This is a genomic window from Dictyobacter alpinus, from assembly GCF_003967575.1.
Lineage (GTDB): Bacteria > Chloroflexota > Ktedonobacteria > Ktedonobacterales > Ktedonobacteraceae > Dictyobacter > Dictyobacter alpinus.
In genome coordinates this window covers 806,799-1,037,484 of the sequence record NZ_BIFT01000002.1, presented here as the reverse complement: position 1 = coordinate 1,037,484, position 230,686 = coordinate 806,799, and the positions used below count along the sequence as shown (strand labels likewise).

Annotated in this window: 202 protein-coding genes and 2 pseudogenes (2 of these 204 only partly in view); 116 read left to right on the top strand and 88 right to left on the bottom strand. The window is 50.0% G+C overall.

Features of this window, described 5'->3' with window-relative positions:
* A protein-coding gene (locus EL633_RS26665) for a cytochrome ubiquinol oxidase subunit I (RefSeq protein WP_126630312.1) crosses the window boundary here: on the bottom strand, nt 1-11 show its beginning. The gene continues 1,372 nt to the left of window position 1, outside the view; the window shows 11 of its 1,383 coding nt (coding positions 1-11); the start codon lies at nt 9-11; the stop codon falls past the left edge of the window.
* A 297-nt stretch (nt 12-308) separates the two neighbouring features.
* Between EL633_RS26665 and EL633_RS26660 the strand changes: the two genes are divergently transcribed.
* Nucleotides 309-1,352, top strand: coding sequence for a universal stress protein (locus tag EL633_RS26660; RefSeq protein ID WP_161982466.1), 1,044 nt, complete (start codon nt 309-311; stop codon nt 1,350-1,352).
* Between the two features lie 104 nt (nt 1,353-1,456).
* Here EL633_RS26660 and EL633_RS26655 read toward each other — a convergent pair whose 3' ends face one another.
* Both EL633_RS26655 and EL633_RS26650 read right to left on the bottom strand, forming a co-directional pair.
* On the bottom strand, nt 1,457-2,404 hold the full coding sequence (locus EL633_RS26655) for a universal stress protein (protein WP_161982465.1): 948 nt from the start codon (nt 2,402-2,404) through the stop codon (nt 1,457-1,459).
* A 318-nt stretch (nt 2,405-2,722) separates the two neighbouring features.
* Nucleotides 2,723-4,999 carry an ATP-binding protein gene (locus EL633_RS26650; RefSeq protein ID WP_126630309.1) on the bottom strand — a complete coding sequence of 759 codons (2,277 nt, stop codon included), beginning with the start codon at nt 4,997-4,999 and terminating at the stop codon, nt 2,723-2,725.
* 355 nt (nt 5,000-5,354) lie between these two features.
* On the opposite strand from EL633_RS26650, the gene EL633_RS26645 reads away from it, so the two are divergent.
* Both EL633_RS26645 and EL633_RS26640 read left to right on the top strand, forming a co-directional pair.
* Nucleotides 5,355-6,503: a universal stress protein gene (locus EL633_RS26645; RefSeq protein ID WP_126630308.1), complete on the top strand. Its 1,149-nt coding sequence runs from the start codon at nt 5,355-5,357 to the stop codon at nt 6,501-6,503.
* A 195-nt stretch (nt 6,504-6,698) separates the two neighbouring features.
* Nucleotides 6,699-7,352 (top strand): DoxX family membrane protein, encoded by a 654-nt coding sequence (locus EL633_RS26640; RefSeq protein WP_126630307.1) that lies wholly within the window; start codon nt 6,699-6,701, stop codon nt 7,350-7,352.
* Between the two features lie 58 nt (nt 7,353-7,410).
* Here EL633_RS26640 and EL633_RS26635 read toward each other — a convergent pair whose 3' ends face one another.
* Nucleotides 7,411-7,857: a pyridoxamine 5'-phosphate oxidase family protein gene (locus EL633_RS26635; protein WP_126630306.1), complete on the bottom strand. Its 447-nt coding sequence runs from the start codon at nt 7,855-7,857 to the stop codon at nt 7,411-7,413.
* A gap of 998 nt (nt 7,858-8,855) precedes the next feature.
* Here EL633_RS26635 and EL633_RS26630 point away from each other — a divergent pair.
* On the top strand, nt 8,856-9,797 hold the full coding sequence (locus EL633_RS26630) for a universal stress protein (protein ID WP_126630305.1): 942 nt from the start codon (nt 8,856-8,858) through the stop codon (nt 9,795-9,797).
* Here the strand turns inward: EL633_RS26630 and EL633_RS26625 are convergent, their stop codons facing one another.
* From EL633_RS26625 to EL633_RS26615, 3 genes are all read right to left on the bottom strand, one after another.
* Nucleotides 9,798-10,766, bottom strand: a complete 969-nt coding sequence (locus EL633_RS26625; RefSeq protein ID WP_126630304.1) for a universal stress protein — start codon at nt 10,764-10,766, stop codon at nt 9,798-9,800.
* Nucleotides 10,767-10,912: 146 nt separating this feature from the next.
* On the bottom strand, nt 10,913-11,377 hold the full coding sequence (locus tag EL633_RS26620) for an Hsp20/alpha crystallin family protein (protein ID WP_126630303.1): 465 nt from the start codon (nt 11,375-11,377) through the stop codon (nt 10,913-10,915).
* Nucleotides 11,378-11,706: 329 nt separating this feature from the next.
* Nucleotides 11,707-12,069, bottom strand: coding sequence for a TraR/DksA family transcriptional regulator (locus tag EL633_RS26615; RefSeq protein ID WP_126630302.1), 363 nt, complete (start codon nt 12,067-12,069; stop codon nt 11,707-11,709).
* Between the two features lie 392 nt (nt 12,070-12,461).
* Here EL633_RS26615 and EL633_RS26610 point away from each other — a divergent pair, with 392 nt between their 5' ends.
* Nucleotides 12,462-13,616: a site-2 protease family protein gene (locus tag EL633_RS26610; RefSeq protein WP_126630301.1), complete on the top strand. Its 1,155-nt coding sequence runs from the start codon at nt 12,462-12,464 to the stop codon at nt 13,614-13,616.
* 76 nt (nt 13,617-13,692) lie between these two features.
* A complete protein-coding gene (locus EL633_RS26605) occupies nt 13,693-14,448 on the top strand; it encodes a DUF72 domain-containing protein (protein WP_126630300.1) in 756 nt (251 codons plus the stop codon).
* A gap of 118 nt (nt 14,449-14,566) precedes the next feature.
* On the opposite strand, the gene EL633_RS26600 is transcribed toward EL633_RS26605, so the two are convergent.
* The 11 genes from EL633_RS26600 to EL633_RS26550 form a co-directional block, all read right to left on the bottom strand.
* A complete protein-coding gene (locus EL633_RS26600) occupies nt 14,567-15,046 on the bottom strand; it encodes an aminoacyl-tRNA deacylase (RefSeq protein ID WP_126630299.1) in 480 nt (159 codons plus the stop codon).
* A 40-nt stretch (nt 15,047-15,086) separates the two neighbouring features.
* Nucleotides 15,087-15,320 (bottom strand): hypothetical protein, encoded by a 234-nt coding sequence (locus EL633_RS26595; RefSeq protein WP_126630298.1) that lies wholly within the window; start codon nt 15,318-15,320, stop codon nt 15,087-15,089.
* A 165-nt stretch (nt 15,321-15,485) separates the two neighbouring features.
* The gene (locus EL633_RS26590; protein WP_126630297.1) at nt 15,486-16,439 is read right to left on the bottom strand and encodes a universal stress protein; all 954 of its coding nucleotides are present in this window, start codon (nt 16,437-16,439) and stop codon (nt 15,486-15,488) included.
* Nucleotides 16,440-16,569: 130 nt separating this feature from the next.
* Nucleotides 16,570-17,610, bottom strand: a complete 1,041-nt coding sequence (locus tag EL633_RS26585; protein WP_126630296.1) for a universal stress protein — start codon at nt 17,608-17,610, stop codon at nt 16,570-16,572.
* A gap of 14 nt (nt 17,611-17,624) precedes the next feature.
* Nucleotides 17,625-19,367 (bottom strand): bifunctional aminoglycoside phosphotransferase/ATP-binding protein, encoded by a 1,743-nt coding sequence (locus EL633_RS26580; RefSeq protein WP_126630295.1) that lies wholly within the window; start codon nt 19,365-19,367, stop codon nt 17,625-17,627.
* 42 nt (nt 19,368-19,409) lie between these two features.
* Nucleotides 19,410-20,459 (bottom strand): universal stress protein, encoded by a 1,050-nt coding sequence (locus tag EL633_RS26575; protein WP_126630294.1) that lies wholly within the window; start codon nt 20,457-20,459, stop codon nt 19,410-19,412.
* A 143-nt stretch (nt 20,460-20,602) separates the two neighbouring features.
* Complete coding sequence (locus tag EL633_RS26570; protein ID WP_126630293.1) at nt 20,603-22,639, bottom strand: heavy metal translocating P-type ATPase; 2,037 nt, start codon at nt 22,637-22,639, stop codon at nt 20,603-20,605.
* Between the two features lie 39 nt (nt 22,640-22,678).
* The gene (locus EL633_RS26565) at nt 22,679-23,680 is read right to left on the bottom strand and encodes a universal stress protein (RefSeq protein ID WP_161982464.1); all 1,002 of its coding nucleotides are present in this window, start codon (nt 23,678-23,680) and stop codon (nt 22,679-22,681) included.
* A 46-nt stretch (nt 23,681-23,726) separates the two neighbouring features.
* Nucleotides 23,727-24,710, bottom strand: coding sequence for a universal stress protein (locus EL633_RS26560; RefSeq protein WP_161982463.1), 984 nt, complete (start codon nt 24,708-24,710; stop codon nt 23,727-23,729).
* Between the two features lie 327 nt (nt 24,711-25,037).
* Nucleotides 25,038-25,523 carry a GNAT family N-acetyltransferase gene (locus EL633_RS26555; protein WP_218027592.1) on the bottom strand — a complete coding sequence of 162 codons (486 nt, stop codon included), beginning with the start codon at nt 25,521-25,523 and terminating at the stop codon, nt 25,038-25,040.
* A 368-nt stretch (nt 25,524-25,891) separates the two neighbouring features.
* Nucleotides 25,892-26,713 carry a slipin family protein gene (locus EL633_RS26550; RefSeq protein ID WP_126630290.1) on the bottom strand — a complete coding sequence of 274 codons (822 nt, stop codon included), beginning with the start codon at nt 26,711-26,713 and terminating at the stop codon, nt 25,892-25,894.
* Between the two features lie 439 nt (nt 26,714-27,152).
* Between EL633_RS26550 and EL633_RS26545 the strand changes: the two genes are divergently transcribed.
* The 7 genes from EL633_RS26545 to EL633_RS26515 all read left to right on the top strand — a co-directional run bounded on the left by EL633_RS26545 (nt 27,153) and on the right by EL633_RS26515 (nt 33,302).
* Nucleotides 27,153-27,380, top strand: a complete 228-nt coding sequence (locus EL633_RS26545) for a hypothetical protein (protein ID WP_126630289.1) — start codon at nt 27,153-27,155, stop codon at nt 27,378-27,380.
* A gap of 81 nt (nt 27,381-27,461) precedes the next feature.
* The gene (locus tag EL633_RS26540) at nt 27,462-28,223 is read left to right on the top strand and encodes a hypothetical protein (RefSeq protein WP_126630288.1); all 762 of its coding nucleotides are present in this window, start codon (nt 27,462-27,464) and stop codon (nt 28,221-28,223) included.
* Nucleotides 28,224-28,667: 444 nt separating this feature from the next.
* Nucleotides 28,668-30,245, top strand: a complete 1,578-nt coding sequence (locus tag EL633_RS26535; RefSeq protein WP_126630287.1) for a MauE/DoxX family redox-associated membrane protein — start codon at nt 28,668-28,670, stop codon at nt 30,243-30,245.
* A 232-nt stretch (nt 30,246-30,477) separates the two neighbouring features.
* Nucleotides 30,478-30,969 carry a DUF3995 domain-containing protein gene (locus tag EL633_RS26530; RefSeq protein WP_161982462.1) on the top strand — a complete coding sequence of 164 codons (492 nt, stop codon included), beginning with the start codon at nt 30,478-30,480 and terminating at the stop codon, nt 30,967-30,969.
* 155 nt (nt 30,970-31,124) lie between these two features.
* Nucleotides 31,125-31,385 carry a hypothetical protein gene (locus tag EL633_RS26525; RefSeq protein ID WP_126630285.1) on the top strand — a complete coding sequence of 87 codons (261 nt, stop codon included), beginning with the start codon at nt 31,125-31,127 and terminating at the stop codon, nt 31,383-31,385.
* Nucleotides 31,386-31,550: 165 nt separating this feature from the next.
* The gene (locus tag EL633_RS26520; protein WP_126630284.1) at nt 31,551-32,471 is read left to right on the top strand and encodes a cation diffusion facilitator family transporter; all 921 of its coding nucleotides are present in this window, start codon (nt 31,551-31,553) and stop codon (nt 32,469-32,471) included.
* A gap of 132 nt (nt 32,472-32,603) precedes the next feature.
* Nucleotides 32,604-33,302, top strand: coding sequence for a VIT1/CCC1 transporter family protein (locus EL633_RS26515; RefSeq protein ID WP_126630283.1), 699 nt, complete (start codon nt 32,604-32,606; stop codon nt 33,300-33,302).
* A gap of 141 nt (nt 33,303-33,443) precedes the next feature.
* On the opposite strand, the gene EL633_RS26510 is transcribed toward EL633_RS26515, so the two are convergent.
* Nucleotides 33,444-35,465: a chloride channel protein gene (locus EL633_RS26510; protein ID WP_126630282.1), complete on the bottom strand. Its 2,022-nt coding sequence runs from the start codon at nt 35,463-35,465 to the stop codon at nt 33,444-33,446.
* Nucleotides 35,466-35,471: 6 nt separating this feature from the next.
* Nucleotides 35,472-35,942, bottom strand: coding sequence for a MarR family winged helix-turn-helix transcriptional regulator (locus tag EL633_RS26505; RefSeq protein ID WP_126630281.1), 471 nt, complete (start codon nt 35,940-35,942; stop codon nt 35,472-35,474).
* A gap of 276 nt (nt 35,943-36,218) precedes the next feature.
* On the opposite strand from EL633_RS26505, the gene EL633_RS26500 reads away from it, so the two are divergent.
* Nucleotides 36,219-36,902, top strand: a complete 684-nt coding sequence (locus tag EL633_RS26500) for a VOC family protein (protein ID WP_126630280.1) — start codon at nt 36,219-36,221, stop codon at nt 36,900-36,902.
* 126 nt (nt 36,903-37,028) lie between these two features.
* Here EL633_RS26500 and EL633_RS26495 read toward each other — a convergent pair whose 3' ends face one another.
* The 3 genes from EL633_RS26495 to EL633_RS26485 all read right to left on the bottom strand — a co-directional run bounded on the left by EL633_RS26495 (nt 37,029) and on the right by EL633_RS26485 (nt 39,737).
* Complete coding sequence (locus EL633_RS26495) at nt 37,029-37,808, bottom strand: hypothetical protein (protein ID WP_126630279.1); 780 nt, start codon at nt 37,806-37,808, stop codon at nt 37,029-37,031.
* A 48-nt stretch (nt 37,809-37,856) separates the two neighbouring features.
* Nucleotides 37,857-39,251, bottom strand: a complete 1,395-nt coding sequence (locus tag EL633_RS26490) for a Sec-independent protein translocase family protein (protein WP_126630278.1) — start codon at nt 39,249-39,251, stop codon at nt 37,857-37,859.
* 150 nt (nt 39,252-39,401) lie between these two features.
* On the bottom strand, nt 39,402-39,737 hold the full coding sequence (locus EL633_RS26485; RefSeq protein ID WP_126630277.1) for a hypothetical protein: 336 nt from the start codon (nt 39,735-39,737) through the stop codon (nt 39,402-39,404).
* Between the two features lie 372 nt (nt 39,738-40,109).
* Between EL633_RS26485 and EL633_RS26480 the strand changes: the two genes are divergently transcribed.
* From EL633_RS26480 to EL633_RS26450, 7 genes are read left to right on the top strand one after another with little or no spacing between them, the layout of a single operon-like run.
* On the top strand, nt 40,110-41,255 hold the full coding sequence (locus tag EL633_RS26480; protein WP_126630276.1) for a 4Fe-4S dicluster domain-containing protein: 1,146 nt from the start codon (nt 40,110-40,112) through the stop codon (nt 41,253-41,255).
* 2 nt (nt 41,256-41,257) lie between these two features.
* Complete coding sequence (locus tag EL633_RS26475) at nt 41,258-41,725, top strand: Crp/Fnr family transcriptional regulator (protein ID WP_126630275.1); 468 nt, start codon at nt 41,258-41,260, stop codon at nt 41,723-41,725.
* 23 nt (nt 41,726-41,748) lie between these two features.
* Nucleotides 41,749-42,564, top strand: a complete 816-nt coding sequence (locus EL633_RS26470) for an FAD/NAD(P)-binding protein (RefSeq protein WP_218027591.1) — start codon at nt 41,749-41,751, stop codon at nt 42,562-42,564.
* A 1-nt stretch (nt 42,565) separates the two neighbouring features.
* Nucleotides 42,566-43,345 (top strand): NADH-quinone oxidoreductase subunit B family protein, encoded by a 780-nt coding sequence (locus EL633_RS26465; RefSeq protein ID WP_126630273.1) that lies wholly within the window; start codon nt 42,566-42,568, stop codon nt 43,343-43,345.
* Nucleotides 43,335-44,627, top strand: coding sequence for a Ni/Fe hydrogenase subunit alpha (locus tag EL633_RS26460; RefSeq protein WP_126630272.1), 1,293 nt, complete (start codon nt 43,335-43,337; stop codon nt 44,625-44,627). Before EL633_RS26465 ends, EL633_RS26460 begins: the two co-directional genes overlap by 11 nt.
* Before the next feature lie 34 nt (nt 44,628-44,661).
* Entirely contained in the window at nt 44,662-45,162 is a 501-nt protein-coding gene (locus tag EL633_RS26455) for a hydrogenase maturation protease (RefSeq protein WP_161982461.1), read from the top strand.
* Nucleotides 45,163-45,214: 52 nt separating this feature from the next.
* A complete protein-coding gene (locus EL633_RS26450; protein WP_126630270.1) occupies nt 45,215-46,378 on the top strand; it encodes a baeRF3 domain-containing protein in 1,164 nt (387 codons plus the stop codon).
* Between the two features lie 161 nt (nt 46,379-46,539).
* On the opposite strand, the gene EL633_RS26445 is transcribed toward EL633_RS26450, so the two are convergent.
* Both EL633_RS26445 and EL633_RS26440 read right to left on the bottom strand, forming a co-directional pair.
* Nucleotides 46,540-47,061, bottom strand: a complete 522-nt coding sequence (locus EL633_RS26445) for a GNAT family N-acetyltransferase (protein WP_246039263.1) — start codon at nt 47,059-47,061, stop codon at nt 46,540-46,542.
* A gap of 191 nt (nt 47,062-47,252) precedes the next feature.
* Nucleotides 47,253-47,846, bottom strand: a complete 594-nt coding sequence (locus EL633_RS26440) for a TetR/AcrR family transcriptional regulator (protein ID WP_126630268.1) — start codon at nt 47,844-47,846, stop codon at nt 47,253-47,255.
* A 218-nt stretch (nt 47,847-48,064) separates the two neighbouring features.
* Here EL633_RS26440 and EL633_RS26435 point away from each other — a divergent pair, with 218 nt between their 5' ends.
* The 4 genes from EL633_RS26435 to EL633_RS26420 all read left to right on the top strand — a co-directional run bounded on the left by EL633_RS26435 (nt 48,065) and on the right by EL633_RS26420 (nt 51,522).
* Entirely contained in the window at nt 48,065-48,784 is a 720-nt protein-coding gene (locus EL633_RS26435) for an SDR family oxidoreductase (protein ID WP_126630267.1), read from the top strand.
* Between the two features lie 220 nt (nt 48,785-49,004).
* A complete protein-coding gene (locus tag EL633_RS26430; protein ID WP_126630266.1) occupies nt 49,005-49,316 on the top strand; it encodes a PadR family transcriptional regulator in 312 nt (103 codons plus the stop codon).
* Nucleotides 49,313-50,218 (top strand): hypothetical protein, encoded by a 906-nt coding sequence (locus EL633_RS26425; protein WP_126630265.1) that lies wholly within the window; start codon nt 49,313-49,315, stop codon nt 50,216-50,218. The genes EL633_RS26430 and EL633_RS26425 overlap by 4 nt, the downstream gene beginning before the upstream one ends.
* A 146-nt stretch (nt 50,219-50,364) precedes the next feature.
* On the top strand, nt 50,365-51,522 hold the full coding sequence (locus tag EL633_RS26420; RefSeq protein ID WP_126630264.1) for an alpha/beta hydrolase family protein: 1,158 nt from the start codon (nt 50,365-50,367) through the stop codon (nt 51,520-51,522).
* 132 nt (nt 51,523-51,654) lie between these two features.
* Here the strand turns inward: EL633_RS26420 and EL633_RS26415 are convergent, their stop codons facing one another.
* A complete protein-coding gene (locus EL633_RS26415; RefSeq protein ID WP_126630263.1) occupies nt 51,655-52,254 on the bottom strand; it encodes a dihydrofolate reductase family protein in 600 nt (199 codons plus the stop codon).
* Nucleotides 52,255-52,352: 98 nt separating this feature from the next.
* The gene (locus tag EL633_RS26410) at nt 52,353-53,186 is read right to left on the bottom strand and encodes an AraC family transcriptional regulator (RefSeq protein ID WP_161982460.1); all 834 of its coding nucleotides are present in this window, start codon (nt 53,184-53,186) and stop codon (nt 52,353-52,355) included.
* Nucleotides 53,187-53,435: 249 nt separating this feature from the next.
* Between EL633_RS26410 and EL633_RS26405 the strand changes: the two genes are divergently transcribed.
* The 3 genes from EL633_RS26405 to EL633_RS37925 all read left to right on the top strand — a co-directional run bounded on the left by EL633_RS26405 (nt 53,436) and on the right by EL633_RS37925 (nt 55,420).
* Nucleotides 53,436-54,434, top strand: coding sequence for a type I glyceraldehyde-3-phosphate dehydrogenase (locus tag EL633_RS26405; protein ID WP_126630261.1), 999 nt, complete (start codon nt 53,436-53,438; stop codon nt 54,432-54,434).
* Nucleotides 54,435-54,518: 84 nt separating this feature from the next.
* Nucleotides 54,519-55,040 carry an HAD hydrolase-like protein gene (locus EL633_RS37930; RefSeq protein ID WP_161982459.1) on the top strand — a complete coding sequence of 174 codons (522 nt, stop codon included), beginning with the start codon at nt 54,519-54,521 and terminating at the stop codon, nt 55,038-55,040.
* Nucleotides 55,037-55,420 (top strand): HAD family hydrolase, encoded by a 384-nt coding sequence (locus tag EL633_RS37925; protein ID WP_161982458.1) that lies wholly within the window; start codon nt 55,037-55,039, stop codon nt 55,418-55,420. Before EL633_RS37930 ends, EL633_RS37925 begins: the two co-directional genes overlap by 4 nt.
* A 111-nt stretch (nt 55,421-55,531) precedes the next feature.
* Here EL633_RS37925 and EL633_RS26390 read toward each other — a convergent pair.
* Together EL633_RS26390 and EL633_RS26385 are read right to left on the bottom strand one after the other, a co-directional pair.
* A protein-coding gene (locus EL633_RS26390) for an IS630 family transposase (protein ID WP_126627759.1) occupies nt 55,532-56,667 on the bottom strand; the annotation gives its coding sequence in 2 pieces (ribosomal slippage) (nt 55,532-56,247 and nt 56,247-56,667; 1,137 coding nt in all).
* Nucleotides 56,668-56,798: 131 nt separating this feature from the next.
* Nucleotides 56,799-59,261, bottom strand: coding sequence for an HAD-IC family P-type ATPase (locus tag EL633_RS26385; RefSeq protein ID WP_161982457.1), 2,463 nt, complete (start codon nt 59,259-59,261; stop codon nt 56,799-56,801).
* Nucleotides 59,262-59,629: 368 nt separating this feature from the next.
* Here EL633_RS26385 and EL633_RS26380 point away from each other — a divergent pair, with 368 nt between their 5' ends.
* The 11 genes from EL633_RS26380 to EL633_RS26330 all read left to right on the top strand — a co-directional run bounded on the left by EL633_RS26380 (nt 59,630) and on the right by EL633_RS26330 (nt 71,067).
* Complete coding sequence (locus tag EL633_RS26380; protein ID WP_161982456.1) at nt 59,630-60,217, top strand: GNAT family N-acetyltransferase; 588 nt, start codon at nt 59,630-59,632, stop codon at nt 60,215-60,217.
* Nucleotides 60,218-60,511: 294 nt separating this feature from the next.
* Nucleotides 60,512-63,052, top strand: coding sequence for an ATP-binding protein (locus EL633_RS26375; RefSeq protein WP_126630256.1), 2,541 nt, complete (start codon nt 60,512-60,514; stop codon nt 63,050-63,052).
* Between the two features lie 141 nt (nt 63,053-63,193).
* Nucleotides 63,194-63,709, top strand: coding sequence for an anthrone oxygenase family protein (locus tag EL633_RS26370; RefSeq protein ID WP_161982455.1), 516 nt, complete (start codon nt 63,194-63,196; stop codon nt 63,707-63,709).
* Nucleotides 63,710-63,882: 173 nt separating this feature from the next.
* Nucleotides 63,883-64,311, top strand: a complete 429-nt coding sequence (locus EL633_RS26365; RefSeq protein WP_126630254.1) for a VOC family protein — start codon at nt 63,883-63,885, stop codon at nt 64,309-64,311.
* A 724-nt stretch (nt 64,312-65,035) separates the two neighbouring features.
* On the top strand, nt 65,036-65,716 hold the full coding sequence (locus tag EL633_RS26355) for a phosphoribosyltransferase (RefSeq protein WP_126630252.1): 681 nt from the start codon (nt 65,036-65,038) through the stop codon (nt 65,714-65,716).
* A gap of 42 nt (nt 65,717-65,758) precedes the next feature.
* Nucleotides 65,759-66,418, top strand: coding sequence for a dienelactone hydrolase family protein (locus EL633_RS26350; RefSeq protein WP_126630251.1), 660 nt, complete (start codon nt 65,759-65,761; stop codon nt 66,416-66,418).
* A gap of 350 nt (nt 66,419-66,768) precedes the next feature.
* Nucleotides 66,769-67,800: a helix-turn-helix transcriptional regulator gene (locus tag EL633_RS26345; RefSeq protein WP_161982454.1), complete on the top strand. Its 1,032-nt coding sequence runs from the start codon at nt 66,769-66,771 to the stop codon at nt 67,798-67,800.
* A gap of 19 nt (nt 67,801-67,819) precedes the next feature.
* Complete coding sequence (locus EL633_RS26340) at nt 67,820-68,824, top strand: phosphotransferase family protein (protein WP_126630249.1); 1,005 nt, start codon at nt 67,820-67,822, stop codon at nt 68,822-68,824.
* An 83-nt stretch (nt 68,825-68,907) separates the two neighbouring features.
* The gene (locus EL633_RS26335; protein WP_218027590.1) at nt 68,908-69,873 is read left to right on the top strand and encodes an NAD(P)/FAD-dependent oxidoreductase; all 966 of its coding nucleotides are present in this window, start codon (nt 68,908-68,910) and stop codon (nt 69,871-69,873) included.
* Nucleotides 69,873-70,136, top strand: coding sequence for an FAD-binding oxidoreductase/lyase (locus tag EL633_RS37920; protein WP_218027589.1), 264 nt, complete (start codon nt 69,873-69,875; stop codon nt 70,134-70,136). Before EL633_RS26335 ends, EL633_RS37920 begins: the two co-directional genes overlap by 1 nt.
* 52 nt (nt 70,137-70,188) lie before the next feature.
* Complete coding sequence (locus EL633_RS26330) at nt 70,189-71,067, top strand: NAD-dependent epimerase/dehydratase family protein (protein WP_161982453.1); 879 nt, start codon at nt 70,189-70,191, stop codon at nt 71,065-71,067.
* Nucleotides 71,068-71,189: 122 nt separating this feature from the next.
* Here the strand turns inward: EL633_RS26330 and EL633_RS37700 are convergent, their stop codons facing one another.
* Nucleotides 71,190-73,160: a cellulose binding domain-containing protein gene (locus tag EL633_RS37700; protein ID WP_246039262.1), complete on the bottom strand. Its 1,971-nt coding sequence runs from the start codon at nt 73,158-73,160 to the stop codon at nt 71,190-71,192.
* A gap of 608 nt (nt 73,161-73,768) precedes the next feature.
* Nucleotides 73,769-74,869: a winged helix DNA-binding domain-containing protein gene (locus tag EL633_RS26315; RefSeq protein WP_126630247.1), complete on the bottom strand. Its 1,101-nt coding sequence runs from the start codon at nt 74,867-74,869 to the stop codon at nt 73,769-73,771.
* 122 nt (nt 74,870-74,991) lie between these two features.
* Between EL633_RS26315 and EL633_RS26310 the strand changes: the two genes are divergently transcribed.
* Nucleotides 74,992-75,390, top strand: coding sequence for a cupin domain-containing protein (locus tag EL633_RS26310; protein WP_126630246.1), 399 nt, complete (start codon nt 74,992-74,994; stop codon nt 75,388-75,390).
* Between the two features lie 31 nt (nt 75,391-75,421).
* Here the strand turns inward: EL633_RS26310 and EL633_RS26305 are convergent, their stop codons facing one another.
* The 6 genes from EL633_RS26305 to EL633_RS26285 form a co-directional block, all read right to left on the bottom strand.
* Entirely contained in the window at nt 75,422-75,691 is a 270-nt protein-coding gene (locus tag EL633_RS26305; protein WP_126630245.1) for a DUF2277 domain-containing protein, read from the bottom strand.
* Nucleotides 75,692-75,718: 27 nt separating this feature from the next.
* On the bottom strand, nt 75,719-75,892 hold the full coding sequence (locus tag EL633_RS38310; RefSeq protein ID WP_218027654.1) for a TrmO family methyltransferase domain-containing protein: 174 nt from the start codon (nt 75,890-75,892) through the stop codon (nt 75,719-75,721).
* The gene (locus EL633_RS26300) at nt 75,829-76,134 is read right to left on the bottom strand and encodes a TrmO family methyltransferase domain-containing protein (protein ID WP_218027588.1); all 306 of its coding nucleotides are present in this window, start codon (nt 76,132-76,134) and stop codon (nt 75,829-75,831) included. The genes EL633_RS38310 and EL633_RS26300 overlap by 64 nt, the downstream gene beginning before the upstream one ends.
* Nucleotides 76,135-76,292: 158 nt before the next feature.
* The gene (locus EL633_RS26295; protein WP_126630244.1) at nt 76,293-76,967 is read right to left on the bottom strand and encodes a hypothetical protein; all 675 of its coding nucleotides are present in this window, start codon (nt 76,965-76,967) and stop codon (nt 76,293-76,295) included.
* A 13-nt stretch (nt 76,968-76,980) separates the two neighbouring features.
* Nucleotides 76,981-77,631: a hypothetical protein gene (locus EL633_RS26290; RefSeq protein WP_126630243.1), complete on the bottom strand. Its 651-nt coding sequence runs from the start codon at nt 77,629-77,631 to the stop codon at nt 76,981-76,983.
* Nucleotides 77,632-77,718: 87 nt separating this feature from the next.
* Entirely contained in the window at nt 77,719-79,707 is a 1,989-nt protein-coding gene (locus tag EL633_RS26285; protein ID WP_126630242.1) for an FAD-dependent oxidoreductase, read from the bottom strand.
* A 329-nt stretch (nt 79,708-80,036) separates the two neighbouring features.
* Between EL633_RS26285 and EL633_RS26280 the strand changes: the two genes are divergently transcribed.
* On the top strand, nt 80,037-80,591 hold the full coding sequence (locus tag EL633_RS26280; RefSeq protein ID WP_126630241.1) for a J domain-containing protein: 555 nt from the start codon (nt 80,037-80,039) through the stop codon (nt 80,589-80,591).
* Between the two features lie 234 nt (nt 80,592-80,825).
* Here the strand turns inward: EL633_RS26280 and EL633_RS26275 are convergent, their stop codons facing one another.
* Complete coding sequence (locus tag EL633_RS26275; protein ID WP_126630240.1) at nt 80,826-82,241, bottom strand: ATP-binding protein; 1,416 nt, start codon at nt 82,239-82,241, stop codon at nt 80,826-80,828.
* A 32-nt stretch (nt 82,242-82,273) separates the two neighbouring features.
* The gene (locus EL633_RS26270; RefSeq protein WP_126630239.1) at nt 82,274-83,932 is read right to left on the bottom strand and encodes an NAD(P)/FAD-dependent oxidoreductase; all 1,659 of its coding nucleotides are present in this window, start codon (nt 83,930-83,932) and stop codon (nt 82,274-82,276) included.
* A gap of 294 nt (nt 83,933-84,226) precedes the next feature.
* Between EL633_RS26270 and EL633_RS26265 the strand changes: the two genes are divergently transcribed.
* Nucleotides 84,227-84,775: a GNAT family N-acetyltransferase gene (locus tag EL633_RS26265; protein WP_126630238.1), complete on the top strand. Its 549-nt coding sequence runs from the start codon at nt 84,227-84,229 to the stop codon at nt 84,773-84,775.
* 92 nt (nt 84,776-84,867) lie between these two features.
* Here EL633_RS26265 and EL633_RS26260 read toward each other — a convergent pair whose 3' ends face one another.
* Together EL633_RS26260 and EL633_RS26255 are read right to left on the bottom strand one after the other, a co-directional pair.
* The gene (locus EL633_RS26260; RefSeq protein WP_126630237.1) at nt 84,868-85,260 is read right to left on the bottom strand and encodes a hypothetical protein; all 393 of its coding nucleotides are present in this window, start codon (nt 85,258-85,260) and stop codon (nt 84,868-84,870) included.
* A gap of 104 nt (nt 85,261-85,364) precedes the next feature.
* Nucleotides 85,365-86,606: a winged helix-turn-helix domain-containing protein gene (locus EL633_RS26255; protein WP_126630236.1), complete on the bottom strand. Its 1,242-nt coding sequence runs from the start codon at nt 86,604-86,606 to the stop codon at nt 85,365-85,367.
* Between the two features lie 272 nt (nt 86,607-86,878).
* Here EL633_RS26255 and EL633_RS26250 point away from each other — a divergent pair, with 272 nt between their 5' ends.
* Entirely contained in the window at nt 86,879-87,355 is a 477-nt protein-coding gene (locus EL633_RS26250) for a DUF2231 domain-containing protein (RefSeq protein WP_126630235.1), read from the top strand.
* 110 nt (nt 87,356-87,465) lie between these two features.
* Here the strand turns inward: EL633_RS26250 and EL633_RS26245 are convergent, their stop codons facing one another.
* The 3 genes from EL633_RS26245 to EL633_RS26235 all read right to left on the bottom strand — a co-directional run bounded on the left by EL633_RS26245 (nt 87,466) and on the right by EL633_RS26235 (nt 91,053).
* On the bottom strand, nt 87,466-88,812 hold the full coding sequence (locus EL633_RS26245; RefSeq protein WP_126630234.1) for an MFS transporter: 1,347 nt from the start codon (nt 88,810-88,812) through the stop codon (nt 87,466-87,468).
* Nucleotides 88,813-89,134: 322 nt separating this feature from the next.
* Nucleotides 89,135-90,514, bottom strand: coding sequence for a vWA domain-containing protein (locus tag EL633_RS26240; RefSeq protein WP_126630233.1), 1,380 nt, complete (start codon nt 90,512-90,514; stop codon nt 89,135-89,137).
* Between the two features lie 176 nt (nt 90,515-90,690).
* The gene (locus EL633_RS26235; protein ID WP_126630232.1) at nt 90,691-91,053 is read right to left on the bottom strand and encodes a VOC family protein; all 363 of its coding nucleotides are present in this window, start codon (nt 91,051-91,053) and stop codon (nt 90,691-90,693) included.
* A gap of 131 nt (nt 91,054-91,184) precedes the next feature.
* Here EL633_RS26235 and EL633_RS26230 point away from each other — a divergent pair, with 131 nt between their 5' ends.
* Nucleotides 91,185-92,168, top strand: a complete 984-nt coding sequence (locus tag EL633_RS26230; protein ID WP_161982452.1) for a helix-turn-helix transcriptional regulator — start codon at nt 91,185-91,187, stop codon at nt 92,166-92,168.
* Between the two features lie 137 nt (nt 92,169-92,305).
* Here EL633_RS26230 and EL633_RS26225 read toward each other — a convergent pair whose 3' ends face one another.
* Nucleotides 92,306-93,796 (bottom strand): M6 family metallopeptidase, encoded by a 1,491-nt coding sequence (locus EL633_RS26225; protein ID WP_126630230.1) that lies wholly within the window; start codon nt 93,794-93,796, stop codon nt 92,306-92,308.
* Between the two features lie 414 nt (nt 93,797-94,210).
* Entirely contained in the window at nt 94,211-95,116 is a 906-nt protein-coding gene (locus EL633_RS26220; RefSeq protein ID WP_126630229.1) for an LLM class flavin-dependent oxidoreductase, read from the bottom strand.
* Nucleotides 95,117-95,478: 362 nt separating this feature from the next.
* Here EL633_RS26220 and EL633_RS26215 point away from each other — a divergent pair, with 362 nt between their 5' ends.
* The 5 genes from EL633_RS26215 (at nt 95,479) to EL633_RS26195 (ending at nt 99,483) form a co-directional block, all read left to right on the top strand.
* Complete coding sequence (locus EL633_RS26215; protein WP_126630228.1) at nt 95,479-96,387, top strand: AraC family transcriptional regulator; 909 nt, start codon at nt 95,479-95,481, stop codon at nt 96,385-96,387.
* A 155-nt stretch (nt 96,388-96,542) separates the two neighbouring features.
* Nucleotides 96,543-96,965: an ester cyclase gene (locus EL633_RS26210; RefSeq protein ID WP_161982451.1), complete on the top strand. Its 423-nt coding sequence runs from the start codon at nt 96,543-96,545 to the stop codon at nt 96,963-96,965.
* A gap of 305 nt (nt 96,966-97,270) precedes the next feature.
* Nucleotides 97,271-98,350, top strand: coding sequence for a Gfo/Idh/MocA family protein (locus EL633_RS26205; protein WP_126630226.1), 1,080 nt, complete (start codon nt 97,271-97,273; stop codon nt 98,348-98,350).
* A 212-nt stretch (nt 98,351-98,562) separates the two neighbouring features.
* Entirely contained in the window at nt 98,563-99,033 is a 471-nt protein-coding gene (locus EL633_RS26200) for a DUF4395 domain-containing protein (protein ID WP_126630225.1), read from the top strand.
* A 3-nt stretch (nt 99,034-99,036) separates the two neighbouring features.
* Entirely contained in the window at nt 99,037-99,483 is a 447-nt protein-coding gene (locus EL633_RS26195; RefSeq protein ID WP_126630224.1) for a thioredoxin family protein, read from the top strand.
* Nucleotides 99,484-99,539: 56 nt separating this feature from the next.
* On the opposite strand, the pseudogene EL633_RS26190 reads toward EL633_RS26195, so the two are convergent.
* The 5 genes and pseudogenes from EL633_RS26190 to EL633_RS26170 all read right to left on the bottom strand — a co-directional run.
* Nucleotides 99,540-100,094 (bottom strand): annotated as a pseudogene (locus EL633_RS26190) (SDR family oxidoreductase); the annotation flags it as partial.
* Between the two features lie 80 nt (nt 100,095-100,174).
* Nucleotides 100,175-100,570, bottom strand: a complete 396-nt coding sequence (locus EL633_RS26185; protein WP_126630223.1) for a (R)-mandelonitrile lyase — start codon at nt 100,568-100,570, stop codon at nt 100,175-100,177.
* A gap of 249 nt (nt 100,571-100,819) precedes the next feature.
* The gene (locus EL633_RS26180) at nt 100,820-103,087 is read right to left on the bottom strand and encodes a glycosyltransferase (protein WP_161982450.1); all 2,268 of its coding nucleotides are present in this window, start codon (nt 103,085-103,087) and stop codon (nt 100,820-100,822) included.
* A gap of 164 nt (nt 103,088-103,251) precedes the next feature.
* A complete protein-coding gene (locus tag EL633_RS26175) occupies nt 103,252-104,874 on the bottom strand; it encodes an ArnT family glycosyltransferase (protein ID WP_126630221.1) in 1,623 nt (540 codons plus the stop codon).
* A 182-nt stretch (nt 104,875-105,056) separates the two neighbouring features.
* Nucleotides 105,057-106,196 (bottom strand): endo-1,4-beta-xylanase, encoded by a 1,140-nt coding sequence (locus tag EL633_RS26170; protein WP_126630220.1) that lies wholly within the window; start codon nt 106,194-106,196, stop codon nt 105,057-105,059.
* Nucleotides 106,197-106,695: 499 nt separating this feature from the next.
* On the opposite strand from EL633_RS26170, the gene EL633_RS26165 reads away from it, so the two are divergent.
* From EL633_RS26165 to EL633_RS26155, 3 genes are all read left to right on the top strand, one after another.
* The gene (locus tag EL633_RS26165; RefSeq protein WP_126630219.1) at nt 106,696-108,660 is read left to right on the top strand and encodes an alpha-amylase family glycosyl hydrolase; all 1,965 of its coding nucleotides are present in this window, start codon (nt 106,696-106,698) and stop codon (nt 108,658-108,660) included.
* 369 nt (nt 108,661-109,029) lie between these two features.
* Nucleotides 109,030-109,266, top strand: a complete 237-nt coding sequence (locus EL633_RS26160; protein ID WP_126630218.1) for a ferredoxin — start codon at nt 109,030-109,032, stop codon at nt 109,264-109,266.
* A 30-nt stretch (nt 109,267-109,296) separates the two neighbouring features.
* On the top strand, nt 109,297-110,520 hold the full coding sequence (locus EL633_RS26155; RefSeq protein WP_126630217.1) for a cytochrome P450: 1,224 nt from the start codon (nt 109,297-109,299) through the stop codon (nt 110,518-110,520).
* Between the two features lie 174 nt (nt 110,521-110,694).
* Here EL633_RS26155 and EL633_RS26150 read toward each other — a convergent pair whose 3' ends face one another.
* Together EL633_RS26150 and EL633_RS26145 are read right to left on the bottom strand one after the other, a co-directional pair.
* Nucleotides 110,695-111,465 (bottom strand): SDR family oxidoreductase, encoded by a 771-nt coding sequence (locus EL633_RS26150; RefSeq protein ID WP_126630216.1) that lies wholly within the window; start codon nt 111,463-111,465, stop codon nt 110,695-110,697.
* Between the two features lie 25 nt (nt 111,466-111,490).
* Nucleotides 111,491-111,952 carry a VOC family protein gene (locus EL633_RS26145; protein WP_126630215.1) on the bottom strand — a complete coding sequence of 154 codons (462 nt, stop codon included), beginning with the start codon at nt 111,950-111,952 and terminating at the stop codon, nt 111,491-111,493.
* A gap of 548 nt (nt 111,953-112,500) precedes the next feature.
* Between EL633_RS26145 and EL633_RS26140 the strand changes: the two genes are divergently transcribed.
* Complete coding sequence (locus EL633_RS26140; RefSeq protein WP_126630214.1) at nt 112,501-112,995, top strand: hypothetical protein; 495 nt, start codon at nt 112,501-112,503, stop codon at nt 112,993-112,995.
* 146 nt (nt 112,996-113,141) lie between these two features.
* Here the strand turns inward: EL633_RS26140 and EL633_RS26135 are convergent, their stop codons facing one another.
* Nucleotides 113,142-114,215, bottom strand: coding sequence for a helix-turn-helix transcriptional regulator (locus EL633_RS26135; RefSeq protein ID WP_126630213.1), 1,074 nt, complete (start codon nt 114,213-114,215; stop codon nt 113,142-113,144).
* Between the two features lie 752 nt (nt 114,216-114,967).
* Here EL633_RS26135 and EL633_RS26130 point away from each other — a divergent pair.
* A complete protein-coding gene (locus EL633_RS26130) occupies nt 114,968-116,269 on the top strand; it encodes an erythromycin esterase family protein (RefSeq protein WP_126630212.1) in 1,302 nt (433 codons plus the stop codon).
* A 126-nt stretch (nt 116,270-116,395) separates the two neighbouring features.
* Here the strand turns inward: EL633_RS26130 and EL633_RS26125 are convergent, their stop codons facing one another.
* The gene (locus EL633_RS26125) at nt 116,396-117,253 is read right to left on the bottom strand and encodes an LLM class F420-dependent oxidoreductase (protein ID WP_218027587.1); all 858 of its coding nucleotides are present in this window, start codon (nt 117,251-117,253) and stop codon (nt 116,396-116,398) included.
* A gap of 320 nt (nt 117,254-117,573) precedes the next feature.
* Between EL633_RS26125 and EL633_RS26120 the strand changes: the two genes are divergently transcribed.
* Nucleotides 117,574-118,599, top strand: a complete 1,026-nt coding sequence (locus EL633_RS26120) for a bifunctional DNA primase/polymerase (protein WP_126630211.1) — start codon at nt 117,574-117,576, stop codon at nt 118,597-118,599.
* A 115-nt stretch (nt 118,600-118,714) separates the two neighbouring features.
* Here the strand turns inward: EL633_RS26120 and EL633_RS26115 are convergent, their stop codons facing one another.
* Nucleotides 118,715-120,853 carry a glycoside hydrolase 5 family protein gene (locus tag EL633_RS26115; protein ID WP_126630210.1) on the bottom strand — a complete coding sequence of 713 codons (2,139 nt, stop codon included), beginning with the start codon at nt 120,851-120,853 and terminating at the stop codon, nt 118,715-118,717.
* A 636-nt stretch (nt 120,854-121,489) separates the two neighbouring features.
* Nucleotides 121,490-122,611 carry a GntR family transcriptional regulator gene (locus EL633_RS26110; RefSeq protein ID WP_126630209.1) on the bottom strand — a complete coding sequence of 374 codons (1,122 nt, stop codon included), beginning with the start codon at nt 122,609-122,611 and terminating at the stop codon, nt 121,490-121,492.
* Nucleotides 122,612-123,020: 409 nt separating this feature from the next.
* Here EL633_RS26110 and EL633_RS26105 point away from each other — a divergent pair, with 409 nt between their 5' ends.
* The 4 genes from EL633_RS26105 to EL633_RS26090 all read left to right on the top strand — a co-directional run bounded on the left by EL633_RS26105 (nt 123,021) and on the right by EL633_RS26090 (nt 128,384).
* On the top strand, nt 123,021-124,391 hold the full coding sequence (locus EL633_RS26105; RefSeq protein WP_161982449.1) for an ABC transporter substrate-binding protein: 1,371 nt from the start codon (nt 123,021-123,023) through the stop codon (nt 124,389-124,391).
* A gap of 105 nt (nt 124,392-124,496) precedes the next feature.
* Nucleotides 124,497-125,489: a carbohydrate ABC transporter permease gene (locus EL633_RS26100; protein ID WP_126630207.1), complete on the top strand. Its 993-nt coding sequence runs from the start codon at nt 124,497-124,499 to the stop codon at nt 125,487-125,489.
* A gap of 1 nt (nt 125,490) precedes the next feature.
* Nucleotides 125,491-126,372 carry a carbohydrate ABC transporter permease gene (locus tag EL633_RS26095; protein WP_126630206.1) on the top strand — a complete coding sequence of 294 codons (882 nt, stop codon included), beginning with the start codon at nt 125,491-125,493 and terminating at the stop codon, nt 126,370-126,372.
* A 14-nt stretch (nt 126,373-126,386) separates the two neighbouring features.
* Complete coding sequence (locus EL633_RS26090) at nt 126,387-128,384, top strand: DUF5054 domain-containing protein (protein WP_161982448.1); 1,998 nt, start codon at nt 126,387-126,389, stop codon at nt 128,382-128,384.
* Between the two features lie 178 nt (nt 128,385-128,562).
* Here EL633_RS26090 and EL633_RS26085 read toward each other — a convergent pair whose 3' ends face one another.
* The 3 genes from EL633_RS26085 to EL633_RS26075 all read right to left on the bottom strand — a co-directional run bounded on the left by EL633_RS26085 (nt 128,563) and on the right by EL633_RS26075 (nt 133,635).
* Complete coding sequence (locus EL633_RS26085) at nt 128,563-129,393, bottom strand: alpha/beta fold hydrolase (protein WP_126630204.1); 831 nt, start codon at nt 129,391-129,393, stop codon at nt 128,563-128,565.
* A gap of 120 nt (nt 129,394-129,513) precedes the next feature.
* Nucleotides 129,514-130,320 (bottom strand): DUF1330 domain-containing protein, encoded by an 807-nt coding sequence (locus EL633_RS38025; protein ID WP_218027586.1) that lies wholly within the window; start codon nt 130,318-130,320, stop codon nt 129,514-129,516.
* Between the two features lie 201 nt (nt 130,321-130,521).
* Nucleotides 130,522-133,635, bottom strand: a complete 3,114-nt coding sequence (locus tag EL633_RS26075) for a winged helix-turn-helix domain-containing protein (RefSeq protein ID WP_126630203.1) — start codon at nt 133,633-133,635, stop codon at nt 130,522-130,524.
* Between the two features lie 289 nt (nt 133,636-133,924).
* On the opposite strand from EL633_RS26075, the gene EL633_RS26070 reads away from it, so the two are divergent.
* A complete protein-coding gene (locus tag EL633_RS26070) occupies nt 133,925-137,059 on the top strand; it encodes a DUF6788 family protein (protein ID WP_126630202.1) in 3,135 nt (1,044 codons plus the stop codon).
* Between the two features lie 170 nt (nt 137,060-137,229).
* Nucleotides 137,230-138,108, top strand: a complete 879-nt coding sequence (locus EL633_RS26065; protein ID WP_126630201.1) for a haloalkane dehalogenase — start codon at nt 137,230-137,232, stop codon at nt 138,106-138,108.
* Nucleotides 138,109-138,317: 209 nt separating this feature from the next.
* Here the strand turns inward: EL633_RS26065 and EL633_RS26060 are convergent, their stop codons facing one another.
* Together EL633_RS26060 and ppsA are read right to left on the bottom strand one after the other, a co-directional pair.
* Nucleotides 138,318-138,599: a hypothetical protein gene (locus EL633_RS26060; RefSeq protein WP_126630200.1), complete on the bottom strand. Its 282-nt coding sequence runs from the start codon at nt 138,597-138,599 to the stop codon at nt 138,318-138,320.
* A 17-nt stretch (nt 138,600-138,616) separates the two neighbouring features.
* Complete coding sequence (gene ppsA / locus EL633_RS26055; RefSeq protein WP_126630199.1) at nt 138,617-141,232, bottom strand: phosphoenolpyruvate synthase; 2,616 nt, start codon at nt 141,230-141,232, stop codon at nt 138,617-138,619.
* Between the two features lie 661 nt (nt 141,233-141,893).
* On the opposite strand from ppsA, the gene EL633_RS26050 reads away from it, so the two are divergent.
* The 6 genes from EL633_RS26050 to EL633_RS26025 are packed head-to-tail and all read left to right on the top strand — an operon-like array spanning nt 141,894 to nt 147,204.
* The gene (locus EL633_RS26050; RefSeq protein ID WP_126630198.1) at nt 141,894-142,499 is read left to right on the top strand and encodes an NAD(P)H-dependent oxidoreductase; all 606 of its coding nucleotides are present in this window, start codon (nt 141,894-141,896) and stop codon (nt 142,497-142,499) included.
* Nucleotides 142,500-142,528: 29 nt separating this feature from the next.
* Nucleotides 142,529-143,062 carry a flavin reductase family protein gene (locus EL633_RS26045; protein ID WP_126630197.1) on the top strand — a complete coding sequence of 178 codons (534 nt, stop codon included), beginning with the start codon at nt 142,529-142,531 and terminating at the stop codon, nt 143,060-143,062.
* Nucleotides 143,063-143,064: 2 nt separating this feature from the next.
* Entirely contained in the window at nt 143,065-143,883 is an 819-nt protein-coding gene (locus EL633_RS26040; protein WP_246039260.1) for an ABC transporter ATP-binding protein, read from the top strand.
* Between the two features lie 46 nt (nt 143,884-143,929).
* Entirely contained in the window at nt 143,930-144,757 is an 828-nt protein-coding gene (locus tag EL633_RS26035) for an ABC transporter permease (RefSeq protein ID WP_246039259.1), read from the top strand.
* Between the two features lie 45 nt (nt 144,758-144,802).
* Nucleotides 144,803-145,801, top strand: a complete 999-nt coding sequence (locus tag EL633_RS26030) for an ABC transporter substrate-binding protein (protein WP_126630194.1) — start codon at nt 144,803-144,805, stop codon at nt 145,799-145,801.
* Nucleotides 145,802-145,854: 53 nt separating this feature from the next.
* On the top strand, nt 145,855-147,204 hold the full coding sequence (locus tag EL633_RS26025) for an LLM class flavin-dependent oxidoreductase (protein WP_126630193.1): 1,350 nt from the start codon (nt 145,855-145,857) through the stop codon (nt 147,202-147,204).
* A gap of 146 nt (nt 147,205-147,350) precedes the next feature.
* On the opposite strand, the gene EL633_RS26020 is transcribed toward EL633_RS26025, so the two are convergent.
* Entirely contained in the window at nt 147,351-148,271 is a 921-nt protein-coding gene (locus EL633_RS26020) for a PhzF family phenazine biosynthesis protein (RefSeq protein WP_126630192.1), read from the bottom strand.
* A gap of 417 nt (nt 148,272-148,688) precedes the next feature.
* Between EL633_RS26020 and EL633_RS26015 the strand changes: the two genes are divergently transcribed.
* The 3 genes from EL633_RS26015 to EL633_RS26005 all read left to right on the top strand — a co-directional run bounded on the left by EL633_RS26015 (nt 148,689) and on the right by EL633_RS26005 (nt 151,601).
* Entirely contained in the window at nt 148,689-149,888 is a 1,200-nt protein-coding gene (locus tag EL633_RS26015; RefSeq protein ID WP_126630191.1) for an acyl-CoA dehydrogenase family protein, read from the top strand.
* Between the two features lie 128 nt (nt 149,889-150,016).
* On the top strand, nt 150,017-150,556 hold the full coding sequence (locus EL633_RS26010) for an OsmC family protein (protein ID WP_126630190.1): 540 nt from the start codon (nt 150,017-150,019) through the stop codon (nt 150,554-150,556).
* Nucleotides 150,557-150,590: 34 nt separating this feature from the next.
* Nucleotides 150,591-151,601 (top strand): LLM class flavin-dependent oxidoreductase, encoded by a 1,011-nt coding sequence (locus EL633_RS26005; RefSeq protein ID WP_126630189.1) that lies wholly within the window; start codon nt 150,591-150,593, stop codon nt 151,599-151,601.
* A 74-nt stretch (nt 151,602-151,675) separates the two neighbouring features.
* Here EL633_RS26005 and EL633_RS26000 read toward each other — a convergent pair whose 3' ends face one another.
* Both EL633_RS26000 and EL633_RS25995 read right to left on the bottom strand, forming a co-directional pair.
* Nucleotides 151,676-152,860: a glycoside hydrolase family 113 protein gene (locus tag EL633_RS26000; RefSeq protein ID WP_246039258.1), complete on the bottom strand. Its 1,185-nt coding sequence runs from the start codon at nt 152,858-152,860 to the stop codon at nt 151,676-151,678.
* Between the two features lie 38 nt (nt 152,861-152,898).
* Complete coding sequence (locus EL633_RS25995) at nt 152,899-153,504, bottom strand: TetR/AcrR family transcriptional regulator (protein WP_126630188.1); 606 nt, start codon at nt 153,502-153,504, stop codon at nt 152,899-152,901.
* Nucleotides 153,505-153,896: 392 nt separating this feature from the next.
* Here EL633_RS25995 and EL633_RS25990 point away from each other — a divergent pair, with 392 nt between their 5' ends.
* The 9 genes from EL633_RS25990 to EL633_RS25950 all read left to right on the top strand — a co-directional run bounded on the left by EL633_RS25990 (nt 153,897) and on the right by EL633_RS25950 (nt 163,370).
* Nucleotides 153,897-154,862 (top strand): sugar-binding transcriptional regulator, encoded by a 966-nt coding sequence (locus EL633_RS25990; RefSeq protein WP_126630187.1) that lies wholly within the window; start codon nt 153,897-153,899, stop codon nt 154,860-154,862.
* Between the two features lie 15 nt (nt 154,863-154,877).
* Complete coding sequence (gene trpB, locus EL633_RS25985) at nt 154,878-156,134, top strand: tryptophan synthase subunit beta (protein WP_126630186.1); 1,257 nt, start codon at nt 154,878-154,880, stop codon at nt 156,132-156,134.
* Nucleotides 156,055-156,867: a tryptophan synthase subunit alpha gene (gene trpA / locus EL633_RS25980; protein WP_126630185.1), complete on the top strand. Its 813-nt coding sequence runs from the start codon at nt 156,055-156,057 to the stop codon at nt 156,865-156,867. The genes trpB and trpA overlap by 80 nt, the downstream gene beginning before the upstream one ends.
* 337 nt (nt 156,868-157,204) lie before the next feature.
* Nucleotides 157,205-159,013 carry a cache domain-containing sensor histidine kinase gene (locus EL633_RS25975; protein WP_161982447.1) on the top strand — a complete coding sequence of 603 codons (1,809 nt, stop codon included), beginning with the start codon at nt 157,205-157,207 and terminating at the stop codon, nt 159,011-159,013.
* A 39-nt stretch (nt 159,014-159,052) separates the two neighbouring features.
* Nucleotides 159,053-159,820: a response regulator transcription factor gene (locus EL633_RS25970; RefSeq protein ID WP_126630183.1), complete on the top strand. Its 768-nt coding sequence runs from the start codon at nt 159,053-159,055 to the stop codon at nt 159,818-159,820.
* A gap of 102 nt (nt 159,821-159,922) precedes the next feature.
* A complete protein-coding gene (locus EL633_RS25965) occupies nt 159,923-161,230 on the top strand; it encodes an ABC transporter substrate-binding protein (protein WP_126630182.1) in 1,308 nt (435 codons plus the stop codon).
* A gap of 196 nt (nt 161,231-161,426) precedes the next feature.
* Nucleotides 161,427-162,272 (top strand): carbohydrate ABC transporter permease, encoded by an 846-nt coding sequence (locus tag EL633_RS25960; protein WP_161982446.1) that lies wholly within the window; start codon nt 161,427-161,429, stop codon nt 162,270-162,272.
* Nucleotides 162,273-162,337: 65 nt separating this feature from the next.
* Nucleotides 162,338-163,150: a carbohydrate ABC transporter permease gene (locus tag EL633_RS25955; RefSeq protein ID WP_161982445.1), complete on the top strand. Its 813-nt coding sequence runs from the start codon at nt 162,338-162,340 to the stop codon at nt 163,148-163,150.
* Nucleotides 163,151-163,166: 16 nt separating this feature from the next.
* Entirely contained in the window at nt 163,167-163,370 is a 204-nt protein-coding gene (locus EL633_RS25950; RefSeq protein WP_126630179.1) for a hypothetical protein, read from the top strand.
* Between the two features lie 30 nt (nt 163,371-163,400).
* Here the strand turns inward: EL633_RS25950 and EL633_RS25945 are convergent, their stop codons facing one another.
* The gene (locus EL633_RS25945) at nt 163,401-164,654 is read right to left on the bottom strand and encodes an MFS transporter (protein WP_161982444.1); all 1,254 of its coding nucleotides are present in this window, start codon (nt 164,652-164,654) and stop codon (nt 163,401-163,403) included.
* A 524-nt stretch (nt 164,655-165,178) separates the two neighbouring features.
* Between EL633_RS25945 and EL633_RS25940 the strand changes: the two genes are divergently transcribed.
* The 3 genes from EL633_RS25940 (at nt 165,179) to EL633_RS25930 (ending at nt 170,409) form a co-directional block, all read left to right on the top strand.
* Nucleotides 165,179-166,165, top strand: coding sequence for an aldo/keto reductase (locus EL633_RS25940; protein ID WP_126630177.1), 987 nt, complete (start codon nt 165,179-165,181; stop codon nt 166,163-166,165).
* A gap of 196 nt (nt 166,166-166,361) precedes the next feature.
* Nucleotides 166,362-169,349, top strand: a complete 2,988-nt coding sequence (locus EL633_RS25935; RefSeq protein ID WP_161982443.1) for a winged helix-turn-helix domain-containing protein — start codon at nt 166,362-166,364, stop codon at nt 169,347-169,349.
* 223 nt (nt 169,350-169,572) lie between these two features.
* Nucleotides 169,573-170,409, top strand: a complete 837-nt coding sequence (locus EL633_RS25930) for an NmrA family NAD(P)-binding protein (protein ID WP_126631892.1) — start codon at nt 169,573-169,575, stop codon at nt 170,407-170,409.
* A 189-nt stretch (nt 170,410-170,598) separates the two neighbouring features.
* Here EL633_RS25930 and EL633_RS25925 read toward each other — a convergent pair whose 3' ends face one another.
* The 10 genes from EL633_RS25925 to EL633_RS25880 form a co-directional block, all read right to left on the bottom strand.
* Nucleotides 170,599-171,855, bottom strand: a complete 1,257-nt coding sequence (locus EL633_RS25925) for an MFS transporter (RefSeq protein ID WP_126630175.1) — start codon at nt 171,853-171,855, stop codon at nt 170,599-170,601.
* Between the two features lie 585 nt (nt 171,856-172,440).
* Nucleotides 172,441-172,830, bottom strand: coding sequence for a DUF4180 domain-containing protein (locus tag EL633_RS25920; protein ID WP_246039256.1), 390 nt, complete (start codon nt 172,828-172,830; stop codon nt 172,441-172,443).
* On the bottom strand, nt 172,827-173,384 hold the full coding sequence (locus EL633_RS25915; RefSeq protein ID WP_126630174.1) for a PadR family transcriptional regulator: 558 nt from the start codon (nt 173,382-173,384) through the stop codon (nt 172,827-172,829). The genes EL633_RS25920 and EL633_RS25915 overlap by 4 nt, the downstream gene beginning before the upstream one ends.
* 250 nt (nt 173,385-173,634) lie before the next feature.
* Nucleotides 173,635-173,925, bottom strand: coding sequence for a GlsB/YeaQ/YmgE family stress response membrane protein (locus EL633_RS25910; RefSeq protein WP_126630173.1), 291 nt, complete (start codon nt 173,923-173,925; stop codon nt 173,635-173,637).
* Between the two features lie 554 nt (nt 173,926-174,479).
* The gene (locus EL633_RS25905; protein ID WP_281275935.1) at nt 174,480-175,283 is read right to left on the bottom strand and encodes an ABC transporter permease; all 804 of its coding nucleotides are present in this window, start codon (nt 175,281-175,283) and stop codon (nt 174,480-174,482) included.
* Between the two features lie 3 nt (nt 175,284-175,286).
* The gene (locus EL633_RS25900) at nt 175,287-176,045 is read right to left on the bottom strand and encodes an ABC transporter ATP-binding protein (protein ID WP_126630172.1); all 759 of its coding nucleotides are present in this window, start codon (nt 176,043-176,045) and stop codon (nt 175,287-175,289) included.
* An 11-nt stretch (nt 176,046-176,056) separates the two neighbouring features.
* Entirely contained in the window at nt 176,057-176,920 is an 864-nt protein-coding gene (locus EL633_RS25895) for a pentapeptide repeat-containing protein (protein WP_126630171.1), read from the bottom strand.
* Between the two features lie 15 nt (nt 176,921-176,935).
* Complete coding sequence (locus EL633_RS25890; RefSeq protein ID WP_126630170.1) at nt 176,936-177,265, bottom strand: PadR family transcriptional regulator; 330 nt, start codon at nt 177,263-177,265, stop codon at nt 176,936-176,938.
* A 125-nt stretch (nt 177,266-177,390) separates the two neighbouring features.
* Entirely contained in the window at nt 177,391-177,615 is a 225-nt protein-coding gene (locus EL633_RS25885; RefSeq protein WP_126630169.1) for a DUF8691 family protein, read from the bottom strand.
* Nucleotides 177,616-177,727: 112 nt separating this feature from the next.
* Nucleotides 177,728-180,919 (bottom strand): winged helix-turn-helix domain-containing protein, encoded by a 3,192-nt coding sequence (locus EL633_RS25880; RefSeq protein ID WP_126630168.1) that lies wholly within the window; start codon nt 180,917-180,919, stop codon nt 177,728-177,730.
* Nucleotides 180,920-181,280: 361 nt separating this feature from the next.
* Here EL633_RS25880 and EL633_RS25875 point away from each other — a divergent pair, with 361 nt between their 5' ends.
* The 10 genes from EL633_RS25875 (at nt 181,281) to EL633_RS25830 (ending at nt 192,733) form a co-directional block, all read left to right on the top strand.
* A complete protein-coding gene (locus EL633_RS25875; protein WP_161982442.1) occupies nt 181,281-182,606 on the top strand; it encodes an acyl-CoA thioester hydrolase/BAAT C-terminal domain-containing protein in 1,326 nt (441 codons plus the stop codon).
* A gap of 429 nt (nt 182,607-183,035) precedes the next feature.
* Entirely contained in the window at nt 183,036-183,617 is a 582-nt protein-coding gene (locus tag EL633_RS25870; RefSeq protein ID WP_126630166.1) for a TetR/AcrR family transcriptional regulator, read from the top strand.
* A 78-nt stretch (nt 183,618-183,695) separates the two neighbouring features.
* On the top strand, nt 183,696-184,451 hold the full coding sequence (locus tag EL633_RS25865; protein WP_126630165.1) for an SDR family oxidoreductase: 756 nt from the start codon (nt 183,696-183,698) through the stop codon (nt 184,449-184,451).
* Between the two features lie 640 nt (nt 184,452-185,091).
* The gene (locus EL633_RS25860; protein WP_161982441.1) at nt 185,092-185,913 is read left to right on the top strand and encodes a phosphate/phosphite/phosphonate ABC transporter substrate-binding protein; all 822 of its coding nucleotides are present in this window, start codon (nt 185,092-185,094) and stop codon (nt 185,911-185,913) included.
* A gap of 57 nt (nt 185,914-185,970) precedes the next feature.
* Nucleotides 185,971-186,957: an LLM class flavin-dependent oxidoreductase gene (locus tag EL633_RS25855; protein WP_126630163.1), complete on the top strand. Its 987-nt coding sequence runs from the start codon at nt 185,971-185,973 to the stop codon at nt 186,955-186,957.
* Nucleotides 186,958-186,980: 23 nt separating this feature from the next.
* Complete coding sequence (locus tag EL633_RS25850) at nt 186,981-188,003, top strand: NAD-dependent epimerase/dehydratase family protein (protein ID WP_218027584.1); 1,023 nt, start codon at nt 186,981-186,983, stop codon at nt 188,001-188,003.
* Nucleotides 188,004-188,199: 196 nt separating this feature from the next.
* Entirely contained in the window at nt 188,200-188,748 is a 549-nt protein-coding gene (locus EL633_RS25845; protein WP_126630162.1) for a hypothetical protein, read from the top strand.
* A 54-nt stretch (nt 188,749-188,802) separates the two neighbouring features.
* Complete coding sequence (locus EL633_RS25840; protein WP_126630161.1) at nt 188,803-190,224, top strand: flavin monoamine oxidase family protein; 1,422 nt, start codon at nt 188,803-188,805, stop codon at nt 190,222-190,224.
* Nucleotides 190,225-190,669: 445 nt separating this feature from the next.
* Entirely contained in the window at nt 190,670-192,268 is a 1,599-nt protein-coding gene (locus EL633_RS25835) for an alpha-amylase family glycosyl hydrolase (protein ID WP_126630160.1), read from the top strand.
* 144 nt (nt 192,269-192,412) lie between these two features.
* Nucleotides 192,413-192,733 (top strand): MazG nucleotide pyrophosphohydrolase domain-containing protein, encoded by a 321-nt coding sequence (locus EL633_RS25830; RefSeq protein WP_126630159.1) that lies wholly within the window; start codon nt 192,413-192,415, stop codon nt 192,731-192,733.
* A 112-nt stretch (nt 192,734-192,845) separates the two neighbouring features.
* Here the strand turns inward: EL633_RS25830 and EL633_RS25825 are convergent, their stop codons facing one another.
* Nucleotides 192,846-193,916, bottom strand: coding sequence for a baeRF10 domain-containing protein (locus EL633_RS25825; protein ID WP_161982440.1), 1,071 nt, complete (start codon nt 193,914-193,916; stop codon nt 192,846-192,848).
* 239 nt (nt 193,917-194,155) lie between these two features.
* Between EL633_RS25825 and EL633_RS25820 the strand changes: the two genes are divergently transcribed.
* Nucleotides 194,156-194,452: a hypothetical protein gene (locus tag EL633_RS25820; RefSeq protein ID WP_126630157.1), complete on the top strand. Its 297-nt coding sequence runs from the start codon at nt 194,156-194,158 to the stop codon at nt 194,450-194,452.
* Between the two features lie 304 nt (nt 194,453-194,756).
* Entirely contained in the window at nt 194,757-195,278 is a 522-nt protein-coding gene (locus tag EL633_RS25815) for a hypothetical protein (RefSeq protein WP_126630156.1), read from the top strand.
* 82 nt (nt 195,279-195,360) lie between these two features.
* Here EL633_RS25815 and EL633_RS25810 read toward each other — a convergent pair whose 3' ends face one another.
* Nucleotides 195,361-195,960: a hypothetical protein gene (locus tag EL633_RS25810; protein WP_126630155.1), complete on the bottom strand. Its 600-nt coding sequence runs from the start codon at nt 195,958-195,960 to the stop codon at nt 195,361-195,363.
* A gap of 355 nt (nt 195,961-196,315) precedes the next feature.
* On the opposite strand from EL633_RS25810, the gene EL633_RS25805 reads away from it, so the two are divergent.
* The 4 genes from EL633_RS25805 to EL633_RS25790 all read left to right on the top strand — a co-directional run bounded on the left by EL633_RS25805 (nt 196,316) and on the right by EL633_RS25790 (nt 203,213).
* Complete coding sequence (locus tag EL633_RS25805) at nt 196,316-199,609, top strand: ATP-binding protein (RefSeq protein WP_126630154.1); 3,294 nt, start codon at nt 196,316-196,318, stop codon at nt 199,607-199,609.
* A 276-nt stretch (nt 199,610-199,885) separates the two neighbouring features.
* Nucleotides 199,886-201,298, top strand: a complete 1,413-nt coding sequence (locus EL633_RS25800; protein ID WP_126630153.1) for an FAD-binding oxidoreductase — start codon at nt 199,886-199,888, stop codon at nt 201,296-201,298.
* A gap of 1 nt (nt 201,299) precedes the next feature.
* Nucleotides 201,300-201,680 carry a RidA family protein gene (locus EL633_RS25795; protein WP_126630152.1) on the top strand — a complete coding sequence of 127 codons (381 nt, stop codon included), beginning with the start codon at nt 201,300-201,302 and terminating at the stop codon, nt 201,678-201,680.
* A gap of 75 nt (nt 201,681-201,755) precedes the next feature.
* A complete protein-coding gene (locus EL633_RS25790) occupies nt 201,756-203,213 on the top strand; it encodes an FAD-dependent oxidoreductase (protein ID WP_126630151.1) in 1,458 nt (485 codons plus the stop codon).
* Between the two features lie 102 nt (nt 203,214-203,315).
* Here EL633_RS25790 and EL633_RS25785 read toward each other — a convergent pair whose 3' ends face one another.
* Nucleotides 203,316-203,864 (bottom strand): non-canonical purine NTP pyrophosphatase, encoded by a 549-nt coding sequence (locus EL633_RS25785; RefSeq protein WP_126630150.1) that lies wholly within the window; start codon nt 203,862-203,864, stop codon nt 203,316-203,318.
* A 319-nt stretch (nt 203,865-204,183) separates the two neighbouring features.
* Here EL633_RS25785 and EL633_RS25780 point away from each other — a divergent pair, with 319 nt between their 5' ends.
* Together EL633_RS25780 and EL633_RS25775 are read left to right on the top strand one after the other, a co-directional pair.
* A complete protein-coding gene (locus EL633_RS25780; protein ID WP_126630149.1) occupies nt 204,184-205,794 on the top strand; it encodes a serine hydrolase domain-containing protein in 1,611 nt (536 codons plus the stop codon).
* 261 nt (nt 205,795-206,055) lie between these two features.
* Complete coding sequence (locus EL633_RS25775; RefSeq protein ID WP_126630148.1) at nt 206,056-206,289, top strand: metallothionein; 234 nt, start codon at nt 206,056-206,058, stop codon at nt 206,287-206,289.
* Between the two features lie 124 nt (nt 206,290-206,413).
* On the opposite strand, the gene EL633_RS25770 is transcribed toward EL633_RS25775, so the two are convergent.
* Together EL633_RS25770 and EL633_RS25765 are read right to left on the bottom strand one after the other, a co-directional pair.
* Nucleotides 206,414-208,591: a S9 family peptidase gene (locus tag EL633_RS25770; RefSeq protein ID WP_126630147.1), complete on the bottom strand. Its 2,178-nt coding sequence runs from the start codon at nt 208,589-208,591 to the stop codon at nt 206,414-206,416.
* Nucleotides 208,592-208,777: 186 nt separating this feature from the next.
* Nucleotides 208,778-209,293 carry a DinB family protein gene (locus EL633_RS25765; protein WP_126630146.1) on the bottom strand — a complete coding sequence of 172 codons (516 nt, stop codon included), beginning with the start codon at nt 209,291-209,293 and terminating at the stop codon, nt 208,778-208,780.
* A 501-nt stretch (nt 209,294-209,794) separates the two neighbouring features.
* Between EL633_RS25765 and EL633_RS25760 the strand changes: the two genes are divergently transcribed.
* The 5 genes from EL633_RS25760 (at nt 209,795) to EL633_RS25740 (ending at nt 214,841) form a co-directional block, all read left to right on the top strand.
* A complete protein-coding gene (locus EL633_RS25760; protein ID WP_126630145.1) occupies nt 209,795-213,028 on the top strand; it encodes a winged helix-turn-helix domain-containing protein in 3,234 nt (1,077 codons plus the stop codon).
* Between the two features lie 163 nt (nt 213,029-213,191).
* Nucleotides 213,192-213,410 carry a DUF8691 family protein gene (locus EL633_RS25755; RefSeq protein ID WP_126630144.1) on the top strand — a complete coding sequence of 73 codons (219 nt, stop codon included), beginning with the start codon at nt 213,192-213,194 and terminating at the stop codon, nt 213,408-213,410.
* 82 nt (nt 213,411-213,492) lie between these two features.
* Complete coding sequence (locus EL633_RS25750; RefSeq protein ID WP_161982439.1) at nt 213,493-214,008, top strand: DinB family protein; 516 nt, start codon at nt 213,493-213,495, stop codon at nt 214,006-214,008.
* A 103-nt stretch (nt 214,009-214,111) separates the two neighbouring features.
* On the top strand, nt 214,112-214,612 hold the full coding sequence (locus tag EL633_RS25745) for a hypothetical protein (RefSeq protein ID WP_126630142.1): 501 nt from the start codon (nt 214,112-214,114) through the stop codon (nt 214,610-214,612).
* Entirely contained in the window at nt 214,602-214,841 is a 240-nt protein-coding gene (locus EL633_RS25740; protein WP_126630141.1) for a hypothetical protein, read from the top strand. Before EL633_RS25745 ends, EL633_RS25740 begins: the two co-directional genes overlap by 11 nt.
* 49 nt (nt 214,842-214,890) lie before the next feature.
* On the opposite strand, the gene EL633_RS25735 is transcribed toward EL633_RS25740, so the two are convergent.
* From EL633_RS25735 to EL633_RS25725, 3 genes are all read right to left on the bottom strand, one after another.
* Nucleotides 214,891-215,601 carry a TPR end-of-group domain-containing protein gene (locus EL633_RS25735; RefSeq protein WP_161982438.1) on the bottom strand — a complete coding sequence of 237 codons (711 nt, stop codon included), beginning with the start codon at nt 215,599-215,601 and terminating at the stop codon, nt 214,891-214,893.
* Between the two features lie 206 nt (nt 215,602-215,807).
* Nucleotides 215,808-216,239 carry a hypothetical protein gene (locus EL633_RS25730; RefSeq protein ID WP_126630139.1) on the bottom strand — a complete coding sequence of 144 codons (432 nt, stop codon included), beginning with the start codon at nt 216,237-216,239 and terminating at the stop codon, nt 215,808-215,810.
* A 278-nt stretch (nt 216,240-216,517) separates the two neighbouring features.
* Nucleotides 216,518-216,889: a nuclear transport factor 2 family protein gene (locus tag EL633_RS25725; RefSeq protein ID WP_126630138.1), complete on the bottom strand. Its 372-nt coding sequence runs from the start codon at nt 216,887-216,889 to the stop codon at nt 216,518-216,520.
* A gap of 123 nt (nt 216,890-217,012) precedes the next feature.
* Here EL633_RS25725 and EL633_RS25720 point away from each other — a divergent pair, with 123 nt between their 5' ends.
* Nucleotides 217,013-217,975 (top strand): helix-turn-helix transcriptional regulator, encoded by a 963-nt coding sequence (locus EL633_RS25720; RefSeq protein ID WP_126630137.1) that lies wholly within the window; start codon nt 217,013-217,015, stop codon nt 217,973-217,975.
* 90 nt (nt 217,976-218,065) lie between these two features.
* Here EL633_RS25720 and EL633_RS25715 read toward each other — a convergent pair whose 3' ends face one another.
* Complete coding sequence (locus EL633_RS25715; RefSeq protein WP_126630136.1) at nt 218,066-218,884, bottom strand: GNAT family N-acetyltransferase; 819 nt, start codon at nt 218,882-218,884, stop codon at nt 218,066-218,068.
* Between the two features lie 87 nt (nt 218,885-218,971).
* On the opposite strand from EL633_RS25715, the gene EL633_RS25710 reads away from it, so the two are divergent.
* From EL633_RS25710 to EL633_RS38390, 6 genes and pseudogenes are all read left to right on the top strand, one after another.
* Nucleotides 218,972-219,742 carry a phosphotransferase family protein gene (locus tag EL633_RS25710; protein WP_126630135.1) on the top strand — a complete coding sequence of 257 codons (771 nt, stop codon included), beginning with the start codon at nt 218,972-218,974 and terminating at the stop codon, nt 219,740-219,742.
* Nucleotides 219,743-219,805: 63 nt separating this feature from the next.
* Nucleotides 219,806-220,372 carry a DinB family protein gene (locus EL633_RS25705; protein ID WP_126630134.1) on the top strand — a complete coding sequence of 189 codons (567 nt, stop codon included), beginning with the start codon at nt 219,806-219,808 and terminating at the stop codon, nt 220,370-220,372.
* 155 nt (nt 220,373-220,527) lie between these two features.
* On the top strand, nt 220,528-221,700 hold the full coding sequence (locus EL633_RS25700; RefSeq protein WP_126630133.1) for an RNA polymerase sigma factor: 1,173 nt from the start codon (nt 220,528-220,530) through the stop codon (nt 221,698-221,700).
* A 75-nt stretch (nt 221,701-221,775) separates the two neighbouring features.
* Nucleotides 221,776-223,086, top strand: coding sequence for an MFS transporter (locus EL633_RS25695; protein WP_126630132.1), 1,311 nt, complete (start codon nt 221,776-221,778; stop codon nt 223,084-223,086).
* Between the two features lie 20 nt (nt 223,087-223,106).
* On the top strand, nt 223,107-223,247 hold the full coding sequence (locus EL633_RS25690; protein ID WP_246039255.1) for a hypothetical protein: 141 nt from the start codon (nt 223,107-223,109) through the stop codon (nt 223,245-223,247).
* A 22-nt stretch (nt 223,248-223,269) separates the two neighbouring features.
* Nucleotides 223,270-223,707 (top strand): annotated as a pseudogene (locus EL633_RS38390) (RipA family octameric membrane protein); the annotation flags it as partial.
* A 132-nt stretch (nt 223,708-223,839) separates the two neighbouring features.
* On the opposite strand, the gene EL633_RS25685 reads toward EL633_RS38390, so the two are convergent.
* Nucleotides 223,840-224,976, bottom strand: a complete 1,137-nt coding sequence (locus EL633_RS25685) for an RNA-guided endonuclease InsQ/TnpB family protein (protein ID WP_126630131.1) — start codon at nt 224,974-224,976, stop codon at nt 223,840-223,842.
* A gap of 562 nt (nt 224,977-225,538) precedes the next feature.
* Between EL633_RS25685 and EL633_RS25680 the strand changes: the two genes are divergently transcribed.
* The 4 genes from EL633_RS25680 to EL633_RS25665 all read left to right on the top strand — a co-directional run bounded on the left by EL633_RS25680 (nt 225,539) and on the right by EL633_RS25665 (nt 228,061).
* Nucleotides 225,539-225,790, top strand: coding sequence for a hypothetical protein (locus tag EL633_RS25680; RefSeq protein ID WP_126630130.1), 252 nt, complete (start codon nt 225,539-225,541; stop codon nt 225,788-225,790).
* Between the two features lie 31 nt (nt 225,791-225,821).
* A complete protein-coding gene (locus EL633_RS25675) occupies nt 225,822-226,805 on the top strand; it encodes a trypsin-like serine peptidase (protein ID WP_126630129.1) in 984 nt (327 codons plus the stop codon).
* A gap of 169 nt (nt 226,806-226,974) precedes the next feature.
* A complete protein-coding gene (locus tag EL633_RS25670; RefSeq protein ID WP_126630128.1) occupies nt 226,975-227,550 on the top strand; it encodes a TetR/AcrR family transcriptional regulator in 576 nt (191 codons plus the stop codon).
* Nucleotides 227,534-228,061, top strand: coding sequence for a DUF2867 domain-containing protein (locus EL633_RS25665; RefSeq protein WP_126630127.1), 528 nt, complete (start codon nt 227,534-227,536; stop codon nt 228,059-228,061). The genes EL633_RS25670 and EL633_RS25665 overlap by 17 nt, the downstream gene beginning before the upstream one ends.
* A 37-nt stretch (nt 228,062-228,098) precedes the next feature.
* On the opposite strand, the gene EL633_RS25660 is transcribed toward EL633_RS25665, so the two are convergent.
* Nucleotides 228,099-228,824 carry a hypothetical protein gene (locus EL633_RS25660; protein ID WP_126630126.1) on the bottom strand — a complete coding sequence of 242 codons (726 nt, stop codon included), beginning with the start codon at nt 228,822-228,824 and terminating at the stop codon, nt 228,099-228,101.
* Nucleotides 228,825-229,073: 249 nt separating this feature from the next.
* Nucleotides 229,074-230,686: the 3' portion of an alpha-amylase family glycosyl hydrolase gene (locus EL633_RS25655; protein ID WP_126630125.1), read on the bottom strand. Its footprint extends 709 nt past the window's final position; 1,613 of the gene's 2,322 nt are visible here — the last part of the coding sequence; the start codon falls outside the window, past its right edge — the gene reads right to left on this strand; the stop codon is at nt 229,074-229,076.

Below are 230,686 nucleotides of genomic sequence, written 5' to 3'. Positions count from 1 at the left end.
AGTGTATCCATAGATCCTCCATAGATAAAAAGTATTCGTGTTGCTTCTCCAAGAGTAATACTGAACCTTTACAATGCGGTCACTAGATCCAAAACAGGGATCACAAATGGATCACAGCAATAATAAAGTTATCTGTGCCAGGTGCTTTGTCTGGCATGCCTCTATGACGGGCTTCGGCTGGCATTACATGACTTGTGATGTGGTTGTGATATGGATGACCCATTCAGAGAAAGCGTTGGGACAAGCGCGGCATATATATTATCTAGAAGAAAGAAATACATACAATGCTTATGAATAAGGAGGTTCTTATGAATGGCCAGTTTCAGCACATTATTGTTCCGCTTGACGGTTCGGTATGCGCGGAGCACGCATTACCATTGGCCGCGCGCCTTGCTCGTGCTTCAGGCGCGAGAATTACCTTGTTGTACATTCTTGAATATATTCCCGAGTATGTTTCTTCCCCCGTACCAGCAACCATGGTAAGTCAAGAATCCATGGCAATAAGTGAAAAGCAGGCCAGAGATTATCTTGTACGTATCCAGAAGAGTCCTGTGCTGAGTGGACTTGCCCTGCATCCAGATCTCTTTTATGGTCGACCGGCTGCAACTATTGTTGAAAATGCCAGTTTGGAGCATGCGGACCTGATTGTGATGTGTAGCCATGGACGTACAGGCTTCAAGCGCTTTGTGATGGGGAGCGTTGCTCAACAGGTGGCAATCCATAGCCCGGTTCCGGTGCTTATCCTGCAGCGAAGTGATAAAGAAGAGATAGAGGAACTGGCTGTTCCGTTCCGTATCCTTGTGGCCCTGGATGGATCTGAGCGCTCGGAAGCCATTCTCAAGCCAGCTGCCATGTTGAGCGTTTTGTTATCCACGCCACAAACAGGGAACCTGCACCTTTTGCGTGTGGTACCCCCGGTTCATGCGACCGATATGGATGAGATTGAGGCGACTACCCATGCGAACAGACAGGCATTAAAGGACGCAAAAAAATATCTGAAGGATCTTTCAGAGAAGCTACGACTTGATACGCTGCGGGAACTGCCAGTGCAGATCAGCTATTCTGTTCGCTATGATAAAGACGTTTCCGGAGCCGTCTATGATGCCGCTATGGTGGGTAATATTCTCGCAACCCCGGCGATAAGTGCCATCGCTCTTACCACACATGGGCGACATGGTATTCCACGTTTATTGCTGGGCAGTGTGACGGAAGATATTCTGAGGCATGCAACGCTGCCACTGCTGGTTGTCCGACACCCTGATAAGAAGGTGGAGACTCAGGGGGCGACAGAAGAGAAGCAAGCGCCAGCGGTAAAACAGGAGAAGACGTATAGTCCATTCATTGCATTTTAGCAAGTGGGCGCAGGTGTTCCTATCACATGTATGAGATCGGGAATGAATGCGCCTCTCTATATCTCATAATTTTATTGGCCCTGATCACCTCTTGCTATGAGGGGCTAGTGTGGAGTATACACAAAAAAGATTGGTAGTTTGCTCTGGTCTATGACGCGTGCCGTAACACTCATTGGAGGGAGCCGCTGATAGCCGACTAATTCATTGCTTGAGATGGCGATAACGTCGCATGTTGTATCGGTCCGGGTGCCATCTTTGATCGTAGTATATGCCGCGATGCGCGTCAGTGCCTCGGCAACTTCGCAATCTTCAAGTGTGGCCCAACCAGCCGCTACCTTGTTATCTACGAAAGGATCTTCTAGTAGATCTGAGGCGGTCATCGATAGGGATTGCTCAGGAGCCTCTTTTTTTTCATCCTGATATGCGTGTGCGTGTATGTCTTTCGATGCTGTTACACGTATGAGATGCAGTATGCATGAAGCATAGCCAACCAGGGATATGGCTAGTGCGGCCGTTGGTTTAAAAATAGCATGTGAAAAAGATGTACCATTAAGCGCGACTAGAACCTGGAGTGGCCTTCCAGTATCTGCAAAAGGCTCTACAGGCAGATTCCCCTGCTCACGTAACATCAATATGGGCACAACGGCTCGGCACACCACTTTTTCTGCCACGCTCCCCAATGGTTTGCTTGTGACACCTGAATGTCCGTGGTTGCACATCACGATTAAATCGGCCTGGTATGTTTTGGCGGCATTCACGAGCGTGGCCGCGATTGGTCCGAACAGGACGGCCTTTTCTGTCCATAGATCGCGTAATTCAGGAGCATCTACCAATGATTGGAGATACGCTTCTGCATCGTCAATTGACCATGTTTCTTCTTCCATGTATTGATGAGGTGAAACTGGAGATGCTGTTGTACTGAGAATAAAATGATTAACGATGCAGACAAGGATAATCTTGCCATGAGAGGCCCGGGCAATACGCGCAGCGATAGGAAGCGCACGTTCCGCTCGCACGGAACCATCGAGGGGAACGAAAATACGTTCAAACATCGTATCTCTCCTTGTAAATTGGTTTTCTGCTCTTCCCATTGCGGATGGGGTAAAGATCGTATGGTATATAAGATATACGATAGGATGAAGGGGAGATGGAAGAGATCACAGTAGGGGTGGGTGCAATCACAATGTTATCACAGCTGCTTTATAGCGCTTCTATTGCGTGGCCATACTCGTTCCCTGACGGGAACCGACTATTTCAATTCTCTGCTGGCAAAAAACGTGTGCCGCGGCACACGTTTTTTGCCAGCAGAGAATTGAAGAAGCTTATGTTCTTTGCCCGCAGACAATTTAAGAAATATTCCATTGGATGGTTCATGGAATATATTCGTGTGGGTTTTGGGCTACCATGTCTTCGAACGTTTCATCGGAGGAAACCTCTACCAGTGGCAATGAAAAGAAGAAGATTGATCCCTGGTTTTCAACTGAGTGGAACCAGATGCTGCCACCCTGGCGTTCAATGAGCTCACGGCATAGATACAGGCCTAATCCTGTTCCCTGGATGCCATGTGCCTGCGCATTATCGGCGCGCATAAAACGTCCAAAGATACGTGCTTGTTGCTGGGCTGGAATGCCAATGCCAGTGTCCTTAATACCCACGATGACCTTATTTTGCTGACGATCTTCCTGGATGTGAATCTCGATTGGTCCTCCCTGGGGACTATACTTGATGGCATTGCTCAACAGATTGTTGATGGCTTGCTCAATACGTCGTGCATCGATTGATACAAGGAGAAATGTTTCTGGTGCGATGACTTGTAGATGGTGCTGCGTCGTGGTCATCTGGTAATGGTTGACCAGGCGTTTGATTAGAGGAATAATATCCATGACCTCGTGGCGCAATTCAAGGCGTCCAGCCTGTAAACGGGTGACGTCTAGGAGATCATCGGTTAATGCCGTCAGGCGCTGCGTTCCCTGCTCAATGCCCTCTAATGACTCATGTTGTAGGTCTGTGAGTACCAGGTTCTTGTCGCGTGTCAGCTGGGCCTGGAGCAATTGCACGAATCCCTGCAACACAGCGAGAGGATTGCGTAGTTCATGGGCCGCGATACCAATAAACTCATCTTTCAAAGCCTCGGCCTCTTTTAAGGCTGAAACATCCTGGTGGACGACGAGCGCGACAAGCTCATGTGTTCCTCGTGGTAGATCTGGTAAATTGAGTGGAAAGTTGCGCGAATCAAGTGCGATGGCATTCACCAGAACGGGGAGGGTAGAACCATCAGCGTGCCGAATGATTTCCTGACGTTGATACGCTGTTTCGCCCTGTTGAACTGCCTGGAGCGTTGCTAACTGGTCAAGCGGGAAAGGTCGACCATCAACCTGGAAAATCTCAATGTGATTACGGTGTAAGAACTCTACCATTGGGACTTCATGCTCCCAGGTAACTCCCCATACTTTACTGGAGGCTCGATTGGCGAGCACAAGTCGAGCATCTTTCCCGTGCACCAGATAAACGCTGCTTGGTAGTTCGTCCAAAATATGTTGTAGGAGGACGCGGCGTGCTTCCGCTTCAGCATAAGCCTGGCGTTCACGTAAAAGTCTGCGCACTTCAGTCACATCATGCCAGATGATGACCGAGCCAGAGGTCACCTCATGTGTGTAATATCCGCCAGCTATATTTATGTGTGTGGCTCTATTTTGCGTTGCTTGCTGACGTAGAGGAGAGGCATTGACGATATACTCGTGCACCTCCTGTTTTTCATTAGTGATTTTCACTAATACATCATGTTCACTGATGCCCTGGCAGGCACTACGTGCGGGACCATGGAGAAGCGCTTCCAGGGCCTGTTTCCCCTGGGGATATTGCTCAAGTTGTTCGCGGAGTGTTTTCGCCCAATAATTCTCGCGTATAATGTGTCCCTGGGAGTCGACCAGTGTCACTCCGTCCCCGATGCTTTCAAAAATAGCGTTAAGCTCTTGTGCTCGTGTATGCATCACATTATAGAGGCGTGCGTTTTCGATGGCTACCGCGGCCTGCGCAGCCAGTCCCATTAAAATTTCTTCGTGTTCTTTCTGAAATTGATCTGGTTTTGAGTGGCCCAACAACAATCCACCGCGCACCTGACGCTCGCTATCGAGTAATGGGGCTCCCAGAAAGCTGCGCAGAATTGGATGTCCAGTGGGTAAACCAACTGAACGTAATCCTTCAGAAGAAAGATGGCCGTGAGCAAAAGCGGAAGCAGCTTCCCGAGCAGCACACAATGCATCCTTCGTATGTGGGGCATCTGCCAGGGTCATTTTCTGGATATCTGCTACCAATACTGGTACGCCATGACGAAAAATCGGGGCCAGTAATCCTTCTCCGCCCAGTGGCACCTGTCGAAATAGTGTTTCTTGCTCTTTTGTGGCCCCTATAACCGCAGCCAGGTGGAAAAGATGTCCCTCTGCGGGTACGAGTAATTCACCATGCTCATTAATTGGTCGCAAGGTGAATGCGGCAAATTCAGCTCCAATTAAGTCAGCAGCGGTTTGCGCGATATACTGCAGTAACTGTTCTTCGTTCCTCTCACTCATTAATGCTGCACCAATGCGACTCAATGCTGCGAAGCGCTCAGATTCAGATAATGGTTGACGAATGTTCAATGGCTTCATAGCGTAGATCTTTCTTTATATAGCAAGCATGTATTTGCCAGGAAGCTAGACACTATCACCGCCTCATCAGATACACGCCAGGACATCCCTGCTATGATGCAATACAAAGTTTAACGTTATTTTAGCACGACCGCTGGCAAAATTTATCTTCCTCTTATCATAAATGAGAAAAGACTAGAGAGCAAGTGTTTTTCATTGAAAATCAATTTTCGATGTGATGCTCTTGTGATGATTATCGCACAATTATTGATAGCTTTGTGATTGTATCCCCTTATTTTTTTAATAAGAGAGCTTATTATGTCAAGCTTTGTTCGCTAAATCATTCTCATCCAGTATTTGTCTGTGGGAGGTTGAGATGCCTATTCATGAATTTTCTAGAGAGCAGCCTCTTCCAATTAATGTACCTTATAATGTAAAACATATCCTGGTTCCGTTGAACGGAACCGCTTGTTCGGAAGAGGCCCTCTCTCTTGCCGCGCGTATCGCCAGGAATGGAGGTGCGAGAATTACCCTATTGCGGGTTGTGAAACCAGCACGCGATTATGACCGTTACCCCCTCAACATTGCTAACATTGAACAGGAGCCGTGTAAGCAGGATATCGAAGATGCACAAGCATATCTGCGAAATATTATCGCGAAAGTCTCTCTTGGCGACATTGATATTCAGAGTGAGATTCTTGCGGAGTGTTCCGTTTCAGCCCTTGTTCACTATGCGCAGGTCCATAATGTTGATCTGATCGTGATGTGCAGTCATGGATATACAGGTTTGACGCGCTGGATTCGTGGCAGTGTAGCGCAGCAATTATTCAGACAATGTCCTATTCCGGTCCTGGTTCTGCGGCAAGACGCTCCGTTTTCACTACGCGCCTATCAGGAACAGCCACATGTGTTTCGTATGCTTGTCGTACTTGATGGTTCTGCCATAGCGGAAGCCGTAATTCCTCCAGCCATACGCATTAGTGCTAGCCTTTCAACACCTATGCAGGGTCATCTCCATCTTTTGCGCGTCGTCCAACCAGTCTATTTTGTTGATGAGCAAGCGACAGGTATGGTTCAAAGGATGAATGATGAGCATGTTAAAGAGGCCTGGCTCTATCTAAAACAGCTCCAGCACCAAATTTGTCGAAAGCAACTTGATCATATACAGGTTGATGTTAGCGCTTCGGTGGCGCTAGAGAGTGAGCTTGCCTATACCATTATTCGCGTAGCGGAAGAAGGTGAAACGGAAAATGGCCAACGTATTAGCGAGGGCTATGACTCCATAGCCATTTCTACGCAAGGGCACAGCGGCTTGCCACGTTGGGTCTCAGGAAGTATCGCGGAACAATTGTTAGGCAAAACCCGTCTGCCACTGCTGGTTATCCCTCATCCTCATAAATTCAGCAAAGATCCTATGCATAAAGCCATCCCGACATCTGAAGGCGAGAACGCGGGACCAGGTAGTAATGTATCTCCCGACCATGTAAATCTGTCTCCAGCCGGTCCCTCCCATGGATGTCCGTGACAGTTTTGTGATTTGGGTCGTACAGGCAGAGAAAAATCTGTGATATGTAACCTCTATGCTATACATAGATAAAACAAAAGGCACCTGGCGATAGGAAGGGTGCCTCTGGAAAAGAAAAGTCTAAAAGAGCAATTCGTTTCATCCTCTTACGAGAGCGAGAAAAGCGGTTGCATAAACAGGAAGGAGCCCTCTACTATGCGTTACATTTCTAAACTCCATCCGGGTGCAGCAGTCCAGATTGAAGAGCCCCCCATTGCCCGCTTCCTTTTTGCGGATACCCGTATGGCCTGGCTCTGGCTCATCGTTCGTTTGTATGTTGGGTATGAATGGTTTACAGCAGGTTGGGAGAAATTAACCGGCCACTCAATTGCCATCGGTTCCTTTGGTGAAGCAGCTAAAGGCGGTCCATGGGTCTTTGCCGGCCATGATGGAGCAGCTATGAAAGGCTTTGTGACAGGCGCATTGGCACAGGCTACTGGGGCTCATCCCGCTGTTCAAGGATGGTATGCAACTTTCTTACGCGATTTTGTTCTGCCTAATGCAGCGGTCTTTTCATATGTCATCACCTTTGGCGAAATTTGTGTCGGACTTGGGCTTATCCTGGGTATTCTGACTGGTATTGCCGCCTTCTTCGGTATCTTTATGAACCTGAGCTTCTTACTGGCAGGTGCTGTCAGCATTAACCCGGTCATTGGAACGCTGGCCCTCTTCCTGGTGCTGGCATGGCGGGTCGCAGGCTACTACGGTGGCGACCGTTACCTCCTACCACTATTAGGAACACCATGGACGGGTTCTCTGGAGAAACGCTATCAGCAGAAAACTCCTCCTACTGAAACTCAAGTTGCCTGAGCCCTTGTGTGAAGGCATAAAAAAAGATCCCCCGAAAGATGTCTTTCGGGGGATCTTTTTATGGCTTGGACTGCTCCATGCGACCTGTTTTTTCCGTTAGTTGAAGGCGATAGACAATGATGTTAGGAGGAAGTTGGATGTTACTTTCTCCCCCCATTGTATGCAATGCATGTCCACTGGCGATCATTACGACGAATTTCCGCGTAAGCAGGTCAACAGCCCTGGAAGCCTCTTCTCCTTCAAGTTCTTGAAATATCCCCCACGCAAGCACACTCCGCCAGTTTGAACTATCTACGATCTCATCCACCTGAAAACAGACTTCAGGATTTGAGCGCATCATACGCACTTTTGAACCATCGAGTGTGTTGGCATAGATATCATTCCCATCGTAGACATAATTGATGGGAATGATATGGATCTTGCTCTGCATCTGGCAGCCGATGCGACCAATGAAATGTTCATCCAGAACTTTGTCAATCTGATCGCGGGTCATTTCACCATACATATATCCACCCCCCTTGTTGCATCCGCCAGTCTTTGTACATCTCTTCAAGGAAGGAAAAATACTATTTCCTGGCCTTCAGCAAAGTTCAGCATGGTAAATAGTATGCATCCGAATTAGAGCCAGTTGAAACCAGAGGATTGACCTGAGATAGTCTCTTTGTCAGCCAGTTGGCATGGTTGGCAATGTGAGGTGGAATCTTTCCTCGACAGTGAATAGTACAGAAAGGTACTGTTGTGGAGATGGAGGGCAGATAAATGGTGGACTCACAGTAGTCGATAATCATCTCCGCACTTGCATTCAGGAATTGTGGGGCAAGCGTTGTCAGAATCTTAATAACTTCGGGGGCTTCCCATCCCTTTAATGGAAGTTCTTTCGTTTCAAGAACTCCTTCGCAGAGATCTACCGTGTGCCTGGGATATCTGCTCTTCAATGCATATAGACATATTTGTAGGTTATCATGAAGATACATAATCTCCTCCCTCTGGTTACCTGAACATGGTACTGTTTCCAGGACTGCACAATTGCCTGGATGTGTACAGCCATACATACAAATGCGAACGTCTATAACCACCATATGAGGGGGACCTCTCAAAAGGCTCTCATGACCATCTCCCCATGTCACAAATTGATCACAGTTTCGGATGCAGCCTTCCTTTTTGAGCTGTTTTGGACAATGAATAGAGATTGTGTCATGGACGTTGCAGCCCTGTGATAGGTTTGTGATTCTAGGGACTATGGGTGAGATAGGTTGGTGGCAAAGAACATGTATGCTTATCTCCAGGTGCGCGGGAAATGCGCCTTTTTTATATGTGCTTACCGATCCTGGCATATCCATTGCATGGAAAAGAGGCCTGATTGTCAACGACAACACTTCCACAACATATAGCTTGCCAATAGACGTTTCGTGAAAAGTTTTGCCCGCTAGTTTAAGAAAAAGTCTGCCTGATAAGAGAATTCATTGTTCTTCCTGTCCCGTTATAAAGAAAGAGAGGCGCCTGATGTTTCAACAGATCCTCGTTCCCTTGGATGGCTCGGAGCGTGCGAAAAATGCTCTGTTTGTCGCTGCCCGTATTGCGCAGGCTACACATGGCTCTTTACACGTAATCAAAGTGATTGATCCTGTCCCGGAATTAGGCTGGTCAAAGATCGCACTGGAACAAGAGGTGATGTCAAAAGAGCTCAATTCTATGCAAAATGCAGTACGCGTGCCTGACCTTACTGGTATACCTGTGGCATCTGAAATACTGACAGGACAACCAGCCGAACAGATTCTCGCGGCCGCACAGCGGTATCAATCGGATATCATCGTTCTGTGTAGCCATGGGTATACTGGCATTGATCGCTGGGTTATGGGGAGCGTCGCCCAGAAAGTGGCCTTTCATAGTCCCATTCCTGTGTTTGTGCTGCACAAAAATACTTTCTTGTATCAACTGTTGCGGGCGCAAAAAAGCCGACCGGCCAGAATTATGGTACCCCTGGATGGTTCGGTCTTAGCTGAAAGTAGCATCAAGCCAGCGGCGCATCTGTGCGCAGCCCTCTCTGCACCAGAGTCTGGGATTCTGCAATTTACCCATATTATTCAGTGTCCGAATAACATTGAAGCTGGAGAAGATAATAGCGCTACGAAAGCACTAGAAAAAGAGACTGCAATGGCTAAAGCCTATCTTCAAGAGATAGAAAAACGCATCCATGAAGGAGAATTAGCCTCGCTACACTTGCGTACAGCTTCGACTATTGCGCATGAGGCGGATGTCGCAACCATGCTTGAACATATTGCCCGCCACGGCGAACATGCGAACGGAGAGGGGGTATGTGACGCCATTGTTATGGCCACCCATGGGCGAAGCGGTATCAAGCGCTGGCTACTGGGCAGCGTTACCGAACGCATTCTCTCCACCGCAAGAATTCCACTGTTAATTATCAGACCTGAACAAGTATAGTTATGAGTTTTGTGCGGGTGGATGGATAACGAGCAATGGTAGTCCGGTCGTATGGAAGATGCGCTCGGCCACGCTCCCGGCTGCCCAGCGAGCAATGGCGCTTCTCCCATGGGTGGCCAGGGCAAGCAAGCTATAAGCGATTGGTGAGCTTTGTAGCGAGGTCTCACCTTCCACTTCGCGTATAATAGTTTGAGCGATATCTCTTCCCATACTGACTGACCAGGTAACCTGAACACCCAGTTGCGCCGCAGTATCTTTGTTCAGGCTCTCACTGAGTTCTTTTAAATAGTTTCTTGCCTCATCATAGAGAAACTTTTGAATGTTGAGTTTGTGAATTTTTAGGAAGGCCTCGACCCGATCTATATCTAATGTTTTAACGACACGCAATAGATGTATCTCCCTATGCTGTGGCTCTGCGAAGGCCGCTGCAAGATACAGTGTTGGGGGAATACTAGCTTCGGCCAGTAATGAGCCGTCGAGTGCGATGCAGAATGTAAGATCTTGAGTCGGAGCCGCAGGTGGGAAAAGATAGTTTTCGCGTTGGTTGAAGACCGGTACCGGACAATGGTGGACCATTTTTTGCGCGACACTTCCCAGCGTCCAATGTTTCTGGCCTGTATGGCCATGGCTGGTGAGCAGAACCAGATCAATTGATTGTTTGTTAATGATGTCTAATAGCGTTGTGGCAACATCGCCCGAATGGATTTCCATTGAAGTTTCTAGCTTCTCCAGTGGCCCGGAACTACATATACGTTGCAGATATTCCTGGGCATCTTTCTCCTGGATCTCCCTGATTTCATTGGTTAATGCCGCCGCTTGAATTGAAGAGGCCCCAATAGTCTCAAAGATATCAACAATTCTTGCCAGCACGATGGTACTGCGATAGACACGGGCAAGCTGCGCGGCAAATGGGAGTGCCTGTTCGGCACGTGGCGATCCATCCAGTGGGACCAGAATGTGCTTAAACATGGGAAATCCTCGCTTTCGGATGATGTTTAGCGCCTCCTTGCTGGCACGTGTTCAGTGTGGCTGGCAAATTCCGAACGACTGGAAAAGAGCGAGCCTCTTTTCCAGTCGTTGATATACATCGTTGCCGTGAACAATGCGTATATGGGTTAGTGGGATCCAGCGGCCTCTTTTACTTTAATTGGCACTTGTTTAGGTTTGGCTTCCTCTACTTTTGGTACCTGGAGTATCAACACGCCATTGTCATAGGAGGCCTGAATCTTGTTGGCGTCGATGTGCGTTGGAAGCGAAATCGTGCGATCCATTTCATCTGCGTAGCGCTCGCGGCGGATATAATTATCTTTTTCCTTGTGCTCTTTTTCCATCTTTTTGCTCGCCTGAATATGGATCATATTATCTTCGGCAGTAACATGAATCTCCTCAGGCTTAAAGCCAGCAATAGAAGCCTCAATCACATAGCCTTTTTTGTTATCTGTCTCGTAAACATCGAGTGGAAATGTGCGTGATGTAAACATTTCCATGCGCGGAGTGACGAAGCTCTCTTCAAACAAACGGCTCATAGCTTCCCGCAGGGGCATGAGCGCATCAAATGGATCACGTGGTGCTAATGTCATATCGGGGCTCCTTTTCTGTCTTCAGTAAGCATAAAAGTAAATGATCAATCATCTTACTTATCCCATAAGGCTGCGCTACAAACTGACGTTTGGGTCATGAGAAACTCGGTGACTTTGATAAAGAAATACGAAGCAGAGACCGCTTCTTTTTCTTTCTTTCTTTATCTGTATCAGGTATAGAGCCTGGATATTTCAATCGTGTCACAGGAAGTACTGCGGAATCACAGACAAGTCACAAAAACACACACAAATTCTCCCCTGTCGAAAGTTGCTTCTGCTGCTGGTCGATCCGCCTACCAGGCCAGATCGTACGGTTAGAGCTGTGGTGCTTATGTAGCAACCTCATGATAATGGTGTTTTTCGCTCTCTTGCTGATCTTTTACACACAATTCAGCCCAGGGGAGGGCATCCAGGCGTTTCACTGGAATTGGTTGTCCACAGACTTGGCAATAGCCATACTTTCCTTCGTCAATACGTCTGATGGCATTCTTGATATCATGAAGTAATTTAAGCTCTTCACGAAGCATCGCTTCTTCAAGTTCTGTATCTGAAGCATGGGCTGCCGACTCTTCGAGATCTTCTTCCATAAATTCTGTATTTTCTTTGATACGCAATTCCTCAACGCGTTTTTGTAGCTCTGCAAGTTTGTTTTCCAGCAATGTATGTCTGGCTTTGAGATCAATCGACAGCATGATTTATCCTCCTACTCCACTTTGATACGGACATATCCTCGACAACATTCCTGTTTGTACACGACAAAAAAGGTGCATACAAACAGTGAAATGCATAATTGTTTTGGTATATATAGAGCTATGTCGGCACAATTTCATCACCAGATGATCTCCATTTATCTCAAAGTCATCACAACGTTGTATGGTCACACGCGCCAATGGCAGACATTAATGGTGTTTTTTTGTCAGGAATGTCGCATCTGTGATCCTTCTGAGAGGGTGACTGACTATTTGAGAAAGAACTGAGAGGAGCAAGAGGTAGTATGTAGTGACGATGAACAAGTAGGAATGAGATCATCATAGCAAGATTTTGGCGCCACAACGCTATCTTATACGTAGAAGGGAGTGCCATTATGCTACCAGGTTCTTTGCGTATCGGAAAAGTTCTGGGGATAGATATTGCTGTTCATGTGAGCTGGCTTATTATCTTCGTGCTCCTGAGCTGGTCCCTGGAGGTTGGATTGTTTGCTGCACGCTATCCTGGTTGGTCTATAGCAGCCTATTGGGCTCTGAGTATACTGGCGACCCTCCTGCTTTTCATCTCGGTTCTGTTACATGAAATGGCGCATGCCGTAGTGGCTCGTGCACGTGGTTTACATGTGAAAAGTATCACCCTGTTTATCTTTGGTGGTGTTTCTAATATTGAAAAGGAGCCAGGCGCGCCAGATATTGAGTTTCAGATGGCGATAGTCGGACCTCTCACAAGTTTAGCCCTGGCGGGGCTTTTTGGGCTCCTGTTTCTGGCTTTAGGGAACAACCAATCCCCTCTGAGTGCAATGCTGGGTTATCTGGCATTGGCGAATGGTTTACTTGGAGTCTTTAATCTTATTCCAGGTTTTCCATTGGATGGAGGTCGGGTCTTGCACGCGATTATCTGGAAGCTACGTGGTAATGTACGGGTGGCAACACGTGCAGCCAGTCATATTGGCCAATTTATCGCCTACTGTTTTATCTTTTTTGGGATCTGGCTATTCTTTCATAATTACTGGCTAAATGGCCTCTGGATAGGTTTTATTGGCTGGTTCTTATTGAACGGCGCTATTGCGTCCAACACTCAGGGCACACTGGAGGCGATGTTCAAAGGAGTGCATGTGGGTGATGTCATGGATCGTAGTCCTGCCACGGTACCCGCCAACATTTCTTTGCGAAAATTAGTCGATGATTTTTTGTTGCCCCATGGGTGGCGTAGTGCTTTTGTCGTACAGGTCGATCAGCTGGCCGGCTTGATCACGCTGAACGAGGTTCGCCATGTCGCACGCGAGCAATGGACGCAGACTCCGGTAGGTCTGGCGATGGTGCCGCTGGACCGTTTGCATACCGTTACCACAGAGCAAAATCTTAATGAAGTGTTGCCATTGATGATTGGTCAGGATGTTAACCAGTTGCCAGTGGTGCAGGACGGTCATTTGATCGGATCTATCAGTCGAGAGAATATCATGCGTTTCGTGGAGATTAAACGGAGTCTGGCGCTGGATCAGGGTAGCGAGGTAACGCCTGCGCATCTGTGATTCAGCAATCTGACGTATTCCTATTAGATACATAACCACTTTTGTTTTTTTGAAAAAGCAGGTAGTGAGTAAACGTATGATTTGGATTGGTACCTCAGGTTGGATCTATGCGCATTGGAAGGAACGTTTCTATCCACACAAGCTTCCTGCTCGTGAACACCTGTCCTTTTATGCGCAGCATTTTGCCACAGTGGAGTTCAATCGAAGTTTCTATCGGTTGCCGACGCATGAGCAGTTTGCGGCTTTATACCAGCAAACGCGGGAACATCCTGGTTTTCGCTTCGCGGTCAAAGGGAGCCGCTATCTGACCCATATGAAGAAACTGCATGATCCAGAGGAACCCTTGCAGCGCTTGATAACGGCGGCGCAAGGCTTAAATGGTCAGCTAGGCCCATTTCTCTATCAACTCCCTCCTCACTGGCACGTTGATCTTGCCCGTCTTTCGCATTTCGTTACATTATTACCCCATACATATCAAGCCGCCATTGAGTTTCGCGACCCAAGCTGGCTAGACGCTGACCATTTTTCTCAAGTCGCGCGCATTCTGGAGGATGCTGGTTGTGCTCTGGCCCTGGCAGTTGGTGGCACCCTCCCCACACCACTGGATCTTCCCGCCGTTGGTTCATTTGGATATGTACGTTTTCATAATGGATCCCAGGGTGTGGGTCTGACTGAGGATGAATTGTCATTCTGGGCGAACCGCCTGACGAAGGAGGCACAGCAGGGGCGTGAAATATATGTTTATTTTAATAATGATGCCGATGCGCATGCTATCCATAATGCCTTACAACTACGGCGCATGGTAGGTTCGCTAGCTGCCCAACCAACATAAAAATGTATCTGTCCCCCAGACAAAAGGGCCAGGAATGAATGCAGGTTGTTATCGATCATTCCTGGCCTGTTGTGTAAGCAGTTTTGAGGTCTAAGCATACCGTTCACAGTTGCCACCGTTATAGTCCTACCTGCGCTCTGGCGAACATCGTAACGTGTGGGTGCACTAGCTGTTCAAAATCAGCATACTTCACGCTCATGGTGTCTGTGTAGGTTCCGACCGGAAAAGTAATAGACTCTTCCACGGCCAGACTTTTATCTACGTAGACTGGTATGTTATAGAGATTGCCGAAGGGAGGCATGGTTCCTACTTCACAGTCAGGAAACGCCTGCTCAAATTCTTCTTCGTGCGCCAGGCGAACCGCTTTGGCACCTGTAATCGCCTGAACTGTATCCAGGTCTACCGAGTATGTTGCGGGAACAACAAAACATACCAGTTGTCCATCCAGTTTCATGATCACAGTCTTGGCAACCTTCTTGCTCGATATGTGCTCACTCTCCGCGATGGTCACCGCACTGAATGTACGCGGGTGTTGTTGTTCCTCAAATGGTACCTGATGCTCACGGAGATATGTTTCCATTTTTTCTTTACATTGCATGACCGGACTCTCCTTTTAAGATGCCAAATGGAAGGTGATCTTACCGCGATACAGCAATGCCTATGCGCTCTCGCAATAGTTCTTTTGCCCGTGCTGCGCGTTTGCATTCTTCCATTTGTGCATCGTGGAAGAATTGTGCTAACTGGTGATCACCGGCTCTTTCAGCTTCTTTGCGGAAGTTCTCATATTTCCAGGCTCCCTCCAACATGTGGTAAAGAACACTGATCAGATCATAATGTTCGTTACATGTGGATGTAATCTCTTCTGGCTTCATGATGGCTTTCTCCTTCTGAATGTGCGAAATTTTTTCCTGTGTTTAGACCTGCTCTTGCATGCTGCTAACAGCTTTCATCGTTAGCAACATAGCCCGGTCATCTCTCACAGCTATCTCGGTGGCATGCAGATGCATGTCTCAAAACCATCACAAAGGGAAATGCTTTCAGCGGCCTTTTTCATCTGGTGATGGTTCGACAACCAGTAAAGAGATGGTTGCTTTGGAGAGCATACGTTCAGTGACGCTACCGGTAATCCAACGTTGCAAGCCACTTCTTCCATGTGTTGTTAACGCGATCAACTGACAGCGATTGTGCCCATCCTGTTTTTCACCTCGTTCAGCTATTCTGAGTAATTTAGAGGCAACGTCAAGGTCATGGGTGAGGGTAATGGTGATATCAAGATGGAGCGAACTGATTTCACCTTTTTGTAGCCGCTGCTGAACTGCTTGCAGATAGTTCTGTGCTTGCGGGGTCGCTTTTTGCAGCGCCCGGGATACACTATCCTCCTGTCCATACTCAAACGAAGATGGCAGGTGCATAACATAGGTTAATTGGAGTATGCCCCGGGCTGGCATTGAGAGGGCTGCACATAGATATGCCGCGGGCTCCAGTGCTTTCTCAGATAGTGCTGAACCGTCCAGCGCAACCACCATGCGTACCGGTTCAGCTTCATGGGAACACAATTGCTGGAGGAGTTGATCTTCTTCTTGTAGTACAAGTACCGGCACGGGACTGATGCGTGAGATCTTTTGCGCGACGCTTCCCATTGTCCAGCGCTTCAAACCAGTTCGACCATGGCTACACATCACAATCAGATCTACGTGAGAATTTTCAACTGCCAGCAGAATTTGTTCCGTTGGTAGGCCAATACAGGCTCTGGTTGTTACCTCCAGACCAGCCAGTGCTGGACTGTGTGCGACCTGTTGCAGGTAGGTATTCTCCATCTCTAACAGCGAATGATCATGGGGAAGGGTGGACAATCCCATCTCATCCATTGGATTGATCGTTTCCAACAATATCAGGGAACTTCGTGTGGCACATGCGATCCGGGCCGCCACTGGCAAGGCTTGTTCGGCCCGCAGTGATCCATCCAATGGAACTAAAATATGTTTAAACATTGTGTTTCTCACTTCCGTTACAATCTAGCTTCCTTCCAGTACCAGATTGATAGAGACATGCGTTGCTCTATAGTCTTCTTCTCTACTCATTTGTCGGAAAAAGAGGAATAGCGAAGCTCTTGAAGGTCGTTTATAGGATTGGGACATTGATTTTTTCTTTCTTAGCTGTTTTTTTCTGTGGACCTTCCAGCGATTTTGAGCTATGAACGACGAGTAGAGGTTTGTCAGTCATCCCAAGTACATCTTCAGTAAAACTACCCAATAGCAGATGTTGGAAACCATGGCGACCGTGTGTACTCATTGCAATGAGGGTGCAGCCGGTAAACTCTGGAGGTTCACCAACGCATGCGCTTTCTTCGAGGATACGTTTGGTAATATCATCGACATCCGTGTAGGTTACGACCGAGCTTGTAATTTTCATGTTGGGGGGAGCCAGTTCCTCTTTAAGGATGCGTTGCTTTATGTTTTTGAGATAGGCTTCTCCTTCGGCCCGCTGCTCTTTATTTAGCTGCTCTATTTGTGCTTTTGTTTGACGACCGAATGAGGTGAAATGCTGAACCACACGCGTGAGATGGATTGCGCCCCGTCCCGGTTGCGCCAGGGTTGCGATCAATTGGGCTGCCGGCAGTATTGCCTCTTCGGCGATTGGAGAACCATCGAGTGCGATCAGGGCACGCGGAGCAGGTCGGAATGTGATGGGTTGATCGTGTAGTTTGGGGATGACCAGGACTGGAACCGGGCTGTTACGTACCAACTGTTGCGCGGTACTACCCATGATCCAACGCGTGAGTCCAGTTTCTCCATGCGTGCGCATCACAATCAGGTCAACCCCCTGGAGCACGGCATAATCAACAATGGTCGTGGCCGCGCCTCCCTGCAGGACATCAGATTGTACTTTGAGCGTTTCAAGGTTCGCGTACGCGATTACATGTTGTAGATAGTCCCGCGCATTGGTAAAAGCCGTTTCTCGCATGGATTCCGCCAGGCCTACTGGTGCCATGGGATGAAGCGGAACATAGCCAGATGGTAGAATAACGCGTAGTAGCAGGAGTTCCGCTCTACTGGCACAGACAATAGTCGCCGCCATTGAGATTGCTTCCTCCGCGATTGGAGAACCATCTAGTGGAACCAGAATCTTCTTAAATCGAGGGAAACCGTTCAGGGAATTCATGTTTTTCTCCTCTTTTATATGTGTGTGAGTAAGGATTGAAGTTCGTGCTCTAGCCTGCTCAGTAGGGTCTGTGGGGAAGAGGCAGTGGATAAGACAATATGTTTGACGCCGGGTTCCTGCTCGGTAGCGAATGCTTCCCACTGTGCCATCTGCATAGCGTAGAGTTCTGGCCGACCATCGGAGGCGTCGCTTGCGCCCCGCTGCTGTGATGAGAGCTGTTCGCCAGCGAGGCGGGCTTGCCAGCGTTGTTCAAGGCGCTGTAATGTCAGCTCGCGTGGACAGACACACTCGATGAATATGACGCTAGCACCATACTGGCTAGCTTGCCGGACAATGTTCTGGCGATCGGCACGACGCGAGAATGTTCCATCTAGAATAACCGAATAGCCTTGCCGGAGATAGGCCAATGCTCGCTGGTGGAGTGCTGTATAGGTCTGCCTGGTCCAGGAGGAATCATAAATGCCAGCGCCAAATTGCTCCGCCTGTGGCTGTGCTGGTTGCAACCGGGCCAACTGTTTGCGGATCCTATCTGTAGAGAGTAGCCGACAGGCATATTTCTCCTGAAGCGCCTGCGCAACAGAGCTTTTTCCACTTCCCATGACGCCACCAACAATAATCAGGAGTGGTTGCGGTGACCATTTCGTATACCCTAATGCCAGCTTAAACAACTCGCTGGCTTCCGATTGGGCCCTGCTCCGCTGACTTGCATTGATCTCTGGATCGTCGAGCAGAAACGAGGTCACCTTGCCGCGTACACAGGCACGATAGCAGGCATAGAACGGGAGCAGTTTCAGCAGTGAGGTATCGCCCGTTTCCGCTAGATAGTGTGTCAGGAAGACATCGGCAAGATCGGGACGCTGTGCCAGATCTAATTCCATACACAGAAATGCAACCTCACTGGCGACATCACCATAACGAATACGTTCGTTGAACTCGATGCGGTCCAGCAGGATGATTGATGGATCTTCCTCAGGCAAGACATACACATGTTGCAGCCTGAGATCGCCATGACAATCGCGAATGTAGCCATGGAGAAAACGCTGCTGAAAGAGCTCTTGCTGCTGTTTGAGGAACTGATAGACATAGTGTTGCAGGGCCGTATATGTTTTGTGCGATAGGGTCTGCTCGATATACGGATGCATCTGCTGAAAATTCTCTTCCCAATTCTTGCGAATTACAGGGATACGACCCGCTTGCGCAATGTGCGTGTTGGTTGGCGTTTGACTATGGAATTGTGCCACCACATGTGCGATGCTAACCATTAAGTCTGGTGTTACCTTGCCAGCCTCCAGTAAAGCATGAAGTGTCGCACTTTCTGGTAAGCGGCGCATGACAACCGCGTAATCAATAACGGTTGCACCTTCACTGCCGGGACCTGGCGCAGGCTCGCTGGAAGGTGGATAGGTTGCGCCAAAGGTGATTGTTCCATTCCTCGCCTGCATAACCGGGGCTACCCCCAGATAAATACCGGGAGCCAGCGGGGTATTTAAGCTTACCTCCAACTGGCAAAAATGGCGGCGTAGATTGATAGTCGAGTAATCAAAGAAGCCAAAGTTACGAGGCTTTTTGAGCTTATAGACATAGTCAGGGGTCATAATGACCGCTGACGCATGCGTCTGGATCAGGTACGGATCTTCTCCCCGCCCATAACGAAAAGGAAAAGCTTGCCGTTTGAGCAAGGCTTGCACCATGCCGGCAAATGCAGGTTCTCCATCCTGTTCAGTATGCTTATGTAGGGAAGAATGGATCGGCATCATCTTTTCCTTTCGGTTGGTGGGTACGCAGGATGCATACACGTTCTACTCTACTGGCAATGCCTCCCCTGGTGCCTGACTCTCGGCTGCCTGAGATTGGTCGACACTTGTATGCACAATGAATATTGGCTGTTTGGTTGTATCCAGAACACGCTCAGTGATACTCCCCAGTGCCCAATGGTCAAGTCCACTCCGTCCATGGGTTGCCATTGCCAGCATGTCGATATGGTCCGTATTGGGTATTGAGCCGACTGATGCAGGTAGCACCTGCGTATTTTTTGCGGCCTCGACCAGGGTGTGTGCGATATCCTCATGGACCAGAACAGAGGTGGTAATCTGCAGGTTTGGATAAGCCAGGTTGCCGCTTAAAAGCCGTTTTTTCACCTCTTCTAGATAGAGATAGGTTTCGTTGATGATACGCTCTCGGGCCTCCTCAATGGCACGATGGGTTGTGAAGCGGCCATGTTTTTCTGGAAATGGGAGTACCTGTACCAGGTGGAGTGTGGCCGACTCTGGTACCGCCAGCGCGATGCCTAGTTGTAGCGCTGGTGCCAGGATTGACTCGGAGATGGCGGAGCCATCCAGTGCGACCATGAGGTGCAGTGGTTGCGGGTGTAGCGAGGCAATAGCATGCTGGCTCTCATTTTCGTCATGGATTACGAGTAGTGGAACAGAACTGATGCGTGTGAGCTTATGGGCTACTCCACCTAAAGCCCAGCGTTTCAAGCCGGTATAGCCATGGCTGGAGAGGATAATCAGATCAGCCTTTGCCGTATCGGCAAGCTCCAGGATGGTCTGGGCGGTAGTGGTTGAGACTGCCGTTTGGATCGTCACCTCGATGCCTGCCAGGAGTTCAGATGTTGCGACCTGGCGCAGATAGCTCTCGGCCAGTTCAACCCCAGCTTCGGTTATCTCTGTATCGAGTTCCTCTGGCCCTGCCAGTACACGTGGATAGCGGGTAAACTCAATTGATGGATACGTGATACGTACCAGGAGCAGTGATGCTCCTGTGGATCTGGCTATGCGGGCTGCGACAGGTAGCGCACGTTTCGCGTAGAGTGAGCCATCAAGTGGTACTAATATTTTTTGAAACATCCCATTTCTCCTTTTATCAAATACCGGGTGGGCTTTTTATGGAGCGAATATGAATAATTTTTAGCAATATTTTCTTCTATAGAAAGCATAAAGAGTTCATATCTCTAACAGATCACTAGAGACAAACCAACTTCTCAAATTCATCACAATTTTTCTGGCGGGACTTGTTGGCTGTCCTTTTTCCTGACCTGGATGGCACTCACCCGTAGCGCGTTAAAGATAACCAGTACGTCGATTCCTTCCTGGAGGATTGCGCCGATGGCCGGAGGGAGATAGCCAAAGGCCGCGAATACCATCGCTACGCTACTCAAGCCGATGCCAATCCAGATCCCTTGTCGGGCGATACGCATGACGCGACGGCCAAGGAAGATAGCGGTATCGACACCCAGGATGTTTGTGGAGAGTAAGACCGCATCGGCGGCGCTGGCCGCGGCCGTCAATCCCTGTGTCCCCAGCGCCATACCAACGGTAGCGGTCGCTAGCGCGGGAGCATCATTGATGCCATCGCCGACCATCAAAACTTTGTGTCCAGCCGCCTCTAAATCCTGGATTACGCGCACTTTATCTTCGGGTAAACAGCGGGCGACAACTCGATCGATATTGGCTAGCTTCCCAACTTGCTGGGCCACCGTCTCACTGTCCCCGGTGAGTAAGATGGTCTGTTTAATGCCTTCATGTTTAAGGGCAGGACAGAGTTGGCGGATCTCTGGACGTGGCACATCTTCCATGATGATGAGCGCCTCTACGAAGTGGTTGAGTGCGACAAAGCTACAAATTTGACCCATATCACGTCGGCGTTCGCGCTCCTCTAAGAAATATGCTGGGAGAGGAATATCCAACATGCGTATAAATGTACGGTTACCTACGGCCACCTTTATCTGTCCCGTGTCACCTGGATGTGACATAGCGTTTGCTGATTGGTTGATGGCGATCGTGGCGCACACGCCCTTGCCAAAGGTTTCTTCGAAGTTGTTCATCGTATAAAGAGCAACCTGCCTCTCCTGTCCCGCGTTAACAATGGCCGTAGCCAGGATATGGGTGGAGAGCTGTTCGACAGAGGCAGCATAGCGTAGAATCTCTTCTTCTGTGTACTGGCTGTTCGTGGCAAGGAGAATAGAGGATATTTTTGGCATACCCAGTGTCAGTGTGCCAGTTTTATCAAAAACAGCAATATCTACTTCACCCAACTGCTCAATGGCGGCGCCACTTTTGACGATGATACCATTGCGGGCAGCAATATTGATCCCGGACATAATGGCGATTGGCGTTGCCAGAATGAGAGGACACGGAGTCGCGACCACCAGTACGGCCAGGGCATAGATCTGATTGCCAGAGAGGAGCCAGGTTACGCTAGCCAGTATGATCGTGAAGAGCGTAAAGACAACACTGTAGCGATCAGCCAGACGGTGAATTGGCGCTTTTTGTGCCTGGGCCTCGGTTACCAGCCGCACAATCTGAGCATATTTACTGTCTGCGCTTGGCTTACTGGCCCGAACCTCTAGAATACCATCTAGATTCACACTGCCAGAGAGGAGTCCCATGCCGGGTGTTTTACGCACGGGCATTGGTTCGCCGGTAAGATCGGCTTGACTGACATTCGATGTGCCCTGGACAATAACACCATCCACAGGCACCAGTTCTCCCGGTTTAATGACAACTACCATACCAGGCTGTACCGTTTCGACTGGAATGTCTAGCAACTGTTGATCTTCCCAGACATGGGTTGTGCGTGGTGCCCGTTCGGCTAACGCTGAAAGTGAGCTACTTGCGCGCCGTAGCGCATAGGCCTCCAGCGCCTCACCTCCGGACAGCATTAAGACGATAATGGATCCGGCCAGATATTCATGGAGTAAGAGTGAGCCAACAATCGCCAGCGCCGCAATAATATCAATGCCAAATTCTCTGTGCCAGAGCCTTCCAACCATCCCCCAGAGCAGAGGAATACCACCCCAGACAATAATGGCGAGCAGCAACCAGTTGGCAAGATCATCGCGTCGAAGCAGCCAGAGCAGCCCACTGCTAGCAAGCAGAATAAGGGCAACGACCGGAATGGGATAACGTTTAAAAAAAGACCAGTAATGTGTATGCCAGGTTGTCTGTGTCTCTTCTTTCGTTAATGGTGGAGCATCTCTCTGTTTTGTTGACGGCACCTGTTTTTGCGCTAATTTATGATTCACCATGAATTTACCTTTTTTGAATAAAGCTGACAGTGTTTTTATTTATAAAGATGTATTTGGTGAGACTGGCGTAGCCTGAGCGGACTCTTCTTGCATGGGAGGACGCACAATAAGCAGGGGTAGTTTTGTTTGAGTAAGGATACGATCCGCGATACTGCCAAAAAACAAGCGCTCCAGTTTATCGCGGCCATGGGTCGTCATGGCTAATAGTTGGCAAGAAGGCTGCCGGGTGTCATGGCTTTTTTCAGCATAGCGGATAATTTCTTGAGCCGCATCGGCACCATTTTGTGCATTGCTCACAAGCTTTATGCCTTCAGGTAATCTTGCTGTCTGTTCCAGGCGTTGTATGACATCCTGTAGATAGGTTTGTGTCTGCTGTTGGATCATTGTCTGGAGATCGAAGTGATAAATTTCGCGAAAGGTTTCCTCATTTGATGAGCTTAGAGGTTCGATAATGCGCAAGAGATGCACATCGGCCTGGTGTGGTGAGGCGCAGGCTGCTGCGATGGCAATTGCTGGTTCGATGACTGCTTCTGCCTGTGGCGAACCATCAAGGGCCACACAGACCTGGAATACAGATTGTCCTATGAGCTCATCACCGTAGAGCAGGGGATGTTCGTCCCGTTGAATTAGTACTGGTACCGGGCACGCGCGTGCAACCTTCTGGGCTACACTGCCCAACGCCCAGTTTTTAATACCGGTGTATCCGTGACTGCATAAAACTACTAAATCGATGTCATGCAGCTTGATTGCATCTAAAATGGCTAATGAGGCATTGCCCACATACACCTGGATCGTCGTTGGAATGCGCGCTAATAGTGTCGATCCTTTAATACGATCCAGATATTTGCGCGCTTCTTGTTCTTCAAGTTCCTGAATGCGTTCCATCATGCCGAGTGTGCGCATATTATAGATGTTGATGATTTCAACGCTCTGTAGTAGATACATACTGCTATGATTGGCCTGCGCAATATGTGCCGCCAGCGCGAGTGCTTGTTCGGCCCGCGGTGATCCATCCAATGGAACCAGAATTCGTTTAAACATGACATGTTCTCCTTTGAAAGGGTCAACGTTGCCGATGATGATAAAGTTATGGAGTTTCGCTAACGGCTGTCTCTGGCTCTGTCTGCTCGCCACTTTCATTTTGCTTGTTGATGTCTACCGGACGTATGATAAGCATCGGCCGATGCGTCCCAACGCGTATGCGCTCGGCGGTACTCCCTAGCGTCCAGAGTGGATGGGCGGTGATGCCATGGGTTGATATGGCGATAATATCGCAACCACCAGCCACGCCACTATTCTCCGCGTCTTCACCATTCTCCGCCACACGGATAATCGCATCGGCAGTATCTCTATTCACTGCAATCGACCAGGTAACAGGCATCTGTTGACGCGCAACGATAGGAGCGATTTCGCCCTGCTTGAGACTGGTGGCTATCGTCTGGAGGTAGAGTCTGGCAATATGGAGCGTTTCAGTATTGTCGACCACACGCACAAGGTGTATGGCGCAGTTCCCAGAGGTTGCTAGCGCATAAATGAGTTCGGCCGCAGGTTCAAGCGCAGCGGCCGCATACGTTGAGCCATCCAGAGGTACCAGAATGCGCAATGGCTGAATTGGATCTGGATGATGACCAAGTGGTAATGCGCTTTGATCGCGTAATAATAGGACTGGCACCTTTGCGTATCTGGTGACTTTTTCTGCCACACTGCCCAGCGTCCAACGCGTCAGGCCGGTATAGCCATGGGAGTTAACAATAATCAAATCTGCCTGCTGTTGCTCTGCCGTGGCAAGGATAGTTGAGGCTTCATTTCCCTCGGGCACCAGGATTTCTGTCTGTATGCCCTGAAACATCTCTTTTTTTGTCAGCGTAACCAGATATTTTTCCGCCTCAAATCTGGCCTGTGCTGGAAGCTGTTGTGCAAAACTGGTCTTTGTCGCGGTGATCCAGCCTGGATTAACCACACGTAATAAGATAACGGTTCCTGTGTGGATACGAGCCAATCGTAGTGCCAGTGGAAGCGCGCGTTCAGCATTTTGCGAGCCATCGAGTGGAAGAAGGATCCGCTTAGCCATTGTTCTGCTCCTTTGCTTAGGAATATAGGTTGATTCTGATGACGCTCGATTGACATACCCGGTTGATATCCACACCATGGCTGAATATCAGTTGCTGTATGTATATAAGTAGATTTTTATAGTTTACAGGTATACTATAGTGCTGCCATGTCTCAATGCCCTCACATGCTCGATGCTTATCTCTCATTACCATCACAATTCATGACGTGCTGGTCCCCGAGACCAAAAGAGGCTGCCGACATGCATCATAACGCATGTCGGCAACCTCTTTTGGTCTGGCTATTGCAATAGTATTAGTGCAGTGTATTGAGAGCTATGATGGAAATATCAGTGTTGTTTGAGGTCAAGTTTGTATACTGGCTCCTCACCTAGCTCGAAACCTGCAGGTTGAAATCCTGCGCCCATATAGAGATACCTGGCGGCCGTATTTTCGGGATGGACGGTTAGTTGCAACGTTTCACATTGAGGATAATACTTTTTGATAAACTGCACAAATAAATGTAATGCTTGCTTGCCATATCCCTGTCCTTGATAATGCTGATCAATAAAGAAATGGAAGATCCAGTAGTTATTAATGCTTCCTGGATCATATGCCAGTGTGATAAATCCAATCATGGCTGTCCCAGCATAAAATGCATACGGTACCCATGTGCGACCGCCCGGTTGGATATAGGCTTTGGCCAATGCGATTGCCGCGATCGGAACATGTTCTGCCACAAAATGTTGTTGTTCTGGATGCACCCCTAGCTGGAGCGCTTCACGCCAGTTATCGCGTGTCACCTCATGCAACGACAATCGTATCTGCGTATTCAATATTTCTCCCCATTCATTTTTGCTCCAAACCTTTGCGCTGCTGTGTTCCCAATCTCTTAAATGTAATATTTCAAGCACTTTATACTGCCGTGTTCCAAATATTTTAAATGTGGTGTTGAAAGCACTTTATACTGCCGTGTTCCAAATATTTTAAATGTGGTGTTGAAAGCACTTTATACTGCCGTGTTCCAAATATTTTAAATGTGGTGTTGAATCGTGCGCATTGCGCACGATTCAACACCACATTTAAAAGAAGCAAGGGCGCTTTAGCGCCCGAGTGTGGCGAGCTGCACGCTCGCCGATTATGAAATCAGTATAGCTGATATACAACCAAACATGCAAAACTTTGAGACACGCCCAGAGTTGCTTTAAGATAAAACTTCTTCTTTACGAGAGTTGTTTGATAATCCCTGGACAGCCGCAGTATCCTGGCGTCGCATCGCCTTGATCATTGGTTCAATCACATCCATTGGTAGTGGAAAGATAATAGTCGAATTTTTTTCAACGGCAATTTCGGTCAAGGTCTGCAAGTAACGCAGTTGGAGAGCTGCAGGCTGAGAGCCGATAATATTGGCGGCCTGCGCTAACTGAGTTGAAGCCAGTAACTCACCCTGGGCATGAATGACCTTCGCACGCTTCTCACGTTCTGCCTCAGCCTGTTTGGCCATGGCGCGCTGCATCGTGACGGGCAATTCTACATCCTTGGTCTCGACGGCCGTGACCTTTACGCCCCAGCGTGAAGTATGTTCATCGATAATGGCCTGCAACTCACGATTAATCTTATTACGATCCGCCAGTAACTCATCCAGTTCGGACTGTCCCAGCACGTTACGTAAGGTTGTTTGTCCAATTTGTGAGGTGGCTTGATTGAAGTTGACGACATTTACTATCGCTGCAATCGGATCAACCACATTGAAGTAGAGGACAGCGGTAACTTTAATGGTAACGTTATCACGGGTGATAATCTCTTGTGGTGGTACGGTGAGTGTGACAATACGCAGATCAACGGTACTCATACGCGAGATGAACGGGGGTACAAAGAAGAGACCGGGACCCTTTGCGCCAATCAGATGTCCCAGGACGAAAACGACTCCTCGCTCATACTGCTGAACTATACGGATAGCAGAGAGTATGAGAAAAACAATCACGAGAGCGATGGCGGCAAGAATAAACAATACCAATAGACTCATGGCACGTCTCCTTAAGGCCTTAGGAGCACCAGCCGAATAGAGATGGGGGAGAAGCTGTGCAGATAAAGCTATACTTAATAGTATATGATAATATATGTGTTATTGTCAATAAAAAATGTTGAGGTGATTGATTTAACATTTTATGCGGATAATTACCGAATAGTTCAATTTATTTATAATATTTTATCGTAACCATTTTGGTGTTTTACATATTACACATTTGTAAAAAATCGTGTATACTTAAAGAGCCACATGGAATTTTCTATGTGTCCCGCCCCTTTATGAATTCTCCTCCTTTGAAAAGGTGCGCAGCGATCCTCAAAAGCTACACCTTTCCTAAAAATAGGATGAGTACAAATCCTTCATCCTAAGAACAGAGTAAATTGTGTCCAACTGGACTCTCATATAGGATGTTTAGTCTCTGATCGGGGGTAAACTGATGGATGATTCCATAACGCAGATGCGACTTTCTATGCGCTTAGAAAAATATCTCAGCGATTATACAGAAAAAAATGTTCGCAAAGATACATTGTTTAGAGAGGAGTGGGATACTGCGTGGTACGTAGCTGATACCGCTCGTATCAAGAATATTCTTACTCCAGAGCTGGTTGATGATGTTCGCCTGGCTTTAGATAAGCTTGAGCCAACCAGAGCGATGCCTCTTTAACCATGATTTCGGTCGGAAATTTGCCATCGTGGCATATGCTGTGATTCGACAATGGATGCTCATCATAAAGAGGAGGCCATCATGCAAGGAACATTAGCCAAAGAGAAGCTGATAGAACAGAAGCTTCAAGCATTTGAGCAACTGCAGCCTGAATTTGAAGCAAGTTTTCGCATTGTACAGGAAGTACAGGGCCAGAGACGCTTTCATACTATTTCTGTAGCTGAGATTGTTTCCTATCTTCATGCACTCTGGCTTTGTGAATGTAAGGATCGTCTTTTGAGTGTATATCGAAGCATGGTACGCTACGAGGGCCAGCATTGTCTCTCACTCTTACAGGGCTGGCAAGCGGGCGAGAGTGCAGCCGTGGTCGAGTTTCTCCAACGAAAGCTAGACGGTCTGCCTTTTGCTGATCTTACCTATCAGATGGAGATAGCGAAAACTGTTCTCCATGCGGACGATGGTTTGTTTCAGCGCTTGCTCTATGGTCGCCTTGTCTTGCTCAATCGCGAGATGAATCTCTTGCAGGCCCTGGATGCTATCTTTTCTTTGCCTGATGAAGCCCTTTTAGAGGAGGTGCGTGCCACCTGTGCCGCGACCGGCCACACCCTCAGTCAGATTGAGCAGCAACGGGCTGAAGTAGAAAATCCGCTTTTTGCCTATGCTCCCCATCCACGGCTGTCCCAACGCAACATGCTGGTGATGAATGCACTGGGAGTCAAAGTCACGACACCGCCTGCCGAACTACCGGGTAAGCGCTCCTGGCAACTGGTAGCACCAGCAGAAACGCAGCGCCCCTTTGCTGAATCCATTATTCGAGGCTATCAGGAACTTTCCTCATCTTAGTGCTTGTGAGGGTCCCCTCAATTCAGGTGATTTAGTTTTCCCTCGCAGATACTGTTTAGCCTTTACTTCACGGTTTCAACATGTTCGGTGTGGTGAGAGCCGTGTAGCTGGATTTTTTCTGCAAAAAGCTCTTTATCGTCATTGTTAAATTGAATCATCTCTGTTTAATCGTATTTCTGCTATGATTGACTTTTGCCAATTTTTGTATTATACATAGCAAGAAAGATTTTTCAACAATTAGTAGTAAATACAGCAATGGATGAATTTTTCCGCTGGAATCAGGAAACTTACCTCTCCTGATTCTTGTCTTTTGTGGCGGGGTAGCTGTGAGTGATGTGTTGTCTACAGAGGGATCCGGCTGTCATGTCCGGTGCGCGCGATTGGTATCTCCACCATGCGAAACTTTCAAGCTCGTAATTGCTAAGTTCGAGGGAGAAGAAATTTATGCCCGTCGTTTTACTGCTGGTTCGACTCCTGCTTTCATTCATTTTCCTGATTGCTGGTCTGGCAAAGATGGCGGATCTTGCTGGCTCGCAGAAAGCCTTACGTGACTTTGGTGTTCCAGAAGTGCTTGCCAGGCCGTTAGGAATTATCCTACCTCTTGTTGAAATCGTTCTTGCGATCGGACTTGTAGCTCATATATGGGCACCGCTGGCAGCCCTGGGTGCGCTGGGAATCCTGCTCATTTTTTGCGCAGGTATTGGCTACAATCTGGCGCGGGGACGCCAGCCAGATTGTCATTGTTTTGGACAGCTCTACTCGGCTCCAGCAGGCGTCTCGGCCCTTGTCCGTAATGGTGTCTTAGCATTGCTGGCAACAATTGTAGTCTGGCGTGGACGTGGAAGTGATAGCATGAGTGCTACCAGTTGGTTTACTGCATGGCCATTGATACAACAGATCGCATTCATTGCCGCCGTCATTATTGTGCCTCTCCTGATAGTTGGAGGCTGGCTATTACTGCAATCGCTACGTCAACAGGGGCTCTTGCTGCTACGTCTGGATCGGATCGAGAATCGCCTTGGACAGGCAGGCATTATTGTAGCGCAGCCACAAGGAGAGCAGCCAACCCATGGATTACCCGTGGGAGCGCAGTCACCAGCTTTTTCAGGGAAGGGATTGGATGACGAGGTCATCTCGTTGCATGGCTTGCTGGCACTGGGGAAGCCAGTGATACTCATCTTCACCGATCCCAATTGTGCTCCATGTTCTACACTTATGCCCGAGATTGGGCGCTGGCAGCGATCCTATGCAGGTAAGTTGACGGTGGCCCTACTGAGCCATGGCTCAGTGCAGGCCAATCGCGCGAAAATATCCGAGCAGCGTATTACACGTATCATGCTTCAGAACAATGATGAGATTGACAAACTCTATGACATCCATGGAACACCGAGCGCGGTACTCATTCATCCCGACGGACTTATTGATAGTCCTGTGGCGGAAGGCATAGAGAGTATCCGAACCCTGGTATCAAATGCCGTTCACCTGCCTGTCTGGCGTCGCCGCTTGCCTGTACTGGCTCCGCTTAACGCTCCCCCTGAAACGGCTGCTCCTGTGCTCGGAACGCTTGCTCCGGACTTCAGCCTGCCCGATTTTAATGGAAAATCTGTCTCTTTGAGTTCATTCCGTGGTAAGCCCACCTTGCTACTCTTCTGGAATCCCGACTGCGGTTATTGTAAAAATATGCTTCCTGACCTGCAAGCATGGGAAGCCGAGCCTCCACAGGGAGCGCCTGAATTGTTAATCATCTCATCTGGTCCCATCGAGAAGAATCGTTCATTGGGTTTGCACTCACCCATTTTGCTTGGTGGGGATAGCGATACTGTAAAAAAAGCATTTGGTGTTGACGGTACACCGATGGCAGTTCTGGTAGATGCCCAGGGCAACATTGCATCGGCTCTGGCCGAAGGATCATTTGAAGTCCTGGCTCTGGCCTATAACACTCAAGCTGTGAATGACGCAGAGAATTCCAGTAGTCATGCTGATCGCTATCCGAAAGAGAGCGAGCCGCTTGAACAACGATAAAGGATAAGATACGAGAGGTTTTTTGTCTCTGTAATGCTATACTGAGATCGCAGATAAGGGCAGAGCAACAAAGTAGATATATTGCCTTTGACGTTTGTTGATTACAAGAGACCCGGGTGCTCAGTAACAAATCAGAAGAGGAAGTCAGGGAAAGCCAGCTTCTTCTTCTTCTTTTTGTCTCTGGAATGTATATGTAAATAGTAGAAGGGCTAGCATGAAAAAGGGATTTGAGATGAAAAAGCCAGTTTCGTTCTCCAGACCATCGCGGTTAATTGTAGGGATAGCATATGCGGCCGGAGCCTGGGCTTTCCTTTTTGCTTTATTGAGTTTCTTCTGGGCTGCCGGGGGGAAGACAGGGCTCCATGAGTTCGAGATTGAAAAACCGGACGCGTTCCTCTATGCGACCAATCTGATCGCAGCTGTGCTGAAAGTTGTGGCCGGGCTGATTGCGCTGGCACTGGTTCAACCGTGGGGAAAACGTATCCCGCGCTGGATGCTAATAACCTCTGCCTGTGTTGCGGGTGCGATTTTTATCCTGCATGGCCTGTACAGTATCCTTGGCGATATCCTGGTTATAGTTGGCGTTGTCCCCATCTCGGAACCCACTAATTCGAAATGGCGTCTGCTCGATCTTTACCTCTGGGGCCCCTGGTGGCTGCTTGGAGGTATCCTTTTCGCCCTGGTACTATGGTTGACCTGGCGCTATCGGCGCGCTCGTGTGTAGCCAGTTGGATTTTTTGTGTTAGAGAGAGAAGGAATAAAAACACTGCTTGTTTTTATTCCTTCTTTTAACGAGCTGAGAAGATATGTTGAAACCTTCTCTACTCTTGTGCGTTTATAGGACAGTAATATATTTTCTCTCAGAATAAAGGATACTCGATGTCACTATTAACAGTATTTGGAGCCGTAGCCGTAAGTATCATGCTCCTTTCTTACGCGCTTGAGGCCCGCTCCCATCGCTGGGTCCTGGTGTTTGCGTTTGCCTGTGCGGCTTCATCTCTGTATGGCTGGCTCTCTGGTACCTGGCCCTTTGGGGTTGTCGAAGGCATCTGGGCGCTGGTGGCACTACGTCGCTGGTGGCGATTGCGTACAGTTGCTATTCATCCGGCCTCTCACTATGATGAGCCTGGGCCTGAATAAATGTAAAGATGAATATGTTGTATACATGTAGCAAACTGCAACATGGTTATGATCAATATTGCATCTTGGCCTCACCTCTTCTTCGTGCTACTATTAGCAAACTTGTCTATAAAATAGATAAAATATAACAGGCTCAATCTGAGCCTATAACCTGAGAGGATAAGGATGAAACAGCCATCACTGCGTATATATATGTATTTATCAATAGCGGCGGCAATAGTGACCATGGGAGTCAAGTTCATTGGCTATTTTCTGACTGGTTCAGTTGGATTATTTTCAGATGCCGCCGAGTCGGTGGTTAATCTGGTTGCGGCGCTGGTTGGACTGTGGGCGGTCACATTAGCGGCGCGCCCTGCCGATGAGGATCATACTTATGGGCATACCAAGTCAGAATACTTTTCTAGTGGCGTTGAAGGTGCCTTGATCCTGGTTGCGGCACTCATTATTGCCGTTGAAGCCATCCCTCGCCTGCTCCATCCAGAACCGATTGATCAAGCGTTTCTCGGTTTATCCTTCTCCGTGTTTGGCGCTATAATTAATGGCGTACTGGCCTGGTTTATGTTGCGTGCAGGCAAGAAGCAGCGCTCTATTACGCTGGAAGCCGATGCCCACCATCTATTTGCTGATGTAATCACAACTGTTGGTGTGCTTATTGGTATCCTGCTGGTTGCGATCACAAATTGGTACATCCTCGATCCAATTGTGGCGCTGCTGGTAGCAATCAATATCATCTGGACCGGTGTCAAATTATTGCGGCAGACAGGACTAGGCTTGCTTGATACCGCGCTTCCACAAGAAGATCGCGAAGCCGTGAACACTGTGCTGGATACCTATCGGAAGCAAGGGATTGATTTTCATGCCTTACGTACTCGTATGGCTGGCCGACGCCGCTTTGTCTCTTTTCATGTGATCGTACCAGGGTCCTGGACAGTCCTTAAAGGGCATACCATCTGTGAAGGAATCGAAATGGCTATTCACGAAGCGCTGCCCGAAAGCACTGTGTTTACCCACCTCGAACCAAAAGAAGATCCCGTGACCTTCCAGGATATTGAACTGGACCGAGCAGCCCCTTCCCCCACAAAATAAGTAAAGCTTGCTAGAGAGTGGCAGGAATTAATCTTCTTTTCAGGAGAATATGATACACTTTCAGAGGTAGCTGAGGACAGGGTTGACTGTTCGTTATTGCCCCTGTTATCAACTGAGATGAAAGGTATATTCATGCCACAAACACCACATATAGAGAAACATTTTACGGCCGGCGAGACGATTCGCGATATCGTGATTGGTATGTCGGATGGTCTCACGGTTCCGTTTGCTTTAGCGGCTGGTCTTTCAGGGGCGGTCAGTTCAACAACGATTATTATTACGGCAGGATTGGCTGAGATCGCGGCTGGCTCGATCGCGATGGGACTTGGTGGCTATCTGGCTGCGCGTAGTGATGCCGAACATTATGCGAGTGAGCGCCTGCGTGAAGAACAAGAAGTCAAAGAGAAGACCGAAGATGAAAAAGCAGAAGTGCGGGAGGTTTTCACTTCCTATGGTCTTAACGAAACAGAGAGTGCTCCCATTGTAGAAGCACTCAGCAAGCGACCAGAGGCCTGGGTTGATTTTATGATGCGCTTCGAGCTTGGCCTTGAAAAACCAGATCCCAAACGTGCGTTGACCAGTGCACTGACCATTGCCGGCTCCTATGTGGTTGGAGGTTTAATCCCTTTAAGTCCCTATTTCTTTCTCTCGCCAGCATCTACCGCACTGCTCTTTTCTGTGGTGGCAACCCTGATCGCCTTACTGGTCTTTGGCTATGTCAAAGGTCGCTTTACCGGTGCCAAACCTTTCAGAAGCGCGTTGCAAACGGCCTTGATTGGTGGACTCGCCGCCGCCGCCGCCTTCCTGATCGCGCGCCTTATTTCAGGGTAACGCTACATCTATTTGGATTTACAAGGTGTCTTAATTTTTTTTCTTGCTCATTGGTGATCGTAGTCGTTGTTTATGCTATGTGGCAGGAACCTGGTTGTGACCAGATTCCTGCCACATAGCATGCTGATATGCACGCTTTTTTTATGCCTGTGTTGATTCGTTTCTTACTTTTTCCTGTACCTCTTCAGGATCGCCTTGATCGAGTGCTGGTGCAACCGTTTCGTCTACTGTTTGTGTGTTCTGACCGGCCGAGAAGAGTGTGCTTAAGTGCAGGACGCGTTCACGGCTGCGCTCTTCGTGCAGATTACGTACCCTTGCTTTCAGTAGATCGGTAAGTGAGACCAGACCTACCAGTTTGTGGGACTGGCCACGTTCGACCACGGGCAACACGGTCAGGTTTGTCTCGGCCATGCGGTAGACGACGATGCGTAATGGCTCATCCAGATAGCACACGACAGGATCTGGTTTGACGGTTTGTGCCAGGAGCGGTCCACCTCCTTCCTGTTTTTCCTTTTCCTGGATAAAGGTGTGCAGGTTGTTTGCGGTGAGCACCCCTTTGAGATCCTGGTTGGCGTCAATCACGGGATAGAGGCGCTGGCTGTGCTGTATGGGTGACGTTGCAAACAATTGTGCCAACTCGTGCTGTTGCATCTTTGCTGAGAGGGCAACGACCGTTGTACGCATTACATCACGGACAAACAGGATTTCCAATGGATCGGTCGCGTACTCGCGCGTCAGGTGGTAGCCACGCCGACTAATCTTTTCGGTGAGAATAGAGCGCCGCATAAACAATACCGTGAAGCCATGAGCGATGGTACAGGCAACCAGCAGTGGGAGCAGGACATTGATATCATGCGTCAGTTCCAGGGCGAAGATGATACCCGTGAACGGTGAGCGCATCGTTCCACCCAGGATCGCGGCCATACTGATCAGTGGCCAGAAGCCCAGTCCCTCATTGGGTAGAACCAGCGATTCTAATCCACCGAGCGCCCCGCCCATCATCAAGAGTGGTGCCAGCACGCCGCCCGAGGTTCCTGAGCCGAGTGAAAAGGCCCAGATGAGAGATTTGACCAGCAGTACACCCAGGATGAGTTGGGTAGAGATATTTCCTTGCAGCAAGCTTTGAATCGTATCATAGCCTACTCCCAGGGCCTGAGGGAAGATAAAGCCGCCAATACCAATCCCCAGACCGCCAATCGCGGGCCACCACATCCAGTGGATTGGGAGGTGTTGAAATGCATCCTCGGCCGCATAGACTGCTACGGTGAGCAGCATTGCCATACCTCCAGCAAGGATGCCGGCAACCACACACCCAAGTATCCCCTGAGGACCAATGAAGAGTGGATGATGCGGCACCGGGAACAGCGGTCCTTCTCCCATCAAGTAACGACGCATAATGGCCGCCGTGGCACTGGCTATGGCCACGGGAACCATACTGCGTGGTTTCCATTCGAAGAGCAGCAGTTCGACCGCCAGTAATACCGCGGCAACTGGTGATGCGAAGGTCGCAGACATGCCAGCGACCGCACCCGCGACGAGTAGGGTTTTACGCTCAGCACTGGTGAGATGAAAAAGCTGTGCAATCATAGAGCCGACCGCACCACCGGTCATGATGATGGGTCCTTCAGCACCGAAAGGACCGCCTGAGCCAATGGAGATTGCCGACGAGAGCGGTTTTAAAATAGCTACGCGAGGCTGTATGCGGCTACCATTGATCAGGATCGACTCAATGGCTTCGGGGATGCCATGTCCGCGAATCCGTTCTGAACCATAACGGGCCATAACGCCAATGATGAGTGCACCAATCACAGGAACGATAATCACCAATGGTCCCAGATGATTTCCAGCCGGCGAAACAAGATCCGTTCTCCATCGTTGGAAAAAGAAGAGATTGGTGAAGATGCCGATAAGCTTGAGTAGTGCCAGGGCCACAAAAGCTCCCAGTATACCGATAATTAAGGCTAGCAGCGAGATGATAATGACCCGTGGTGATGTTGTAAAGTCTCCCAGTTTTCCGAGAGACTCTGCATTTCCCCATTGGCCGGCTTTTTGGCGTAGAGTTTGCCAGAGCCCTCTATGATGAGAGATCGTTTGCTCATGTGAGGAGCCTGGTGGTGTACTGGGACTCTGAGGCGTGAACGATGAACTTTTTTTCTGTGTCATATATGTTTAACTTTTGTCTCCTTGTTGATTGGTATCTATGTCTGGCATAACGGGATGATTGGAAAGGATCGTTTCTAATGATTGCAGGAGTGCAGGGCCAATGGTGGCGAGCTCTGTCTGATGATGGAGTGCTTGCCGCTGGAGAATTTCCTCGCCACGGGCCGTCAGTGTGATAATGACCTGTCGTTGATCGATATCGTCGCGGTGGCGCTCTACCAGATCATGCTCCACCAGCCGATTAATCAGCTCGACCGTACTATTATGTTGCAGTTGCAGCCGCTCGGCGAGCTCCCGTACGGTTGGTCTTCTGTCCTCTGGCAGTCCTTTGAGTGCCAGCAACAACTGGTATTGCTGTGGCTCAATGCCTTCTAATCTCGCCACCTGTTCACTAAAGCGCAGAAAGCGCCGAATCTGATAGCGCAGTTCGGCGAGCGCCTGATAATTAATCTCTGGATTTTCATTGCGTGTATTCATCATGCACCTTTTAATATCGGGTTACGATATAATTATAGCGATCGTGCCATTGCCATGTCAATAGCGAAAATTGCTAGTTTGTCTTGTCGTAACTATATGTGTGCGCGCTAAGAGCACTGAGGATGGGTGTATAACGTAAGATGAGCCGTGCTTTTGTACAGTATCTTATCCCGCCTTTTGGACGGTGTCTCAATAGAGCGCATGAGAGATACTATCCGTATAACACAGAAGAAGGTGTCAGTAAATAAAAAAAAGATACTCAAGGGAGAGAAAAACGTTATGCATATTCAAGAGTTACATTTACAAACAAAACATCTGAATGAGCAGAAAAAATTTTATACTGATGTGCTGGGTTTACCCCTTCTCACTGAGACGGCTGCCTCATTCACGGTCCAGGCGGGCACAACACGCCTGAGCTTTCAGGAAAGCCAGCAAGAGACTCTGTATCATATCGCCTTTACTATTCCGACCAATAAGTTCAAGCAGGCTAAAGACTGGATCAGTCAACGCATGCCTTTATTGAAGAATACGGCAGGTGAAGACGAGATCCATTTCACCAATCTTCATGCGCAATCGTTCTACTTTAGCGATGCAGCTGGTCATATCCTGGAATACATGGTGCATTATGATCTTGTGAACGAAACCTCAGGAGACTTTGGACCTGAGGATGTCTTGCGTGTAAGCGAGATTGGTCTACCTGTAGAGGATGTCCTGGCTGTTGCCGCTCAATTAGAAAAGCAGCAGGGCATTGTCTCCTATCCTGCTTCTAGCCAGGCTTCTGATGGCTTCGCCTATCTGGGCGATATTTTGGGACAATTGGTCGTGGTGAAGATTGGTCGCCCCTGGCTACCCACGGAGACAATCAAGGCGATTGCCTCCCCAGTGCGGGTGGTCGTTGCTGGAAAAACTGAGCAGGAAATGCAGTTTATCCCTTATCCATATACTATTGAGTTCAAAGCGTAAGCAAGCATACATATAGCTGCACTCGGTCACTAAAGCGTCCAGGCTTTTTTTACTGGAGAGCTTTGTCAAGAAAAAGACCAGCGCCAGCTCATTCGAATGAGCTGGCGCTGGTGTTACTCTGTTTATCTACTCCTCTGAAAATTCGGTTGGAAGACCAAGATGGGAGGCAGCGGCTTCCCTGCTATGAGCGTCATCAGAGCCATAATAGAGTTTGGGGACGATAAGCACGCCATTATCGTCAAGTGTTTGAATCCTCCAGGCAGGTGTTGCAAGGACACGTTCGCGTCCAAATCTATCAACTAGTTCAGGGCTCAAGAAATTAATGTCATACAGCCATTGAATGTCCAACGCCCGAGCTTCTTCCTGATCTATGTATGGTCCCTCTTCGCCAGTCAGGTGAGCATAAATAGGATGCCAGACGGTATAAAGTATCTGTAAGATTTCTAACCAGTGCTCATAGGCCTGCACGTTTTCCTGGGGATTGTCTGTAATGCGGGTGAAGTAGATATCTTCAATAGATGCATTGAGGAGACCATCTTCGGGTGCCAGAGATAGCAAGAAATCAAAGCCGAGTGAGGCACCACTACGCGCCGTGGAATATACCCTGATTGGTAAATAATCGTCCCGATTTGTGCAGTAGGAGCGAATTTCATCCTCTAGAGCAGCGGTTGAACCGGGCGTGAAGATAGGATCAGGATCAACTGGTACCGATGCATCGTTGCGCGTTCTTTCTAGCTGGCTAACGATGTCATACCAGGTGTCAAAGGTTGCGCTCCTTTCAGAGTCTGCAACCATGTGATAGCCACGTTCAGCGATAGCTTGCAAACAGCGTTGAATAAGATCATTATCGTAGAGTTGTTCAATATCGCGCACATAGTAATCTATCGCAAGAGATTGTTTTGGCATCAGGTGTTTTTTCTCCTTCTTGCAGTTTCAGCAGGCATTTTCATTATACTACGGCCAGGTTTCTACCTCAACACCCATATCTTCTAGCGCCTTCTTGACCTGTTCGAAGCCAGACATATCATTTTTATCCATACCAGCGGTATTAAAGACGTAGGTAATCTTCTTGTCTGGGTAGAGTTTTTTATAACGTAAAACCTGTTCTTCAAACTCTTTGATGGTACGTTTAATATTGCTGGTCTTTTTATAATAGCCTTTGTACCATCCATAATTTTTCAGGTCAATGACATCACCATTTTTCAGGACCACGTCAGCCGCTGATTTTCCACCCGCGTCGTGGTCCTCTACACGTAGAATATTATCTTTATGCGCAGCAAGATGAGCCAGAACCCAGAGCATCTGATACGTGGAGCCAGCGTATTTTGAATCCTGCACACCCATATCGCGCAAAACTTTTTCAATGCCTGGAATATTTGCGAGTTGAGCATACAATTGTGTCAGATACGGGACTTCTTGCCGGTGGTTCGCCAGAAGGTTTGAGGCCTGCTCCAGGCTTAAACCTGAGCCGATTAACGCGGCGAGAAAGGCAGGATCAGCATCAGGAAACGTAGTCTTAAGGGTTTCCACCATTGTTTTCTGATCAGGTGTCAATGGTACATCTGGCAGTTTCTTACCAGTAAAGCCCACTAAGATCTCACGAATCTGAGCGTCAGAAAGTCCTTTTTTAATGAGCATCTTAATAAAGTCAGGATCGATGTCAGGAAAATCTTTAGCAAGTTGCTCAAACCGTTTCTGTTGTTCCTCATTTAGTTTGATTGGTGGAAGCGGTGTGACCGGCACGGTAGCAGGCGTAGGATTCGGTGGTAGCGTCGGCATAGGTTGGTTAGCCGTATTGTGCATAGCTTTTTCCCAGCGCTTGATGGCGTGGTAAATATCCCAACCAAGCTTAACCAGTGTTCCAATGATTAAGCCTACTTCGATTGCTGTTACAATGGCGGCCACAATATCCCAGGGAACATCAAGACCACCCTGCGCGGCAGCCCCTACATCAAGTCCAGCCGCTACTTCAGCCAGCCCCGATTCACCACCAGCCTCAGCTACGGCTACTTCAGCGGCGGCTGTTAATTCGGTGACACATGTTTCACTTGCAACTGCTGCTTCCTCCAGCAAACCGATAGAACCAGCGCCTCCAGCACCTGTATTTGCTCCGACAAGTGCGCTGGCCTTTAGATATGCTTCAATCTGTGTTATCATCGTCTCTGCGGCTTCGCCAATAAATGCTTCATCTGATCCCGCTTCAGCAGCAGTTAAACTACGGGAAAGAGTATTAAACTGGCTAACAGAATTGCTATGAATATCCGCAAGTGTATTGATATGACCACGTAATGCATCAAGCGGGTGAATGATAGGAGCCATCCAGTCTAAGAGCTTATTAAGCGTATCCATCCTTGTCTTTCTTTCTAACTCTTTTTCTTCTATGCCATAGCTGTACCTTGCCTTATAGAATTGGGCGCAAACACATAAAGTGAGCCTCGATAATCAACTCACCATGCAAGCCCATCTATGAGTTTATGCGCAATGAAGAATGGCATCTTTTTATTTCGTGGGAGGTAGGTCAAAGCCAGGGTAAGGCGTAAAGCCGTTAGCAATGTTTTTATCCGTATTACTCATCTGCCCGGCTGCGCTGAGGATAGCATTGGCACAATCGATTTGCCACTGATAGGATTTTCGCAGGTGCTGTTCATATGGATTGATCACTGCAAAAATAGGACCTTGTAGAAAGCCAAAGAGACTATTGACATAACCTCTTATATTTGTCCAGGCCGCTTCATGCTCCGCAAGCCCGTTACGCGCATTATGTAGCATCTGGCCAGCAACTTCAACCATGTGACCGGTTGGATAAGATATTGGCTTTTGACTACTATCGGACATGCATTTTTCCTCCTATGCGTTTAAATTATTAACTGTAGTAGATTAGCTTATTTCTATGAAAAGAGCAACAAAGCTAGAAAAATGTGCTATTAGTAGAAAAATGAATGCTATATCGCTATACCAATATGGTGGTGGCTGTCTATTTCTGCTCGAACTGTGAATTGGGAAGCCTTGAGGGATTCTGGGAGAATCTGACATATTCAAAAAGAAGTGGATGGATACATCAATACTTGATTACAAACAAGCCACCACCCTGTCTGTATGCTAAGCATGTATTGCTAGCGTGTGAAGAGTGCAAGTGGTATCTGTATATGCTTGTAGAGATTACCTTGTCGTCAGGAAATTGCTATTGAGCAGGGCAGGAGGTGAAACATGCACTCCTCTGCATCCATCAATGCTCAGCTAATCATGCAATGTGAACAATTTGAGCAACTGTTAACAACATTGCAGCGAAGGGAATATCAGGTCGTTGGCCCGACCGTGCGTAATCAGGCTATTGTTTATGATACCCTGACATCAATTGCTGATCTACCGCAAGGGTATACTGACGAACAAGATGGAGGAAGGTATCGGCTCAAGCGACGCAATGATGATGCTTTCTTTGGTTACGCGGTCGGCCCTCAGTCCTGGAAGCAATTTCTCCAACCTCCCATTATGCGCTTATGGCGTGCGCAACGCGCTGAAGCTGATATTCATATAGTTGAGGAAGATCAGCCATCTCCTAAATACGCTTTTATTGGTGTGCGCTCCTGTGAATTACATGCGATTGCTATTCAAGATCGAGTGTTTTTACAGGGCAATTATACCGATCCTGTATATCGAGAGCGCAGAAATAATCTCTTCCTACTGGCCATCAATTGTGCTCAGGCTGGTGGAACCTGTTTTTGTACCTCGATGCAGACAGGACCGCAAGCAAGTTTTGGCTATGATTTAGCGCTTACAGAGATAGTGGAGACGGACAAGCATTTTTTCGTTGTCCAGATCGGGACAGAACTGGGCGCAGACATGGTGCGCGATCTCTCTTGTGCCCAGGCCAGTCCAGATGATCTCAAGCGGGCTGAAGATATCGTGGCCTGTACCGCGCAATCTATGGGACGACAGATGGTCTCCTCGCCCTTTGAAATAAAAGGTCTCCTGGCCCGCAATCTGGAGCATCCACGCTGGGATGATGTGGCCCAACGCTGCCTGACCTGTACGAATTGTACGATGGTCTGTCCAACCTGTTTTTGTACGACTGTCGAAGATGTGAGCGATCTGGCAGGAGAAGAGACTGAGCGCGTACGTAAGTGGGACTCTTGCTTTAATCTGGACTTTTCCTATTTGTATGGTGGTAGTGTGCGGACTTCACCTAAATCACGCTATCGGCAATGGATGACCCATAAGCTTTCGACATGGTATGACCAGTTTGGCTCATCGGGATGTGTCGGCTGTGGACGCTGTATCACGTGGTGTCCAGTCGCGATAGATATTACTGAGGAAGTACGTGCAATCTATGAGAGTGAGCAAAAGGAGCAATAGCTATGCCAGATTACGATCAGATTCTGGCAGCCCATCCCTTCTTCAAAGAATTTCAACCTGATTATCTGCATCAAGTAGCCTGTCTGGCGACACAGGTGGATTATGATCGCAATAGGTATATCTTTCATGAAGGAGAGTCGGCCGAACAATTCTATGTGATTACTAAAGGCAAAGTTGCGCTTGAGACCTTTTCGGTAGAGAAAAAAGGCAGTATCTCCATCGAGACGATTGAAGCCGGCGAGGTATTGGGATGGTCATGGTTGTTCGCACCCTATCGCTGGCATTTTAGTGCACGTGCTCTGGAAAAAGTGCAGGTGATTGTGCTGGATGGCGTATCGCTACGCTATATGTGTGAGGCGGATCCTGCATTTGGATATATACTTGTAAAGCAAGTTGCCCATATTATGATGCGCCGCCTCCAGACAACACGTTTACAACTCTTGGATGTGTATCGACCGGATGGTGGATGATGTTGCGAGCAAAAGATGATCCTATGTTACCAGAGTGGTATCGGATACAGCACAGACGAGACGAGATCCCAAATACCTTTACCCTGACACTTGAACCGTGCGAGCATGCTCCAGTGCCATCCTTTGCGTGTGGACAATTCAATATGCTGTATGTGTTTGGGGTGGGGGAGATCCCAATTTCCATCAGTGGAGATCCTGAACATCCATGTCCGCTGATCCACACCATTCGCGCCGTTGGGAATGTTTCCGCTCGTTTAAAGCATCTGAAAGTTGCTGATCAGATTGGTGTGCGTGGCCCCTTTGGTCGACCCTGGCCGATTGAACTGGCGCATGGAAAGGATCTGCTCCTGGTTGCTGGCGGTTTAGGCCTGGCTCCGCTGCGTTCTGTTCTGTATCATGTTATCGCGCATAGAAAAGCCTTTGGCCGGGTTACCCTCCTTTATGGTGCTCGTACACCTGAAGATATCCTCTATCGTAAAGAATGCGAACAGTGGCGCTCCAGATCGGATCTTGACGTGGCTATTAGCGTTGACCGGGGCGATGATGATTGGCGTGGAAGTGTTGGTGTGGTGCCACGACTCATTGCGCGTTCCCTCTTTGATCCAACGAATACCGTGGCCTTGATTTGTGGACCTGAAGTAATGATGCGCTTTTCTGCCGTTGAAGTTGAGCATTGTGGCGTTCCTGGCGAGCAGATTTTTATCTCAATGGAACGTAACATGAAATGCGCGCTTGGTTTCTGTGGACACTGTCAGTGTGGTCCTTTCTTTACCTGTAAAGATGGTCCAGTACTTCCATATCTTCAGGTTAGAGATTTACTGTGTAAGCGGGAGATCTGAAATGGCAAGAGACGCCAAACCCAAACTTGCTGTCTGGAAATTTGCTTCCTGTGACGGCTGCCAGCTAAGTTTGTTGGATTGTGAAGATGAATTACTGGCACTGGCTGATAAGGTAGAGATTGCCAATTTTCGTGAAGCTTCACGGGAAGTGATCCAGGGACCATATGCGCTCTCTCTTGTGGAGGGGTCGATTACCACTGCTGAAGATGCCGAGCGTATACAACACATACGGCATGAATCCAGCTATCTTGTCACCATTGGAGCATGCGCGACCGCCGGCGGTATCCAGGCGTTGCGTAATTTTAAAGAGAGCAAAGAATTTATTGCACTTGTCTATGCCAGTCCCCAGTATATTGATACCCTGAGTACATCTACGCCGATTGCCAATCATATCACGGTTGATTTCGAGCTTCAGGGCTGTCCAATCAATAGGTATCAGTTGTTAGAGGTCATTAGCGCATTTCTCCAGCATCGGAAGCCCAATGTACCGGCGTACAGCGTGTGTGTGGAATGTAAGCAGCGTGGCACTATTTGTGTGATGGTTGCCCATGGTACGCCATGCCTGGGACCTGTCACACATGCGGGCTGTGGAGCCATCTGTCCCGCTTATAACCGTGGTTGCTACGGCTGTTATGGTCCGAAAGAGACTCCCAATCTCGCATCCCTGAGCCAGCGTTGTCGCCAGATGGGCCTGTCGAATGATCAACTCAGGCGTGAGTTACAGACCTTTAATGCGTATGCCGAGCCATTTCGTCGGGAGAGCCAATCTTATGCAGAATAAAAATATCATTGTGGATTACCTGGCTCGCGTAGAAGGCGAGGGAAGCCTCTCGATTAAGATTAAGGATGGTGTGGTGCATGATGTGAAATTAAAGATTATCGAGCCTCCACGCTTCTTTGAAGCATTATTACGTGGCCGCGCATTTACAGAAGCTCCCGATATTACCGCTCGTATCTGTGGTATCTGTCCTATTGCTTATCAGATGAGTGCGGTCCATGCCATGGAAGATGCCTGTGGTATTCATGTTGAGGGCCAACTACGTGCGCTACGCCGGTTACTCTATTGTGGCGAATGGATCGAGAGTCATACGTTGCATGTCTATATGTTGCATGCCCCCGATTTTCTTGGCTACGCATCGGCGTGGCAGATGGCGCAGGACTATCCAGACATTGTGAAGCGCGGCTTGCAGATGAAAAAAGCCGGTAATGCTGTGCTTGATTTCCTGGGTGGCCGGGCCGTCCATCCCGTCAATGTGCGGGTTGGTGGCTTTTATAAGCTTCCGGAGCCACGTGAGTTTGAGCCACTGGCGGCGCAATTACGACTGGGAAAAGCAATGGCCCTCGAAACGGTACGCTGGGTGGCACAACTCCCCTTTCCAGACTTTCAACGGGACTATGAGTTTGTGGCACTGAGCCATCCAACGGAATACGCCATGAATGAAGGTCGCTTGCTCTCGAATAAAGGTCTGAATATTGCCGTCCAGGCATATGATGACTACTTTGTTGAAGAGCAGGTGCCGTATTCAACCGCGCTCTATTCGCATATCAAAGGGCGGGGAGCCTACTTTACTGGTCCGATGGCACGCTATAATCTAAACTTTGAACGCCTCTCGCCTCTGGCACAACAGACGGCTTTGTCGGCTGGCTTGCAACGCGTGTGCACGAATCCCTTTAAGAGTATCATCGTACGCAGCATAGAGATCCTGTATGCCTTTGATGAGGCTCTCCGTATTATTGAGCATTATCGTATGCCTGAGCAGGTTGCGCTACCTGTTCAGCCACGTGCCGCTACCGGCTATGCCTGTACTGAGGCTCCTCGGGGTACTCTGTATCATCGCTATACCATCAAGGAAGATGGGTTGATTGGCGATGCCAGGATTGTTCCGCCAACCTCTCAGAATCAAAAAAGCATTGAGCAGGACCTTGGCTATTACGTTGCGCAGATCTTACATCTACCTGATAAAGAACTGACCTGGAAGTGTGAACAGGCTATCCGCAACTATGATCCCTGTATCTCATGCGCCACGCATTTTCTTACTGTGCACATTGAGCATGAGCCATGAGCATGCCGCACACAGAGAAAGAGAGGGGAGTGCTATGTCGGCGAAGTTGCTGTTAATTGGTGCAGGCAATCTCTATCGAAGCGACGATAGTGTTGGTCTGAAGGTTGTACAGGCCATCAAAAGCAACCACTTGCCGGACGTCGACTGCATTGAACATGATGCTGATGGCACTGGTTTATTGGAAATCATGGCGCAAGCTGATACGGTCATACTCGTTGATGCCGTGAAGTCTGGTGCACCTCCAGGCACGATCCATAAATTCGCTGTGCACGACAGTGTACCATCCTGCCCCATCCCGCTTTTTTCTTCCCACGACTTTGGCGTGGGCGAAGCAATACAACTTGCACAAGTTATCCATCAGCTTCCACGCCGTCTGACTGTCTATGGTATTGAAGGAAGCTCTTTTTGTCTGGGAACGATGCTCTCGCCAGCGGTCGCATGTGTGATCCCAGATGTCGTTGCCTTGATCTATCAGGATATTCAGGCGCGCAGAGCAGATAGTAGCGGTGTCACATGGGAGGTGCTGGATTCGTGAATGGGAGAGGATCGCTCATTCCATTGAAGAGATATATGAGGAGGGAAATCGTATGCAGATACCATCCAGATTTGAAGTGAAGACGCTCATGGAAGAGTATCATGATCCCTGTATCTCGTTGTTTATGCCCATCGAGCATGTGGGTCCGGAGGTCCAACAGAATCCGGTTCGCTTGCGTAATCAACTTCGTGCTATTGAGACCCAATTGGAGCAGCAGCCTCAGTTTTCGTTAAAGCGAACCGAGCTGCTAAAGCCATTGTTTAACCTGATTGATGATGAAGCGTTCTGGTTGGAAAAAGGGCAGGGAATGGCGATCTTCCGTAATCTGGAGCAACTGCACTTCTATCATCTGCCGGAGCGTGTGAAGGAGCAAGTAGTGATTGCGCCCCACTTTTACCTCAAACCCCTGCTGCCATTTTTAACAAATGATGGACGCTTCTACATTCTGGCCTTTTCGCAAAAAGAGATCAGGCTGCTGGCGGGAACGCGTTATACGATTCAAGAAGTGCTTTTACCTGAGCAGGTTCCTGAAAGTCTGGCTGCAACCCTACAATATGATCATCTGGAAAAAGAACTCCAATACCATAGCAGTGCTTCAAGTGCGCAGATAGGTAAAAGTGGACGGCATGCGCTTGTTTTTCATGGCAAAGGTGCATGTGATGAAGCGACCGAACATCTGAGTCGCTACTTTCATCAAATCAATCGTGGTTTACATGAGTTCCTGCATGACGAAACCGTTCCATTAGTGCTTGCAGGCGTAGCATACACGATGGATCAGTATCGTAAGGTCAATACATATCCTCACCTGGTTGGAACTGGACTGGCTGGCAATCCAGACGAGTTGTCGATTCAGACACTGCACAGGCACGTCTGGCCGTTGGTTGAACCCTCGCTCCTAAAAGCTCAACAGGAGGCGCTGGCGCAGTATCAGGAATATGCGATGACGGAAAGCGCTTCTAACAATATCAGCTTGATCGTTCCTGCCGCCCATGCGGGACGTATTGCGACCCTGTTTATTGCGCGTGATCGGGAACAATGGGGCCGCTTTGATCCTGAAACCGGAACCATCGAAGTCCATGAAAGCGCCATGTCCGGAGATGATGATCTCCTTGAGCGAGCCGCTACCCAGACCATACTGCATGGCGGATCAGTCTATGTGCTGGATGACACGACGGCCATTGGTGACCAGCTAGCCGCAGCCGTGTTCCGCTACTGAGTAGACAGGACGAACTCTTCGCAGAGTGACCGAGATCTGCATATCAAAGTGCCTCTCAACGTTGAGAGGCTATAAGTGGTAAATGACCTGAAGTGTGAGCCAGTTTTTGCTTAAAAGAGCAAGTCGCAGCGGTCCGTGAGGAATTCACGGACTGCTTCTGTCTATACTGAGAATTTTTCACGCGTTAACTCGTAAATACTCTGCCATGCTTCCCACTCCCAACGTCGATCAATCTTGCGCATTCCCAGTTTCTCGGCAAGGCGGCAAGAGGCCGTGTTTGCTTCCTGAGTGATCACCAGAATGCGCTCAAGTCCAAGCTGCTCAAATCCTTGCGTTAAACAAGTTTGTGCTGCCTCTGTAGCGATGCCTTTTCCCCAGAAGGCTGGGTAAAACTCGTAGGATAACTCAATTCCATCCCCGGTGTGATGGGCATGATGCAACCCACAGAGACCAACAATCTGCCCAGTCGCCTTCTCATATACGGTCCATTGTCCAAAACCGGCCTGATCCCAATGCATCTGTAACCACTGAAGTTTCTTCTCAACAATCTCTTCGCTCACCACCCCACCCAGGTACTGCCGCACTTGCTTATCACGCCATAACCCGCCCAATGCTTTATTCTCCTGGTATTGTGGCCTGCTGAGGAGCAAGCGGTCTGTCTCTAATTTATGTGTTATATTCATTTCAATACGCCTTTGCATTATTTGAACTTTATTTACATCTCTGTTTTCTGATTTTTCGATCCTTCTTTGTCATTTGGCAATATAAATAACAAAAGGGTCAGCATAGTCATTTCCACTATCTGACCCTTTTGCTATTTAAGGGCAGCGGATGAGGTGGATTGGTTCTGGATGTGATCAAGCGTACTGCTCCATTATGCGGAATTTGGGAGGAGCGTCTGTATGATGTCATGGGCATAGGTTGCGTCGAGCGGTGCGTGTTGTGTCAACAGGCGGTACCACATGGCCCCATAGATCAGATCGGCCATGATTTCAATATTGGTGCTAGAGGGTAGTTCGCCATGTTTGAGTCCATCATGTAAGATCGTGAGTAGTGGTTGGCGCCGTGTGGTAATAAACTCTGTACGAAAGAGAACCGCGAACGTCGGATCAGACTGTGCCTCCGCCATCAAGCCTCTTACAATCTTTCCTATATCTCCATTGAGTATGTCAAAAATTGAATTGAGCCAGCTTTCCAGACGGCTAACCAGTGAATCATTATGAGGTACAGGAAGTGCTTGCTGTGCGTGTTGTTGTAGCGCCTCCAGGACGATCGCTCCTTTTGAAGGCCACCAGCGATAAATAGTGGGTTTTCCTACTCCAGCCTCACGTGCGATCCCCTCAATTGTCAATGCCGTAAAGCTCTCTTGCCTGACCAGGTGCAGCGTCGCGTCGAGGATGGCCTGGCGGGCTTTTGTGCTTCGTGGGCGGCCAGCGCTACGACCAGGCCTTGAAGGATTGCTCTCCATAGGTATTCCACTCCTGATTTTTTCCTCCAGTATATCACTTGACAAAACGTTACGTCACGTTTCATAATATAATTATGTTACGATGCGTAACGTTTTAGCGCAGATATGATAGGTAGTAACATGGTTTTCTGAGCAGGGATTAAATCCTCTGGCTGGATTATGCCGTTGTTACTATTTAGTAGTTTATACACAACTAAGACCATTGAAAGGAATACGATATGGAACTCACAGGTCAACGGATCCTTATTATGGGAGGCAGTTCTGGCATCGGACTTGCTACTGCTCGTATGCTTGTAGAGGCTGGAGCGGAGGTGACCATTACGGGGCGTAGTCAGGACAAAATCGATGCGGCTGTCGCACAGTTAGGGGTGCGTGCCCATGGTTCGGCCGTGGATGCAACCTCTCTTCCACAACTGCAAACGTTCTTTCATGAGTATGGAGCCTTTCATCATCTGGTGATCTCTGTTAGCGGCGCTGCGGGGAGTGGTGCATTTCGTAGCCTTGATTTACAGGATCTTCGTTATGGCTTTGAGGCGAAATTCTGGCCACAGGTCACTATTGCTCAGATGAGTCTGGAAACGTTGCAGCCTGATGGATCAATCACGTTTGTGACCGCAGGTTCATCGCGCCAGGCACGTCCTGGAACGGCCGGTCTGGCAGCGATTAATGGAGCGCTAGATGCGATGGTCCCCACGTTAGCTGTAGAACTACGCCCCCTGAGGGTTAATGCAGTGTCGCCTGGAGTTATTGCCACACCATGGTGGGATCGTGTCGCGGAGGATTTCCGCAAAGACTTCTTTGCCCAGGCGGCCGCCAGCGCACCAGTTGGACGCGTCGGCCAGCCTGAAGACGTCGCGCAGTCTATCATCTTCCTGATTCAGAATACCTTCATTACTGGCAGCATTATTGATTGTGATGGTGGTAGTCGCCTCAGCTAAATTGTGTGTGTCGGTCATAATAAAGGCTATCCTGAATACATTCCCAGGATAGCCTTTATTCATGTGCACCTGTGTGCTAAAACATATGCATTCTAGGCTCATTCCAAATGGATGCAGAACCATTGACAAATTTTTTGCCCGTCATGTATACTCCGTTTGACGTAGTAGTACGTCGGACGTAATAGTCCAGAAAAATACCTCTTGTGTGGAGCGAGTCACTATGGATGCATTTAATCTGGGTCGCTTTTCTGATCCACCTATTCTTATTCTGGCGAGCCTGGCGGGGAGCCCAAAGCATGGATATGCCATTATGGAAGATATTGAGGCTTTTGCCGGTGTCCACCTGGGACCTGGAACGCTTTATGGCGCGATTGCACGCCTGGAGACACAAGGCTTCATCAAGCCACTGCCGGCTGAAGATCGGCGGCGGCCGTATTGTTTAACCGCTACCGGAATTGCTTTCTTGCGCGAACAACTCACGGGCATGGAACGCTTTGCTGGTATGGGATTACGGAGGCTTGCCAGTATATGAGGAGAAGTACGTATGTCCTGCGTCTCTATCCCCGTCCCTGGCGCGATCGCTATGAGGACGAAGTGCTGGCAATGCTAGAGCAAGGTGTGCCATCCTGGATGGATGACCTAAATCTGCTTGGTGGTGCATTCAATGCTCATCTGCATCCGTGTTGGGGGTTTGCTGATAAATCCTCATATCTGCGGACCCTTCGTGGCTCTTTGCTCACAATTTTTGTGGCCTATGCGAGCTTTATCATTGCAGGTCTGGCGTATCAAAAATTGACAGAATACCATGCCTTTATGTCGGTTGCCCAGACTGATCATGCCATAGGTCTGCTTTTTTTACTGGTCGTTATTGGCTCAGTGCTTGCTCTGTCAGGAATATTCGTTGGTGGCGTGCCAATTGTTGTAGCTGTCATCAGACATGCGCTTAAGAACAAACAACCAGGTCTGCTTTTCTTGTTGAGCACTCCCATTCTCGCCAATGGAATCTTTCTATGCATACTATTGCTCTTAAAGAATATACATCCCATAATCCCTCTGGAGACTATTATTTCGAGGACTACCTTTGTTGGCGCCCTTCTTATTACGGTCGCCGTCAGCACAGGCGTTGTTTGTCGCGCCGTCTCACGTTGTGAGATTCCTGAGCCGCTGCTGCGTTTTGCCTTGCGTTGCGCCATGCTGGCAACCGCCGCCATGGCACTGATGTTTGTCGCGACCACAGTCTGGGGTCTGGGTGTATGGAGCAAAGAACCACAACTTTTTACGCGCAACGATGGTATCTTTGGCACGAGCACACCCCTTACCTGGCTCGGGATTGTGATGGCGATGGCGATGGCAACTGCCATAGCACTCCTCGCGCTTACGCGTGGCATGTCATCTCGTGCGGTTCTAAACACAACTATGCAAGAATCAGTATAATGCTCCGGCGCCTAGATGTGCTGAGGCAACCATCAATGCAATTACCACCGGGTAAATGACTTGTCACCTATAGGTAAGAAACACTAAAGGTATGAAAGGGAAATCGTGTGCGTGCATTCTTCTTATCGCATCCAAGATTGAAAAGAGTGAGTGTTTTTGTGCTGATCCTACTGCTCATTGGCGTGATTATTCTAGCTGCTGGCGTGACCCTTCTTGATGTTCAGCGCCATCGCGCAGCCGTTCTGCCGGCGCCCACTGGTTCCTCTGCTGTTGGCCGGATGGAATACGATTGGAGAGATCAGTCGCAGGATGATCCTTTGGCGCCACGCGCAGGGACAAAGAGGGAACTGGTCGTCTGGAGCTGGTATCCTGCCGCGCAGACACGCAACGTGCACTTCGCGCCTTATCTGCCAGCACAGTGGGCACAGGCCAGCGATAATCAGATTGTGCAGAGCAGCGATGCCGTTCAGACTCATAGCGTGGATCAGGCACCGCTTGCCCCCGACGCGGCCCGCTATCCGGTACTTATTTTTGAGCCCGGCATGGGCAAAATGCCGACACAATACACAACACTGCTTGAAGACCTCGCCAGCCATGGCTATATTATTTTCGCCATCACACCTACCTACAGTTCCAACATGGTTGTTTTCCCTGATGGACGGAAAGCGGAGGCCTCGTCCGCTGGTAATCTCGATAATGTGAGCAATATCCAGGCGGCGGGCAATCAGCTTGTCTCAGTTTGGGCAAAGGACGTAATCTTTGTCATGGATCAGCTTGGTAGGCTGAATACAACGCGTGGAAATCGGTTTAGCGAACACCTCGATCTCACGCGGCTGGGTGTCTTCGGACATTCCTTTGGAGGAGCCACGGCGGCGCAAGTCTGTCACCTGGATGCACGCTGTAAAGCTGGCATAGATCTCGACGGAGATCTGTTTGGTGATAGCGTCCAGACTAGCCTGAAGCAGCCATTTATGGTCATTCAGCATGATATTGGCGCTTGCTCGGACAATGATTGCCGTGTATTCCAGCGCGAAATTCAGTCCACCTTGCGAACTGTACCGCAGACCAAGCGCTATTCACTCAGCATCAAAGGGACGGAGCACTTCAACTTTTCAGACTATGCCGCCTATTTCTCGCTGCTGCACGCCTTTGGGCAGCTCGGCTCCATCGATGGGCTGCGCGGCATACAGATCACGCGCGCGTATGTGCGCGCCTTTTTTGATAGGTATTTGAATAGTATTTCTTCTCCGTTACTGAACGCTGCAACAAGCACGTACCCAGAGGTGCAATTTTTAACATCATGAGAGATGGCTTTTTTGTTACACTGGACACAGTAAAAAATAGTCACACGCCCTGTCTCTCCTCACATCAATATGCTGATCTATAGGGAGACCAGTATATTGACATGAGGAGAAAAAAACAATCCTAATGAAAACCTACTGATGAGCGATTTCCCCTTTTTCTCTGACCGGCTGGTAGGTTGTGATGACGACGCCCGTGCTCGTTGTCCTGGAACTGATAAACTGGAGCATGGTTGCTGCACCACCTTCGGGGAAGAGGCGGTGTCCTGATCCCAATACCAGTGGGTGGATGAGGAGCACGTACATATCAATGAGGTGAGCTTGCATGAGCGATTGGATTAACTCTCCGCTGCCCATGATCACAAGATCCGTGTCCAACTCCTGCTTGAGCCTGCTCACGGTCTCTGAGGCGGCGCCCTTGAGCAATGTGGAATTAACCCACGGAAGTGGCTCAGAGAGAGTCGTTGATGTGACATACTTCTGCATGTTGTCGAGCAGCGCCGAGAAAGGGCTCTCCTTCTGTTTAGGCCAGACGGTGTAGAAATCCTCATAGGTTCGTCGGCCCAGCAACAAGGCTCCGATTGTGGGCATGCTTTCCCCCGCCTGTGCCATCGCAGCATAGGGCGCTGCCCAGCCCCCGTGCTCGAAGCCGCCCCGGCGATCCTCATCTGGCCGTCCCGGCGCCTGCATAACTCCATCGAGGCTTAGATTCGTGAAGACAATAATTTTGCTCATGAACGTTTTTCTCCTTCTGTCGAGAAACTATGGTGTTTCTCTCGTGTGTTGGAGTATATCTTGTTCACACCTCGATGAATTGTAAAAAACCGTCATGTTCAAACAAAAGAATAGCCTGTTTGCTCATGATAGAAGTCATCGGCGTGTTGAGCCAGACGTGTGGGCGTCAGGCCAGAAAATGCCTTGATGTCGTGAATCAAATGAGACTGGTCAGTGAAGTTGAGGGCCGCTGCGACATCGGTCAATCGTGCAAAGTGCCCAGTTTTGATAAGGTGAATTGCTGCATTAAATCGCTTCACGCGGAGATATGCCTGGGGCGTCAAACCTACTGCGCGGGTGAAGCGTCTTTCAAACTGGCGTTCCGAGAGATGGAACGTGTTCAGCAAGTCTTTGACATGTAGAGAACCCATGTGCGCGTGGATCAAATGGAGGCTTTCTTCCACGATCATATCCCGCGGTTTCTCCTGTTTGAGCCGAGACGTCAGGAAGGTGGTGAGAAGCGTCATCTGCTCCTGACTATTTCGAGCTTCCATCAGTTGACTTGTCAAATCGAGAGCCTCCCACTCCTGTGGACCTATCCATCCAGGAGCAAGTTGTGAGGGGGTGATCCCAAAGAGCGTTTCGAGGGCGGTCGGCTTGAAAATCACCTGCACCGTTGTAAAAGCTGCTTGTTTGTATGTCATGATGCTGGACTCGATCACTGGTCCAGAGAGAAAGAGAGGAGGTGGGCAAAAGCTGCGTCCCGAATGGGTGAAGATGTGCTTGAGAGCAGCGTGCCCATTATTATGATGAAAGACCATTCCTGGTGCACCATAAGGAGCGACCTGAATGGTAACGGCTTCCTTCCCATGATAATCAGCGATCCTTATACACTCTATCTCATTTTTGAGGATGGCTGGAGGTGGAAGAATGGTAAAGTGGATCGAGTGCATACAACCCATTCCTTTGTTTTATGAAACGCTTCATTCATTATCCAACGGTTCCTTCTTAACTCTTCTTTTGCTTGTCTGTAAAGCTGGTAACGGCAAGAGATGGGGCAATAGAAGGGGAGAGTATGCCTTCTATCTGGCAGGAACGCCAGAAATTGTGGCGGAAAAGGTTTAATTTTATCGAGATATTTTGGTATACTTGCTGATGAGATATTTGAGAAGGACTTCTTCAAAAAATAAGGGAGATTCTGTGTGAGTAACATTGCAATCTATGGTTTTGGACGTATTGGACGTTCCATGCTCAAATCGGCATTGACGCGAAATCTGTTTATACCCGTTGCGATTGCCGACATTAGAGACCTTGAGACGACAGCCGCCGTCTTTCAAGTTGATAGCAATTATGGCCGCTGGCATGAAGATGTCAGCACCAGAGAAGATAGTTTTCTGATTGGTGGGCGTAATATCCCCTATATCGATTCGTCCAAAGATGTGCCTGATTGGGGAGCGATGGGCATCGATCTGGTTGTTGACTGTACGGGTCGTGCCACCACGCGCGCCGGAGCGCAGGTGCATCTTGACCGTGGCGCGAAGCGGGTGCTCATCAGTGCCGCGAGCAAAACCCTTCAGGATTGCGACGCTGTTCTGCTGCCTGGCATCAACATGGATAGCTTTGATCCGCAGGCCCACAAAATCGTGAGCATGGCAAGCTGTACCACCAACGCCCTTGCCGCCGTAGTGAAAGTGATGCTGGAGCACTTTGGTATCCAATATGGCTTATTCACCACGGTTCACGCGTACACCAATACCCAGTCTTTAACCGACCAGCCCATGCGTGACCGACGCGATTCGTGGGGGGCAGCCGAAAATATCATTCCCTCCTCCTCCGGCGCGGCGAAAGCCCTCAAGTTTATCTGGCCAGATCTGAAAATCACAGGCAAGGCATATCGTGTTCCCGTCAAGACCGGCAGCATCGCCGAACTCAATCTCATTACTGAACGTGCGGTTACCGTGCAGGAAGTGAACGCGGCCTTTATTCAGGCTGCCAGCGAGGGGCCGCTGAAAGGGATTATGGATGTGCTGAAAGAGGAATGGGCATCGGCGCGCATCGTCGGTGACTACCATTCTTCGATTATTGATCTCCCTCTGACCCAGGTGCAGGAGGGGAATTTTGTCTCGGTCGCGGCCTGGTACGACAATGAATGGGGATACGCCTCGCGCCTCGCCGAGACTGCGGCCAAACTTGGAGGCTAAAGGGGTGTGCTGACGCGTAAGCATCTGCTGAGATAGAGTACCTTGCACGGAGCCAACAATAATGGCAGGAATTGTTGAGGAAAGTTGTTCCTTTCCCTTCAACAGATCCAAAGCCTGATGGCTCCGGCAACCTCTGCAGGCTCTAAGAGTGCGTCTTACTTCTACTCTCTTGGGGGAGAACATGCAGCCAGCCGCACGCGGGCCCTGAAGGACCCATGCTTCTTTTACATATGGTGTCAAAAAGTGTTCGGAGAACACTTTTTGACACCATATGTAAAACCGTTGGAGCGCCAGAGGCGTGAATGCGCCATTGCTGCACCAACCATGAAAGGTGATAGTATGAAATATAAAGCCGTTCTCTTCGATTTGGATGACACTCTTTTAAAAACAGCGACTATCAAGTGGGCTCATCATAAGGCGGTCGCAAAGCAGTTCTATAATATCGATCTGACCGACGAAGTCCTGGCAAAACATTGGGGGATGCCTTTTGAACCAATGATTGCCATTTTGTATCAAAGGGCTGATACTCCCGAAAATATGCTCAAGGCGCGAACTCGTCACTGGAAGATCAATTTCTCAAAGATGTCCAGGAAGATGGACTTGTGACCGTCAATACCTTATTAGATGCAGGCATTGAAATTGGTGTCGTCACCTCCGTCCTCGGCTCAAGAGCGAGACACGATTTGATGCGCCTGGGTTTCCCAATTGATCATTTTTTTCTTTTGCAGGGTGCCGATGATGAACCTGCTCATAAGCCTGATCCTAAAGTCTTTGATAAAGCACTCAAACTGCTCAGCGAAAAAGGGATCACTCGTCAAGAGGTCATCTACATTGGTGATGCATTGATGGATTACTATGCTTCACGAGATGCAGGTATGGGATTTATAGGAGTCACAACTGGATTTGTGACGCAAGAACAATTTGAGCTAGAGGGAGCACAAGCCTGTTCCTCTCTGACGGAAATAGTGAGTGTTCTACAAGCCTAGCGTTGGAAGGTCTTCGGGAGCCATACTGTTCTCCTGGTAAGGAAACGGTGCTTCAAAACAAAGCATTAGTGCTACGCATGTTGGGCAAGCAAAATAGATCCTAGTACTCTGTCATTGTTCAATTGATGGGTAGAGGCGTTTGAGCTTGATGCGAGCATCCGCGGTGGTGAAACGCCAGTTGATCGTTACGTTTGCCTGGTTGCGTTCACGCTGCCAAGCATCCACCTGAGCGGCAAGCGCCTCTCTGGTTGGAAAGCGATCGGACAAGCATTGACGCGCTAAGATGGACAGTTCGATCTCGGCCATATTCAGCCAACTCCCATGCTTGGGCGTGTAGTGGATTTCCAGTTTCTCGGTCAATCGGCGGGCCTCGGCTGGTTCAAACGTCTCGTAAAACGAAGAGGGAGTATGGGTATTGAGATTGTCCATCACCAAGACGATCTTCTCCGCATGGGGATACTGGACGTCAATGATCTCGCGCAAAAAGAATGCCCAATCCTTTTTCGTGCGCCGCTGGCTCACGCGCACCTGACAAGCCCCGGTTTCCGGTTCCATTGCCACAAACACGCTGCACACTCCTTTCCGTTCGTACTCATAATCGATGCGTTCGGGTTCACCCGCTTCCATCGGGATCGGCTCCCGGGTATGGGCCAATACCTGTTTACTCCCCTCATCCATACAGATCTTTGGGCACTTGGGATCATATGGACGCTGGTACACCTCAAGCACATCTTCCATATGATACACAAACTCCGCATTGGCCTCGGGGGGAATACAATACTGGTTCTTTAGCCACGGTTTGAGTTCATTTTTTTTAAGGTCACCCACACCGTTTGATGACTGATGTGATCGACAAACCCCAGTTGTACCAATTTGTCCGCGAGCAGGCGCATCGTCCAGCGTTTTTGCCCTCCTTCCGTCTGACTACACGCCAGCGTGACCAACTGCGCTTCCAGTTCCCCATTCATTTTCCGTTTCTCGGGTCGTTCCGGTTGGGGACGACGCACGAGCGCATCCAGCAGCCCTCCCTCCACAAAACGTTGCCGAACTCGTCCTACGGTTGCCGTTCCCACTCCCAGGGCTTCGGCAATCTGTTGATCTTCCCAACCCGCTCCTTGCTCTCCCTGATCGGCTTTTAGTAAGATCCTCGCATGGGTCTGGATGCGCGCTGGCGCCTTGCCTCCTGTGAGCAAACTCTCTAACAGCTTGCGTTGTTCTGCGTCTAACTGAATGGTATACTTCTTCATGGATGCCTCCTTGAGCTTGGTTTTTTATTCGTAACTCAAGGATACTCCTTTGGTCTCCATTTATCAAATCAAGGATGACAGAGTACTAGGTTCGTTTCAAATAGATGCCGAACTATTAGCAGACTTTTTTATTAGAAATGAAAGAGATGCTCGAAGAGACGAAAATGCCTGACGGTCCATAGAAGTCCAGTCCAGATCAATGTGGCTGTAATGATGATCAGATAGGTGCCAGAATGTAATGGTTGCAGATTAAATAGTGTACGTAATGGTGGAATAGCAAGTATAGCGCTAAAGCACAGAAGTAAGCTGAGAACGAGCAATGAAGGGAGCCAGTTGCCTGCTTTTCCATCCTGTTCTGGCCTGACACGGTTTGGTGGTTCTACAAAGAGTACAAGGATCAGTCCGCAGAAAACAAGAAATATCGTGATAGCTGTCTGAGCGATTGGTAAGGCCCCTTCGCGATAAGGATTCGCAGGGATAGGTAGTGTCTGAGAGGTGGGAATCAGCACCGCGAGATAGGTTCCAAGTGCGACAAGGCACGTTATTGAGGATACAGGCAAGACGAAACGCAGCAGGGAGCGCAGCACACTTTTGTTTGAGGTCTGTCCGGGGCGAGCCCAGTATGCCAGCGCGATGGTGGGAACGCCAACGGTAAAGAAGGTGAGTAATGAGGTTTGCCGAGGTTGGAAAGGAAAGCTACCAATAAAGGCAACTGAGATGAGGAGTAGCGTGACAGAAGTCACGCGCGCTAAAAAAAGCTTTAATATATCTTGCATGCCATTGCGTATACGTTGTCCTTCCTGGACGGCATGCGGCAGTGAGGCAAAGGTATCATTGAGTAAGATCAGATCCGCGACCCCTCGAGTGGCCTGGCTCCCGCTCTGCATGGCGATACCAAGGTTGGCCTGCTTGAGTGAGAGCACATCATTGACCCCATCGCCAATCATCGCAACATAATGGTGACGCTGGCGCAACGCTTTGATCAAACGTTCCTTCTGATGTGGTGTGATGCGGCCAAAAATAGCGATTTCTTCTGCCCGCTGTGCTAGTTGCGCATCGTCTAACTGCTCTATTTCTGCTCCTGTCAGTACCTCCATGCTGGTATGCAGGCCCAGCTGTAGTGCCAGAGCTACGACGGTTTGAGGATGATCACCAGAGATAATCTTGATTTGGACGCCTAGCTCCAGAAATTTTGCCAGTGTTTGCTGTGCTTCAGGACGGATGGTATCACTCAAACTTAGCGCACCAAGGGCCACCAGTCCATCTGGCAAGCTTGCTTCTTCATTTTGAGTTTGAAGCAGAAGTAATCTGGGATAGTGCGCAAAGAGGAGAACGCGTAAGCCTTTTGCTCTCTCGGTTTCCATGAAATCTCCCAGATCAGTGTCTGGCACCAGAAATGGCTGTAGCATTTCCGGTGCACCTAGCACATAGACGCCTTGCATCGCCAGATCATCTACGATCAGTGCACTCCACTTGCGTACTGAAGAAAAAGGAATCTCCTGGCACACATGGAGATCTTGTCGCTCGTGATCCTGACAGACAACTTTGATCGCAGCGCTTGTCGCATTTTGACTCGATACCTGTGCGCTATACTTTCCAAGGAGCAGGCGTAGTTGTGTTTTATCAATACTATATGGATGCAATGCCGCCAGTGCCATTTCATTCGTGGTCAGGGTACCAGTCTTATCGGTGCAGAGGATATCTACATGGCTGAGCGATTCAATGGCATTGAATTTTTGGACCAGTGCCCCTTTGCCCGCGATTCGTACCGCGCCCAATGCATAGGCCACACTGATCGAGAGAAACAGACCATTGGGTACAATGCCGATGATCACCATTGCCATGCGTACCGTTTCTACAAGTGGAATTAGATTGACGAGTAAAGAAGCAAACAGGAGCGTTTCCAGGAACAGAGCGACGAGGAGCAAGACCCGAATGATGAAAGCAATTTCACGTTGTAGCGGCGTAAACACATTACGATAGGCACGGGCTCTATTCGTCAGATTGCCCGCAACACTCTGGATGCCAATGTTTTCGGCACGGTAGTATGCGCGTCCCGTTACGCAGAAGGTCCCGGCATAGAGTCGATCACCTTCACCTTTAGTGATCAGATCTGTTTCGCCAGTAAGCAATGATTCATCCACCTTCACACGTCCATCACTCACAATTGGTCCATCCACCACGATTTGATCACCTGGATAGACCAGCATAATATCATCCACAACCACCGCTTCAGGCTGGATCTGTTGCTCTCGTCCATCGCGTACTACCACAGCGTTGGGACGAGTGAGGAGCGCAATACGATCGAGTTTCTGTTTGGCTCGTATCTCTTGAAACAGGCTGATGGCCAGATTAAATGATACGACTCCAACGGAGATGAGCGCGTCGAGATACTGGCCCAGCAGCACAAGGGCCAGCGCGATGGAGAAGAGAATGGTGTTGACCATGTTGAATACGTTTTCGCTGATAATCCGTATATATGAGCGTCCCGTAGGCGGTGGGAGCACACACCCGAGTCCATGTGCGCGCCGCTCCTCCACGTCGCATGTACTTAATCCTTGTAGCAATGCTTCTTGATTCTGCTGGCTCTTCATCTTCTCCGTGGTATAACCTCTTTGTTCTTTTATTTCTCGCTTTATTTTTTGCCTCACTGCAACATAGCATACATGTCTCACAAAACGCTCTCCCGGACGCATGGCGCTATCACAATACCCTCCAGAATTGGAACCATTGTGGCGATATGCGTTGCTGTACTCCCCTTGGTCAGGCATCGTGTCAACTTTGGATCAACTTTGGATCAACTTTGTGCTTCATTATTACCTCTTCCTGAGCTTATACTTAGCCATAGCAAGAAGTACAAAGCCATTGGATAGGGTTGATGAGGGGAATATATGCTTATGAGATGTTGGTGGATTTGTCATGTGTGGCGTGTAATGTGGTTCTCTTAAGAAAGGGATGTGTTATGTCTATTGCTTCTATAAATATAATCAATCAGGATACCATGAATTGTACGCAAACCTTTTCATGGTTTGTGCGCGCTGCTAACCAATCTAAAGAGGATCAACAGTATCTTACTTATATGTGTTATGTGTCTGTATTTCCAATGCGACATTATCCTCTTCCTATGGGTGATGAGAGAGTAGTACAGCGATTACCGCAAATACAGCCCTGGAGAAGTGGATGGGGACAACCGGGCGACATCGCATTTCTGGCGATTGATCCTATCCGCCAGCAACGTTTAGGAGCGGCCTGGTGCCGTCTTTTTTCCACAGCGCATGATTTTGTTCCAGGTTTCTATTCCAGTACGGTCCCCATTGTCTCGCTTGCGGTAGATGTGTATGCCCGTCATCAGGGGATAGGTGGAACGTTACTGCAGATGGTAAAACAGAGCGCATATCAACAAGGGTATACCACCCTGAGCCTGGGTGTAGTCTCAACAAGTCCTGCGAAATTCCTTTATGAGCGCTATGGATTTACGGTTCAAAACACCAGCACATATCCCGCTCTTACCATCATGACGACGGATTTAACGGTTCCAACCAACAGATAAGCATCTGTTCATGCACTTGAACAATCTGATATTGCTTCATAGAAACAGGAGCGTGTTATTTTATACTGCCAGTTTTTGCTGATCGAGACGTAAAAATATATGAGTGCATATCCAGAGATTAGAGATCAATTCAAGGCACATACTATTATAAAAATGAGCTTCATGTATCTATAAAGCGCAGATTTCTCTTAAAGGAATATAATTCTTATGCTATAATCAAGGTTATAGAAGCTATAACGGCTTATGATAAGTATTTTATTCGCAAGTTATTACTAGAAATCTGTAAAGAGTAACATGACGTCTAGCATAAATAGAGACTCTACCCCTCTCCCAGAGGGGTTGAAGCTTTTTCGCGAGTCGCTCACGACTTTTCGTCGTAGATCTGGACATTTGCAAAAAGAACTGGCAGATGCTCTTGGCATTGATGCTCAGGTTCTCAGTCGCAAACTGCATGGAGCAAGGCGTTCCTTTCCAACACACGCCGAGGTGAAGCAAATCATTAAGACCCTGGCTGATTGGGATGCTATTACCACCCGGATTGAGGCCGCTCAACTACTTAAGTTGATGGGTCTAAAAACGGAAACTTTTACTGAACTGGAGTGGAAGACTCCTCCATTAGCGAAGCTTGAAGTAGAACCACCTTATAAAAGTTCAGCTATCACCACCCCTCAACAGACAACAGCTTTTCGTGCTCTCTCTTTATTGCCAAATCCAGCTACCGGGCTCATTGGACGTGAATATCATGTACAATTGTTGTTGGATCGCCTCCGGCATAGGTCTGTGCGCCTCCTGACGCTGTATGGGATGGGAGGAGTGGGAAAGACGCGGCTGGCACTGGAGGTGGCACATGCCGTTCAGCATGATTTTGCGGATGGGGTCTTTTTTATTCCTCTATCTTCGCTACGTGAGGCTGCTCTGATCCCTGCGACAATTGTACAAACATTGCATCTTATGGAGCCGATAAGAGATAGGAATACAGACAAGCAAAGCGTTTTTTCGCACGAAGATGTGCTGAAAAATTTCTTGCGCGACAAAACATTACTACTGGTATTTGATAACGTGGAGCAGATTCCTGGGATCGCCGCCTTTATCAGTGATCTCTTACAGAGTGCCCGCGACATCAAAATCATGGTGACCAGTCGCATTTTACTGCACCTATACGGTGAGTATGAATTTGACGTGCCCCCGCTAACGATTGATACCTTTGAGCAAGAAGCCAGTCCTGAGACATATACGCAGTTTTCTGCTGTCCGCCTCTTTGTTGAACGAGCTCAGGCTGTGAATCCAGCCTTTGATCTGACACCAGAAAATGCTACAACCGTCTCACACATTTGCACCCGTTTGGATGGACTCCCCCTGGCTATTGAACTGGCTGCGGCACGCTCTAAAGTGCTGTCCTTGCCCGAAATTTTGCAGCGACTGACGGAGGGGGCCAGCCAGAGTTTTCTGCATACTACCGCGTATAATGCCTTGCAGGGCCACCAGACCTTACAGGCCACATTGGACTGGAGCTATAAATTACTTTTAGCAGCAGATCAAGCTCTTTTCTGCCGCTATAGTGTCTTCGTTGGTGGATGGACCTTGAAGGCGGCCCTGGCCATTGTCATGTTTGACAAACCAGAAGCAACCATTGATGCTGTCGCAGCACAGATAGAGTTCCTTATTGATCAGAGTTTAGTGAAGCGCATGCGTCCAGAAGAGTTTTCTTCAGAAGAGAATCAAGAGCCGCGTTTTTATCTTTTGGAGACGATTCGCGAATATACGATGAGGCAACTTGAAGCATCAGGGGAGCGAGCCGATATCCAGCAACGCCATGCCCGCTATTACCTGGAACTGGTTGCCAGAACCGAGTCCAACGTATCTGATTCCGGGCAGTCTGCCAGTATCGCGTTACTTGTGCGCGAACAGGGAAATTTGCGCGCAGTCCTTGCCTGGGCTACCGAGCATGAGGAGACGGAGAGTGCTCTACGTATAAGTAATGCGTTGGGAAAATTTTGGGAAGCACGCATGCAATTTCGTGAAGCGCATCGTTGGATCGACGCAGTATTTAAAATGCAAGCCGATACCTCATTAACGGCTCAAGCCAATCTCTTGATGGGATCAGCCCGTCTCGCCCTCTGGGAGATAGGCTATGAACGGTCCCGCGAACTGGCTGAGGAGGCCTTGAAGCTCTATGAGGCATCTGGTAATCATTTTGGTAAGACCTGGGCGTTATTCCAGATTGGAGATACCTGGCATATACAAGGTGATTATGCTCAGGCCACCACCTATCTTGAACAATGTTTACACCTCCTGTATGAGCAGCAGGATTGGCGCAGTTATGCTTTTACTTTGAGTAGATTGGGAGCACTGGCAACCCTTCAAGGTAACATGCAGCAGGCTCATATGCGACTGAGTGAAGCCATGCAACTGCTCCGAGAATATCCAGAGCCAGGCCTCCTTACGGTGACACTGATCTACCTGGGTGTCCTCTCTTTTCTCCAGAATGATCTAAAATCGAGTTATGCGTATTTACGTGAGGGCTTACTTCTTGCAAGGCAAGCAGGCAATCTGTACATGCTCGCGACAGCTTTAATTGTCCTTGGTTGTATGCAGGGACGGGTCCATGGGCCCTCTTATGCCGCCCATATCTGTAGCGCGGCTGAAGATCTCTATAAAAGTTTGCACACGACTGTACCGACAGCATACCATCAGCTTTATCATGTCCATCTGAGCAAAATACAGACACTGGTTGATCGAGCAACATGGGAAACATGGTGGGCTGAAGGCAAAGATTACTCTCTAGAAGAGATTTGTAAACTGGCAATGTTTGAGCGAGTGTCAAAAGCAACATGAAGCTTTATTTGTCATCTTCCTCTAAATTGGGGCATATCTGGAAACGTGCGACAAGAGAAAAAAAGGCTTGAGGTTCACGTAACGGCAACGTTTACAATGGGATTACCATGTTCGAAGCCGAATTACAAGGAGAAATACATCATGAACCTCAAGCATATTATGCTGGTGTTGGCTGCTTTAACCACAGGACTGACTGCGGGCGTTTTCTTTGGTTATCAAGTATCAATTATTCCTGCCTTCACGGCATTATCAAACACAGCATATATTGATGCGATGCAACGCATTAATAATGCTATTCAAAATCCCGCCTTTCTCGTAACGTTTATGAGCCCAGCCATTTTTCTGCCAGTGGCAACGTACTTGCGGCGTAAAACGTCATTCTCATTGCCGTTTACCTTCTTATTTGTCGCCACCTGCCTGTATATTGTTGGAACCTTCGGGGTCACTATGGCCGCAAATGTTCCTCTCAATGACGCGCTCGCCGCATTTTCCTTCCAGACAGCGACACCCGAACAAATAGCGACGGCGCGCACAGCATTTCAAGATCCATGGAATTTCTGGCATCTGATCCGAACCGTTGCCTCTGTGGGCTCATTCCTCCTGATTATCATTGCCAGCCTCTCTGCGAGCGATGTGCGTTCAGTACCATCCAGGTGAAAATGTTCGCGACTCTCTATAGCAGGTTAATTTTTTACAAGAAGCCTGTGTGCTTTCTGGCTATACTATCCGAGTAGGACGTGACTGGATCACAAGGCGTTTCCTCTTCCAGAAAAGTTTCTACTGGCATGAGTATTGTTTGAAACACGATAGCAACGGAAAGAGCAGAAAATATGGAGCAAACAGTAAATCGGACGACCTATCCAACCATTATTCCATACTTGATTGCGCAGGATGCAGATGCGCTGCTTGACTTTGTTAAACAGGTTTTTGGTGCGACCGAACTCTTTCGTACCATTGGAAATGCTGGTGGTACCCATGCGGAGGTGCGCATTGGTGACTCAATCGTGATGATTGGTGGGGGTGGTGAGGGTAAAAAGTGGAGTGGTGAGGCGGTAACTGCTGCCCTTTATCTCTCTATCGATGAGGTAAAGGAAACCTATGAACGTGCCATGAAGGCTGGTTCAACCTCGTTACAGGAACCAACTGAAGTTCCAAAGAGAGGTTATTCGGCTGATTTTAATGATCCGTTTGGCAATACCTGGTTTCTGTCCAGGCGGGAGCAAGGTGAGCGCGTTGCGGGGGCCAAAGAAAGTGAGTAGCCCTGTTATAGACAGGAAAGTCTCTTGATGATATGCTATATGTCTCAAAGCTGGTACCATTAAAATTTGGAGGTGTAGTCATGAGAAATACGATTAAACCGCAGAAGGATTCCTTTTGCTTTTGAGCCGATGAGTAAACGCAAGAGAGGATATCCCTCGGAGCAGGCAGTAAAACGCGGTGTGCGCATTATTCATGGTGACAAAGAACTTTATGAGAAGCTTGGTAAGGAAGATTTATGTCCCTGCGGCTCTGGATACCGCTTTCAAGCGTTGCTGTCGTCAAAGTGGACGCTATGATGGCAGCCAGCGCGATGACTACTTTTAGAGTATAAAACTCTGAGGCCCTGGCCCATCTTCAATGCGAGATAGCCCTGATTGTTGTGGTCGTTCTATGCTCCAGCAATCAGGCACGTTTCACCTCACTATGTCCCCACTACACGCTGCAATACGTTCTAGCAACGCTTCATTTATATTCTCTTCCCTGTGTTTTTGTTCCTTGGTATCGCCGCCGTGGTTCACGCTTTCCTGCCTGGTTGATAGCTATGTGCTTACTTGCGATGTTGTGAGAATGGAGTCTTATATTGTGATGACATTGTAACATGATGGCAGTATCATTTTTGGCGTAAGCATATAGGGAGAACAAAGCTCTTGTGATGGATGATTGTAGGGTTGGTTTATACGCTGGTATCGAACATGAATAGCGAAGAATAAAGAAGGATCAATTATGGTAGCGCAATTTCGTGATCGAACGGAGGCAGGAAAACAATTAGCAGCACAATTGATGGCTTATCGTGATCGGCCAGATGTGCTGGTGCTGGCATTACCACGAGGTGGGGTTGTCGTGGCCTATGAGATTGCTGGTCCGCTGCATGATGCTCTCGATGTGATGGTTGTGCGTAAGCTTGGGACACCTGGACAAGAGGAACTGGCGATGGGCGCACTGGCTCCCGGTGGTTTACGTATCCTCAATGAGGATGTTGTGCGGGCACGAGGTGTTTCCCAGAAAGCAATTGATTGGGTGGCCGCACGCGAACAACGTGAATTGGAGCGGCGTGAACACCTCTTCCGTGGTGAGCGTCCGCCGTATGATGTGCGTGGCCGTACTATTATACTGGTGGATGATGGAATTGCGACTGGTGCAACCATGCGTGTAGCGATCCTTGCATTGAAACAACAACACCCCGCTCATCTGATTGTCGCTGTGCCTGTTGCTGTCACGACCACGTGCGATGAATTGGCGGCTCTGGGCTGTGAAGTTGTCTGTCTCTTGAAACTAGAAACCCTCTATTCTGTGGGTGGCTGGTATGAGTATTTTCCCCAATCCAGCGATGAAGAGGTTCATGATCTACTCAAACGAGCCAGCCGGGAGCAAGCCGCGTGGCTCCAGAAGAAAGCACCAATGTAGTAATGTGCGTACCTAATGGCAAGAAAATATGGAGGTGGAACGATGGGGAAAACGCAAATTGAGAAGGTTGTACAGATACCAGCTGACGCGGTCCGGCTAGGAGGATCGCTGGTCCTTCCCGAAAATGTGACGAGTCTGGTGGCGTTTGCGCATGGCAGTGGAAGTAGTCGCTTCAGTCCCAGAAATACCTTTGTGGCCCGGCAGTTCAATCAAGCAGGAATTGGTACCCTCCTGATGGACCTGCTCACCGAGGAGGAAGACGCGCGCTATGCAACGCGCTTTGATATTGATTTATTGACGCATCGTCTGCTTCAAGTTACCGCCTGGTTACAGGCGCAAGTAGATACAAAAAATCTGACGCTTGGATACTTTGGCGCGAGTACAGGTGCCGCAGCGGCGCTTAAAGCGGCGGCCACACCGGGATTCCCTATCGGTGCAGTCGTTTCTCGTGGCGGTCGCCCTGATCTGGCCCAACAAGCACTGCTACATGTTCATGCTCCTACCCTGTTGATTGTAGGAGGAAATGATCAAACAGTGCTGGAATTGAACCGGGCCGCCTTTGCGCAACTTCCGGGTGAAAAGGAACTCACAATTGTTCCTGGAGCAACGCATCTGTTTGAAGAACCAGGCACGCTAGAGGAAGTTGCCCTCTTAGCAACTCAGTTCTTTAAAAAACACCTCTATCAGGCCCCTGTTTGTTAATAGGACTCAGGAAAGAAGCGCTTTTCAGTGTGTTTTTCCTGATCAAGCTAGAAAAATGTTGGGTAAGGGCAGGGTATTGGCCTGTCGGTGTTTTTTTTGACGAAAAGATACGATGTACTATATAACTGTGAAAGTTGCACCGTAGAGTTATCCTTGAGCCTTTTTCATGGATGAGTTGTCCTTTTATCTATCGTTCGTTGCATTGAGCCATAAAGGTCTGGAAGAGTTCTTCTACCCTTCGGTTTGTCTCAATACCCCCCTGATTTCTTTGGAAAAGAGCCATTGCTGTTTCTTTCACCAGTCCCTGACAGAATTTGTCAGGGTTTTTTGCTATACTAAGCATACGTTTCGTGCTACAGCAACAAAGGAGAGCAGCTCTGAAATTTGATCGCTTACTTGCCCTTGTCTTTCTGTTACAACGGCACTCGTACCTCACCGCCAGGGAGTTGGCAGAACGATTACAGGTCTCAGAACGGACATTGTATCGGGATATCAATGATCTGAGTCTTGCTGGCGTTCCCATCTACGGGGAAGGAGGACCGGCAGGAGGGTACAGGCTCCTGCCAGATTACCATCTCCACATAGCCGGACTGAACGAAGATGAGTTAAGCACGCTTTTTTTCTCCCAAGGCCAAAGGCCGCTCTCGGATCTTGATCTGCATACCACACGAGAGGTTGCCCTGGCCAAAGTCTTGAGTACGCTTTCTGAGCGGGGCAAACAGCGAGCGGCAGAGATACAGGAACGTTTGCATGTGGACCCAACCGGATGGAATTTTCCGGTCGATGACGTGCCTCATTTGCGCGTAGTTCAGGACGCTGTCTGGCAGAATCGCCGCCTCTCTCTGATCTATCGTCGGGAGAGCGGGAATATCATAACCACCCTGGTCGATCCATTGGGACTCGTCGTAAAAGCCGGAATCTGGTATCTCATTGGAGCCACACACGAAACTATCCGTCCATTCAGAATCGCTCGTATCCAGCAGATTGATGTTCTGCAAGAGACGTTCAACCGGCCAGAGGGATTCCATCTCGCTGGCTACTGGGCAAAGTGGTGTACTCGTTTTCTGCCATCTTACCCAGTCACACTCCAGATCTCGCCAGATGCGGTTCCCCGCCTGCTCCAGCTTTTTGGAGAAGCCCAACGTTCCCGCCTTTTGCACTCAGCACCAGACGCCTCTGGATGGAGGACGGTTTCCCTCGTCTTTGAAACGGCGGAGACTGCTCGCGCAACTGTACTGGGCTTCGGCCCCACGGCTGAGGTAGTGGAACCGAGGGAACTACGGGCCAGCGTTATGCAATGGGCAGCAAGCCTCCTGACTCGCTACAGCAGCCAGACGCGCGATCTGAGCAATCTTCTTTCCACCAATGAGACCGAATCTTAAATAAAGGAAGAGTAATCACATGAGAGAAACGTGGGAGAGGCGACATCCTCTCCTCCAATTAGATCAAGCGACACTCAAGCAGCTTCTCCAACCTGCTCTCGCTGGACACTCGATTGCCTCAGCAGAACTCTTGCACGCGGGGCGCAATAATACCTTATATAAAATCACAGCAGAAGACCGAGAAGAGGCTCTGGTTCTGCGCCTTTTTCAGGATGATCCTGCCGCCTGTAAAAAAGAGGTTGAGCTTTTCAATCTTCTGCATGCACGTGTTCCACTTGCGGAAATTCTTCAGGCCGATCACGAGGGCCACACCTATGGCTATCCCTATACGATTGCTCGGTGGGTTGAAGGTATCCTGATCGAGGATATCCTTGCGGGCAGGGCACAGGCAGATCTTGCGGAAGTGGGATATAGCGTCGGTGCAACACTTGCGACGATTGGTTCCTATACCTTCGCTCATCCAGGCTTCTTTCACGATGGCCTTCACCTCGATGAACCGGAAGAGGAAACGCTTGAAGAAGTGGATGAGGCAAAGGGGTACCTGGCATATCTTTCGTCCTGCTTATTTCCAGGAAAGGCTGAGCGTTGGCTTGGTGCGGAACTCACAGCACGTCTCTGGACGTTGGTCACCGAGAATGCTCACCTTCTCCAGGCAACCGCAGGAAGTCGTTCATTGGTGCACGCCGATTATGGTGGTTCCAATCTCCTTGTTCGGCAAGAGAGGGGACATTTCTGTCTCGCTGCCGTTCTGGATTGGGAATTTGCCTTTGTGGGTTCCTCCCTCTTTGATCTGGGGAATCTCTTCCGCCATGAGTGGCTGCTCCCCAACGAATTCGAAGCAGCCTGCCTGCAAGGGTTCGTCCAGCACGGAGGGGTCTTACCACCTACCTGGAAAAAGATCACCAAGCTTTTCGATTTGATCAATATTTGCACCTTTTTGCAGGCCCCGGAGTCACGTGGTTCACTGGTTGGGGATATGATCACGCTCGTCAGATGGACGCTTGAGCACTGGGAGACCTATTAGAAGCGCTGAGGAGAAAACATGATGAACAATGTGTGAATGAGAGCAGTTTGCTCTTGATCGCGAGGAAGTATGAAAGGATGGGTATGCGAATGGTCCCAGAATCCTTCTCCTATTGGCAACGAACTTCTCCTCTGTTCTCGCTCTCCACTGACCTGCCGAACGTTTCAGATGTGGCCATTATTGGTGGAGGACTCTCAGGTGCTGCGACCTGTTATTGGTTAGCGCGGGCAGGTGTTCGCGCGGTCTTGCTTGAGCGCAGAGCACTTGCGGATGGTGCGACGGGGCGCAATGGTGGATTTGTGCGAGCCGGTACCGCCGGGCCTTATCCTGAAGCTATGGCTCGACTTGGGCCGCAAACCGCTCGTGCCGTCATGGACATCACCTATGAGAACCGCGCCTTGCTCCGCCAGGTATTGCAGGAGGAAGAGATTTCCTGTGACTACCGGGAGCCTGGTGCGCTCCAGCTGGCTCTGACTGAGGATCAGAGCAAGGAACAACGTCAGGAAGTGGATCTCTTACAGGCAGAGGGATTTTCCGCACAATGGCTTGAGCGAGCACAGGTGCAAGCGATGATCAACACACCACTTGCTTCTGAGATTCTTGGTGGATGTTTCCTCCCAGAACAGGGTCTCCTCCACTCTGCACGGCTCGTTCAGGGTTTGGTCCATGCAGCGTTGCGTCATGGAGCAACTGCCTATCAGGCAGAAGCCTCTGAGATTGGACGGGATGGAGCGAATGTTCGTCTGCGAACTTCGCAGGGAAACATGGTTGCATCAAAGGTGATTGTGGCAATTAATGCCTGGACAAGTACCTTATTGCCAGAACTGACGCCTGTCATTGTCCCAGTTCTTGAGCAGATGCAAGCCTATGAGGCGATTGATCCCATTTTTTCGATGGCGCTCAGTGTTCACATGAACACAGGAGAATATATGCAGCAAACCCCTTCTGGTACTCTTCTGATTGGAGGGTACGGGTCTGTTGCCCCAAATGCAGGGGGGTCTAGGAAAGCGTGCCAACACCCCCGGTACAAAAGGCTATCGAGACAATAGTGCCACGGATTTTTCCATTGCTCACCCCTCAATTGCGTGTGGTACAGCGTTGTGCAGGAATCCTGGGGTGTACGCAAGATACGCATCCGATTGTGGATTACGCGCCAGCTTTTCCAGGTGTCATCTTCGTTGGCGGTTTTACCGGCCATGGCATGCCGTTCGGGATGCGCTTCGGACAACTCTTGGCAAAGGCGGCAACTGACGGGTTCCTTCCCTCTGCTCTGAGACCGTTCCAACTGGATCGGCCCTCGCTGGGCAAGTGAGAATATTTTTAAAACAATGTACAGGATAAAAGAAAGAGAAAGGATGCGAGAGATGCATGTTTTTGTGATTGGAGCGACTGGTGTACTGGGACGTGTCCTTCTACCACGTTTGCAGCAGGCAGGACATACTATGCATACGTTGGTTCGTTCCCAGGCGCAGGCGCAGGTATTGCGTGAGGTGGGTATGGTGGCAACGGTAGGTGAAATTCTGCAACCAGAGATGCAGCAGCAGCTTCCTGATTTGGTTCAGGGCTGTGACGCTGTTATCCATATCGCCACAGCTATTCCCGCCACCCCGACTACTCCCAATGCCTGGGAGACCAATACCCGTTTGCGTACGGAGGGAACAAGATGCCTGCTTGATGCCGCGCTCAAGGCGGGTGCTCGCCGCTATATCCAGCAAAGTATCGTCATGGCTTATCCTGATAGCGGTGATGTATGGCTTGACGAAGAGCAGACCTTCGATAAAGATCCGGCTCGTGCAGCGGTTTGTGTTCCAGTGATGCAAATGGAGCAAATGGTACGCGCTGTTTCACCTGACCGGTTGCACTGGAGTATTTTACGTGGAGGGTTATTTGTTGGTGCAGGAACAGGACAAGAAAAATTGCTGGCCAACTTGCGCACGGGACAAGTTGAAATTCCTGGCAAAGGACAAAACTTCATTTCTCTCATCCATGTGGCGGATATGGCCGAGGCGTTTGTGCAGACCCTAGAACAGGCAGCCGCCGGCTCTATTTATCATGTTGTGGTTGAACCGTTGCGTTATGCTGACTATGTCAACACGTTAGCTGACAGGCTCCAGGTGCCTCATCCTCCCTATAATACAACCCTGCATGAAGGGCTATCATTGCGTTGTCGTAATCAACGTCTACGTGAACAAACTGGTTGGCAGCCGCGACACAGTATTTTTCCTGGTGATCCAGGCTGGTAATAGCATAAGAGAAGAGAGAAACGATCCGGCATATATCAAATCAGATATATGCCGGATCGTTTCTCTCTTCTCTTAGAGATACCTATAGATCCTATAGAGACTCAATACCAGACAGTTGTGAATTACTGACACTGGGCTCCATTCAGGGTGAACGAGGTTGGATTTGTGTTTGTGCTACCAACATTGGCACTAAAGCCAATATCCGTATTGCCACCGGCTGCAATCGTGCCATTATAACTGGCATTCGTTACGGTTACCGTTGCGCCCTGCTGGGTGAATGTCCCATTCCAGCCATTGGTAACCTGCTGGCCATTGGCGAAATTCCATTTCAGGGTCCAACCATTGATCGCGGTCGAGCCGGTATTCGTGATTACAATATCACCGTTAAAGCCACCAGACCACTGATTCGTGATGCTATAGACCACTTTACACGTGCCACCACTCACAGGTGTACCGGTTGGTGTTGGTGTAGGTGTGGGCGGTGTGGTCGTAGGTGTAGGTGTGGGCGGTGTGGTCGTGGGTGTAGGTGTTGGTGTCGCTGTGCCAGCCGCATACGTCAGAGTAACCTGAGAGATCTGAGGATCCCAGGCATTGGTAGCGTCAGTCGGGAAGACCACCTTGACGTAATTGGTGCCTGCTGGTACCGTCAGCGTATATTGAATATGGGTCCAGTTTCCTCCCAGGTTATTTTTTTGTGGACTGGCCGCTGTATAACTGCTGTTATCGGGCGAGGTATAGAACTGGAAATCGCTCACAGTCTGGGTGGGCCAGTAATATGTGTCAGCCTGGAACTGAGTCATGCCAGCCTGTTTCCATACCACCGATTCAGCCGAGGTGGCTGTACGTGTCAGACGTGAAGCATCGTTGTTAAAGTTCGCGGTATTCGTATTGTCAAACGTCAGGTTGCTGGAATGAGCAAAGATTTTTGAATAATCATTCAGCGGATCTGTAACGGTCGATCCGCCGCCGTTGCCGCCGCCACCGCCATTGTTCAAGGTCGCCAGGTGAGACTTAAAGCCCTGTCCATATGCGGTCGGTGTACCGTTAAAATCGCTGATCAGCGCGGGTGTGCTGGTACAGCTTTGCGTATTCCAGGCCCAGCCGAGGTAGCCGATTTTATGGCTATCAAACCAGGACATGATGGTATCAATAAAACCGTGCTGGCAGTCATATTCGCCAATTTCGCCGGCAAGCACCGGAAATTTCGCTTGAATCGGGGCGACATTGCCATCCAGACAACTTGTGCTGATACAGGCATTATTTGGATAGATATGGAACGAGGCAACCAGATTGCTTTGCAGGTTTTGTGGTAATTGCTGAACCTGATTAAGCCAGCCGGAGACATCATTGGCGTATTGTAATCCACCCAGCAGAATGACATTGGTTGCGCCAGTATTACGGACGGTACTGATCAATGTTTTCATACCGGCAACCGCAAAACCAGTATCATTACAAGGACTGCTATTGGCGCCCGAACTTCCATTGAGCCAGCAGGACCAGCTATTGGTATATGGTTCGTTATAGAGGTCAAACATGACAGACGAATTATTCTTGAAGGTGTTGGAGACCGACTGCCAGAAGGCTGGAGCATGATCTGCATCTGGCATTGGTTGCTGACCCAGTGCCTGCTGACCACCGGGAGCATTCCAGTGGAGCTCCAAAATAACAATCTGATTATTCTGATTTAACAGATTGACATAATTGATGATATCTTGCTGATATTTTGCGCTTGAATCACCATCGGCGGGCTCGCCGTTAATGCCCAGCCAGCAATCCTCATTAAGAGGGACACGCACAATATTCGTATTCCAGCTGGTCATTATACCTACTGATGTTTGATCACTTGGACCATCAAAGGTACTGCCGCCACCTTTTACACACTGATATTGTGAACCTGAACGGTCAAGTCCATGTGGCACAATCACGTTGCCACCGCCATCCTGAATCTGTCCACCAACCACATGTAAGCCAGTTGGCAAGCTACCACTTGCTCTGACTGCCCTGGGGGCATTACTCAAGCTGAGAATGCTAAAACAAAGGATCCCTAGAACTAGCAGAGATCCAAAGCATAATGCACGCTGTTTTCTGGTCATAGTTCCTCCTGCTGGAGACATACCAGCATGTGTACGATCTTCATGGATCGTTACAACGGTTTTTGATGCGAGAATCTGAACCCAAATAATAAAAAAGCAGCGGTTGATAGACGAATACTCCTGCGTGATCTCATCTCAGAGGTAAAGACAGTGTATTCATTGAAATTAATAGTATTTTCAATAAATAGGTTGTAACATTAATACATATCAATGTCAATGTATTTGTACAATATATCAATTTTTGATGACTTTACTGAAATATATTATTCACTTTATTCCACTAAAGCAGATTACCCATTTTTCATGCGGCCTTTTTTATTGATATTTGTTGCTTTCTGTATTAAATACCGCTTTGTATTTATATACGTTGCTATGATTTTCCTCTTGTGAATGCAGCATGCCTCGTTCATTTGAGGAAGAATGGTCTGGCTAAATGAAGAAGTTGGTACCATAACTATTGAAATTGATGGTGAAACGAAAACATATATTCATTGAATTTCATGAACGGAGCGTTGACATTCTGAGCTTGGGGAAATTGTTGTGTAAATCTAGAGTGCGGAGATTGTTCTTCTGCCGAAGTAGAACCGGTAGAAGAACAATCTGGTTGATTATACCTCTAGTTTTTGCTGTTTTCTGGCTGTGGAGGACAATGGTAGGCCTAGAAAATTGCTATATGCGTTGGCTGCCTGGATAGCTTTTTCTTCTGCATCATCAAAATGAACAAAAGGATGAAAGAGTATTTCGAGCGCGTTTTTTCGCACTGTACGTTTCCAGGTACCGATGACCTGTCCAGCAACGACGATTATGGGCATGAAGACTCCATTGTTACCCGGGACAATCATGGGCGCATGTTCGCGGGCAAGGACAATATTACGGTCTTTATACCCAAGTAAATATTCATCAAAGCCTGGTAGTAAATGCACGTTCGTACCTGTATATGCTATGCGTGTGGATGTATCATTGCCCATCCAGTATGTCTGACCAGCTATCTTTTCTGTCAGCAGTGTTGATCGGGCTGCTTCAAATCCTGTCCTGGCTTCGGTAAGGGTTAAGCCTGTCCACCAGGCAAAATCCTGAACAGTGGCTGGTCCATGGCTGCTGACATAGCGGGTCGTAAGCTCTTGTAACGCCTCTTCACGGGATAAATTCCGCGCATTGGGTACCCATTCATCGAGTAGCACAAACGTCTGTTGTTTATCTTGCATTGGACCCAGGCAGATCAATCCTGCTTGCGAGAGATGCCATAAGAGATGATAGCCACGTTGTCCTTTGGTACTGATGCCTGCCTCTTCAAGCAGTTGCATCGCGGCTGGACGGGTAAGGCGTTTGCCGCCTTGTAATGCATTATAAAATAATTGCTTTGTGCTTTCGATGATGGTTGCATCAAGTTCGAGCTGTTGCTGCCGGCGTTTATCCGAGGCCAGCATACGTGTGGCTGACAGGGAAAGCATCCATCTGGCATCTTCTGCCGGCACAAAGTGAAGCGTTCCCCGCATCGGCCAGGTACGCAGGATCTTTCTATCGGTGATAGCTTGCTCGATATCTGCCAGCGTTGCCGATTGCGTACGCAGACCAATTGCCCACAATGCCGCCTGATAATCCTGTGCTTGCATTGCGCCCATCCATCTTACTACTTCTTCAGGTGTCCCAAATTTGTTTGTGTCTATGCGTTGACTGATCAGTCGTTGCCGGACAATATCCGTTTCCATGACTTTATTTCTCCGATCATCTGCATTTGAGCGTTTAGTATACCATGTGGCCTCACTAAACGAGGATTTGTATCATAAGAGAAATACAATAGATGGTATTCTATTCATGAGGAGGAGTTTCTATGGAAAATAGCAGTCCCATACAAGTCAAACAGGTACCTGGGAATCTGGATGTTTATGCGCCAGATAGGACAGAGATTCGTTTGTTGGCCAGGATGAATGGAGGCAGTATGGTGCACTGCACGCTTCCTCCTGGACAGGTATCGCGTGCTGGCATGCATCACACAGTCGAGGAGATCTGGTATGCTTTGCAGGGGGAGGGTGATGTGTGGTTATATAACCAACATGAGGAACACGAAGAACATATTGTTCCCACCACCTGTTTTACTCTTCCGGTGAAGACGCATTTTCAGGTGCGCAACACCGGCCTGGTCCCTCTGTGTTTTGTGATCACCACAATGCCATCCTGGCCAGGTGAGCAGGAATGGACGCGTGTGCCTGAGCATTGGTCAGCACAGTAATTGATGCTATCAGCGTTGATACAGGCTGTCTTTACCTGGCGAAGCGTTGAGCACTACGCGCTTTTGCTCGCGCCTCTTCTTCGATGCGGTTCTTTGGTGGTGCATTGGTTGTAAGTGAGTTTAATAGTGTAGTCTCAATTTCTGTTATCGCATCCACAGCGGCAAAGAACGCGGCTTCGTTGGCTTTTGATGGTGTGTTGAAGCCACTCACCTTACGCACAAACTGCAAGGCGGCCGCGCGCATTTCATCGTCGGTTACCGGTGGCTCTAAATTATAGATTGTCTTGATATTTCTACACATGAAGCATTCTCCCTTGCTGTTATTATATTACGCATCTTTTGAAGATGGAAGCACTGGCTTGATATCTACTACTGGTGTACCATCTATAGCTTCGATTGGTCCTACCTTTAGTTTCGTACCGTCAATTTCTAGAACTGTTACCCGATGTAAGCCAAGGGGATTGGGACGATCAGGAGATCGTGTCGCAAAAACACCTGCCAGGGCAGTGTCTGGTCGTTACGAGGATATACTTTCAGGATATCACGTTGTGCCTGGTGAAACCAGGTGATCACGATTATGTCCTGCCCCACGGCAATACCATCAAGTCCACCGGAAACGGTTGAATGTACCTCAAGCCAGGCATCAGGCGCGCCTTCGTTGCCCTGTCTGGGGGCATTTTCACGCTTTGTGAGCGCTGAACGTAGAAAGCCCACTGGGGAAAGCAAATAGTCGATCTCTGGCATACGGTCCCTCCGAAATAGTTATGCAAAAGAAACGCATATTGTTTTCTTCTTTATGCTTGGAGGAAAAACGGAAGGACAGGTATATTTGATAGAAGGAGGAGTATCGAAAGAGTCGTGATCACTTGTCGGCGTTGACAACTGATCACGACTCGGAGGCGTTATGGTGCGACTGGTGTCGGTACTATGGTAGCCTGTGGTTTACTGCTGGTCGGAGCAAGGCGACGAGCCATGCTGCGATTGGCTGATTGCAGAGCGCGTACAAAGAGCCAGCCGGCAATCACGGCGACACTTGCCAGGGAAATCCACATAATAACTAGCGCGACCGCTGCATTGCTATTGCTGGTAAAGATCTGTCCGAATCCGGCCAGATAACTCTGACTGGCTGCTTCGACGGCGAAGACCTGCACGCTATAGTACAGGGTAGCGCCTAGAACCAGGAAGGCTGTTGCCCAGCGATAAGCGGCCACATCGTCGTCGACGCGCCGTGAGAGTTTGACTGCCAGTGCCAGGAGCAGACAGAGCGCTGCTAGCGGTCCGGTGATAGGAAGCGCGTTATTCACGACCAGGTTGGGAGCAAAGAAGACCCAGCTGAGCGCGAAGGTAAGTAACAGAACGGCGTCACGCATCAGCAGATAGGACATCCACCAGATATCGGCGCCCAGCCGGAGTCCACAGCGGCGTAGCGTGCGCAGCACATAGGGCCGTCCCAGGTGCAGCATCAGCGTCATTGTCCAGAGTACTGGCAGGAAGGCGACGATGGTCGCCACCAGCCACTGGGCTCCGCCCTGTACCAGAGCATTAGAAATCGCGTTGGTAACATCATCAGGTTTCATGGTAGTCCTCCTTTTACTTCTTTGCTGATGCGTCCGGTGTTTCAGTCGCGGCTTCGGCCAGGCCACCAGTTCTTAAGGTATAACCGGCTGCGATCGCTCCCATGATGGCAAGCAGAACAATGGTGACATAGCCTATCCCGATTGCCCAGGACGTGTTGCTACTGGTCACCAGGAATTTGCTGATGTCGCCTATTGTGCCGCTGGTAACGGCATTGGCCTGTACACCGATCACATAAGGCACGAAGTAGAAGAGTGCTCCCAGACCGAGCAGATACGTGGTCAGTCGGAAATCACGTAGATTGTGATCGGGATCTCCCATGAGTTTGATAAGTAAGACCGCGAAGAGACAGACCGCCGCCAGGCCGCCCGTGAGGGGAAGCTGATCGGTTGTAACGACATCTGGGAAGAGGAACATAAAGCTCATAATGACGCCGGAAATGATCAGGATATCGCGTAGCGCAATGTAAATGAGCCAGAGTAAATCAGCCCCCAGGCGCAGAGTAAAGCGGTCAATCATATCCAGAATATATGGTCGTCCCAGGTGGAGACCAAGGATAGCGAGCCAGATAATTGGCAAGGTAGCGGCCAGTGTTCCTTCCAGGAACTGCTCACCCCCTGCGTTGACGCCGTTGACGATGGCGGTAGTTAATTGATCGGGAGTCATCGAAACTTCTCCTCCTTGAAAAAGATATCGATAGAAGATATCCCTTTTCTAACGGCTGTCTGAGTAAGTACTCAAACAGCCCTCACGCTACGATTTGGCCAGTGTGCTGGTCGTTTTCTCTCCCTCAACGGGATCGTTAATGACATGGATGCTGGGACACAGATAGGCGAGGTCGCAGCGCAGGCAGCGCCCGGCCTCTTGTCTGGCCTGGTCCTCAGTCAAGCCTTTCGCAAACTCAAGTTTTCGATCATGGACTGCCTGCTTATTGCGCAGCGGCATTACTGCTCTGTGACTGAGACGCAGGTCCAATCTGATCTGGCCGTTTGCTGGGAGCGTTGATGCTGTCTGGAACTCGTCTGCGGGCAATTCGTCAATAGCCATGGGCGAGAGTTTACGCAGATAGGCATGAATAGAGCGGGCCGCTTTACGTCCATGGGCAGCGGCATGAATAATATCGGTTGGACCTGAGGTGACATCCCCTGCCGCGAACACCCCTGGTGCTCCAGTCGCTAGTGTCGTAGGATTGATGAGCAATCCACCCCAGGTGGTCACGCCCACGCTAGTACCATCAGGTAGGAATGAGGGATCAGGTGCCTCACCAATGGCTACCAGCACGGTATCAACTGCCAGATCGAACTCGGTTCCCAGTACAGGTTCAGGTTGGCGCCGTCCCTGTGCATCGGGTTCCGTGAGGCGCATGCGCTGACAACGCACGCCAGTGAGTTTACCGGTTGTACCTAGCAATTGAGCTGGTGCAACCAGTTCCTGGAGTTCAATACCTTCCTCATGGGCGGCACGTACCTCTTCAATTTGTGCCGGCATCTCAAGGCGGGTACGACGGTAGAGGATGGTAACATGTTCGGCGCCAGCCCGTAAAGCCGAGCGGGCGGCATCTAATGCCGTACTACCACCACCGACAACCGCGACCGTTCCCCTGAGCCTGGTATCCTCATTCAGGTTATACGCTTTCAGGAAGGTCGTGGCAGGAATGACCCCTTCCAGTCCCTGTTCACCTGGAATATTTAAGCGTTGGCTGCGCTGGGCTCCAACAGCTAGCAAGACGGAGTCAAATTCTTGCTGTAACTGTAAGAGGGAGATATCACGTCCGATCGCCATATTGAAGTGCATTTGCACTCCCAGTTCGCGCATGGCATCGATATCGCGATTTAATTCGGCACGTGGTAAGCGATACTCGGGGATACCGATGGCCATCATGCCGCCGGCGACAGGCATCGCGTCAAAGATCGTGACTGCATAGCCACGGCGGGCCAGATAATAGGCGGCGCTTAGTCCGGTCGGACCTGCGCCGACGATAGCTACCCGCTCCTCATAGTGCTGTGCCGGCGGTGGAATGACCCGTTTCTGGTTGGCAGCAGTATGGTCGCTGGCAAAGCGTTTCAGATCGCGAATAGCGATGGGTAGATCGAACTCACCGCGACGACAGGCATCTTCGCAGGGAGCCGTACACACGCGACCGCAGATAGCTGGAAACGGATTAGGCTCTGAGGCTACATGTAGTGCTTCCTCATAGCGTCCTTCGGCAATCAAGCTGACATAGAGGCCAGCATTGGTACCAACAGGACAGGCAGACTGACAGGGGGCACGCAAATCTTCTTTGCGTTCACCCAACCAGCTACGCCAGCTTTGCCAGGTAGCCTGCCGTTCAGCTACATGCCAGGCATGCCCTTCTCCCCATGGGGTATCGCCAGGCTCCTCAGGCGTCGCACGTGTATAAGCGTCCAGTGGTTGCCATCCCTGTTCAGGTGGCAGATAGGTAAGTGGACCTCGCTGGGCGTAGGGCACCTCCTTGATGCTGCTCTCGATCTCAATGGCATTGGTTGGACATTCTTGAACACAGACCTGGCAACCCACACATGCCGCCACCTGCACTGGTGCCATCATCATCCAGGCTCGTGTGGCCGACGCCCCCGGAATTGGACTCAACATGTCGTTCACCTGCCCCGGTTCGCCAGCGCCTGAAGGTCGTGTCATATCCAGGCAGCGTACCGGACACAGATCCATACAAATACCACAGTTAATACATGTTTGTTGATTAACATGAAAACGATAGGCCATGCCCACCTCCTCTTTGCCTCATCGCATCTCATCCCTGATGGACTGCGGGCGATGACAAGAAGCGTATATCAATATATGATCGCATAGATGGATCTTAACCTTGCCGTGTCTCAAAGAGGTCACAAAAAAAGTGCTTGTTCGTTACAAATTCATCACAATGCACTATCAAGCAAAATAGTTCGATTTATAATAGATTTCCATATTACGAACTGATTGCTAAGCGTTCAGACCTTCCTGGCGAAATCTCGATCTGGCCGTTGGGAGTGATATAATGGTGGTATATATGGCAGTTGTTGAATGCGGGCAAGAAGCATGATTGAGGATCGCTGATGTATGTATTGCGTGTGAAACATATTTATGATGTGGGCAATGATTATTATATGATCCATATTGAGGATCATGGTATTAATTCTCGCAATCGAGAAGTTCGCCAATCTGTAAAGGATGCATTTGCGAATCTGCGTAAAGCTATCAATGCCTATCGACTTCTTCCCGAGTATGCTCCATTTTATCCTACGGATGAGCGATATAGCGTCAAAGGTAATTATTGGTGTCTGCACAAACGCTTATTGCAGCATTTTGCCGGCTGGCTAGAGTTTTCTGCTCCACTTGATACATTGTTGCGAGAGGCCAGGCTGTATGCTGAAGAGCAGTACTATAGCTTTCAAGGCTCGCAACGTGTTTCCTCGATCGGCGTGGATACGGCATTGCGCTTCTTTGGCCTTGATCATACGGCAACACAAGAGGATTTGAAGCGGCAATATCGTTTGCTGGTGAAGCGTTATCATCCAGATACGGGTGGTGATGAAGCAAAGTTTAAGACTCTTCAGCATGCACATACGATTTTGAAAGCACACTTGAATTCTCGTTCTCTTGTTGGTTAGAGAGTGGATGACTCCCATCTCAATGGAGTAGTATGTTTTCTGCCAGCCTGGGGAGCGCAGGCGCCCCCCATTCGTGTATTATAACAGATAAAAAATATTCCAGGCAATGCCTGGAATATTTTTTATCTGTTATAATACATTGAGAGCATCAGTAGGCGATATGCCATATGTTGAGAGTATGAAGGTCATGAGAATATAACACTCTTATTAACAGGCAGTAAATACTGGGTATGGCTACCTGGTGATTGGTAGGCGTACCTGGAAGCGGGTCTCTCCGGGTCGAGATTCGACGCGCAGGTCTCCCTGGTGTTGTTGAACGACGATGCGATAACTGATATCGAGGCCCAGGCCAGTGCCTTTGCCCACTTTTTTGGTGGTGAAGAAGGGTTCGAAAATTTGTTTTTGAATCTCAACTGGAATGCCAGGGCCATTATCCTGGATTTCTACCAGGACCTGATCGTGGTCTCTAGCAGTATGAATCAGGATACGTCTGGCGTATTCGGGTAGTGGAGCGAGGGCATCGATGGCGTTATCAATCAGATTGGTCCAGACCTGATTCAGCTGGCTTCCATAGGCTGTAATTTTGGGGAGCGTTTGATCGTAGTTTCGATCGAGACTGATACTCTCCTTTTTGAGTTTATAGCTGAGAATGCGTATTGTATTCTCTAGCCCTTCATGGATGTCAACATCTTGCACCGGCATTTGATCCATATAGGAGTAGTCTTTGATCGCTTGTACCAGGGCTGAGATACGGGTTGAGCCACCATCGATTGTGTTGGTAATTTCTGCCGTCGAGAGTCTGGCACAGAGCCAGTCAAGGGCCAGGGGGAGAGCCTCTGAAGGCAGGTGTTCACTCAGGTCTTCCATGTCCTGTAAGGTAATGGCGGCATTGACAAAGGGAGGCGCAAGATTCCAGCCCTCGCTGATATCGTGTTCATCGAACCAGTTTTGTAATTCGTCTTCCCGATCGCTCCTGATCATTGGATCAAGGAGAGGCTGCTTCCCTGCACGTTGCAAGGTAGCATGACCAAATGTGAGCAGAAAGCTTTGACTGGCTTCATCGAGCACGCTACCAAGCTTCAATGTGCGCTCGTCTTGCTCGCTAAGAATCTCGCGTAGCTGTTCAGCGCTCCGGCGAATGGCGGCGGCCGGATTATTTAGTTCGTGTGCCAGGCCAGCCGAAATTTTGCCGAGGGCCGCCATTTTGTCCTGTTGTCGAATCATGGATTCGAAGTTATGGGTGCCGCCATAAATGCCTGCGAGTAGATGACCCAGTACAGGGACCCCAAGTTGCAGCATACCCTGTACATTTTCTTTTGAGAAACGTAAGACGCGGCTACGTTCCTGCGTACGAATGGCATAAGGACTCTGGACCAGGAGGTCGCCAATAGATGGCAACCATCCTCCCCAGATGCCTGGTTGATTAGAGGTTTCCGTAATCACCTCACGCCCATTATATTTGCGTATAAATTGGAGCTGTCCTGTCAGTAATACCCAGAATGCGTTTGCAGGTTCGTCGTCGCGAAGGATCGTCTTACCTTTCTCAAATATGACGATCTCAGCATGCTCGCTCACCCATTGCAACTGCTCCTGGTTGCACTCTTCAAAAAGAAATGTGTTTCCTAACTCTTCAATGAGAGCTGTATCCATACGTTTCCTCTTCCTATCTGAGACATAAAGACCTACACATTACTGAGATATTGATGTACAAACTGGACAGCGATAGCTCCCTCTCCAACACTTGAGGCTACACGCTTAATAGAACGGGAACGTGCATCCCCTGCGACAAATATCCCCGGAATATTGGTCTCCAGTAAATAGGGATTACGCTCCAGTGTCCAGCCCTTTGGACGCTTTCCATCGTGGATAAGGTCGGATCCAGATACGATAAAGCCCTGTGAATCACGCTCGATTATGCCATTGAGCCAATCGGTATGGGGCATGGCACCAATGAAGATAAAGAGGGCAGACATTGGAATGGTTTCACGTTCTCCCGTTTCACTATTTTCAATGACCAGCTGTTCCAGCCTTTCTGTGCCCTGTACTTCTTTTACCTGTGTGTGCGTACGAACGGTAATATTTGGTTGCCTCTCAATTTCGTTGATCAGATAGTATGACATGCTTTTGGTGAGTGATGAACCTCGTATCAGAATGGTGACTGAGCGAGCATAACGTGAGAAGTAGAGCGCCGCTTGTCCAGCTGAGTTGGCACCTCCAACAATCGTGATATCCTCGTCCTGGTAAGAGCGTGCTTCACTTAATGAGGCCCCATAGTAGACGCCCAGCCCTGTCAGTTGCTCAATGCCAGGTACATTCAGGGTGCGATAGGAGACGCCGGTAGCGATAACCAGTGCATGGCACGTGATCTCGGTGCCGTCCGCCAGGGTAATCACGCGGTAAGGATCTTCAATTCGTAGCTTGACCACCTCCTGGGGCGCAAGCATCTCGACGCCAAAGCGGAGTGCCTGAGATACCGCACGCCTTGAGAGATCCGCTCCAGAAAGGCCGGTTGGAAATCCCAGATAATTCTCGATACGTGAGCTTGTACCTGCCTGACCACCCGGTGCCTCCCGTTCGATCAAGACCGTAGAGAGACCTTCAGAGGCTCCATAGACTGCTGCCGCCAGTCCTGCTGGACCCCCACCGATAATAACCAGATCATAGAATGAGCGATCAGCCTGTGTGCGCCGTCCAATTTTTTCTGCAATCTGCACGGGCAGGGGATTTTCAAGCATCTGGCCATCTGGAAACAGTACCAGCGGCAACCTGGGGGTGGCAATGCCGCTGAGTTGCACCAGGCGCTGCCCCTCGGCATGTTCAAGATCAATCCACTGATAAGGGACACCATTACGCCCAAGAAAATCCTTGATGGCATGTGAATACGATGACCAGCGCTGCCCAACGACTCTGATCCCTCCAAATGGCGAGCGATTGTTGGCCTGCCAGTCGCTTAAAAGATCATCAATGACTGGATAGAGCAAGTCCTCAGGTGGATCCCAGGGTTTCATCAGATAGTAGTCCAGTTTAATATCGTTAATTGCCTGAATGGCAGCTGAAGAATCAGCGTACGCGGTCAGCAGGACGCGTTTGGCCGCGGGAAAGATGGCTTCAGCCTCTTTCAGAAATTCAATGCCATTCATCTTTGGCATGCGGTGATCTGAGAGGAAAAGGGCCACTACCTCCCCCCGGACTCCAATCTGTTGTAGCAGGGAGAGTCCCTCATGGCCTGAAATAGCTTTCATGACGCGATATTCTTTGCCGTATCTCCGCCGTACGTCGCGCTCAACCGCTTGTAATACTTCAGGTTCATCGTCGATCAGTATAATAATAGGTTTGGGCATGCGGCCCCTCCTTTGCGTGCTGTTAATTTGAGACATTGTAGTAATATGATATCTTCTATACTCTTCACGCTGTAAACAGCGGGATGGTGCTCTTTTCTACAAAAATTGTTATTCAACCCATAGCTCATAGTAATCATACCCGCTGGCAATCGTTTTGCAAAGTTCGTTACATTCTCCAGTCGCTTTGGGGGCAGCAGCGCGTTAGCAGGGGTCTCACGTAGAGTGATATAGTGATCAGGTACAGATTGTTTGGCCATTAAACAGTTTGATGGCGACCATCCCCTATGAGGAACGATGCAAGATTCAATACAGATCAGACCAGCACAGCCAGATGACGCTGAAATAGCAGCGCTGCTGCTTTTCTCTGCGTATACCCATACACAGGTCACCTATCCCCTGGAAGAAGACCAGGAGAGCGGGTTTATAGAACATTTAGAACACTTCTTCCGCCAGGACAACAATCGTTTTAGCTATCAGAATATCCGGCTCGCCGAAAAGAGCGACCAGGTAGTCGGGTTGGTTTTGAGCTTCGGGGGACGCGATGAGGAACGACTCAATGCCGTCGCTGGAAACTGGCTCGTACATGAGTCGGAGGACGATGAGTGGTATGTTGATGCGCTCGCTGTCCTCAAAGATTGGGGCCGCCAGGGAATTGGCACACGCCTGTTACAGGCTGCGGAGCAGCAAGCACGCCACCACCACTATGCTAAAATTGCCTTGCATGTCGCACAAGAGAATCAGCAGGCATTGGATATGTATGAGCATCTGCACTATGTTGTCACCCGGCAGACTACCCTTTATCAACGTCCCTATGTACGCATGGTAAAGACCGTAGCCAGCTAACAACAACGAAGCGAGAACCCCATGCCTCCCTGGATACTCAATCCAAGGAGGCATGGGCGTTATGTGCTGATTTGATGGGGCCAATATCCCTATTAGCTGTGAGCTACCGCTACCTGAGGGTTTCTGGCCGGCGCTGTTTTGATATACGCGATCAAGAAAAGTGTTCCTAGAAACACATCAACTATACCGATAAGCATACTGGGTGGGGAACGATGCAGAATGACAAGCAGGATGAATGCGACACCGGAAACTTTTTCCAGGACAGCCAGTAACATGAATGGTCGGTACCGCAATGGATCCTGTGCCAGTACCAGGAAGAGTATTTGCCATACACATGTTACACATACAAAACCATAATAATACTCCGGATGCGTAATAGCTGGTGGCTGTGTGGCATTAATGGTACTTTCTAACAGGAAGAAAGGTGCCATAAGGATAATGCCATAGATGCCCGCGATCAAGAACACTATTTTTGCAAATTTCATACTAGCCCTCTTAATGAAACATATCTACTTGTATTTTCATATGACTTCCTGTCATATGTCTGCATTTATTATACCTGGAAATAATGAATTTTGCCAGTCTTGGATCAGGCATTTGTAAGGGCATGAGTGTATTGGCGCAGCAGCGGTTCGCGAATGGCTGTTGCATCCAGCGTATTCGCGCCGAGAAACCTTACGAAGCGCGCAAATCCACGAGCCAATGCTTGCGCAAAGGCCTCATTATTGCCGAGAGCCTCATCCTCTAGCCATAAGCCCAGGATGACAAAGGTGTTGGTCGTACGGTCGAGTTTACTGTCGAAGCGCGCGACGAGCCGGTCGCCCCACAGAATTGGAAGCGTGTAGTAGCCGTACTTCCGTTGGTGCTCAGGCTTGTAGACCTCCCATATGTAGTTGAAATCAAATACTACTTTGGCTCGCCCGCGCGCGCTGACATGATCGAGCGGTGCAAGGAAGACGACCTCGTCAGTCGTGGTAGTCTCCAATGGCGTCCAGGCCTCTGGCACGCGTCCTGCGCTCAAATCGTGCAGCAGTGCGGCATCGCTCCCAAGCGCGTAGTGCACCATTTTCCAGCCTTCAATCTTCACCTCGATAATGTCACCATCGGCTAACATTGCCCCAAGCATCTTCTTTGCTGCGCTCGCTGGATCGCCACGCCGAAACGAATCACTTGTACGAACGATGCGCGACAGGCCGCCAAAGCTGATATCCTTTTTTAGTAAGAAGCGATCAGCCTCGTCTTCGCTGCTCTCGCGAAGAAGATGGGGGGGCGCGACCGTTTCGGTTAGTGCATAGACGCGCTCAAAACGCTCGCGGTGGTGCGTCATCACTTCACCAGTGCACCACAAATAATACAAAGCGAGCGCGCTATCTTTGCGGCCGCGATAACTTTGCGTTCGTGTGCGCGTCGCCATGGCAAAATCGCGGTTGCTCACCACGCCACGTTCGCGCAAGATGGCGCGCATTTCAATGATAGCCTCAGCATGCTCGATCGCGTGGCGCTGCAAGCCGTTATCGCGTTCGCGGCGCATGACTACACGCCAATATGGTAGCTCGTCCATCGCTCGAACGGCCAGCCAGTTCCCCCAATCGAAGAATTTGCGTTGCTGATACGTTACATCCTCCCACATGCCAGGCGTGTAATCGAGCACGCGACTGTGCAGCATAATATCCTGGCTGCGAGCAATGATTTGCAGCGGATCAAGTTGTACGTATTCCATCTCACGCATGGCCTGTTCTGTTCCTTCGATGCCTCGCCAGCGCCGCCCCGGCCATAAGCCCTGCTTGCCGAGGATGAAGCGACGGGCGATATCGATATCGATGGTTAGCATAGTGACCTCCTGTAGAGCCTTGCAAACAGGCCTATGTAAAATGTTGTGGAACCTCGTTCCATGATGCCTTTTTTCTTCTTTGAGAAAAGACTACCACCAAAAGCGGTCAAATTGGGTCCGCATTGCGAAGGGGCTTGGACAGGACTTTTTGTTTTACTACATAGAATTTCATGTGCGATTAATCATCTACTTTTAGTATGGAAGCAGACAGTGTAATGGATAGTTGTATCCATTCGATGTAGTGTACAATCCATAGAAAGAGTTTTTCTCGTATGAACATGGCCCATATACATCTTCTCGTGAATCATTTTCCAATTCTTGGTTCAATTTTTGTGAGTATTTTGTTTTTGGTGGCGATGATTTTTAAAAATGCCTTTCTACAAAAAGTCTCGCTCTGGTTTCTGGTTTTCGTCGCGCTTTTCACTGCAGTGGCGTATTTCTCTGGCGACGGCGCAAAAAATATTGCAGAAAATGTGTCGCATGTATCGGATTCGCTGGTGCATGATCATGAATCGATGGCACGTATTGGTTTGATCCTGATGTTTTTTACCGGTGCGATTGCTCTGTTTGGTGGTGTCTTCTATAGCCGTAAGCCGACTCTCCCTCTCTACTTGCAGATTGCGGTGATGGCTATTCTGGTTGTCAATGTAGTGATATTTATCTATATAGGTTACCTGGGTGGCTTGATCAGCCATCCTGAGATTCGTTCCTTCTTCCACGCACCAACAATTTATGGGTTTCTTTCTTAAGCAGGTGATAACGCACAAATCAGTAGAAGCACTATGCTAGAAAGGCTCCCATATACATGAGAGCCTTTCTGCACGTTTGTGTGTGGTCAAGTCAGTACACTGCTGGTGTGTTATTCATGGAGCGTTACCTCGGACAACTCGGGCAGCGGTTCTGCTGAATGCAGACCGCTGGACGCCATGGCGGAAGAAGGCAGCGCGACGTGAGAGGATCTCAATACGAATAGGGCGAGTAGACTGACACCAACGACAATACTTCCTCCAAGGAGAAAGGTTCTATGAGGCAACAGCCAGGAGCCGGCAAGGACCACAGTGAGTGAGCCGACAATGCTACCGAGCGCACCAACCGCTTCCTTGATGCCGATCAGGCTTGAACGATGCTGAGGTGTAGTGCGGTTTAAGTAGTAGGCGCTGAGTAGAGGTCTTACCATGCCTCCTCCGATTCCTGAGAAGAGAGATAGGAAGAACAAGGAGGTAAATTGACGCACAAACAACAACGAAAAAATCAGAAATGCATTGCTCAGCAAGCCAATAACGATTGTCACACGTTTGTTGGCGCTATCTCCCCACAGGCTCAGGATGAGCAGTCCCAATAACATGGCCAGTCCATGGGTACTCATAAGTAAACCAAATTGGACCGGGGTGAAGTTTAAAACTTTGTAGAGATATAACGCTTTCTGTGGTTCAACGAACGCGTGTCCAAATGCCAGAATAAAATCGAGCACCAGCAAACCTATCAGGAAGGAGAGCGGTAACAGTAGAGACATGAGGGCGGACTTTGAACATCTCAGTGTCAACTTCCTATGCCGGCGAACTTTCTGTAGATTGGAAGTTTTGGGGAGGCGTGTTCCAATCAGACAGAGCACGACCAGGTTTAAGAGTGCGGACAGGCTAAAAGCAACCATGCTTCCCCAATGAACCAGGAGGAAACCTCCAATAATCGGACCAAAGGTTAAGCCACCAGCCTGTCCGGCCATCAGCAGACTGATACGATGCGTCCGATGTTGCCGGGGAACCGCGTCTGCGAATATTCCCAGCATTGCGGGCATGATCCCTACGCTCACAATAGCCTGAAAAAGTCGTATGCAGATATAGACAGTGACCGAATGAGCAAAGAGATAGCCTATATCCGCGATCATTAACCCAACAAAGCCGAGGAAGAGAAATGGACGCTTGCCATAAAGATCCTCTAACTCGCCAATGAAAGGCGCCAGTAGCAGGAGTGCAATATGGGGAACCATAGACATGAAGCTGAGGCTTCTCAGGCCGGATGAGGTCTCCTTGAATAGATGGGCGAAGATGGGGGATACTATGCCCATACTGGTGGACATGAGCAGGCCACAAAGTGTGAAGATGACTACGACGGATCGAGCCTGATCTGACGTTGTAACTAGTTTCGGCTTGATAAAGGCATTCACGCTAATTTTCTGCCTGGATATATTTCCTGGCGTTTTCTTCATTCTTTTCTTCCTTATTCACTTCAAAACCACCACATACGCCCATGATACTCCTAAGGAAGATAGATGCGTGTGAAATAGTGAATGCAACCTCCTGATCTTTTCAAAGATTGGAGATGGTCCATGATAGTGTTGGTTTCCCACTCTCACCGAGGAGCGTGCAGCCAGCCGCACTCGGGCCCTGAAGGGCCCATGCTTCGTTTCTATGTGGTTTCAAAAACTGAGCATTGCTCAGTTTTTGAAACCACATAGAAAACCGCTGGAGCGCCAAAGGCGCGAAAACAACACTCAGTGGACATGGATTTCATGGAAATCTGATACGCACTTAGTGGTTATCCGGCCTGTGATCTTCTGGGGGTGTCGGAGGCTGTGGGGATTTCCTGTGATCTTTATGGTTACGGGAGCGTTGCTGCTGTGTATAATAGATTTCTTTGAAGTCTGCTGGAGCCATAGGGGACTGTACCATCTTTCTGGCAAGGTGGTTGATTGATGATAGTTCATACTCGATTTCAGGGTTGGCAGCGGCATAGGGGCTCATGGCAGCCGACGCTCTCTGGAGATTCTGTTGGGCGCCAACATAATCTCCACGATTGTTACTGACTACCGCTTCGCGACGGGCACGATCGGCTTCGTGTTGCGCGATCAGCGTCATGACGTGTGGATCGTGGGACTCACCTTCACAGGCACTCTTGCTGGCATAAGAGAAACGCAATTCCTGCCAATCGCTGGCGTGCTCAGTGTTATCTGAGCGCCACAGCAGGCGTGCACGGATGATCTGCGGTTCTGATTCCTCCTGTTGATCTGGGAAGGTAAAGCGTACAACAATAGGACGTTCCTCACTATGTTGTAGATCGCCGATGGAAATGATGCGGCGCAGAGGATTGTCCCTGTCCGACTTGAGCCAGTAAGGACTAATCAGATCCAGCTCTGTTCCCTGGGATGTTTCAACCTCCAGGCGGACCTGCATGGCGGCAACCGAGAGGAGATCACCCAGCTCGCCTACGAAGGTATGAATGATTTCCTCTGGTGAGCGTAGATGATGGAATTGTCCACCGCCAGCAACTGCCATTGGCCCGAGGAGGAGTTCGTCGTAATCGGTGCCGATCCCAAAGGTGCTGGTGGAGATAGCGCTCTGCTCGCGCATCGAAGCCGACTGACTGGCGATCTGTTCAGGATCGACAATGCCGACGTTAGCCAGGCCATCGGTGAGGAGGAAGCAACGCTTCAATGCCTGCGTGGCAACCTCAGACTCTGTATCGGCAAGGCTCTGGCAGCCGGTCAACCAGCCTTGATGCAAGGCGGTAGAGGCACGTGCTTGTAGTGGAGTGAGCTTCTCGCGTAGCTGGCTTTTAAGTTGTGGTGTGACTCTCGCCGGGGATTGGATTGTCTCGATCTGATCATCGAAGGCGACCAGGGATAGCGTGTCGCGTGCCGTTAAGTGGTCCAGCACTGAGAAGACAGCCTGTTTGGCTGTTTGTAGCTTTGTCCCATGCATGGAACCACTACGATCCAATACCAGGGCCAGTTCCAATGGCAGGCGCTTATATTCTGCCGCTGCTGCTGCTGTATCATGATTGACATGGGCGAAGAAGACAATGTAACGACTCTTATCTGTCGCATGGATAAGGGACTGTTCAGGGCTTGCCGTAAGATCAACCTTTATCGCCGAGGGAGTCTGTGAGTCCTTGTTCTGCTCATAATCCATGTTGGGCTCTCCTTGCTCTATGATTATACACGCATTTACATGTATATAGACGCCAGAGAGCGCGTATTTTTCCTGTTTGCTCTGTACTTCTGCAGGTTGGTCGATGCCTGCGACATTGACCGGACCGAGCTGCAGAGGTACAGAGTAACCTATAATGCGAGCTGAAGGGGAAGAACCTATTTTTCGTCGAACGAAAAGTGTGGGTTTTCCACAATGCCGAGTGTATTGCCGAACGGATCAATGACTGAGCCGATACGGATGCCATCGCCAACATCTTCTATCGGCTCATGTTCTTTTGCACCCTGATCAATAAGGTGCTTCCAGGCTTCATCAGCATTAGCGACTCCCCAATAGGCGGTGGGACCTGACGTACCTGGTTTAGTTGTTGGGCTCAGGCCTAACTCAAATCCACCGACATTAAAGCCAACATAAAATGGCTGGTCAAAATAGGGTTGGATGCCGAGGATCGAACTATACCATACCTTTGCTTTCTCGATATCTTCCACACCATAGACGACTGTTCTTAAACCTTGAAACATTGCGCTGTCCTTTCTTTTCCTTACAGATGGAATACTCTTCTTCTGAGGACGAGTATAGGATAGAATATGGCAAGAATCGGTCCTATTTGAAAGCCAATATTTGCATAGCCGAAAGAAAGAATATTTGTGTTATGTACTCACCTGTTTCCCGCCTACTGATAGTGCTCAATCTATTACAGGCGCGCTCAAGTATTACTGCTAAAGAGCTAGCCGAGCGCTTAGAGGTCAACACGCGTAGTGTGCGGCGCTACATCATCATGCTCCAGGATCTCGGTATTCCTGTTGAGACGGAGCGTGGACGCTATGGAGGCTATCGACTTCGACCTGGCTTCAAGCTTCCTCCTTTGATGTGGACAGAAGAGGAAGCGGTGGCTGTGACATTGGGTTTACAGGCGGTAAAGCTGCTTGGATCAGGTTCATCTCAACCTGGTGTGGCAAGTGCCCTGGCAAAAGTAGAACGTGTCCTTCCTCGCAATATTTTGGAACAGGTTCAGGCTATTCAGGATATGGTGGTTCTACAGCCGGAGGCCGCTTCAGATCAGGTCAGTAGTCGGTGGGTGAGCCTATTGAGTATGGCAGCTTATCGAGGACAACGCAGCCGGATTACCTATCAAGCCAAAGATGATCAGCAGACAGAGCGTGTATTGGATTGTTATAGTGTGATCTATCTCCAAAAGCATTGGTACGCCATTGGCTACTGTCACCTGCGCCAGGACATTCGTCTGTTTCGATTGGATCGGATACGCAACGTTGAACGTTGTGAGGAGTATTTTACACGTCCCAACACCTTTGATGCGCTGGCTTATGCCCTGCAAACGATTGCTGCTATGCCCTCGCGCTGGCTGGCTGAGGTATTGCTTGAAACAACGCTTGAGCAGATTTCCTGGGCTGTTCCACCAACCTTTGCCACGCTTGAAGAGAGATCTGATGGGATTCTGTTACGTGCCTATGATGATGATCTCGACCATCTGGCACGTTTCCTTGTACATCTTGGTTGCCCTTTTCTGGTAATGCAACCGCCAGAATTACTCGAAGCCATGCAACGACTGGGAGAGAAGATTACTGCCATGGTCGTACAGGCACAGCATTATCAGATGCATCACAAACTTCCATAAGGTGCGCAAATTTTAGCACTGACAGTTCACGTCTGCGGCTACCCGCTTATGTGGTACGAAACGAACAGGGAGAGACGAGCGCCTCTCCCTGTTCGTTTTCTCAAAAATGTGCGTCTGTGGAAAACAGACACATAGCCTTAGTTACTGGCAACCGCAACATCATCGACATAGAAGGAGGTAGGATTTTTGCTGCCATTGGTGGCTGCAAAGGTGATTTCTACCGTCTGACCTTTGTATGAACTCAGATCAAACGATGATTTTTGCCAGGTGCCAGTTGCGCTGCCATCACTCAGTTTTTGTGGTGTACTGAGGACTGTTCCGCTCGTATTCCGAACTTGAATAGACATAAAATCAAAGGAATGCGTCGTTTCAGTCGTGGAGACATACCAGTAATAGCTCAGGTTAGCAGAGGTACTGCTGTCAGGTATCGTTACTTTCTGATAGATGGTATCCTGGCAATTGTTATAGCCACAGAGATAGGCACTGGCAGAGCCTGTATGAGGATTTGAAGTATCTATGATCTCATATCCTCCGCTTGAGCTCTCTACCCAGGGAGAACTCCCATTTTCAAAGCCACCATTTTGCAGCAAGTTGCCGGTTGGTGTGGGTGTCACGGTGGGCAGAGGCGTTGGAGTGCTGGTAGGACCGGTGGTAGGTGTAGGTGTTGGTGCAGGTCCAGAGCTACCAGATGCCAACCATTCGGTGCCGTTGGGGAAAAGAATATTATCCTGGGCGGCAGGATCATTCCAACCATTGTAGCAGGTATTACCAGAGGCACAGGTACCATCATCAATGGCTGAACTATCACCCATAGCCAGGACACGACCTCCACCATAGGTACTGCCAGAAAAGAACGCTCCAGTGGTGCCTGTATTTGAAGCGCTGGCACGATAAATAATACCATGAGCAGCCGCGTTATCGCTTGGATGCAATGTTTCAGTCGTACCATTACGAATGATACTTCCCTGGGCCGTCCCAAATGGTCCATTTAAGAGCGGATCTCCACCAGGTTTATCATTGCCAGGATTTTCTGAAGCAATGTTCAGTGCATCAAACTGGATACCAAACACATCATTTTTGACGCCATTGTTGTTCATAAGATCATTGAAAATCTTCAGCGAGTCAGAACCATCGTTGTTGCGATCACTACCAGTATGGTCAGCAATCATAAACAAGCCACCGCCATTACTGACAAAGTTCAGAATAGCGGTTTTCTCACTACTGGTGAAGAGGGTATTTGGCTCAGGAATGACAAAGGCATTAAAATGGCTGAGATCTTGAGCATTGCTGTTATTACCATAGGTAATGGTGCTGGTATTGGTTTTGAGACTATAGCGGCCTGTTTTTTGTAGTGCCACGCCCCAGGCGCTTATGCCACCGGTCCAATCTGTTTCAGACTGAGGATGAGCATTCTGGGCCAATGGATCAGGTTGACTGGTGCTGATGACCCAGTCGGCATTGCCGGCTGTTTCAGCATGAGCGTTATCAAAGAGCACATTGTATGTGGCTGAGGCATGGGCGGTATGCTGGGTTGATGATTGTGGCGCAAATAAGATGGCACCCAGGCTAAAAAGAAAAACACAGAGGGTAATGAAGAGTATGCGTAGACGGACATGTGGTTGCGACATAGCATCCTTTCCTTTTCGCAGTCATGTTGAACCTATAGCATGCCGGCACATAAATTTCTTTTCATTGTTATGTGCTACATGCGAGTGGTTCAATGCTTCTTATTCCTGCTGTTGGCGGCAGACAGGAGGTACGACACGAAGATTGGTGACGAGCAAGAAAAAATATCTGGCATGCTTTATAGCAGCAGAGGCCATAAAAAATCTTCTAGTAAGAGTATAAATGATATGAGCGAAAAAAGCGCGGTTTCAAAGATAAAATTTTGAATGGTTATCCAATTTAGTTAGCGTTATATGCCGATGGTGTTTTTGACGCTTCGCATCCATGGCGCTCGATTTTTTGTGTATGAGGAGATCAAACGGTTGTAACCAGCCTCTGATCTCTTTATACACAGAGTTTAAATATTTGACGATTTTTTAAGCAAGTTGTGGAATCAGGGTACTGAGTTGTTGCATGAAGTGAAGTTGCTGTTCTATGGGGGTATCGAGTTGCCCTGGATCAAAAATAATCTGGTCCACGCCTAAATCCTGCATGTGGAAAATATCTCCGGTAATCTTCTCAAAAGAACCGGTGAGGGGCAACTCTTTTCCAGGAACATTAACGGCGCGGATAATGATTTGAAGTCTGGCTGCATTGCGACCGGCCTGTTGGGCAATGCTACGGAAGCCAGGGATAGCCTGCTCTGAAATCTCCCAGGGCATATTACCAGGCATGACCCCATCCGCAATCAAGGCGGCACGTTGGAGTGCGGCAGGGACAAATGCACCTAAAATAATAGGAATCCCCTCAGGATTCAAGGGTTTTGGGCCAATCTCAGATTCAGCGATGGTATAGAAGCGGCCCTTAAAGCTAACAGGATTTGCGCCCCAGATGGCACGCAATGCCTGTACATACTCTTCGAAGCCGGCTCCACGACGTTTCATGGGAACACCAGTCGTCTCAAATTCATCTGGCATCCATCCCTGTCCAAGTCCGGCGATGGCACGCCCACCGCTGAGTTGATCGAGCGTTGCAAAGCGTTTGGCCAGCACAACGGGGGGATGAAATAATGCATTGACAATACCTGTGCCCAATTTGACACGTTCCGTTTTTGCAGCCACATAGGTCAGTGTCTCCAGCGGATCATAGCAGGTTCCATAGAGATGTGATTGCAGCATAGGTTCACCGCCTAAGACTCCGGGAATGGGGCGAGTGGGACGGAGAAGGTGTTCATACGTCCAGACAGAATCGAAGCCTAAGCGCTCAGCTTCTTGTGCGATGAGAACAATATTGTGAGGAGAGACGCTATGGCCGCCGTGTGGTAATCCAAATCCTAGTTTCAAGGGTAGATCCTTTCACAAAAAGCAGGAACTGTACCTGATCTACTATATCATACCAGCCGTCTTTTGCCCATCTCTTTGCAAGCATGCAACGCTCCCAATCCACCAGCGACATGAAGAAAGGCTACCTTTCCGGCGGCCCTTTTTAAACTTGACTTGACTTTTGGATCCACGATACAATATCTTGCATGTAGAGTATCTCGACTGTCCGACTCTGACGTCGCATGGTGGGATTCTGCGCTTCAAATCTTACCACAAACGCAAAACCATCACTTCCTATACCAGATAGCGATGGACTGTGGGAAAACGGCCTGGGATAGTGTTGGCGGATAATGTGAGGTAGAATAGGTTCCAAGGAATGTGGCATGACAAATATTCGTGATGATAGGTTGCCTTTACCTTTGTCCGGGCGTGTCATGACTTCACGTGAGCTGGCTCACTGGGGCCCACTGGCCCTTGATGAGCAATATCAAGCTCCCGGTGAATGTGGCAGTGCGCATGGACAGGCAGAACATGTGGTCATTGTCCAATTGCAGGACATGCCACGGTGTCAACAGCAGTGGGCTGGTCGCCTACAAGATCACGCGCAACTGCATGGTACTTTCTCCATTATTCCAGCTTATATGACCCACCACTGGCGCTGGTTCGGCAACGCTCATGATCTTCATCTCAGTTTTGCCCCTTCCTTCTTCGCCGAATTAGCGCAGCGCACCTGGACGTTTGACGCAGCTCGTGTCGAGTTACGTGATGATTGCTATGATTTTCGTGATCCCTTCCTGTGGCGGCTGGTCTCTGCATTGCGGATGGAGGTCTTTTTGACAAATATCCATGGCTCGCTCTATGTCAGTGAACTAAGCGATCATGTTGCCACTCATCTTCTGCGTTATCATTCTACTCTTGCTGAGCAGGTAAAACGACGGCTATCACCGCATGTGGGACAACTCTCATTTGCGCAACTACGCACTGTTGTTGAATATATCGAAACCCATCTTACAGAGTCCTTGTCTCTTGATACCCTGGCTGCCACAGTTGGGGTGGACCGCTACTGGTTTAGCAAGCAATTTCATCGTTCGACAGGGATGCCTCCTTATCAGTATGTGATCTTTCAGCGCATTGAGCGCGCGAAGCGATTGTTGATGCACAGCACACATACTCCTGCGGAAGTTGCCCAACTCGTGGGTTTCGCTGATCAGGCTCATCTCACACGCCTGTTCCGCCGATATGTGGGAATTACCCCGGGCGCCTTCACAAAGTCTCATCGGTACTTTCCTTGAGCGATCCTTAACACGCCAAGAATCTTCAAGACATTCTCTCTCTTTCTTGCTATTTTAGAAGAGAGCGAGCATTCGTATGAGGATTGTCCTCTCTCGCCGTCCACAGAACATTGTGCATCAATTCAATCATGATATGTATGGATAGGAGAAAAAGTATGGCTTCTTCAGCACAGAATCAGGCCAGTGACGTTGCCCGTGCCTACTTCGAGGCCCAAAATCGGCACAATACCGAGTGGCTTATGCAATTGTTTGGATCGAGTGGGACCTTTCAAGATCCGACCATGTCTGCTCCCATTTCTGGTGAGAAGTTACAGCAAGCATTTGCAGCTGGTTTTGTGTCCTTTCCCGATATGACGTTTGAGGTTCTTGATCTCTTCGATGATGGCGCCGATCGTGTTGCCGTTCAATGGCGATGGCGTGCCACCAATACGGGACCGTTGGGTGATGCCCCTCCCACGGGACAGGCGATAGATATTGCTGGCATGGATCTGCTCGTCATCTCTGAAGGAACGATCCAATCGGCTCGCGCCTACTTTGATCTGGCTGCCATGACCAATCAACTTTCAGGAAAAGCCTGAAATTACTCTCTTTCTGGGGGCAGGGAAGAGGCACGGCATATGATTGTTTTGTGCCTCTTCCCTGCCCCTTTCTCATGGAACCTCGTTGAAGACATTCTTCCTTTTCTCACGTACCTGGTAGGCTACTATTTCAGTAGCATGCTTTTCACTTGCTGGCCGTTCACAGTGAATAATCTCTAACAGAATGGTCTTCCTGACGTAATATAATAAGAGGGAGGTGAGCCAGAGGGCTGTTAGCCCTCCGGTTTACCTATTTGTAAGAGATTGGTCTGGATGTTGCAAGCTTGTGAGATAAGGGGGAAAGTATGAAACCGGTCGTATTTGGCATTATTGGTGGAGGTTGGCGGACACAGTTTTTTTTGCGCGTGGCGAGAGAGTTGCCTGAACATTTTCGTGTGAGTGGAGTCGTTGTGCGCGATAGTGAGAAGGGACAACGTATGGAGGCTGAGTGGGATGTTGCCACCTATCGAACACTCGATGCCTTGCTCAATGCGGGTCAGGTCGACTTTATGGTTGTTTCCGTTCCATGGTCTGTTACTCCTCCGATGTTACATGCCCTGGCTGAGCGAGGAGTGCCCGTGTTGGCAGAGACACCACCTGCGCCTGATCTTGAAGGCTTGCAGGCACTGCATACGCTTACTGAACAGGGAGCAAAGATTCAGGTCGCAGAACAATATCAGTTTCAACCGATGCATGCTGCCAGACGGACGGTCGCTTCCTCTGGCAAACTGGGGACGGTTACGCAGGTGCGCCTCTCTGTGGCCCATGGCTACCATGGTGTTAGCCTGCTACGTATGCTGCTTGGTGTTACCGATGCGTTACCTACGATTAGCGCCTATACTTTTACCGCGCCACTGATAGATGGTCCAGACCGAGACCTTAAGCTTGAACAGCAACAGGTTATACAGGCAACATATACAACGGCGTTGCTAGATTTTGGCGAGAAACTGGGAGTCTATGACTTCTGTGGATCTCAGTATTTCTCCTGGATCCTCTCACCACAATTTCTGGTGCGAGGTGAGCGGGGAGAAATTCATGACACAACTGTGCGCTACCTCGAAGATGTGCATACACCCATTACCTATGAATTAATCCGGCAGGACACGGGGCAGAATGGAAATCTGGAAGGATTGTATCATAAAGGCATCCTTGGTGGGGCCCAGTGGCTTTACCGCAATCCTTTCCCACATGCGCGCTTGAGTGATGACGAGATTGCTGTGGCGACCTGTCTCGACAAGATGGCACAGTATGTGGCAGGCGGACCCGCTTTCTATACGCTGGCTGAGGCTTCGCAGGATCATTATCTAAGTATCTTAATCAATCAGGCTGCTCAGACAAAGCAACCGGTGCAGGCGCAGCCACAGGTGTGGATGTCAAGCCTCTAGGACTGAGCCAGTCAGCGCTGTTAGTCATTCACCGCGTTTGCTTTGTAGATGATATTGGAGCAAGGGATTTCGTTTTGGATGAAAGCTTTGAAGTATCGAAAATTGCCGAGGGCGCGTAAATCAATCCTGGAATATTTTTAACTCCCATTGTGGTTTTCCTTTATATCAGGAAATTCTTATATCACGTCTTAACCAATGGGAGATCTTGTCTTATGGTATCTATTCCACGATTAGATGCGCACATGCTTAAATTTTCGCAAGTATGTGTGCTTGTCTTGACTGCACTCAGCTTTCTTTTTAATGCGCCAATCCTGGTTCTGATTACGGGTCTGGCACTGGCCCTTAGTGCCCTTGTGCCTGCGGCTAGCCCTTTCAGATTTATCTATCGGCAGATTTTGGTTCGTGCAGGCTGGCTCAAGCCTCGCATTGTTGAAGATGATCCAGCGCCCCATCGTTTTGCTCAGGGGATTGGCGCTACGTTTCTATTGGTTGCGAGTATCGTGTTTTTCTTGTTCCATGCTGCAACCCTGGGTTGGATTTTGACAATCCTGGTCTTTATATTGGCCGCAATCAATGTTTTTGTGGGCTTCTGCGCTGGTTGTTTTGTCTATTACTATCTTGGACGCTGGGGATTACTGCCGCGTGTGCGTTACGAGGGTGGCTTTCATTGGAGGGGTATCTAAGATATGACCGATTTTACCCTCCGGCTCATGGTTTTGCTCGCGATCTGTCTGTTCGGAAGTGTCGCTATTTTGATTGGTCGTCGCATCGTTGCACGCCGTCGTCGACAAGCCATGGCAGCCGCACCATTTATTGTGCCTTCCTCTTCCCAGGCTGAGACGACGCATCCAGTACGTATTTTAGCCTTTAGCAGTGACGATTGCCGTCAGTGCCATACGTTGCAGCAACCCGCTCTGGATCGCTTATTGAAGCAATATGGTGAGCAGGTTGCTGTGGTTACTGTTGATGCTGTGAGCCGGCATGATCTTACTGAACGCTACAAAGTTCTGACCGTACCTACGACGGTTGTACTTGATACCCACGGGAATGCACATGCTGTCAATTATGGTTTTGCGAACACGCAACGCTTGCAAGAGCAGGTCGATACCGTGTTAAGTCTTGCTGTTTCATAAAGGTTTGAATGAAAACAGACTAACTGGAACCATCCCAGAAACGGTCAGCCAGGGACTTAAAGCTCCTGGCGCGTGGGACGAAACAGAAGCTCGTTAATGTCCACTTCTTCTGGCTGGCTCATGGCGAAGACGACGGCTTGCGCGAATGATTCGGCTGGAATTGCCACGTCCTCATAGAGTTTTCGGACGTTTTCGGCGATATCCGGCTCTGTTACGCTGCCGGGCAGTTCCGTGGCGATCGCGCCCGGTGAAATCACTGTTGTGCGTATGTTGTAGGGCTTTACTTCCTGGCGTAGTCCTTCGGATATGACCAGCACAGCGGCCTTCGTCGCCGCATAGACGGCGCTGCCGGGGCGAACCTTATGACCCGCGACCGAGGAAACGTTGATGATCTGTCCTGCTTTCTGCTGTTTCATATATGGTAGCGCGGCGGCAATGCCATAGAGCATCCCCTTCATGTTCACGTCGATCGTCCGGTTCCAGTCGTCGATCTTGAGTCGCTCAAGGGGCGAGTGCGGCATCAGCCCGGCATTGTTGATGATGACATCAATACGCCCGTAAGTCTGCACGGCGGCATAGACCAGATGCTTTACCTGCTCGGCGTCAGTCACGCTTTTCCTTCGATGTTTTTACTCATGTGATTGCAACCCTTTTACTTGATTTGCTTTTTCTGGACATTCTTTTGTTACGATCAGGCCTGGTATTGTTCGTCACTGACTTTTTCCATCCAGGTGACCGTCTTGCCGTCAAGCTGTTCCTGAATGGCAATGTGCGTCATGGCCGTGGTTGCCGTGGCACCGTGCCAGTGTTTCTCACCTGGCGCGAACCAGATCACGTCACCCGGCCGAATGTCCTCGATCGGACCTCCCCAGCGTTGCGCCCGACCGTAGCCAGCCGTCACGATCAGAGTCTGACCCAGTGGATGGGTATGCCACGCTGTTCGCGCGCCAGGCTCGAATGTAACACTGGCACCGCGCCCCCGTGCTGGATCAGGTGCCTCGAACAAGGGATCAACGCGCACCGCGCCGGTAAAATACTCGGCTGGCCCTTTGCCAGACGGGGATGAGCCACTTCTTTTGATATCCATGTGTAGTATTCCTCCAGATTATTTACACTAGCAGAGAGGTATGTACTCTGTCTCACCAGTATTATAGCCATCCTCCCTGACAAGCTGATAGAATAATTCTCGCAAATGATTGCGTAATGCTGCAAACTTTTGAGATGAGAAGGTCATCATCGCCTCAAAAGGCGCCCACTTTTTTTCCTCAAAAAAGGTGGGTTGTGGAAAATTTGCACATGGCGCTCAGGAGAAAGTTTCCATGATATCTCTAATAGTTCAGGACCTAGCAGGTTTCTTTTTGATCTGGTAGCCGAACCAACTGCGGTGGATGATACCAAGTAAAAGCCCCATAAACAGAACAGCCCAGAAGATGGAACCCAGGTCGGTATCTCGTAGGAAATAATTGCGATGAATAAACACATTGTAGACGCATGCGCTCAGTAAAAGAAGAAATAAGAGCGTTTGTACAAAGACTTCGCGCAAGTAGATGCCCGCCTCCTGCGTTTTTCTCGTGACTTTATAGGCAGGTTTTTTATTTGGTCCGTAGGTAAGGGCGAGAAAACAGGACTTCATAAACACAAAAATCATCCCAAACCACATTTGTCGTGCGCGCCAGTTTTCTTCAAATGTCGTGGAGCCGTTGATAATAGTAAGTAGGAGTTCAATACTTGCTGCATAGAGCCAAAAGTGAAGCATGTAATCCAGGTTGTTTGTAGTAAATGGATAAATGCCTGTAAATAAGCTAATAACTGGAGTAAACAAAAAAATGCAGAGTGGTATACTAAAGAGATAAAATAAGCCCAACTCTGTAAATTGCATTCTTTGTTTGAATGACAATCCTTTTACAAACCAGGGATTTTTCCAGAGAAAGATGCGCACTGTATCAAGAGCCCAGGTTCCCAATTGCTTATAGACATTAGGAATATCCTCTGGCGATGTTTGTCCAACTGCTCCTACTACGGGGAGATAGGCATTTTTAAAGCCATGTTGCATGGCCACATAGCCGGAATAGAGGTCTTCTACCAGGTTCCAGGTTGGGAATCCCCCGATTTCCTCAAGTTTCTTTCTGCGCCAGACCAGGCCACTCCCACAAGGGAACACAGCATTGGCTGCATTACGTGAAAGCATCACACCGCGATAGAAAAAGGATTGTCGATTACCAAAGGGATCTCCTTTACTGACAAGTGTATCTTTAATCGTCTGCACATATGCTACATCTTTGTTGCGATGCAGATGTCCAATTGTGTAACGGAGAAATTGTGGTGAGCCGATCACATCATCCGCGTCTCTTGTCTCGATAAAGGCAATTTCGGGATGATTCTGGATGATATAAGCCAGCATTGAATTAAGGTTACCATCTTTGGCGCTTCCCTTGCGTTCCGGATTTCCTTTGCGCGGTGGTTCATGGTACACAACTTGCGTCATAGGATAATTATGTTGGATCGTCTGTACCATCTCCTTCATGGCGGGTCGATGGCTATCATCACCAACAATAATCAAGAGTTTGTGTTGTGGCCAATCCTGACTGAGGACACTCTCAATCGTTGTCTGCACCATATCAGGTGTTTCACCATAGGTAGGAATACAGACCGCCACCTTTGGTTCTTGTTTTTGTGGCATCTGAATTAATGGATAGACGATGCGTGTCCAGTTATTATAAATGCTGAGTACCACGATCACTGTCAGATAACACATGCTTAAGAAGAAAGGAATAGATAGCCAGAGCGCATTTTTGTTGAGCACCTGAAGTAGCCAGGGAAAATAGAATGCGGCGACTAGAATAAAGATAATTCCAGTTAAGCGTAATCGAACATTACTAACCTTTTTATTGCCGCTGGCAAGTCCCTGGACGGCTGAAGCCGGAACGGTTGCGAACTTATCCAATCTCGATGAACCCATCAGGGCAGGAATGCTTTGCGTTGCGAGCTTTTTGAATGCCCTGGTTGGGAATGATGCGAGCATTTCGATCGTAGAAGTTGTCCTGGCACCGAACGAGGTGTCTTCTTCGTCATCATCGATAGCGAACATTGAACTGGTAAGTTGATCTGGAAACGAAAGAGCAGTACGGGAATTGTCCACACTTGATGTGTGCTGAGTTGGCAATTCGGTAATCTGTTCCTTTTTTTTCTCGGCCTGATCCTCATCGTTCTTGATCGGCTCAACATAAGAAGTGGATGTGTCAGATGTGGCATGTGTATCCGCTACACTTGTGATAACTTGTGTAGGTAATTCAGTAATTTGCTGTTTGTATACAGGTCTTCTCTGAAGTGAAGATGCTCTGAATTGTGGAGCAGATGAATATTTTGGTGAACTGGAAGCATTGTCATCCTTTATCTTTGATCTGACTGGCAATTCAGGCAGAGGATTGACAGGCAAATCCTGTTGCGGCACTTCAGCAACACTAGATTGTTCAACGTTGTCTGCAACTGTCTGAGTGAAAGCTGCAGTATTATTCATAGATGTTGATGATTCAAACCAATCCGCAGGTAGGGATGAAATACCCTGGACTTTATCTGTCGCTGATTTTTCTTGAATTGACGCCATCCTCTGTTTTCGAAGCTTAGACTTAAGAGGTTGACCCGCTTTTGTATGGGTTGAAGACGGATCATGAGCCATGTGAGTACCTTTCTAAATGCAGTGCCGGGGTAAATCTTTTACCTACAGTTTCTTTGTGAGATCGTCTGTTTTGTATCTCTGTCCATATTGTTTTACCGGTTCGCATGCAGATTTTTGTAAATTGTTGTCGTGATGGTATAGCGCTTATACTGTAAATCTGGTCCCAGTTGAATGGCGCTGCTCGACGTATGATAGACAGGAATGAATGTGTGGCAGGCTTTAATCTGTTTTCTTAGTGCATCTGACCAGCTATAGCTCCCTTTTTCATCCACATACCAGGTGTAATCACAAATATTTTCGCTATTCTCCTTATTGTTAATTCTGTAATTATCATATACCGCCCACGGGTCTTTTGTCTTATTATCTGCGTATAGATACATGGTATACGGCCATGCATTATCAATCAGAAATTGATCTCCCATCTGTGAATGGGTACTAAGGTAAGTAGCTGGTTGCCTCACATCGGGCCAGGCAAAATCGAGAATATAGAGTCCGGCCGCTCCTACAATAGCAAGAAGCATACAGAGAACTGTCGCAAGGGGTTTGCCAAACCATTTCTTTTGCCAGAGATAAGCACAGAACAGCCCCATTAAAGGATAGAGAAAGAGAAAGCCAAAGATAACATGTTTATTATCACTCACGGGATTCCTGGATAGAATATGGTAAGCGGGCCAGATGAGTCCAGCCAGTAAAAGGATCAGTGCTTCTTTCTTCCTCGGTGCCACGAAAAATCCCAGGAGGGCAATGCTCAATGGTAGTAATCCCAAATAAAGTTGGGCTGCAATAATTGTTGCTTCTGATGATCCAAATGTTGGTTTGTTCCGTGAAGACCAGAGAAGCCAGCTACCGACCTGATATTGAAAGGATAGGAAAAAAGCTAGAAAGACGGCGATAAATATGAAGAGAAAGAGACAGATATCTGTCACGCTTTTTTGTTTACGGAATGTGATAAGAATGCCAAGTATTGGTAGCATCATGAGTGCGATAGGGTATTTGGCAATTGTCGCGATGGCGAGTGAAATTGCGCTGATGGACAGCCATAGGCGATGGTCACTCTTGAATCTGGTCATGGCCCACAGACTGATGGATGTGAAGGTTAATGCAGGAACATCATACACACCCAAATGTGCCAGGGCCAGCAGAGGACCGCTGAAAACAAAGAGAACGACTGAAAAGAACGCAGCTCTCACCCCAAAAAGATTTTTGGCAGTCAAATAGGAAAAGAGCACCGTGAAGCATGTCAGGATTGCCGCAATGGCCCGTATCCCCAGTAAACCATGAAGCGTATATCCTATCCCTGAAAGAACTGGCCATAGTAGAGATCCTGCAAACCAGACGAGATACCCATCTGTAACTCCCTTTCCATCCAGAGTCCGTAGTCCAGCTGTTGCGTAGATCGCTTCATCATAGAATGGTCCAGTCTTTTGCGCGTAGATGATGATGCCTTGAATGAGAGCGAACAGAAATAAAAACAGATAACTGGTAATTACATATCCTGTATCATTTTTTTTCTCTTGCTTTTTTTTCTTCTGCTCATTTTTTTTTGGATGTGTGTCTTTCTCGGGGGAAGTCGCACGCGCGGTATTCCCCTTAAAAATATCTATTGACGGATCAGGAATATGAACAACTTCAGTTGGTTGTTCAGCTATGAAAGCGTTCCTTTGTGACCGATGGTCATCGATCACATCCGTCTTTTTTTTGACGTTAAATTGCATTTACAAACCTTTTCGCCCATCTTCTAAAAAGAAAAAATCATGATTTCACGATTATCATCACCAGTGATTGTTGATTGAAAGCATTCTCTAGAAAAAATCAAAGGAAGAGAAGCTTTCACTTTGTCATGTCTGATGGAGGGATCGATGCACCACCATACAAAGATTTTTCTCATCGGGGATGTTTATTTCCCAAACAATGCTTCTTTAATCGCATTGTATGCTGGCTTTGGTTGGTACTGAGCGTTGAAAATAAGTGGTTGATCTGGATGATGGGTAAAATTAGGAATCCAGGTATAACGATCAGTAAAGCCCCAAAGTACCACGCCACTGCATTGTTTAACCTCTTGACATGCATGGATGATGTCCGCATAGAGGCTGGCTTGCTGCTTGAATTTTTCTGGGAGCGGATCAGGACTATTTTGTAGCTTGATATCGGCTTCTGTAATCTGAACTTGTAGATCCAAATCCGCGAAGCGGTTCAGATTGCTCACTAACTGGTCATAGGGATACTGAATAGCGACATCTAAATGGCCTTCGAAGCCTACACCATTGATGGGAACCTTTCTTTGTAGGAGACCCTGAATAAGAGCATAATAGCTATTGGATTTTTCATTGATTAGCTCTGTATCAAACTCATTAATATAGAGTTTGGCCTGCGGGTCAGCTTCGTGAGCCCAACGAAACGCATAATCGATGTATTGTGGACCGATAACACTTTCCCAGATAGATTTCTGATTTGCTTCATTTGTATCTAGCGGTTCATTCACGACAACCCAGGATTTTACTTGTCCTTTGTAATGGCCCACGACATTCAGGATATAGTCTTTCATGATGCCAAGGAGTTCGTCTCGATTGTAACCACCATTTGTAATCCACGCGGGTACCTGATTACTCCAAATAAGATTGGCACCTTCAATTTGCATAGAGTGTTGCTTTGCAAAGCTCACAAGTTCATCTGACTGAGAAAAATCGAAGGTGTCAATGTTTGTATGCATGACATCCATCTTCATGACATTTTCTGCCACAAGTAAATCAAACTCTCTGCCAAGAATTTTCTTATAGTTCTCATCTGTGTGGAATGCATCTATATTTGCGGCAGTCCCAATTGAAATGCTTCTTTTTTTTGTATTGAGGGCCGCCTCTCTAAGGGTGTGGATATCCTTAAATTGGATATTTGCATTGCTTTGTTGTACTTTTGTTTGAACGGGAGTTGGATCGGTCGTTTTATTTTCATCAGCCTGTGGAATAAAGTTACAACTTGATGAGAGAAGCGAGAAAGCAACCAGGAAAAGCGCAAGCAGGTGTTGTTTGTATTGCGTCATAATATAAATCCAACTTTTTTCGAAATAGTCCACAATGGAAGATATAAATGAAAATAAAAGAGAAAAAAGTAGTATGAATACTCTTTTCTGTATTCTTTGAAATTATAAAGAAGAATGATACTTTTTGGCAATTAATTGTGCTTACGCAAAAAAAAGTACTATAATTCTTTAATGTCTATAATTCTCTTACCGTTGATAGCGCGCAGCGGTATTTTATACTGTAAAAGTATAAAATACTATTTTGAAACATCCTTTGAGAGGTTTTATATTGTTTTGGAAAGCAAATTTTTTGAGGGTGAACTACTCATACCATATAATGGATTGGAATGTGTTCACATTTTTTTGAGCGACCGTCAACGGGCGTAAACCTGGTTTTATGTTACTATCTATCTCTTTCATTTCAGAGAGCGGAGACGATCGGGGATAGGGGCTCGTTGCGCTTTTACTTAAATCTTTGATTCCATTGATAAAAAATGCTAGATGATTGCAGAGGATATCCATGGCCGATGTACAACAGGTGAGGCAATACGCGGCGCTCTCACTTGATCGATTGTGGCCGCGCCTGGAGTTGACCTTTCGGGACGACGTGAGCAGAGCACCTGTGGATTGGCAGGCGTTTGAGACGCGGTTGCGACACGAATGGGATCAGCTTTTCGGGCTGCTCTTTAATCTTTATGGCGGACACTATGACTTTTTCTATCATCTTGAGGTACTGCTGCACGCGGTTGCACGAAGCTGGTTTGAACGTTCCCCCTGGCTCAAGCGCCTGGATACGCGGCGCGAAGCTGAGCCTCTCTGGTTTCAGTCGCAGCAGATGGTTGGCGGTATGTGCTATACCGATCTTTTTGCGGGGAACCTTCAGGGTTTACGTGAAAAGTTGCCTGTATTTAAGCAGCTAGGGTTGACCTATCTCCACCTGATGCCATTGTTTGAGTCACCTGAAGGTAATAGCGATGGTGGTTACGCCGTCAGTAGCTATCGCCAACTCAATCCAAAACTGGGCACGATCCAAGAACTGGCTGATCTGGCTCATGAGTTTCAGGAGCAAGGTATCAGTCTGGTGCTTGACTTTGTCTTCAATCATACCTCTGATGAGCATGAGTGGGCGCGCCTCGCGCAGGCTGGGGATCTGGAGTACGAGAACTTCTATTTCCTTTTTCCAGATCGAACAATTCCTGATATCTATGAGCGTACCCTGCGTGAGATCTTTCCCACCGTACGGCGTGGTAGCTTCACCTGGCGTGAGGACATCCATAAGTGGGTCTGGACAACCTTTAATAGCTTCCAATGGGATTTGAACTATGGTAATCCGGCAGTTTTTCGTGCGATGGCCCAGGAGATGCTTGCCATTGCCAACCTCGGGGTAGAGATCCTCAGACTTGACGCCGTCGCTTTTATCTGGAAGCGTGAGGGCACAAATTGTGAAAATCAGCCGGAAGCTCATCAGATTATTCAGGCATTTCATTGTCTCGCGCGTATCGCTGCTCCCGCATTGCGCTTTAAGTCCGAGGCGATTGTTCACCCTGATGACGTGATGAGTTATATCAGCCCGCAAGAATGCCAGATAAGTTATAATCCCCTGCTCATGGCACTACTCTGGGAGTCACTGGCGACCGGGGAGGTCAAATTGCTTGATCACTCGCTGAGTCATCGCTTTCGGCTTCCACATGGAACCTCCTGGGTAAACTATGTGCGTTCGCATGACGATATTGGTTGGACCTTTGATGACAATGACGCTCGCTGGGAATGGATCGATCCATTTGGCCATCGAAATTTTTTGAATCAGTTCTATATGGGGCGTTTTCCTGGTTCTTTTGCCCGTGGCGTGCCGTTTCAGGAGAATCCAGATACTGGTGACGCGCGTATCTCAGGCACGCTGGCCTCACTGGCCGGATTAGAGCAGGCGATCCATGCGGGCAATGAGCAGCAGATAGATCTGGCGGTGCGGCGTATCCTGATGGTACACAGTATTATCTTGAGCATTGGAGGTATTCCGCTGATCTATCTGGGGGACGAAGTTGGTACACTGAACGATTATGCGTTTAGCGCTGATCCAGACAAAGCGGACGATAGCCGCTGGGTCCATCGTCCACGGACTGATTGGTCATGGCGGGAAAAGGTAGCGCATGATCCTCTTTCGCCGCACGGCCGCATCTTCGCAGAACTGGTGCATCTTATCGCGCTGCGCAAGAGGCAAACAGCGATCTTCGATGGCGAGACGGAGTTCGTTGAGACGGGCAATGCACATCTGTTTGGCTATGTACGCAATGGAGGAGGCCAGCGACTCTTTACCATAGCGAGCTTCTCCGCTCAACCCCAGGAGATGGATGCCAATCTGCTCCGTAGCTATGGATCTGGCTACCTGTTCACTGATCTCATCACCGGGCAAACGGTCAGCGCTGAACAGTCATTGCGGTTGGAACCCTATCAATGTGTCTGGTTGGAACTCGTCAGCACCTCATAATAATGAGAATGGTTTAGTTTTATCCTTTATTTGAGCTCATCGTCTCTATTTAAGAGACGATGAGCTTTTGTTTTTTGCATGATCGCATATTATTGTTTGTAGCTCCTGTTCTTTTATTGATGCTCCCTCTACATATCTGGCATACCAGGAAATGTGCAGGCAATGGTGTTCAAATTATCCATTTTAGTAGTTGAAGAATGCTACAGTAGATTGCTTTTTTCTTATTATTGATTATACTGATAATAGTAAACTTTTCCTGGGGAAGAGTATATTTTTTGTAATAAACAAAGAAACTATTTGTAATATCGGAAAAACTTGTAGCAGAAAAGGAAGCGCGGCAACTGAAAATACGAGGAGGAATCGTAACCTATGCGGGTAATAGTTTCAGCGAGCAACTGTATCGCAAGTGGCATGTGTGTACTCGCCTGTCCTCAGGTTTTTGCGCAAAACGAGATTGATGGAAGCGTGGAAGTGCTCGACCACCATCCTCCAGCCAGCCTTTTTGCGTCCATCCACAATGTGGTCTCGAATTGTCCGGCTCAAGTGTTTCGCATAGAAGATCCAGATACGCATTCTGATATCCTCATTGAGGAAGAGAAGGCATAAAAACACAACCGAAAGGGATTGGATGAGATTATGAGTCATACGTCCGAATATCCAGCTTTTCCGTTTGAAGCACCAGATCAGCGCCTGTCCTGTCCGGTGGAATATGAACGCCTGCGACAGGAGTGTCCGGTCGCGCGTGTTAGCCTGCCGTTTGGAGGCGATGCGTATTTATTGACAAAACATCAGGATATTGTCAAAGCATATACGGATAGCAAAAGTGGCATGATTCAAGCTTCTGACGGTGATGTGCCACGCTTTCAACCAGGGAGAACTATTGGGACGGAAGAAGGGTCCTTGTTTACGGTCTCCGATGAACGCCATAATCAGATTCGCCGTGTGGTGACGCGTGCCTTTACCGTGAAATATGCGAGTGGACTTCAACCGCGCGTCGCTGAAGTGACCAATACGCTCATTGATAAGATGGAGCGCAAAGGCCCGCCGGCAGACCTCCTCAATGATTATGCGATTCAGACTCCAATGACCGTTATTTGTGAATTACTTGGTGTGCCGGAGCAAAATGAAGCGCTCTTTCGTCAGTGGGGGCATGTGCTGGTCTCCACCACTGATCTCACGCAACAGGAAAAGGATGCGTTACGTGATAAGGTCATCGCATTTCTCCATCCCATCATCCAACAAGCGCAGAAACATCCCGACAATACCGTCTTTGGTTTACTGGCGCAGGCTCATGAATTGGGCGATCATATGCTAACCGAGACAGAAATGTTTATGTTTGCGGCCGGCCTTATCGGAGCAGGTTTTGAAACGGTCAGTACCACATTTACCAACATGGCGTATCTGGTCTTGTCGCAGCCAGCACTTATCCAACAGCTCAAACAACGCGTAGACGATCCTCAACGCATGTCCCTGGCGATCGAAGAATTGCTCCGTGTTACTCCGATTGGGAATACGGGAAGGCCACGTATCACGCGGGATGTACTCACCTTTGGTGATACGACTATTCCACAGGGAGAAGTGCTCATTCTAGCCTCTCAATCTGGCAACTTCGATGAAGAAATCTTTCCTCATGCGAAAGACATTGATTTTTATCGCACTACCAATCCCACGCTCACCTTTGGTCGTGGTATCCATGCTTGCCTGGGACAGCAACTGGCGCGCATGGAGCTGCAAACCCTCTGGAGCACGCTGCTTACTCGACTTCCCGACGTTCATCTAGCAGTCTCGCCGGCCGACGTTCCCTGGCGCTCCACCGGTACGTCAACAATTGGACCAATCCAACTTCCAGTCACCTGGTAAGCGTTCCTCCCAGAGTGTAATAGAAACCAGGCGGAGTCCCATTATCTGGACTCCGCCTGGTTTCTATTACACTCTGGGAGGAGATCATTTTTTTTGAGTTGTCCTGGGAATGAGCTTAAAAGCAAGCTCGGAAAAATATTTGGAGCTCATCTCTCACGGTTTTTGTTTCTGCTTCTACTGATAAATCGGAGCTCCTTCAGGCGATCCGGTCTGGCCACCATCGACGACAATTTCGGTGGCTTGAATATAGGATGCATCATCGGAGGCGAGGAACAGCACCGTCTTTGCAATCTCTTCTGCCAGCCCAAAACGTTCCAGCAGAACTTGTTGAGAGTACTTTTTTTCGATTTCAGCATATGCTTCAGGCGTGGGAGCTGATTTATTCCAGATCGGTGTTTCTGTGCCCCCAGGCATCACAATATTCACCCTGATTTTTCGTGGCGAGAGTTCAGTAGCTAACACACGAGTTATGGAACGTAGCCCGGCCTTACTCGCAGCATAAGCTGAGCTTCCGGGCGAACCAGATATGCTTCTGATTGAGCCATTGAAGATGATCGACGCACCGTCGCTCAGGTAAGGGAGGCTACTCTGAACAGTGAAAAAAGCCCCTGTCAGATTTGTGCGCAGGATCTTTTCAAAGTCTGTCAGTGTAGTTTTCCCAATAGGAGTTTTCCCACTAATGCCGGCGTTAACAAAAAGTACGTCGAGATGCCCTATCTTCTCAAGAGCTGGAACTAAGGCTACTTCCATCGCCTCAATGTCGGATGTGTCGGCCTGGATACCCACGACATTTGAGCCTAGCTCTTGTATGGTAGAGTCAAGCTTTTGTTGATCTCTACCAGTGATCACCACCTGAGCCCCTTCGGCGACGAACACGCGTGCAGTTGCCAGACCAATGCCGCTGGTTCCTCCAGTAATTAGTGCTGTTTTGTGTTCCAATCTCATCTTAATCTCCTTGAGTATGTGGCTATCACCGTCCAGGAGCACGCTTTTTGACTTCCTGGATCAGCCAACCATTGCCATCCGGGTCGCTGAAGGTCATGAAGCTGTTATAATCGGCTCGACCAGGAGCGATTCCGGGTGTTTGCCCCTTTGGGCCAAAGTGGAAGACTTCACTTATCTTCACTCCACGAGCGAGGAGCTCAGCTCGGGTATTCTCAATGTCGGATGTAATCAGGTATAATCCCTGATATGTCCCTGGAGTCGCTTTAGTAATCCCCTTGCCGATCTGGATTGAGCATTCTGATCCTGGTGGTGTCAATTGGACGATACGATAGGCCGTTGCGCCAGGATATCTGAAGCCCAGGGCCTCTTCATAGGTGGCAGAACTATAGTCAACGTCTACTCTGAAGCCCATGACCTTTTCATAGAATTCCTTTGCCCGATCCACGTCTGAGACAGGGATAACGACGGCCTCGAACTTAAGGTTCATTTCTAAGCTCCTTTGAGTGTGCTATGATATTATCTTTTTCGCCCTTACTGACCGTTTCGACCATTTCAAGGGCAGGTGAAAACTATCGACCATAAATACAAAAATTCTATCGTGATGCTCAAGAAATCCTGGCTTTACAGTCTCTGACGAACTCATACCTGACTATCCTGGAAAAGCCAGCAGGGAAACTGGCTTCTGTACTCGCGTGTTTCGTGAGTGCATTGTATTATGGGAAAAGTTCTCTTCGCAAACTCAACGCTGAACCGTTTATAACACCTGCGTTCGGCTGTCCTGAGCCCTTGTTCCTTCACCTGGTCTGAATAGGAAGGATGGCCAGGCGTCTTTTTACAAGCTCAATCTTAAAATTTAAGATGCTCCCAGGCTAGCAGAAGAGCAGTTGTTGGCGAGATGTCCTGCGAATGTCCTTGCGTTGTCCCCATGCATGTACTTACTCTTGTGGTGGATAGGAGCTCAAACGTAAGCTCGAACAGCTATATGGAGCTCATTTCTCACTACTTTCGTTGCTCTTTTTTAAAGGAGGAAGTGTCATGCGCTACCGTTTTCCCATACTGTTAGTGATCATGGTCGTTGTGCTGGGAAGCTTCTTATTTATCGCGCCATCCTCAGCTCTAGCGGCTACCACCTGTAGTGGAACAAGCTGTGATCACCTGGCCCCGCAAAATGCACAAAATGCCCACCAACAAATCTGCTCTAGCAATGCTTCTGAGGCCATCGCCCCTTTCTATGGAGATGGATGGACACTTGATTTGCGTTGGGGACCGAACTGCTCTACGAACTGGGCGCGTTTTGGTAGTGCCGGTGGTGCACTAGAGTGTTTTGATTTGCAGGTCATTCGCGTCTATAGTAGCAAATATAGCGGGCTGCCAGCGACGGTTGATAATGCCTATGGTTGCGGCCCGCAGGATGGGATCTGGACCAATCAACTGTATGCACCGGGACCCGCTCAAGCATGCATCCGCTTTAGCAAATGGTGGGATCAATCTAACTATGGTCAGTGGTATTGTACTGGTGTAACTCCATAGGTCTTTAAGATTTATCTCTAGATCCTCTTCAAATGGCTCCATCGCAAAGTGAGACTGTATCATGTCCCGCCTGGCTGATGGAGCTATAGTGAGTGAGTAGTACGATCGAACTGTCTAGCAGTCAGCCGTGCATCCGTTGGGGAAATTTACGGCAATTTCCAGACGTGTAAATTCGTGAAACGCACTTCTGTGGTATCAACACAATCATAATCGGTTCTGGCAATGGAGCAGGTATGGGCAAGCGTGCCAATCTGGCCCTCTGCATACGCCGTATCCTGTGCCTGTGCTATTTTCAGTGTATTGATAAAAAGCTCGAAATGACTGTCCTGTGCCACGACCGCGAGGGTATTGATGGCTTTGAGTCCGGTATGGAGAGCCGACGTTGTTTGTACCAGCAGAATTTTTCGGTTGGCGACATTGTCACGATCATAGCGTACCAGGCGATACTGCCCATTGGTGCAGACAAGGAAATAGTACATGAGAGGAAAGTTACTGCGAAACAATATGCCGCCACAGTTTCCTTGCAGGAATTGCATCTGCACTTCGTACACGAAGTTATGCAGAATGATCCCATCAAGCATGCACGGCTTGATATATGTTTTACGGATGACGCGATTATGAAAAGCGCCATCTTTATACAGACACGTACCCTCTGTATTGCTATGCTGCACGATAGCTGAGGCGTCACTAGTGAGTGCATCATTGATGAGCAGTTGACCTGCCACCTGATAGGGATTGCCTGGATCGTGAGGGAGGTACATGGCACAAAGAACAATCGCGATAAGTATTAGCATGCCTGACGAGGAGAATGATAAAATAAGTGCCTTTCTTGATAGCCTCAGAGGGATTGGGGTGATCCGAATAAGCGGCTTTGCTAAGGACGGGGCAGTTTCAATGGGTACAAAAGAAGTCTCTTGAACGAGTGGTATTTTCGTTTGCTCCACATGCTCTATGGCAATGGAGTCAACTTCAGCCGCTTTTTCAGGCCTGTTAGCCTCCACTTTGACCAACCCAAGTGCTTCCGCATCCATCTCAAAAATATCACACAATTTTTGCCGCAGATACAAACCTGGAAACGTACTGCCTCTTTCCCAGCGGCCTACCGTCTTGGGATCACTCCCAATTTTTTCGGCGACCTCTGCCTGTGACCAGTTACGACGAAGGCGTTCTTGCCTTAAACGTTCGTTCGGTCGTATCTCAGACGCTTTCATTTGCTTCATGCAAACACTCTTCCAATTCTTGAAAAAATAGTTGTTGCATCACGATGAAGAGATACCGATAGCCTGGATAAAGACGAGAAAAGCTGCACACACCGTTGAATTATCTGATTGTTTTTAATTTGCTCATTGTATCCAACATAGAAAAGAAGTACACATATGGTACTTCTCTATAATGCAAGATGCAGGCGCAAGGTATGGCATAAATGATTGCCCCTCAAAAAATATTTACAACATGGCAGGCCTTTCTTACACTAAAATAGTACCACGAAGCAGGGCAAAAAAGTTATATAGGACGAAGAAGTTCTGTGCCTCAGAAAATTATCTATAATCGATTGTGAGATGAATATAATCAGAAAGCTCTTTCGATAAGAAGTTTCATTGTATTGAGATATGTAAAGTGGTGCCAGGCTTCATGCAAAACCCGCAACTTCGCGTTTGAGGGTTTTCGCGATACACTCCTCCGTTTGATTACACACATTCAGCTATATTGAGCCTGCGATAACCTATATATGTCCATACGCCCTTTCCTGGCTTTCTTTCTACCCTCTATTCTTGCATTTGTGTTATACAGTAGGGATGTGATCCAGAAAAAGCCTGGCCAGCTTGGATTGAAGATGCATGCATGCAGCCTCCTGTGAGATCTGTCGAAGCCAGGAACATATTCTCATACAATAAACGAGAGTATAGCAGATAGAAGCAGCAGGTTTCTCATTGGATGAATGATATAGTGAAAACAAGGAAGGATAGACCCAATGATGCACGCAGCAAAGGTATATACAACGCTTGACGATTGGATTGCACACGAGGCGATCCCATTTTCCCCCGATGCTGGTCCGGACTTCAATGCCGCCGTTGATACGGTGATTGATTCACTTGATGGGGCGGTAGATGTGCTTGGCTTTGGAGAAGCCCTTCATGGAGGGGAAGAGGTGCTTGTCCTGCGCAACCAGCTCTTTCAACGCCTGGTTGAGGCCCATGGCTACAGCGCCATTGCCATTGAGAGCAGTTTTTCTCAGGGACCCATCGTCAACGCATACGTGCTTGGCCGCGGTCCGGCCTCTTATGAGGCGGTGCAGGATGCTGGATTTAGCCACGGTTTTGGAACTTCCGCAGCCAATCGAGCCCTGGTCGAATGGATGAGGCACTATAATACTGATCCAGCCCACCAGATGAAAATCCAATTTTATGGATTTGATAGTCCAACCGATATGATCGCAGACAGTCCCCGCCGGATACTGCACGTTGCGCTTGATTACCTGAGCTCAGTTGATAAGACTCTCGGGCAGGAGTATCGTGAGCGCATCGACCCGCTGCTCGGACAGGATGCTGCCTGGGAGAATCCGGATGCCGCGCTCGACCCAACCCAAGCGATAGGTCGAACACCGCAGGCAAGCGCATTGCGGATCGAGACAGAGGAGCTGATTTCAGAACTGCGTATGCAGCGGCCCGCGCTGGTGATGCAGAGCGACGAGAGCCGTTATCTGGAAGCCGTCCACTATGCTGTGATGGCTCGGCAGCTCCTGAACTATCATGCGACGCTCGCGCAGCCTTCCGCTAAACGTCCGGCCCGCCTGCTCGGCATTCGTGCTGCCATGATGGCTGAGAATCTGACGTACATCGTCTCGCGTGAACAGGGTCGAGGCAAGGTCCTGGCTTTTGCTCACAATAGCCATCTCAAGCGTGGAAAGGTGCAATGGCAATGGGGGAATGAGGAGATCCACTGGTGGCCCGTTGGCTCTCATCTTCATGAACTATTCGGTCGCCGCTATGCCGTTATTGGTTCAGCCGTTGGCTCCTCGCCAGCTAACGGGATCGGTCAGCCAGAAGCAGGGACGCTTGAGGCGCGCTTCACATCTGCTGGCGGGCCAGGGCTGTTCATTCCCACCCATCAAGGGCAAGGACTTCCTGCAGAGGAAATTGCGGCGCTTCCCATTCGCTCTGGCAGCCAGAAGAACAGGAGCTATACGGAACCACTCAATGGCCACAGTTTCACCGACTTTGATTGGCTCGCTATCCTGGATACGGCAACATACAATGGCTGGGGCCATTTCTAGAAGGCCGATTTGGACCATGTATGAGATTGACCCACAGTCTGGTTCTGCCCCACAAGATGTGCAAAGAGCTAAGCTCATGTTGTCATTGGGATGTTGCACTCCGTAGAAACTGGAGCCATTAACCAATCAGAGGTGATTAAGAACGGTCTCGCCGATCTGTGAGACAAACGCTTTCAGATTAACTTCGTTGAACCGCCTGGAGGGAAGGAGAATCAAGCGATCAACGCCCAGGTCGGCGTACCGTTTTGCGTCTTCCAGGGTAATCCCTCTGGGAGGCGGTGTGATGCTGATCTCTAGTTTTCCTAGTTCCTCTGGGCGTGGGTGGCGTTTACGAACCTCCTCGATCTGATCGAGAGCATGTGCTGTTGCGGCCAGATCGAGGGACCAGCCGTACCAGCCAGTTCCAAATTTTATTGCCCGTCGATAGGCGGAAACGCTCTGACCACCCACGACGACGGGAAGAGCACGCGACGGCTGTGGATGGGCCTGGACGTGTTCGAAGGAAACAAAGCGGCTATGATAGGCTGGCTGGGGCTGTGTCCAGATAGCCCGCATCGCCGCCAGATAGTCATCGGTGCGTGCGCCCCGATCCGCGAAAGGTACACCTAGAGCACGGAACTCCGGCTCGAGATACCCAGCACCGATGCCAACGATCAAGCGTCCATCTGAGAGGGTATCCAGGCTGGCCAGTGCTTTCGCCAGCACGAGCGGGTTATGCTGTGGCAAGATAAGAATTCCAGTTCCCAGGCGAACCTGGTGGGTATGGGCTGCCAGATAGGTCAGCGCAACGACCGGATCGAGCATGCGATCATCAGGAGCCGCCGGAGAAGGAGGGACCTGCGGATCAGGGAGCACAACATGTTCGCCAGCCCATAGCGACTCGAACCCGGCGGATTCCGCAAGCTGAGCTATCTTGACAGCGACCTCAGGAGAACTACACACGAAACTATTCATTGAGAAGAGGCCAAATTTCAATACAATCACACTCTTTCTGTCCCTGAGGACATAGGTACTACTGGTCTGACCCGGCTCAGGTGCAAAGCGGGGATGCAATGGGCTTGCCTTGGGGATCGGGAACTGTGCCCCCGTAACATTCTCCCCTCCCGCCTACGTAGAAGAGTTTACCACATGCAGTGAGTCAGTCCACTACTATTCTATGTTATGAGTATGCCAGAGATGGAAGAGTTGAACAAGAAACAAATTTAGGATAGGATCCGAGGGATTGTACCGTGTCCTCTTTCCCCTTCAGGTTTTTTTATGTATAGTTGGAGTGGCGAGAAAAAGAACCAGTAAATGGATTGTAAATGGCGAAAGGAATCGCGATAATGGCGCGTATCTCATCTCAGTCTCCTCACCCGCTCAATGTCTATCAAGCAGCTCTAACCGCGATACGCGCTGGTATCAGTTTTATTCCAATCACTGCTGATGGCACCAAGAGTCCGGCTGTAAGGTGGAAAGAGTATCAAAAGGTGGTACCAACCCCAGAGCAGGCCAGGCAGTGGTTTTATGGGCAGAATCGTGGCATCGCCTTTATCACTGGTCAGGTAAGTGGTGGATTAGAAATGCTTGACTTTGATGACCAGCATATCTATGAGCGCTTTGTTGAGCGCATGCATCGGGAAGGGTTGGCCTGGTTACTGAAACGGATCGAACTGGGCTATAAAGAACGTTCACCGAAAGGGATTCATCTCTATTATCGCTATCCTGACCTGAGTGAGGGCAGTAAGAAGGTGGCGCAGCGTCCACTCAAAGAACCTCCCTATGTCTTGAGTTTGATTGAAACCAGGGGAGAAGGCGGTTATAGTATTGGCGCGCCCTCCAGTGGGGCTGTCCATCCGAGTGGTCAGCCGTATCAGGTTCTGTCCGGGAATGTAACCACGATTCAGACAATTCAGTCTGATGATCGTGCCCTGTTGCTCTCCGTGGCGCGTACACTGGATGAGATGCCCTCCAGGGAAAAAACAACCACCCACCGAGGAGCGCCAAAGAAATTTCGACAACGCTATGCAGGGCGTCAGCCGGGAACCATTTTTAATGAGCTGGCCAGCTGGCCAGAAATTTTGGAGCCGCATGGTTGGACATGGGTGAGAAGGATAGGCGGAGAGGATTTCTGGCGCAGGCCAGGAAAACAGCATGGCATCAGTGCCACGACCAACTATGAAGGTGGAGATTATCTCTATGTCTTCTCCACCTCAACCATTTTTGCGTCGCATGTGGGCATCAGCAAATTTGCGGCCTACACGTTCCTGGAACATGCTGGAAACTTTTCCGAGGCCACCAGAGCCCTTGCCGCGCAAGGATATGCTGAAGACGATGAGTATAAAATGTGAGTAAGATACTGGTAAACATTTGCAACCGATTCATCACGTTCTCTTCTTCGTAAGACGAATATAAAAATGGATGTAGGAGCGCGATGCACTCCTACATTTCCTTTTCCTGGCTTCCTTAACCGATGGAAATATCATCGAGATAGCCACGATAGCCGCCTGTAGTTGAGGGCTGATCATAGCCAATATCCAGGCGCACAATAGTTTTTCCAGATACAGTTGCTCCCAGATTGATGGTGACATGATTCCAGGTATCAAGGGTCAGATGGTTGCATTGGTAGGCGGGATGGGCACGGTTCCCATTGGTGTCTGTCGCACCGGAGTCGCGCAAGTTCGTATTATCGCTAAAAATCAGGTCAATGGCCACACATGTACTATTATTGCCACTGGCATAATTGTAGCTATTGGCTGAACTCTCTGGATTAATCCAATAGGAAAGGGTTGTCGCAGAAGTAACTGCAATAGGGTGACTGCTTAAATCAAAGGCTTTAAGATAGGCATAATTGCTTCCACTCGCATTGGTTCCATTTCCCGAGTAGAGCAGTGAATGGCTTCCTCCGTGCGGTGAAAGAGGACCACCATCTCCAACATTTAGTTCAGGACCGCTCAGACCACAGCAGATACCTGTGATGTTGGCGCTACCACCAGCGGGACCTCCTGAGTTATCGACACTATTCGTCCAGGTTAATTGCATGTCTCCATTCTCGAAACCGGTAGAAAAGGTGCCGGGGTTTTGTCCTTGCTGGATGTTGAGGGCTCCCTGGACATAGATAGGACTGGCCGAAAGTGGGAGCGTTACCGATCCATTGGAGGGCGTGTAGACCTGTGTGTGGCCTGTCATGGTTGTGACCGTCACAGGATTATCTGCCGAGACCGTCAATTGCTGCGTACCAGCTGTGGACCAGAAGACACGGGTATTATTGGCGAAGCGTTCGTCGTATACATTGCTGCCAACTGCCTCACTTGCTTCAAAGGGAACAGTATTCAAAATATGGGTCATGGTTGCGTAAGCGGCGTAGGAAGGTTTAGGTGTATAGGTCCCTGTGCTGTCAGGTAAGCGTAACACACCAAAATGGTGCTCTGTATAATCAGGATTTCCACCATCGTCGAGGAAATCGTACCAGAAGAACTTCTGCACTCCTCCTGCCAATGCCAGAACGGCGCCGCGGACAAGGTAATTGGCTTGATCTGTTTCATTGACATGTGCACAACAGGTTGGCCAACCCAGTTCACTAATCCAGATAGGTTTAGGTTGTCCATTATTATATTGTTTAATGGCACCTTCCAGACCAATCATTTGTTGATCAAGCGAGGTCCCTGCCGTATTTTCGGGGGCCGCAGTCTGCTTATCTGTATAAGGATGGCCGGAGACCGCATCCATATACTGCAAGCCACCTCCCTGAAAGATACCATCAAACCAGCCTGACTCATCCTCGGCTACAGCTCCACCGACAACTGTGATATTTGTGTTAACTGCCTTAACGGCCTGATAGGCTGTCTTCAACAATTGCACATAGCAGCTGGTGCTCCTTGAACAAGGGCCAGCGGCATTCCAATTATACTCATTCCACACTTCGACTGCCGTAATTTGTGAGCCATAGTGATGCAGTACAGCCTGTGCATAGTTGGCGTAGGCGCTATAGCCGGCATCGTCATAAGGGGTGTTTCCACCATCATAGAGTGGATTGCTATAATCCAGAATTACAAATGGTGTAATGCCCTGTTGCTGTAAAGCGTTCATCCAGGGATCATAGACGGAAAAGTCATACTGGCCCTGTGTCTTCTCTATATTTGCCCAGGTCAAATCGGCTCTGGCCCATCCAGCCCCTGTCGTGGCGACAAGGGGAGCCAGATTGGGATCATAAGACTCGAAATGCAGGCCATTGCCAAATTGAGAAGATGCATCATGGGTAGGAGGAGCCACCACCACGAAGGTAATCTGTTTGTTGGCGATATTGAGCGTATAATAGCCATCAGATTGTGGGGCCAGGGTGAGCGAAATGTGTTGGTTCGTGCTGGTCGCCTGCCCTGATGTCACAGTAGAGCCATTGATGTCTGTGACGGTATAGGAATACGAGCCGTCGGATGTGGTTGTGATGCTGAAAGATGGATTTGTTGTATCGACAAAAACAGTATTTGGGACGGTGGCGGCGTGTGCATGGCCTGGTTGCCAGCAATCCAGCAAAAACGTCGTCACAAGTGTCAATAGACAAAGAGTAATGATACGGAATAGTCGAGAGCGTCGCGTTACGTCCATTGTAACAATCCTTTCGAACAGTTGGTGGATCCTTCCCTCTCCTCAATCCTTGAGAAGAGATGAAAACATCATATTATGTTGTCCTGTTGATAGAAACTGTATCTGTGTGACATTGTATTATTTCTGTGTACGGCCTCCTTTCAAAGCATTGCGCTTTTTCGCTTTGCTATTATGTAGTGTACTGATTGAGCTATTACATGTCAATAGGTCCTACCAATGTATTTTTCTCCTGTTTCTTTACATGTCAATGTGCCCTTATCTCTGGCATAAGGGGGAATTACCTCTGCTCCTTTTTTCTATTCAATAGAGGGATAACCTTTATTGCTCTACTGAATGATCGAAACGAATGAGGTAAATGCCGCTAAACCAGTCATATTTGTTGCTATTTTGCTCTGGAAAGATGACGTTATCGAGATGCCAGTTTATGCCATGAAGACGTCGTGATTGGATCGCGAATTTGTTTTATATATCATAGCCTGGAAAACAAAGAATGATAGAATGTCTGTGAAAAGACGCTGTTTGTGCCTGTGGTGTTCAAAAAAAGGTACATGTATTACAACATACGTATGTATTGCAATACATGTACCGAAGATGGAGGCTGGCGCTTCACCGCCCTTTAAGGAAACCGCCTCTGTTCTACCCTGCTTCGGTGGCGTGTGCGTTAATAACGACCGGGGCAGGCATGGATAAACGTATCGGTAATACAATATGCTTTGTGTGGCTGGAGCTATTATGGAAGCGATCGAACAAGATGTGCATTGCCTCACACCCCATTTCATAGGATGGCAGGATCACGCTGGCTGAACCCAGTGTCAGGGGGACGCCAGTATCGTCTTTGTCCATGGCAGCGAGTACAAGATCTTTACCAATCTGAACTCCGAGGTGGAGCAGATCTATGGAAAGTATGCCTAGAATATAGCTGTTTGCCGCTAGAATGGCTGTAGGTGGATTGGGTAAGGCTAACCAGGATGAGAGTAGTGCGCGTCGTTTTTCCTCGCTGAGCGCGCTGTAAGAGCGATACGTGGCCATGTCAGAGTCAATAGCCACGTTTGCCTCCATGAGTGCTCTTTTATATCCAATCAGGCGTTCCTGGACACTGGTACAAGCAATTTCCTGCCAGACCGTAGCGATGACACGATGACCCTGTTCAATAAGTGATCTGGTAATCTGGTAACCCGCGTCAACATTGTCTGGTACCACAACATCAGTTGCCACCATCGGATAATAGCGATCAACCATTACCAGGGGGATACCATCCTTCAGGATATCGTGAAATAAAGCCACATTCGTATAGCCATCAACTGGATAAATGATAATGCCAGAGACACCTGCTTTCAACGCTCTATGCAGGTTGGAGGCCTCAATTTCAGGTGACTCGCCCGAGTCGAAAAAGAGCAAATGGCAATCCTCTTCCCGACACACCTGATCAATACCTCGGATAATAGCGCTTTTATGGTCACTGCGCGTCACACTTACAATACACGCGATAGTAACTTTCCTATCGAGGTTATTTTGAGTGATTGCATCAGGAGCAACTTTCTCGGCTACAAACGTGCCCTGACCACGACGCCGGATCAGGACGCCTTCGTGCACCAGTTCGTTAAGTGCTCGCTCAGCCGTAATGCGGCTGACTTGAAAACGTTGACATACTTCTTGTTGCGTAATGAAGATCTGGTCAGGCGTGTAGTTGCCGTGCGCAATATCCTGTAGCAATTCCTGCTTGATACGCTGGTAATTTGGTAGTGTCGGTTTCTCCATGTGCCTCTTTTTCTCCTTGTTGATTTATTGTACCCATCTCCGTTTGATATGTCAATCCTGGCGCGACCGCAATTTTAAAAGCATTTGCTGAACAATTTACATGACATGGAAAGAATATGTCTTTAAAACTCTTGACTTTCTATGTAAATGGATGGTAATATCCTCGATATCAGCAGTAATCTCATCACATTATCCCGTTTTTATCGTATATGAGCGATAATGCCATTTGATTTTTATCACTCATTTCATGACATAGCGTTTACATGTCGATATTTACATGTCATGAATATGGTTGGAGGACAGCGATGTCCTCTCTTGCATGAATACCCTGTGTGCTATGCGCTTATCTCCAGCAATTGAAGCTGGAAACCACGTATGTATCATTACATACAGAAAAGGAAGGATTTCTATGGCTCACTTCAACATGCCTCCCTCTTTTTCCTATTTCACGCGTCGCCGTTTTCTTCAAGCTGCCGCCGCGACAACGACGCTTGCAGGGGCAAGTGCGTTACTTGACGCCTGTGGTACCTCTAGCAGTCCGACGAGCAGCAGTCCTGTAACTATTACAGTGATGTATAACAAGGCGGAACTCTCGGCTACCCAGGTTGCGCTCTTTCAGAAGCAGAATCCCACCATTAAAGTCAAGCAATTGGAATACGATGCAACTGTGCTCAATTCCATGTTGGCCGCTGGTAATCCTCCTGATGTCATCCGAACGCAAGGGGCGCCAACTATCCCGAATATTGCGGCTCGCGGTCTGGCGACTGACCTATCGGATTATTTTGCGAAAAGTAGCGTGATCAAAGAAGCTGATCTCTTATCCGTGAATGATGTATACCGTTGGAATGGCCATACCGAGGGGCAGGGACCACGCTATGGCATGGCCAAAGACTGGTCTCAGGATGCGATGTTCTGGTATAACAAGAAAACCTTTGACCAGGCGAAGGTACCCTATCCCAGTACGACGAAGCCGCTGAGCTATGACGAGTTGTTGGAAATCGGTAAAAAGTTAACCGTGCGCGACAATGGGAAGATTAAAGTCTATGGGCTTGATGTTATCTATGGTTTCACTACCCAGGCTCACCTGATGCAGATGCTCGCACAACGAGGCAAGTCGTTGTGGAGTGAAGATTATACCCGGGCAAATCTCACAGATAGTGATGCTGTTGCTGCTATCAAGTGGTATGTCGATTGGGCGCGGGCTCATGTTGGTCCCTCGCCGCTGGATCCTGACACGAATGGATCCGATACCCTTTTTGCTGCTGACCGCGAAGCTATTAGCCTCTGGGGCTATTGGTTTGGAGGTGCGCTCTACTCGAAATACAACAATACGCTACCGGACAATGTTGGTTTCGCACCGGCCCCGCAGTTTGGATCGACACCTGTGAATGCCTGTTTTGCCGGGACCGGGGCCTGGATACCGGTCAAGAGCAAGCATAAAGACGAGGCCTGGAAATTTTTCGAATTTTTCCTGGGTGGTCCTCCTGCGCAAGATCGCGTGAAGAGCGGCTTTGGCTTACCGGCATTAAAGAGTTTGCTCCCTGAATTGCCGCAGGGCACTCCGGCGCAAAAGGAAGCATATACGGTGGAGCAGGCTGCTCTCCCCCATCAGACCGTACTGCATTTCTCTCCCTATATCAGCGATGATGCTTTTGAGGCTTCATTCAAGCAGTACATTGAGCCGGTGATGAAGGGGCAGGCGGACCTGAATAATGCTGTGAGACAGTTGCAGACAGCCGTGAATCAACTGGCTCAGCAAGGGAAGCAACAGATAAGTTAAAGGACATTCTTGGCTTTCAGATGGTGAGGCTGGTGGATAGGTCTTCCTTGTTCATTCAGCCTCGTGCAACCCTGTGTATTGAAAAGAGAGAAAGGGTGGTTCGTCATGCTCTCAACGCATGTTCCTCCCGAGCGAGGTACCAATGCGACTACGGTATCTCGCCATTCCCAGGTACGGCGCCGCAGGAGGATAGGTCGTTCGTCACTACGTTTTTATTTCTTTGCTTCGCCCTGGCTCCTGGGCTTTCTGGTTCTGACGGTATTTCCTCTGGGATATGCCCTCATGATCAGTTTCACCAATTTTGATGGCATTTCCGAGCGACTGCACTGGGTTGGTTTCAACAACTACCTGGATGTTTTTCATGACACGCTTGCCTGGGCGGGGCTTTTACGCACGGTGCTCTATGCTGTGATCACGGTGCCCTGTGGGATCGCTGGTGGTCTGGGTCTGGCGCTCTTACTCAATCGCCGTATGCGCGCGGTTGGACTGTTCCGCACGATCTTTTATCTCCCATCGGTGGTCCCGGTGGTAGCAACGGCGATTATGTTTCAACTGATGTTTGATCGTGATGTGGGTGGTATCAATGCCTTTATCGAACTCTTTCATGGGCCAGCTATCTCCTGGTTGATTGATCCGACGGCCTTTCTGGTCCTGATCATCATGGTGCTCTGGGGACTGGGTGGAGGTATGATTATCTCGCTGGCCGGATTGCAAGGTGTTCCCGCCGAATTGTTGGAAGCGGCGCGGGTTGATGGTGCCAATGCCTGGTATCGCTTCTGGCGTATTATCCTGCCAATGCTCTCGCCTGTTCTCTTCTTCCAGGTGGTAACGAATATGATCTATGCTCTGCAGACTTTGGTCCAGCCACTCTTGATTTCACCAGGCGGTGGTGCGGGTCAGAATGTTGTTGCTGTACCGTCTGGTAATCAGCTCTATATGGTCCATGTCTATGCCGAGTTCTTCTACTATCAGCGCTTCGGTTATGGGTCAGCATTGTTGTGGGTCTTGTTTGCCTTGATTTTACTGATTACCCTGCTCATCTTTCGCAGCAGTGCTCTCTGGGTCTATTATGAGATTGATCAAGGAGGAAACAACTAGTATGGCATACCCGTTTCGACAGGTAAGAAGGAGTCGTGCTCGCTCAACCCGAAGTCAACACCGGTTTCTTTCTAAGAACTGGTTAGTGGTGCTGGTGATGATCGTATTGGCGCTGGTGTTTCTCGCCCCATTCTTCTGGCTCTGTATGACCGCGCTCAAATCACTCCCGGAACTGGCCATTTATCCAATCCGTTGGTTTCCGGTCCAGGCACAATGGGATAACTTCGTCAAAGCGGTAACGATGATCGATTACCTGCACTATACGAGCAATACGCTTGTGCTGGCTACAATGTACGCCTCCCTGGTGACAATCAGCAGTGCACTGGTTGGTTTTGCCTTTGCACGCTTGTCCGCGCCTGGTAAGAACACGTTATTTATCATGATGCTAGCAACGATTATGTTGCCTCAGACCCTCACAGTTATCCCGACATACGTGCTCTTCTCTCGCTTCGGGCTTATTGACACCTATTGGCCCTGGTTTTTGTGGGGGCTGGCCAGCGCTCCCTATCTGAGCTTTCTCTTTCGCCAATTTTTTGCTGGCATCCCCAAAGAGTTGGAGGACGCAGCGATCATTGATGGCTGTAGCTATGGGCGTATCTTCTGGCAGATCTTTTTACCGCTTTCCTTACCGGTCCTGGTGACTGCATTCGTGATTGCCTTCACAGGAACGTGGGGTGATTGGTTTGCGCCAAAGCTGTTTTTGAGCCAGGACAACACAACGTTAGGTGTCGCAATGTCAACCGGCTATAACGACGGACATAACGATGTCTTGACCAATATTCTGGCTGCTGGATCGATTCTGTATGTGACTCCAGTGTTGCTTATCTTCTTCTTCGCTCAGCGCTATTATGTACGCGGTATTGTCACAAGTGGCATCAAATGAAAGAGACACAAGGTATGCAACGATCCCATGTGCATTTGCTGTTTAAAACGCATTTGGATCTCGGCTTTACGGAACTGGCAGAGCAGGTGAAGCAACGCTATTTCCACGAGTACTTTCCTAAAGCCCTTGAGACTGCGCGTGTGCTTCGTGTGCGCGGTGGGGCGGAACGTTTTGTTTGGACGACGGGATCCTGGATCTTGTATGAGTATCTGGAGCAGGCATCAGCGCAAGAGCGTGCGTTGATGGAGCGAGCCATTTTGGAGGGGGATATTGCCTGGCATGCTTTGCCAATGACGATGCATAGCGAATTGCTGGATGCATCGCTCTTTACGTTTGGGTTGCACATCTCACACCTCCTGGATCAACGTTTTGGTCGGCAGACCATTGCGGGGAAGATGAGTGATGTTCCAGGGCATACACGCGCGATGGTGCCTTTGCTGGCGCAGGCGGGCATCCAGTTCTTACATATCGGTGTTAATCCAGGATCTACTTCCCCTGATGTGCCACCACTCTTTGTCTGGCGTGATCTCGCGACGGCAAGCGAGGTGGTGGTGATGTATCAGCCAGGCTCCTATGGTGATCTGGCAACTGTACCGGATTCGGACACTGCGTTGGCGTTTGCACATACACTGGACAATATTGGTCCCCAGAATAGTGAACAGGTGCTCGCAGCCTTCTCTAACCTGCGTAAGCGTTTGCCTGAGGCAGAGATTACGGCTTCAACGCTGGACGCCTTCGCGCGTGCTATCCTGCCACTCAAAGCCCATTTTCCGGTAATCACGGATGAAATAGGAGATAGCTGGATTCATGGCGTCGGGTCCGACCCTCAAAAAGTAGGACACTATCGCGCGTTGAGCCGCTTACGCCGCCAATGGCAGATGACAGGGCAGTTCACAGAGGATGATGAGCGTTGGTATCCTTTCAGTAATGCTCTGCTCCAGATGGCGGAACATACCTGGGGTATGGATGAAAAAACATATCTGGCCGATTATACGCATTATAACCCCGCACAGTTGAGCACCATGCGTCACGTTGCTAATTTTCAGTTGTTCGCATCCTCCTGGACGGAACAACGGGCGTATGTGCAGGCTGCTCTGGCCGCGCTCGGAGATACCGATGAAGCGCAGAAAGCAGGTGCTGCCCTGGCGCAGTTGGAGCCGCAAACGGTTGCTCTTGAGGGTTTTCAGTCCATTGAGAAACAGGACGTGTTGCTAGAAACGCGCTATTTCCTGCTGCGCGTGAGCGAACAGGGCGCGCTGACCTGGTTGCAGGAGAAACAAACAGGGCGTATCTGGGCGACGCCAGAGCAACCACTGGCACTCTTTTTTTATGAGCTTTTTTCCCAAACGGAGTACGAGTGCTTTTTTGAGCAGTACATCTGGAATAAGTCCGAGACGGCTGTTTGGGCCCGTGAGGATTTCACCAAACCGGGCATCGACCAGGTTGTGGATTCCTATCAGCGCTGGCATCCACGCCTGATAAGTCTCTATCGTCGTGAGAAGCAAGAGGACACAGTTCTCCTGCTTCAGATGGCGATGCCACAAGAGAGCTGGCAAACCTATGGTGCGCCGCGTACGGTGACTGTGGAGTTAACATTTTTGCACGCGGAACCTGTGATCGAGTTGACGTTACAGTGGTTTGAGAAGCAGGCCAATCGCTTGCCTGAGGCGCTCTGGTTCTCCTTTCAGCCTGCTGGAACCCAGCAAGGTCAGTGGAGTCTGCATAAAATGGGCCATTGGATTTCGCCATTGGAAGTGATCTCCCATGGGAATCGCACCTTGCATGCAGTAGAGCGCGGCGCACGTTACACCGAGGACGGACGAGAGGTGCTTTTTGAGACGTTGGATGCTCCTCTGGTTGCACCAGGTACCCCATCTTTACTGGATTTTCATAATCGACAACCACAAATGGAGCAGGGTCTTCATTTTAATCTCTACAATAATGTCTGGGGTACGAACTTCCCTATGTGGTACGAGGATGATGGGCTTTTCCGTTTTGTACTCCGTTTTTAAAAACAAAACGCTACTTCTGCATCCATTTCTTCGTCATTGACCGAGAAGAGAGAAATGAGGGCTAGCGGGTGAGGTTTGCTTGCTCTACCCCTACATACGTGGCACATGATCATATGCCACGTATGTGGTTATACCAGGTAGCCCGATCGCTGCTCAGGAAATGCTTCTGCTGAACAGTTTAGTCTTGAATGAAGGTCAGCAGGTCCTCGTTGATACGATCTTTATGGGTGAGGAACATGCCGTGTCCACCACCCGGGTAGGTTTTGAGTTTGCTGCCTGGGATACCCCGAGCCGTTCTGCGTCCAGAGAGGTCCAGGGGGGCGACCTGATCGTTCTCTCCGTGCAGAACCAGTGTTGGGACGGTACACGCGGGCAGGTCGGGCAGAAAATTGATCTGCGCAGAAGCCCGGAAGCACTCGATGGTAGCTTTGGGTGAACACTCGAGAATGAGCCGGACGGCCCATTGCACCATTTCTGAGGAAAGCAGTGGTGGTCCCGGCCACGTCGATCCCAGACCGAAGTACTTGATCGCACCATCTGTCATGTACAGTGGGCGGTCCTGCTGCATCCTCGCAATGGCGAACTCGGAAGCCTCCTTTGGAAATCCTTGCGGGTTCTCTGCTGATCTGATCATGCCAGGAGTGACACCACTCATGAGCACGACACGGGCAATACGGCTGGTGCCATGGCGAGCAAGATAGTGGACGACCTCCCCACAGCCCAGTGAGTTGCCGACCAGGGTCAGATCGCGTAGATCGAGCTGTTCGATCATCTCCGCAAGATCATCGGCAAGACGGTCGATCTCATAGCCACGGCCGGGATCATCTGAGCGACCATGACCGCGGCGATCAAAGGCAATGCAGCGCAGTCCGTGCTCGTTCAGATTTAGCATCTGGTACTCCCACATGGCCCCGCTAAACGCCCAGGCGCTGATGAAGAGCACGGGGGTGCCTGTCCCCCAATCCCGATAGTAGAGCTGAGTAGAATCGTTGGTTTGAAGATAAGGCATCGTTTCTTCCTTCCTTCTTTCATCGGCGTGTTGTCGGCCCGCATTACATGGCCATATTTCTGAAATAGATCAACCACCAGGCTACATTCCTATCAGTGTGTCCGCCTGGAGATGAACTTTTTACTTGAGCACATCTGTGGCTTTATGATCACCTGATACCGTATCAATCAGAATTGCCTCACCTTTCGCACTGGATAAGCGTAAAGGAAGCAGTTTTTGATAGGCTTCTGAGGCATACCAGGCTTGAGCACGTTGTCGATCTGGGAACTCGATAATAATCAGATCTCCCGTCCAATCCCCTTCAAGCTTCTCGATCTCTCCACCATGAACAAGGAAGCGCCCCTGAAAAGGGGCCAGAGTCGCATCAATCCCTTCTAAATACTGAACAATAGAAGGTCCGCTTACCACATCCCATAATCGAGCTACTGCATATGTCGCCATAGATTTATCTCCTTTGCATGCTCCTGAAGTGCTAGATCGGGTAGCCTTTGGCTCCCTGTACTCCTTATCTTCACTGGCAATGGCGTGGACATATGTTGCTGATATGGGATTGGCCGTGCCCATAGGGGGCCAGTGAGCCTGTTCGTTCGTCACATCTTCGACGGTCGCTTGCAGAAATGCGTGTGCTTGCTGTATTTGTTCACGGAGGAGTGTTATTGCTTGCATGAGTGTATCCTTTCGTGTGGCGTGGCCTGTGTTTCGTGGCCACCTGTTCTCTTTTGTCTGTTCTACAGGGCTGCTCATGAACGCGAGCAGCACGATCCCCTGATCGCGAAGTTTCCAGAGCACCCCATAGAGTGCCGCCTGGTCCTGTAGGGTTCCGGTGAGGAGCGATGTTCCATTCTCCAGGTGAGTTATCTGGAGTCCTTCAAACCACTCTTGCCAGCGAAGGGCCAGATGTCCTTTCACGCTGATCTGTATGTGCATCCTTGTCCCTCCTGCTCTCGTGGTGTGCTGCCTCACATGAAGAAGTATAACGGCGAGAGAGGGTTCTTGCCTTCGCCCGGGTTCGCGATTGAACGGGTGATTTTTTCGGTGGCGTTGGGTGCATCGGGCCTGCGCACAACAGGGGCGCGCAGGACGGAGATCTCTGTTCCGCACTTCCGGGGAAGACGAGCCGTGTAGAGGCTAGAGCAGGTGGAGCTGAAGGGCGACGAGGCTGGCTTCGGCACGGCGGCTGACGCCGAGTTTCCGATAGATGCTGCTCACCTGCGTTTTAATGGTGTTGGGGGAAACAATCAACTCCCGGGCTATTTCGGCGTAGGTATGCCCGGCCACGAGCAGGCGTAGCACCCGCTGTTCCTGGGAGCTAAGTGGCTCATGAAGCACAGATGGAGCAGGTGTGGCTTGAGATGAGTGGCTGGCTTCTTTGTGTGGGGCTAGCAGCGACGCCGGAATGAGGTGCTGTCGCTCCTCTTGCTCAAAAGCCTCCAGCACCAGTGCGAGATAAGCTTCCACGTCTCCCGAGCGCACGCTTTCTACTGTGCGTGTGATACGTAGCTGCTTTAGTGTGCGATGCAGAGGTTCACCCGCCTGTAAAAAAATGCGTACCAGAGCTGCCGGGTGGGCGATCTGGAGCAGACGCACTGCGAGTTGCCTGGCCTGCTCATGCTCTTTCAGACCATCAAGGGCAATTACCTGGAGCGTCAGCGTCTGCGCGATCCTCTCTGGTCGCTGGCCTTGTTCGGCGCTACTCAACAGACGTTCCAGGATGGAGAGGGCGGCTGCATAGGCGTGCTGAGCGAGCCGAAGGCGAGCGAGCGACAGGGCGGTTTCCCAGGCGGATGCATCTGTCGGCCTGTCCTGGTCAAAGTGTGTATGCGTGGCCCAGGTTTGCGCGGCCGCGAGGTTTCCCTGTGCTATCCAGAGTCGTACTTGCACGCTCTCTACCTGAGGCAGGCGAATGGCTATCCCGCCCTCCTGGGTCAGGTGCCGCAGCGTTTGCTCTACCTCATCCAGTTCATCCATATCGAGGGCGAACATCACACTGCACTCAACGCACTCCGCAAGTAAGGCTTGATAGTGCCAGTTCTGCGCGAGGTGGCGTGCGCGGGTCAGGTGGGCGTGCGCCTCTTCACACCGATGGCTGGCCCAGCAGATCCGGGCCAGGGTCAGGGAGAGATAGCCTCCAATCGAGGTCTGTTGATCACCCCCCTGTTCAAGCAGAGTGAGGAGCCTCAGGCACTCACGCTCGGCCTCATGAGCAGCACCTGTTTCCCAGAGGATCTGAGCCAGCCACTGTCTGGTTCGCAGCCATTCATAACGTTGCTGCGTTTCTTCTGCTTGTTGTCCCGCGGCCAGCAGGGCTGCTTTGAGGGCATCACAGGCTTCCAGTGTATTCATGCACAAGATGAAATTGACGAATAGAGGTGCCAGTTGCCAGATAATCTCGTCTTCGCTGGCCAGCGGTAGCATCTCCTGGCAGCACTGCTGGAGCTGCGTCATGTCTCGTGCCTGGATGGCCTGACTGGCTATGCTCCACAGATGAAAGAGCCGCACGCGCCTGCGGAGATGATCCCGCTCCGTTTTGGTCAGGACCGCCTCGTTCAGCAGGCGTTCTACGCGGTCAATCGTAGGCCCAATTGCCGCTCGTTGCTGCTCATCGGGGACTCCAAAGAGGATGTGCAGCAGGTGCAGTGCCGCAGTGAGTGCAAATGGTGTATGGTCACGTAAGACCGTATCTGGCAACAACTCGATCCAGCCATGGACTGTGCGTGCTTCTCCCATGGCCCATGCTTCTTCCGCGGCATGCTCCATTTGCTGAGCAGCGTAGGCGAAGTCCGCGGCGGAGAGTGCATGCGCGAGAGCTTCCCGCAGGGCTCCATGCGCCTCGTACCAGCGCGCAGCGCGTAGATGCAAGACAGGTACCCGTTCGGGATGACGCATGGTGAGACGCGCGAGCAAGGTCTGGCGAAATAATTCGTGAAAGCGATACCAGCGCCGTTCTTCATCCAGGGGAACCAGAAAAAGGTTCTCGCGTTCCATCTCCTCCAGAAGTTCCTGGCTAGCCGTCTCACCGGTCACTGCTTGACAGAGCGGAGCATATAAGCGTGAGAGAATAGCGGTCTGGAGCAGAAAATCCTGCGCGGCCGGCGGTAAATGAGACAGAATATCATCCTGAAAATAGTCCAGGATATACCGATGGCTACCCCCAAAGGCCTGAACAAAGGCAGCGTGATCCTCGCGCTGGCGCATTGCCAGTCCAGCGAGTTGCAGTCCCGCAATCCAGCCCTCCGTGCGCTGCTCCAGGATGTCGATCTCCGTGTCTGAGAGGGGCAACGCCATGCGTTGGAGCAGAAGATGGCGGGTGTCGTTGGCTTGAAAGCGCAGATCCAGGGCACGGATTTCGCTCACCTGTCCACGCATGCGCAGACGCGAGATGGGGAGAGGAGGGTCAACCCTGGTGGAAAGCAGCAGGCGCAGAGTAGTGGGCAGGTGTTCAAGGACATCGCCCATGGACTCGTGGGTAGCAGGATCTGTGATGAGATGATAATCGTCCAGCACAAGCACTATTGTCCCTTCCAGGCTGGCTATTTCATTGAGCAAAGAGGTCAGAATAAGCGAAAGCGGTACCGGCTGGGGGGCGTACAGCAGTGCCAGCGCTGTCGCACCGATACCAGCATGGCAGGTCCGTAGAGCCGCAATCACCGAGCTCCAGAAGCGTACAGGAATGCTATCCATCTCATCAAGCGAAAGCCAGGCAATGGTATAGGACGCCTGTTGCCGCGCCCACGCTGAGAGCAGGGTCGTTTTTCCCCAGCCACCAGAGGCGGACAGCAGGGTCAATGGATGGGCCAGCGCCTCCTCCAGACGCATGTGCAGGCGTTCGCGCTCAACCAGCGTCGTCGGGAGCTGTGGGGGCGAGAGCCTGGAGGCAAGGACGGGCAACGGCAGGCTGTTCTGACGCAGAGGTCCCGGGGAAAGAGCCGCGTGGACACCAGCCACCTCTTCCAGGCGTGCCAGTGTCACCTTTGCTGTTGGACCAAGATAACGTTTCCTGGGGCCTCCCTGCGGTGTGCCATACGCATACCAGTATCCTCCCCCACGTGCCCGTTCTTCCTTGACCACGCTCAGATGCCCATGCTGGCCATGAAAAGCAAAAGAGGTCTGTTCATCGAGCCAGTTCAGCCAATTCTGCTCGTCATGCAAAGGAAAGCAGTGTTGAAGGGTGCCTCTGGCAGAGAGCTCATAGCGCTGGTATTCTGCGGACCAGCGAAGAATATGGAGTGATGGTTTTGGCATAGATGCTTCCTACTGGGTGTTTTCCCTTGATTTTTTTTGCACCCAACAGCAGCAAGTGTAGCATATGCCGAACGAACGGGCAAGCAGGTAGGTACAACATGTTGCGGGTCGTATCTACCTGCTTGCCCCTGGGAGATAACTCTCATGGTGCACATACCGTGGCAACAAAGTGAATGCCGCCCGCTTGTCTTTTTTTGTTGCCTAACAGAACAATCTGTGCTATATTTGTTGCGTTACAGTTGTTAGGCAACACGACGTCCCCTTTGTCTTTGCCCAGAAAGTAGGCTCTATGCCCAGATATGCCCGCGCTCAGGTTCGGTGGTCTGAGCAAACGCAGACTTATATGCTCTCAACTGGCAACCAGGCGAACGGACATGTGCTGACTGGCGATTGGTTAGAGGCGCATTCCTCTTTCTCTTTCCATAGTCGTCAGGGTGCGCACTATACAATTCGCAAGCAGCGGGGACAGCGTGGAGGAAGTTATTGGTATGCGTATCGGCGTTTATGTGGGCGTCTCGTGAAACGCTACCTTGGCAAGGAAGCGAGCCTGACCTTTGCACGCCTGGAGGAGGTTGCGTATAGTCTAGAACATGCACCAGAACGGCAGCCCATTCAGACTGAGCCAGCGCACCTGCCTACCAGAGAGGCTACCCCTGCCCTACCTGCGGATGCACATCCATTACTCCTCTCCAGGTTGTCGCAGCCACGCCTGCCTGCTTTTCTGCTGGAGCGCCCGCGACTGTTTGCGCTGCTTGACGCGGGGCGTGCAGGCGCACTGACGCTGCTCTCGGCTCCCGCTGGTTTTGGCAAGACAACCCTGGTCAGTCAGTGGATTACAGCACGGCGGACACAGGCTGATTTTCCCCCGGTGGCCTGGATCACCCTGGAGCGTTCTGAGAATGACCCGCGACGCTTTTGGCGCTATCTCCTCGCAGCCTGTCAGGCTTTCGAAACTGATCTTACGCAGGTTCACCGCGTTTTTACAGACCTCACTCTTCAGCCTCCCTTTCTGCCTACCGATTTCTCAGGATGGCTTACGACCTTCCTCAATGCGCTGGCGCAGGCCCCGGCAAGGGGCATTCTGATATTGGAAGATTATCAGGTGATCACTGAGGATGCTCTTCACGAAGCGCTCGCCTTTTTCTTGCGCCATCTTCCCACCACGCTCCATGTGCTGATGCTCACGCGCAGCGATCCGCCCCTCCCTCTGGCAAATCTGCGGGCGCGTAATGTCCTGACTGACGTTCGCGCTGACGACCTGCGTTTCTCGTGGGAGGAGACCTCGACCTTTCTGCGCCAATCCCTGCCATTTCCGCTCAGTGCACCACTGATTCAACGGCTCCATGTCCGGCTGGAAGGCTGGGGTGTAGGACTGCATCTTGCAAAGCTCGCCCTCCAGCGCGCCACCTCTTCAACGCAGGAAGAGCAGCTGGCTATGCTTCTGCTCCAGAACAGTGTTATCACTCAGGACTATTTTATAACGGAGATTCTTTATTCCCAGCCAGAATCAGTGCAACGGTTCTTGCTGCAAACAAGTTTTTTGCCGCGCCTGACCGCTGCTCTCTGCGATGCCGTAACCGAGCAGGAGCGCAGTCAGGATCTGCTTACGTCGCTTGAACAGGCGAACCTGTTCCTTGAGCGGCTGGACGATGACGCTCATCGATCACCCTCAGAGGCTCACCAGTGGTATCGCTATCATACCCTCTTCGCCGATGCTCTGAGCGCTGAGGCGGCCCGCAGGTGGAGCAAAGAGGTTCTGCACGATATCTTTGCTCGCGCCTCTCACTGGTACGAACGCTCTGGCGCTCTTCACGAAGCCATTGATGCCGCCTTTTCTGCTCAGGACCAGGCGCGGGCGGCGCTCTTATTGACGCACTTTATAGAGGAGCAGACGGTGCCGGGAGAAGTGCAAGAGGCATATACGTTATTGGGCTGGTTTGAGCAGCTCTCGGAAGCGCTCTTTGAGCAGCATCCTGTGCTCTGTCTGAGCTATGCTACGGTGATGCTCTGGCAAAACCCCGCCTGGCAACCTGATTCCCAGTCGATCACCGCTATGGAATATCTCTTGCAGCAGGCAGAAGACCATTGTCGTCGGGAGCAGCATTTCTCTCTGCTCGGTGAGCTACTGGCCTTTCGCGCTTTGCTCGCTTTACGGCGGGGCGAAATGCAGGTCGCAGTGGCATACGCCAGACAGGCTCAGGTCTGGCTGCCTCAGACGCAAGATATCTGGCGCGGCCTTAGTGCAACGATTGTGGCAACGCAATGGATTGTGTCAGGACGTTTTCCACAGGCTCTCAGTGTTTTGCAGGATGCTCACGAGCGCCTGGCAAGAGCAAACAATCATTTGTTTTACCAGGCTGCGACAATCAGGCTTGCGCAGGTGCATTTTGAACTTGGAGAACTCCAGCAAGCGGCCTCCTTCTATCGTCAGGCCCTTGAGGTTTCTCTTCCGGCGGTGGATGGCCATCTTACTGCACCACTAGCAAACTGGCACTGCACAGCCCTGACTGGCTACGCGGCCCTTTGCTATGAACGCAATGAACTCGCTCGCGCGACGCAGCTTCTTCAGGAAACTATTGCCTTGAGCCAGGCTTATACATTTCTGGATCACAAGATCCATGCATTACTGCTCCTGGCTCGTATTCAGCAGGCGCAAGGTGACACAGGTGTTGCCCAACAGCGGCTCACGGATCTTCTAGAGCGCGTTCCGGCCTTCCAAAACCAGCTCGTGCAGGATATCCGGACGGCCCAGGCTTCCCTGGCGCTCCTCGCGGGCGACTACCTGACAGTCCAGCAATGGATTTTCCTGCACACGCCTCCTGCTGATTTCACGCGGAGAGTCGAGGATGATGTGTTGCAGGCGCGCTGGCTGCGGATACAGGGCGAAGAAGCAGAGGCCACACATCAGCTTGAGCAGTTGCTCCTGGCGACGCAGGAAGCGGGACATATGCGTGGTCTACTGCATACAAAGGTGGAGATGGCGCTGAGCGCTTCTGGCCAGAAGCATAGGGCTGAGGCGCTGGATCTCCTGCGTGAGGTGCTGGTCCTGGCGCTCCCTCATCATCTCATACGCCTGTTTCTCGATGCTGGTGAACCGATGGTCATGCTACTACGTTCACTTCTATCCCGGTGCCATGACCAGCCTTTGCGAGCTTATATCCATGCATTGTTGCGCGCTTTTCCGGTCCCGCAACCAGGAGAGGAAGCCGATCGGGCTGATCTGCTCATTGAGCCGCTTTCGCCGCAAGAGGTGCGCGTGTTACGTCTTCTAGCCGAGCATCGTACCAACGCGGAAATAGCCACGGCCCTGGTTGTCTCGATCAATACAGTGCGCACCCAGGTGCAGAGCATCTACACCAAACTGGGAGTACACAGGCGTAGCGAGGCTCTCGCCGTTGCCCATGACCTTCAACTCCTCTCGTAAGCACACCTGACCTGCTTCCTCAACGCTGTTCGCCGATCATATAGGCAATCATCCGAAAGGATGAAGTCTCTACAGCCTTGCTCAGGCTATACTGCAGGCATCAAACAAACGTCTGGCTCTGAGAAAGAACTGGACAGCATTACGCGATTTTAGAAAGGTGTCGTATGCATATGATCAGCGCAGCATTTCCCTACGAGAAGAAACGGAAAGTCGTGTCAGGGTTGGAGATGGCCTATGTAGACGAGGGTCAGGGTGATCCGATCGTCTTCTTACATGGCAATCCTACCTTTTCCTATATCTGGCGCAACATCCTGCCCTACGTGCAGAGTTTTGGTCGCATCATCGCTCCAGACCTGATCGGCATGGGCGATTCGCAGAAGCTACCGGAGAGCGGTCCCGGTTCCTACACGTTCGTCGAGCATCGCCGCTTTCTCGATGCCTTGCTGGAAGTGCTAGAAGTACGCGAGCGTGTCATCTTTGTGGGGCACGACTGGGGTGCGGCCCTGGCGTTTGATTGGGCTCGTCGCCATCCACAGGCAGTGCGCGGGATCGCCTATATGGAGGCCGTCATGGGTACCTCCTCGTGGAGCGAGATGCCGGAGGTCGCTCGCACCCGTTTCCAGGCGTTGCGCTCCTCCCAGGGTGAGCAACTGGTGTTGGAGCAGAACTCGTTTATTGAATTCAATCTGCCCAGGACCATTCAGCGCACCCTGACAGACGAAGAGATGAACGAGTATCGTCGTCCCTTTGCCGAACCCGGCGAAGCTCGCCGCCCAACCCTTTCCTGGGCGCGTCAATTGCCCATCGAGGGCGATCCGACCGATGTTACCGAGATTGTCACAGCCTTTGGACTCTGGCTCTCTCAGAGTCCCGTCCCCAAACTGTTCATCCAGGCCATTCCGGGAACACAAGATCCCCAGAAGGTTGGGTTTAATCACACGTGGCCTGCTCAAACTAAGGTAAGAGTGCGCGGACACCATACCCCGCAGGAAGATTCTCCTGATGAAATTGGACAGGCTATTGCAAGCTGGTTGCAAAAACTGCAATAGTTGATCAAGAAACATCGAGGATACGAAACTTCCATTTTTTGTGAGACTCAAACGGTCAAAAATAATAGCTGTGTGTGAAATGACATCTGCATGAGCAATAGAATGATTTCATTTGGCACTGTGCTGTAAACATGCCCGGAGCGCACTGGCGCTCCGGGCATGTTTACAGCACAGTGCCAAAGCTGTGAGTGGATCGAAATCAAACACAGTTAGTCACCATATGCACAGACGCCAACGCGCGGAGAGTTGACAATGGGGAGCAAGTTCATCTCGAATTCCAGGTTCTGCTTGCTCGCGCATGACTTACAATAGCACAGGATACCCTCATCACTGTAATCGGTGCTGATCAGTTTAGCTGGTTTGCCACAGCGCGCACAGGTAAATTTGGGGGCCTGATTCTGGGCCATGAGTGAGACAATCTCCTCCTCTTTACCGGGAAACGGCCCTTCGCGCTCGCTGAAATCTAGCGGTATCTCACCTGGGAGCCGCATCTTTCTGCTGTCCTCCTTTAGAGTATTTCTACATAGCCTTCCGTTCCATTCACGCGGATTTTCTGTCCGTCATGGATCAGCCGGGTGGCATTTTGTACGTTGACGACTGCTGGTAAACCATATTCACGTGCGATCACAGCTCCATGCGTCATCAATCCACCAACTTCGGTGACCAATCCTTTTATGGAGACAAACAAGGGTGTCCAGCTCGGGTCTGTAAAGGTGGTGACTACTATATCTCCATCTTCCAGATCAGCGTCTTCCATGCGTAAGATGACGCGTGCTCGTCCCTCTATTACTCCAGACGAAACTGGGAGACCAACAATCGCTTCGGCTGGGAGATGTTCCCGTTTGTACTTACCGGCCATGATTTCACCATCAGAGGTGATAACACGTGGGGGAGTGAGTTTTTCATAGAATGTGTACGCGTCTTCTCGCTGACTGATGATCTGATCATCCAGTGTATGGGTGCGTACAACTTCGCGCAGCTCTTCAAACGTGAGATAGAAGATAGCTTCTTTTTTATGAAGTACATGGGCTTGTACGAGGTGTTCGGCTTCTTGTAGCAAAGCTTGCTTATAGATAAAGTAGCGTTGAACCATGGCGTATTTTGGATATTCACGATACCCGATGAAATTTCGGATGAGGCCGATCATGCGTTTTGTCTCGTTAGCTTTTTGTTCACCATCTGGTAATTGCTTTAAGCGCTCTAATAGCTCTTGTTCTTTTTGCCATGCTTGCTGTCGTCCTTGCTCAAATCTCCGCTTGCTTTCACCTGGCTCAAAGTTTTTGACGTTACTGAGAATCAGCGGGATAAGCGTCGCAGGTTTTTCGCTCCAACGAGGTCTGGTAATATCGATTTCTCCGGCACAGCGCATGCCATATGTGTCGAGATAAGCCGAGAGAGCCTCCCGGCTTTGCTGCCCACCATCAAGCTTTCCCAGTTCATCCCAAAAGGTATCATCTTTTAGCTGCTGCAAGTAAGTGATGACTTCTGGATAAGGACGAATGACATCTGCGACATCCAATAGCGCCAACCCCATTTCAGACGTAATATTGTTTGGCACTGATTGAGAAAGCGTGTCTGCGACGTTTGTTTCACCTAACCACTCCTTCATGTTTTCATTGACCCATGAGGAAGCATTCATGGCAGACATAAACACCCCAAAACTTTGCGGATCAGATAAACTCTTCTTTAAATTTGGAATATCTTCCAGAATAAATTCAATCAGATCCGATCCCGATTTCGTCTGAATGTTTTGTTTGAGCTCTTCTATTGCTGTTTCACTCCGCTTGATCAACTCAGAAACGATGGCTGGATCGTATTCGTTGAGTATTTGATAATCCGCCATTTTCGGAGCTTGATTGCTTTTCCCAAGAGGTTTTTCTTGTTTATCATCTGGTAGTGACTGGATAAAATCTCCTTGTTGTATGACAGTCACCAATGCATCTTTTATGAGCGGATCGCCTTTTCCCAGAACCTCTAATATTCTTTCTCTGCTCGACGGTGCAGCCAGCAGAGGGGTTACATCAACAAACAACCGTCCACCAGCCGTACGCATGAGTGCATTGGTGGTTAACAGGAAAAAAGACAACCCCAATGGTTTCATGGGATCGGTCATCATTTGCTGATGTCCGACAGAGACATACACATGATTTTCTTGATCATTTGCTTCAGGGATCGGGAATAACGTTGTGATTGGTCGACTCTGGACAATAGAAAATGTATCATCAGCCAGACACCATTCGATATCTTGTGGGCAACCAAAATGTTCTTCGATCTTTTTGCCCACGCGTGCAAGCTGCAAAATTTGTTCATCCGTTAGAGCTGGCCTATTCTGCCTCTCTGGCTCAATTTCCCGTTCTTGCGTACCACCATCTTTTAAGACATCAATAGCCAATTTCTTGGTGGATATCTTCTTACCAATAATTGTGCCGTTACGCACTTTATAGCTATCAGCATTCACCAGTCCGGAGACCAGGGCCTCTCCAAGTCCGAAGCTGGCCTCAATAGATAGCACTTTCCTATGAGAGGTGACAGGATCGGCAGTAAACAAAATTCCTGCCACCTGCGGGAAGACCATCTTCTGAACAACCACAGACAGGGAGACGTTACGGTGATCGAAGCCGTTTTGAAGACGGTAAATTATTGCCCTCTCCGTAAAGAGCGACGCCCAGCACTTACTGATATGTTTGAGGATTGCCTCCTCCCCGATAATGTTCAGATACGTATCCTGCTGTCCGGCAAAGGAAGCCGTCGGTAAATCCTCGGCAGTTGCGCTGGAGCGTACTGCATAGGCATTGTTTTTACCAAGTTTGCGGAGGTATTGGGTGATCTCTCCATGAATATCTGCAGGGATGGCTGCCCCTTCGATGACCTGGCGCATCTCACCGCTCAGTTCAGCGATTTTCTCCTGGTCTTCCACCTTGAGAAGCGATAATTGAGCAAGTGATGCGTTCAGCGACGACGTTTCCCCCATGATTCTTTGAAAGGCTTCCGTAGAAATACAAAAGCCATCCGGTACGTGGATTCCTTCCATCTTGGAGAGTTCCCCCAGGTTCGCGCCTTTTCCTCCAACAACCATGAGTTTTGTTTTATCAATATCCTGAAAACCAAGCACAAAAGAACTCATATTTCTCTCTCCTTTAGTCGAACAGATGCGCTCGCTTGCTGTCATACCAACTCTCTCCGCGACTCTTTGCGCGCATGACAAGAGCCTGGCACACATCTGATGAAAGTAAATGCCTTCATCGTAGGTGTGCCAGAAGTGGCATTGCATCCATCAGAGTATAAAGCTCGGAACACCAAAAAAAATCGTCCAAAAAGGCAGTGTGCTGATAGACAGAGGATGATACAATAAAAGTGAGGAAGAACGAGTGTATCATTGCATGAATAAAGCTTCCCCATCCCCCTGTGTAAGCATCTTCATTGGTGTCAAGATCTGCTTGAGACGCGTTCCCTATTCTGAGCATTCAGATGGATCATGCCCGTATCTGTTCAGCAATAGTTATTTATACCATAGTGACCTGTATTTCTATGGACACTCTCCTCGCAAAAATAGTAGTGATTTCTTCTCCTTTTGCTCTTTTTGCCTGAAAAATTTTAATTATTTGCTCGCTGTGCTCCTCGAGAAGAGTGCAAACGCACATTCTTCCATATGCATAACCTTTAGTTATGCATAGTATATATATTTTTCATGCATCTCGATTTTTTATTGACAGGACTGTATCGAGCTGGGTATTATTGTTAATAATATTGATCGACTAAGTCAACAAATAACAAGAGGAGATGCGATGAGTTTTACGTTGCTGGCCATCAATGGGAGCCTGACTCCACCTCCATCGCGTACCCGTGTCGTGCTCGATGCGGCACTGGCGGGTGCGCGAACCTATGATCACAGTATTGAGACCCATGTCCTGGAACTGCGTGATTTTGCCTTGGAGTTTAGTGATGGTCGTGCCCCTGAGGACTACAATGCTGATACGCGCAGAGCGCTGGCGTTGGTAGCGGATGCGGACGCCTATCTTGTTGCCACTCCTGTATACCGTGGATCCTATACGGGTGCGCTCAAAAACTTTTTCGACCTTGTCCCGAATGATCCTCATGGGCAGGATCCATTACGGGGGAAGGTGGTAGGTTTGTTGGCTACAGGAGGAAGTGATCATCATTCGCTGGTTATAGAGCATCAGCTCCGGCCGCTCTTTGGTTTCTTTGGGGCCTATACGCCGGCCCGAGCTCTGTATGTCTCTGCCCGAGACTTTGATGCGCAAAAGCGGCCGCAGGGAAAGCTGGTGGAGGAACTTGCATTCCTGGGACAAGAGGTCGTTGCTTTAACGCGTTTCCTGAGAGAAAATCCTGATCTTGCTCGACCGACGGGTGTGAGTAGTCGAAGCAGGTAACAATTGACGGGTAGAAAGAGGTAATTACGATGGGTGTCGACCACAGTGAATTTCGTCTTGCTTTGAGTCATTTTGCTTCTGGGGTGACCGTGATTACAACGCAACATCAAGGACAACTTCATGGGACCACGGTCAGCTCTTTTTGTTCTCTTTCCCTCAATCCCCCATTGATCCTTGTAGGAATCGATCTTCATGCGACTATTCATGATTTGATTATTGCCAGTGAAGTCTTTGTGGTAAACATTCTTGCTGAACATGCTGAGGACCTCTCGCGCCACTTTGCCCGTCGCACGCCTGAGAAATTTGCGGGTATTGCTTACACCTTCGGTCAACTTGGAGTTCCCTTACTCGATGATGCATTAACGACACTGGAATGCCGTCTGGTTGCACGCTATCCTGGTGGCGATCATGCAATCTTCGTTGGAGAGGTTGTCTCTACCGCTATCCGGCCACAGCATCAGCCGTTACTCTACTATCGCAGCAGGTATGGGCATGTGCAGGAGGTCGCCGTCAGTCAGGTCAATGCTCCTGGTCTGATGACGCAGGAAGCAAGGAGGTCATGAGCTTGAGTCAACAACAGGATATTGATTTTATCGTACAGGCAAAGCATCTCTATCTGGATTATGCACAAAGCCCTACTGATAGCGAGCATGCCGCGGTGGTGGAAGATGCGAACTTCTCTATTGAGCGTGGTGAGAAATTCGTGATTATCGGGTCCTCGGGATGCGGCAAGACAACCCTGCTCAAGGCTATTGGTGGTTTCATAGCGCCAGTACAGGGCGAGATACTCCTCAATGACGTACCCGTGACGAAGCCGGGTCCTGATCGCGCCTTTGTTTTTCAAGATTTTGAGCAGTTGTTTGCCTGGCGTACGGTATTGGATAACATCGTCTATGCCTTACGGGTGACCAAACGCATCTCTAAACAGGAAGCTATCAGCAAAGCGCGCTCGTATCTGGAGTTAGTCCAGGTTGCTCATGCGGCCAATAAATATCCCTATCAGCTTTCTGGTGGCATGAAGCAGCGTGCGGCCCTGGCTCGTGCACTGGCTTTAGAACCTGAGCTTCTCCTCATGGATGAGCCATTTGGTGCTCTGGACGCAATTACCCGCAATCAGTTGCAGTTGGAATTGAACGAGATCTGGAAGCGTACGGGGGTGACCATTGTGCTGGTGACGCACTCCATTCAAGAGGCTGTCTTCCTGGGGACGCACGTCATGGTCATGTCTTCCTCGCCTGCTCTGATTCGTAAGATTGTCGATACACGTCATGCGCACGAGTTTGGTAGCCAGGAGTTTGATGACCTCTCAATCCATTTGCGTTCACAACTGATCCACCAGGAAACGAAATCTGAAGAACTCGCAGAGTTGAGTGCTGTAGAATAAATCGGGAACGCTACGAACGGGATTATGTGAGAGAAAGGAATCTATTGTGAGTGTGTTACAGGCGGCTTCCGCCAAAACGGTGAGAACAAAAAAGGGACGTTCGCTACCAGCGTGGCTCCGGCAACTTTTTTTTGGCCTGATTCTTCTTCTGATCTGGCAGTGCTATGTCAGCTTTAGTGGGGCCAGCGCATTACTGATTGCCTCTCCGCTTGCCACGTTACAGGCTCTATATGCCGATATTGGCAATGGTCAGTTAATCAGTGCCACGCTGATCTCATTACAAAATCTGGCCATCGGAGTGGGGATAGGTATTGCGCTGGGTGTGATCCTGGCCTCATTCGCTGCCTTCTCTCGCCCTGGGCGAGACTTGCTCACGCTGTTAACCTCTCTCTTCAGCCCATTGCCGGGTATCGCTATCTTACCGCTGACGATGCTCTGGTTTGGCCTGAATTCAGCCGCCATTATTTTTGTGGTGGTGTATGGATCCATCTGGCCAATCTCGGCCAATACAGAAACGGGCTTTCGCACCATTGGCGCCACGACTCGGATGGTGGCGCAGAACCTGGGTCTCAGTCGCATCCAGACTGTGCGCGATGTCTTCCTGCCGGCTGCACTTCCGCACATCCTATCAGGATTACGGCTGGCCTGGGCCTTTGGCTGGCGTACCGTCGTTGGCGCGGAGATCGTGTTCGGCGTGGCTGGATCGAATGGAGGACTTGGTTGGTACATTAACAACGCACGCTACTTTCTCAATCCACCTGCCATCTTCGCTGGCCTGGTCATTATCTCCCTGTTAGGTATCCTGCTGGATACGCTTTTCCAGTGGATTGAGCGGCAAACCATCGTGAAATGGGGTATGAAGCAGGCTCACTAGTGGGCAGGCATTCCTGTACTTATTGCTAGAAAAAGGAGAAACATCATGCTACGTCAACGCTATCGATTCCTGGCTTTCCTACTGATGCTCGTGGTTGTCTGTGTGAGCGCCTGCGGCGGCAATGCTGCGAATGCCGATGGAGGTAAGGGTGCTCCTTCGTCCTTCACCATTGTCTATCAGCCGGGCCTTGGTTCGGTAACCTTTATTACGCTGAAATTACAAAAGACGTTGAGCAAGCAATTTCCCCATACCACTATTGAGTGGAAAATCGTCAATAGCGGTTCGGCGGTACGTGAAGCGATCCTATCTGGTCAGGGACAACTTGGTTCGCTGGGGATCTCACCATTTCTGGTGGGGTGGGATCGCGGCATGGATTGGAAGGTATTGCTCGCCACCAGTCGCAGTGATACTTGGCTGGTCGCCAAAAATCCGCGCATCAAGTCCTTAAAAGATTTTGGTCCCGGCGATAAGATTGGTGTGGTGGCTCCTGACGCGCAACAAGCCATTGTCCTACGCAAAGCGGCGGAACAGCAACTGGGCAATGCACACGCCCTGGATAAAAATCTGGTGGCGATTGGCTCTGTCGATGGCGAGCAGGCGCTCCTCTCTGGACAGTTGGCGGCCAATTTTGCCGGTTCTCCTTTCCAGGAGCGCGAGGTTGCGGCCGGTGGTCACATCGTCCTGCATACCAATCAGCCCTTTGGTCCGGTTGGAACCGGTCTGATCGTGCTTCCCCAGAGCTTCTATAACCAGTATCCAGAGTTCAGCAAGACGGTCTATAAGGATTTGCAGTCCGTGACTACGTATGTGACCAACCATCATCAAGAGGCCGCCGAATATCTTGCTCAGGATGCAGGCAGTGGTGGACGCGGTTCGGTCAAGCAGTTCAAGACCCTGATCGATAACAAGTCACTCGCCTTTGAAACAACCCCTTCAGGTTTGATTGCCTATGCCAACTTTATGAAAGCGACTGGATTTATTTCGAAGGTGCCAGGCTCCGTCAATGATCTGGAATTGCCCACCGTTTCCGGTACTGGTAGCTAATACAATCAGATATCTGTTACCTACGCATTGTTAGCGAGAAGGAGAGTATATCCATGAGTACAAGACAAGGTCAGTTCAAACTAGGAGCCTTCTTACAGAATACCGGCCATCACGTGGCCGCCTGGAGGCATCCTGATTCTAGAGCCGATGGTGGTCTGGACTTTGCGCATTATCGTCAGCTAGCCCAGACGGCTGAACGTGCTAAATTCGATATGGTCTTTCTGGCGGATGGTGTGGCTGTGCGTCGCGATCAGAATCCTGAATCGTTGAGCCGTTCAGGTCAGATTGTGCACTTTGAGCCTCTGACCCTCCTCTCGGCCCTGGCGGCGGTGACAGACCACATTGGGCTGGTCGCAACCGCCTCGACGACCTATAATGAGCCGTATCATATTGCACGCAAGTTTGCGTCATTGGATTATCTCAGCCATGGCCGCGCTGGCTGGAACGTGGTCACCTCCGCAACTGAGGCTGAGGCATGGAACTTTAATCGCGAGCAGCACATGGAGCATGCCTTGCGTTATGAGCGGGCGCGCGAGTTTTTACAGATTACCCTTGGTCTCTGGGATAGCTGGGACGATGACGCCTTTCTGCGGGATAAAGAATCGGGCATCTATGTTGATCCCGACAAGGTGCATACGCTCAATCATAAAGGCAAGCATTTTTCTGTTCGTGGGCCCCTTAACGTCGCGCGCCCGCCACAAGGCTATCCCGTTATTGTGCAGGCTGGCGCGTCTGAGGATGGGCAGGATTTCGCGGCGTCCACGGCCGAGGTGATCTTTACTGCCCAACAGACGCTAGAAGAGGCTCAAGCATTTTACGCGGGCATCAAAGGCCGGCTGACGAGTTATGGGCGCTCGCCCGATCAACTCAAAATTATGCCTGGGGTCTTTCCGGTGATCGGTCGGACCGAGGCGGAAGCGAAAGAGAAATATGATCAACTGCAGCAGTTGATTCATCCCAGGGTTGGCCTGGCCCTCTTGAGTGGCAACCTGGGAGGCTTTGATCTCTCGGCTTATCCGCTCGATGGTCCCTTGCCAGATTTACCAGAAACCAACGGGAACAAGAGCCGTCAAAAACTGGTCACCGATCTTGCCCGGCGCGAGAACCTGACGATCCGTCAGCTCTATCAGGCCATCGCTGGCGCGCGTGGCCATCGCACCATCTGGGGCACACCTGAGCAGATTGCCGATCACCTGGAGGAATGGTTTGTTCATGATGCGGCCGATGGTTTTAATATCATGCCCCCCTATCTTCCAGCCGGGTTAGATGACTTTGTGGAACTGGTCATTCCTATCCTGCAGCGCCGTGGTAGGTTCCGCACAGAGTATGAAGGACGGACCTTACGTGAAAACCTTGGCCTGGTTCGCCCGGCCAGCCAGTATACAATTCCCTCGTATGCCTGAATTGTTTAGGAAAGTATTCTGTTCTATGACGGTAGCTGTACGTTTTGCATTTAATGAGGGCGATCCTACCTGCATCTGGAGCGGGTAGGATCACCTGTCTATCGTATAAACGATACCAACAGCAGAAGAGCATCTTCTAACACATGTTAATCAGCCAGTGTGATCCACCCTTTGCCCATGAAGTGGCATTGACCGCCGATTGATACGCCCGTGATGTGTTCTCCGTCAAGCTCGATCTTTACCTGCACAAAACTGGGACGCCCCAATTCAATGCCTTGTTCACTGACTATCTGACTGTATCCTACCTTGGTGGGTTGCACCTGTCCGTGACGCACGAGATAGCAGCCCAACGGGCCACTGGCGGCCCCTGTCGCAGGATCTTCGGCGATGCCCATCGCCGGGGCAAACATGCGGCTATGCACGGTCGATCCAGCGTGCACTACCTCTTGCGTGAAGACGAAGACGTGTGGGGCGGCAAAATCGCGCAGTACCCGCTCCCAGACATCCAGTCGAAAGCGAATGGAGCGTATGGCTTCCAAACTCTTGAGAGGCACAAAGAGGAAAGGGACGCCACATGACACTACTTCCAGTGGGAGCGTTGTATCGAGGAGGGTGTGATCAAGGGAGAGCATCTGGGCAATCGCCTCGTAATCGGCGAAAACCGGCCCAAAGGTGGGGAGTGGCTGACGCATCCGGATCAAGTCAGGCTGCCCTGCCCTGGCAGAGAGGGTGACGGGAACCACTCCCACGCCTTCCTCAAAGGCAATGGTCGTCTCTGGTTCAGTGAATGGAATTATGCCTTCATTGGCCAGCACAAAGGCGGTTCCAATCGTCGGATGACCCGCCATCGGCAATTCGATGGCAGGTGTGAAAAAGCGTACGCGATAATCAGCCGCCGCAGATTGAGCTGGGAGCACAAAGGCACTTTCCGAAAGATTCAGTTCTTTGGCCAGTGCTTGCATCGTTTCCGGGGTAAGACCACGTGCATCCGAAAACACTGCTAGTTGGTTTCCTCCGAACGGCTGATTTGTAAACACGTCCACGAGAGAATAGTGCAGTTGTTTCATCTGTTCCTCGTTCTTCGTCATTAAAAAGCCGAGTTTTTCTGGTCTCCCAGTATATCTCAGAACGGAGCCTCTTGCCAGGCCAGGCAACGTGGAAATAGTTGGGTTGGTGGGAGGTGCGAACTAAGATCAGTATCACCAAAATCATTTTTCGAAGCTAGTGCCTATCGAGAGAAGAAGGAGGTGTTCTCGTTACTCTGGCTGATATATCACCAATAGTTATTATATACATAAATATTAGTGATGTATTGGCCATTTTTGCATTGACAGGCCTCTTTTTATTCAGGTATTCTAAGTGTATAAAGTTGATCAACTAAGTTAACATTAATGATTGTGCTTCACCCCTTGACGAAATACATTGCTGACGCCGTAGCTGATTTTGTTACGCCTGACTGAAAGCACGGAAGGAGCAAATACTCTATGACGTTTCCAATCTATCCTGGAACCGAGCGCCAGAAGCGCCTGGTGGCTCTGGCTGGTGAGTTAGCTGACACGTTTGCGCGGCGTGCAAATGAAGGTGAATGGGCAGGTCATTTTCCCTATGAAAACTATCGAGACCTGCATCAGTCGGGCTATCTTGCATTGACTGTTCCTCGTGAGTTTGGGGGGGAAGGCGCTGATGTCCTTGATACGCTTTTAGCTCAGGCACGACTGGCTCAGGGATGTGCTTCGACTGCTCTTGTAACAGCCATGCATCTATCGACTATTGGACGCATAGCTGCCAGCACACATGGGCCCAACCCACTCTTTGAACGTATTTGTGCCTCGGTTGTTCACGATGGCGCTCTTATCAATGGAGCCGCGACAGCATCTGGAACGGGCAGCCCCAATCGGGGAGGTCAACCCGCGACCACCGCACGCCGTCAGATTGATGGTTCCTGGTTACTGAACGGTCGCAAAACCTATACCACAGGAAGCTTAAAACTCCGTTTCTTTCTCGTCAGCTGTAGTATTGAAGACGACACTCCTGTCGAGGCAAAGCTCCCTCGCCTCCCTTCTGATCAGGCAAGCTTTCTCGTACCACGCGATGCGCCGGGCATTCGCATTGAGGAAACGTGGGAGAGTGTGAGTAGGCGAACGAGTGCGAGCAATGACCTGATTCTTGCCAATGTGCATCTGGGACCAAATGCCTTAGCTGATACGCTTGGGAACTTTACGCCTGCTTCCATGGCCCAACTAGGCGCATGGAGCTTCCCTCTTCACGCCGTCTATTTAGGTATTGCTCAGGGAGCGCGTGATGAAGCGATACGTTTTGCTCAGCGCTGGCGTCCGAACTCGCTCGATCAACCCATCTCCAGTGTTCCTCATATCCAGGAGAAAATAGCAAAAATAGAACTGATCCTTTTGCAAAGCGAGGCGGTCATTTTCAGATTGGTTGAGCAGTATCTAAGAGATGCAACCAGTATCTCTTCCAGTCAGTTTGCCGCCGCCAAATATCTGGTAACGAACCATGCTGTAGAGGTGGTGGATCTGGCGATGCGTATCGTTGGTGGGGCTAGCCTCTCGTTACAGAAGCCTTTGCAGCGCTATTATCGTGATGTGCGAGCGGGTCTCTACCATCCACCCATGGACGATGCGACATTTTCGCTTCTCTGCCAGCAGGCCTTGAAAGAACGTTGACGAAACGTACCTTCACAGTATTTTCTTTATTTTGCGTTTTATTAATTTCTCGTGTAAACATCTTTTATTGTTTTTGTATGGTTCATGTTGGTGAGGCCCAAATGTATCTGCAAAGGAGACACGACACAATGAGTGACCTGAATGAGTATCTGGCACAGAAAAGACAAGCATTGATTGAACGCCGCGCACACGCCAGGGTCAATGATACTGGCCCAACTACGCTCAGCGCGAGTGCACGCGTTGAAGGGCGTAGCGGAATACGACGCATCCGTATTCGAGACTTTCAGATTATCAGCGATAGTGGACCAGATTTCGCCGGCTACAACCTTGGTCCTTCATCACCCGAACTGCAATTGGGTGTGCTGGGCAGTTGTCTGACCCATGTTTTCCTGATTCAAGCGGCTGATCGCGAGGTTCCACTGAATTCTCTCGAGGTCGAGATTACGGCGCAGGTTGATCCACGTTCTGGCCAACCCGGCTACGAGGATGTTCCTGTTTATCCACACAATATCTCTTATACGGTGCACATTGATTCTCCTGCTTCAAAAGAGGACATCGCTGCACTGTATGAAGCGGTTGAACGTACCTGCCCAATCCTGAACTTGCTGATCAATCCACAGCAGATTAATGGAACGCTTGTACACAACACAACTGAAAAGGCTGTTTAAGACTGTAGCTCTGTCATACTAGAAAGGTGCCGTAATGCGCTTCTCCTTGTTTTATAATTGTGGTATTTTTCCAGGCAAAGAAGTATCTGAACTGTACCACGAGATCGAGGAACAGGCAATCATCGCTGATCGTCTGGGCTTCGATGCTATCTGGCTGGCGAACCAGCACTTTGAAGCGTGTAGCTCTACATCTTCGCCCTTTCTCCATCTGGCAAGAATAAGCTCGCTTACCAGCAGCATAGAGCTAGGTACCCTGGTGGAGGCTCCTTACTACCATCCTCTCAGATTGGCCGAGGATATAGCGCTCCTGGACATACTATCAGGGGGACGAGTACGTCTGGGAATTGGGCCAGGAAGCATCAATGAGTGGCACAATTCCGCGCATTGTGATATCTCGCTGGATAAAAAGACCGCCCGCATGCTTGAGATGGTTGCGGTCCTCCGGCAGGCATTTGACGAAGGATGTATCGATTTTCTGGGGAACTATTATCAGTACGAAGGGGTCGAACTGCTGGCTCAACCCCTTCAGTTAGCTCAGCAGCTGATCTGGATTACAGCCAATAATGCAACCCCTGAAATTGCTGGTGTTGCCGGCTATAGCCTGCTCATGCCAGATAGAGGAACTGCGAATGCGACGCGTCAGTACCTGGATCGTTACCGAGCATATCTCAATGGCAAGTCTGGTTTCGTTTCCCAACAGTATTTCGTCTCTGTTGCCTCCTGTGAACGGGAGGCTCAGGCACAAATGCGTAGCATCCTGGCACGCTATACACGCTCTCTTGATACATTTGCATTCCATGGTTATCCCAACGGGCGGGAATATGCAGCCCTATCGAGACGCTTGAACCTTATCATTGGGACTCCCAGCTCTGTTGTCGAACAGCTTTCAGCCATACAGCAAGAATATGGCATCAATGAAATTGTGTGTCAGGTCTATAACGATGGTATGCAACACGAGGATGTGGTGCGTTCAATCACCCTGCTTGGAGAGGAAGTGCTACCCGGTCTCCAACAGCTGCATCCGCTGGAAAGTGTTTTGGAATGACTTGATTGATTTGGAGGCTCAATTGAGTTAGCAGGCTATCAAACCTTTCTTTCTTTGGATTGCAAGGAGCTTGCTTAATGGCTGCTGAAGTAATTGGCCACGGCCTTGAACGACTCTTTTGGTTCCCATGACATATCTGGGTACGTGTCACCGTGTTTGTTGTCGGCGTAACTTTTTACAAGGGCGTAACTTGCCAGATCGAGATCGTGCAGCGGGTCTTCATTGTGGGGCAAAGCAGGTGCGACGAACGTAAAGACGAATGCGCCGCTAACTCTTGCGTCATCAAGTATCGCGAGCATATTAGTAAGCTCACATGCCTGCAAGCTCTCATCGCGGATGTAGTTGCCATTGAGCTGCTTTGGGTTGGCCTGGTCAACGATCATAAAACCTCTCCCGCCTTTGTCTTCGGCGCCCTGATAGGCACAGAGTCCAACCTCAGTAATCATGACTGGTTTGCCGTGAGCGAAGTGGCGTTTGAGCCGCTCGCCGTAGGTGTTCCTGTTTTTCGCTCCACGGTAGTAATCGAGACCTATGAAGTCAAACAAACTCCAATCGACAGCCTCAATTGGTGCCGATGCATAGGTGACCTGGCCATGAAAGACCTCCCTCACCGCTTTATTCTCTTTGGCCAAAAAAGTATTCAGTGGTTTGTTGTGTAACTTGAGCACTTTCAGCTTCCACCATACAGACAATGGGTTGCCGAGTCGCTCCATGAAGTTATTCCCTTTGAGAATGCCTTGCATGAACCATGTGAGCTCACATCCCTGGATGAAGACCAGTTTTGGCCACCGAGTACGCAATGCTTCAGCAGCTTTGGCACACTGGACTGTGTACTCAAGTGTTTCTTGCGCAGTTTTATCATGCAGATGTGGCGAAAGCCACACCTCCAGGCCTTGTTTGAGTGCATCTTCTGCGGTCGTCATCAGTCTGCTTATGTTCGTACCTGAAATTCTCACGGCATTGCAATGTAGATCGTTCTTGATAATGGTAATTTCACGGTGCATGACACTCGCATCAAATGTGGGACGTGAGATGTAGCCGTGACCGAAATCAATGCCAACATCGTAGTTCATGCCTTTTCGTTTCATGATTTTCCCTTTTTCGTTTGAAGAAGGATGATAAGCATCTTGAATGAGAAATGACCAGTAATCCAGGCCCTTGATGGATGAAGCATCTTGATGAATAGACAGCAGTTTGTTAAGACATAGAGATGTTACCTCTGCTCTCCCAAAGAAATTTGTGATCCTGTGGGTCTGCAATTCTCCATGTCATCGACACAGAGGATGAGATCTCACGGCTAATCTACTTGTGGCTTTAGCATCCGCAGAATAATTCCTACATCAGGGCAATTCTTTTTGAATTGCTCAGGATGAGGTAACGCTAATTTAGTTAAGCCCTCAAGACATGCAGCAATGGCAGTTACCAGTTGGGCTGGATCACCTCCTGCAATTTCATTGGTAGCTTGACCCTCGACAATCAGTTGACTCATCACATCGAGAAAGATTTGTCCTCTCTTGCGTATCAATGCACGGAGGTTGTTTGGTGTTGTCTCAGAGTTCTGTACCTGATCTAAAATCTGATAGAGTTCAGGGTGTTCGCACCTGCTTTCCACCAGACGTGAAAGCAGCAAGGCTAGGCGCTCCCCTGGCGTTCCCGGCATCTCGAGAAATGACTGTAATCCTGTCGGATTGGTTTGCATGGCCTGTTCAATCAAGGCTTGAAAGAGCGCCTCCTTGCTGGCAAAGTAGCGATAGGCCAGCCCTTGACTGACCTGGGCCTCAGTGGCAACATCAGCCATTGTTGCGGCTCTGCCCAGGCGCGCAAAGACTCTGCTGGCACTCTCCAGAATCTTCACGCGTTGCGCTTCGCGTAAACGTTGATTCGCCTCTGCCGTTCGAGCCATTGCAATCTCTTCTTTCTCAATAAATGAATAAAATGTTCATTTATTGAGTAGTATATCTGATCGATTTATACGTGTCAAGATCTTGTTGCTTTTGCTATCACAGGCATAACGCAGCAGAGGGATGTTTCCTGTCCGCATTGTCCTGTTTGCTGGGCGCTGGCATCAACCAATTGACGAGAGAGATTTTCGCTTTTCCGGTGGGATATTGACCTATCTGATAACCCGGTAATGGCAAAGAGAAGACATACCTCGAATAGCATCATTAATAAAGTAGGCTAACGGGCTTTCGTATTGCTGGAATACAGACTTGCCAACAATTAAAAGAACAGGTATAATGAAAATGTACAATATTTCATATCATGTACATTTGTACATCCAGTCCTGGAGGAAAAATGGCCGATCTTCAAAGCGAAAGGGGACGATTGCTGGTAAAAATCAGTCGGCTGTATTACGAAGATGGACTCAATCAACAAGACATTGCCAAACGCTTTGGTATGTCACGACCTCATGTAAGTCGAATGCTTGCTACAGCCAGAGACCAGGGGATTGTCAATATCACCATTCGCAACCCTTATTCACGAGAGCAGGATGTTGAGCAGGAACTTGTTGAAACGTTTGGTATTCTCGATGCTTTTGTTGTAGACCTGGAAGACCATTCTGAACAAAAACTGCTCCACCAATTAGGGAGAAGTTGTGCGGCGCTTCTTGAATCCGTGCTCAAAGATAATGATATTGTGGGAGTTATGGCTGGACGCACGATTACAGCGATTGCCGCTGAGCTCGACTATTTTGCACGCAATGGGCTCCAGTTTACTCCACTTGTTGGCGGTTGGGGCTCTACTGGGTCTTCGTGGTATGCCAACGCGAATACCATGCTGTTTGCTGAAAAGATGCAATCGCCCTACTGGCTTCTACATGCACCCGCGGTGGTTGTTTCTCAAGAAACTAGAGAGCTTTTGATGAAGGAACCAGAAATAGCCGCTGTACTTGAGCTTGCTCGTACGTGTACTGTCGCAGTTGTTGGTATTGGTCAGGTATCAAAAGAGGCAACAATCGTTCAAAGCGGTTACTTTGGAAACGCTGACCTAAACGATGTCATACAAAAAGGTGCGGTGGCGAACGTTTGCGCGTCATTTCTCAATATTCAAGGAGAGAATATCGCTTTTTCTGCAAAAACGAGAATGCTGGGTATTGACATTGAAGAACTGAGACACCATACCAATGTCATCGGTGTCGCCGGTAGCCAGGATAAAGTTGAAGCCATTACGGCGACACTGCGAGGAAAATGGATCGATATTCTTGTGACGGACCTTGAGACTGCGCAACAGGTGTTAGCTTTTCACAAGAATAAGAGTTAAGAGGAGATAAAGCAATTGAGTGCCAATGGTTACTATGGGCCATATGGAGGAATGTTTATTCCTGAGATTTTATTTCCTGCCTTTGACGAATTAAAAGCAACGTTTGCTGACATACAGCAGGATCAGATATTTTGGCAGGACTATCAAGGGTATCTGGCCACCTTTTCTGGTCGTCCAACGCCACTCACCTATGCCGAAAGGTTGACCGCCTATTTTGGAGGACCCAGGGTGTACATGAAGCGCGAGGACTTGAATCACTCCGGTGCTCATAAACTGAACAATGCCCTGGGTCAAGCGATGCTGGCGAAACGGATGAACAAGACACGTATCATCGCTGAGACGGGGGCCGGACAGCACGGAGTAGCCACAGCTCTTGTGGCCGCGAAATTTGGTTTGAACGCGACGGTGTACATGGGAAGTGAAGATGTAGAGCGTCAGTATGCGAATGTCTTTTGGATGAAACGCTTTGGTGCTGAAGTTGTTCCGGTGGAAACGGGTTCTCGTACATTAAAAGATGCGATCAATGCAGCATTGAGAGATTGGGCTGCCAGTTTTGAAACAACCCATTACGTGCTGGGAACTGCCTCGGGACCTCATCCTTTCCCCGCGCTCGTGACTTTTTTTCAAGCGATTATTGGCAACGAAACCAGAGAACAAATCCTTCGATTGGAGGGCAAACTTCCTAAACGTGTCTATGCTTGCGTGGGGGGAGGATCGAATGCGCTCGGTATATTCAAGGCATTCATGCCGGATGAAGATGTTGAACTTGTTGGGGTTGAAGCTGGAGGAGAAGGGCCGATGGTTGGTAAGCATGCTGCGCGTATCGCTTATGGGCAAGGGAAAATTGGTATCGCCCAGGGGTATAAATCCCTCTTCCTGCAGGACGAAGATGGACAGATGGTAGAGACCTACAGTCTTGCAGCAGGACTTGATTATACCGGTGTTTCCCCTCTTTTGGCCCATTTATCAGAACGCAAGCGTGTGCGTTTTGAAGCAGCGACCAATGAGGAAGTTGTCAATGCCTTGCAGCTTGTCATGACAAAAGAAGGCATTGTTCCCGCATTAGAATCTACGCATGCATTTGCTGGAGCTTTTCGAGAGATGAAACAGTGCTCAGAGGGCGATAGCATCATCATCAATATATCGGGCCGGGGCGACAAAGATATTTTTAATATAGCGGAAGGAGTACGCGATGAAGAATGGAAGGCTTTTATCCAACGAAAACACACACAATACCAGCAGTCTCGCTCAGGAGATTCTGGAAAAGCGTAAAAAGAAATCTATTTTATTGATGGCGCATCAAATTGTAGGCTATCCCGATTTCGAGATAAATTATGCAATGCTTCGTCTTTTCTATGAATGTGGAGTGGATCTGGTTGAGCTCCAACTTCCTTTCTCTGAGCCGATTGCGGACGGCCCGCTGTTTTTGAAGGCAAACCAAAGAGCATTGGAACGAGGGACGACTGTGGAGCAGTGCCTGAATTTTGCCCAAAAAGTCATCAGAGATTTTAACCTTCCATGTCTTTTCATGACCTACTCGAATATTTTACTTCAATATGGGATACAACGCTTTGTCGAAACTGCCGCCTCTATTGGAATTCGTGGACTAATCGTACCCGATGCATTTCCTGAGGAGAGTGATGAGTACTTCGCAGCCTGTGAGCAACAGCAGATCGATCCCATTCTGATTGTGACCCCTTATACACCAGATACGCGTATGATATACCTTGCCAATAAGACAAAAGGGCTCTTGTATTGCGCTGCAAGAAAAGGGGTAACTGGCTCAAAAACATCTTTTGATGCTACCACCACAGATTTTATCGCACGATGTCGTCAGTATGCATCTACACCCATTGGCGTCGGATTTGGTGTTCAGCGTCCAGAGGATGTGCGCTATCTCGTCGATAAGAGTGATATTGCCATTGTTGGAAGTGCATTGCTCACGGTATTAGAAACAGAAGGACTTCCTGGTGTCCGGGAATTTTTGCTGGCACTCAGGCCATGAATGACGTGAGCGGTTGTTAAATGCTTCCACTCTTCATAGGATGCATCATCTTCATGTGGTAGCGCTGGACAATGAACCTCGTATTGAGAACCAGGTGAATGCGAGAGGCTGGAGGCAAGTTGTTTGTCCATTTCGTAAGCCCCAGCTCCAGCGCTTTGAATCAAGAAAATATGCTTGGTCATGATAGATCTCCCTTCCTTGTTATGTGTTCTCTCCCATCAAAGTGGTTGCATCCCTTGCAACCATTCAGGCATAAATATATTGTACTTATGCTAGTCCCTGGGTTAAAATACGAAAACCAATTATGCTCTTGATTCGCTATTGCAAGGAGAAGGTCATGCTGAGCCTGCGCAAGAACAGCGTCATTTTGTTTCGGACACAAATCTCACTGCTCTTTTTTCCACTCATTATACTTCCCCTCTGTATTGTTGGATTCGTCTCATACAAATCCTCTTATACTGCGATAGAAGCTCGATCAGCATCCAATGTTGACAATATATCGGTACTTGCCAATCAAAATCTTGATAGCCTGATGCAGCAAATGTCACAGCTCTCTCTTACTATGCTTTATCAACCAGAAGTCCTACATACTGCAACCTACTATGCAAACCATCCCGATAAGAGAAGCGCTAGCGTACAGGATGAAGACACGATGCACACCTTTTTTGTCAATATTTCAAGTTTTAATACAAACATTGTTTCCGCCGACCTTTATTCGACAGGCAATGTCTGGTTTAGTTCAAATTATGCATACGCACCGTTCCCTGATTGGCAGCACTTACATTGGTTTAAACAGTTGACGCATGCTTCCGCGCAAACAATGATTATGCCTGTACATACGTTACAGTACCTGGCTGATTCCAGTAACGCAAACGCGCCTTCCGTCTTTTCCATAGCACAAACAGTGATAGATTCGGATACGTTGCAGCCGATAGGCGTACTTGTTATTAATGTTGATGCTCATGCTATTATACAAACAATAGCGAATTCTCAGGGTAAAACAGATACAAAGTTTATTATTTATGATAAAGATAAAGCTTTAAATTACCCATTCCAGCCGGATAGCACTTCTTCAGTGAAGAACATACGTCTCATACAAAACGCTGTCCAGGGCCAGCAACGTCATATTTCGCTAAACTCCGTCGACTACTTCCTCTCCAATAACACTTCATTATACTCACAATGGACAGTAGTGGCCCTGGTGCCAGTTACAAGCCTGACACAGGATATAGAAGTGATACAATGGACCACCATCATCGCTATCTGTGTGACCTTGTGCATGGCAACAGGCGTCTTCTGGTTTTTGATTAACAAGATTGGTCTGCATGTAAGCCAGTTGAGGAACTTAATGCGTCAAGTTGAGCATGGCAATCTGGATGTTCGCTTTCACTTTAAAGGGAACAGCGAAATTGTGACGCTGGGACAAAGCTTTAATCACATGGTAAGCCGATTAAAACAAAGCATCCAGGATAATCTGGAGGCACAACTCCAACGTGAGCGGGCCGAGCTTGCAGCCTTACGCCGACAGATTAATCCTCATTTCCTCTATAATACCCTGGCCTCATTTCAGATGATTGCGATTACAGAAGGCTGTGAACGAGTAGCCAGGATGTCTTTTACTCTTGGGCAATTGATGAGTTACGCGTTAAATAGTGAGGAACTGGTAAGTTTGGAACAGGAATTAGAACATGTTCGCTCGTTCCTGGCCTTGATGAAAGAGGAATATGAGGATCGCTTGCAATTTGAGATTCACATCGCTGGTGAATTACAGGATTGTATTGTGCCTAAATTTACATTACAACCACTTGTGGAGAACGCTATTTACCATGGGATTGATCCAAAAGTAGAAGCAGGCTTTATTTGCATTCGTGTTTCTCAGCAACATGAGCTATTGTTATTTGAAATTGAAGACGATGGTGTTGGCATTACTGAAGAAAAACTGGTCCAGATTCAAGAGGCACTCAGATACGATGAGAATATTTTGAAGCGTTCCCGACACATCGGAATACTTAATATTCAGGCGCAATTGCAACGGATATTTGGTAGAACCTATGGGCTAAGTATAGAGTCGCATGCAGGTGAAGGGACGCGCGTGCTGATGAAAGTTCCGCTTAGCAGGAAGCAACAAGTGCAAGATTCGATATAAAGAATCAACAAAGCAAACGTGAAAGGCAGGAAAATCTCTATGACACAGGATGATCACACTGTTGTGCAAGTACTCGTCGCTGATGATAAGGCTGCAATTCGTACAGGGCTTGCTCACATGGTAACACGTATTTCTCCACAGTTACAAGTTTTAGAGGCCGCTAACGGGCTTGAAGCCTGGAAATTAATCAGTACATCTGCTAGTCTTCAACTCGCTTTTATTGATATTCGTATGCCGGGTCTTGATGGTTTACAGTTGTGCGAGCAGATACGCAAATCACCGTACACCATCAGGATCGCTATTATTTCCGCTTTTCGTGAGTTTGATTACGCTCGGCAGGCACTGCGCTTTGGGGTGGTGGACTATTTGTTAAAACCTATTAACCCCGCAGATATAACACGGCTGGTACAGGAAGTGATCGTGAATACTTCTCCTGGTGTTACATCCACCAATGGGAGTGAAGATAAAAGAACCAGTTTTGTGATCGATAAGGTTAGAGAATGGATATATAAGCACCTCGAACAGGATATAACGCTTGCAGAGATTGCAGAGTCCCTACACTATACGCCAAACTATTTAAGCGCACTCTTCAAGCGCGAAGTGGGCAAGGGTTTTCAAGAATATCTGGCAGATTGCCGGATGCAGCGTGCCGCCAGTCTCCTGCAAGAATCATCACTGCGTATGACAGATATTGCGGCGCACGTCGGTTATACAAATCCGCGTGCCTTCTCAACCACATTTAAACGTACACATAACATTACTCCAACGGAATATCGCGAAAAGTATGGAAGAAACTCTGTAGATTGACGGATGATTTCGTAGAATCACCGCGTTGTACAGGTGCTACTCTTTCCCTATACTCATTATATTAATCCTTTTTCATGCATATTTTTCGAGAGGAACCAGCTTATGACAAAGACGTTACATTCAATGACCAGGCGGGATTTTTGCGCGAGCACGCTACTCTCCGCAGGAACAATGCTTGGGGCCGGCTCACTACTCAATGCGTGCGGGAATTCTGCGTCTGGCACTGGTAGCAAAACTGTGGCTTTGACGGCGGCGTCCTGGTTTGGTCCGGATAGAGGAAAGGTTCGGACAACCAATCTTCAGGACATCATTGCTTCTTTCCAAAAAAAGCATCCGGGCGTCACGATTAAATGGAATACCTTTTCTGATTACGACACTATTATTCGCACACGTGTCGCCGCAGGAAACGTCCCCGATCTTATCGCGTTACGCCCTGGTACGTCGATGTATCCCTTTATCCAGGCGAATACCGCAGTCGATCTCTCTAATCAACCCTGGACGCAAAACATTGTTGCGAGCACGAAAGAGATTTCATCTTATCGTGGCAAAGTCTATGGCTTACCTTTAGGTGAGTCTGTTATTGGAACCGTGTATAACAAAGAAATTTTTGCTCGGCTACACCTTGAGGTCCCGACTTCGTGGGATGATTTTCTGCATGTCTGTCAGAAAATTAAGAGTGCGGGCATTATACCATTGGCTCTGGGTAACAAGGATCAATGGGTCGATCAATTAATCCCCTATGCCATGGCTCCATCAGCAATTTTTCGCGAAACCCCTGATTTTGATGTACAAATGCTTGCCGGTAAACGCACGTTCGCGGGCTCTAGCTGGAAGCAGATGATGCAGGATTATGTTGCGCTTTCCAAACAGGGCTTTGTCAATGAGGGTGCTCTGGGAACGACATATGATCAGTCTGCGCAACTGGTCGCACGTGGCAAAGCTGCCATGGTAGTGAATGGTGACTGGATCGTCTCCCCCATTCAGGCTGCTAACCCTAAAATACAACTGGGGATGTTTCCGTTTCCCTATACACAAAAAGGCAAAGCCCCCTGGGTCGCGTCATCATTATCAGGCCTCCTGGGCGTTTCAGCAAAATCCGCATATCAAAAAGAGTCTCTGGCGTTCCTCCAATACTGGGCGCAGCCAGAAAACATGTCGGAATATCTCACGTTGCAGGGGTACTATTCGAGCTTGACGAATATACAGACAAAGGTGAGTGGTCCATCGAAAGATATGATCGAACCTTTAAAAGCTGGCTCATATAATTTCCTGGATGCCCACTGGCCTGATGGTGTACAGACGGTTATGCTCAAAGATATTCAATCTGTTTTCGCCGGGAGCCTTTCTATTGATCAGATGTTGACGGATATGGACCAGGCCTATCAAAGCAACAAGTCAAAGATAGCGTAGCGTATGTGGTTTTAAACTCTATGGGTCGTTTTCAATTATACATAATCCAGGTTGGGAATGACCCTACAGTTTTAGAGAGGCATATATCTTAGTGTTACAGAACAGGTCATATAGCGCCGTAGAATCTGTACAGATACCGGCAAAACAGAAGCGGAAGCGGAGCATGCCCTTTACCTGGACCGATGGAATTTGCATTGTGCCAGCACTGCTTCTGTTCACGATATTCGTCATTTACCCCACGGTAAGTAGTGTTTATTACGCGATGACTGATTGGAATGGCATCAATGCGGACATTCATTTCAATGGGCTTACGAACTTCCAGCGCTTGCTGACCGATCGCGATGTCTGGAATGGCCTGAAAGTTACCGTTGTATTTGCCATCGCGGTGATGATTCTGCAAAATACGCTGGCCCTGGTTCTGGCGCTGGCATTGAATAGTTTTCGAGATGTGAAAGGCTTCGGAAGTGTACGTGTCTTCTTGCTTATTCCCAATCTGATTAGTGGCCTGGCCGTTGGATACATCTGGTCCTATATGTACAATCCTATGGATGGGACGGTGAACTCAGTCCTCTCAGCGGTTGGTCTCTCAGGATTCACGAGGGATTGGTTGGGCGATGGGAATCTGGCGTTGGGAAGTATCATCTTTACTTCTATCTGGCAATCAGTGGGATTTGCTATGATTATTTTCTTCGCAGGTCTACAAACCGTGCCACAAGAGTTGTATGAGGCCGCGGATATGGATGGTGCAGGCTCCTGGCAGCGTTTTCGTCGGATTACGTTCCCATTGATTGCACCCGCCTTTACCGTTAATGTCGTATTGACATTGATCGGCTCGCTTAAGGTGTTCGACATCATTTTCACTATGACCAAAGGCGGTCCGGGAACCGCGACAGAGTCGATCCTTGTCCATGTTTATACGCAGGCATTTGTCGATAATAACTTTGGGTATGCTGGTGCTATCAGCCTTGTTTCATCCATTTTCATCTTTCTTCTCTCAATTATCGCGTTACAATTTTTGAGAAGGCGGGAGGTCACCTACTAATGCAACATAGAATATCACCAATCCAACGGCCTCACAATTTTACAAGTAAGCGGATGAGGCAGGCCATGTGGAGAATTCCCTCCCTAATCATTTTGCTGATCTGGGTGGCCCTGGTGGCATTGCCATTGTGGATTCTGCTTTCGATCGCCGTGAAATCGGCGCAAGAAGAACTGACGAATCCTTTGGGATGGCCACACACCATACAGTGGGGGAATTTCACTACCGCCTGGGATTCAGCGGGTCTGGACACAGCTTTTTTCAATAGCATCATGATCACAAGTATCTCGGTAATCTGCCTGGTCGTATTTGGGGCGCTGGCAGCATATCCTCTGGCACGGAGCACCGCTACCTGGTCGCGCAACATATACTTATATTTTGTCTCAGGCTTTGTATTACCAGGTGGACTGGGGCTTGTCGCATTATATAAGGAATTACAAACGTTGGGGCTGCTTGACAATCAGTTGGGCATCATGCTATTGGAGGTTTCTGGAGGCTTGCCGTTTGTTATCTTTCTGTATACGGGCTTTATTAAAACCGTGCCCCGTGAATTGGAAGAGGCTGCATTGATAGATGGCGCGGGCCCGTTGCGTACATTCTGGCAGATTGTCTTTCCGTTGCTCACCCCCATTACTGCTACGGTGATCATTGTGAGCAGTCTGGGTATCTGGAACGATTTTTTCTCGCCCCTACTATTTTTGCAAAGCTCAGATAAGCAAACCATTCCCGTTGCTATTTATAGCTTTGTGGGACAGTACAACAATCAATGGACTAGCATCTTTTCAGCGATTGTGCTTTCACTTGTACCAATTATTGTGCTGTTTCTTGTGCTTCAACGCTACTTCATTCGGGGTATCGCAGGTGGAGCCCTCAAGGGATAATGCAATCACTATATTCATGCTTGTTATGCGTTTTGATTATTTCACGATCGCTGCCGTGCTTTGTAGCCTGACACAATTATGGGAAGGGGCAGAGAAACTGGCGGCGCAGCAAATCCCTCTCTGGCAAGACCGGCCTGTCTCCTGGAAATACCATTTCAAACAGAAGAAATGGGGGGTAATTGGCCTGCAAGAGGAGCAGGAGTGGGAGATGGCTCCGTAGAGTCCACCTCCCGGTTACTATCGCGATGTTCTAGGCATCGGCATGGCGAATGGAGGGGTTGAACGTGGCGAAGAGGGCGATCAGCGCCATGCCGCCCGCCATGATGAGGATAGTGGGTGTCGTGCCAGCGTTCTGGAGCAGGAATCCGGTCAGGGCCAGGCTGACGGGATTGGCGCTAAAGACGATCAGTCGATAGACACTGTTGATGCGGCCCTGCAGGTTATCAGGGATCAGGGCCATACGGCGACCGCGTTGCAGGACATCAAAGATGGGGCCCAGAAAGAAGAACAGTGCCAGGATGGCTCCGAGCACAAACAGGTTGGGAGCCAGGATCAGCAGCGGCATGAGGATGACCTGTGTCCAGATGGAAATGGTGGTGAGCGTGAAGAAGCTCAGGTAGCGATAGAGCAGCGGCGCCACCAGCGATCCCAGCACCCCCGCCATGCCCGATACGGCGAATAGGAATCCCAGATCTACCGTCGAGGCATGCATATGCTGTCCCAGTACAATGACGATCAACGTGCTCCCCATGGTTACCAGATTGAGCCCACACAGGATCAGAGCCAGCGAGCGTACAAAGCGCTGCTTCCACAGCCACTTCAGGCCCTCCTGGACTTCTGGTAACAGGGCTTGCCTGGCGTTGGTGTGTTCCTGCTGGAATGGCGTGCGAATAAAGAAGAGTGAGATAATGGAGCAGAAATATGAGATAGCATCGGCCACAAAGGGAAAGGCCCGACCGGCACTGAAGAGGAGGCCACCCAGCGGCGCACCGAGCAACATAGCGATATTGTAGGTTGCGATATTCTGCGCACTGGCGGCCGGAAGCTGCTCCTTCGAGACTACCTGGGGCAGGCTGGAGACCTCGGCGAGATCGAAGAAGACAAAGAGGACCCCCTCGATCAGGGAGACCAGGTACAATTGCACAATGGTCAGGTGGCCGAGAAACAAGGCCAGCGGGATGCTTGCCATGCTCACAAAGCGACCCACGTCGCAGAAGATCATCACCAGCTTGCGGTTCCAGCGATCCAACAAAGCGCCCGCTGGCAGGCTGAGAAGCAGATACGGTATAGCGCGTAGTGCCCCTGCGATGCCAGCTTGCGCTGGGGAACGCGTGAGCGCCAGAATTAACAATGGGAAGGCCAGTTGTGACACCTGCGCACCAACCCCGGAAACCACCTGACCACCCCAGAGTAGCAGGTAGTCCCGATTGCGCCACAGTGGAGGATGGGCTGGCGCCTCTAAAACCACGTCTGGCAGATTCGTCTGATTTTGATTCTGTATCACAGAGCTTATTCTTTCTTTGATAGATAGGCATAAAGAGAGCGGCAAAAAACGCACAGGAATAGACTGTGCGGAAACGCGTGTGGAAAAGCGCGTCGTAGAGTGGTTGAGGACATAATCCAGCAGGCGAACTGATAGCACGTAGCGTTAGGCGATACATGGATGTGCTACCGTGTTGCTACCATACCTGGCCAGGAAAGGATGCACCAATGTTTTTGGAAAATGAAATATGTCGCATCATCATGCTCCTTTCTATGAAGAAAAAGAAAACGTTTGCCTGACGCAGTATACCATAGCAGCGTGCTCGTTGCTAGCGTCAGAATGACATTGTTGGGTAAGTTTTGGCGCAAAAAGGTGTAGAAGGGTAACTCTCATCGCGTGGTCGCCCCTTTTTTGTGCGTGAAGAGGGATACGTCCAGGAAATGCTACTTTCGCAGGATGTGTATGGGAAGTGGGGCAGGTTAAGATAAGGGCACACCTGAAACGAAACGCAGGCAAGCAAGCAAGTCATGAAAGGGAAAAAGTGAATGCAGAAGGTATTGACACGTACACTGGGTAAAAGCGGAATAGAGGTTAGTGCGCTGGGTCTGGGTTGTTGGGCGATCGGTGGTGAGTGGACGTTTGATGGGTTGCCAGCCGGCTGGGGCCGTGTGGATGATACAGAGTCGCTGCGCGCCCTTGGATGCGCGCTCGATCTGGGCGTGACCTATTTTGATACGGCCGATGTTTACGGCTGTGGCCATAGCGAACGTGTTCTGGGACAGGCTCTGTCTGGTCACAGAGAAGAAGTGGTTATTGCGACCAAGTTTGGTCTGGTCTTTGATGAACAGACGCGGCAGGGAGCAGGTGAGAATCTCACGCCAGACTATATTCGACGCGCCTGTGAGGCCAGTCTGCGGCGCTTACAGACCGACTATATCGATCTGTATCAGATGCATAGCACGCCAACCACCAGGACCGAGACCGAGGATGTGTTGGCGATGTTGGAAGAACTGGTCAGCGCAGGCAAGATCCGCTATTATGCTTCCGGTAGCGAGGATATGGAGGTCGCGCGCACCTTCGCGCAGGGGAAACATGTGACGGCTCAGCAGCAACAGCTCAACGTCTTTGGTGGCAACGATGAACTGATCGCGTATTGTGAGGCGCAACAGCTGGCGATCATTTGCCGTACCCCGCTGGCGATGGGCCTGCTGACCGGCAAGTACCAGGATGCAAACACTCTGCCAGCCGATGACGTGCGATTGCATACTCCCTGGTGGGAATACTTTAAGGCTGGTCGGATGCAGGAATGGATCACCCGCGTCGAGTCTCTGCGCAACATCCTGAGCTCGGATGGACGTACGCTGGCCCAGGGTGCGCTCGGCTGGATCTGGGCACGCAGCAATGAGACGATCCCTATTCCCGGCTTTAAGACAGTGGCCCAGGTCGAAGAGAATGCCGCCGCGCTACTCCTGGGCGCGTTGAGTCAATCGCAGATGCAGCAGATTGAAGCTTTGCTCAAACCAACCGTCTAGCTTAGAAGTAGCTCGGCACCTGGTGCCGAGCTGCCTCCCAGAGTCGCTTCAGAGAGGAGACTGCGCTGTCGTTTCTATAAGGGGTGGCGAGATTGGGAAGCATGCCCATTGACAGCAACTCAGTGGAACAGTTATGCTTTTGGTAGAATAAAATTTCATGGTGGGCGGATGGTGGGAAGCGAGGATGGGGGAGATTATGGCAGGTAAGACACCACGGGTAGAGCACGAATTCCTGGTCGTGCCGACGGAGAAGCGGGCGCCTGTGCGCATAGGATCGCGACAATGGTATGCATGGTTGTCCGCGGAAGAGAATACCTCATTTTTCTTCACCCATGAATCCGGATCGTTTACCGCACGCAAAGAGCAGAAGCTGCGGGGTGGACGCTACTGGATCGCCTATCGAAGCCAGGCGGGCAAGCTGAGCAAGATGTATATCGGTCGCAGCGAGAATGTGACCGCGGAGTTGCTGAGCGAGGTTGCCGCGCGCCTGACGCAGCAGAAAACAAGCGTTGATCAGCAACCGCTTCCCTCCCTCGCGCTCAAAACTGCAAGTTTAACCCCGCCAGCACTGTCTGGACGTGCCGCGACCTTACTTGAACGGGCGCACTTATTGACGCGGCTGGATGAGAGCCTGCGCGTCAAGCTTACCCTGGTGACCGCCCCGGCGGGCTTTGGAAAGACAACCCTGCTTGGCATGTGGTACAGACGCTACCAGCGCCAGCGGGGCAACGCACAATCGATTGGCTGGCTCTCGCTGACTGAACGAGACAATGACCCGGTTCGCTACTGGAGCATGCTCTGGCGCGCCCTGCGGCAGGATGACGGCCGCGATAGCACGGTTGCTCCCATCGCTTCGACGCCACAGATGTCCATTGAACACCTGCTGAGCGTTGTCCTGACCGGACGGCATCGCCGCGTCCTCATCATTGACGACTATCACTTGATATCCGATCCCCGCATTCACGAGGGCATGGAGTACCTGCAGGCTTCTCTGCCCTCTGACCTGCATCTCATCATTTCCAGTCGGAGTGAACCACCTTTGATGATAGCCCGGCAGAGGGTGTATGGCGATCTCTGTGAGCTGCGCGCCAGCGATCTCAAGTTGACTGGTGGGGAGATTGACCGTTTCCTGAAGGACGTGAGTGGCATCACACTTTCCAATGCTGAACGGACCTTCCTGGAACAGCGCACCGAAGGTTGGATTGCGGGCCTCTCTCTTGTTGGGCGTGTGCTCCAGGGACAGCAGGACACACAAACCGTGCTGGCACAGTTCCGCGGGGACCAGCGTGAGCTCTTCAGCTATTTTGCCGAAGAAGTCTTTGTCCGACAGCCGCAAGAGGTGCAGCACTTTTTACTCTTCACCGCCCCGCTGCCAGTCTGGACTGTGGAGCTCTGCGCGGCTGTGTTGCGCAAAAGCGAGTGCGAGATCAGAAATATCCTCATGACGCTTGAGGGCGATAACGTTTTTCTCATCCCGCTGGACAGGCAGCAGGGCGGCTACCGTTACCATCCCCTCTTTGCTGAATTCCTTCAAGAAAAGCTCATGCAACGCAACCACGAGGAGCGTGCTGCGCTTCAGCGGAGGGCAGCAACCTGGTATGCGCAGCAAGGGATGTATGATGAAGCTATCGAGTATACCCTGGCGGCCCATGATCCACAGGAAGCTGGTCACCTTATTGAACGGATTGGCGAAGAGCTTATCTGGCGTCGAGGAGAAGTTGGACAGTTGTTGGCTTGGTTACGCCAACTGCCGGAAGCTAGTCGTGCCCAGAACCTTTATTTGCAATTGCTTAACGCCTGGGCCCTCCTGCTGGGTGGAAATGAAGGCATTGAGCAGGTAGAAGGGCTGGTGAGTGTGCTCGAAAGCCAACTGACCAGGGAGGCAGATACACGTGTTTCACGGGGTGATATTACCGCCTTACGCGCCCGCATCGCCGCCTTTCGCAACGACGTCTTACAGGTCATCTCTTTAGGTCAGCAGGCCCTACACGAGCTACCACAGGAGCGGGCGCTCCTGCGTGTGGACGTGGCCTTTTCAGTGGGTGGACTTCATCTAGAGCCAGACGAGAGGTATCGCCAGCTCTCGCAGGCGTGGCATCTCAGTCTGGCGCTGGGCAATCTACGCACCGCCATGTTTGCCAGCCGCTACCTGGCACAGACCTGTCTTATGCAGGGACGACTGGATGAGGCCGCTGCTATTCTGCAACAAGCTCTCCACAACGCGGGCGCGCATGACGCGTGGACGCGTGTGCCCGCGACGGGCATCGTTCATATCGGGCTGGCAGAACTCCTATATGAGTGCAACGACATCGAGGCCGCCCTCTACCACGCCCGGCTGGGAATGCAACTGGGTGAGCAGAGCGGGGAAATCAAAGTCATCCTCGCGGGCTGTTGTATTCTGGCGCATATTTTTGCCGTCAAAAGGGATTTTGAGCAAGGATGGCAGCAGGTGAGCAAGGCCCATCAGGTGGCGTCGCTGGGCAGGGTTCCCTGGTTGCGGGAATATATCGCTTCCAGCGCCAGCCACCTGGCCTGGCAACAGGGGGACGCCATCGCGGCGAAACGGGCGTTGCAAGCTATCGATAGCGACTGTGTAGAGGTATTCGAGCAGCGTCCACCACTGGAGCAGCCCATTGAACGTCTGTTACTGGCGCGCCTGTTGCTGGAAGAGGGACGATACCAACTCCTGGTCACGTTCCTGGCTCCACTTGTCACAGAAGCGCGTAGATGGAAGCATCTCAACACATTGCTTTCCGCGCAGACATTGCAGGCTATCGCCCACTATGGTCTGCATCAGCCGCGGCAGGCAGCACAAATCATGAGTGAGGTGCTATCGCTGGCGCAGCAGCAGGGATGGATACGCCTTTTTCTCGATATTGGATCACCCCTCCAAAAGATGCTGGAGCGCATAGAAATTACGGGGCGTACCGGGGAATATGCGCAGCGCTTGCTGACAGCCTTTCATACCAGTGATCCGGCAGAAAAGGATCGCTCAGGCTTGAGCGAACGGGAAATTGAAGTATTACAATTGCTCGCCACCGGCCTGTCCAATCAGGAGATCGCAGACGCCCTGGTGGTGGCGGTGAGCACCGTCAAGGCCCATGTCAAGCATCTCTGTCAGAAGTTAGATGCGCGTAATCGACTCCAAGCCGTAGCACAGGCACGAACACGTGGTTTGCTGTAAGTTTGTTGGCACAAAATGAAGAGCAATGAGTGACTTTCGGTCCTTGATCAGTGGGACAGATAGCGTTGAGCGTGTCGGTTTCTGCCGGTCGCTAAGTTACACGTATTGGCTCTTGAGCTTCACGTTACGTAAAGCTTTATACTCTAAATAGAACAGCGAAAGTGTAGATGCTGCTCTGGTGATTTATAGAGATTGAAAGGATTATAGCTTTATGTGTGAACAAATGGGTGATAGATATACTGATCAATTGGTCCTGGTTCTGGGGGGGACGGGGAAGACTGGTCGCAGGGTGGTAGAGCAACTACGGGTGCGAGGGGTGCCAACGCGAGTGGGATCGCGTGCTCATGATCCGGCGTTCGATTGGGCGGATCAAACGACCTGGGATGGCGTGTTGCGAGATGTGAAGTCGGTTTATGTATCTTTTTATCCGGATCTGGCGGCTCCGGGTGCGGTTGAGGCGGTTCAAACCTTTGCTAATAAGGCGGTGGCGCATGGCGTGCGGCATCTGGTCTTGCTCTCTGGTCGAGGGGAACAGGAGGCGCAGCTCTGCGAGCAGGTCATCCAGGCGGCTGGCGTTGACTGGACGGTTGTACGGGCAAGCTGGTTCAATCAGAATTTCAGCGAGGGGATGATGCGTGAGACGGTCCTGAGTGGTGAGGTTGCTTTACCCGTCGGCGATATGGGTGAGCCTTTCGTGGATGCTGATGATATCGCCGCAGTGGCGGTGGCGGCTTTGACCGAGGCAGGACATGCCGGTCAGCTCTATGAGGTAACCGGTCCTCGACTGCTCACCTTTGCCAAAGCTATGCAGGAGATCAGCCGCTTCTCCGGTCGTACGGTCCGCTTCATGACCATTTCGGCGGAGCAATATGCGTCTCTGCTCAGAGAGTATGGTGTGCCACAGGAAGAGATAGCGCAATTGATCTATCTCTTTACCGAGGTCCTGGACGGACGCAATGCGCATCTCACGGACGGTGTCCAGCGCGCGCTGGGTCGTCCTCCACGAGATTTTGCTGACTTCGCACGCGTCGCCGCTGCTGCGGGAGCCTGGAACAGATAGAGCTGATCCAGGCAAGGGATGACCAGGAGGATTGATCAGCTCCTGGTTTTCCTGTATCCATAAGGCTAACAACTGATATTTCATTCTACGTTTATAAGTAAATATTTTGGTGGAGAAAGCTATCTTTCTCAAAGATGCTTTCTTCCTCTAGTTAGAGCTGTCCTGCTATTTTAAGCCATGATGGGTTCTTCATTGCCCATGCTGTACGGGTTGTTCCCGCAAGGAGGAGAGTGGTGAGAAGAAGACCCAAAGAAAAGCCAGAAGCATGCCAATGCTTGAGAGTATGACGGTTGGAAAAAGCCCAATTGCTTCGCCGACAGCACCTCCCAAAATGGAGCCAATCGGTAAGGTACTACAGATAAGAAAGCGCATACTGGCGTTCAAGCGCCCCTGAAGGTATTCAGGAAGAAGACCCTGGCGGAAACTCACCTGCGTGATGTTGAATATGATCAGCGTCAAACTCTGCACAAACCAACTGAGTATGAGAAAGGGAGTAGCCATCATCGTTGAAACACCTGCTAAGGGAAGAAACAGACTCCCCACACCAAAGAAGAAGGCAGATACGATAATGGTCGGACCCACCCCAAAACGATCAGCAATCCGTTTGGCGAGAAAAGATCCCGCTAAAGCTCCCACACTTCCCATCGAGAGAACAAAACCATACATGACGGGTGCTATTTTGAGATCACGAACGATATAGAGAACCGCAATGCTCAGAAACGCACTGTTGAAGAGATTGATGGTTCCATTGCATGCGGCAATCGACCAGAGAACACGATGATGGAGAACAGACCTTAATCCCTCACTGATCTCCTTGAAGACAGCCAACTCTGTTTTCTGGGGAACTTTCCGCAGTTCTGGTTTCTTAATCCTGGAAAGAAAGAGCGCGGCAACGAGAAATGAGCACGCATCAATCAGCATGGCGAGGGGAGCGTTAAGCCATTGGACAACCAGGCCCGCAAGTCCAGGACCAACGATCTGTGCACATGCGTGGCTCATCTCCAGTTTCTCATTTCCTTCAAGTAAATGTGTGTGTTCAACGAGCGAGGGAAGATACGCTTGATACGCAATCTCAAAAAAGACGCTCAGGCATCCGCTGAGGAGGGCAATAGCATAGAGGTATTCCAGGCGTAACAGATGCAGGAATGCCAGGAATGGGATAGTTCCAATACTCACCACCTGCCCAAGACTTGTGATGATAAGCACCGGCCGGCGTGGAAACCGATCAACGATCACACCAGCAAACAGGCTCAAAAACACCATGGGAGCAAAAGCTAAAAATGAGAGTACTCCCATTTGAATTGCTGTGGCGTGCAATATGAGTGCAGCGGTAATGGGTAGGGCAAATGCGGTTACTTGTGAGCCAAACGCAGAGATGGTCTCTCCTGTCCAGAATTTGAGAAAGTCTTTGTGATGCCATAATCCTTGTGGCGGAAAAAAGCGCATAGCATACTCCTTGAAAAGAGGAAAAAGGTATGAGTGAATTGGATTACAGCACGGTCTTCACGCACAAAAAGCCGTGGTCAAGGCAAACGTCACCCGTGGGTTCTCTCTTTTCAAGGTGTTTTTTTGGGTTTAGAGGTTCTCGAAAAAGGGCAGAGTGCGACCATGGGCGACGGCACAGTTATCGATCAGCCATGGTGCGCCATGTCCCCACCGCGTTGCATGGTCTGTGGTTTGTGTCATACGACCCAAAGTGCTCCTCCTTCCTGAATAGAATTTTTTGTTTTGACGGAGAGAAAAAAAGCTTTAAAAGGTAGCATATATTTTGCGTTCTTGTCAGCGCTACTCATTGTAAAGCTGGCTGACACTACGCCAAATGTGCCTTATGCTTCATATTATATGGTATAGATCCATCCAAAGGGAAGGGATCAATGAAGAAATAAGCAACTTTTTCGCTGATTCTTCCTGCTCTGCTACTTCTGAAAATCTCAAGTAGTTTTCCTGGCTATGCAATTACGCTTGTATAATCAGCTAAGGCAGTGATAGAAGTGGGTGGCAAGTCACAGATATGGTACCCTTGCCACAAGCTTATTGACATTCACGTTGCTGCATATGTTCCAGGCGCGCGGCCAGTTCCGTAAGATCCTTGAGAAACCAGATCTGGGTGCCACGATTCGTTTCGGCGACAAAAGCTTTGAAGGCGCTACTCTGTTCCACATAGCTGGAGATATCGCCCAGGATTACGAGTCGCTTTCTATAGGTCACAAATTTCTGGATGATGTGACCCGCCAGCCGGTTTTTAAGCTGAAAGAAATTAGCGTCAAGTCGCTCCACGGGCATGAGAATCCAATCGACGCCATGGTACATGGTCTCACCAATCAGTTCCACAGCCTCGGATTCGCCTGTCAGCTTTTTCCCATCTGGCGCGCAAACAAGCATCTGCACACCCTGAATAGTCGTTAGTGTGTCAGCCATCATCCCTCCTCAGACTCTGCGTTCATTCGCGTCAGTTCTGTGCGTACAGATTGCGCCCATGTGAGTTCATGTTCATAAAATGAGAGCCAGTTGCGCTCAATGCTTTCCCAGAGAAAGGTCTCGCGTGGCGTTCTCCGTGGTGCTTCCTGGCGCCGGGCTAGCTCGCGAAAGATCAGCAATTGCATCTGCAAGTGTTCCTCATAGCTTTGAAGCAAGGCATCTAAATCCTCATATGGAAGTTGATCAGCCCAGGCCAGTTGAAGAAGGAGAGCATTCTTCTGGACAGGTGCGTCCGGCCTCGACTGCACCCAGCTCTTCAGCGTATCCCATCCTTTTGCCGTCAGGCTATAGACTTTACGCGGCGGTCGCGTACCCTGAGGCTGCACCTCTACAGATACCAGGCCCTCCTTATGCAATTCCGAGAGTGGTGTGTAGATCTGATTGCTATTACCCGACCAGAACAGCGTCGCTGAATCAACAAACAACTGCTTAAGCTCATAACCAGTCAATGATCGCCAGCTCAAAAAGCCCAGAAGCACATATTTGATTGACATCATGCAGCTCCACAAAATCTTCCTGTTTCACACAATATAGGTTAGCAGTATCATAGGTTACTGTTAACCTATGATACTGCTAACCTATATGCTTGTCAACCGCTCTATGGCATCGGACCAGATCTATTAAGTACCCGCAGTTTCGTTGAGGAAGGTGATTACTGATCCCCAACGTAACGATCAGTTCGCTTTTCCTGTTGATGCTCCATCCATCAAACATTCATGCGTGTTTGTGTGTTTATCCAGTTGGTATTTACATACTTGTTGTTGATGTGGTGCGTCCTTTGGTGGCCATATGTACAATAGCGACCACGATAAAGGCACCGATGGTCGCGAAGAGTAGTATACCCACGAAACCGAGACTCATATGAGGGATTAATGCTCCGGCGATAAAGCCGAAAATGAAGAGACCCAGGATGCTCCCGATCAGACCGATCGCCGCATCACCAAGAAAACCGAAGCCGCGTCCTGGCATGGCGAGCCCCAATGCTCCAGCTATCAGGGCGCCCAGCACAATAACGATTACCCAGAAGAGAATCTGCATAGCGAGTCCTTTCTCATAATAAAGTTATAGGTGAGATTTAGTCAATAAAATTGATAGATATGTATATTTAATAATACGAACTGCAGCGAAAATATGGATTCAAAATTGATGCTGTTACAGGTTAAGTGATAAGCTGATCGAATGGGTAATAAATAACATTCCAGCCCTTGTATGGACAAATCATTTTGGGCTTTCAATGAGTTCTATTGGAAAATTCGACTAGTAACAGCATCTATGAGTACCTGAGAGGTTGGCTTACTTTTTCTGTTGAGGATATCGATCCAGAGGTAGAAAGTCAAAACGTAACGCATGCCTGGAAGCATTTGTTAGCGAATTTTAACTCAAACTCCGCTAACTGCTTACTCAGGTGAAATCTTTGTGTAGCGCTAAAAATTCTTATAGACATTCGTGAATCTGGCTGGATATGATCATTATGCATACCATGTTCATATCCAGCCAGATTGAGTGATCATCTGAAAAAACGTTCAGAAGAGAACGAGGGAGCTAAGACTAGCGCTCTATTGTGAGAGCCTGCTCGCACCCATAGGATCTATTTACACGCGCTTTTGATAGGCCCTCATCGCAAAGATGTAGGCCACCACCAGAATTCCGATGCACCAGGCAAGAGCGATCCAGATGTTGTGAGACACTGGCTGATTAGAAAGTAACGCACGGATGGTTTCCACGATCGCCGTCACTGGCTGGTTTTCAGCAAAGACCCTGACGACAAATGGCATCGACTTCGTAGGCACAAACGCCGAGCTGATAAAGGGCAGGAAGATCAGCGGATAGGAAAAGGCTGTGGCGCCGTCTATCGATTTGGCGCTCAATCCAGCAATCACCGCCACCCAGGTTAACGCCAGCGTAAACAATGCGAGGATGCCGATGACGGCCAGCCATGACAGGATCCCCGCCGGCGAACGAAACCCCATCAGTAATGCGACGAGGATGATCACGACCAGCGAAAGCGCGTTGGAGACCAGCGAGGTCAAGACATGTCCCCACAGCAGAGTGGATGGAGCAATCGGCATGGAGCGAAAGCGCTCAATAATTCCCTTTTGCACATCAGTAAACAACCGGTATGCCGTATAGGCTATGCCGCTCGAAATTGCAATCAATAAGATCCCAGGTAATAAGTAATTGACATAATTGCCTGTCCCGGTTTGAATAGCGCCACCAAACACATACACGAACAGCAACATCATCGCAATAGGCGTGAGCGTGACCGTAAAGATGGTGTCCACACTACGGAAAATGTGACGCATAGAACGACCAAGCATCACGTTCATATCGCTGAAAAAGTGGTTCTGTATCCGGGTTTCCGAGTCGTTCCTCTGTCCCGTTTGTATCATTCCCATGTCCTATTTCTCCTTTTTGCCAATGATGGCCAGAAAGATCTCTTCCAGGGTTGGTTGTTTTTCCACATACTCCACCTCAGCCGCTGGAAACAGCTTTTTGAGCTCCGTGAGCGTGCCGCTGGCGATGATCTTGCCCTCGTGGAGAATGGCGATGTGATCGGCAAGCTGTTCAGCCTCATCCAGGTACTGCGTGGTCAGAAAGACGGTGATGCCACTATCAGCCAGCTCCTTCACCATTTTCCATACTTCGATGCGCGCCTCGGGATCAAGGCCGGTGGTCGGTTCGTCCAGAAACAGGATTGGTGGTGTTCCCACCAGACTCATAGCCAGATCAAGCCGTCGGCGCATCCCGCCTGAGTACGTCGATGCCCTGCGTTTTGCGGCCTCGGTTAAACCGAAGCGTGTCAGCAACGCGTCGGCAAGCTGGCGCGGATTTTTGAGGTGGCGGAGCCTGGCGATCATGATCAGATTTTCTTGCCCGGTCAACATCTCGTCCACAGCAGCAAATTGTCCGGTCAGGCTAATTACTTGTCGCACATTGCCTGGCTTTAAGGCCACATCAAATCCGTTGACGATAGCCGTGCCGCCATCCTGCTTGATCAGCGTGGTGAGGATTTTGACCAGCGTGGTCTTGCCCGCGCCATTGGAGCCAAGCAGGGCAAAAATGCTGCCCTGCTCCACGTTGAAATTCACGCCTTTCAAAACATCGAGACTCTTGTATGATTTCTGCAGGTCTTTAACCTGAATGGCAGTTTTTTGCATAATCTTTTTCCTTATGAGAGAATGGTTACTTTCGATACATCGGCTCCCACGCCTTTGAGCGCAGCATACGTTAACTTATCCATCATCGCGCCGTCAAAGCGAATGGATTGGATGGCACGCTTCAGAGACCAGATGCCTGTCTGGCGGAAAGACACATTTTTGAGGGTCGCGCTTTGAAACGAAACATCCCTCAGTGCCGCAAGGTCAAACGAAACGCCAATAAAGGTCTGCCCATCAAGTCGCTGGCCGCTCAGGTCGGAATAATGGAAGTCCACGCCGAGAAAAGTACAGCTTTCAAAGGTTGTTTTGCGCAGGTCGGTCTTTGTAAAGTTGATATCCGTCAGCTTGACGCCGATGAATTGTGCTCTTTCTAGCCCTGCTGTGCTGAAGTTGGTGCGCACCAGGATGGCTTTACGGAAGTTCGCATCCCTAAGGTCAAGGGCGGAGAAGTCGCAATCGGTCAGATTGGCGCCCGCAAAATTGGCTTCACGCACGTCACTGCCCCGAAACGAACTCCCGGTCAGGTCTGCGCCCGTAAAGTCAGAGCCGCGCAACGCGCTCCCTTTAAAGTTGCTTTTATGCGCGGTCACACCCGCAAAGTCGCTCTGTGGCAGATTGCTTGCACTCAAGTTGATGGACACCTGCCGCTCCAGCGCGTGGGAGAGGTTGGCGACCTCCTGGACGGTTTGCTCAATGTCGCCGATACTCTCAATGGTCATGGTAAAGGCGGTTTCATCATCTTTGCCCTCGGCCTTGAGTTCACGGAAGCGTTCCTGCAAATCAGAGAGCAGATCAGCCTTTAATTCGGTCGCGCTTTTTACTTCATCATAGGGAGCAAAAACGCCGTTGACATAGTTGGTCAATTTCTCATTCATAACAACAGATTTCCTTTACAATAAGTTCTCCAGCACGCGCTTCGCGTACTCCCAGTTGCTTTTGTTGCGCTCGTACGTCGCTCTTCCTTTTTCAGTAATCCTGAAATATTTTCGTCTTCCGCCCTGAGATTCATCGCCCCAATACCATTCAATATCACCATCCACCTCAAGCCGCCGGACGCTGGAGTACATTGTGGCTTCCTTTAATTCATATTCACCACTCGAGCGCTCAGCAATCAGTTTGACAATCTCGTAGCCGTAGCGGTCAGCTTCCGATAAGAGTCGTAAAATCATCGTATCGGTATGTCCGCGTAGCAGGTCGGAGGTTAGTTTGTTTTCACTCATATCATCACCTCGTATTTGAAGTATACGTCATATTACTATGATTGTCAAGGTAGTATTTCAGTGATGATACTTTGCTTGATAAACCAGCACCCGGTTCTTTCTTTGACATCTCTTATAGTGTTTCTTTATGGTTGCTCCTCTTGCTCGAATAAGAACTGGTCGGTGTCCAGAGAGAGCAGAACAAGCCCGAGACTTTGAATTTTCAGGAGGACCCGATAGAGCGCCGCTTGATCGGGCAGCGATCCTTGCAACACTGTTCCGCCGGAAGTCTCGGTCAAAAGAGCGAGCGGCTCAAACCATTCTTGCCAGGATGGGTCCAGCTCTTCCTTGATAGCAATATGGCATCGCATGTGCGGTTCCATCCTCCTTTCGTTCAGGATGGTTGAAGTATAAAACCCCATCGGGTGAGTTGTGATCGCCCGATGGGGTGGTTGTGAGGGGGTGAGAGAAGAAGGAAGAAAATTAGAGCAAGGACAAACGCAGTGCTACCTTGCTGGCCTCGATGCGATTGTGGACGTCCAGCTTTCGGTAGAGGCTCTGGACATGGGTTTTCACGGTATTGAGCGAGATAATCAGGATATTGGCTATTTCTGGATTGGAGCGCCCGGCGACGAGTAGACGCAGCACTCGTTGTTCCTGTTCACTTAGTGGTTCCGGGAGCACTGGTATCTCTCCTTTAGACGGGGTATCCTTCACATACAGCGTATTGGATTCCTGAGTAAAGGCTCGCAGGAGGGTATGCGTGAAGGAGAGTAGGGAGGTCTCGCGCAGTTCTGGCAGTAACGTTAGCATCAACGCTTCCATGGCAGAGCCTTCATCCAGAAAGACGCGTTGAAAATTCTCTGGTTGTGCCAGTTTCAAGGCCTGGAGGAGCGAGGACCTGGCCTGGCTATGTTGCTGACAGGCAACATGGGCCAGTGCCTCCAGGATCTGAATGTTGAGCACGCTCTGCGTGCGTCCTTGAGATTGGGCCTTCTCTTTCCAGAAGGCCAGATCTTGTAAAGCCGTCTTCTCTCTCTTTTGTGCTATGTGCACACGCGCAAGGAGAAGCGCTTTTTCCTGCTGGTACAAGAGTGGCAGGCTGTGCTCTTGTGCGAGAGACGGGGAACCGATAACCTCTTCCCTGGCCTGTGTCCATTGCTCGACATTGGCTAGATCCCCCTGTGCCAGTTGTATCTGTAATCGAAACGTGCGTATGGTACTTAAAGGGCAGGGGAAACGTGCATGCTTTTCCCATTTCAAGAGCAGATCGAGAGCCTGGGTAGGCTCTCCAGAAGCCCGCAGCAGGCGAGCCTGAATGAGTGCTCCCGATGCCAGAACGTGGATTTCTTTCTCTGGCTTCTCTCTTAATGTCCGTGCCTGGGACAGATACTGCCGAGCCGCGTCGATTTTATTGTGTTCATACGCAAGCTGTGCCAGGCAATGAAAGGCCCAGGAGACGAAGAACGGCTCGGTATTCCCTGTTTCCAGGAGAAATTGCTGCCGGATAAGATTTTGATCTTCATCGATGTGACCCAGTGCTTGATGGAAGTAGTGCGAGGCCCTGTGCAGTTCACCTTTTTCCAGGCATACCTCACCCAGGAAGAGAGCTGCCCCGAAGGCGCCGGCATGATCGCCGAGATTTTTTAGCTGCTCGTACCCATCAAGAAGGTACCCCCAGGCCACCTGCACCTCACCCGCGAGCAAAGCTTCAAGACCCCTGGTTAAAAGATTATTAGGATACATGAGATTCTGTTCTGTCAGGAATGGTTGGGCCTGGTGGGTTAACGCAAACAGATGTATCAAGTCTTCCTGAAAAAAGGCAAGGACCGCGTGAAGCTGCAAAGCATCCCCACGCCGTTCCCATTGTTCTCTAGCCTCAAAGCCCTGCTCTGCCCACTGGAGGAGCTGCTCGGAACGTATCCAGGTATCAGATGAGCGCCGATCGGTCGTCAGCATCAAAGCCAGTGTCGACTGGAAACAGAGTTCTGGTTGAGCTTGCAGTAACTCATCCGGTATGCGTCTCAGCCAGGAGTCGACCAGGGGATACTCATTGCGAAAGTTATGAGGAGCCACAAAACACTCAATCAACGTCGTTGCACGGGAGAAATGCTCGCCTCTGAGAGCTGCTTCAATCGCCTCTGGGAGCAATCGCTGCTGCTCATACCATTGGCTTGCTTTGCTATAAAGCCCACTCACCACTGTTGCTCCCAGGCGGAGGCGGGCTTCATGCTGCATCGCCTGCGCCCACAGGGCGTGATAGCGATACCATTGCCGACTCTCGTCGAGGGGTTGGAGAAATAGATTGGCCCGTTCCACCTGTTCAAGCAGGCGGTCACTATCCTCTCTGCCTGTCAGAGCATCGCAGAGCGAGGCACTCAAACGGTCGAGCCCGCTGGTCAGCAACAAGAAGTCTTGTAACGTTTCAGGCAGGATTGCAAGGACCTCTTCGCGCAGGTAATCGAGCAGGTAGCGTTGGCTACCGCTGAGTGTTTGCACATAGGCGGACGGATCGGCGTGTTTCTGGAGCACGAGGGCCGCCAGGTGCAGGCTAGCAATCCACCCTTCCGTGCGCGCCTGCAGCAACTCGATATCTCTTTCCGAGAGAGCGATCCCCATACGCTGCGTGAGAAAATCCTGCGTTTCTTCCTGGGTAAAGCACAACTCGGTATGGCGGACCTCTCCCAGATGCCCGCGTACGCGGAGGCGAGCGAGGGGAAGGTCGGGCTCTGTGCGACTGGCTAGCAGCAGATGCACATGTGGTGGTAGATGCTCTATCCAGAAAGTCAGCGAGGAGTGAATCGTTGCTTCGTTGATGACGTGATAATCATCCAGAATCAGCAGGATGGGCGAGGTCTCCGTGTGCTGGTCAGCTAGTTCATTGAGCAGGGCTGTCAAACTGGTCGCTAGAGGAGCAGACGCCTGTATCAGGCTAAGTGCGTGTTCCCCGATCTCCGGTCTACATCGGCGCAGGGCTTCAATTAATGAGGTCCAGAAGCGTGTCGGATCATTGTCCATCTCCTCCAGAGGAAGCCAGGCCACTGATTGAGGATGCCTGTGTGCCCATGTCGCCAGTAAGGTGGTCTTTCCCCAACCGGCCGAGGCTGAGAGCAGGGTAAGTGGGCGAGAAAGGGCGGCATCTAAAGCCGCGAGCAACCGTTCTCGCACGACGAGCGTGGCAGGTAAATGTGGTGGAGAGAGCCTGGTCATTACCATCATGAGGCTGGGTTCACGGAAATCGCGGCCATGCTGCACAGTGCTGGAAGGAGTTTCTTTCCCACCAGTCATGGGCTGCGAGGAGACAAGGGAAGCAGATCGGGGTGAGGGCTGTAGTGAAAACTCTGGCTTTCCCTCCTGGTCCTGGAGATCCTGAGCCGCCGCCTCTAAACGCGCCAGTGTCACGACCTTACTACGTCCGAGATAGCGCTTGCGCGTACTACCTGAGCTTGTGTGGTAGGCATACCAGTAGCCGCTACCGCGTGTGCGGGACTCTTTAAGCACATTAAGGTGACCAGATTGCCCCTGGAATGAAAACGCAGCATGTGCCGTTAGCCAGGCGTGCCACACCTCCTCGTTTTCGGATATGATCGACTGCGGTGGATGTTCAGGTGTATGAAGAACATACGTGTGGCCTTCGGCAGACCACATGAGTGTATAAACTGATGATTTTGGCATAGGCTCCTTCCTTGTCCACAACATCTACCTCCCCAACTCCCCAACATGGATGAGTATAGCATGTCACTTGAAGCTGATACAAGCGCCAATCATACCCGGAACTTGCTTGCTAATTAACGCCTGTGCAAGTTTTCCACATACCCACTCTTTTGAAGAGGAAAATGCTCAGAGAGATAATTAGCATAATACGGGATATTTGATCACAGGATATCGCTTATAGAGACATATTGTATGACAAAATATTTGCTACGTGGGTATATAGTGTATAATTAGAAATACTATATATTTCGAGAAATGGCCTATAGAGTACTCTGTTTTATACGGTATTGGTTTTACTTGTATGAGAAAGAAAATAGAACGCATGATTGAAGAAAAAAAGAGCATGCCCTCTTGTCAACTGGCGGTTATGCCCCAAAGGGCACTTGTTGATGAGCCCTTATCTATGCGTCTTGCAGGTTTGCAGCCGCGCCAGACCGTTACTGTGCGCACCCGTACGCAAGATGGTAGCTTAAAAACGTGGGAAGCCTTTGCGACATTTATCGCAGATGAGCAAGGAACGGTGGATGTATCCACTCAAAAGCCGGTGGCTGGCACGTATGACACCATTGATCCATTAGGATTATTGTGGTCAATGTCCTGTACCGATGCGAAGAGGCCCATCTTTTTTACCAAAACCAAACCAACTTCTCTCCTCATTACCTTAACTGCCGAAGTAGAGGGAACCATCGTTGCTTCTACTCAAATTGAGCGGTTATTTGCGGCACCTGGGATGAGAATTGTACCTATACAGGAGCGTGGCCTGATTGGCACACTGTTTCTACCTGCCGCATCTGGTCCACATTCAGCAGTGATTATCCTCAATGGTTCTGATGGGGGGATGCGCGAGCATGCAGCCGCTTTATTGGCCTCACATGGCTATGCGGCCCTGGCTCTGGCTTACTTTGGTGCCGAGGAATTGCCTGCCGGACTGCTAAATATCCCACTTGAATATTTTGAAAAGGCACTCGTATGGTTACAGGCCCAGGACGATGTAGATGAAGAAAACATCGCCGTGATTGGTTTATCTCGTGGTGGAGAGCTGGCCCTACTTTTAGGTAGCACCTTTCCCGCCATCAAGGCCGTAGTTGCCGGTGCCCCCAGTGGTATTATCCAGTCCGGCATAAAAAATAACACCGATTTTTCAGACCCCGCCTGGACCAGGCAGGGTCAGGCGCTACCCTATGTATCATACAAAAATACATTTTTGAGTACCCTGGATTTTATGTGGCATTGGCTAAGGCATAAACCATTTACCATGGTCACCAATTTCCGCAAAGCGTTAACGAGCAAAAAAGCAATGGTAGAGGCTGCTACTATTGCTGTTGAAAGAATACAAGGACCAATTTTGCTGATCTCTGGTGGCGATGATCAGCTTTGGCCGTCAACGCAATTTTCTCAGTTGATAATGGAAAGACTTGCGAAGTATAACCATCCTTATGAGTATGAGCATCTGCATTATGAGAAGGCTGGACATTTTGTTTGTTTCCCGTATGCACTGCCCTCTTTGCCTCCAATGATCATGCTTTCACCTCTCGCAGGCATGTATCTCGGGTTTGGCGGCACGCCGGAGGCCAATGCCAGTGCAGCAATTGACTCATGGCCTAAAATGCTGACATTCTTAGCCAGTGCGTTGAAACAGTCAAGCTGATAACAGGGGCTCTCAACAAAATTTGATTGGCATCTACATGAACTTGTTCTAAGAGAAAGGTATAACCATGAATCTGGTGCCTCTGATAAAGACACAGAGTCATCTTCTGATCATTACCCTTATGGGAACATTTGTTGAGGAGGTCGTGAAGGAGCAAGGGCGTTGAATTGACGTTTCACGTGTTCTTTCTAGTATCTTTCTAGAAACAGAGGAAGTCATGAGGAGAGGTAGCGTGCAGATGATGAGACTAAAAGCCACCCAGGTAGAGATGAGCATCTTTTGTCTCCTTTTCCCTTTCTGAGAGGAATCCTGTAATGGTGTGAGTCGTGGAATTCTCGTAGGATGGGGGGAGTGTGAAGAGGTGCATTTCTTTCTTGACTCTTCATTCCAGAAATGCTATACTCCTCTACAAGGAGGATCAACAACGAGATGGCACGACCAAAGGAATTTAATCGCGACCAGGTGCTTGAGAAAGCTATGGGTCTATTCTGGGAAAAGGGATACGATGGGTCTTCTGTCGAGGACCTTGTTCAGTGCACAGGCATTGGACGAGGGAGTCTCTATGATACCTTTGGTGACAAGCATGCACTCTACCTTGCTGCTCTTGATCGCTATATGAGTGCCTCTAGTGGACCGCTTACCGCTTTGCAGCGCTACGAGGGACCATTCCGCGACGCGTTGCGGGATTTTTTTGAGGGGCGTATCGAAGAAGCGTTCAGTGGTCCAACGCGTCATGGCTGCTTTATGGTCAATGCTGGGATTGAACTGGCCCCGCACGATTCAGAGGTCGCGGCAAAAGTTCAGGCCGGGCTTGATGAAACCGAGGAAGCATTCTATCATGTTTTGATCAAAGCGCAGGCTACCGGTGAGCTTTCCTGGAAGTCCGATTCCCATCGACTGGCTCGCTTTTTGCTCAATACACTGCTCGGTATTCGTGTGCTCTCACGTGCTCATCCTGATCGTCAAATGCTTCAAGATATTGTAGAGACAGCATTAGCAACGTTGGGCTAATTTTTTTGCATTTATTCTGTAATGATTGTTCAATAATTAGCTCGACTAATATGCAACACATGAAAGAGAGAGATAACTATGAAGACACTTCAAGGGAAAGTTGCCCTGGTCACCGGTGGCAATAGCGGGATTGGCCTGGCAACGGTGAAAGCATTCCATGAGAACGGGGCCAGGGTCGTCTTTTCCGGACGTGACCCTGAGTCACTTGCGGCAGTCGCTAGAGAGCTAGGTTCAGATGTGCTGGCAGTACAGGCTGATGTCACCAGGTTAGGTGATCTTGACATGCTGATGAGCAGTGCGTATGAGGCCTTTGGTAAGTTGGACATTCTGTTTGCCAACGCGGGTATCACGGGCGGCAACAAAATTGAAACCGATACAGAGGACGTTTTTGATCGGGTCGTGGACACTAATTTTAAAGGAGTGTATTTCACGATCCAAAAAGCCCTGCCTTTTTTGAACGATGGTGCGTCGATCATTCTCAATGGATCAATTTCCGCATTGATCGGAAGTTCCAACGGTTCTCTCTATTCGGCGAGTAAAGCGGCTATTCACTCCCTGGCACGGACGCTCTCCATCGAACTCCTTGAACGCCATATTCGTGTCAATACCATCACGATTGGCCCGACCGAGACACCTATTCTTGGCCGTGGGGGAATTGCAGATGACACTGTTCAGCAAGTCAAGAACACACTTGCTCAGCGTTTACCGATCAAGCGCATGGGGCGTCCAGAAGAGATCGCTAATGTTGCAGTTTTCCTGGCTTCCGATCAATCCTCCTTTGTTGTTGGGTCAGAGATTGCCGCAGATGGCGGTTTATTGATCAACGCATTATAAGTTTGGCAGATATTGTTACTTCGATGTGCGGCTTCGTTAACAGATAACAAAGCCGCACACATTCTGCTTTTTGATGAAATGTTTTAGTTTACCTTGAAGTTACTTTTTTTATTGTACGTATAGAGAAACATGAAAAAGCCCTGCGTGTGCGTGAAAGAAGCTTGACAGAATCTTTTTTCTTTTCTATACTTGACATTGTTGATCAATTTAATCGAAAATAATTGCCCGGCACATTGAAAACAACTGTCAGAGGCATTGAGAGCAGGATTTGAACATGAAACGGTATCGTTTGGACCTACATGCACATCATGTCATGCTTGCGTGGGTAAGAACACGTCCGGTGTGGAGCATCGCCCCCAATCTGTGTTGGCGTTTATGGGACCAGGCATACATTGCCGCCACGCTTTATCTTCGTCAAAACTGCCATTATTACTTTGTGTGTCTCTGTTGTTGGTAGTTGTCTCCCCTGATGACCGTCGTACGCTTGTTTCTTTCGCCATCATTTTTAGCGAACGCGTAGCTTTTTCTCCGTTCTTAACGAACGAGAGTGACGGGACCCGAAACCTCCGTTTGCCAGACGCTTCTTGCGTACATTTTGCAGCAGAAAGGGTACATGCTCTTTCTCTCATGGAGACAGCCGATGAATGATACCACTCTTATTTTTGAGACGTTTCTCATGCCGACACTGTACAAGACGTATCAGTATATTACAGAATACATTGAACGTGTACTACACATACCAACTCTTCTTCTGAACGGAGAGGGCCTGGATGATTTCGAGGGAGGATATGCTGATGCTGGTTTTATGAGTGCGAATGCGTACCTCCAACTTCAGAGCCTCTATCCCAGGTCGGCCGAACTGATTGCCATGCCACTGCAGCCAGGGGAGCACGAACAAGATTCCAGCCCCACCTTTTTTGATATTATCGTCCGTAAAGACAGTGGACTCACCTCGATTAGTGATCTGGAATATGCTACCTGGGCCTATCATGTGGGGATATCTCAGGTAGAAGATTGGTTTCGCGACGAGCAAGGCATCTTGCCGATCCAATTCCATAATATGGTCGAAACCCCTTCTCAGGCCCAATCAATGCGATCTGTGCTGGATGGCAAAGTGGATGCAAGCGCCATTGAGGGACGTTTGTTGGAACTGGCATGGCGTAACAGCCCACACATAGCCACGCAATTGCGTGTCATTGGCACATATAGCTATACCGCCAGTCCTCTTGTCGTGCTGGCTGCTCACCTGGAACCTCTGGTGAAGGACAGAGTCCAGAAAGCCCTCCTGGGCATGCACCAGGATCCCTTTTTCGCACAGCAGTTGCGGGAGGGACTGATCGAGCGTTTTCATCCTGTTTCTAGCATGTACTCTCAACCTTTACGTAGAAGTATTGAGGGTGTTAACAACCCTCCTCTGCCAATGCCGCTGAATACCAGGCAGCAAGGTATTGGTATCGGGTAGCGTTGATGAAAGTATAATCTCACATATCATGTGAGGAAGAATTGGCGGAGGAAAACTATGCGTTTCTCGCTTTTCTATAATTTTGATATCCTTCCCGGTAAATCAGTGCCCGAACTGTACCGGGAAATTGAGGCCCAGGCTGTGGCCGCGGACGCGCTTGGTTTCGACGCCATCTGGTTAGCTGAGCACCATTTTGATCTGTATGGTCGTATGCCTGATCCGCTGCTCTATCTTGCACGGATCAGCGCTATCACCAGGCAGATTGGCCTGGGCACGGCTATTATTGAAGCTCCTCACTATAACCCGTTACGCCTGGCCGAGGATGCAGGTTTGTTGGATATCCTCTCGAATGGACGGTTACGTCTGGGAGTGGGATCGGGAGGTGCCAACAAACCGGTTGAGTTTGCTCACTTCCGCATTCCGATAGAACAGAAGTCAGCACGTACCCTTGAAGTCATTGAGATTCTCCGTCAGGCCTTTGATACTGGTCGCATTGATTTCGAAGGGGAATACTACCAGTATAAAGGTGTTGAGATTCAGCCCAGGCCTGTTCAGAATGCGCGCCAACTGCTCTGGCTGGCGGCCGGGAACGGGACTCCTGAAGTCGCGGGGGAGCTTGGATGCCATCTCCTCGTGCCACGGGTAGGACCTGTCTCACGTCATCAGCAAATCATCCGCCGCTATCAGGAGACATTGGGAAGGAAGTCGGGCTTTGTTTCCGTGTTACGTTTTGTCTATGCGGCTGAAACTGAACGAGAAGCGCAAGAACAGACGCGCCGCACGATTACTCGTTATGCAAAATATGATTGTGGTATTGATTGGAATGGCCATACTGACACGCAGGAGTATCTTGACCTGCTCAATCGTTTACACGCAGTGATTGGTACTCCTGACCAGATCATAGGACGATTGCAGCAGTGGCAGCAGGAAATGCCTTTTGAAGAGGTTATGTGTCAGCTTTACGCGGCTGGCATGCAACATGAAGACTCACTGCGCTCGCTTCGTTTACTGGGGAGCGAGGTATTGCCACGCTTGCAAGCATAGAATGAAAAAGGAAGAAATCATCAATGAGCATGTCAGATTCCATTGAGCAAAAACGGCCGCGTCCTTCCTGGATTCCCAAACGTGTCTTTATCAGTGGAGCATCAGGTTTTGTTGGTCGCTCACTTGCAGCACGGTATAAGCAACTGGGCAGCGAGATACGTGGAGTCGATAAGGTTGCCGATGTGAAAGAAGGCGTGATTGCAGGAAACACGGCTCAAGCAGGAGCATGGCAAGAACATGCACAGGGGTGTGACCTCTTCATCCATGCTGCTGCGATCGTTTCCTTTACCCATGATCCTCAGAATATATGGGAAGTTAATGTGCGTGGAACCCGTCACGCCCTGGATGCAGCGATTCGAGGTGGTGTGCAACGCTTTCTGCATATTTCTTCTGTTGTTGCCTATTCTTTTGACTTTCCACCAGACGTTACTGAACGCTATCCTGTTCGCTGCAATGGTGTCCCGTACGTTGATTCAAAGGTCATGGGTGAGCAGGTTGTGCTCCAGGCTCATGCAGCGGGCGAGATGGCTAGTACAATTGTTCGCCCCGGCGATATTTATGGTCCTCGTTCACGCCCCTGGACAACCCGGCCAGTCAGATTGATTACGTCTGGTTCGTTGGTCTTGCCGTTACAGGGCAAGGGTATTTTTACACCAGTCTATATTGATACCCTGATCGATGGTATTGTGCTTGCGGCAGGCGCAAAAGATGCTGCTGGTCACGTCTTTAATATTACCGATGGGTATGGTATAGAGAATAGTGCCTTCTTTGGTTACTATGCCCGATTGCTGGGAAAAGAAATTCCAGTTGTGCAAGATAGCCGCACCCTATTACTCGCCTTGAAAGCCATGGTGGTAGACCGCGCCAAAAAGAACATGGGGAGAGAGAGTCAATGGAATGAAACCGGAGTGCGTTATCTCTGTAGACGCGGTACCTATTCCATTGAGAAGGCGCGCAAATTGCTGGGCTTCGAGCCGCGTATCGGTATTGATGAGGGAATGAAGAGAACAGAGCAATGGCTTCGCGCAGAAGGATTGGTGGAGTAAAATTCTCGCAAATTTAGAAAACCTCCTCGATACATCTGATGTTTTTGTATGTTTCATTCACAACCCCTGGTAAGATACGCTGCGATGTTACTCCCCCCATTTTAAACAGCTTTCACTCTTGTTCTGTCGTGTATATGTATGACACTATGGAATAGAATATATTCACTATTTTGATCTGTTGAAAGGAAGCTCTATTATGCAAGAGGCCGTCGCGTCACCACTTGTTGGTTGGGCAAATTTTTATGTTATCATTGGCTCCGCAGCCGCGGCATTGACTGGATTAATGTTTGTGGTCGTCACCCTGGTTGCAGGGTTGCGAAGGAGAAGATCGAGCGAGACACTTGGGGCCTTTGCCACACCAAACGTGGTGCATTTTTGTACCGTGCTCCTCATCTCTGTAACACTCAGTGCTCCATGGCATGTACTCTGGAATGCTGGTCTGATACTTGGCCTCTGTGGTTTAGGAGGGGTTGCATATGTTGTCATTATTATACGGAGAACGCGCCGTCAGGATAGCTACGAACCGGTCATGGAAGATTGGTTGTGGCATGTCGTGATCCCATGTATTAGCTATATGACGCTTATTGTTGCAGCTGTGCTACTCTCCAGTCATGCGGTGCCGGTCCTGTTTTGCATCGGGGCATCTGCCATACTGCTCTTGTTCGTTGGCATTCACAATGCCTGGGATACCCTGACCTATATTGCCATCGAGCAATATCCAGTGGAACAGAAAGGTCAGGATTAGCATCACCCCGACTGGTTTTCTTATATTTTTTCACATGCTTCATAGGAGAAGGATATGGCCCAGAAGATCGCTATTATCGGAGCAGGAATCGCGGGGCTCAATGCGGCCCTCACGCTACATGATGCCGGCCTTTCGTGCGATGTGTATGAAGCCTCCAATCGCGTCGGTGGTCGGATGCATTCTGATACCACCAGTTGGGCCGATGGGATGGTCAGCGAGTGGTGTGGTGAATTTATCGATGGAAACCATGAAACCATCCATCAGTTGATCAAGCGCTTCGCTATTGAGACGGTTGATCTCGGACAGACAAGCACAGATCGCGCGCAAAATATCCTGTATTTTTTTCAGCGCTATTATAGCGCGGAGGAAGTATCCAGTGAATTCAAGGCGCTGGCCCCTCTTTTGCAGCAACAGATACAAGCAGCTGGTTTTCCTACTACCCATGCCCACTTTACTCAGACCGGGTTTAGCCTCGACCAGTTGAGTGTGTATGATTGGATTGAACAGTACGTCGCAGGTGGACACAATACCGTGGCCGGGCACATGCTGGATGCTGCCTGTACAGGTTTCTATGGTCTGAATACAAACGAGCAAAGTTCTCTTAACCTGGTCTATATGTTTGGCTCACGCGACATGGTCAGGGAACCGGGCGCGATCAGGCCAGCGCAAGGGAGCAGTAAAATCGCGGGTGGCAACGAACAACTGCCGCAAGCAATTGCGCGTAGTTTGCCAGCAGGGTGTATTCACTTACAGCATGAACTGCTGTCAATAGAGCGTAAAGGCGACGTCTCACTGGTCCTGACATTCAACACAACTGATGGTCCTAAAGAGGTGGCTTACGATCGTGTAATTCTCGCGTTGCCATTCAGTACATTACGCCATCTCGATTACCAACGAGCCGGATTTGATGCCCTGAAGCGAACAGCGATCGAAGAACTGGGCTATGGTACTATCTCCAAGCTCTTCTTACAATTTGACCGCCCATACTGGTACAAGGATGGCGCCTGGCCACGCTTACACAGTGGCTTTGTCATCACCGATCTGGATATTCAGACGCTCTGGGATACCTCTATTGGTCAAGCGGGTACCCATGGGTTACTGGTGAATTATACCGGCGGACAGAGAGGAGCCGCTTATACTCCTCAAGAGTCCTACTCGACTACGGAGAAGTCGGCACTCATCCAGAGGTATGCGCAGAGCTGCCTGCAACAATTAGAGCGTGTCTTCCCCGGTATTACCCCTCACTATACTGGCAGGGCTGCATTGAGTTATCCTACTGGTGACCCGCATCTGTTGGGTAGCTACTCCTGCTGGCGCGTCGGACAATATACGCGCTTTGCTGGCTATGAAGGCGTGCGCCAGGGACCCATTCACTTCGCGGGCGAACATTGCTCCGTTGATTTCCAGGGATATATGGAAGGCGGCGCCCGGGAAGGCGCACGTGCGGCGCGCGAAATCCTTCAAGCTTTTAGCTAATGGTGGAACTCTCCGAAGAGATGCGTTGGGTCAACGAACAGAGAAGAGACGTTGCTGGTGGCGTTAATCTCTAGTAACGGAAAATGACAGACGTGTACCGAAACAAAGTCATGAGATCTCCAGCAGGACGCAATAAAAAGAAAGATGTGAGACGAAGATGTCCACATCTTTCTTTTTGTTGCATCCTGATAGATTTATTCATACATGGGAAGATGATCCTGCACTGCTTATTGAAGATATTGTAATATGAATAGAAGCACATCGATAATGAGTGCTTGCTATAGCCCACACATATTGCTGATGAGTGCACTGTAATGATGGCTTATGCGCTGCATCTGCAAGGGGAATTTTGATGCTTTTTTGCCGCTACGGAGCCCATTGGGGATTTCATGAACCTGATGCAGGATGGTGCATGCAAAAATAGAAATACAAAGAGGGAAGTTTTATGGAAAATGTTTATTCATGGTGGCAGCAGGGTGTTGTATATCAGATATATCCTCGTAGTTTTATGGATAGTAATGGTGATGGCGTTGGTGATCTCTCCGGCATTCGTCAGCGTCTCGACTATCTTCAATGGCTTGGAGTAGATGCTCTCTGGCTTTCTCCAATTTATCCTTCACCGATGGCTGATTTTGGCTATGATATTGCCAATTATGTTGATATTGAGCCTGTATTTGGTTCGTTGCAGGATTTCGATGCGTTATTGCATGATGTGCATCAGCGTCATATGAAGATGATTTTAGACTTTGTGCCTAACCATACCTCTGATGAACATGCCTGGTTTGTCGCATCACGTGCCAGTCGTGAAAGTGAGAAGCGCGACTGGTATATCTGGCGTGATCCCGCTGCCGATGGGGGCCCGCCGAATAACTGGACGAGTTTTTTTGGTGGCTCTGCCTGGGAATTTGACGCGGCCTCGGGACAATATTACCTGCATATGTTTGATGTGAAGCAGCCAGATTTGAACTGGCGTAATCCTTTAGTCCGTCAGGCTATGTATGATGTGATGCGCTTCTGGCTTGATCGTGGTGTGGATGGTTTCCGTGTGGATGTCATCTGGATGATGATAAAGGATACACAATTTCGGGATAATCCAGAGCGGCCAGATTGGAAGCCGGGTGATCCGCCATATGCACGGCAAGAGGGCATCTATACAGAAAATCAGCCCGAAGTCCATGACGTGATCCGCGAAATGCGCTCCCTGGTTGATAGCTATGGTGAGAAAGTATTTATTGGCGAAATTTATCTGCCATTACCACAACTTATGGAATACTATGGAGAGATGCTGGATGAAGTGCATCTGCCCTTTAACTTCCAATTTGTGCAGCTTGCAAACTGGCATGCACGTGATATTCGGGCGAGCGTCGATGCCTATGAGACTATCTTACCTGAAGGGGCGTGGCCGAACTGGGTATTAGGAAACCATGACCGTTCGCGTATTGCCACACGTATCGGCAGAGCGCAGTCGCGCGTCGCGCAGATGTTACTGCTTACCTTGCGTGGAACACCGACCTGCTATTATGGCGACGAACTGGGTATGGAAGATGTGGCCGTGCCGCCTGAACTGATGCATGATCCACAGGGCAAGGATAATCCCATTCATAGTCGTGATCCTGAGCGTTCGCCTATGCAGTGGAATGCCGACAGCGGTGCAGGTTTTTGTGCCGATGGCGTTACACCGTGGTTGCCATTAAGCGAAGATTATCGTCACTTTAATGTTGAGCGTGAGCAACAGGAGGAGCGCTCATATCTGACCCTGGTACAGAATTTGCTGACATTACGGCGTCAAATTCCTGCCTTACATGTTGGCAGTTATGCCTCCATTGATGTGGCTTCAGAAGAATGCTTTGTCTATGTCCGTGAGCATGCAGGGAAGCGCTATGTGGTCGCCCTCAACTGCTCCAATGCCGATCAGGCGCTCTCACTGCCTTTTAAAGAAGGAACTATTATGCTTTCAGCCAGCCTTGAGCGGACAGGTCCTATCGCGCTCGAGGATTTTGTGCTGCCGGCCAATGATGGCTACTTAATCGAGATCGCTGACTAGCAACAGGTATCTGGTGTTGTGGTAAAGAGTATGCCCTGCATATTTTTTGCCACAACACCATTGGGTATGGTAGTTACACATAAACTCAGTTGTTTTTAGCGAGCTTCAGACTTATTTTTGCTATATATAAGGAAGGGATTAGCTATGGCTGACTTACCTATACATCCGACATTACCAGAGCTGCAAGTGTATATGGATGAGATCTGTAAAGAGCGGGGCTGGACAAAAGATAGTTATGCTGAAAAGTTCTTGCTTTTTACTGAGGAGGTTGGAGAGTTAGCGAAGGCGATCCGTAAGACACAGGGACTGTATCAGGAAAAGGCCAGACAAAAGCATGCAGAGCTTGATGAAGAGTTTGCTGATGTATTGAGCTATCTGCTGGACTTAGCCAACTATTTTCAGGTTGACCTGGAAAAGGCTTTCCGTGATAAAGAGCAAGTCAATGCCGCCAGAACGTGGGAATAGGCAAAGAAAGAGAAGCGTTCGTGGTTTGAGGCCAGAACATCTGGCCTCAAGCCACGAACGCTTCTCTTTATCATGAATGCAACCTGTCTGAGAAGACCGCGAGCAATGTGATTTACACCCAATGGGCATGGTAGCGTAATAGTGCGCCCACACCTCCCATTTCCTGCAGGACTGGATGACCTTTTACGACGTCAACTTTCGCGCCGGTATTTGCCGCCTTGCGTACAAGTTCACTACGTTGTTTCTCGTCGAAAGCAACATCGTCAGACATGAGCAGGACATCAGCCTGGCCATGATCGAGGGCATCAAGAGTTTCCTGCATGCCACTGACCGCTAATCCATTTGCACGTATAGCTTCCACAAGATTATCTGCCTGACTATGCGATGACTCCCTCTCCATATATTCGATAATCGGCTGAATTTCATCCTGCACTTCGCGGTGTGGTGTCGTAATATCAAGCTTTAATGTTTCTTCATGGACTAAAGGCTCGATCGCGCTTGAAAGTTCCTGGTGTAAAAGAGGAATAGCCACAGCATCGCCAGCCAGAATGACCCGTCGTGCCCCTTCTTGTTGGACAAGGTCCTCGATGGCGGAAGCAGCCTCGCGTGCGAACTCTTTGCGTTTGTTTTCAGCACGGCGGTGATAGCGAGCTTGATTTAAACAGGTTGCATTGCGTTTCCCATAGCCGCGAGGCGAGTCATCAGGTCCCGCGACTTCTTCAAGAAAGCCTCGACGGGTCACAAAGAGCCGTGTGGTATTGGTATCAACAATGGCTGTGATGACAGTCTCCTGTTCATCTAACAGGCGGGCCAGTTGGAAAAGATCAGGGTAAGGCTCAAACATAACCTGGTTCTGAAACGAGACGCCTGCTTCTAGCACTTCAAAAAGTCCGTAGTCAGAACAAGAAAAGATTGCCATTCCTTGTAACCATGGTTCAACATGATTTTCCATGTATGCCTGTACTTTTTCTGCATCTTTACGAAAGGCATCCAGCATAGCATGACGAGGCTGCAACGTTTTCTCAATCTCGCGTAAGCGTTTTTTCAATACAGGAGTAGACGTGCGCCGCCACGGCTGTTTACCGGACATATGGGGGCTCATATCTAAATAGATGCTCAGCACGTAGGCTCCATCAGGTTCAAAAGAAGCGAGCTTATGAAAAAGCTCTTGCGCAGTTTGCATACCATTCTCCTTGAAGGAATACGTTTGTACTGGATTTCTCATAGCCAACACGTCTCTCATAGGGAAAATGTAACGCGACAAAAATGTTCGGCTGGTCGACTTTATGGGCACAGCACATAGGTGCTTTGTGAAGAGCACTCGAGGAATCGTGTACTCGAGGAAATTTTGGTATACTTTTACCGGTGAAATGAATATCGTGTTGTTATACAGATAGTATAAGGAAATGCAGGGAAGTTATCATGATCAGTGTGAAATCAACCCTCAGGCAACCCAGTGCCTTTTTACCGTTAGCCCTATCATTTGTTGCCTTCATCCTTGTAGCAGGTTATGTTGCCATCTTCGGCGTGGTCCACGAGACCGATGAGGGAGCAGTTGCTCATATCTGGCAACTCCTCATGGCAGGACAAGTCGTGCTGATGGTATTTTTCGCTATCAAGTATGTACCGCGGAGACCAAAGCAGGCGCTACTGGTTCTGGCCCTTCAATTTATTGCAGCTCTGATTGCTTGTGCCCCGGTTTTCGTCCTTAAATTGTAACGTTTGTTTTCCCAACAAATGCCGTATATGTCACATCATTTGTTGATTATGCTTTTGTAGAGCTTCACGCCTACAACTCAACGCAGATGCGCATGCTCAATCTGCGGTCTCGCTGGTAAATTATATGAGTAATCTTTCCGCTGGTACTCGCAGCCCCTCCCCCAAGCAAGGAACGGCGATGCATTCCCCGCTTGAAACACGGGGGCTTTTTGCTCGCTTTCTGTAACAGCAGAAGGTAAAATATTGGAGTAATGGACGACAGACACTTTTACACATGTATTATGAATCGAGAGGAGACGGTGGCGTGAGTGATCTTCCTTGGCTGGCAAGTCTGCTGAAATCCAGGAATATTATTGATGGGAAGATGGCTACCCTGATTGGACGTGCGGCTCAGGTGGGGAATGTGGCGGAATATATTGCCGCAACTATCTTTCATATAGAGCTTGATGAAGCGGGAAAGCGCCGGGGGTATGATGGACGTTTTACCACAGGCTCACTTGCGGGTCAGACGGTCGATGTCCAATGGCGTCCCAGACGTGATGGGCAAATGAATATCAAGGTAGATACGCTTCCCGATTACTACCTTGTGTTTACGGGGCCAGAATCTGCAACGTCAAGTTTCTCAAATCCGTGGCTGATTGATGCGGCTTTTCTCTTCCATGGTGGTGAACTGCGTAATGCGCTTCGTGAGCGTGGCGTACAGTTAGGGAGTAGTACTAGTGTGACTGGCCCTCTATGGGAACGTGCGGAGATCTTCCCTATTTCCCGGAATACGCGTTTGCAGATCTTAGAGGATGAGCGGCAATTGCTTTTGCTGTTTCGATAAAACAAGCTCCACAATTTCCAGTCGGATAGACAGCGAAACGATTACTCGGTGGGAGAGGAAAGAAAATCAGGCCAGGCTGATCTTATGTTTCAGCCTGGAATATGCCATGTTGATTATGGAACAGGATAGAGGTTTGTCCTACGTCTAAGCGCATATCGGGGAAGGAGGCCTGTGATGAAGGGACAAAGCGAATCCGTGCCGGGACCAGATCGGCTGATGGACCAGAGAGGCGTGGTCCAAGCAATAAACGCACTTTGCTGGCATCATTACCAGGCATCTCAATGACTTCGATTTGTCCTCGCACGTTGAGCACGATAAAATGGCTTGGTTCATGTGTCTGTTCATGACCTACAAAGGCATCCATCTGAAACGTTCGTGGTCGTCCATACTGCCAATCATTATGTACTACCGTGATCCAACTGACCACTGATTGTCCCATGAGTAGCAGCAAAAGCATTATGGTCATCCCACCTACCACCAGGCTTGCTAGCGAGGCAGAAGGAAACTGTTGCCCATAGCGCATGAGAAGGGTGGTTCCAGGCAGATGTCGTGACCTCCGCGTTTTACGAGAGACGAGCGCGGTTGAAGAACGAACCCAGGTGGGAATATCGGAAGAATGGGACGATGAAATGGGTCGATGGCGCAATGCACTGCGAGGCGTCAATCCGAGTGTTGAGGACATGCGGCAGCTCCTTCATAAGTCCAATGAAATCTTTCCTTCTGGGGATAAGTGTACCTGATATGGAGAAAGATGGGGAGGCACTTATCCACCAGTTTCTTCGCGATTATGTGCAAGAGTTGTGTAAAACTGTTGAAATGTGTGGATAACCCCTTGCCTGTTAAAAGCCGGAAATGTCTCGTAGAAATGGCTTATCATGGAGAGGCTGGCCGGATCTATCTCGACTTTAGGAGGTGAAGCTCAAGGAAGTAGTAAACAAGAGTATGATATGGTAGAGTAAGGGCATTAGGGGTTCGGATGGCAAGCTCTAGCAATTGGACATATCGCGTGAGACCGAATAGGAGAAAAGGAGGATATCATGACAATGCCAATCCTGGATATCCGCTTGCTTGGCGAGTTCAGCTTGATCTATCGCGATCGGCAACTGACCAGCTTCAATACCACGCGCCTGCAATCCTTGCTCGCCTATCTCGTGCTGCATCGTGATGTTCCTCAACAACGTCAGCGTCTCGCCTTCCTCTTCTGGCCCGACACCACTGAGTCCCAGGCGCGTAATAACTTGCGCCAACTGCTCCATCAGTTACGCCAGGCCCTTCCAGAGAGCGAGCATTTCCTCTCTGCCGATATGCACACGTTGTACTGGCGTTCCGTCATGTCTTTCCACCTTGATGTCGCTGAGTTCGAAGAGGCGCTCAATCTTGTAGAGGCAGCCAGGCAGCGCAATAATCAGCACGAACTCCAGGCTGCCCTTGAGCAGGCAGATACATTGTATCGTGGCGAATTACTGCCTGGCTGCTATGATGAATGGATATTGCCGGAGCGGGAGCGGCTTCGTCAGTGTTACCTGCAGGTACTCGAACAGCTACTCCACCTCTTTGAAGTACAGGGTGACCACGCCGCTGCCATCCGCTACGCCCAGCGCTTGATCGGACTCGACCCTCTCTCCGAAGTCCTCGCGCGCCGTCTCATGCATTTGTTCGCCCTGAATAATGATCGTGCCAGCGCGTTACGTGTGTATCACAGCTGTGTTACCGCCTTGCAACGCGAATTGGGAGTAGCTCCTGACCCGGCGACCCAGGCCGCCTACGAGCAACTCATGCAGCACGCAACGCCTGTCACGCTAACCCAGCCCCCGCAATCGTTGCGTGCGGCAACCTCAACGCTCATTGGCCGAAAACCAGAGTGGGAAGCTCTGCAAGAAGTCTGGCATGCTGCGAGTGCTGGCGAAGCGTGCTTTGTTCTTGTGAGGGGGGAAGCGGGCATTGGCAAATCCCGCCTGACCGAAGAATTTCTTGTGTGGGCGAGCCAGCAGGGGGCTATCACCGCGAAGGCTCGCTCCTATGCGGCTGAGGGCCAACTCTCGCTCGCGCCCGTAACTGATTGGCTCAGGAGCGATGCTTTGCGTCCTGCTCTCAGACACCTCGATGCCGTCTGGCTTACCGAGATCGCACGTCTCTTGCCGGAACTGTTTACTGAGCAACCAGATTTGCCACGTTACGAGCCTGTGACTGAGTATGGTCAGCGCCAACGCTTCTTTGAGGCCCTGGCACATGCCATCCTCGCTGCGCCCCAACCGTTACTGTTATTAATTGATGACTTGCAATGGTGCGACCAGGAAACGCTGGAATGGCTACATTTTCTGTTGCGCTTCGACTCCACAGCACGACTGCTGATCATTGGATGCGCCCGCGAGGAAGAATTGCCAAAGACACATCCGTTGCGTACCCTCCTGCTGCATCTGCGCAACAACATACGTGTGACTGAACTGACCCTGCAACCATTGGATGCTGCAGAAACGGCCAAACTTGCATCGAAGGTGGCAAATCGTGAGCTGGATACGAGTTTGATTATGCACCTGTTTCAAGAAACCGAGGGCTATCCCTTGTTTGTGGTCGAAATGGTACGGGCCAACCTGGACCAGGTAGCAACCAGTCCGATAGAGGCTACTTACTCCAGGCGAGGGTTGTTTGATAAGGCTCGAACGCTGCCGCCACGTGTGCATGCAATGCTTGTTGGTCGCCTTCTGCAACTCTCGGTTAGTGCCCGTGAGTTGGTGGAGTGTGCCGCGATTATTGGCCGCGAATTCACCCTCGATCTTGTAGTTACTGCTGGCCTTGCAGACGTTGAAAGTGCCGTTGGTGCATTGGACGAACTCTGGCACAAACGGATCGTGCGGGAACACGGTATAAACAGTTATGACTTTACCCACGATAAGCTACGCGAGGTGGCCTATGGAGAGATCAGTGAGCCACAGCGCCGCAGGCTGCACCGTCGCGTCGCGCAAGCGTTGGAAGCCATGCATAGTGAGGGGGACCTCGACCTGGTCAGCGGCCAGATCGCAGCGCATTACGAGCGGGCAGGTATGATCGAGCAGGCACTCCCCTTTTACCAGCGTGCGGCAGCCGTGGCGCAGCACATGTATGCGAACGAGGAAGCCATCAGCCTGCTCTCGCGTGGCTTGAAGGCACTTGAACTTTTACCTCCCAGTTCAAAACGTGACCGACAGGAACTCAGTCTGCAACTGGCACTTGCCCCACTCTATCGCGTGACCAAAGGCTGGGGGACGGTGGAACTGGAGCATGTGCTTGATCGTGCCCTGGCGTTGTGCGAGACGGTTGGTGATGACGTACAACGTCTACAGACGCTCTTCGGTTTGCAATCTTTGTATATTGTGCAGGCGAAGCTCGAACGTGTGTACATGATCTCTGATGATCTGCAGAAACTGTATCAGAATTCGCTGGGGACACCATCGGTGTTTGCTGGTGCGATGTTGGCCGGAACACAACTGCATCTGGGTCGGATCACCGAGGGAAACGCGCACTTTGCTCAGATCATTGCCGCGCACGATCCTGATCAACTCCTGCATATACAAGAGTCGCAGGGAGTCAACTATGCAGTCCAGTCGCGGGCATGGCAAGCACATGCTCTCTGGTGTCTGGGATATCCACTGCAGGCACAGGAGCGGGGGCTTGAAGCCGTCAAAATGGCGCAGGATCTGGATCAGCCTTTCAATCAGGTACTGGCATTGGCATATCTGGCGTTGTTGCAGCAACTCTGTGCTGATGAGAACGTTGCCCGAGCACACGCTGAGCAAGCCTTCGCGTTGGCGAGCACGTACAAGGCACCCTACTATCGTGTCTGGGCCAGCATCTTAGTCAACTATGCGCTGGTCCTGGAGCAACCAGATGAGGAGCGCATCGGAGAGCTCCGCAACGCGATTGCCGAATTTAAAGCTTCAAGTGCCAGATTACGTCTCCCCTACTACCTTTTGCTGCTCGCGCAGGGCTATGGAAAAGCTGGGCGTATCGAGGAGGGCCTGGCAACCATTCACGAGGCGCTGACGGAAGCACGCGCCCATAACGAGCGCTGGTGGGACGCAGAACTGCATCGGTTGCGCGGCGAATTTCTGCTCATGCATGGGACTGACGTATCTGATATCGAAGCAGCATTTCTCCGCTCCATTGAGATCGCGCAATCACAGCAGGCCAGGTCGTTGGAACTGCGTGCGACTATGAGTCTGGCGCGGTTGTGGAGGACGCAGAAGCGCTTCGTCGACGGGAAGCGGCGGCTGAACGATCTGTACGCCTGGTTCACCGAAGGATTTGAGACACCAGATCTTCAGGCTGCTCGCCGCCTCCTTGCGCAATTATAATCCGTCGTCCTGTGCATAACGTTTTGCTAACGCGCATCTTACGAGAAGCATGTATCTACCCCCGTGAAAAAAGCGGCTTATCTTGGACCTCCAAACGCTTTGCTAACGCCTTCCATGTTATTCTTCTTTCAATGACCTGTGGAGACGTATGAGCGTGAGCAGTTGTTCTGCAATCATGCATCACTCGTCGCACATCCATCAGCTTACACATGCGGTTGAAATAGTGATTGTTATGAACGCTGTCTACTCACCAGGAGAGACAAGGAGAAAAGAAAAATGGCACAGCAAACTCCCTCAGTCGCGTTGCAGGAAACAGAGATTCAGGAACTGGTAGCGCATATGCGTGGAACGGTGCTCCGTCCCAGCGATGTGGGCTACGAACAGGCTCGCCACGTCTACAACGCCATGATCGAGAAACGACCGGGCCTGATCGCCCAATGTGTGGATGTCGCCGATGTAATTGCGGCCGTCAATTTTGCCCGTGAGCACAGACTGACATTGGCCGTGCGAGGCGGTGGACACAGCGGTCCTGGCCTGGGGACGTGCGATGATGGCCTGGTAATCGACCTGGCAGGGATGAAAGGGATACGCGTCGATCCGTCCGCACTCACCGTTCGGGCTGAAGGTGGCTGCACCTGGGGCGAGGTGGACCATGCTACCCATGCCTTTGGGCTCGCTACACCGAGCGGTTTCATTTCGAGTACCGGTGTGGGAGGACTGACCTTGGGAGGAGGTATCGGGTATCTCTCGCGCACCCTGGGTCTGGTGATTGACAACCTGCTGAGCGTTGACATCGTCCTGGCCGATGGCAGCTTCGTCACGGCCAACGCCGTAGAGCATACCGACCTGTTCTGGGCAGTTCGTGGTGGTGGTGGGAACTTTGGAGTCGTCACCTCATTTCTGTTCCAACTGCATCCAGTGAGCATGGTCTATGGTGGACCAATGCTTTGGCCTCTTGAACAGGCTGCGGACATGATGAAGTTCTGGCGTGACTTCATTTTGACAGCCCCCGAGGAGATCAATGGCTGGTTCGCGTTTCTCACCGTACCACCGGCTCCCCCGTTCCCGGAGCACTTGCATTTGCAGAAAATGTGCGCCATCGTATGGTGTTCCACGGCTTCAGTGGAGCGAACCGAAGAGCTGTTGAAACCCATTCGTGCCTTTCGCACTCCCGCGGTCGATTTTGCGGGGCCAATTCCGTGGCCGGTTTTGCAGAGTCTGTTCGACGCCTTATATCCGGCTGGCTTGCAGTGGTACTGGAAGGCCGATTTCTTCAAAGAGCTGAGTGATAAGACCATTGATTTGCATATGAAGTATGGAGCACAATTGCCGACGATGCACTCGACCATTCACATCTATCCCATCAATGGGGCCGCCCATCGGCCCAGCACGAGTGAGACAGCATTTAGTTACCGTGACGCCAACTTCGCTGAGGTGATTGTCGGGGTCGATCCCGATCCGGCCAACAATGAGCGCATGATTGAGTGGGCCAGGGATTACTGGATGGCCTTGCATCCCTATTCGGCGGGAGGGGGCTATGTCAATATGATGATGGATGAGGGTGCAGAGCACGTGAAAGCGGCGTACCGCGATAACTACGCCCGGCTGGCACAGATTAAAGCCACATATGATCCCAGCAATCTGTTCCACGTGAATCAGAATATTGTACCGATCAATAAAGGGAAATAAAATGGCTAAGGTCATTGTGAACACTGATGAGGCACCGAAATCCATGGCTGGATATAGTCAAGCGGTGAAGTCTGGTGGATTTGTCTTCATTGCTGGTCAAGGGCCCTTTGATGCCAGAACAGGTGATGTGGTTGGGACAACTATCCAGGAGCAGACAGCCCAATGCTTGAAGAATATCGCCGCTATTCTTCAAGCGGCGAATAGTTCTCTTGAGAAAGTGGTGAGCGCGACCTTCATCTTAGGCGAGGAAAGTGACTTCGCTGGAATGAATGAAGAGTGGGGGAAATGGTTTTCTGAGGATCCGCCAGCCCGTCAGGGGGCGAAACTGCCCATTCATCCGAAGGGTATGAAGATTTCTATCGCGCTCATCGCTGAAGCCTAGTCTGGCCTTTCGGCACCTTATCACGTATTGAAGCCGACTCAATAGGGCGATGAATGTATTGCATGGAGCAACATCATGAGTAGCAAACACCCGGGGCAGGGCGCGCTCGACAGGCACCTTGCCGTCGTAATCGGTGGAAGTCTGGCCGGATTGCTGGCGGCCCGTGTCCTCTCGGAGCATTTTGAACAGGTCATCATTATCGAGCGCGATCCATTGACTGGAGAAGCCGTGCCGCGTAAAGGGACACCGCAGGGAAGACACGTGCATGGGTTGCTGGCGCGTGGCGTGACCATCATAGCGGAGTACTTTCCTGATCTCTTTCCCACCCTTGCCCGGGATGGCGCGATTCCGGTAAGTATGGACGGTATACGCTGGAATCAACTCGGTGTCTGGATGGCACCTGTTCCCAGTCCCGTCAAAACCCTGTTCCAGAGCCGTCCATTCCTTGAGCAGCACATACGAGACCAACTGGTTGCCAGGGACAATGTGCGCATCCGAGATGCCTGCGAGGTTACGCAATTGTGCGCGCGTGAGGACCGCATCACTGGCGTCATGGTGCGCACCCTTTCTGGAGAACAACACGAGGAGGCGCTGTCCGCTGATCTGGTCGTGGATACGAGTGGACGCGGTTCGCGTGCGCCACAATGGCTGAACACGTTAGGGTATGGGGATGTGCAGGAAACCAGCGTCAAAATCGATATTGGCTACGCCACGCGCATCTACCGCCGCCCCGTCCAACTTCCCGCCAATTGGAAGGCACTGTTCATCTTTGGGAAACCTCCCGACGACAAGCGTGGAGGAGTCATCTTGCCCATCCAGGGCGGCTACTGGATGGTCACGCTTGTCGGCTCGCTACGTGACTATCCACCGGACGATGAGGATGGCTTCCTGGCATTTGCTCACAGTCTGGCTCAGCAGGACCTCTACGAAGCCATTAAGGATGCGGAACCGATTACACCTATTGCGCTGTACAAGTATGCCGCGAACCGCTGGCGGCATTTTGAGCGCATGAAACGCTTCCCGCAGGGCTTCATCATCATGGGTGACGCGGCATGCAGTTTTAATCCAGTCTATGGCCAGGGCATGTCCGTCGCAGCCGTGGAGGCGCAGACACTCGATCGCTGCCTGCGCGAGCAGGCGTTGTTTGCTGGGAAGAACCGTGTGGCCGGTTTCACACAGCGCTTCCAGCAAGCGATTGCCAGAGACATCAAAACTCCCTGGCTACTCTCAACAGGGGATGATTTGCGCTATCCAGGTGCTGAGGGAAAGCGGTTGCTCAGTATCCGCCTGCTTAACAGGTATATGCGCCGCGTTATCGAAATAACTGCATCTGATGTAGCTATGGCGGCAAGCTTGTTGCGGGTTCGAAACTTGCTCAAACCCTTGTCAACGCTGTTCCAACGGCGTATCATCCTGGCCGTGCTTCGTCAAGAATTGATTGCATTCAGGCAGCAACCCACCATTACAAAGCCAGCAAACGAGGAAAGCGTGCTAGCCTCCAGCAACGATGAGTCAGTACACAGCAAGGTGTAAGCAGATAAAAGGTGGTGATCGATGCGATGAGTATTCCAGTCGCTGTCAACGGCGGCGGTAGAGGAGGTATTCCAATCCTCTCCTTTGCCGCTGCCTGTGTGGCTATCGGGTCTTCAGGTAGGCTTCAAATTTTTTGAGTGCAAGCGTCCTCATTGAGGTTTCCTGACCTTCTTCAGGTGTCATCTCTGCCCACGTCTTCTGATATCCACTGGGGATGAAAATGGCATCCCAGCCAAAGCCATTGCTGCCTCGGGGATGGAGTGAAATTGTTCCTTCTCTCGTACCTGTGAAGGCCTGGAATGAGTGACCATCATAGAAACCCAATTGCACGGTTGCCACGGCAGATCTATCCATGGATGCATCGAGTAGGTGACACAGTCCGTGTGTGCCTAGTTCTGCTAAAAACCATTTGACCAATGGCCCCGGTAATTTTCCCAGCGCCAGGAATTGCAGTGAGGTATCCTCTACCAATACTGGAGCTTGAATGTGCTTATAGGCTTCTCGGGCTTTGTACTCCACGATTTCCGCGACATCCAGCGATTGAATTTCGATGAGATCAATATTCTCATGACGTACTGGAAAGTCCAGGGCGCGACTCAGTTGCTGTACTTTCCCCAGATTACTGGTAACCAATGTTAACGAGCTCAGCATATGTATCCTTTTTTCTCAATATATCCTGTGTTTTAGCTAATAGTATCATACAGCCCTTTCGCGTTCACTGTCGAATGACCTGGCTTTGCATGCTTGCAATGATGCTGACTCCCTCTTCTATAAAAAGGCAAGGACGCCATTGAAAGACCGGGGTTGCTTACCTAGACAATGGCAGCTGCCCGCGTTATATTGTCAATACCGTATAAAAGGTGCTAGCATTCTTTGGCTTATATATGATAGTTGGGCGATTATATAATCGGTATTGCTTCAACGACAATATCCGTCTGAGTAACTCATTGAAAAGGTAAGGAAGCTCTTATTGAAAAACTTAACACCTGTTCTCAGGAATATTGAACAGCATGTGCAAAATGTTATGCTGTCTGGCGGTATTGGTGGATTAGTCTATGCTCTTACTGACAAGGACCAATTGCTTGCCGTTGGTACTGCTGGTTATGCTGATATTGCAGCACAGCGTCCTGTCCAGTCTGATACCCATTTTTCTATTCTCTCGATCACAAAATCGTTGACTGCGCTAGCCGTGATGCAATTATATGAGCGAGGAATCATTGATATCCACGCTCCCATTACGCGCTATCTTCCCTGGTGTGAAGCGAAAGAGGGTGGCACTACACCTATTACTGCGTACCATCTGCTGAGTCATACTGCTCATATTGTTACTGGTCCTGGTTGGACGCTTGGTTCCCTGTATGGCGCCTGGTATCTGCGTGAAACGGAAGTGCTTGCGGAACCAGGGGGCTCAGACTGGCACTATTCCGATACAGGCTACGAAATTTTGGGCGCGCTGCTTGAAGCTATCTATCACTGTCCCTTCTCGCAGATCATGCAAGAACAGATCTTTACTCCGCTTGGCATGACTTCTTCCTTTCCCGCGATTACCTACGAGACCCGAAAAGTGATGGCGTTGGGTTACCAATCCTTTTACGATGATCGACCATATCAACGTGGGTATCCATTGGTGCCGGTTTCCTGGTTTGAATATGAAAGCCCTGCTGGCAGTATTGTTTCAACGGCGGCCGATATGGCTGCATATTTACGTATGTATCTTAATCGTGGACAAGGCGACAGGTGTCGTCTCATCCAAGAGCAAACGTTTGAGCAAATGATTCAGCCCATTGCGCGGGGAATGTTTGGTTATTACGGCCTTGGACTTTCTACATTTTCACGTGATGGACATACAATTGTGGGACACGGAGGAGGCGGAATGGGTTTTAATACCACGATACAAGGCGATCTGGAAACAGGCCTGGGTCTGGTTCTTCTGATCTCAGGTACCACCTGGCCTGCTGCCATCTCTCCTTATATGTCCCAGCTTTTGCGTGCTGCGAGCGCAGGCGAGGATCTGCCAGCAGTGCCCTCACGCGTTGATGATGAGCAAATTCCAGCCGCCAACACGTATGCAGGCGTCTTTACTCATGCGGGAGATAGCAATCGTGCGCTCACCTTTACAGCGGAAGAAGCGCATCTCATATTGCGCTATCAAGGAGAAAAGATTGTACTACAGAAGGAGGAATGGGGGGACCGATTTCTCATCCCGCATCCTGACTTTGCTCTCTTCATGGGTGAGTTCGTGTGTGTTGATGGTAAAGCCACCGAATTTATGTATGGAGGTGATTGGTATCTAACCGCTGCTTATCAAGGACCGAGGACATTTGATGTACCGCTAGAATGGCATACATATGTCGGACATTATTGCTATACCGAGGTCTGGTCTGGTCATCTTCGTATTGTGTTGCGCAAAGGGATGCTCTATCTGGTAAATCCCGAAGGATTTGAGGATGCGTTACAACCGCAGGAAGATGGTAGTTTCAAGACAAATCAAGAACATCTGCGTTTTTCAGATGTCCTTGATGGGAAAGCCTTGTGCTTGAATATGAGCGGCTCGCAATATACCCGACGAAGAAATCCCTAAATGGTGTTAGATCCATGGCTTCCTAACCCAGGAGTAGAGAAATAGTGTCGAGGATTCAATAGGTGAGTATTTACTGAGATCGACCCGTGATAATGCAAGCTGTCTCTGTGATGGTATTGTAATATCTAGCTCATATACTCCTACCGGATGCTGCCTGGACCAGCATGCACTAGAAGCTTATTCAACAAAATAACCTGACAACAGGAGACCCGAGAGAGCACGCCGGGTCGAAATTAATCTCTAGGATAAGGAGAAGGGGACATGATGCAATGTGAACAATGTGGCAATGAATACGACAAAGCCTTTGAGGTTGTTATGAGTGGTCAGCGACATACCTTCGATAGCTTCGAATGTGCCATTGCTCGTTTGGCCCCGACCTGTCATCACTGTGGTAACCGAATTATTGGTCATGGAGTAGAGGCACACAACGTCTTTTACTGTAGTGCCCACTGTGCGACAAAAGAAGGTGAACAGGGGATGCGAGATCGCAGTTAAAAGGACTAAATGGTCCTGGTTGCACAAAAGAGACTCTGTTCGGAGGTGGGCAGCGGCTTTCCTATTACCATAATAGGAAAGCCGCTTTGATTCTAATCGGAGGTTGTGCCGTTCCTCTGGCATTTTACCTGGTGGTATGATTGGTTGATAGGTGGTGATGGAGAAATTTTACCAGTCGCTGTTCCAGGTACATCAAATGCGCAGGATTACGTGGCATGTGCCGTGCTTCTGGGAAGATGAGCAGGTCGTAGTCTGCGGCAGCGGTTGCCAGGGCTTCGACCAGTCGCATGGTATGGCGGGCATGTACATTTTCGTCCACCAGACCGTGTACTAACAAGACTTTGCCTGCCAGTTTTTCAGCATAGGGCAATACCGAACTGGTTGCGTATCCGGTAGTATTGCTGGTCGGATGCCCCATGTAGCGCTCGGTATAGTGGGTATCGTAGCCTTCCCAGAAGGTGACCGGTGCGCCAGCAATGCCCGCTTTGAACACCTCCGGTGCTCGCAATAGTGCCCGACAGGTCATATAGCCGCCATAGCTCCAGCCGTAGATGCCGACGCGTTCGCTATCGACATAGGGGCGGCTACTCAGGAAACGTACCCCCTCTACCTGATCATCCACTTCGAGGTGTCCTAGCGAGTGCGCGATCGCAGCCTCGAAGGCCAGACCACGATGAGCACTGCCCCGATTGTCGACTTTCAACACGACAAAGCCCTGTTGTGCCAGATATTGTGCACGCAGATCCACGGTCAGGGACCAGGTGCTGGTCACGGCCTGCGCGTGAGGACCTCCATAGACGGATACTACCAGTGGACGTGGTTGGCCGGCGGTGCGTGTTTGCTCTGACGCATAGATGGCTGCATAGAGTACGGTCCCATCGCTTGTATGGAAGTTAGTGATCTCTGGTACGCCGAGTCCAAGCGCCGCGGGTGTGATGCCCTCGTTTTCAAACAGCACAGCCTGTTCCTTTCCATCGATCAAGCTGCGCAGTGTCAGACGAGGTGGTTGTTGAGGACTCTGCCAGGTATCGACGAAGGAACGGCGATCGGGAGAGATCACTGCGTTGTGCCATCCTGCCTCCTGGGTCAGGCGCCGTGGGGATCCGCCATCAAGCGAGATGACGTAGAGATGGCGTTCCAGCGGTCCCTCGCCAGTGCCCTGGAAATAGACGAGTCGCTGATCCTCGTCGACAGCCACCTGGCCGGTTACCATCCACTGTCCCTCGGTCAATGTCCGTATCTCGCGTCCATCATGATCATGGAGTGAAAGATGGCGAAAACCAGTTCGTTCGTTGGACCAGAGAAATTCGCCTGAGCGTAGGAAGCGCAGGTCATCATGAAGATTGAGCCAGGGCTGTCCATGTTCCTCAATGAGTGTTGTTGCTGTGCCACTCTCTGGATTGAAGAGTAGCAGTCGTTGTGTGCACTGATCGCGTAACTGGATCAACGCCGTCAGCATGCCATCGGGTCGCCAGGTGACGCGTGCCAGATAGATATCATCATCTGTCCCCAGATCCATCCAGGTCACATCTTCTGGATGTCCGTCCACGGCCACAATACCCAGTTGCACAACAACATTGCGCATACCCGCGAAGGGATAGCGATGATCCTCCACCGCGACGTGTTCTGTTCCCTGATGCATAATTGGGTAAGAAGGGATATGGCGGCTGTCGGCGCGCACAAAGGCCAGGCGTGTCCCATCTGGACTCCACCAATAGCCCTCCGAGCGTTCCATCTCTTCCTGTGCGATATATTCTGCCAGACCATTAGTCACCCCATCCGTCGCGCCGCTGGTGAGCGTTCGTACGTGGCCGGATCCATCTGTCATGGCAACATGGATCTCACCGGAGCGCACAAATGCCACACGCGATCCATCCGGGCTAAGCCGTGCGTCGATCGCACCCTCACTATCCGCGATTGGCGTCAATGGTTGCTCGCCGTGAGCAATAAAGAGCCGCCCATCAAAAGGGATCAGCAGAACCAGTGGTCCTTCCTCGGTTGCCTGCGCGAATTGGTAGCTCGTGACACCCTGCTCGCGTTGCCGACTGCGCTCACGTCGCAACTCCTCCTCAAGGGAGATCTGACTGGTTGCATCCGCTTTGCCACTGGCAAGTTGTGTTAGCTGTCGCCGTTCTCCACGACTCAGGTCATAGCTCCATAATTCTTGAGCCAGCGAACCTGTGGCACTTTGCCGATAGGTAACCTTCTGGCCGTCGGGCGTGAACGCTATGCCGCCTGGCGCGTCCATACCTGGACGCGGATAACGGGCGACGTCCTCCAGAGATAATTGATGGTCCGCCATTATGTCTCTCCTTTGCCATACTTTTAATCAGCGGTACTTCGTTGTAGGCTCATGTTTACCCTTTCCGCTGAGCTGTTCTTGTATTCGATACATAAAGGTTCAGTGTAAACCTTTCTTTGATGAAACTGCAAGGAGGGAGATGGCTTATTCTCGATCTCTAGCTGTAGCGGTGCCTGGGAGCAGAATTCAGCCAGCGAATTCTGCTGAGATTCCATGTATGCCAAGGATGAGCGAAATCTCGCCACCATGATGTAGGTCGTGTTCAAGCACATGCCAGACCACCCAGGCGCGCGACCGCTCGATTACCCCGCCATCCCATTCATCGGGGAAGCTCTGGCACATATCGGCGGGGCTCCAGCGTGCCAGGCAATCCGCCATGAATTGCCAGGTGTGTTCGAGGCCCATGGCCAGTTCAGAGGCAGTTGGAATGGGACCTTTCATCTCTAACGCAAGCTCGTTCCAGGGTGCATACACCTTCATCTCTTCACCGCAAATCTCATCCATGAATACGATGAACCAGTAACAACGGCACCCGACGATATGCATAATATTCTCGCCAACAGAACGCAGGCCCGGCGCGGCACGCAACTCAAGCTGCTCAGCGCTAAGTGACGCCAGAGCCACTTTGATGCGATCCTGATACTCTTGCCACGAGGCATAGAACGTCGTGAGCGTGAAATTATCGTCAGTCATTTCTCTCATCTGTTGTCAACTCCTTGTATTGCCTGGTACACTGCCGCGAAGTCAAACAACCTCACAAGAACCACTCTTATTGGCAGTGTTCTTACTCGGTGCTTTTTTCTCGAAGCTTTTCAATGTATAGGTGTGCCTTCAGCTCTCAGTATATTAGTGAATGCGGTGAAAATACGCCCTCATTTCTGGTTCTGCTCAAAACCCTGGGTCAATCAACACAGACTCGTTCATGGATAGAGGTGGTCATTGGCTGGACGCATCGCATCCAGTCCTCGTTGAGCCAGTGTGCTTTTCATCCAGCACTCCTCCCTACGCTTGTGCTTATGCTACCCAAGAGGTATACTTCCTCCAGCGTATGTTTTGGGTAGCATACTGTGATTTGACAATCGAAATGTCCTCGCTGGTGACACATATCCTGTCTAGCAGTTGGCTTGTAAAGCCAGTTGAGCGCCACGCCTGAAAGCGGTGCGGTCCCGCTTTTGACGCATATCCGTTACTGTGGCGCAATTTTTGACAGAGATCGTGTCCATTGGTCCGATTGCTGAATGGCAAACCACACATACAGATACGCCTGGGTCACACCAGGCAGGAGGAGGCGAGCCTACAATGCCAAAGGCGGCTCCGTATCGTCTCAGCTGGGACCTCAAGCAGGGCACGTATACCCTGCATAACACGCGCAGCCAACGGGTGTTCCCGGTGGCTCCGGACAGTCATGCGTGGTTCGACTGGCTGGCGGGTATCCCATCGTTCGCCTTCAGCGGTCAGCATGGACCACTCACCGTCCGCCAGGAGACCCGTTCAGCTGGGATCTATTGGTACGCTTACCGCAGAGTTGGTGAGAAGATGGCCAAGCGCTACCTTGGCCGGACCACTGAACTCACCCTTGCTCGTTTAGAGCAGGTCGCTGCCCAGCTTGCAGAGGCTGCTCTCTCCCCTGGCCAGGGCACACTCGCCCGAGGAGTGTCAGGTGGTGAAAAGCCCGATCAGCATGTGATGACCTCGCCCATTGCTTCCCTCCCCAGTGTTACGCACGTCCGTTCAGTCGTGCCCTCACTCCCGGAGAGCCAGCGCGATGTGCCGCTTGTCACCAGGCTACACATCCCCCACCTGCGGACACAACTCGTCCGTCGCACCCAGTTGATCCAGCAACTCCAGCAGGGGATGGAGGCACCGCTCACGCTCGTCTCAGCCCCCGCCGGGTTTGGCAAAACCACACTGCTTGCCCAATGGCTCGCCGAGAGCGCGCGGCCCGTAGCCTGGGTGTCCCTGGAGCCTGCGGACAACGACCCGGTGCGTTTTCTCTCCGCAGTGATCGCTGCGCTGCAGCAGCTCGACCCTCAACTCGGAACCAGCGCACTCGCGCTCTTCCACTCACCCCCTCTCTCGCCTCCGCCTCCCCCCGAGGCCGTGGTTGCCCTGCTGGTCGCTGATCTGTCTCATCAGGCACCCCGTGACTGCGTCCTCGTCCTCGATGATTACCAGGTTATTGAGACGAAAGCACTCTCCCAGGCGCTGGCGTATTTAGTGGAACACACTCCACCACACCTGCACGTGATCATCGCCACGCGTACTGATCCCGCACTTCCCCTCGCCCGTATGCGGGCACGAGGGCAGCTCTGCGAGGTGCGCGTGGCCCAGTTACAGTTCCTGCCCGAGGAGACGAGCGCCTTTCTGCATACGGTGATGGAACTTGACCTCTCGGCTGAGGAATGCGCCACGCTCCAGAACCGCACTGAGGGCTGGATCGCTGGCTTGCAACTGGCAGCGCTTTCCCTGCGAGGACGAGTGGATGTGCAGCAGTTCCTGGGGGAGTTCACGGGAAGTCACCGCCATATCATCGACTATCTCACCGAAGAGGTTCTCGCTCGCCAACCGGAGGCCGTCCAGTCTTTCCTGCTGCGTACCGCTCTCCTCGATCGGTTCACCAGCCCCTTGTGTAATGCCGTGACTGGGAGCGCCGACGGAGAGCAGATGCTTGGCTATCTGGAGCGCGCCAACCTATTCCTGATTCCTCTGGATGAGCGGCGGCAGTGGTACCGCTACCATCACCTGTTTGCCGAGGCGCTGCGGGCGCGCGTGCTGCGGGAGGTGGGGACAGAGGGACGAGCCTCCCTCTATCTGCGCGCGAGTGCCTGGTATGAGCAGAACGGGATGCCGGCCCTGGCCATCGAGGCAGCTCTCTCAGCGCGTGACTTCGGGCGAGCAGCGCGCTTCATCGACCCAGATGCCCCCCTCATCCGGTCCATGCTCGTTGGCTTTGAAGCGCGCACGCTCATACGCTGGCTGGAATGCTTCCCGCAAGAGGTGTTGTTCACCGATGCCCGCCTCTGCCTGGTCTATGCCTTTAGCCTGGGCACGTCAGAAACGTCTGACGCTCACGCAGTTCCCTTAGCGGTGGCCGAACGGCTCTTTCAAGCGCAAGGGAACCGCAAAGGCTTGGGCCAGGCATCTACGCTACGAGCGCTTGCCGCTACGGAGAGAGGAAATGGAGCGCAGGCTGTCCTGTACGGCGCCCAGGCCTTCCAGTTGTTGCCAGAAGATGCCATGCTCGAACGCAGCATCATTTCAAGTACGCTGGCCGAAGGCTACCGGCTGGCCGGTGAGGTCGCAGAGGCTCAGCGGGTGGTGACTGAGGCGCGCCCGCTTCACGAGCAGTTCGGCAATGCAAGCAGTATCCTGAGCAGTACGATTACCCTGGGTGACCTGCTCGTCATGCAGGGCCATCTGCACGAAGCAGCTGGTATCTATGGTTCTGTGCTTGAAGCGGCAGGGGAGCGACAAAGCTTCGCTATCCTCGCCCTGATCGGCCTTGGGAACATCCTGCGTGAACGCAACGAGCTCGACGGAGCAGAGGCACAGATCGAGAAAGCCGTCACCTTCGCCAGCCAGACGCGAGACAAGCTGCGGCTGGCGCGTGCATCTCTCATGCATGCCAGGATCATCCAGACACGCGGAGATGCAGAACGCACGCGGGAGGTGTGGTCTTCGGCGTTGAGGTTGGCGCAGGCGTGCGTCTACACCGGCTTAATGGAGCAGGCCCAGGCGTATCAGGTGCGCAGCTGGCTCCGCCAGGGACAGATGGAAGCGGTGATCCACTGGCAGAAAACCTGCCCTCTCTCTGCCGATGCTCCGGCTGACTACCAGCACGAAGTCATCGCACTCACCCTTGCGCGTGTGTTGCTTGCTCAGGGGGAAGCAGCACACGCCTTACGGCTGGTGGAACGCTGGCATCTTCATGCCAGAGCGCAGGGGCGAACCGGCAGCGAGATTGAGCTGCTGGTACTCTCGGCGCTGGCCTATGCTCAGCAAGACAAGGCTGAGCAGGCCGTACAACTGCTCCGGCAGGCCCTCCTGCTCGCCTCGCCTGAAGGGTACGTCCGAGTGTTCGTAGATGAAGGCGTTCCCATGGCTGTCTTGTTGCATATGGTCCTGTCCAGGTGGAAAGGGAAAACCGAAGCAGATGAGGTGCGCAGGCTGCTTTCAGTGTGGGAAACCGAGCAAGCGGCAGCGGGTCCCTACGCTCTCGCCATGCTCCATCGGGAGTTGCCGCTTGCGCCGTTGAGTGGCCGCGAGCGCAAAGTCCTGCGCGGGCTTGTGGCTGGCTTGTCGAATGCAGAAATTGCTGCCGAACTCGTGGTCTCGATCAACACTATCAGGACACAGACCCGAAGCATCTATCACAAGCTGAACGTGAAGAATCGTCACGAAGCGGTCGCACTGGCTCGCCAGTGGCGACTGCTCTAAAGGTCCCCTCGTCAATCTTCGGACTACTCATCCCTCTGCTCCTCCACACAGAAAGTGTGTTTCGTCCAGAATTCATCCCCCCAGAATGAAGACAGCTCATCCCACTGGCAGCTACACTTGAGACATGGAAACCGATACCGTTCTCATGAGGGAGAGAAAGCGCATGCTGATAGATCGAGCCAGGTATGATATTCGCGTCAAAGGCCAGATAGGACCTGAATGGTCCGAGTGGTTTGGTGGCATGACCATCACCTCCGATGAACCCAACGAGACGCTTCTCTCCGGCAAGGTCGTCGATCAGGCAGCCTTATATGGCATCTTGAACAAGATTCGCGATTTGGGTCTGCCATTGCTCTCGATCCTGCGCGAGCCTCCGAGATGAGAACGCCTCGCACATGATGTCAAATCGTGGTGAACGGTATCGCGTCTGTTGGGAATATCTATTGAAAAAAGGAAGTCTCTCCATGAATACCAATGTTCCTGGTTCTGCACCTTCGCGTGCCGCTCTTCCTGATCGCACAGCCCTCTGTGCCCGATTGGAGGAAACCCGCCTGGCCTATCACACCCTCGTCGAGTCACTGACTGATGAAGAGTGGGACAACAAGCATACCTCTACGCAATGGACGGTCCGTGAACTGATCGCCCACCTTGCGGACGGGCTGGCGCATACCCCAGACGCCATTGAGCACGTCCGGCGGGGGAAACCGTTTCTCAATCTTCCACCTTTGCTGAACGGACTCACAGCGCCGATCAATCTCTTGATGAGCAAATGGAGCGCTCGTGGTCAGACACGCCAGACGCTTCTCTTGCGCTATGATGTTGCTCATCAGGCGTTATTGACGACCATTGAAGGCATCCATGAGAACGAATGGGAGCGCGGTGCGCCCTGCTACGGTGAGGGGTATAAGACCGTCCTGGATCTGTGCGAAGGCATCAACCACCATCTCCAGGAGCATACTGTACAGCTTTCTAGAGCATAAGAGGTTTCCTAAGCCAGCGAGACCTGCATCATTCCCTGCATGCGGCAGGCTGCCCTGCTCCATGTAGGATGATTTCTAGAAGTCAAAAAGGAGAAAAAGAGCAATGATCATTGCTATCCAATGGTTCCACGAATTCCTTGGCATCTTCTGGTTTGGTGGTTCTCTGTACCTGAACTTCATGGTGGTACCAGTGATACTTTCACTGCCCCTCGGTCAACAGCGCAATATAGCGGTTCCACTCGGTGTCCTCTCGAATCGCGTCCTCCCGCTGGTCGGAAGCCTGGTCATTCTATTGGGTGTGTTACGCGGCACGGTGTGGGGATCTGTTCAGAGTTTCGCGTTCCTTCTTGGAACGACGTATGGTTTGACCTTCCTGCTTGCCTTTCTCGTCGCCTGCGCCGTGCTTATCTGGGGCCACTTCGTCACGGGGAGAGCAGCCACGCGTCTGAATACCTTCCCACTGGCAGAAATGGCGAAACCCCAGAGTACAGGTGCGCTCGCCTTCAACGCTCAGGTGCAGCGCGTGAAGCTCTTTATTCTCATTGAACTGTTCGGCTTCTTTATCATCTTTACCTGTATGATCCTGATGCGCTTTGGACTATAAAAGAGGATATCGGCAAGAAGCTTTTTCATATCAGACCAATAAAGATGAAAGCAAAGTCTTTGTATATTGGCGCGGGAAGCAAGTAACCATCTTAAAAGATAAAGAAACGAAAAAATTTCTGCGCAAGATCGAAGGTATGGAACACAAGGAAGCTCAATTAGTGATGGCCAAATTAACCGGAAACTTTAAACGAGGCAACGAACGCGACAGCAAACGTCGGATGCTGTGATCCTTAAAAGACAGATACGACCACAGCACCCTGGGATGTACAGCTTTGCTTACACCGATTGATTGTGTAATGCAGCCAGGTCAGGATCGTTCTTTGAGCGCTCTTCGAGATTGGGAGCAAGGGTTACCGCTTCCTGTAAATGAGTGGCTGCTTGCTCCAGCTGGTTGTGCTGCGCGTAAAAGCAGGCCAGATTGTAGAGGAACCACCCTTTTACCCATTGCGGCACCTGAGCCTGAAGAATTCTGTGAGCACATCTTTCACGAACCTCAATCGCCTTCGGGAGATCGTTATGGTCGGCATAATACTGCGCGAGATGTTCTTGTTCGTGCTCATAGAGCGACCCAAGAAAGGTTGTATATAAGGGATGTTGCCCTGAAATTTCGGGGAAGCGTGTAGAGGTTAAATCGTCTTCGCTCAGTTGCCCGACCAGGGCAATAAGTTCGGCGTAGGTCTGTTTAGAGTCCGCCTGAATCTCTGACGCGGAACGCTTCTCTTGCTTCCCATATGTCGTCGCGTTAAGGAGTTCTTCATCTTCATCGGTCACTGGTATGTTCTGATGCTCTAGCAGGGCCGTTAACTTGCGGATGAGATCCTGGCGCCAGAACGTCCTATGAGCGACATGATCTTTCGCGGACCAGCGTTCCCATGTCCCATTTGCAGCACGCTCAGTCTCGCTCATCCCCTGCCAAAACGCTTCTTCATCGAGCCGCCCCTGGTGCAAAAGGTCGAGGACGATAGTTTTAACATTCTGTGTGGTCATTGATGTGCCTTTCATCGTAACAACTCAATATCTCTACTGAAAAGTATCGCACGAAAATCGGTCAAATTTGGCCCTTTTATAGGTATAAAAAAAGTATCCGCTATCTATTCATTCAAGGTAGTGCTTTTCTATACTATCTTGTTTTGTATCAACCCCAGGTTCATGCCACAATACCTTTTTTATTCTTCCTTCTCTATATATGGGGGTTAAATCTCATTCTTAGATCTGGGGGGCATCTCTATGTAAAGCAGGTTATCTCTTAGTAAGTCTTCAATCTCGTTTGTATTTTTTCGTGTGTTGGCAAAAAACGCAAGAGGCATTATGATGAGCCAAACAATTGCAATATTGACAATCACAACTGGCATGAGTATGTTATTTTGTGTAACTATGCTCAATCCTGAATTTTTAATGGAAATATAAATAATGCCAAAAGCAACAGAACAAATAGCAGTAATTGTGAATTGTACCGCACGCCATAGCTTGTATCGTTTATGCCATACTAAGTCCTGTTCATCTTTTATAGAAAGCTTGAAGTAACGATAGCTAATGTAGACGAACACTATACCAGCAATGATTGCGCTTAACCATAGCCAATTGAATGGTTTAGTAAAAAGATCTATCATTTGGACAAGTATCATACTGTTAAATCCTTTTATGAAGATATTCCAACAATTATATCACGCTACTATACACAACCTGGATTCATTCTAAGTATTTTAGACATGTAACATCGATACCTATCATCTTTCACTCCTCCGATATATAAAGAAGCCGTTCACTCTTGATCAGGGTAAACGGCTTCTTTATATATACAGGGGTTAGATCTAAGGGTTGTAAATCCCCATTGTGTGCCATGGCTTCGGAGAAGTAAAGCCCTTTGTCCTTCTCTCTAGTACCTCTTTACGTTTATCAATAATTAGAATTGATAGTCATAGTGGATGCGACCATCATTGCTTAGTAATAAGAAGACTGTGCCGACGGATGCTGCTTCGCCACCAGTTGCAGGTATCATCTCCCAGTGGAACTTTATGGCATCGTGGCGTGTTTCAATGGGGCTTGATACCTTGAAGAGAAAGCCTTCCGTTTTCACAAATTTGTCGTACGCGCTTGAGACCCGTTCCATAAGAGCTTGATGCCCTCGAATCTCACGGAGGCTGGTGAATTGCGCTCCATCTTCTGTCCACAGATCAGTAATGAGGTTGCGGCGTACGTTCTCATCCGGCTCGTTCCAGAGCGTCATATAGCGCTCCACAAGCGGGGTAAACTCTGTTATATGTTGCTGGTTCATTGATGATTCGCTCCTTTTTCTTTATCAATGTATGTCTATGTGCTGTGTGCGTATTTGAGTGTATCGTGAAAAGATGGTAAAATTGACCCTAATTAAACGCATTTTGACGCAGGAGAAAGAAAAGTGGTCTATCGTCCAACCGCTCGTGTACTAACGGTGTTAGAACTTCTGCAATCCCATGGGCGCATGACAGGTGGAGAACTTGCTCGCAGGCTGGAGGTCAATATTCGGACCGTACGGGATTATGTTGAGATGTTACAGGATCTTGGTATTCCCGTGGAGGCGGAGCGAGGTCGTTATGGCGCCTATCGTCTGCGTCCTGGCTATAAACTCCCACCCCTGATCTTTACAGAGGATGAGTCCCTTGCGCTCACGCTGAGTCTTCTCCTTGCACGTCAAGCTGGACTTGCAGCCGCAGAACCGGCTTTTGAGGGTTTACTCGCCAAGGTTGAGCGTGTCCTCCCTGAAGCGACGCGTACGCGTATTCAGGCTGTGGAACAAACAGTGATCTTTGAGAGCAGTTCTGCCCACGCCTCGCCTTCAGCTCTGGCCGTAACGGTACTAAGTTTAGCTGTCCAGACCAGGCAGCGCGTTTGCCTCCGCTATCGCTCTGCTCATGCGCAGGCCACGGAGCGGATCTTTGATCCCTACGGAGTGGTGTATCATGAAGGATTCTGGTATACCATCGGCTATTGTCACCTCCGCCAGGGGCAGCGCCTTTTTCGCCTGGATCGTATCTCGCAAGTCGAGATCCTCAAGGAAACATTTCTCTACCCGGCAGACTTTCAGGTTCTGGAGGCCGTACAGCACGCGCTCGCCTATGTTCCACGGACATGGCCAATTAAGGTCTGGTTGGGGACCACGCTGGAAGAGGTACAGCGTCAGACGCGTTTGACAAAAGCGCAGTTTGAAGAGGTCCACGACGGGGTGCTGGTGTGTGGTGATGTTGATGACCTCCCATGGGCTGCGCGTTTGCTCGCCAGTCTTGGTGTTCCTTTCATCATCCATCATCCGCCTGAATTACGAACCGCTTTAAGAGAGTATGCGCTCACATTGATACGTTATACAGACCATATCGACGCATAAGAAATCAAACTATTTGCATGCACTATCCATCAGTTTTAACCTGTTGTGTATGAAGAAGAGAGATTCTGAAATACGTGCTGAAGACATGCGCTATGTTGGTAGTTGTCTATATTGGCCGTAATAAACGGGATAGTCCAGCACCTTTTCGAAGCCTGATTTCAAGGCGGTTGCGATGGATGGCGTGTTCGTCGCCCAACAATGCCAGCCAATTTCTGTTGCTCCCCTGGCAAATGCATGCCTGCTCACTGCTGCTGTGAGCTGTGTGGCAATTCCTTTGCGTTGGTAGGCCTCGATTGTCTCAATACCCACTTCATAACGATCCTGATAGTGATATTCGGCCAGACACCAGGCGACGAGCCTATGTCCATCCTGTGCGGAGAAACCGAAATGATGACTGAAAAAGTGCTCCAGTGAAGGGCTCTCTGAATGTATCTCTTCAAGCAGAGATTGCCTGTTTATGAGCGTGGTGTCTGCTAGCATAGCCTCATCAATGCGACGTATGGTGATATGCTCTGGAAGAGGTGTATCCAGTGGCGTTAATGGTTCACGCAGGCGATAAAATTGTCGCCAGCCAGTAAAGGCTTCTTGCTTCAGAAACAACTGCTCGAGAGGTTGTGTCCATGCGCTTGCTGCGTAGTACATGACAAATCCGTAGTTTTCCGCAAGAGACTGTTGAACGAGCATGTGCATGACATCGTCGAGCAGACTTTGCTCCGGAGATCCGCCCACATAGATGCGATGCTGGTTGGAGGGGATCAAGACTGCGCTGCCCGGGTTTACAGGATCATCGACATAGATCCTTCCTGGCAGAATGCCCGCAAGGACAGTCATTACTGAAAGATGATAGGTCATTCCCTCAAACAGGGGACAGATGCTGACATACTTCTCTGGCGCTAGCAAAAAAGACATAGTGTGCTTTTTTTCCTTCCTGATTATCCTACGAGTGACAGAATATCATAGTATAGGCCTGATTGTACATTTTAGCATTGGCGCACTATCACAGTAATAGCACGCACAATTAGAGCACTCCACGCTGATCAAGAGGACCACACCTATGGCTCTCCCTATACGATTTCTCGGTGGGTTGAAGGCATCCTGGTTGATGATATCCTCGCGGGCAAAGTACAGGCGGACCTTGCGGAAGTAGGATATCGTGTTGGGGAAACACTTGCAACCATTGGCTTCTATACCTTTGCCCATGCTGGCTTTTTTCACGATGGTCTTCAGCTCGACGAACAGGAGGAAGAAGTGGTGGAGGAAGCGGATGCAGCCAAAGGATATCTAGCCTACATTTCGTCCAGTTTATTTCCTGGAAAGGCTGAGCGTTTGCTTGGTCCAGAACTTACCACACGTCTCTGGACATTGGTCACTGAAAACGCTCACCTTCTCCAGGCAACGGCACAAAGCCGGTCATTGGTGCATGCTGATTATGGTGGTTCCAATCTCCTGGTTCGACAAGAGAAGGGACACTTTGTTCTTGCCGCCGTTCTGGACTGGGAATTTGCCTTTGTTGGCTCCTCCCTCTTTGATCTGGCAAATCTCTTCCGCTACGAGTGGCAGATCCCCAACGCATTTGAAGCAGCCTGCCTGCAAGGGTTTGTCCAGCACGGTGGGGCTTTACCTCCTACCTGGAAAAAGATCACCAAACTCTTCGATTTGATTAACATCTGCACCTTTTTGCAAACGCCAGAGCCACGTGGTTCGCTGGTTGAAGATATGCTTATGTTGATCAGATGGACGCTTGAGCATTGGGACATAGAAAAATGATTCACCAGTGTTTCCGCATTCTTGATGGTTATAAAGAAAAGTAGGAAAAAGGAGGAAATGTTTATGGCTGAACAACCGTTGGAGACGCTAGTGCGTACCGCTTTGTGGCGGCAGTTTGGCGCGGCCATCGATATGCTTGAGAATGCCCTGCTGGCCTGCCCCGCCGAACTGTGGAGAGAGCACCTCTGGAGTGTTCCACCATCATCAGAGTTTCCGCAGCAGTTCTCGGAATTCTGGTATATCACCTTTCATGTGCTGGTCTTTTGCGATCTGTATCTCTCAGGTGTTCCAGAGGAGGAATTTACTCCTCCTGCTCCATTTCATCAGGGAGAGATAGATGCGGTCGAGTCGCTGCCCGAACAACCCTATACGAGGGAAGAATTGCATGCCTACCTGATAGCAACACGCCAGAAGTGCCAATCCCGACTGCTCCAGCTATCGGATGAGCAGGCACGCCTGCCAGTCTCCTATCCATGGACTGGAGGGAAGACCATCAGTTTCCTGGAGGTACAACTGCACAATTTGCGTCAGGTGCAGGAACATACGGCCCAACTCAGTCTCTTTCTCGGTCAGCACGGCATCCCAGGTGAGGCTCTTGACTGGATCCCGCGAGTGAACGAGGAACCCTGATTTTCTTTTCTTTGCAAGAGTTTTGTATGCATTACTGTTGTCCGTAAAAAATGTGTCGGGTTTCTGGTTGTTTCGGCGATATGTAAAGAGAACAGAACAAGGCTGGCGAAAAGCAGCCGGTTCAGGTACACTTGAAGGAACAAAGGATTGCCATTATGCAACACTATACATTCGCCGAAACACCCGCAGACACTGCGATCACATCCATGGAAAATCAGTTTGCTCAGGAACGCCCCCGACTGGTACGTTTCTGTGCGTACTTTACAGGCGCACCTTCTGCGGCGGAAGATCTGGCCCAGGAAACGCTGCTTGAAGCCTGGCGTAACCTGCATAAATTTACTTCACACGAACAGCCTGATGGCTTAAGCAAGTGGCTTCTGGCTATCGCACGTAACGTTTGCCTGCGCTGGAAGCGTGCTCAACAGCGGGAAAGCGCTCACATCGCTTCTTACGCGCCATATGCGATGGAGGATGGTGAGCTTGAAGAGGTTGCTGATCATGCTTTCGATCTGGAAGTTGAATTGGAGCGAGACGAATTGGCACGGCTCCTGGATCATGCCCTGAGTTTGTTACCACCAGAGACGCGTAGCGTTCTTATTGAACGCTATATCCATGAATCACCCCATGCGGATATTGCACAGCGTCTGGGTTTGAGCACGGATACGTTGGAAAAGCGTCTCTATCGGGGAAAACTGGCTCTACGACGTGTTCTCCTTGTTGATCTTGCCGCTGAAACGTCATCATTCGAACTTGCGGATCAGGATCGGGACGTCTCCACTCGTATCTGGTGTCCCATGTGCAATCGGGCGCAGTTGAAACAGTATCGTAAGCTTTCATCTGGTCGCATTGGCTTCCATTGTCCTTCCTGTTGGCATATCGCCAGTTACTATGATCACACGCTATGGGCAGGATTGCGCAACCCCAAAGCGATCCTTAACCGACAAATTGAGGCTTTGGGCAGATATTATCATCAGGCCATTTATACGCTGCACACCACCTGTTACTGTTGCCAGGACCACGCCTCTGTGCGGATTGTCCAGCCTGATGAACTTCCTCCACAGATGCATGCTTCTACCGGCATCTGTATTACGGGAACTCAGTGTGGACACCAGGCATTCAACACGTTGCCACACCTGACACTTGATATTCCCGAAACCGGGCAGTTCTGGCGCAAGCATCCACGCATGTATTGGCTCCCCGCGCAAGAGATTGAGCATGGAGGAATTCCCACGCTAGTCAGTAGCTTTCAGAGCGCAGATACCGCGGCGCGCCTGGATATTCTCTTTGAACGTGCAACACTCAAAGTGCTTGGCATTTACGAAGCCTGACCACACCGTCAACGCGCCGCTCTCTCTTTTTTTTCATCATCATGAGTTTCTATCTGCTGCTAAGGAGTCTATGTTATGCTTGCGACGCTTCGTCAGCGCAATTTTGTCTTGCTCTTTTTAGGTGGCCTTATCTCGCAAATGGGCGATTGGTTGCTCAAAATTGGTCTCCCGGTCTACATCTATACACTTACCAGTTCAGCCCTGGCGACCAGTATAACCCTGATTATCTCATTTCTTCCCACTATTGTACTTGGCTCACTGGCTGGTGTTTTTGTGGACCGCTGGGATCGACGTCGCACCATGCTGGTTGCGAACATGCTTCAGGGGCTGGGACTACTGCCCCTGTTACTGGTTTCTCGGCAGGAGGATTTCTGGTTGCTCTACCTGGTCCTCTTCTTTGAGTCCTGTGCCTCGCAGTTTGTGCTTCCTGCTGAGAGCGCGCTCATTCCTTCGCTGGTTCCTGAAGAGAATCTTCTTGCAGCCAATGCCCTCAAGTCATCGAGCTCTTATGTTGCCCGTCTGCTGGGGGCCGCTCTAGGAGGCATTCTGCTGGGACAACTTGGCCTGCACACCGTTGTGCTGCTTAATGCCGCCTCATTCTTTTTTGTGTGTCTGATGCTCTGGTTGATACGACTTCCTGCCGCTCCTCCACAGCTACACTCCTCCTCTACTCCTGTCGCAATACAAGTGGATGGACTGTCCTTTTCGCCATCGCTCATGAACGTTCTGAGCTCAGGGACCTCCAGATTAGTAAATGAATGGTTGGAGGGATTGAGTCTTATTCGGACGCGTCCCATTCTGCTCATGTTATTGAGCGCGCTTTGTCTCACAGGTCTGGGTGAAGGCATTTTCGGCGTCCTGCTGATTGTCTTTGTGCAACGCGTTCTTCATGGAGATGCCGTCGTCTACGGAGCCTTGTTGTCTATTCAAATGGTTGGCAATCTTCTCGGCACGATATGCATTACACCATTGCACAAACACGCCTCCCACCTGCTGCTTTGCTGGACGAGTTTTCTTCTCTTTGGCATTATTGATCTGCTAATCATTGACATACCCATCGTCTATCCGGGCCTCTGGCTTGTCTTTGTCCTTTTTGTTCTGGTGGGTATCCCCGGCACTATTGGTTTCGTAAGTATGCAGACGCTCTTTCAAACCCTGGTTGATGATACATTGCGCGGTCGCATCTTTGGTACTATGTTGTCGGTCAATGCTATGGTGAGCCTGGTCGGAATGCTGATAGCAGGCACTCTGGGTGATCGACTTGGTCCGGTCATCCTGCTCAATTTTCAGGGTGGCACCTATATCGCCAGCGGGCTGTTACTCTTCTTCGCTTTCCGTTTCCAATCCACGCGCAGTCCTGTGACCGATGTATCGGGAGCGAAATGATAGAAAAGGAGGAATGGTTAATGACTGAACAACCGTTGGAGATGCTAGTGCGTACCGCTTTGTGGCGGCAGTTTGGCGCGGCCATCGATATGCTTGAGCATGCCCTGCTGGCCTGCCCCGCCGAACTGTGGGAAGAGCACCTCTTAAATGAAGTAGGTTAGAGTGTCGCCCCTTTAACTCAAGATAGTCAGTGCATTCCTCAAAAAGCTAGCGCTGCTTTGCGTTTTTAGATCTATACACGAGCACTTTTTACAAGACCTGCGAGAATACTGGACCCGGACAAACTTTTATTTTCTCGTACAAGGTGCCTTGCTGGCAGCCTTCGCGACCATTTCTTCGGCTGGAAAAAGTAACACTAGTTCAGCCGAGCCTTTTTTTTGTATTTTGGGGATCGCAATTACCTGCATCTGGTTCCTGGTGGCTTTTTTAAGTATCCATTGGATAAATCGGTGGCGCAGGCAAATGCTCCATGTGAATGAAGTGATAGATAAGCATCATTTTTATACTCCTACGGTAAAAGCGGGCATGGGAAGAAAGACATATCTTCCAAATATGCTTACTCCTACTGGTGTTACGCTGTGCTTGCCTGTTCTCTTTGCCGCAAGCTGGCTCTACTTACTCCTGCTCCGATTAATGTGGTCAAACGTATGCAAGCATAGCGTGATCACATCGTTCGTTGTTGCTGCTTCACTCCCAATTGCCTCAAAGCCGGAGCTTTTTTGGTCTTACATCGAGTCCACAGCCGATTTTCCGTCATTCGTCCGAGCCAGTACCGGAGACGGCTTGATCAATGAGCCCGATCAAGCGAAGGGCTTCCTGCAGGATATTCTGGCCTGCATTGTGATCGCGATCTTGCGAAAAAAGATAGTAGGCGCAGTCAGGATTTTGGCACACGAACACGCGGTTCGCCAGCGTGATCTCATCCCATGTCCACTGGCATCCATGGCAGAGCTTGGTCGAAGGAAAAAACCGCCCGACCTTCACGACCTGCCCCCCTCGTTGATCGACTTTGCTGATTAAGAGATCCAGCAACTTGCCCAGGGCTGCATCCGAAAACGAACGAGCCAGGGTGCGATTTTTGAGGAGCCCTTTGAGATACAGATCTTCAATGCCAATGATACCATAGCAGTCTGCCAGCCGTGTCGTGAGCTTTTGAAGGACGTCATCGCGCAGGCAGGTGATGCGATAATGCAATCGTGCCACCTGACGACGTGCTTTCTCGCGATTCTTTGAGCCCTTCACACGACGGTGCAGTCGTTTGTTCGCGTGACGAAGCTTCTGGAGTGATGCTTTGAGGAATGCTTGGTTCTCGTATCCCTCTCCCGTACTCAACGTTGCCAGTCGGTTTAAGCCAACATCCACCCCAACGGCCGCGGGTCGTTTCTGAGGAACTTCATCAGGGAGTTCCACCGTGATCGAAATGAACCACCAATCAGCCTTTTTTGTCACACGAGCTCCCGTGATCTTGCCTTTGAAGCGCAGATCCTCTGCGAGATTGACCCAGCCAAGTTTGGGTATCCACACAGCGTGGTCCTTCAGCTCAAACTGATCATTAGCCAGATAAAAGCTTGGTTTGCTTTTCTTTTTGCTTTTGAATTTCGGGCGGCGAGCCTTTTTCTCAAAATAGGCCGTGAAGGCTTTGCCCAGATCGAAAAAGGGCTGGTCCGAAGCGTTCTTGGTCACGTCCCAGGTCCAGGGAAACTGTGCTCGTCTGATCGCATTAAACTGCTTCTTGAGCTTCAAAGCCGTAGGCTTCTCGCCAGCTTCAAACTGCCGATTCCACTCGGCCAGGGCCCAATTCCAGCTGAAACGGCTCACGCCAGCCGCTCTGGCGAAATAGGTCTGTTGTTCAGCTGTTGGATGGAGACGGATTTTATGTGCTCGAATCATTCCTTCTCTTCCTAGACGCGTAAGGAGCCTGTCATGCACCGTAGCATAGAACAAATATTCTTCTCTGTCAAGTCCCAAGAAATGTCCGCTCTTTTCCATCATCTGCATACATTCTCCCGCTTTTTTGACAACTGTTACTGACCTCTTTTTTCACTGATCATTAAGTATAGTGATCTATGTTCAATTTGTCATTGCAGGATGCTGTACTATTGTCCTGGAAAATCATGATACGCTAATGCAAGAAATGAGAAGCTGTTTTTGCAGGAACAGCATGCTATCTTTTCTTCACGCCTGGTCGTTGATACATGCCAAGAGTATAAGGTGATAGAATAGAATGCAAGATAAGCTTTAACTGCGTCGCTATCAAGTAACGTCCAATGGTCCTATTCGGATTTAGTAGTACCATCAGAGCTTCTTAAAATTAATAAATGCTGGTATACTTATGTAAGCTGAGGCATATTCTTGTCTCTGAGTAAAAAGCTGTTGCAGAATGCGCTTACCGTAATTATCTCTATACACATTCTATCCTTGAGAATAATCTTCGCGAAAGAAGGGGAGCATCATGGCTCGATTCAATAGATTTCTGCAAATATCCCTGCTTGGCACCATTCTCTTTAGCCTGCTGGCTGCCTGGAGGCGCCGATCGAAATCAGGTGCGAGCAATCCCGTCGTCCAGCATACGGTTGATAAGCCGGCTAGTGATGTGCTGGCTTATTGGACTCCTGAAAAAATGCGCCAGGCGGAAGGTGCCAGGATGCCGCAGGTCACTGCCCCAGATCAGCATAAAGACCATCCGCATAAGCCTCGTTCATAAGCGAGTTTGATGAAAGAGAGAAAAAGCTATCATGCGACGAAAGCCAGGGCGTATCCACCCGTTTCTGTTTGAGCGGAGTTTTCTTGGTATCCTTGCCTGTGGCTACGTGGTGTATTGGGTGGTGTTTGGGCATGTTCTCTATTCGTGGGCGTTTCCTTCCACCGATCCGGTCGTCGACCATCATATAGAGACACATGCAAGTACAGAGATTCAGTATTGGACGGTCGCGAAGATGCGTAGCGCCGTTGACGAAGATCAACAGTATAGGGGAAGTTCCAGTTCGGTCCAGGAAAAGAATAGCCCTACCCGTCCGGGTAAAGCGACCTTGAAGCAGGGACAGGCTCCTCGTGACAAAAACCTTGCGTATCCCTTATCAACGGTTGGAAAGCTCTTTTTTACTGACGATGCTGGCCACAATATGTCTTGTAGTGGGACCGCCGTCACAAGTCCCAATCGTAGCGTGGTTGATACCGCTGGCCACTGCTTCTATTACTATGGTCAGTGGATGCAAAACGTCATCTTCTGTCCTCTCTATGATAACGGCAATACGCCTTATGGCTGCTGGGCCGCGCACGATCTGGAGATTCCTGCTGATTGGATCAACGCGAATCCAGGTGATTTTCATCATGACTTTGGCATGGCCATTGTGTCTCCTAATAGCCAGGGACTGCTGACAGATGTCGTCGGAGGAGTGGGTTGGGCCTACAATCAGCCGGTCAATCGGCAATTCTACGCCTATGGCTATCCCGCCGGCTATCCTTTTGATGGTCAGAGCAGACAATCCTGTGAAGGATCTGCTGGCATGAGCTGGCAACATGGCGAGGGCACCGTCGTCTCTATCCCTTGTAATATGAATGGCGGATCCAGTGGTGGACCCTGGTTTATCAAGATCGGCAACAACTGGTATCTCAACGGCCATAACGACTTCGGTAGTAGTCTCTTACCCGAGCATATGTTCTCTCCCTATTATGATGATGCCTGGTATACGCTGTATCGCAAGGCCAGTGCATACTAGTTCTTTCTTGTCTGGCTGCCATCACCTGAAAAGGTGATGTGTGGCGTGCGATGTCCTGATATATCAGATGAAACGCAATCAGTTGTATTTGATTGCGTTTTTCTCTGCTCTTGATTACATACCATACTGTATGGTATGTTTTTTGTAGAGCATAGTGAGAGGAGACGAGATGGCAAGTACGACAAAGCGCAAGTGGTTGGAAGAGGGACTGAACGTGTTGGCTGCGTCGGGGGCTGCTGCCCTGACGATTGAAACGTTGACGAATAGATTAGGGGTGACTAAAGGATCGTTTTATCATCACTTTCAACATTTTCGGGACTATAAGGAACACTTGCTGACATTCTATGAGGATGAGCGAACATTACAGGTGATTAAGAGCGCGGAGCGACGCGAAGCACCGCTGGATCGGTTGGAATTGATCATCCAGGGGACATTGCACGAAGTGAGCCAGTTGGAAGTATCGATGCGTGCCTGGGCCTTACAGGACTTGATGGTACGCAGTTTTCAGCAGCGAATTGACCAGCGCCGTCTCGCTTATCTGGCGGAACTGGCGTTCCAACTCTGCCATGATCGTGAACGCGCTCAGCGGATTGCACACATGCTCTATAGCATTTTTGTTGGAAGTCAACACATTCTTCCGCCAGTACAGGGAGAAGAGTTGGAAGCGCTCTATCGGGAGGTAGAACGGAGCTCTGACTTTTTGTCCGGGACTGGAGAGGTGAAACACAATGGAAAGGAAGCCTGATATGCGTGCGAGTAACTTTTCCCCAGTTCTCAACCTGCCTGAGCTTCAGCCCTTGCTGGCTAATGCTGATTATGTGGATGTCAAGACTGTGACCGGGACCGCTGATCTAAGGACATTTCTGGCTGGTCTCCTCAATTACCATCCCGCGTGGTTGATCTCATTGTTTGTTGTCCGTGCAGTTTTTGTACGTTTGCTGGGGATGCGCCAGGAGCGAATCGGCATCAGAGCTCCCCTCACGCCGGAACGAGTATCAATGCAGATTGGGAAGCGTGTGGGTTTCTTTACGGTATGCATGGCAGAGGAAGAGCGCTACTGGTTTGCGTATAACAGTGATAAGCATCTCAAGGCTACCCTGGGGGTGGTTGTAGAGCCCCTGTCAGCGACACACAAACGCTTTCATGTGATCAGCATCGTTCACTATCATAACTGGACTGGACCGGTCTACTTTCAGACTATCAAACCATTCCACCACCTGGTTGTTGCACGTATGGCGCAAGCAGGCAGCAAATAGCGTCAGGCCCCTGCCATGCCAGGAGCCTGACTTTTTCTCATCCGCGTTGGATGCGGGCTTTCCGTCTACTTCTGAAGGCCAGGAAGGTAAAGGTGGCACCGAGCAGTCCGGTAATGGTGGCTGGAATGAGGAAGATGAACCAGTTGAGATCGGAACGCGGTGGCTCGTTGAAGGTGATCTGCTGTGCATCCAGCGTATAATACCAGCAGCGATAGTTTTCTCCTGTTTGATACTGTTTGAGCGTTTTCGCATCTTCCGCTGCGCTTTGATAGACATCAGGACCCTCGACTCGCGTATTGCCCTGGGCCGTGCTCAGGTTGACTTGATAATACGGTCGATAGCCAGGCACCTCGATGGTATCATCAACGGTCTCCCACTTGCCCGTATCCGAGTTGTATGTATCATGGCTACCGATGGTTTTGGTGATTTTCTCATGTTGCAGGCGCATCGAGATAATGGTGCAGCGACCGGGCTGAAAGGCGTTGGCATATGCCAGATTGGCAGGGAGGACGCTGAGAAAGAGGGCCGCTACCAGTAACCAGACGGCACCCATCGCAAAAAAGAAGGTGGCTGAACCACCTTTACGTGGTAACCGGGCCCGCTGTTGTTCCTGCCAGCTCAGGTTATGTAATGTACGGCGTTCGCGCCGGTTCTGTAAAAATAGATAGATTGCCACCACGGCGCAGTAGAGACCCATGAAAAGTTCGCTCAGAAGAAGTATGCCAGGCAAGATGATGCCAAAAAGCAGGAGCCACAGACTCATATATACACGCACTCCTTGTATGTATGTAAGCAAAAGAGTTTCGCTTCGCGCAAATTAGCTAACCCCTGAACTCATCCATCCAAGGAGATAAACGAGCGACCTGTGAAAAATTGCACCATTGAACAGAAGGATAGAACCCCATTACGTGGTGAAAAAGTGCTCATCCACACTCATGTGAGCGGTTTTCCTGCAGCTCTTCACCGGATAATGTGGCTCTATCCACCTATGAATACATATGTCAGCTAATCATTATTGTTGATCCTTGCGTATGACGAGCACATGGACCTGATAGGGTTCGAAGGATAATGGGATATTATGTAGATCCTGAATTGGTTGGGATTGAGCTGGGCTGTACCAGGCGTCGTGGTACGCATATGGGCCGTGTTCTAATCCTGATTGGTGCAGATCGAGATGGACGTTTGTCTGGATGGCCCGGTTGGATACGTTGACGAGCAGGAGCGAGGCCTGTTCGCCCTGATGACGAACAACGGCATAAATGGCTTCATGGTCGACGTTGACGGCGGTATAGCACACGCTGCCTTCACGTATCTCGGGGAGCTCTGCACGCAGGCGATGGACCAGGCGTATCTGCTCCTCGAGCTGCTCTTCGCCCCCGATAAAGGTCATATAGGCACCGCCGCTGAGCGAGAAGATTGCTAATAGGGCACGTGTGGCCTCAATGCCGAATTGTTCGCGCCGCCACTTCTTGCCCACGTTGGGCCACCAGAAGGTATCATGTGAATCGATATGATGGGTAATCAGCGATCCCGGTGGTAGGACGGCGTTGCGATCACGGAACCAGGCCGCCAGTTCCCGACCATTTCTGGCTCCGATGTGCTGATCTGTTTGTCCTGGCTCCGATCTCAGGACCGAGTTGACCAACCAGTGTTCGTCATAGTTATAGGTGACATCGAGTGCCTGGCGGAACAGTACACCGGATGGTTCAGTGTAAAGCACAATATCGTCTTTCAAGGCTTTGAGGCGAGGGCGTAGCTGCTCAAAAAGCGAGAGGACTCCCAGCGGAGAGTAGCTGGCCCGTTTTTGCGTCGCCGTCGACCAGTCAGGTAAATCATTATAGGTCGGGGCATCAAAGCGGAAGCCATCGATATCAAGCTCACGCACCAGCGTCTCCGTGGCCTCACAGAAATACTGCTGCCAGGCAGGATTGGCTACATTAAAGGCTTTGGTATAGATGCCAATAATGTTTTGTGCCGAATCGCGCATAAACCATTCGGGATGTTCATCGGCCAGAGGATGGCGTGGGAGTGAGCCACCGCTCCAGTGAGGCTCGAAGTCCAGAATATGGCGGCTCCAGGCAACTAAGTAAGTATCGCTGCCCTCAAGGTGCAGTGTCTCTTCAAAAATGGCATCATCCAGGCGGTCAGCATAAGGACCAGAGCGGACACTATCCGCGACCTGCGCGATCACCTCCTGATCGATGACTCCATGCATCAGAATATCCAGCAGCACACGCATCCCTAGCTGATGGCATTTTTGCACCAGCGTACGTAGCTGCTCTTCATCTCCATAGGATGTCGTGATATCAGCATAGTCATGCACATTATAACTGGGATATGGCTGGCGTGGCATAATCTCGATCGCAGTAAAGCCCAGTCCCTTAATACGTTCCAGGTCAGCGGCGAGATCCTGAACGGTTGGATATGGTGCGTAGCGATAGCCACCCCAGAAAGGCGCATAGCCAATCTGCACCTCAAAAATACTGGCGGTATTAATCCATGCGGGCCGATCATTGGGGGTCGTGAGCTGTAGCGTCGTATACCAGCTCGCGAGCTGATCGCGCGTCTCCTCCCAACTCGCGGTCAGAGCATCGAGCTCAATACCACGATAGACCAGGGTATCAC

Coding starts and splice junctions, on each gene's coding strand:
- EL633_RS26450 (WP_126630270.1), top strand. CDS start 45,215: ATGCAGATACCATCCAGATTTGAAGTGAAGACGCTCATGGAAGAGTAT.
- EL633_RS26380 (WP_161982456.1), top strand. CDS start 59,630: ATGTCTATTGCTTCTATAAATATAATCAATCAGGATACCATGAATTGT.
- ppsA (WP_126630199.1), bottom strand. CDS start 141,232: ATGAGTTCTTTTGTGCTTGGTTTTCAGGATATTGATAAAACAAAACTC.
- EL633_RS26150 (WP_126630216.1), bottom strand. CDS start 111,465: ATGAGATTGGAACACAAAACAGCACTAATTACTGGAGGAACCAGCGGC.
- EL633_RS26520 (WP_126630284.1), top strand. CDS start 31,551: ATGAAACAGCCATCACTGCGTATATATATGTATTTATCAATAGCGGCG.
- EL633_RS26160 (WP_126630218.1), top strand. CDS start 109,030: ATGCGGGTAATAGTTTCAGCGAGCAACTGTATCGCAAGTGGCATGTGT.
- EL633_RS26460 (WP_126630272.1), top strand. CDS start 43,335: ATGCAGAATAAAAATATCATTGTGGATTACCTGGCTCGCGTAGAAGGC.
- EL633_RS25795 (WP_126630152.1), top strand. CDS start 201,300: ATGGCTAAGGTCATTGTGAACACTGATGAGGCACCGAAATCCATGGCT.
- EL633_RS25990 (WP_126630187.1), top strand. CDS start 153,897: ATGGCCGATCTTCAAAGCGAAAGGGGACGATTGCTGGTAAAAATCAGT.
- EL633_RS25700 (WP_126630133.1), top strand. CDS start 220,528: ATGCAACACTATACATTCGCCGAAACACCCGCAGACACTGCGATCACA.
- EL633_RS25665 (WP_126630127.1), top strand. CDS start 227,534: ATGGAAAGGAAGCCTGATATGCGTGCGAGTAACTTTTCCCCAGTTCTC.
- EL633_RS25870 (WP_126630166.1), top strand. CDS start 183,036: ATGGCACGACCAAAGGAATTTAATCGCGACCAGGTGCTTGAGAAAGCT.
- EL633_RS26630 (WP_126630305.1), top strand. CDS start 8,856: ATGTTTCAACAGATCCTCGTTCCCTTGGATGGCTCGGAGCGTGCGAAA.
- EL633_RS25785 (WP_126630150.1), bottom strand. CDS start 203,864: ATGCTGAGCTCGTTAACATTGGTTACCAGTAATCTGGGGAAAGTACAG.
- EL633_RS25955 (WP_161982445.1), top strand. CDS start 162,338: ATGTGGAGAATTCCCTCCCTAATCATTTTGCTGATCTGGGTGGCCCTG.
- EL633_RS26495 (WP_126630279.1), bottom strand. CDS start 37,808: ATGCCAAAACAATCTCTTGCGATAGATTACTATGTGCGCGATATTGAA.
- EL633_RS25810 (WP_126630155.1), bottom strand. CDS start 195,960: ATGTCCTCAACACTCGGATTGACGCCTCGCAGTGCATTGCGCCATCGA.
- EL633_RS25905 (WP_281275935.1), bottom strand. CDS start 175,283: ATGGGAATGATACAAACGGGACAGAGGAACGACTCGGAAACCCGGATA.
- EL633_RS26605 (WP_126630300.1), top strand. CDS start 13,693: ATGATTTGGATTGGTACCTCAGGTTGGATCTATGCGCATTGGAAGGAA.
- EL633_RS26660 (WP_161982466.1), top strand. CDS start 309: ATGAATGGCCAGTTTCAGCACATTATTGTTCCGCTTGACGGTTCGGTA.
- EL633_RS26500 (WP_126630280.1), top strand. CDS start 36,219: ATGCATATTCAAGAGTTACATTTACAAACAAAACATCTGAATGAGCAG.
- EL633_RS26060 (WP_126630200.1), bottom strand. CDS start 138,599: ATGCGGCTCCCAGGTGAGATACCGCTAGATTTCAGCGAGCGCGAAGGG.
- EL633_RS26365 (WP_126630254.1), top strand. CDS start 63,883: ATGGAGCAAACAGTAAATCGGACGACCTATCCAACCATTATTCCATAC.
- EL633_RS25765 (WP_126630146.1), bottom strand. CDS start 209,293: ATGAGAGAAATGACTGACGATAATTTCACGCTCACGACGTTCTATGCC.
- EL633_RS26175 (WP_126630221.1), bottom strand. CDS start 104,874: ATGCAATTTAACGTCAAAAAAAAGACGGATGTGATCGATGACCATCGG.
- EL633_RS26535 (WP_126630287.1), top strand. CDS start 28,668: ATGCCCGTCGTTTTACTGCTGGTTCGACTCCTGCTTTCATTCATTTTC.
- EL633_RS26070 (WP_126630202.1), top strand. CDS start 133,925: ATGCCCAGATATGCCCGCGCTCAGGTTCGGTGGTCTGAGCAAACGCAG.
- EL633_RS25800 (WP_126630153.1), top strand. CDS start 199,886: ATGGCACAGCAAACTCCCTCAGTCGCGTTGCAGGAAACAGAGATTCAG.
- EL633_RS26385 (WP_161982457.1), bottom strand. CDS start 59,261: ATGAAGAGCCAGCAGAATCAAGAAGCATTGCTACAAGGATTAAGTACA.
- EL633_RS26510 (WP_126630282.1), bottom strand. CDS start 35,465: ATGACACAGAAAAAAAGTTCATCGTTCACGCCTCAGAGTCCCAGTACA.
- EL633_RS26440 (WP_126630268.1), bottom strand. CDS start 47,846: ATGGAGAGCAATCCTTCAAGGCCTGGTCGTAGCGCTGGCCGCCCACGA.
- EL633_RS25850 (WP_218027584.1), top strand. CDS start 186,981: ATGAGCATGTCAGATTCCATTGAGCAAAAACGGCCGCGTCCTTCCTGG.
- EL633_RS25705 (WP_126630134.1), top strand. CDS start 219,806: ATGGCTGAACAACCGTTGGAGACGCTAGTGCGTACCGCTTTGTGGCGG.
- EL633_RS26415 (WP_126630263.1), bottom strand. CDS start 52,254: ATGAGCAAAATTATTGTCTTCACGAATCTAAGCCTCGATGGAGTTATG.
- EL633_RS26340 (WP_126630249.1), top strand. CDS start 67,820: ATGAGAGAAACGTGGGAGAGGCGACATCCTCTCCTCCAATTAGATCAA.
- EL633_RS26540 (WP_126630288.1), top strand. CDS start 27,462: ATGCAAGGAACATTAGCCAAAGAGAAGCTGATAGAACAGAAGCTTCAA.
- EL633_RS26180 (WP_161982450.1), bottom strand. CDS start 103,087: ATGGCGTCAATTCAAGAAAAATCAGCGACAGATAAAGTCCAGGGTATT.
- EL633_RS26085 (WP_126630204.1), bottom strand. CDS start 129,393: ATGCCTTATCTTCAAACCAACGATTCTACTCAGCTCTACTATCGGGAT.
- EL633_RS25940 (WP_126630177.1), top strand. CDS start 165,179: ATGCAGAAGGTATTGACACGTACACTGGGTAAAAGCGGAATAGAGGTT.
- EL633_RS26270 (WP_126630239.1), bottom strand. CDS start 83,932: ATGCCCAAACCTATTATTATACTGATCGACGATGAACCTGAAGTATTA.
- EL633_RS25735 (WP_161982438.1), bottom strand. CDS start 215,601: ATGACCACACAGAATGTTAAAACTATCGTCCTCGACCTTTTGCACCAG.
- EL633_RS26595 (WP_126630298.1), bottom strand. CDS start 15,320: ATGAAGCCAGAAGAGATTACATCCACATGTAACGAACATTATGATCTG.
- EL633_RS26575 (WP_126630294.1), bottom strand. CDS start 20,459: ATGTTTCAAAAAATATTAGTACCACTTGATGGCTCACTCTACGCGAAA.
- EL633_RS25865 (WP_126630165.1), top strand. CDS start 183,696: ATGAAGACACTTCAAGGGAAAGTTGCCCTGGTCACCGGTGGCAATAGC.
- EL633_RS26550 (WP_126630290.1), bottom strand. CDS start 26,713: ATGAGTCTATTGGTATTGTTTATTCTTGCCGCCATCGCTCTCGTGATT.
- EL633_RS25930 (WP_126631892.1), top strand. CDS start 169,573: ATGGGTGATAGATATACTGATCAATTGGTCCTGGTTCTGGGGGGGACG.
- EL633_RS25855 (WP_126630163.1), top strand. CDS start 185,971: ATGCGTTTCTCGCTTTTCTATAATTTTGATATCCTTCCCGGTAAATCA.
- EL633_RS25935 (WP_161982443.1), top strand. CDS start 166,362: ATGGCAGGTAAGACACCACGGGTAGAGCACGAATTCCTGGTCGTGCCG.
- EL633_RS26305 (WP_126630245.1), bottom strand. CDS start 75,691: ATGTGTAGAAATATCAAGACAATCTATAATTTAGAGCCACCGGTAACC.
- EL633_RS25820 (WP_126630157.1), top strand. CDS start 194,156: ATGATCAGTGTGAAATCAACCCTCAGGCAACCCAGTGCCTTTTTACCG.
- EL633_RS25995 (WP_126630188.1), bottom strand. CDS start 153,504: ATGGCTCGAACGGCAGAGGCGAATCAACGTTTACGCGAAGCGCAACGC.
- EL633_RS25845 (WP_126630162.1), top strand. CDS start 188,200: ATGCAAGAGGCCGTCGCGTCACCACTTGTTGGTTGGGCAAATTTTTAT.
- EL633_RS25830 (WP_126630159.1), top strand. CDS start 192,413: ATGGCTGACTTACCTATACATCCGACATTACCAGAGCTGCAAGTGTAT.
- EL633_RS26570 (WP_126630293.1), bottom strand. CDS start 22,639: ATGGTGAATCATAAATTAGCGCAAAAACAGGTGCCGTCAACAAAACAG.
- EL633_RS25890 (WP_126630170.1), bottom strand. CDS start 177,265: ATGAGTGAAAACAAACTAACCTCCGACCTGCTACGCGGACATACCGAT.
- EL633_RS26010 (WP_126630190.1), top strand. CDS start 150,017: ATGAGTGACCTGAATGAGTATCTGGCACAGAAAAGACAAGCATTGATT.
- EL633_RS26090 (WP_161982448.1), top strand. CDS start 126,387: ATGCAACGATCCCATGTGCATTTGCTGTTTAAAACGCATTTGGATCTC.
- EL633_RS26045 (WP_126630197.1), top strand. CDS start 142,529: ATGGGTGTCGACCACAGTGAATTTCGTCTTGCTTTGAGTCATTTTGCT.
- EL633_RS26285 (WP_126630242.1), bottom strand. CDS start 79,707: ATGGCCTATCGTTTTCATGTTAATCAACAAACATGTATTAACTGTGGT.
- EL633_RS26165 (WP_126630219.1), top strand. CDS start 106,696: ATGGCCGATGTACAACAGGTGAGGCAATACGCGGCGCTCTCACTTGAT.
- EL633_RS26410 (WP_161982460.1), bottom strand. CDS start 53,186: ATGCACTCGATCCACTTTACCATTCTTCCACCTCCAGCCATCCTCAAA.
- EL633_RS26170 (WP_126630220.1), bottom strand. CDS start 106,196: ATGACGCAATACAAACAACACCTGCTTGCGCTTTTCCTGGTTGCTTTC.
- EL633_RS25860 (WP_161982441.1), top strand. CDS start 185,092: ATGAATGATACCACTCTTATTTTTGAGACGTTTCTCATGCCGACACTG.
- EL633_RS26580 (WP_126630295.1), bottom strand. CDS start 19,367: ATGATGCCGATCCATTCTTCCCTACATAAGCATACTGAACAGGATGGA.
- EL633_RS26315 (WP_126630247.1), bottom strand. CDS start 74,869: ATGGAAACGGATATTGTCCGGCAACGACTGATCAGTCAACGCATAGAC.
- EL633_RS25835 (WP_126630160.1), top strand. CDS start 190,670: ATGGAAAATGTTTATTCATGGTGGCAGCAGGGTGTTGTATATCAGATA.
- EL633_RS26585 (WP_126630296.1), bottom strand. CDS start 17,610: ATGAATTCCCTGAACGGTTTCCCTCGATTTAAGAAGATTCTGGTTCCA.
- EL633_RS25770 (WP_126630147.1), bottom strand. CDS start 208,591: ATGGCGGACCATCAATTATCTCTGGAGGACGTCGCCCGTTATCCGCGT.
- EL633_RS25680 (WP_126630130.1), top strand. CDS start 225,539: ATGGCTCGATTCAATAGATTTCTGCAAATATCCCTGCTTGGCACCATT.
- EL633_RS26005 (WP_126630189.1), top strand. CDS start 150,591: ATGCGCTTCTCCTTGTTTTATAATTGTGGTATTTTTCCAGGCAAAGAA.
- EL633_RS26470 (WP_218027591.1), top strand. CDS start 41,749: ATGTTACCAGAGTGGTATCGGATACAGCACAGACGAGACGAGATCCCA.
- EL633_RS26065 (WP_126630201.1), top strand. CDS start 137,230: ATGATCAGCGCAGCATTTCCCTACGAGAAGAAACGGAAAGTCGTGTCA.
- EL633_RS25880 (WP_126630168.1), bottom strand. CDS start 180,919: ATGCCAAAATCATCAGTTTATACACTCATGTGGTCTGCCGAAGGCCAC.
- EL633_RS25675 (WP_126630129.1), top strand. CDS start 225,822: ATGCGACGAAAGCCAGGGCGTATCCACCCGTTTCTGTTTGAGCGGAGT.
- EL633_RS26645 (WP_126630308.1), top strand. CDS start 5,355: ATGCCTATTCATGAATTTTCTAGAGAGCAGCCTCTTCCAATTAATGTA.
- EL633_RS25900 (WP_126630172.1), bottom strand. CDS start 176,045: ATGCAAAAAACTGCCATTCAGGTTAAAGACCTGCAGAAATCATACAAG.
- EL633_RS26350 (WP_126630251.1), top strand. CDS start 65,759: ATGGGGAAAACGCAAATTGAGAAGGTTGTACAGATACCAGCTGACGCG.
- EL633_RS26100 (WP_126630207.1), top strand. CDS start 124,497: ATGCTCTCAACGCATGTTCCTCCCGAGCGAGGTACCAATGCGACTACG.
- EL633_RS26545 (WP_126630289.1), top strand. CDS start 27,153: ATGGATGATTCCATAACGCAGATGCGACTTTCTATGCGCTTAGAAAAA.
- EL633_RS26310 (WP_126630246.1), top strand. CDS start 74,992: ATGGAAAATAGCAGTCCCATACAAGTCAAACAGGTACCTGGGAATCTG.
- EL633_RS25690 (WP_246039255.1), top strand. CDS start 223,107: ATGACTGAACAACCGTTGGAGATGCTAGTGCGTACCGCTTTGTGGCGG.
- EL633_RS26560 (WP_161982463.1), bottom strand. CDS start 24,710: ATGGCTAAGCGGATCCTTCTTCCACTCGATGGCTCGCAAAATGCTGAA.
- EL633_RS25715 (WP_126630136.1), bottom strand. CDS start 218,884: ATGTCTTTTTTGCTAGCGCCAGAGAAGTATGTCAGCATCTGTCCCCTG.
- EL633_RS26525 (WP_126630285.1), top strand. CDS start 31,125: ATGTCACTATTAACAGTATTTGGAGCCGTAGCCGTAAGTATCATGCTC.
- EL633_RS25730 (WP_126630139.1), bottom strand. CDS start 216,239: ATGATACTTGTCCAAATGATAGATCTTTTTACTAAACCATTCAATTGG.
- EL633_RS25840 (WP_126630161.1), top strand. CDS start 188,803: ATGGCCCAGAAGATCGCTATTATCGGAGCAGGAATCGCGGGGCTCAAT.
- EL633_RS26425 (WP_126630265.1), top strand. CDS start 49,313: ATGAGGAGAAGTACGTATGTCCTGCGTCTCTATCCCCGTCCCTGGCGC.
- EL633_RS26615 (WP_126630302.1), bottom strand. CDS start 12,069: ATGCTGTCGATTGATCTCAAAGCCAGACATACATTGCTGGAAAACAAA.
- EL633_RS25745 (WP_126630142.1), top strand. CDS start 214,112: ATGATCATTGCTATCCAATGGTTCCACGAATTCCTTGGCATCTTCTGG.
- EL633_RS25790 (WP_126630151.1), top strand. CDS start 201,756: ATGAGTAGCAAACACCCGGGGCAGGGCGCGCTCGACAGGCACCTTGCC.
- EL633_RS25910 (WP_126630173.1), bottom strand. CDS start 173,925: ATGCAGATTCTCTTCTGGGTAATCGTTATTGTGCTGGGCGCCCTGATA.
- EL633_RS26625 (WP_126630304.1), bottom strand. CDS start 10,766: ATGTTTAAGCACATTCTGGTCCCACTGGATGGATCGCCACGTGCCGAA.
- EL633_RS26275 (WP_126630240.1), bottom strand. CDS start 82,241: ATGGATACAGCTCTCATTGAAGAGTTAGGAAACACATTTCTTTTTGAA.
- EL633_RS26250 (WP_126630235.1), top strand. CDS start 86,879: ATGAACATGGCCCATATACATCTTCTCGTGAATCATTTTCCAATTCTT.
- EL633_RS25875 (WP_161982442.1), top strand. CDS start 181,281: ATGATTGAAGAAAAAAAGAGCATGCCCTCTTGTCAACTGGCGGTTATG.
- EL633_RS26295 (WP_126630244.1), bottom strand. CDS start 76,967: ATGAAACCTGATGATGTTACCAACGCGATTTCTAATGCTCTGGTACAG.
- EL633_RS26025 (WP_126630193.1), top strand. CDS start 145,855: ATGAGTACAAGACAAGGTCAGTTCAAACTAGGAGCCTTCTTACAGAAT.
- EL633_RS26330 (WP_161982453.1), top strand. CDS start 70,189: ATGCATGTTTTTGTGATTGGAGCGACTGGTGTACTGGGACGTGTCCTT.
- EL633_RS26635 (WP_126630306.1), bottom strand. CDS start 7,857: ATGTATGGTGAAATGACCCGCGATCAGATTGACAAAGTTCTGGATGAA.
- EL633_RS25920 (WP_246039256.1), bottom strand. CDS start 172,830: ATGATGGCTGACACACTAACGACTATTCAGGGTGTGCAGATGCTTGTT.
- EL633_RS26355 (WP_126630252.1), top strand. CDS start 65,036: ATGGTAGCGCAATTTCGTGATCGAACGGAGGCAGGAAAACAATTAGCA.
- EL633_RS25670 (WP_126630128.1), top strand. CDS start 226,975: ATGGCAAGTACGACAAAGCGCAAGTGGTTGGAAGAGGGACTGAACGTG.
- EL633_RS26195 (WP_126630224.1), top strand. CDS start 99,037: ATGACCGATTTTACCCTCCGGCTCATGGTTTTGCTCGCGATCTGTCTG.
- EL633_RS26210 (WP_161982451.1), top strand. CDS start 96,543: ATGGCTTCTTCAGCACAGAATCAGGCCAGTGACGTTGCCCGTGCCTAC.
- EL633_RS25755 (WP_126630144.1), top strand. CDS start 213,192: ATGCTGATAGATCGAGCCAGGTATGATATTCGCGTCAAAGGCCAGATA.
- EL633_RS26655 (WP_161982465.1), bottom strand. CDS start 2,404: ATGTTTGAACGTATTTTCGTTCCCCTCGATGGTTCCGTGCGAGCGGAA.
- EL633_RS26145 (WP_126630215.1), bottom strand. CDS start 111,952: ATGAACCTTAAGTTCGAGGCCGTCGTTATCCCTGTCTCAGACGTGGAT.
- EL633_RS25975 (WP_161982447.1), top strand. CDS start 157,205: ATGCTGAGCCTGCGCAAGAACAGCGTCATTTTGTTTCGGACACAAATC.
- EL633_RS26280 (WP_126630241.1), top strand. CDS start 80,037: ATGTATGTATTGCGTGTGAAACATATTTATGATGTGGGCAATGATTAT.
- EL633_RS26235 (WP_126630232.1), bottom strand. CDS start 91,053: ATGTTTCAAGGTTTAAGAACAGTCGTCTATGGTGTGGAAGATATCGAG.
- EL633_RS26650 (WP_126630309.1), bottom strand. CDS start 4,999: ATGAAGCCATTGAACATTCGTCAACCATTATCTGAATCTGAGCGCTTC.
- EL633_RS26620 (WP_126630303.1), bottom strand. CDS start 11,377: ATGACATTAGCACCACGTGATCCATTTGATGCGCTCATGCCCCTGCGG.
- EL633_RS26245 (WP_126630234.1), bottom strand. CDS start 88,812: ATGAAGAAAACGCCAGGAAATATATCCAGGCAGAAAATTAGCGTGAAT.
- EL633_RS26205 (WP_126630226.1), top strand. CDS start 97,271: ATGAAACCGGTCGTATTTGGCATTATTGGTGGAGGTTGGCGGACACAG.
- EL633_RS25695 (WP_126630132.1), top strand. CDS start 221,776: ATGCTTGCGACGCTTCGTCAGCGCAATTTTGTCTTGCTCTTTTTAGGT.
- EL633_RS26600 (WP_126630299.1), bottom strand. CDS start 15,046: ATGCAATGTAAAGAAAAAATGGAAACATATCTCCGTGAGCATCAGGTA.
- EL633_RS26155 (WP_126630217.1), top strand. CDS start 109,297: ATGAGTCATACGTCCGAATATCCAGCTTTTCCGTTTGAAGCACCAGAT.
- EL633_RS26260 (WP_126630237.1), bottom strand. CDS start 85,260: ATGAAATTTGCAAAAATAGTGTTCTTGATCGCGGGCATCTATGGCATT.
- EL633_RS25750 (WP_161982439.1), top strand. CDS start 213,493: ATGAATACCAATGTTCCTGGTTCTGCACCTTCGCGTGCCGCTCTTCCT.
- EL633_RS25965 (WP_126630182.1), top strand. CDS start 159,923: ATGACAAAGACGTTACATTCAATGACCAGGCGGGATTTTTGCGCGAGC.
- EL633_RS26265 (WP_126630238.1), top strand. CDS start 84,227: ATGCAAGATTCAATACAGATCAGACCAGCACAGCCAGATGACGCTGAA.
- EL633_RS26215 (WP_126630228.1), top strand. CDS start 95,479: ATGACAAATATTCGTGATGATAGGTTGCCTTTACCTTTGTCCGGGCGT.
- EL633_RS25925 (WP_126630175.1), bottom strand. CDS start 171,855: ATGCGCTTTTTTCCGCCACAAGGATTATGGCATCACAAAGACTTTCTC.
- trpA (WP_126630185.1), top strand. CDS start 156,055: ATGAAGAATGGAAGGCTTTTATCCAACGAAAACACACACAATACCAGC.
- EL633_RS26430 (WP_126630266.1), top strand. CDS start 49,005: ATGGATGCATTTAATCTGGGTCGCTTTTCTGATCCACCTATTCTTATT.
- EL633_RS26335 (WP_218027590.1), top strand. CDS start 68,908: ATGCGAATGGTCCCAGAATCCTTCTCCTATTGGCAACGAACTTCTCCT.
- EL633_RS26480 (WP_126630276.1), top strand. CDS start 40,110: ATGCACTCCTCTGCATCCATCAATGCTCAGCTAATCATGCAATGTGAA.
- EL633_RS25825 (WP_161982440.1), bottom strand. CDS start 193,916: ATGCAAACTGCGCAAGAGCTTTTTCATAAGCTCGCTTCTTTTGAACCT.
- EL633_RS26230 (WP_161982452.1), top strand. CDS start 91,185: ATGTACTCACCTGTTTCCCGCCTACTGATAGTGCTCAATCTATTACAG.
- EL633_RS26105 (WP_161982449.1), top strand. CDS start 123,021: ATGGCTCACTTCAACATGCCTCCCTCTTTTTCCTATTTCACGCGTCGC.
- EL633_RS26490 (WP_126630278.1), bottom strand. CDS start 39,251: ATGGATACGCTTAATAAGCTCTTAGACTGGATGGCTCCTATCATTCAC.
- EL633_RS26255 (WP_126630236.1), bottom strand. CDS start 86,606: ATGCTAACCATCGATATCGATATCGCCCGTCGCTTCATCCTCGGCAAG.
- EL633_RS25660 (WP_126630126.1), bottom strand. CDS start 228,824: ATGAGTCTGTGGCTCCTGCTTTTTGGCATCATCTTGCCTGGCATACTT.
- EL633_RS38025 (WP_218027586.1), bottom strand. CDS start 130,320: ATGCACATACAGATCAGCGTGAAAGGACATCTGGCCCTTCGCTGGCAA.
- EL633_RS26120 (WP_126630211.1), top strand. CDS start 117,574: ATGGCGAAAGGAATCGCGATAATGGCGCGTATCTCATCTCAGTCTCCT.
- EL633_RS26110 (WP_126630209.1), bottom strand. CDS start 122,611: ATGGAGAAACCGACACTACCAAATTACCAGCGTATCAAGCAGGAATTG.
- EL633_RS26030 (WP_126630194.1), top strand. CDS start 144,803: ATGCTACGTCAACGCTATCGATTCCTGGCTTTCCTACTGATGCTCGTG.
- EL633_RS26015 (WP_126630191.1), top strand. CDS start 148,689: ATGACGTTTCCAATCTATCCTGGAACCGAGCGCCAGAAGCGCCTGGTG.
- EL633_RS26505 (WP_126630281.1), bottom strand. CDS start 35,942: ATGATGAATACACGCAATGAAAATCCAGAGATTAATTATCAGGCGCTC.
- EL633_RS26020 (WP_126630192.1), bottom strand. CDS start 148,271: ATGAAACAACTGCACTATTCTCTCGTGGACGTGTTTACAAATCAGCCG.
- EL633_RS25970 (WP_126630183.1), top strand. CDS start 159,053: ATGACACAGGATGATCACACTGTTGTGCAAGTACTCGTCGCTGATGAT.
- EL633_RS26130 (WP_126630212.1), top strand. CDS start 114,968: ATGATGCACGCAGCAAAGGTATATACAACGCTTGACGATTGGATTGCA.
- EL633_RS26075 (WP_126630203.1), bottom strand. CDS start 133,635: ATGCCAAAACCATCACTCCATATTCTTCGCTGGTCCGCAGAATACCAG.
- EL633_RS25950 (WP_126630179.1), top strand. CDS start 163,167: ATGCTTGTTATGCGTTTTGATTATTTCACGATCGCTGCCGTGCTTTGT.
- EL633_RS26565 (WP_161982464.1), bottom strand. CDS start 23,680: ATGTTTAAACGAATTCTGGTTCCATTGGATGGATCACCGCGGGCCGAA.
- EL633_RS26375 (WP_126630256.1), top strand. CDS start 60,512: ATGACGTCTAGCATAAATAGAGACTCTACCCCTCTCCCAGAGGGGTTG.
- EL633_RS25685 (WP_126630131.1), bottom strand. CDS start 224,976: ATGATTCGAGCACATAAAATCCGTCTCCATCCAACAGCTGAACAACAG.
- EL633_RS25915 (WP_126630174.1), bottom strand. CDS start 173,384: ATGATGTCAATCAAATATGTGCTTCTGGGCTTTTTGAGCTGGCGATCA.
- EL633_RS26115 (WP_126630210.1), bottom strand. CDS start 120,853: ATGGACGTAACGCGACGCTCTCGACTATTCCGTATCATTACTCTTTGT.
- EL633_RS26435 (WP_126630267.1), top strand. CDS start 48,065: ATGGAACTCACAGGTCAACGGATCCTTATTATGGGAGGCAGTTCTGGC.
- EL633_RS26370 (WP_161982455.1), top strand. CDS start 63,194: ATGAACCTCAAGCATATTATGCTGGTGTTGGCTGCTTTAACCACAGGA.
- EL633_RS26185 (WP_126630223.1), bottom strand. CDS start 100,570: ATGGATATCAAAAGAAGTGGCTCATCCCCGTCTGGCAAAGGGCCAGCC.
- EL633_RS26640 (WP_126630307.1), top strand. CDS start 6,699: ATGCGTTACATTTCTAAACTCCATCCGGGTGCAGCAGTCCAGATTGAA.
- EL633_RS26140 (WP_126630214.1), top strand. CDS start 112,501: ATGCGCTACCGTTTTCCCATACTGTTAGTGATCATGGTCGTTGTGCTG.
- EL633_RS26475 (WP_126630275.1), top strand. CDS start 41,258: ATGCCAGATTACGATCAGATTCTGGCAGCCCATCCCTTCTTCAAAGAA.
- EL633_RS26485 (WP_126630277.1), bottom strand. CDS start 39,737: ATGTCCGATAGTAGTCAAAAGCCAATATCTTATCCAACCGGTCACATG.
- EL633_RS25885 (WP_126630169.1), bottom strand. CDS start 177,615: ATGCGATGCCATATTGCTATCAAGGAAGAGCTGGACCCATCCTGGCAA.
- EL633_RS25725 (WP_126630138.1), bottom strand. CDS start 216,889: ATGAACCAGCAACATATAACAGAGTTTACCCCGCTTGTGGAGCGCTAT.
- EL633_RS26465 (WP_126630273.1), top strand. CDS start 42,566: ATGGCAAGAGACGCCAAACCCAAACTTGCTGTCTGGAAATTTGCTTCC.
- EL633_RS26135 (WP_126630213.1), bottom strand. CDS start 114,215: ATGAAGCAAATGAAAGCGTCTGAGATACGACCGAACGAACGTTTAAGG.
- EL633_RS25775 (WP_126630148.1), top strand. CDS start 206,056: ATGATGCAATGTGAACAATGTGGCAATGAATACGACAAAGCCTTTGAG.
- EL633_RS37700 (WP_246039262.1), bottom strand. CDS start 73,160: ATGACCAGAAAACAGCGTGCATTATGCTTTGGATCTCTGCTAGTTCTA.
- EL633_RS26530 (WP_161982462.1), top strand. CDS start 30,478: ATGAAAAAGCCAGTTTCGTTCTCCAGACCATCGCGGTTAATTGTAGGG.
- EL633_RS25895 (WP_126630171.1), bottom strand. CDS start 176,920: ATGAATGAGAAATTGACCAACTATGTCAACGGCGTTTTTGCTCCCTAT.
- EL633_RS26200 (WP_126630225.1), top strand. CDS start 98,563: ATGGTATCTATTCCACGATTAGATGCGCACATGCTTAAATTTTCGCAA.
- EL633_RS26225 (WP_126630230.1), bottom strand. CDS start 93,796: ATGTCGCAACCACATGTCCGTCTACGCATACTCTTCATTACCCTCTGT.
- EL633_RS26300 (WP_218027588.1), bottom strand. CDS start 76,134: ATGCCAGAGATCGACTATTTGCTTTCCCCAGTGGGCTTTCTACGTTCA.
- EL633_RS26240 (WP_126630233.1), bottom strand. CDS start 90,514: ATGGATTATGAGCAGAACAAGGACTCACAGACTCCCTCGGCGATAAAG.
- EL633_RS26290 (WP_126630243.1), bottom strand. CDS start 77,631: ATGACTCCCGATCAATTAACTACCGCCATCGTCAACGGCGTCAACGCA.
- EL633_RS26610 (WP_126630301.1), top strand. CDS start 12,462: ATGCTACCAGGTTCTTTGCGTATCGGAAAAGTTCTGGGGATAGATATT.
- EL633_RS26515 (WP_126630283.1), top strand. CDS start 32,604: ATGCCACAAACACCACATATAGAGAAACATTTTACGGCCGGCGAGACG.
- EL633_RS26050 (WP_126630198.1), top strand. CDS start 141,894: ATGAGTTTTACGTTGCTGGCCATCAATGGGAGCCTGACTCCACCTCCA.
- EL633_RS26455 (WP_161982461.1), top strand. CDS start 44,662: ATGTCGGCGAAGTTGCTGTTAATTGGTGCAGGCAATCTCTATCGAAGC.
- EL633_RS26095 (WP_126630206.1), top strand. CDS start 125,491: ATGGCATACCCGTTTCGACAGGTAAGAAGGAGTCGTGCTCGCTCAACC.
- EL633_RS26590 (WP_126630297.1), bottom strand. CDS start 16,439: ATGTTTAAACATATTTTAGTTCCATTGGATGGATCACTGCGGGCCGAA.
- EL633_RS26445 (WP_246039263.1), bottom strand. CDS start 47,061: ATGAATATAACACATAAATTAGAGACAGACCGCTTGCTCCTCAGCAGG.
- EL633_RS25805 (WP_126630154.1), top strand. CDS start 196,316: ATGACAATGCCAATCCTGGATATCCGCTTGCTTGGCGAGTTCAGCTTG.